207 protein-coding genes, 4 tRNA genes, 3 rRNA genes, 1 pseudogene and 1 riboswitch (1 of these 216 running past the window's edge) are annotated in these 230686 nt (G+C 70.1%); of the genes and pseudogenes, 132 read left to right on the top strand and 83 right to left on the bottom strand.

The features are described from left to right. The first annotated feature begins 160 nt into the window (after positions 1-160). Genes DEI85_RS15410 through DEI85_RS15400 form a run of 3 tightly spaced genes read left to right on the top strand, consistent with a single transcriptional unit; the run spans position 161 to position 2761 of the window. Positions 161-1120 carry a hypothetical protein gene (locus DEI85_RS15410; protein WP_111124314.1) on the top strand — a complete coding sequence of 320 codons (960 nt, stop codon included), beginning with the start codon at positions 161-163 and terminating at the stop codon, positions 1118-1120. 50 nt (positions 1121-1170) lie between these two features. Beyond that, on the top strand, positions 1171-1908 hold the full coding sequence (locus DEI85_RS15405; RefSeq protein WP_111124315.1) for a histidine phosphatase family protein: 738 nt from the start codon (positions 1171-1173) through the stop codon (positions 1906-1908). After that, positions 1898-2761: an NAD(P)H-hydrate dehydratase gene (locus DEI85_RS15400; protein WP_111124316.1), complete on the top strand. Its 864-nt coding sequence runs from the start codon at positions 1898-1900 to the stop codon at positions 2759-2761. Before DEI85_RS15405 ends, DEI85_RS15400 begins: the two co-directional genes overlap by 11 nt. A gap of 143 nt (positions 2762-2904) precedes the next feature. Here DEI85_RS15400 and DEI85_RS15395 read toward each other — a convergent pair whose 3' ends face one another. After that, entirely contained in the window at positions 2905-3342 is a 438-nt protein-coding gene (locus DEI85_RS15395; RefSeq protein WP_111124317.1) for a YdeI/OmpD-associated family protein, read from the bottom strand. 184 nt (positions 3343-3526) lie between these two features. Between DEI85_RS15395 and DEI85_RS15390 the strand changes: the two genes are divergently transcribed. The 4 genes from DEI85_RS15390 to DEI85_RS15375 are packed head-to-tail and all read left to right on the top strand — an operon-like array spanning position 3527 to position 7606. Beyond that, positions 3527-4672, top strand: a complete 1146-nt coding sequence (locus DEI85_RS15390) for an ABC transporter substrate-binding protein (protein ID WP_111124318.1) — start codon at positions 3527-3529, stop codon at positions 4670-4672. A 5-nt stretch (positions 4673-4677) separates the two neighbouring features. Further along, positions 4678-5637 (top strand): ABC transporter permease, encoded by a 960-nt coding sequence (locus DEI85_RS15385; protein WP_258376408.1) that lies wholly within the window; start codon positions 4678-4680, stop codon positions 5635-5637. Next, positions 5634-6539, top strand: a complete 906-nt coding sequence (locus tag DEI85_RS15380; protein WP_258376409.1) for an ABC transporter permease — start codon at positions 5634-5636, stop codon at positions 6537-6539. Before DEI85_RS15385 ends, DEI85_RS15380 begins: the two co-directional genes overlap by 4 nt. Then, on the top strand, positions 6536-7606 hold the full coding sequence (locus tag DEI85_RS15375) for an ABC transporter ATP-binding protein (RefSeq protein WP_071245369.1): 1071 nt from the start codon (positions 6536-6538) through the stop codon (positions 7604-7606). The genes DEI85_RS15380 and DEI85_RS15375 overlap by 4 nt, the downstream gene beginning before the upstream one ends. Positions 7607-7739: 133 nt before the next feature. On the opposite strand, the gene DEI85_RS15370 is transcribed toward DEI85_RS15375, so the two are convergent. Further along, on the bottom strand, positions 7740-8219 hold the full coding sequence (locus DEI85_RS15370; RefSeq protein WP_027466654.1) for an NUDIX hydrolase: 480 nt from the start codon (positions 8217-8219) through the stop codon (positions 7740-7742). Between the two features lie 60 nt (positions 8220-8279). On the opposite strand from DEI85_RS15370, the gene nagB reads away from it, so the two are divergent. Next, the gene (nagB, locus tag DEI85_RS15365; protein WP_111124321.1) at positions 8280-9065 is read left to right on the top strand and encodes a glucosamine-6-phosphate deaminase; all 786 of its coding nucleotides are present in this window, start codon (positions 8280-8282) and stop codon (positions 9063-9065) included. 165 nt (positions 9066-9230) lie between these two features. On the opposite strand, the gene DEI85_RS15360 is transcribed toward nagB, so the two are convergent. Continuing rightward, complete coding sequence (locus tag DEI85_RS15360) at positions 9231-10406, bottom strand: MalY/PatB family protein (protein ID WP_111124322.1); 1176 nt, start codon at positions 10404-10406, stop codon at positions 9231-9233. A gap of 116 nt (positions 10407-10522) precedes the next feature. Between DEI85_RS15360 and DEI85_RS15355 the strand changes: the two genes are divergently transcribed. Both DEI85_RS15355 and DEI85_RS15350 read left to right on the top strand, forming a co-directional pair. Next, positions 10523-10987, top strand: coding sequence for a hypothetical protein (locus tag DEI85_RS15355; protein WP_146249049.1), 465 nt, complete (start codon positions 10523-10525; stop codon positions 10985-10987). A 104-nt stretch (positions 10988-11091) separates the two neighbouring features. Beyond that, a complete protein-coding gene (locus DEI85_RS15350) occupies positions 11092-13539 on the top strand; it encodes a GH92 family glycosyl hydrolase (protein WP_258376410.1) in 2448 nt (815 codons plus the stop codon). A 710-nt stretch (positions 13540-14249) separates the two neighbouring features. On the opposite strand, the gene DEI85_RS15345 is transcribed toward DEI85_RS15350, so the two are convergent. From DEI85_RS15345 to DEI85_RS15315, 7 genes are all read right to left on the bottom strand, one after another. Continuing rightward, on the bottom strand, positions 14250-16694 hold the full coding sequence (locus DEI85_RS15345; RefSeq protein ID WP_146249050.1) for a hypothetical protein: 2445 nt from the start codon (positions 16692-16694) through the stop codon (positions 14250-14252). 574 nt (positions 16695-17268) lie between these two features. Further along, the gene (gene nagA / locus DEI85_RS15340; protein WP_111124325.1) at positions 17269-18450 is read right to left on the bottom strand and encodes an N-acetylglucosamine-6-phosphate deacetylase; all 1182 of its coding nucleotides are present in this window, start codon (positions 18448-18450) and stop codon (positions 17269-17271) included. Continuing rightward, positions 18447-18854 carry a YrdB family protein gene (locus tag DEI85_RS15335; RefSeq protein ID WP_111124326.1) on the bottom strand — a complete coding sequence of 136 codons (408 nt, stop codon included), beginning with the start codon at positions 18852-18854 and terminating at the stop codon, positions 18447-18449. Before DEI85_RS15335 ends, nagA begins: the two co-directional genes overlap by 4 nt. An 8-nt stretch (positions 18855-18862) precedes the next feature. Beyond that, positions 18863-19723 (bottom strand): formyltetrahydrofolate deformylase, encoded by an 861-nt coding sequence (purU, locus tag DEI85_RS15330; RefSeq protein ID WP_110861849.1) that lies wholly within the window; start codon positions 19721-19723, stop codon positions 18863-18865. A gap of 81 nt (positions 19724-19804) precedes the next feature. Further along, on the bottom strand, positions 19805-21190 hold the full coding sequence (locus DEI85_RS15325; RefSeq protein ID WP_220038958.1) for an MFS transporter: 1386 nt from the start codon (positions 21188-21190) through the stop codon (positions 19805-19807). 114 nt (positions 21191-21304) lie between these two features. Further along, positions 21305-21739 carry a MarR family winged helix-turn-helix transcriptional regulator gene (locus DEI85_RS15320; RefSeq protein WP_220033669.1) on the bottom strand — a complete coding sequence of 145 codons (435 nt, stop codon included), beginning with the start codon at positions 21737-21739 and terminating at the stop codon, positions 21305-21307. A gap of 56 nt (positions 21740-21795) precedes the next feature. Further along, the gene (locus DEI85_RS15315) at positions 21796-22251 is read right to left on the bottom strand and encodes a MarR family winged helix-turn-helix transcriptional regulator (protein ID WP_111124328.1); all 456 of its coding nucleotides are present in this window, start codon (positions 22249-22251) and stop codon (positions 21796-21798) included. Positions 22252-22326: 75 nt separating this feature from the next. Between DEI85_RS15315 and DEI85_RS15310 the strand changes: the two genes are divergently transcribed. Then, the gene (locus DEI85_RS15310; RefSeq protein ID WP_111124329.1) at positions 22327-23199 is read left to right on the top strand and encodes an NmrA family NAD(P)-binding protein; all 873 of its coding nucleotides are present in this window, start codon (positions 22327-22329) and stop codon (positions 23197-23199) included. 43 nt (positions 23200-23242) lie between these two features. Here DEI85_RS15310 and DEI85_RS15305 read toward each other — a convergent pair whose 3' ends face one another. Further along, the gene (locus DEI85_RS15305; RefSeq protein ID WP_111124330.1) at positions 23243-23716 is read right to left on the bottom strand and encodes a DUF2017 family protein; all 474 of its coding nucleotides are present in this window, start codon (positions 23714-23716) and stop codon (positions 23243-23245) included. Continuing rightward, the gene (gene clpS / locus DEI85_RS15300) at positions 23713-24018 is read right to left on the bottom strand and encodes an ATP-dependent Clp protease adapter ClpS (protein ID WP_071404706.1); all 306 of its coding nucleotides are present in this window, start codon (positions 24016-24018) and stop codon (positions 23713-23715) included. The genes DEI85_RS15305 and clpS overlap by 4 nt, the downstream gene beginning before the upstream one ends. A 38-nt stretch (positions 24019-24056) precedes the next feature. Continuing rightward, positions 24057-24141, top strand: a riboswitch (ZMP/ZTP riboswitch). Positions 24142-24237: 96 nt separating this feature from the next. Between clpS and glyA the strand changes: the two genes are divergently transcribed. The 3 genes from glyA (at position 24238) to DEI85_RS15285 (ending at position 27004) form a co-directional block, all read left to right on the top strand. Beyond that, positions 24238-25515, top strand: a complete 1278-nt coding sequence (gene glyA / locus DEI85_RS15295; protein WP_017888107.1) for a serine hydroxymethyltransferase — start codon at positions 24238-24240, stop codon at positions 25513-25515. Beyond that, the gene (locus tag DEI85_RS15290) at positions 25512-26447 is read left to right on the top strand and encodes a tetrahydrofolate dehydrogenase/cyclohydrolase catalytic domain-containing protein (RefSeq protein WP_111124331.1); all 936 of its coding nucleotides are present in this window, start codon (positions 25512-25514) and stop codon (positions 26445-26447) included. Before glyA ends, DEI85_RS15290 begins: the two co-directional genes overlap by 4 nt. A gap of 107 nt (positions 26448-26554) precedes the next feature. Further along, positions 26555-27004 (top strand): hypothetical protein, encoded by a 450-nt coding sequence (locus DEI85_RS15285; RefSeq protein ID WP_146238584.1) that lies wholly within the window; start codon positions 26555-26557, stop codon positions 27002-27004. A gap of 111 nt (positions 27005-27115) precedes the next feature. On the opposite strand, the gene galK is transcribed toward DEI85_RS15285, so the two are convergent. Both galK and galT read right to left on the bottom strand, forming a co-directional pair. Then, a complete protein-coding gene (galK, locus tag DEI85_RS15280; RefSeq protein WP_111124332.1) occupies positions 27116-28255 on the bottom strand; it encodes a galactokinase in 1140 nt (379 codons plus the stop codon). Continuing rightward, positions 28252-29349 (bottom strand): galactose-1-phosphate uridylyltransferase, encoded by a 1098-nt coding sequence (galT, locus tag DEI85_RS15275; protein ID WP_110861830.1) that lies wholly within the window; start codon positions 29347-29349, stop codon positions 28252-28254. Before galT ends, galK begins: the two co-directional genes overlap by 4 nt. A gap of 64 nt (positions 29350-29413) precedes the next feature. On the opposite strand from galT, the gene DEI85_RS15270 reads away from it, so the two are divergent. Then, a complete protein-coding gene (locus DEI85_RS15270; RefSeq protein WP_110861827.1) occupies positions 29414-30268 on the top strand; it encodes a DeoR/GlpR family DNA-binding transcription regulator in 855 nt (284 codons plus the stop codon). Then, complete coding sequence (locus DEI85_RS15265) at positions 30265-31197, top strand: aldose 1-epimerase family protein (protein WP_110861825.1); 933 nt, start codon at positions 30265-30267, stop codon at positions 31195-31197. The genes DEI85_RS15270 and DEI85_RS15265 overlap by 4 nt, the downstream gene beginning before the upstream one ends. A gap of 88 nt (positions 31198-31285) precedes the next feature. Here DEI85_RS15265 and DEI85_RS15260 read toward each other — a convergent pair whose 3' ends face one another. Continuing rightward, the gene (locus DEI85_RS15260; protein WP_110861823.1) at positions 31286-31606 is read right to left on the bottom strand and encodes a hypothetical protein; all 321 of its coding nucleotides are present in this window, start codon (positions 31604-31606) and stop codon (positions 31286-31288) included. Between the two features lie 186 nt (positions 31607-31792). Then, positions 31793-32503, bottom strand: a complete 711-nt coding sequence (locus DEI85_RS15255; RefSeq protein WP_110861821.1) for an SGNH/GDSL hydrolase family protein — start codon at positions 32501-32503, stop codon at positions 31793-31795. Positions 32504-32748: 245 nt separating this feature from the next. Between DEI85_RS15255 and DEI85_RS15250 the strand changes: the two genes are divergently transcribed. Continuing rightward, entirely contained in the window at positions 32749-33303 is a 555-nt protein-coding gene (locus DEI85_RS15250) for an SGNH/GDSL hydrolase family protein (RefSeq protein ID WP_181430167.1), read from the top strand. Between the two features lie 202 nt (positions 33304-33505). On the opposite strand, the gene DEI85_RS15245 is transcribed toward DEI85_RS15250, so the two are convergent. Both DEI85_RS15245 and DEI85_RS15240 read right to left on the bottom strand, forming a co-directional pair. Continuing rightward, positions 33506-33578, bottom strand: a tRNA-Lys gene (locus DEI85_RS15245). A gap of 54 nt (positions 33579-33632) precedes the next feature. After that, entirely contained in the window at positions 33633-33794 is a 162-nt protein-coding gene (locus tag DEI85_RS15240) for a DUF2207 domain-containing protein (protein ID WP_138801981.1), read from the bottom strand. Between the two features lie 127 nt (positions 33795-33921). Between DEI85_RS15240 and DEI85_RS15235 the strand changes: the two genes are divergently transcribed. The 3 genes from DEI85_RS15235 to DEI85_RS15225 all read left to right on the top strand — a co-directional run bounded on the left by DEI85_RS15235 (position 33922) and on the right by DEI85_RS15225 (position 36559). Beyond that, positions 33922-34551 carry a hypothetical protein gene (locus tag DEI85_RS15235; protein WP_027466634.1) on the top strand — a complete coding sequence of 210 codons (630 nt, stop codon included), beginning with the start codon at positions 33922-33924 and terminating at the stop codon, positions 34549-34551. 536 nt (positions 34552-35087) lie between these two features. Further along, positions 35088-35687, top strand: coding sequence for an ECF RNA polymerase sigma factor SigK (sigK, locus tag DEI85_RS15230; protein WP_027466633.1), 600 nt, complete (start codon positions 35088-35090; stop codon positions 35685-35687). Then, on the top strand, positions 35684-36559 hold the full coding sequence (locus DEI85_RS15225; RefSeq protein ID WP_111091224.1) for an anti-sigma factor: 876 nt from the start codon (positions 35684-35686) through the stop codon (positions 36557-36559). The genes sigK and DEI85_RS15225 overlap by 4 nt, the downstream gene beginning before the upstream one ends. A gap of 189 nt (positions 36560-36748) precedes the next feature. On the opposite strand, the gene pstB is transcribed toward DEI85_RS15225, so the two are convergent. From pstB to DEI85_RS15195, 6 genes are all read right to left on the bottom strand, one after another. Then, complete coding sequence (gene pstB, locus DEI85_RS15220) at positions 36749-37528, bottom strand: phosphate ABC transporter ATP-binding protein PstB (protein ID WP_027466631.1); 780 nt, start codon at positions 37526-37528, stop codon at positions 36749-36751. Between the two features lie 50 nt (positions 37529-37578). Continuing rightward, positions 37579-38664: a phosphate ABC transporter permease PstA gene (gene pstA, locus DEI85_RS15215; RefSeq protein WP_110861813.1), complete on the bottom strand. Its 1086-nt coding sequence runs from the start codon at positions 38662-38664 to the stop codon at positions 37579-37581. A gap of 13 nt (positions 38665-38677) precedes the next feature. Beyond that, positions 38678-39628: a phosphate ABC transporter permease subunit PstC gene (gene pstC / locus DEI85_RS15210; RefSeq protein ID WP_110861811.1), complete on the bottom strand. Its 951-nt coding sequence runs from the start codon at positions 39626-39628 to the stop codon at positions 38678-38680. Positions 39629-39852: 224 nt separating this feature from the next. After that, entirely contained in the window at positions 39853-40962 is a 1110-nt protein-coding gene (locus DEI85_RS15205) for a phosphate ABC transporter substrate-binding protein PstS (protein ID WP_111124208.1), read from the bottom strand. A 406-nt stretch (positions 40963-41368) separates the two neighbouring features. Beyond that, positions 41369-42316 (bottom strand): NUDIX hydrolase, encoded by a 948-nt coding sequence (locus tag DEI85_RS15200; RefSeq protein ID WP_110861807.1) that lies wholly within the window; start codon positions 42314-42316, stop codon positions 41369-41371. Further along, complete coding sequence (locus DEI85_RS15195; RefSeq protein ID WP_110861805.1) at positions 42313-44478, bottom strand: RNA degradosome polyphosphate kinase; 2166 nt, start codon at positions 44476-44478, stop codon at positions 42313-42315. The genes DEI85_RS15200 and DEI85_RS15195 overlap by 4 nt, the downstream gene beginning before the upstream one ends. 207 nt (positions 44479-44685) lie before the next feature. Here DEI85_RS15195 and DEI85_RS15190 point away from each other — a divergent pair, with 207 nt between their 5' ends. The 4 genes from DEI85_RS15190 (at position 44686) to DEI85_RS15175 (ending at position 54283) form a co-directional block, all read left to right on the top strand. Next, positions 44686-44967 carry a hypothetical protein gene (locus DEI85_RS15190; RefSeq protein ID WP_027466625.1) on the top strand — a complete coding sequence of 94 codons (282 nt, stop codon included), beginning with the start codon at positions 44686-44688 and terminating at the stop codon, positions 44965-44967. Positions 44968-45084: 117 nt separating this feature from the next. Next, positions 45085-50412 (top strand): DUF6531 domain-containing protein, encoded by a 5328-nt coding sequence (locus DEI85_RS15185; RefSeq protein ID WP_111091226.1) that lies wholly within the window; start codon positions 45085-45087, stop codon positions 50410-50412. 43 nt (positions 50413-50455) lie between these two features. Continuing rightward, positions 50456-50887, top strand: a complete 432-nt coding sequence (locus tag DEI85_RS15180; RefSeq protein ID WP_146238583.1) for a hypothetical protein — start codon at positions 50456-50458, stop codon at positions 50885-50887. Positions 50888-54001: 3114 nt separating this feature from the next. Then, entirely contained in the window at positions 54002-54283 is a 282-nt protein-coding gene (locus DEI85_RS15175) for a hypothetical protein (protein ID WP_110861799.1), read from the top strand. A gap of 186 nt (positions 54284-54469) precedes the next feature. Here DEI85_RS15175 and DEI85_RS15170 read toward each other — a convergent pair whose 3' ends face one another. After that, a complete protein-coding gene (locus DEI85_RS15170; RefSeq protein ID WP_110861797.1) occupies positions 54470-55063 on the bottom strand; it encodes a hypothetical protein in 594 nt (197 codons plus the stop codon). Positions 55064-55382: 319 nt separating this feature from the next. On the opposite strand from DEI85_RS15170, the gene DEI85_RS15165 reads away from it, so the two are divergent. Genes DEI85_RS15165 through DEI85_RS15155 form a run of 3 tightly spaced genes read left to right on the top strand, consistent with a single transcriptional unit; the run spans position 55383 to position 63781 of the window. Further along, positions 55383-58070 carry a hypothetical protein gene (locus tag DEI85_RS15165; protein WP_146249033.1) on the top strand — a complete coding sequence of 896 codons (2688 nt, stop codon included), beginning with the start codon at positions 55383-55385 and terminating at the stop codon, positions 58068-58070. Then, entirely contained in the window at positions 58067-59473 is a 1407-nt protein-coding gene (locus DEI85_RS15160) for an ABC transporter substrate-binding protein (protein WP_111124206.1), read from the top strand. Before DEI85_RS15165 ends, DEI85_RS15160 begins: the two co-directional genes overlap by 4 nt. Positions 59474-59509: 36 nt before the next feature. Then, positions 59510-63781, top strand: a complete 4272-nt coding sequence (locus DEI85_RS15155) for a type VII secretion EssC family protein (RefSeq protein ID WP_111124205.1) — start codon at positions 59510-59512, stop codon at positions 63779-63781. Positions 63782-63863: 82 nt separating this feature from the next. On the opposite strand, the gene DEI85_RS15150 is transcribed toward DEI85_RS15155, so the two are convergent. The 3 genes from DEI85_RS15150 to DEI85_RS15140 are packed head-to-tail and all read right to left on the bottom strand — an operon-like array spanning position 63864 to position 67458. Continuing rightward, positions 63864-65897, bottom strand: coding sequence for a serine/threonine-protein kinase (locus DEI85_RS15150; protein ID WP_258376399.1), 2034 nt, complete (start codon positions 65895-65897; stop codon positions 63864-63866). Positions 65898-65944: 47 nt separating this feature from the next. Then, entirely contained in the window at positions 65945-66775 is an 831-nt protein-coding gene (gene mshD, locus DEI85_RS15145; RefSeq protein ID WP_111124204.1) for a mycothiol synthase, read from the bottom strand. Beyond that, on the bottom strand, positions 66775-67458 hold the full coding sequence (locus DEI85_RS15140) for a response regulator transcription factor (RefSeq protein ID WP_017888078.1): 684 nt from the start codon (positions 67456-67458) through the stop codon (positions 66775-66777). The genes mshD and DEI85_RS15140 overlap by 1 nt, the downstream gene beginning before the upstream one ends. Positions 67459-67594: 136 nt before the next feature. Here DEI85_RS15140 and DEI85_RS15135 point away from each other — a divergent pair, with 136 nt between their 5' ends. The 3 genes from DEI85_RS15135 to ygfZ all read left to right on the top strand — a co-directional run bounded on the left by DEI85_RS15135 (position 67595) and on the right by ygfZ (position 69697). Next, on the top strand, positions 67595-67876 hold the full coding sequence (locus DEI85_RS15135; protein WP_146238581.1) for a hypothetical protein: 282 nt from the start codon (positions 67595-67597) through the stop codon (positions 67874-67876). A gap of 136 nt (positions 67877-68012) precedes the next feature. Beyond that, on the top strand, positions 68013-68615 hold the full coding sequence (locus DEI85_RS15130; protein ID WP_027466617.1) for a heme-binding beta-barrel domain-containing protein: 603 nt from the start codon (positions 68013-68015) through the stop codon (positions 68613-68615). After that, positions 68615-69697 carry a CAF17-like 4Fe-4S cluster assembly/insertion protein YgfZ gene (ygfZ, locus tag DEI85_RS15125; RefSeq protein WP_111124202.1) on the top strand — a complete coding sequence of 361 codons (1083 nt, stop codon included), beginning with the start codon at positions 68615-68617 and terminating at the stop codon, positions 69695-69697. The genes DEI85_RS15130 and ygfZ overlap by 1 nt, the downstream gene beginning before the upstream one ends. Positions 69698-69793: 96 nt before the next feature. Here the strand turns inward: ygfZ and DEI85_RS15120 are convergent, their stop codons facing one another. Continuing rightward, complete coding sequence (locus DEI85_RS15120; protein ID WP_110863119.1) at positions 69794-70567, bottom strand: class I SAM-dependent methyltransferase; 774 nt, start codon at positions 70565-70567, stop codon at positions 69794-69796. Between the two features lie 43 nt (positions 70568-70610). On the opposite strand from DEI85_RS15120, the gene DEI85_RS15115 reads away from it, so the two are divergent. Continuing rightward, a complete protein-coding gene (locus tag DEI85_RS15115) occupies positions 70611-71357 on the top strand; it encodes a phosphoglyceromutase (protein ID WP_071244006.1) in 747 nt (248 codons plus the stop codon). A 183-nt stretch (positions 71358-71540) separates the two neighbouring features. On the opposite strand, the gene DEI85_RS15110 is transcribed toward DEI85_RS15115, so the two are convergent. Both DEI85_RS15110 and phoU read right to left on the bottom strand, forming a co-directional pair. Further along, on the bottom strand, positions 71541-72089 hold the full coding sequence (locus tag DEI85_RS15110; RefSeq protein WP_111124201.1) for a P-loop nucleotide/nucleoside kinase family protein: 549 nt from the start codon (positions 72087-72089) through the stop codon (positions 71541-71543). Between the two features lie 107 nt (positions 72090-72196). After that, positions 72197-72865: a phosphate signaling complex protein PhoU gene (gene phoU, locus DEI85_RS15105; RefSeq protein ID WP_111124200.1), complete on the bottom strand. Its 669-nt coding sequence runs from the start codon at positions 72863-72865 to the stop codon at positions 72197-72199. Positions 72866-73011: 146 nt separating this feature from the next. On the opposite strand from phoU, the gene DEI85_RS15100 reads away from it, so the two are divergent. Beyond that, positions 73012-74178: a sensor histidine kinase gene (locus DEI85_RS15100; protein ID WP_027466612.1), complete on the top strand. Its 1167-nt coding sequence runs from the start codon at positions 73012-73014 to the stop codon at positions 74176-74178. After that, on the top strand, positions 74175-74855 hold the full coding sequence (locus DEI85_RS15095) for a response regulator (protein ID WP_027466611.1): 681 nt from the start codon (positions 74175-74177) through the stop codon (positions 74853-74855). The genes DEI85_RS15100 and DEI85_RS15095 overlap by 4 nt, the downstream gene beginning before the upstream one ends. Positions 74856-74965: 110 nt before the next feature. Here the strand turns inward: DEI85_RS15095 and DEI85_RS15090 are convergent, their stop codons facing one another. After that, entirely contained in the window at positions 74966-75622 is a 657-nt protein-coding gene (locus DEI85_RS15090) for a hypothetical protein (protein WP_146249032.1), read from the bottom strand. Positions 75623-75763: 141 nt separating this feature from the next. Here DEI85_RS15090 and DEI85_RS15085 point away from each other — a divergent pair, with 141 nt between their 5' ends. Genes DEI85_RS15085 through rlmB form a run of 4 tightly spaced genes read left to right on the top strand, consistent with a single transcriptional unit; the run spans position 75764 to position 79991 of the window. Further along, a complete protein-coding gene (locus DEI85_RS15085) occupies positions 75764-76246 on the top strand; it encodes a CarD family transcriptional regulator (protein ID WP_017888066.1) in 483 nt (160 codons plus the stop codon). Positions 76247-76262: 16 nt separating this feature from the next. After that, positions 76263-77510 carry a 2-C-methyl-D-erythritol 4-phosphate cytidylyltransferase gene (gene ispD / locus DEI85_RS15080; protein WP_375231900.1) on the top strand — a complete coding sequence of 416 codons (1248 nt, stop codon included), beginning with the start codon at positions 76263-76265 and terminating at the stop codon, positions 77508-77510. Positions 77511-77542: 32 nt separating this feature from the next. Further along, positions 77543-78952, top strand: a complete 1410-nt coding sequence (cysS, locus tag DEI85_RS15075) for a cysteine--tRNA ligase (RefSeq protein WP_111124199.1) — start codon at positions 77543-77545, stop codon at positions 78950-78952. Positions 78953-78980: 28 nt separating this feature from the next. After that, positions 78981-79991: a 23S rRNA (guanosine(2251)-2'-O)-methyltransferase RlmB gene (gene rlmB, locus DEI85_RS15070; RefSeq protein WP_027466607.1), complete on the top strand. Its 1011-nt coding sequence runs from the start codon at positions 78981-78983 to the stop codon at positions 79989-79991. A gap of 438 nt (positions 79992-80429) precedes the next feature. On the opposite strand, the gene DEI85_RS15065 is transcribed toward rlmB, so the two are convergent. After that, the gene (locus DEI85_RS15065; protein WP_110861768.1) at positions 80430-81737 is read right to left on the bottom strand and encodes a DUF4032 domain-containing protein; all 1308 of its coding nucleotides are present in this window, start codon (positions 81735-81737) and stop codon (positions 80430-80432) included. 84 nt (positions 81738-81821) lie between these two features. Next, positions 81822-82922: an ABC transporter ATP-binding protein gene (locus DEI85_RS15060; RefSeq protein WP_027466605.1), complete on the bottom strand. Its 1101-nt coding sequence runs from the start codon at positions 82920-82922 to the stop codon at positions 81822-81824. Between the two features lie 243 nt (positions 82923-83165). On the opposite strand from DEI85_RS15060, the gene DEI85_RS15055 reads away from it, so the two are divergent. Continuing rightward, positions 83166-84098: a DsbA family protein gene (locus DEI85_RS15055; protein ID WP_111124198.1), complete on the top strand. Its 933-nt coding sequence runs from the start codon at positions 83166-83168 to the stop codon at positions 84096-84098. A gap of 162 nt (positions 84099-84260) precedes the next feature. On the opposite strand, the gene ypfJ is transcribed toward DEI85_RS15055, so the two are convergent. Next, a complete protein-coding gene (gene ypfJ, locus DEI85_RS15050; RefSeq protein WP_111124197.1) occupies positions 84261-85154 on the bottom strand; it encodes a KPN_02809 family neutral zinc metallopeptidase in 894 nt (297 codons plus the stop codon). A gap of 100 nt (positions 85155-85254) precedes the next feature. Between ypfJ and DEI85_RS15045 the strand changes: the two genes are divergently transcribed. Further along, positions 85255-86397, top strand: a complete 1143-nt coding sequence (locus DEI85_RS15045; RefSeq protein WP_111124196.1) for a glycerol dehydrogenase — start codon at positions 85255-85257, stop codon at positions 86395-86397. Between the two features lie 28 nt (positions 86398-86425). Here the strand turns inward: DEI85_RS15045 and DEI85_RS15040 are convergent, their stop codons facing one another. Continuing rightward, positions 86426-87193: an NAD(P)H-hydrate epimerase gene (locus DEI85_RS15040; protein ID WP_111124195.1), complete on the bottom strand. Its 768-nt coding sequence runs from the start codon at positions 87191-87193 to the stop codon at positions 86426-86428. A gap of 34 nt (positions 87194-87227) precedes the next feature. Between DEI85_RS15040 and DEI85_RS15035 the strand changes: the two genes are divergently transcribed. Then, complete coding sequence (locus DEI85_RS15035; protein WP_111124194.1) at positions 87228-88013, top strand: alpha/beta fold hydrolase; 786 nt, start codon at positions 87228-87230, stop codon at positions 88011-88013. A 53-nt stretch (positions 88014-88066) separates the two neighbouring features. Further along, on the top strand, positions 88067-89098 hold the full coding sequence (locus tag DEI85_RS15030; protein WP_111124193.1) for an aldo/keto reductase: 1032 nt from the start codon (positions 88067-88069) through the stop codon (positions 89096-89098). 204 nt (positions 89099-89302) lie between these two features. Here DEI85_RS15030 and DEI85_RS15025 read toward each other — a convergent pair. Beyond that, positions 89303-89375 (bottom strand) — tRNA-Thr (locus tag DEI85_RS15025). Between the two features lie 37 nt (positions 89376-89412). Next, entirely contained in the window at positions 89413-89820 is a 408-nt protein-coding gene (gene msrB, locus DEI85_RS15020) for a peptide-methionine (R)-S-oxide reductase MsrB (protein ID WP_027466599.1), read from the bottom strand. A 65-nt stretch (positions 89821-89885) separates the two neighbouring features. Here msrB and DEI85_RS15015 point away from each other — a divergent pair, with 65 nt between their 5' ends. From DEI85_RS15015 to DEI85_RS14985, 7 genes are all read left to right on the top strand, one after another. Next, positions 89886-90359 carry a GNAT family N-acetyltransferase gene (locus tag DEI85_RS15015; protein ID WP_181436441.1) on the top strand — a complete coding sequence of 158 codons (474 nt, stop codon included), beginning with the start codon at positions 89886-89888 and terminating at the stop codon, positions 90357-90359. Continuing rightward, entirely contained in the window at positions 90359-91360 is a 1002-nt protein-coding gene (locus tag DEI85_RS15010; RefSeq protein ID WP_110861642.1) for a DUF2332 family protein, read from the top strand. The genes DEI85_RS15015 and DEI85_RS15010 overlap by 1 nt, the downstream gene beginning before the upstream one ends. Positions 91361-91457: 97 nt before the next feature. Further along, positions 91458-91814 carry a DUF3263 domain-containing protein gene (locus tag DEI85_RS15005; protein ID WP_110861879.1) on the top strand — a complete coding sequence of 119 codons (357 nt, stop codon included), beginning with the start codon at positions 91458-91460 and terminating at the stop codon, positions 91812-91814. Beyond that, positions 91811-92416, top strand: coding sequence for a LytR C-terminal domain-containing protein (locus DEI85_RS15000; RefSeq protein WP_111124191.1), 606 nt, complete (start codon positions 91811-91813; stop codon positions 92414-92416). Before DEI85_RS15005 ends, DEI85_RS15000 begins: the two co-directional genes overlap by 4 nt. Positions 92417-92607: 191 nt before the next feature. After that, entirely contained in the window at positions 92608-92811 is a 204-nt protein-coding gene (locus DEI85_RS14995) for a cold-shock protein (protein ID WP_017888049.1), read from the top strand. 257 nt (positions 92812-93068) lie between these two features. Next, on the top strand, positions 93069-94691 hold the full coding sequence (gene groL, locus DEI85_RS14990; protein WP_071404070.1) for a chaperonin GroEL: 1623 nt from the start codon (positions 93069-93071) through the stop codon (positions 94689-94691). Between the two features lie 356 nt (positions 94692-95047). Next, complete coding sequence (locus tag DEI85_RS14985; RefSeq protein ID WP_146249016.1) at positions 95048-95944, top strand: putative endonuclease domain-containing protein; 897 nt, start codon at positions 95048-95050, stop codon at positions 95942-95944. A gap of 248 nt (positions 95945-96192) precedes the next feature. Here DEI85_RS14985 and DEI85_RS14980 read toward each other — a convergent pair whose 3' ends face one another. The 5 genes from DEI85_RS14980 to DEI85_RS14960 form a co-directional block, all read right to left on the bottom strand. Beyond that, entirely contained in the window at positions 96193-97887 is a 1695-nt protein-coding gene (locus tag DEI85_RS14980) for a sensor histidine kinase (protein ID WP_071244033.1), read from the bottom strand. Positions 97888-97966: 79 nt separating this feature from the next. Continuing rightward, the gene (locus tag DEI85_RS14975) at positions 97967-98662 is read right to left on the bottom strand and encodes a response regulator transcription factor (protein ID WP_017888045.1); all 696 of its coding nucleotides are present in this window, start codon (positions 98660-98662) and stop codon (positions 97967-97969) included. 51 nt (positions 98663-98713) lie between these two features. Next, positions 98714-100411: a DNA repair helicase XPB gene (locus DEI85_RS14970; protein ID WP_027466594.1), complete on the bottom strand. Its 1698-nt coding sequence runs from the start codon at positions 100409-100411 to the stop codon at positions 98714-98716. Between the two features lie 46 nt (positions 100412-100457). Next, positions 100458-102224: a helicase-associated domain-containing protein gene (locus tag DEI85_RS14965; RefSeq protein WP_110862895.1), complete on the bottom strand. Its 1767-nt coding sequence runs from the start codon at positions 102222-102224 to the stop codon at positions 100458-100460. 28 nt (positions 102225-102252) lie between these two features. Next, positions 102253-102498 carry a hypothetical protein gene (locus tag DEI85_RS14960; protein WP_035809225.1) on the bottom strand — a complete coding sequence of 82 codons (246 nt, stop codon included), beginning with the start codon at positions 102496-102498 and terminating at the stop codon, positions 102253-102255. Positions 102499-102607: 109 nt separating this feature from the next. Between DEI85_RS14960 and DEI85_RS14955 the strand changes: the two genes are divergently transcribed. Together DEI85_RS14955 and DEI85_RS14950 are read left to right on the top strand one after the other, a co-directional pair. Continuing rightward, the gene (locus tag DEI85_RS14955) at positions 102608-102985 is read left to right on the top strand and encodes a cold-shock protein (RefSeq protein ID WP_017888041.1); all 378 of its coding nucleotides are present in this window, start codon (positions 102608-102610) and stop codon (positions 102983-102985) included. Positions 102986-102989: 4 nt separating this feature from the next. Beyond that, a complete protein-coding gene (locus DEI85_RS14950) occupies positions 102990-103811 on the top strand; it encodes a DUF3027 domain-containing protein (protein WP_111124016.1) in 822 nt (273 codons plus the stop codon). Between the two features lie 82 nt (positions 103812-103893). Here the strand turns inward: DEI85_RS14950 and serC are convergent, their stop codons facing one another. Further along, a complete protein-coding gene (gene serC / locus DEI85_RS14945) occupies positions 103894-105009 on the bottom strand; it encodes a phosphoserine transaminase (RefSeq protein ID WP_110862897.1) in 1116 nt (371 codons plus the stop codon). A gap of 184 nt (positions 105010-105193) precedes the next feature. On the opposite strand from serC, the gene DEI85_RS14940 reads away from it, so the two are divergent. The 5 genes from DEI85_RS14940 (at position 105194) to DEI85_RS14920 (ending at position 109293) form a co-directional block, all read left to right on the top strand. After that, positions 105194-105889: an iron-dependent transcriptional repressor DtxR gene (locus DEI85_RS14940; RefSeq protein ID WP_027466592.1), complete on the top strand. Its 696-nt coding sequence runs from the start codon at positions 105194-105196 to the stop codon at positions 105887-105889. Positions 105890-106116: 227 nt separating this feature from the next. Then, positions 106117-107103, top strand: a complete 987-nt coding sequence (locus tag DEI85_RS14935; protein ID WP_181435531.1) for a C40 family peptidase — start codon at positions 106117-106119, stop codon at positions 107101-107103. A gap of 352 nt (positions 107104-107455) precedes the next feature. Continuing rightward, positions 107456-107950, top strand: a complete 495-nt coding sequence (locus tag DEI85_RS14930; protein WP_027466591.1) for an HNH endonuclease — start codon at positions 107456-107458, stop codon at positions 107948-107950. Between the two features lie 151 nt (positions 107951-108101). Beyond that, positions 108102-109205 carry an epoxide hydrolase family protein gene (locus tag DEI85_RS14925; protein ID WP_111124018.1) on the top strand — a complete coding sequence of 368 codons (1104 nt, stop codon included), beginning with the start codon at positions 108102-108104 and terminating at the stop codon, positions 109203-109205. A gap of 13 nt (positions 109206-109218) precedes the next feature. Further along, a tRNA-Arg gene (locus tag DEI85_RS14920) sits at positions 109219-109293 on the top strand. Between the two features lie 163 nt (positions 109294-109456). Here the strand turns inward: DEI85_RS14920 and DEI85_RS14915 are convergent. Further along, positions 109457-110377 carry a hypothetical protein gene (locus tag DEI85_RS14915; RefSeq protein WP_111124019.1) on the bottom strand — a complete coding sequence of 307 codons (921 nt, stop codon included), beginning with the start codon at positions 110375-110377 and terminating at the stop codon, positions 109457-109459. Beyond that, the gene (locus DEI85_RS14910) at positions 110374-110928 is read right to left on the bottom strand and encodes an RNA polymerase sigma factor (RefSeq protein WP_111124020.1); all 555 of its coding nucleotides are present in this window, start codon (positions 110926-110928) and stop codon (positions 110374-110376) included. The genes DEI85_RS14915 and DEI85_RS14910 overlap by 4 nt, the downstream gene beginning before the upstream one ends. Before the next feature lie 110 nt (positions 110929-111038). Between DEI85_RS14910 and argG the strand changes: the two genes are divergently transcribed. The 3 genes from argG (at position 111039) to DEI85_RS14895 (ending at position 113575) form a co-directional block, all read left to right on the top strand. Next, positions 111039-112481, top strand: a complete 1443-nt coding sequence (gene argG / locus DEI85_RS14905; RefSeq protein WP_042540079.1) for an argininosuccinate synthase — start codon at positions 111039-111041, stop codon at positions 112479-112481. Between the two features lie 249 nt (positions 112482-112730). Next, a complete protein-coding gene (locus DEI85_RS14900; RefSeq protein WP_110862902.1) occupies positions 112731-112931 on the top strand; it encodes a hypothetical protein in 201 nt (66 codons plus the stop codon). 41 nt (positions 112932-112972) lie between these two features. Further along, positions 112973-113575: a copper resistance CopC family protein gene (locus tag DEI85_RS14895; RefSeq protein WP_110862903.1), complete on the top strand. Its 603-nt coding sequence runs from the start codon at positions 112973-112975 to the stop codon at positions 113573-113575. A gap of 183 nt (positions 113576-113758) precedes the next feature. On the opposite strand, the gene DEI85_RS14890 is transcribed toward DEI85_RS14895, so the two are convergent. Both DEI85_RS14890 and DEI85_RS14885 read right to left on the bottom strand, forming a co-directional pair. Next, positions 113759-115186: an MATE family efflux transporter gene (locus DEI85_RS14890; protein ID WP_111124021.1), complete on the bottom strand. Its 1428-nt coding sequence runs from the start codon at positions 115184-115186 to the stop codon at positions 113759-113761. Positions 115187-115383: 197 nt separating this feature from the next. Continuing rightward, on the bottom strand, positions 115384-115821 hold the full coding sequence (locus DEI85_RS14885; protein ID WP_111124022.1) for a MarR family winged helix-turn-helix transcriptional regulator: 438 nt from the start codon (positions 115819-115821) through the stop codon (positions 115384-115386). A gap of 453 nt (positions 115822-116274) precedes the next feature. Between DEI85_RS14885 and nadE the strand changes: the two genes are divergently transcribed. Together nadE and DEI85_RS14875 are read left to right on the top strand one after the other, a co-directional pair. Continuing rightward, positions 116275-117102 carry an NAD(+) synthase gene (gene nadE, locus DEI85_RS14880; RefSeq protein ID WP_110862399.1) on the top strand — a complete coding sequence of 276 codons (828 nt, stop codon included), beginning with the start codon at positions 116275-116277 and terminating at the stop codon, positions 117100-117102. Between the two features lie 176 nt (positions 117103-117278). After that, positions 117279-118736, top strand: a complete 1458-nt coding sequence (locus DEI85_RS14875; protein ID WP_111124023.1) for an SPFH domain-containing protein — start codon at positions 117279-117281, stop codon at positions 118734-118736. 34 nt (positions 118737-118770) lie between these two features. On the opposite strand, the gene DEI85_RS14870 is transcribed toward DEI85_RS14875, so the two are convergent. Together DEI85_RS14870 and DEI85_RS14865 are read right to left on the bottom strand one after the other, a co-directional pair. Then, on the bottom strand, positions 118771-119160 hold the full coding sequence (locus DEI85_RS14870; RefSeq protein WP_110862391.1) for a hypothetical protein: 390 nt from the start codon (positions 119158-119160) through the stop codon (positions 118771-118773). A 70-nt stretch (positions 119161-119230) separates the two neighbouring features. Next, complete coding sequence (locus DEI85_RS14865) at positions 119231-120181, bottom strand: phosphotransferase family protein (protein WP_111124024.1); 951 nt, start codon at positions 120179-120181, stop codon at positions 119231-119233. 169 nt (positions 120182-120350) lie between these two features. Here DEI85_RS14865 and DEI85_RS14860 point away from each other — a divergent pair, with 169 nt between their 5' ends. The 9 genes from DEI85_RS14860 (at position 120351) to DEI85_RS14820 (ending at position 130548) form a co-directional block, all read left to right on the top strand. Beyond that, a complete protein-coding gene (locus DEI85_RS14860) occupies positions 120351-122411 on the top strand; it encodes an MDR family MFS transporter (RefSeq protein WP_111124025.1) in 2061 nt (686 codons plus the stop codon). A 64-nt stretch (positions 122412-122475) separates the two neighbouring features. Next, positions 122476-123069 carry a TetR/AcrR family transcriptional regulator gene (locus tag DEI85_RS14855; RefSeq protein ID WP_111124049.1) on the top strand — a complete coding sequence of 198 codons (594 nt, stop codon included), beginning with the start codon at positions 122476-122478 and terminating at the stop codon, positions 123067-123069. A gap of 240 nt (positions 123070-123309) precedes the next feature. Continuing rightward, on the top strand, positions 123310-124647 hold the full coding sequence (locus DEI85_RS14850; protein ID WP_111124026.1) for an enolase C-terminal domain-like protein: 1338 nt from the start codon (positions 123310-123312) through the stop codon (positions 124645-124647). A 44-nt stretch (positions 124648-124691) separates the two neighbouring features. Then, entirely contained in the window at positions 124692-125927 is a 1236-nt protein-coding gene (locus DEI85_RS14845; RefSeq protein ID WP_258376385.1) for an ABC transporter substrate-binding protein, read from the top strand. A 108-nt stretch (positions 125928-126035) separates the two neighbouring features. Next, positions 126036-127010 (top strand): carbohydrate ABC transporter permease, encoded by a 975-nt coding sequence (locus DEI85_RS14840; protein ID WP_111091292.1) that lies wholly within the window; start codon positions 126036-126038, stop codon positions 127008-127010. Beyond that, positions 127003-127893: a carbohydrate ABC transporter permease gene (locus tag DEI85_RS14835; RefSeq protein WP_110862385.1), complete on the top strand. Its 891-nt coding sequence runs from the start codon at positions 127003-127005 to the stop codon at positions 127891-127893. Before DEI85_RS14840 ends, DEI85_RS14835 begins: the two co-directional genes overlap by 8 nt. A gap of 50 nt (positions 127894-127943) precedes the next feature. Further along, a complete protein-coding gene (locus tag DEI85_RS14830; RefSeq protein ID WP_110862384.1) occupies positions 127944-129269 on the top strand; it encodes an alpha-L-fucosidase in 1326 nt (441 codons plus the stop codon). Continuing rightward, positions 129269-129589 carry an L-rhamnose mutarotase gene (locus DEI85_RS14825; protein WP_110862383.1) on the top strand — a complete coding sequence of 107 codons (321 nt, stop codon included), beginning with the start codon at positions 129269-129271 and terminating at the stop codon, positions 129587-129589. Before DEI85_RS14830 ends, DEI85_RS14825 begins: the two co-directional genes overlap by 1 nt. Beyond that, entirely contained in the window at positions 129586-130548 is a 963-nt protein-coding gene (locus tag DEI85_RS14820) for an aldo/keto reductase (RefSeq protein WP_110862382.1), read from the top strand. The genes DEI85_RS14825 and DEI85_RS14820 overlap by 4 nt, the downstream gene beginning before the upstream one ends. Before the next feature lie 90 nt (positions 130549-130638). On the opposite strand, the gene DEI85_RS14815 is transcribed toward DEI85_RS14820, so the two are convergent. From DEI85_RS14815 to DEI85_RS14790, 6 genes are all read right to left on the bottom strand, one after another. Continuing rightward, positions 130639-130914 carry a GlsB/YeaQ/YmgE family stress response membrane protein gene (locus DEI85_RS14815; RefSeq protein WP_027466577.1) on the bottom strand — a complete coding sequence of 92 codons (276 nt, stop codon included), beginning with the start codon at positions 130912-130914 and terminating at the stop codon, positions 130639-130641. A 96-nt stretch (positions 130915-131010) separates the two neighbouring features. Next, positions 131011-131688: a FadR/GntR family transcriptional regulator gene (locus DEI85_RS14810; protein WP_110862381.1), complete on the bottom strand. Its 678-nt coding sequence runs from the start codon at positions 131686-131688 to the stop codon at positions 131011-131013. Positions 131689-131788: 100 nt separating this feature from the next. After that, a complete protein-coding gene (locus DEI85_RS14805; protein WP_110862380.1) occupies positions 131789-132574 on the bottom strand; it encodes an SDR family NAD(P)-dependent oxidoreductase in 786 nt (261 codons plus the stop codon). Next, positions 132574-133422, bottom strand: a complete 849-nt coding sequence (locus DEI85_RS14800) for a fumarylacetoacetate hydrolase family protein (protein WP_111124028.1) — start codon at positions 133420-133422, stop codon at positions 132574-132576. Before DEI85_RS14800 ends, DEI85_RS14805 begins: the two co-directional genes overlap by 1 nt. Before the next feature lie 42 nt (positions 133423-133464). Continuing rightward, positions 133465-134349 (bottom strand): amidohydrolase family protein, encoded by an 885-nt coding sequence (locus tag DEI85_RS14795; RefSeq protein ID WP_111124029.1) that lies wholly within the window; start codon positions 134347-134349, stop codon positions 133465-133467. Positions 134350-134495: 146 nt separating this feature from the next. Beyond that, positions 134496-134765 (bottom strand): glutaredoxin family protein, encoded by a 270-nt coding sequence (locus tag DEI85_RS14790; RefSeq protein ID WP_111124050.1) that lies wholly within the window; start codon positions 134763-134765, stop codon positions 134496-134498. A 74-nt stretch (positions 134766-134839) separates the two neighbouring features. Between DEI85_RS14790 and DEI85_RS14785 the strand changes: the two genes are divergently transcribed. The 7 genes from DEI85_RS14785 to DEI85_RS14755 all read left to right on the top strand — a co-directional run bounded on the left by DEI85_RS14785 (position 134840) and on the right by DEI85_RS14755 (position 141989). Further along, positions 134840-135778, top strand: coding sequence for a PrsW family intramembrane metalloprotease (locus DEI85_RS14785; RefSeq protein ID WP_110862378.1), 939 nt, complete (start codon positions 134840-134842; stop codon positions 135776-135778). A gap of 37 nt (positions 135779-135815) precedes the next feature. Next, on the top strand, positions 135816-137531 hold the full coding sequence (locus DEI85_RS14780) for an adenosylhomocysteinase (RefSeq protein ID WP_111124030.1): 1716 nt from the start codon (positions 135816-135818) through the stop codon (positions 137529-137531). Continuing rightward, positions 137528-138913 carry an amidohydrolase family protein gene (locus DEI85_RS14775; protein WP_111124031.1) on the top strand — a complete coding sequence of 462 codons (1386 nt, stop codon included), beginning with the start codon at positions 137528-137530 and terminating at the stop codon, positions 138911-138913. The genes DEI85_RS14780 and DEI85_RS14775 overlap by 4 nt, the downstream gene beginning before the upstream one ends. Then, complete coding sequence (locus tag DEI85_RS14770) at positions 138910-139428, top strand: cupin domain-containing protein (RefSeq protein WP_258369966.1); 519 nt, start codon at positions 138910-138912, stop codon at positions 139426-139428. The genes DEI85_RS14775 and DEI85_RS14770 overlap by 4 nt, the downstream gene beginning before the upstream one ends. 83 nt (positions 139429-139511) lie before the next feature. Continuing rightward, positions 139512-140333 (top strand): ABC transporter substrate-binding protein, encoded by an 822-nt coding sequence (locus DEI85_RS14765; protein WP_110862375.1) that lies wholly within the window; start codon positions 139512-139514, stop codon positions 140331-140333. A gap of 4 nt (positions 140334-140337) precedes the next feature. Beyond that, a complete protein-coding gene (locus DEI85_RS14760; RefSeq protein WP_110862374.1) occupies positions 140338-141216 on the top strand; it encodes an amino acid ABC transporter permease in 879 nt (292 codons plus the stop codon). Continuing rightward, the gene (locus tag DEI85_RS14755) at positions 141213-141989 is read left to right on the top strand and encodes an amino acid ABC transporter ATP-binding protein (RefSeq protein ID WP_111124032.1); all 777 of its coding nucleotides are present in this window, start codon (positions 141213-141215) and stop codon (positions 141987-141989) included. Before DEI85_RS14760 ends, DEI85_RS14755 begins: the two co-directional genes overlap by 4 nt. Here the strand turns inward: DEI85_RS14755 and DEI85_RS14750 are convergent. Further along, positions 141986-142951 (bottom strand): NAD(P)H-quinone oxidoreductase, encoded by a 966-nt coding sequence (locus tag DEI85_RS14750; protein ID WP_111124033.1) that lies wholly within the window; start codon positions 142949-142951, stop codon positions 141986-141988. The genes DEI85_RS14755 and DEI85_RS14750 overlap by 4 nt on opposite strands. Before the next feature lie 149 nt (positions 142952-143100). Here DEI85_RS14750 and DEI85_RS14745 point away from each other — a divergent pair, with 149 nt between their 5' ends. Then, complete coding sequence (locus DEI85_RS14745) at positions 143101-143574, top strand: hypothetical protein (protein WP_111091303.1); 474 nt, start codon at positions 143101-143103, stop codon at positions 143572-143574. Positions 143575-143665: 91 nt separating this feature from the next. On the opposite strand, the gene DEI85_RS14740 is transcribed toward DEI85_RS14745, so the two are convergent. The 4 genes from DEI85_RS14740 to DEI85_RS14725 all read right to left on the bottom strand — a co-directional run bounded on the left by DEI85_RS14740 (position 143666) and on the right by DEI85_RS14725 (position 147369). Beyond that, complete coding sequence (locus DEI85_RS14740) at positions 143666-144544, bottom strand: aldo/keto reductase (RefSeq protein ID WP_111124034.1); 879 nt, start codon at positions 144542-144544, stop codon at positions 143666-143668. Between the two features lie 82 nt (positions 144545-144626). Then, the gene (locus tag DEI85_RS14735) at positions 144627-145874 is read right to left on the bottom strand and encodes an FAD-dependent oxidoreductase (RefSeq protein ID WP_111124035.1); all 1248 of its coding nucleotides are present in this window, start codon (positions 145872-145874) and stop codon (positions 144627-144629) included. 144 nt (positions 145875-146018) lie between these two features. Continuing rightward, the gene (locus tag DEI85_RS14730) at positions 146019-146486 is read right to left on the bottom strand and encodes a DUF6264 family protein (protein WP_111124036.1); all 468 of its coding nucleotides are present in this window, start codon (positions 146484-146486) and stop codon (positions 146019-146021) included. A 10-nt stretch (positions 146487-146496) separates the two neighbouring features. Next, entirely contained in the window at positions 146497-147369 is an 873-nt protein-coding gene (locus tag DEI85_RS14725) for an HpcH/HpaI aldolase/citrate lyase family protein (RefSeq protein ID WP_111124037.1), read from the bottom strand. 184 nt (positions 147370-147553) lie between these two features. On the opposite strand from DEI85_RS14725, the gene DEI85_RS14720 reads away from it, so the two are divergent. After that, positions 147554-151381 carry an ATP-binding protein gene (locus tag DEI85_RS14720; RefSeq protein ID WP_083404080.1) on the top strand — a complete coding sequence of 1276 codons (3828 nt, stop codon included), beginning with the start codon at positions 147554-147556 and terminating at the stop codon, positions 151379-151381. 311 nt (positions 151382-151692) lie between these two features. Next, positions 151693-152277 carry a CDP-alcohol phosphatidyltransferase family protein gene (locus DEI85_RS14715; protein WP_110862368.1) on the top strand — a complete coding sequence of 195 codons (585 nt, stop codon included), beginning with the start codon at positions 151693-151695 and terminating at the stop codon, positions 152275-152277. 100 nt (positions 152278-152377) lie between these two features. Here DEI85_RS14715 and mscL read toward each other — a convergent pair whose 3' ends face one another. From mscL to DEI85_RS14700, 3 genes are all read right to left on the bottom strand, one after another. Then, the gene (gene mscL, locus DEI85_RS14710; protein WP_111124039.1) at positions 152378-152872 is read right to left on the bottom strand and encodes a large conductance mechanosensitive channel protein MscL; all 495 of its coding nucleotides are present in this window, start codon (positions 152870-152872) and stop codon (positions 152378-152380) included. Between the two features lie 77 nt (positions 152873-152949). Continuing rightward, positions 152950-153240: an FmdB family zinc ribbon protein gene (locus DEI85_RS14705; RefSeq protein WP_110862366.1), complete on the bottom strand. Its 291-nt coding sequence runs from the start codon at positions 153238-153240 to the stop codon at positions 152950-152952. A 1-nt stretch (position 153241) separates the two neighbouring features. Beyond that, entirely contained in the window at positions 153242-153826 is a 585-nt protein-coding gene (locus DEI85_RS14700) for a 5-formyltetrahydrofolate cyclo-ligase (RefSeq protein WP_071244110.1), read from the bottom strand. A 115-nt stretch (positions 153827-153941) separates the two neighbouring features. Here DEI85_RS14700 and galU point away from each other — a divergent pair, with 115 nt between their 5' ends. From galU to DEI85_RS14680, 4 genes are all read left to right on the top strand, one after another. After that, the gene (gene galU / locus DEI85_RS14695; protein WP_027466560.1) at positions 153942-154832 is read left to right on the top strand and encodes a UTP--glucose-1-phosphate uridylyltransferase GalU; all 891 of its coding nucleotides are present in this window, start codon (positions 153942-153944) and stop codon (positions 154830-154832) included. Between the two features lie 88 nt (positions 154833-154920). Next, the gene (locus DEI85_RS14690; protein WP_111091306.1) at positions 154921-155580 is read left to right on the top strand and encodes a GNAT family N-acetyltransferase; all 660 of its coding nucleotides are present in this window, start codon (positions 154921-154923) and stop codon (positions 155578-155580) included. Between the two features lie 117 nt (positions 155581-155697). Continuing rightward, positions 155698-156798, top strand: coding sequence for a hypothetical protein (locus tag DEI85_RS14685; protein WP_111124040.1), 1101 nt, complete (start codon positions 155698-155700; stop codon positions 156796-156798). A 73-nt stretch (positions 156799-156871) separates the two neighbouring features. Further along, a tRNA-Ala gene (locus DEI85_RS14680) sits at positions 156872-156947 on the top strand. 169 nt (positions 156948-157116) lie between these two features. Here DEI85_RS14680 and DEI85_RS14675 read toward each other — a convergent pair. Then, complete coding sequence (locus DEI85_RS14675; RefSeq protein WP_071405149.1) at positions 157117-157500, bottom strand: response regulator; 384 nt, start codon at positions 157498-157500, stop codon at positions 157117-157119. 107 nt (positions 157501-157607) lie between these two features. On the opposite strand from DEI85_RS14675, the gene DEI85_RS14670 reads away from it, so the two are divergent. After that, positions 157608-158666 carry an amidase domain-containing protein gene (locus tag DEI85_RS14670; RefSeq protein WP_181435530.1) on the top strand — a complete coding sequence of 353 codons (1059 nt, stop codon included), beginning with the start codon at positions 157608-157610 and terminating at the stop codon, positions 158664-158666. 105 nt (positions 158667-158771) lie between these two features. Here the strand turns inward: DEI85_RS14670 and DEI85_RS14665 are convergent, their stop codons facing one another. From DEI85_RS14665 to DEI85_RS14650, 4 genes are all read right to left on the bottom strand, one after another. Further along, the gene (locus tag DEI85_RS14665; RefSeq protein WP_181436424.1) at positions 158772-159992 is read right to left on the bottom strand and encodes a putative hexosyltransferase; all 1221 of its coding nucleotides are present in this window, start codon (positions 159990-159992) and stop codon (positions 158772-158774) included. 150 nt (positions 159993-160142) lie between these two features. After that, a complete protein-coding gene (locus DEI85_RS14660; RefSeq protein WP_111124042.1) occupies positions 160143-162023 on the bottom strand; it encodes a glycoside hydrolase family 2 protein in 1881 nt (626 codons plus the stop codon). Positions 162024-162113: 90 nt separating this feature from the next. Beyond that, positions 162114-162569 (bottom strand): MaoC/PaaZ C-terminal domain-containing protein, encoded by a 456-nt coding sequence (locus tag DEI85_RS14655; RefSeq protein ID WP_111124043.1) that lies wholly within the window; start codon positions 162567-162569, stop codon positions 162114-162116. 20 nt (positions 162570-162589) lie between these two features. Then, entirely contained in the window at positions 162590-164062 is a 1473-nt protein-coding gene (locus DEI85_RS14650) for a CYTH and CHAD domain-containing protein (protein ID WP_111124044.1), read from the bottom strand. A gap of 128 nt (positions 164063-164190) precedes the next feature. On the opposite strand from DEI85_RS14650, the gene DEI85_RS14645 reads away from it, so the two are divergent. Beyond that, positions 164191-165480 (top strand): phosphotransferase, encoded by a 1290-nt coding sequence (locus tag DEI85_RS14645; protein ID WP_111124045.1) that lies wholly within the window; start codon positions 164191-164193, stop codon positions 165478-165480. A 75-nt stretch (positions 165481-165555) separates the two neighbouring features. On the opposite strand, the gene DEI85_RS14640 is transcribed toward DEI85_RS14645, so the two are convergent. Further along, entirely contained in the window at positions 165556-165906 is a 351-nt protein-coding gene (locus tag DEI85_RS14640; RefSeq protein WP_110862360.1) for a DUF1844 domain-containing protein, read from the bottom strand. A gap of 314 nt (positions 165907-166220) precedes the next feature. On the opposite strand from DEI85_RS14640, the gene infC reads away from it, so the two are divergent. The 29 genes from infC (at position 166221) to DEI85_RS14495 (ending at position 199522) form a co-directional block, all read left to right on the top strand. Next, positions 166221-166895, top strand: coding sequence for a translation initiation factor IF-3 (gene infC / locus DEI85_RS14635; RefSeq protein WP_081827403.1), 675 nt, complete (start codon positions 166221-166223; stop codon positions 166893-166895). A 60-nt stretch (positions 166896-166955) separates the two neighbouring features. Further along, positions 166956-167150, top strand: a complete 195-nt coding sequence (rpmI, locus tag DEI85_RS14630; RefSeq protein WP_017887976.1) for a 50S ribosomal protein L35 — start codon at positions 166956-166958, stop codon at positions 167148-167150. Between the two features lie 28 nt (positions 167151-167178). After that, a complete protein-coding gene (gene rplT, locus DEI85_RS14625) occupies positions 167179-167562 on the top strand; it encodes a 50S ribosomal protein L20 (protein WP_017887975.1) in 384 nt (127 codons plus the stop codon). Positions 167563-167627: 65 nt separating this feature from the next. Further along, a complete protein-coding gene (locus tag DEI85_RS14620; protein WP_110862359.1) occupies positions 167628-168479 on the top strand; it encodes a TrmH family RNA methyltransferase in 852 nt (283 codons plus the stop codon). Positions 168480-168575: 96 nt separating this feature from the next. After that, positions 168576-169616, top strand: coding sequence for a phenylalanine--tRNA ligase subunit alpha (pheS, locus tag DEI85_RS14615; protein ID WP_111091314.1), 1041 nt, complete (start codon positions 168576-168578; stop codon positions 169614-169616). After that, positions 169616-172108 (top strand): phenylalanine--tRNA ligase subunit beta, encoded by a 2493-nt coding sequence (pheT, locus tag DEI85_RS14610; RefSeq protein WP_111124046.1) that lies wholly within the window; start codon positions 169616-169618, stop codon positions 172106-172108. Before pheS ends, pheT begins: the two co-directional genes overlap by 1 nt. 77 nt (positions 172109-172185) lie before the next feature. Next, on the top strand, positions 172186-173283 hold the full coding sequence (locus DEI85_RS14605; protein ID WP_110862356.1) for an N-acetyl-gamma-glutamyl-phosphate reductase: 1098 nt from the start codon (positions 172186-172188) through the stop codon (positions 173281-173283). After that, a complete protein-coding gene (argJ, locus tag DEI85_RS14600; RefSeq protein WP_110862355.1) occupies positions 173280-174479 on the top strand; it encodes a bifunctional glutamate N-acetyltransferase/amino-acid acetyltransferase ArgJ in 1200 nt (399 codons plus the stop codon). The genes DEI85_RS14605 and argJ overlap by 4 nt, the downstream gene beginning before the upstream one ends. Further along, positions 174479-175531 carry an acetylglutamate kinase gene (gene argB / locus DEI85_RS14595; protein WP_071405141.1) on the top strand — a complete coding sequence of 351 codons (1053 nt, stop codon included), beginning with the start codon at positions 174479-174481 and terminating at the stop codon, positions 175529-175531. The genes argJ and argB overlap by 1 nt, the downstream gene beginning before the upstream one ends. Next, the gene (locus DEI85_RS14590; protein WP_111124047.1) at positions 175528-176751 is read left to right on the top strand and encodes an acetylornithine transaminase; all 1224 of its coding nucleotides are present in this window, start codon (positions 175528-175530) and stop codon (positions 176749-176751) included. Before argB ends, DEI85_RS14590 begins: the two co-directional genes overlap by 4 nt. After that, positions 176748-177671: an ornithine carbamoyltransferase gene (argF, locus tag DEI85_RS14585; protein WP_110862354.1), complete on the top strand. Its 924-nt coding sequence runs from the start codon at positions 176748-176750 to the stop codon at positions 177669-177671. The genes DEI85_RS14590 and argF overlap by 4 nt, the downstream gene beginning before the upstream one ends. Before the next feature lie 18 nt (positions 177672-177689). Next, positions 177690-178886: an argininosuccinate synthase gene (locus DEI85_RS14580; protein ID WP_110862353.1), complete on the top strand. Its 1197-nt coding sequence runs from the start codon at positions 177690-177692 to the stop codon at positions 178884-178886. Positions 178887-178968: 82 nt separating this feature from the next. Then, positions 178969-180405 (top strand): argininosuccinate lyase, encoded by a 1437-nt coding sequence (argH, locus tag DEI85_RS14575; protein WP_110862352.1) that lies wholly within the window; start codon positions 178969-178971, stop codon positions 180403-180405. Beyond that, entirely contained in the window at positions 180402-181100 is a 699-nt protein-coding gene (locus DEI85_RS14570) for a DNA-3-methyladenine glycosylase (RefSeq protein ID WP_110862351.1), read from the top strand. The genes argH and DEI85_RS14570 overlap by 4 nt, the downstream gene beginning before the upstream one ends. Before the next feature lie 63 nt (positions 181101-181163). Then, entirely contained in the window at positions 181164-182477 is a 1314-nt protein-coding gene (tyrS, locus tag DEI85_RS14565) for a tyrosine--tRNA ligase (RefSeq protein WP_258369964.1), read from the top strand. A 580-nt stretch (positions 182478-183057) separates the two neighbouring features. Continuing rightward, a 16S ribosomal RNA gene (locus DEI85_RS14560) occupies positions 183058-184579 on the top strand. Between the two features lie 431 nt (positions 184580-185010). Next, positions 185011-188138: ribosomal RNA gene (locus tag DEI85_RS14555) — 23S ribosomal RNA — on the top strand. Positions 188139-188295: 157 nt separating this feature from the next. Then, a 5S ribosomal RNA gene (gene rrf / locus DEI85_RS14550) occupies positions 188296-188412 on the top strand. Together the 16S, 23S and 5S rRNA genes form the textbook arrangement of a ribosomal RNA operon. Positions 188413-188797: 385 nt before the next feature. Further along, positions 188798-189811: a hypothetical protein gene (locus tag DEI85_RS14545; protein WP_284183434.1), complete on the top strand. Its 1014-nt coding sequence runs from the start codon at positions 188798-188800 to the stop codon at positions 189809-189811. Continuing rightward, positions 189802-190641: a tetratricopeptide repeat protein gene (locus DEI85_RS14540; RefSeq protein WP_111122820.1), complete on the top strand. Its 840-nt coding sequence runs from the start codon at positions 189802-189804 to the stop codon at positions 190639-190641. The genes DEI85_RS14545 and DEI85_RS14540 overlap by 10 nt, the downstream gene beginning before the upstream one ends. 13 nt (positions 190642-190654) lie before the next feature. Then, positions 190655-191644, top strand: a complete 990-nt coding sequence (locus tag DEI85_RS14535) for an HAD-IIA family hydrolase (protein WP_111122821.1) — start codon at positions 190655-190657, stop codon at positions 191642-191644. Positions 191645-191654: 10 nt separating this feature from the next. Then, positions 191655-191822, top strand: coding sequence for a hypothetical protein (locus DEI85_RS14530; protein WP_181420091.1), 168 nt, complete (start codon positions 191655-191657; stop codon positions 191820-191822). Then, positions 191815-192648: a TlyA family RNA methyltransferase gene (locus DEI85_RS14525; protein WP_111122822.1), complete on the top strand. Its 834-nt coding sequence runs from the start codon at positions 191815-191817 to the stop codon at positions 192646-192648. The genes DEI85_RS14530 and DEI85_RS14525 overlap by 8 nt, the downstream gene beginning before the upstream one ends. Next, on the top strand, positions 192645-193568 hold the full coding sequence (locus DEI85_RS14520; protein ID WP_071245131.1) for an NAD kinase: 924 nt from the start codon (positions 192645-192647) through the stop codon (positions 193566-193568). Before DEI85_RS14525 ends, DEI85_RS14520 begins: the two co-directional genes overlap by 4 nt. A 36-nt stretch (positions 193569-193604) precedes the next feature. After that, positions 193605-195299 (top strand): DNA repair protein RecN, encoded by a 1695-nt coding sequence (gene recN, locus DEI85_RS14515; RefSeq protein ID WP_111122823.1) that lies wholly within the window; start codon positions 193605-193607, stop codon positions 195297-195299. Between the two features lie 189 nt (positions 195300-195488). Further along, positions 195489-197153, top strand: coding sequence for a CTP synthase (gene pyrG / locus DEI85_RS14510; RefSeq protein ID WP_284183433.1), 1665 nt, complete (start codon positions 195489-195491; stop codon positions 197151-197153). A 178-nt stretch (positions 197154-197331) separates the two neighbouring features. Next, complete coding sequence (locus DEI85_RS14505; protein WP_071245128.1) at positions 197332-197907, top strand: NUDIX domain-containing protein; 576 nt, start codon at positions 197332-197334, stop codon at positions 197905-197907. Further along, entirely contained in the window at positions 197904-198503 is a 600-nt protein-coding gene (locus DEI85_RS14500; RefSeq protein WP_110861088.1) for a DUF1349 domain-containing protein, read from the top strand. The genes DEI85_RS14505 and DEI85_RS14500 overlap by 4 nt, the downstream gene beginning before the upstream one ends. Before the next feature lie 38 nt (positions 198504-198541). Next, the gene (locus tag DEI85_RS14495) at positions 198542-199522 is read left to right on the top strand and encodes a site-specific tyrosine recombinase XerD (protein WP_111122824.1); all 981 of its coding nucleotides are present in this window, start codon (positions 198542-198544) and stop codon (positions 199520-199522) included. A 15-nt stretch (positions 199523-199537) separates the two neighbouring features. On the opposite strand, the gene DEI85_RS14490 is transcribed toward DEI85_RS14495, so the two are convergent. Then, the gene (locus DEI85_RS14490; protein ID WP_181420090.1) at positions 199538-199984 is read right to left on the bottom strand and encodes a DUF2510 domain-containing protein; all 447 of its coding nucleotides are present in this window, start codon (positions 199982-199984) and stop codon (positions 199538-199540) included. Positions 199985-200108: 124 nt separating this feature from the next. On the opposite strand from DEI85_RS14490, the gene DEI85_RS14485 reads away from it, so the two are divergent. Then, positions 200109-200567, top strand: coding sequence for an ASCH domain-containing protein (locus DEI85_RS14485; RefSeq protein ID WP_220038919.1), 459 nt, complete (start codon positions 200109-200111; stop codon positions 200565-200567). Positions 200568-200616: 49 nt separating this feature from the next. On the opposite strand, the gene DEI85_RS14480 is transcribed toward DEI85_RS14485, so the two are convergent. Then, positions 200617-201654, bottom strand: a complete 1038-nt coding sequence (locus DEI85_RS14480) for an LLM class flavin-dependent oxidoreductase (protein WP_111122826.1) — start codon at positions 201652-201654, stop codon at positions 200617-200619. Positions 201655-201704: 50 nt separating this feature from the next. On the opposite strand from DEI85_RS14480, the gene DEI85_RS14475 reads away from it, so the two are divergent. Beyond that, the gene (locus DEI85_RS14475; RefSeq protein WP_111122827.1) at positions 201705-202037 is read left to right on the top strand and encodes a TraR/DksA family transcriptional regulator; all 333 of its coding nucleotides are present in this window, start codon (positions 201705-201707) and stop codon (positions 202035-202037) included. Between the two features lie 130 nt (positions 202038-202167). Further along, entirely contained in the window at positions 202168-202617 is a 450-nt protein-coding gene (locus DEI85_RS14470; RefSeq protein ID WP_111122828.1) for a TIGR02611 family protein, read from the top strand. Between the two features lie 149 nt (positions 202618-202766). Here DEI85_RS14470 and DEI85_RS14465 read toward each other — a convergent pair whose 3' ends face one another. Next, positions 202767-204020, bottom strand: a complete 1254-nt coding sequence (locus DEI85_RS14465) for an MFS transporter (RefSeq protein WP_111122829.1) — start codon at positions 204018-204020, stop codon at positions 202767-202769. A gap of 103 nt (positions 204021-204123) precedes the next feature. Between DEI85_RS14465 and DEI85_RS14460 the strand changes: the two genes are divergently transcribed. Further along, on the top strand, positions 204124-204489 hold the full coding sequence (locus DEI85_RS14460; RefSeq protein ID WP_071245119.1) for an ArsR/SmtB family transcription factor: 366 nt from the start codon (positions 204124-204126) through the stop codon (positions 204487-204489). Next, complete coding sequence (locus DEI85_RS14455) at positions 204486-206072, top strand: DUF7059 domain-containing protein (RefSeq protein ID WP_258376226.1); 1587 nt, start codon at positions 204486-204488, stop codon at positions 206070-206072. The genes DEI85_RS14460 and DEI85_RS14455 overlap by 4 nt, the downstream gene beginning before the upstream one ends. Before the next feature lie 3 nt (positions 206073-206075). Here DEI85_RS14455 and DEI85_RS14450 read toward each other — a convergent pair whose 3' ends face one another. Continuing rightward, on the bottom strand, positions 206076-206939 hold the full coding sequence (locus DEI85_RS14450; RefSeq protein ID WP_111122958.1) for an NAD-dependent epimerase/dehydratase family protein: 864 nt from the start codon (positions 206937-206939) through the stop codon (positions 206076-206078). A 142-nt stretch (positions 206940-207081) separates the two neighbouring features. Between DEI85_RS14450 and DEI85_RS14445 the strand changes: the two genes are divergently transcribed. The 3 genes from DEI85_RS14445 (at position 207082) to DEI85_RS14435 (ending at position 209026) form a co-directional block, all read left to right on the top strand. Next, a complete protein-coding gene (locus DEI85_RS14445) occupies positions 207082-207870 on the top strand; it encodes a S8/S53 family peptidase (protein ID WP_146248954.1) in 789 nt (262 codons plus the stop codon). Beyond that, positions 207867-208598 (top strand): SAR2788 family putative toxin, encoded by a 732-nt coding sequence (locus tag DEI85_RS14440; RefSeq protein ID WP_111122831.1) that lies wholly within the window; start codon positions 207867-207869, stop codon positions 208596-208598. The genes DEI85_RS14445 and DEI85_RS14440 overlap by 4 nt, the downstream gene beginning before the upstream one ends. Positions 208599-208708: 110 nt before the next feature. Further along, positions 208709-209026, top strand: coding sequence for a hypothetical protein (locus tag DEI85_RS14435; protein WP_146237681.1), 318 nt, complete (start codon positions 208709-208711; stop codon positions 209024-209026). Positions 209027-209074: 48 nt separating this feature from the next. On the opposite strand, the gene DEI85_RS14430 is transcribed toward DEI85_RS14435, so the two are convergent. Continuing rightward, positions 209075-209665 carry a TetR/AcrR family transcriptional regulator gene (locus DEI85_RS14430; protein WP_084741272.1) on the bottom strand — a complete coding sequence of 197 codons (591 nt, stop codon included), beginning with the start codon at positions 209663-209665 and terminating at the stop codon, positions 209075-209077. 223 nt (positions 209666-209888) lie between these two features. Here DEI85_RS14430 and DEI85_RS14425 point away from each other — a divergent pair, with 223 nt between their 5' ends. Continuing rightward, the gene (locus tag DEI85_RS14425; RefSeq protein WP_181436289.1) at positions 209889-212321 is read left to right on the top strand and encodes a beta-glucosidase H; all 2433 of its coding nucleotides are present in this window, start codon (positions 209889-209891) and stop codon (positions 212319-212321) included. A gap of 478 nt (positions 212322-212799) precedes the next feature. Here DEI85_RS14425 and DEI85_RS14420 read toward each other — a convergent pair whose 3' ends face one another. After that, the gene (locus DEI85_RS14420) at positions 212800-213813 is read right to left on the bottom strand and encodes an LLM class flavin-dependent oxidoreductase (RefSeq protein WP_111122833.1); all 1014 of its coding nucleotides are present in this window, start codon (positions 213811-213813) and stop codon (positions 212800-212802) included. Between the two features lie 122 nt (positions 213814-213935). On the opposite strand from DEI85_RS14420, the gene DEI85_RS14415 reads away from it, so the two are divergent. Then, complete coding sequence (locus tag DEI85_RS14415) at positions 213936-216506, top strand: DEAD/DEAH box helicase (RefSeq protein ID WP_110861062.1); 2571 nt, start codon at positions 213936-213938, stop codon at positions 216504-216506. Between the two features lie 155 nt (positions 216507-216661). On the opposite strand, the gene DEI85_RS14410 is transcribed toward DEI85_RS14415, so the two are convergent. Continuing rightward, positions 216662-217183: a ribonuclease H family protein gene (locus DEI85_RS14410; protein ID WP_110861060.1), complete on the bottom strand. Its 522-nt coding sequence runs from the start codon at positions 217181-217183 to the stop codon at positions 216662-216664. 63 nt (positions 217184-217246) lie between these two features. Further along, positions 217247-218095: a hypothetical protein gene (locus DEI85_RS14405; RefSeq protein ID WP_146248955.1), complete on the bottom strand. Its 849-nt coding sequence runs from the start codon at positions 218093-218095 to the stop codon at positions 217247-217249. Between the two features lie 117 nt (positions 218096-218212). Between DEI85_RS14405 and DEI85_RS14400 the strand changes: the two genes are divergently transcribed. Next, on the top strand, positions 218213-218551 hold the full coding sequence (locus DEI85_RS14400) for a hypothetical protein (protein ID WP_110861056.1): 339 nt from the start codon (positions 218213-218215) through the stop codon (positions 218549-218551). 5 nt (positions 218552-218556) lie between these two features. Here the strand turns inward: DEI85_RS14400 and DEI85_RS14395 are convergent, their stop codons facing one another. Further along, positions 218557-219375 (bottom strand): aldo/keto reductase, encoded by an 819-nt coding sequence (locus DEI85_RS14395; RefSeq protein ID WP_111122835.1) that lies wholly within the window; start codon positions 219373-219375, stop codon positions 218557-218559. Between the two features lie 191 nt (positions 219376-219566). After that, entirely contained in the window at positions 219567-220772 is a 1206-nt protein-coding gene (locus DEI85_RS14390) for an MFS transporter (protein WP_110861052.1), read from the bottom strand. A 355-nt stretch (positions 220773-221127) separates the two neighbouring features. Here DEI85_RS14390 and nrdH point away from each other — a divergent pair, with 355 nt between their 5' ends. The 4 genes from nrdH (at position 221128) to nrdF (ending at position 225077) form a co-directional block, all read left to right on the top strand. Then, positions 221128-221361: a glutaredoxin-like protein NrdH gene (nrdH, locus tag DEI85_RS14385; RefSeq protein ID WP_017886897.1), complete on the top strand. Its 234-nt coding sequence runs from the start codon at positions 221128-221130 to the stop codon at positions 221359-221361. A gap of 111 nt (positions 221362-221472) precedes the next feature. Further along, positions 221473-221889 (top strand): class Ib ribonucleoside-diphosphate reductase assembly flavoprotein NrdI, encoded by a 417-nt coding sequence (gene nrdI / locus DEI85_RS14380; protein WP_027465945.1) that lies wholly within the window; start codon positions 221473-221475, stop codon positions 221887-221889. A gap of 17 nt (positions 221890-221906) precedes the next feature. Further along, positions 221907-224012: a class 1b ribonucleoside-diphosphate reductase subunit alpha gene (nrdE, locus tag DEI85_RS14375; protein WP_110861050.1), complete on the top strand. Its 2106-nt coding sequence runs from the start codon at positions 221907-221909 to the stop codon at positions 224010-224012. Positions 224013-224102: 90 nt separating this feature from the next. After that, entirely contained in the window at positions 224103-225077 is a 975-nt protein-coding gene (gene nrdF, locus DEI85_RS14370) for a class 1b ribonucleoside-diphosphate reductase subunit beta (RefSeq protein WP_017886894.1), read from the top strand. A 736-nt stretch (positions 225078-225813) separates the two neighbouring features. Here the strand turns inward: nrdF and DEI85_RS14365 are convergent. Beyond that, entirely contained in the window at positions 225814-226239 is a 426-nt protein-coding gene (locus tag DEI85_RS14365) for a hypothetical protein (RefSeq protein ID WP_110861048.1), read from the bottom strand. Positions 226240-226247: 8 nt separating this feature from the next. After that, entirely contained in the window at positions 226248-226655 is a 408-nt protein-coding gene (locus DEI85_RS14360; protein WP_111091020.1) for an SdpI family protein, read from the bottom strand. A 299-nt stretch (positions 226656-226954) separates the two neighbouring features. Between DEI85_RS14360 and DEI85_RS14355 the strand changes: the two genes are divergently transcribed. From DEI85_RS14355 to DEI85_RS14345, 3 genes are read left to right on the top strand one after another with little or no spacing between them, the layout of a single operon-like run. Next, a complete protein-coding gene (locus tag DEI85_RS14355) occupies positions 226955-228880 on the top strand; it encodes an alpha/beta hydrolase (RefSeq protein WP_111122836.1) in 1926 nt (641 codons plus the stop codon). Next, the gene (locus tag DEI85_RS14350) at positions 228877-229584 is read left to right on the top strand and encodes a hypothetical protein (protein WP_284183432.1); all 708 of its coding nucleotides are present in this window, start codon (positions 228877-228879) and stop codon (positions 229582-229584) included. Before DEI85_RS14355 ends, DEI85_RS14350 begins: the two co-directional genes overlap by 4 nt. A gap of 55 nt (positions 229585-229639) precedes the next feature. After that, positions 229640-230137: a hypothetical protein gene (locus tag DEI85_RS14345; protein WP_110861037.1), complete on the top strand. Its 498-nt coding sequence runs from the start codon at positions 229640-229642 to the stop codon at positions 230135-230137. A 129-nt stretch (positions 230138-230266) separates the two neighbouring features. Here DEI85_RS14345 and DEI85_RS14340 read toward each other — a convergent pair. Then, positions 230267-230686: pseudogene (locus DEI85_RS14340) on the bottom strand (uroporphyrinogen decarboxylase/cobalamine-independent methonine synthase family protein); its annotated part runs 155 nt beyond the window's last position; the annotation flags it as partial.

The following is a 230686-nucleotide window of genomic DNA, read 5'->3' as shown; positions in this document are numbered from 1 at the left end:
CTGGTCGGAACTTCCGGCCAGGTACGCCCGATCCCGCTCGGCATCGCGGCCGTTCTGGGAAGGAACGTCTCCCCTCCACAACCGCCCAGGCCTGGAGGCCCGTCCACAGTTCCCGACATCGGCCCCAGGAGCGGGTGGCTGAGCGGGCATCGTCACGTGCATGAACGAGTCGCTGCCCATCCTCCGAGCCTCCGCCATGCACGAGGCCGGCCTCGACGCCACCACCCTGCGCCGCCGAACCCGGACGCAGGGGGTCGGCCGCCTGGTCCGGGTCGGACCGAACGCCTTCGTCGACGGCGCCGCGTGGGACGCCGCCGGGCCTCGTCAGCGGTACGTCACCCGAGTCTTCGCGCGGCTCGGTCGGCTCGGCACCCGGGCGACGGCGTCGCACCTGTCCGCTGCGGCCCTGCACGGGCTCCCGGCGCTCGGCGGGTGGGACGTCCCGGTGCACGCGACGGTTCCGGAGTCGATGTACCGGGGCAGGAGCGCCGAGCTGATCCTGCACACGAGACCCGTCGGCCGGGGCGAACGGGTCTCAGTCGGTGCGATCGCCGTCACCTCCGTCCCCCGGACCGTCGTCGACATCGCGATGTCCGGCGACCTGCGGGCGGGCGTCGTCATCGCGGACGCCGCGCTGCGACGTGGGTTCGACGACACCGACCTCCGACGAGCGGTTCCTCCGAAGGCCCGCGCCCGAGCCCTGGCGCAGCAGGTGCTCGACCTGGCCGACGCTCGCTCCGGGTCGCCGGCCGAGTCGCTCGCTCGGGTCGTGTTCCGGGAGCTCGGGCTGCCCGAGCCGGTGCTGCAGCAGGAGTTCGTCGTGGACGGCCGTCGGTCCGCAGTCGACTTCTGGTTCCCGGACCACGGGGTCATCGTCGAGATCGACGGACGGGCCAAGTACTCCCAGGAGCGCTACCTGGGCGGCCGGAGCCCGACCGAGGTGTTCCTCGACGAGAAGCGGCGGCACGGTCGATTGCTCACCGTGCCGGGTGTCCGGACGATCATCCGGCTCGAGTGGCGAGACCTCTTCGACCTCGATGCGCTGGCGCTGCGACTCCGACCGGCGGGGCTCCCGTGCGTGGTCCGCCCGGTCCGGAGCGCTCGACGCCGCACAGGGTGACCGTTCGGCACCGGTGAACCGGCACAGCACGCTCTGGCTAGCGTGGCGGCATGGCAGTGCAGGAGATCTGGCTCGTCCGTCACGGCGAATCGGTCGCGAACGTCGCAGCGGCCCGGGCCGAAGCAGCGGGCGACGACGTCATCGACGTCGAGTTCCGGGACGCCGACGTCCCGCTCAGCCCGCTCGGCACCGATCAGTCTCGCGCCCTCGGGCAGGAGCTCGCCGACCGCGGGATCGACGACGTTCCCGTCGCGCTGTGGGTGTCGCCGTACCTCCGTGCACAGCAGACCATCGCGATCGCGCTCGAGGCAGCAGGCCTCGCCGAACCCGAGAAGCGGGTGGACGAGCGGCTGCGCGACCGCGAACTGGGCGTCCTCGATCTGCTGACCATGCAGGGCGTCCGCAACCGGTACCCGGACGAGGAACGCCGCCGGCAGTGGCTCGGCAAGTACTACCACCGGCCTGCGGGCGGGGAGTCGTGGGCGGACGTGATGCTCCGGCTCCGGTCGCTCCTCGGCGACGTCGAGCGGGTCGAAGGTGCCGAGCGCCTGGTGATCGCCGCGCACGACGCTGTGGTGATGCTCGCCGTCGCGGTGTGCCTCGACCTCGACGAGCCGACGCTCATGGAGTTCGCCCGGACCCACGCCGTCGCGAACGCCTCCCTCACCCGACTCCGTCGCGACGCCGGATCGCCGTGGGTGCTCGAGGAGTTCTCCTCCGTCCGGCACCTGGACGACGACGAGGTCACCCAGCACACCGGCCGGAAGGACGACGAACATGTCCACTGAACCCGTCACCCCGAACTTCCTGCGGGACTGGCCACTGCCCGAACCCGGTGCCGGCAAGTACGGCCGCGGGCAGGTGCTCGTCATCGGGGGAGCCGCACGGACGCCGGGAGCAGCGCTGCTCTCCGCGCTCGCCGCACTCCGGGTGGGCGCCGGTCGTCTCACCCTGGCGGTCGGCCGGAGCGTCGCGAACGAGGTCGCGGTCGCCGTGCCCGAGTCCGGGGTCGAACCCCTCGACGAGGACCAGGACGGACACATCGCCGTCGGTGCGATCGAGGGCATCGCCGACAGTGCATCGAGTGCCGACGCCGTGCTGGTCGGGCCGGGGCTCGACGAGCCGGACGGTTCCCGTGACCTCGTGGCCGGACTCGCCGACGTCGTCGGTCCGCACACCACCGTCGTGCTCGACGCCTTCGCCCTCGGGGTGGCCGCCGATGTGCGGGACCGCCTGGAACCGCTGCGGGGACGGCTCGTGATGACGCCGAACTCCGGCGAGGCCGAACGCCTGCTCGGGCGGGAGTGCAGCGACGACGACGTGGCCGACGCCGTGGCGATCGCGAACCGCTTCGGCGCGGTCGTGGCCCTCGGCGACGCCATCGCCACACCGCAGGGTCGGGCGTGGCTCAAGGGCACCGGCTCCGGCGGTCTCGGCACGAGCGGCAGTGGGGACGTGCTGTCCGGAGCGGTCACCGGCCTGCTCGCCCGCGGCGCCGATCCGGCACAGGCCGTGGCGTGGGCGTCCTACGTGCACGCTGCCGCAGGCGACCGACTCGCGGTGCAGGTCGGGCCGCTCGGGTACCTGGCGAGCGAACTCGTGACCGAGATCCCGCGGGTCCTGGTCGAGCTGGGGGCCTGAGCCCGCCCGTTCTTTCCCAGAACGCCCGCGATACCTGGTGCTTCCGGGCGTACCTGCCGAGAACTTCCGACCGGGTATGCCCGAAACGACCGGGTACGCCCGAAACGACCAGGCCGCCCGCCGCCCGCCGCCCGCCCACGGCACTACCCCCGCAGGGACTCCACGGCCTCCTCGATCCGCCGTGCCCGGGTCTCCGGGGCCTTCGCCTGCGTGACGGGGTCGGCGAGTGCCCGCTGCCGCGAGTTCGAGAGGGTGTCGAACGCCGCACGCACGCCGGCCTCCTGCAGCGCGGCGGCCAGGTCCTCCGGCAGGTCGACGGTCCGGGGCAGGGTGTCGACCTCGAGTGCGACCTCGACGGTGTCCCCGGCGGCGATCCCGGCGGCCTCACGGTGCGAGGCTGACAGCGGCACCAGGAACTGCTCGTTCATGACCCCGACGGTGGAGCGGTAGGTGTAGCCCCGGTTGATCGTGACGACCACCGCGGGGCGCTTGCCCGATCCGAGCGCCTCGATGACGGACTCCGGGACGGGGAGTCCGGTCGCCGTCTTCCGTGCTTGCAGGACCGTCGTCGTGAACCGCATCCGTGCCTCCAGGCCTGATGTGGGCGCGACCATGCGCCCAGAACGAGCAAATCGTACAGCCGCACCCGCTGTTCCGCCGCCGTTCACCACGGGAGCACGGGCCGGAAACCGGCCGCGTCCACGATCGACCAGAACCCGGACCCCCGGTCACCTCAGCACCTTCCCCCCCCCGAAAGCCCCACCCGTGCAGCACAAGCGCACCCTGGCCGGCATCGCCCTGGCCGCCGCAGCGATCGTCACCCTCGCCGGATGCTCGGCGACGAGCTCCGCGACCGCCGGCTCCGACGGCGACGCCGACTGGAAGACCGCCACCAGCGCCGAGACCGCCGGCGGCATGGACGCCCTCGTCAAGGCAGCCAAGGCCGAGGGCCAGCTGAACGTCATCGCGCTGCCGCCGTCGTGGGCCAACTACGGCAAGATCATCGACGGCTTCACGAAGAAGTACGGCATCAAGATCAACTCCGCGAACCCGAACGGCTCGAGTGCCGACGAGGTCGCCGCCGTGAAGTCGCAGAAGGGCCAGTCCACCGCGCCCGACGTGCTCGACCTCGGCAACGCGGTGCTGCAGGAGAACCTCGACCTGCTCGCCGACTACAAGGTCGCGAACTGGGACGACATCCCCACCGACCTGAAGGAGAAGGACGGCGCGTGGACGCGTGACTACACCGGCCTGATGTCGATCGGGTACGACTCGTCGAAGATCTCCGACGCCCCGAAGGACCTGCAGGACCTGCTCGGCAGCGAGTACAAGGGCAAGGTCTCGATCGCGGGTGACCCGACGCAGGCCAACCAGGCCGCCTCGGCCGTGTACCTGGCGGCGCTCGAGAACGGCGGCTCGGCCGACGACATCACGAAGGGCGTCGACTACTTCGGCGACCTGAAGAAGGCCGGCAACTTCCAGAACGTGCTGCCGACGCAGGCCACGGTCGCCTCGGGTGAGACCCCGGTCGTCATCCAGTGGTCCTACAACAACCTGGCCTGGGGCCCCGCCGCCGGTGGATCGGGCAACAAGGACTGGAAGACCGTCGTCCCGAAGGGGCAGGCCCTCGGCTCGTACTACTCGCAGGCCATCACCAAGGACGCTCCGCACCCCGCGGCCGCGCGCCTGTGGCAGGAGTACATCGCCAGCCCGGAGGCCCAGAACCTGTACCTGCAGGCCGGCGCCTTCCCCGCCACCCTGCCGGCGATGGAGAAGTCCGGCAAGGTCGACCAGGACGCCCTCGACGCCGCCGGTGGCGCGCCGAAGGACTACGTCGAGCTGACCGACGCGCAGGTCGCCGACGCCGCGAAGGTGCTCAAGGCCAAGTGGTCCTCGACGATGGGGTCCTGAGCAGCATGACCACCGCATCGGCAGACGCGCCCGCGGCGAGCGCTCCGAGCACCGTGCGCCCGGCGTCCGCGCCCGCGCCCGCCGATGCCGTCCGTCGCGGCGCCGGACCCCGTGTCCGGCGTCGCGTCGGCCTCGCCTGGCTGGGGCTGACGCCCTTCGCCGCCTACGTCCTGCTGTTCCTCGCCGTCCCCGCCGTGATCGCGCTCGGCAGTGGCTTCTTCGACGGCTCCGGAGCGTTCACGTTCGCGAACCTCGCGGCCTTCGCCGACCCGTCCGTGCTGCGGGCGTTCGGCGGGTCGTTCGGCCTGTCCGCCGCCTCCGCGGTCATCGGTGCCGTGCTCGGCGCGGTCGTCTGCTGGGCGCTCTCGGCACTGCGGCCGGACGGGCTGGTCCGGTCGATGATCGACTCGGCGGCGAGCGTCCTCGCTCAGTTCGGCGGCGTCATGCTCGCGTTCGCGTTCATCGCCACGATCGGCGTGCAGGGACTCGTCACGACGTGGTTGGTCACGGTCTTCCACGTCGACTTCAACGCGGACGGCGCCTTCCTGTACACCGTGCCCGGGCTCGTGATCCCCTACGTCTACTTCCAGGTGCCGCTCATGGTCCTCACGTTCATGCCCGCACTCGAGGGCGTCAAGGTCCAGTGGGGCGAGGCCGCCGCGACCCTCGGCGCCTCGCGCCTGACGTACTGGCGCCGGATCGCGTTGCCGGTCCTGGCGCCGGCGTTCTGGGGGTCGCTCCTGCTGCTCTTCGCGAACGGCTTCTCGTCGTTCGCCACCGCTGCGGCCCTCATCTCGCAGGGCGGCATCGTGCCGCTCACGATCCGCACGCAGCTCACCAGCGAGACGCTCGTCGGCCTGCAGAACGTCGCCGGGGTGCTCGCGTTCGGCATGGTCCTCGTGATGGCGGTCGTGATGGGCGCCTACTCGCTGCTGCAGCGCCGAGCCGCCAGGTGGCAGCGATGAGCGCGGCGGCCCCGGTCCGCCCGGCGCAGCCTGTTCGGCTCGGAGGCCCGTCCCGCGTCCGCCGCTTCGGCACGGCGCCGTCCCGTGGTGCGGCGGTGACCGTGCTCACCGTGATCGGGCTGCTGTTCGCCGTCCCGCTGGTCGCCCTGCTGCAGTTCACGTTCCGGCAGGGCACCGACGGCGGCCTGACCTTCGCGCACTGGGCGGCGATCGGCGACCCGGCCAACGCGTTCACCTACCAGCCCGTGTTCGACGGGCTCGGGGCGTCGCTGCTCATCGCCGTGATCACCGTCGGGATCGTGCTGCTCGTGCTGCTGCCCGCCCAGATCATCACCGCGCTCCGCTACCCGAGGCTCCGACGCATCCTGGAGTTCGTCTGCATCGTGCCGATCACCGTGCCGGTCGTGGTGCTCGTCGTCGGGTTCATCCCCGTGTACCAGGTGGTCTCGCAGGTCTTCGGCTCCGGCGCCTGGACGCTGGCGTTCGCGATCGGCATCGTCACGCTGCCGTTCGCGTTCCGCCCGATCGCCGCCGCCATCACCGCGATGGACCTGATCGTCCTGTCCGAGGCGGCCCGCTCGCTCGGTGCCTCGTGGTGGACCGTCACCTGGCGTGTGCTCCTGCCGAACCTGCGCCGGGGCATCACCGCCGCGTGCTTCCTCACGATCACCGTCGTCCTCGGTGAGTACACCCTCGCCGCGTTCCTCTCCCGCAGCACGTTCCAGACCGGGCTCGTGCTCGTGCAGGGGACCGACCCGTACGTCGCCGCGATCTTCTCGGTCGCCGCGCTCGTGTTCGGCTTCGTGCTGCTCGTCCTCATCGGCCGCATCGGGACCCGTCGCACGGGCCGAGTCCGCCGCGCCCGCACCACCCGTCGTCCCCGCAACCAGGAGTCCGCATGACCGTCACCGCTCCGGCAGCCCCGGCGTCCCTCGCCACCACCGGTGCCGTCGTCGAACTCCACGCCGTCGAGAAGCACTACGGCGCACACCGGGCGCTCGCGGGACTGTCCCTCCGTGTCGAGCCGGGGGAGTTCGTCTCGCTGCTCGGCCCGTCCGGCTGCGGCAAGACGACGGCGCTCCGCGCGCTCGCGGGCCTTGAGGCGATCGACGCCGGTTCGATCCGCATCGACGGACAGGACGTCGCCGACACCCCGGTCAACAAGCGCGACATCGGCATGGTGTTCCAGCAGTACTCGCTGTTCCCGCACATGACGGTCCGGCAGAACGTCGCCTTCGGCCTCGAGATGCGCAGGGTCCCCGCCGCCGAGCGCAGGAGCCGCGTGGTCGAGGCCCTCGACATGGTCCACCTCGGCGAGTTCGCCGAGCGCTACCCGCACCAGCTCTCCGGTGGGCAGCAGCAGCGCGTCGCCCTGGCCCGTGCCCTGGTCACCCGCCCCCGGGTGCTCCTGCTCGACGAGCCGCTGTCGGCCCTGGACGCGAAGGTCCGGGTCTCGCTGCGCGACGAGATCCGCCGCATCCAGAGCGACCTCGGCATCACCACGGTGTTCGTCACCCACGACCAAGAGGAAGCGCTCGCCGTCTCCGATCGGATCGCCGTGATGCAGGCGGGCGACATCGAGCAGATCGGCACGCCCGAGGAGCTCTACCGCACCCCGTCGTCGGCCTTCACCGCGGACTTCGTCGGTCAGTCGAACCGGCTGCAGGGCGACCTGCGCGGGGGTGACGTCTTCGTGTACGGGTTCCGGGTGCCGGCGCTCGACTCCTCGGCTCCGGACGGCCCGGTGCTCGCCTACGTCCGGCCGGAGGACATCGCCTTCGCCCCCGAGGGCATCACCGGCACCGTCGTCACCTCGAGCTTCCTCGGGTCGATCCGCCGCACCACCGTCCGCCTGGACGACGACACCGTCGTGACCGTCCAGCACGAGGTCGGCGACCGCCGGGCCACCGGCGACCCCGTCGCCGTGCGCCTGCTCGGCGCACCTGTGGCGGTCGCGCCGCTCGCGTAGTCGCGACGAATCCTCGCGCTGAGCGACAGTCCACGCGCGACCAGACGCGTGGACTGTCGCTGCGCCCGAAAGGTCGGGGGACACGGACGGGAGGCCCGTGGCGGCCTGGCACCGCGCCTCCAGACCGGTGGGGTCAGCGCTGGAAGCGCGCCTCGCGCTCGTCCGCCAGCCCGGCCTCGACGCGTGCCCGCATGTTCTCCGACATGTCGGGCAGTGCGTCGAGCCGAGCCCAGAACGCCTCGGTGTTCTCGCCGTCGGCGGGGTTCGGCGTCCCGGAGACGTACCGGCAGGCGAAGACCAGGTCGAGGTACTGCGACCGGTCGCCGTTCGGGTAGGTCATCTCGGGCAGCACCTGCACCCAGGCCAGGCGTTCGGCGACGGCGACGACGTCGGCTTCCTCGAGGACCTCGCGTTCGGCGGCCACGGCGGGTTCCTCGCCCGGGTCGACGATCCCGGTGACCGGGGTGTAGGCACCCGTGTCGGCCCGTCGCACCACGAGCAGTTCGCGCTCGGCGCCGGAGCCGCGCGTCACGATCGCGCTCACGCCCGACAGCCAGAGCGGCGCTGTGCCGATCTTCTCGCGCAGGGACAGGACGAAGTCGGGGGTCGGCATGCCCCCACGCTACCCAAACGACCCCTGTCGCAGACTGGTCATGACCAGTAGGCTGGGCGTGTGGAGATCATCATCCTGCCCACGCCGGACGAGGTCGGTCGCGTCGCCGCGGCCAAGATCGCGTCCGTCGTCGCCAAGAAGCCGTCCGCCGTCATCGGTCTCGCCACCGGATCCAGCCCGCAGGGCATCTACACCGACCTGCAGCGCCGGGTGCGGGCGGGCGAGATCTCGTTCGCCGAGGCCCGTGGGTTCGCCCTCGACGAGTACGTCGGCATCCCGCTCGAGCACCCCGAGTCCTACGCGGCCGTGATCGCCCGCGACGTCGTGGCGCCCCTCGGCTTCGACGCGTCGCGCGTGCGGGTGCCGGACGGCCGTGCCGCCGACCTGGAGTTCGCGGCCAAGGAGTACGACGCCGCGATCCGTGCCGCCGGTGGGATCGACGTGCAGATCCTCGGCATCGGGGCCAACGGCCACATCGGGTTCAACGAGCCGACCTCGTCGTTCGCCTCGCGCACCCGCATCAAGACCCTCGCACCGTCGACCCGTGACGCCAACGCGCGCTTCTTCGACTCGCCGGAGCAGGTCCCGACGCACTGCATGACGCAGGGGCTCGGCACCATCCTCGAGGCCCGCGAGCTCGTCCTCGTCGCCCAGGGTCCGACGAAGGCGGCGGCCGTGGCCGCTGCGATCGAGGGGCCGCTCAGCTCCTTCGTGCCCGGTTCGGCCCTGCAGCTGCACGAGCACGCGACCGTCGTCGTCGACGAGGAAGCCGCCGCCGGCCTGCAGCTCGCCGACTACTACCGCTACACGTACGCGAACAAGCCGGCCTGGCAGCGGTTCGAGTAGGCCGCCGCCGGCGTCTTGCTCAGACGCCGGCGTCTTGGTGCGGTCAGACGCCGGCGTCTTGCTCAGACGCCGCCCGAGCACTGACACGCCGCCGAATTCGGGGGCGTGTCGATGGCTGCAGGGCGTCGCACGCGCACGCCGGCGTCTTCCGGCCAGGTCCGGTGTTCAGGCGCGCGCGGCTGCGGCGAGGCGGCTGAGCCCCTCGTCGAGGGTCTCCGCCGAGCACCCGAAGTTCAGCCGCGCGAAGCCCCGGCCCTGCCGTCCGAACGCCGGGCCGGAGCCGAGCGCCACCTTCGCCCGGTCGACGAGCTCCGCCGCGGGGTCGTCGCCCCACGGCAGCGCCCGCAGGTCGAGCCACGCCAGGTACGACGCCTGCGGCTGCCGGTACTCGGCGCCGGGCAGCACGCCGCCGATGCGCTCGGCCAGGGTGCGTCGGTTCGCGGCGAGCTCGGTGAGCAGTGACGCCAGCCACGGCCCGCCCTCGCTGAAGGCCGCGACGCTCGCGGTGTAGCCGAGGATGCCGGTGCGCTCGACGACCTCGGTCGGCAGGCCGTCGAACCAGGCGCGGGCCCGCTCCGAGGCGCCGATCATCATCGCGCACTTCGTGCCGGCGAGGTTCCAGGCCTTGCTCGCACTCGTCAGGGCGACGCCGAGCGATGCGGCCTCGGGGCAGGACTCCAGGAACGGGGTGAACACCGCGTCGGCGTGCACGAGCGGCGCGTGGATCTCGTCCGACACCACGACGGCGTCCCACTCGGCGGCGAGCTGGGCGAGTGCGACGATCGATGCGCGGTCGTGCACCAGGCCCAGGGGGTTGTGCGGGTTGCAGAGCAGCACCGTGCGGGCTCCGTCGGCGAACGCCTGCGCGAGGCCGTCCAGGTCCATCCGCCAGCCGGCCGTGGTGTCGAAGGGGTCGACGGGACCGGCTGGTGCGAGCAGCGGGACCTCGGTGACGGTACCGCCGGCCTCGGACACGTACTCCCAGAACGGCGGGTACACGGGCGGCATGACGACCACCTGGTCACCCGGCTCGATGACCCGGCGCAGCACCTCGACCGCAGCGACCGACACGTCCGTGGTGGTGCGGACCAGGTCGGGGTCGACCCGCCATGCCCACCGGCTCTCGGCGAAGTCGGCGAAGGCCTCGGGCAGGGCCCGCCCGTGCCCGACGTACCCGGTGTCGCCGTTCGTCACCGCGGTGACCAGGGCGTCGCGGATCGGTTCGGCGAGCATGCTGTCCATCTCGGCGACGAACATGGGGAGCACGTCCGGCGGGTAGGCCGTGTACTTCTCGCTCGTGCGGGACCGGTACGCATCGAAGACGGACACCATGACGCTCATGCGCCCATCCTGACAGCGAGCCCCGCCGGGCGCGAGGGCGGTGGTCAGGCCGGGCGGAGTCCCGCCAGCAGCACCTCGACGTGCCGGTCGGCACCGTTCCGTGCGACACTCGCCCGATGGTGGGGGTGGACGACGCAGCGACGGACGACCCGGTGGGTTTGGAGTACGCGCGGCTCGAGCGAGAGCGTCGGAGGGGCCGCGGTGCCCGGGTGGAGCGCCGCGTCGCGCTCGCCGCGGTGTTGGTGCTCTGCGTCGTTCCCGTCGCGATGTTCGCCACGATCGTCTCGACGCTGCGCCTGTTCGGGGACAACGTCGAGAGTCCCGGTGCGGTCCACACCTACGAGTTCCTGCTCGTCCTCGGGCCCGTCGCCTTCTTCGTCGCCGTGTTGTTCGGCGTCCGGACGGGGCGCACCGGCGTCGTGGTGACCGCCCTCGTCACGGCACCGATCGTGCTCGTCGCCGCGTACGTGCTCGCCGTCCCGCAGGGGCGCTGGAACCAGACGGACAGCGACCCCGGGCGGGATCGCCACGTTCCGGCCTGCTTCAGCGGCACCGACGACTGTGCGGAGTACGGCGGCTGACCCCGAGCCCGTACGGAGCCCGTCGCCGAACCCGACGTGAACAGCGGGAGAGCGCTCGGTGACGAAAGCGGCGTCCCCCGTCCGAGGGGGCTAGCGTCACGAACGTGAACCGATCTCGCGTGCACCGTCGCCCGCTCGTCCGTCCGCTCCCGCTCGCCGCGGTGGCCACGATCGCCGCACTGCTGGGCACGGGGATCGTCGCCGCGCCGGCGGTGGCCTCGCCGTCGACGCAGACCGGACCGACCGTGACCGATCCGGCTCGGTACGTCGACCCCTTCATCGGCACGAGCAACAACGGCAACACCTGGCCAGGGGCCACCGCGCCGTTCGGCATGGTGCAGTGGAGTCCCACCGGTACCGCGGGCGATCAGACCTCGACCCCGGTCGCGAACGGCTACTCGTACGACGTGAACCGGCTGCGCGGCTTCAGCCTGACGCACCTCAACGGGGCCGGGTGTGCTCCGGGTGCTGCCGGGGACGTGCCGATCATGCCGGTCACGACCCCGGTCACGACCTCGCCGTCGGCCGACGCGAAGGACGCCGTCTACGCCGCCGGGTACTCCCACGACCAGGAGTCCGCGAGCCCCGGCCGCTACGGCGTCACGCTCGACAACGGCGTCCGCACCGACCTCGCCGTCACCACGCGTGCCGGCGTCGGCGCGTTCACGTTCCCGGCCGGCAAGGACGCGAACCTGCTGTTCCGGACCTCGAACTCGATCAACGGCAGCGAGGCCGCGATCACCAGCGTCGACCCCCGCACCCGCACGGTCAGCGGCAGCGTCCTGACGGGCGGCTTCTGCAGCCGCCGTGCGAACGGCGGCGGCGCCACCAACCCGGACCGCCGCAGCTACTACCGCCTCTACTTCACCGCGACCTTCGACACGGCGTTCGCGAGCACCGGTACCTGGAAGGACGGCACGGTCCAGCCTGGAGGCACGTCCTCCTCCGGTGGGGAGGGTTACCTGACCGGCGCCGACCGCGCCGGTCGCGGCTCCGGCGCGTGGGTCGGGTTCGACGCGCGTCGCGGAGCGACGGTGCAGGCGAAGATCGGCATCTCGTACGTGAGCGCGGCCGGAGCGGTCGCCAACCGTGACGGCGAGGTGACCAAGCGATCGACCGTCGCCAGCGTGGCGGCCGGCACACGGGCCTCCTGGAACCGTGAACTGTCGCGCCTGCGCGTCGGCGGCGGCACGGCGGACCGGACCACCCAGCTGTACACGTCGGTCTACCACGCACTCATGCAGCCGAACACGCTGAACGACCGCGACGGGCGCTACCTCGGGCCGGACCTGCGGGTGCACCGGATGGACCGCGGACACCGGGCCGTCTACGGCACGTACTCCGGGTGGGACCAGTACCGGGCGCAGATCCAGCTGCTCGCACTGCTTCGGCCGGACGTCGCCGGGGACATGGCGCAGTCGATGCTCCGGTTCGCCGAGCAGAACGGCGGCGTGTGGGACCGGTGGCTGCACCTCGGTGCACCGACGCACGTGATGACCGGCGACCCCTCGGCGGCCACGCTCGCCACCTGGTACGCCATGGGGGTCCGGAACTTCGACGTCCGGGCCGCCTACGCCTCGCTCAAACGCCAGGCGACGGTCGAGAACGCGGACGCCGAGAGCGACATCGGGTGCCCGGGGCAGTGCCTGGCGCAGCGCCCCGCACTCGACGAGTACCTGGAGCGGCAGTACGCGGCGAACGACGACTGCTCCTGCTGGGGTGGTGCGGCCGAGACCCTCGAGGACTCGATCTCGGACAGTGCGCTCGGGTACTGGGCGGGGGCGATGGGGCTCCACTCCGACGCCCGGATGTTCGCCGAGCGGGGGACCTACTGGAAGAACACCTTCAACGCCGCCGTCGGGTACCAGGCCGCGCGGCAGGCCGACGGCTCGTGGACGCCGGGCTGGTCGCCGTCGACAGGGACCGGGTTCGCGCAGGGCACCAGCGCGCAGTACACCTGGCTCGTGCCGCAGGACGTGCAGGGACTGTCGAGCGCGCTCGGCGGTGACGACGCCGCGGTCGCACGGCTCGACGACTTCTTCCACGACGCCTCGGGCAACTGGGCCGTCACGGGCGGCGACGCGACGAAGTTCGACCCGACGAACGAGCCCGACATCCACACGCCGTGGATGTACAACGCGCTCGGCAAGCCCTGGAAGACGCAGGAGACCGTGCGGCAGGTCGTGGACGACGCCTACTCGACCGGCCCGGGCGGCCTGCCGGGCAACGACGACCTCGGCACGATGAGCGCCTGGTACGTCTTCGCCTCGATCGGCTTGTTCCCGCAGACGCCCGGGCGAGCGGAGATGCTCATCGGCAGCCCGACGTTCAGCACCGTGGACATCCGGCGGTCGAGCGGGGAGCGGATCGTCATCCGGTCCTCGGGGACCGAGCCGTACGTGCAGGGAGCCCGGTTGAACGGGCGGACCCTCGAGCGGTCCTGGGTACCGGCGTCCTTCGTGACGCGGGGCGGCACGCTGTCGCTCCGGGTCGGGGACACGGCGGACACGTCGTGGGCGAGCGACGAGCGGGGGCGCCCGGTCGACCACTGAGGGCGCGAGCGCAACTCGTGCCCGCGGTGCCGCCCAAATCATTGACCAGTAGTAGCTGTCCGGATCGTAAAAATGCCACTCGCACATGGACGGGTACCCGACGGTAGCGCCGATTCGGCCGCCTTCAGCGTTAGAAGGCTCGACAGAATGGTCGCCGGCCTCGCGGCTGTCGATATCGAGGTCGAGCGTGAGTCTCACCGGAGGCGCCTGGACCGCCAACTAGGTCCTCAGAGACGTCAACGCTCGCGTTCACCTACCAGTCTTCAAGATGTAGAGACGGTCGAGTTTGAACGCGATACGCGACCTCGTCGAAGGAAAAAAATTCCTCGTTCAGCGACCATCCGCGCAAGGCGCGTGAGTTGATTGCGCACTCGGACTTTCGGCCGGGCGGCAGATCTCGTGACCATTACCGTAGTGGTCTCGCTGGGGCCCGCCATGTTCGAAGAGCCGGATGACCTCAGCTCGACATCGGTGCATTACCACGGAGTGCTAGGCGCTCGGGGATAGCGGAGACCGAGCGCCGCCGGGAGCCCGGTAGTCAGTTCCGGGAACTAGTTCAACAGGGCACAATCAGCATGCACGGCCACGTTCCGGAGAACGATCGGGTATATCTAGAGGTCGAACGCAGGCATCAAAGTTTGTCCCGAAAGAACCGGTGAATCCATCGATACCGGTCGTTCGCGGCCTCAGGCAAACTGCCATTACCCTCCTCAACGCCGCTTTCTTTGTCGCCGCGAAGGCTGCTGCCGTTGCCCACCGTGCGCTCGTGGGGCTGGTTGCTGCACCGGCACGGCCCCCTGCATCTCCTTCCAAATCTCACGCTCGTCGTCGTTCATCAACGCTGGTATCGAGAAGTACTTTACCGCCTGCAATTCGCCGTGCTCGTTAAAGGCGAAAAGTGCACCTCGCCTCACCTTGAGAAAATTGCCTTTCGCATGAATGTAGGGGACCAATGCATCGAGATCTGCGGATCGTATCGGACTGGCCCGACTATGCCAAACAAAAAGCCAGCCCCCGTCGTCGAGTGTGGGCACAAGTTCCACCCGAGTGTGCTCCTTGCCATCATGTTTCGTTCTCCGCGCGAGCACGGGGCCGTAGCTCGCATAATTTCTTTGGGTGCGGGTATCCCCGGCCAATAAAGTTGCACTGATGGAGTAGCGCCCAAAGATGCCGAGCCTATCAATATGGAAAATCAGCTCGTCCACGGCCCGAGCTCCTCGCCGAGGTTTGACGGCGGTCGATACAAATCTTGCTGCCCCTCGTTGTTTTGGCGCAACGTTCTCGAGGTACCAGGCGTCGAGCGCATCAGTCCGGCTTGTGATGAAGCCGCCTTCTTGACTCTGCCAGGATAGTCGTGCTCGTGCAGAAATTTCGGGCAAAGTAGGAAAGCGTCGCTTCAGAGCTTCAGGATCTTCTTGAACACGAAGACCGGTCTCCCAATAGTACATAAAGAGATCGAGCTCGTCCGGTGCCGTGTACAGCACCGTTGCTTTGAGGTGGCGGCGCCTCCTAAGATAAAGCAGAAAATCTGCTGGATGTTCCGTGAGTTCGGCGATCAGCTGGAGATCATGAACTGACACCGTCCAGGGGATTGACTCCTGTCTGACGAGCCCTGCTTTGATCAGTTCTGATGTCGCGGTCGAGATTGACGACAAATCGTCCAGGCTCACTGCTATGGAGTGGACCTCACGAATGTGTCTCAGGTCTAGCCAGCCCTCCCCGTTCAAGCGGAGCCCGCCGTCTTCTCGAATCCGCAGTGCGAGACGCTCCGCTTGGTCCGCTGCTTTCGTGATGATGCCGACGAGGTCGCGACGAAGGCGCTTGATCATTCCGGCGCGAGCGGGTGCAGAGAAGGCTACTGCCTTATCCTCAACGATTATCGCGACGTCATCTATCACAACCAGGTGATCACCCTCGACTCGCTTCGTGTATCGCTCGGGAGATAGTTCCGCTTCGGAGGCGTTGGCAGGTACGAAATAGAGAATCTCATCATGGAAAGATGCAGTCGGGAACAAGCGCAACAGCGCTTCGTGCGTCTTTGATTCGAGGAGTCGGCCCCGATGGTGCTGATATATTTCCCAGGGCTTTTGTTTCGTGCTCTGCAGTGCGGCCTCACATTTAAGGCGGACGGCTTCAATGAGCAGCGTAGGATCGGCCATCATGACTCGGCCGGACGCTGTTCGAAGGATCGGATTCTCGCGCAGTTGATTATCGCCGGCTAGGAATTTGGTGGTGGTGTCGAATATATGCTCCGTAGGCAGCGGTCTGAAAGTGAAGGAATCTATCACCGCCGACACCACGCCCTGGCTGGCACCAGTGAAGAGGGCAAGCTCTTCCGCGCTTACCGTTACGGAAGGCCCTGTGGGATTCATGGCAACGATAAATGCCCGCTGATCTACGAGTAAATCCGGATGAGGGCCGATGTTCTGCTCGGCCTGCCCGGCTTGCCCGGCTTGCCCGGCTACCGTTGCTGCGCGGCGCGCTTCTGCAACTCGCCTATTGAAGTACTCGATCTGGAGATCATGCAGCCCCTTCAATATATTCAGGGCTTGGGCCGCATTGAATCCCAGTAGTGTCTTCAAGCTTTCTTCGATCTCGAGGCCGGTGAAGAGATCTCGGACGGTGTTCTCGACCATGTCCGGGTATGAGGTGGCACGGACGGCAACCTCCGTCGCCTGTGCCATGGTCTGCATCAGCGCGATCGAGTCGGTACGGTCTACTGTGAGCGTGGCCCGCATCATTCCTAGGTCGAGCAGGTCGGACATCATCTGCAAGAGCTCCGGTATGACAGTCGCTGCCGCGGCGTGTCGTTTTGGGCCGATCAGTGGAGACCTTGTCATCAACAAAATTGCTGCGAGTTCGGTGATGACAAAGCTGTTGTCCGCTCCCGCCTGATAGGTGGGTAGCCCACCGTGCCAAGGCAACGCAGCCAACCTAACCTGCTCGAGAGTCTCGAACGAATCAAAGCCGAGGGTTGCTTGCTCGAATGCGTTTAGGATTTTCTTGAGTTTCTCGTCAACGTCCGACAAAGGGGCATCTGCGTCGAGAGTTTTGTGTAGGGCGAAGGCTTTAACTACTGACTTGCGAATCGCCTCTGCGTGCACGTCGTCGAGGGCGGCTTCCCCATTAATGCGCGGCGTCGTGGCATCGGACATACGGTGAGTCTAGAGGGGTGCTGCCTCAGCCCGCCATCGAGACTGTGTCCATTCCGTCGAAGTAGGAGTCTCGTTTGACTACGGCTCAGCGGCGGTTTCAACGCTGGACGCAGTCTGGGAGTCGCCGACTGCTTAGTCGAGACGTCCGTGCGAAAGGCGGGAACGCCTATCGGTGTCCGCTCGGGAGTCGGGAGTCGGGAGTCCAGAGCTGCGCATCCAGAGTCAATCGGCCCCGGCTGGCGGCTAGGGCGTCGACACAGGCGGACGCGGGGTGATGCGAAAAGCACGAGAAGGTCCGCTGCAGGATTCCCGAGCTAAACGGGCTAGGCGGGGTCTGAGATTCAGCGCCATCGCCGCTTGCCTTCGGTGAGTTCGAAGGACAAGGCTTCAAGACGGTTGGTCTCGGCTTGCGTTGACAGCGGCGGGCCGCTTTGTCTCCGGAAGGCACTGCGTGCAGTCCTTGGGCGGGCGGGAAGCGGGGCGGCCGGTGAACTGGTGGGGCCTGTTCGGGCCGGAGTAGCTGGCGCAGTAGCGGTGACCTTCGCCTGGATAGACGGTCTCCAACCGCGTGGGGTCACACGACGAAGCCGCAGCGCAGCTCGCGCCCGCCGCCCCAGACGCGCTGCACCTCGAGCGACGGCGACAGCGCTACGAGGTCCGCGGCGAACCCCGGCGCCAGCCGACCTAGGCGGTCGCCGAGCCCGAGAGCCGCGGCCGGCACGCTCGTCAGCGCCGCCACCGACTCGGGCAGGGTCCGCCCGGCGAGCGAGACCGCGTTGCGGAGCGCCACGTCCTGCGTCAGCGTCGACCCCGCGATGGTCTCGGTCCCCGCGACGTGCGCGACCCCGTCGGTCACCGTGACGTCGAGCGACCCGAGCCGGTACGAGCCGTCCGCAGCGCCGGCGGCTCCCATCGCATCGGTGATCAGCGCCACACGACCCGGCGTCGCCCGGAAGAGCGTGTCCGCCACGACCGGGTGCACGTGCACGGCGTCCAGGATGAGCTCGAGCGTCACGCGGTCGTCCGCCACGGCGGCGCCGATCGGCCCCGGTGCGCGGTGGTGCAGCCCGGGCATCGCGTTGCAGGCGTGGGTCAGGATCGTCGCCCCGGCGTCGAAGGCTGCCCGGGCCTGGTCGTACGTGCCGACGGTGTGGCCGACGGCGACCGTGACGCCGGCCTCGACGAACCGACGGACGGCGTCGAGGGCTCCGGACAGCTCGGGCGCGATCGTGACCTGGCGGAGGACGCCCTCGCCCGCTCCGAGCAGCGCGTCGACCGCGGCGGGTGTCGGGTCGATCAGGAACGACTCGTTGTGCGCACCCTTGTTGTGCGGGGACAGGAACGGTCCCTCCAGGTGCACACCGAGCACGAGCGGGTCGGTCGCCATCACGGCGCGGACGCGCGCCAGCGACGCCGCGAGGGCGGGCACCGGGTTCGCGACGAGCGACAGGACGGAGCGGGTCGTGCCGTGCGAACGGTGCATCACGAGCGAACGGTCGAACGAGTCGTCCTCGTACGCCTCGGTCGCCCCACCGTGCCCGTGCAGGTCCACGAAGCCGGGCGTCAGGACCCCGTCGCCCAGGTCGACGACCCGGTCGGCCGCGGGGGCCTCGGGGCCGGAGCCGGTCGCGTGGATCGTGTCGCCGACGACCAGGACCCAGCCGTCGGCCGTGGTGCCGGCCGCGTCGACGACGCGGGCTGCGCGGACCAGCGTGCGCCGGGCCTCCTGGCCGGTCTGGAGGCCCGTGGCGCTCATGCGGTCTCCTTGCGGAACGCGATCACGCCGCTCAGAGCGGCGATCACGATGAAGACGATCCCGACGACCGGGCGGCCGATGGAGATCCAGGTCGCGCCTGCGGCGACGACCAGGGCGACCTCGACGATGGTCTTGCCGACGATGTCGGTCTCGATCGGGGACCGCGGCGACCGGAAGAAGTACCAGACGACCGCGGCGAACAGCGGGGCGCCGACCATGAACAGGTAGCCGGGGAGCGGGAGCTGCCACGACCAGTAGCCCCAGAAGGCCAGGGACAGCAGGCCGAACACCATCACGGCGATCCGCAGGACCATCCAGGCCTCGAACCGCCGTCGCGGCTGCCGGACGGCTGCCGGGTCGGGAACCGATTCCCAGTCGACGGGGGACTGCGGGGCGTTGGTCATGGTGCTGCCTACTTGAAGATGATGGTGCGGGCGCCGTCGAGCAGGACGCGGTCCTCCGCGATCCAGCGCACCGCCTGGGTGAGCGTGCGGGACTCCTCGTCCTGCCCGATGGACACCAGCTCGGCTGGTTCCTTGGTGTGGTCGACGCGGACGACGTTCTGCTCGATGATCGGGCCCTCGTCGAGGTCACTCGTCACGAAGTGCGCGGTCGCACCGATGAGCTTGACCCCGCGTGCGTGCGCTTGCCGGTACGGGTTCGCGCCCTTGAAGCCGGGCAGGAACGAGTGGTGGATGTTCACGGCACGGCCCTCGAGCGCGGCGCAGAGCTCGGGTGACAGGATCTGCATGTAGCGGGCGAGGACGACGAGCTCGATGTCGTGCTCCTCCACCGCCTGCAGCACGCGGCGCTCCATCTGCTCCTTCGACTCGGCGTCGGTGACCGGGCGGTGCTCGAACGGCACGGAGTAGAACGCGGCGAGCTCGGACAGGTCCGCGTGGTTCGACAGGACGAGGGGGACCTCGATCGGCAGCTGTCCGCCGCGCTGCCGGTAGAGCAGGTCGTTCAGGCAGTGGCCCGCCTTCGACACCAGCACGAGGGTGCGCAGCGGACGCCCGACGACGTCGAGCTGGACGCGGGCGTCGTAGCGGGCGGCGACGGGGGCGAGCGCTGCCTCGAAGGCGGCGCGGTCCACCGGCGCCATCACCTGCAGGCGCATGAAGAACGTGTTCGTGTCGGCGCTGGAGAACTGCTGCGACTCGGTGATGTTGCCCTGGGCGGCGACGATCGCTCCGGAGACGGCGTGCACGATCCCGGGCTGGTCGTCGCAGACGAGCGTCAGGGTCCAGTGTGTGGGGGTCGGGTCGGTCACCGGATCAGGGTACCGGCCGCGGGGGACGTGCTTCGTGAGCAGGAACGGTCGAGTGGGCAGCGGCGACTCGACCGTTCCTGCTCACGAAGCGTCAGACGCAGGGGCGGACGCAGGGGCGCGCGCGGGTGCTGGCGCAGGGGCCGGCGCGTCGGCGTCCCGCAGGCGACGGTCGGCCAGGGTCAGCACCGTCAGGAGCACCGCGACGCCGAGGATCACCCACGCCAGCACGTGCAGGTCCGGCGTCGTCGGGGCCTGACCGAACACACCGCCGATGAGCGAGGACGCCGCGATCGCCCCGATGTACACCGCGGTGCGGGACAGCCCGGCCGCGGTGCCGATGTACTCCGCGGGGACGAGGCGGTACAGCGCCGCCTGATTCGACACCGATGCCAGGGCCTGCGGCACCCCGAACAGTGCCGGGGTCAGGGCGAGCAGGACGACGGGCGACCCGGTGTGCAGGAAGAGCAGGAGCACACCGCCGAGGATCGGCACCAGCGCGGCGACGACGAGCGGCCCGCGGATCGCCGTCTTCCGTGCGACCACGAACGAGGCCACCCCGGCGACGATCGCGGCCGGCAGCTGGATGTACCCGGCGACGTCGCTCGGGTAGCCCGCGACGTCCTGCACCCACTGCGAGAACCCGTAGGTCATCGTGTAGGCGAGCAGGTACGTCAGGAACAGGCGGCCGTACGTGCGCGACAGGGCACCGTTCCGGGCGAGCAGCCGCACGTCGACGAACGGTCGCACGGCCCGCAGCTCCCACGCCACCAGGGCGACGAGCAGCAGGACGGCCACCGCGAGCAGCCACCACAGCCCGGCGGACAGGTCGAGCAGGAAGACGAGCAGCGCCGAGACGGTCCCGGTCATCAGCACCATGCCGAGCGGGTCGAGCGCCTGCAGCACCGGCAGGTCGGCGTCGTCGCGCGGACGCAGCCGGTCGGACGGCAGCCAGAGCGTCGCCACGACGATGCCGAACACCGCGAGCGGCACGTTCACCAGGAAGATCGCGTGCCAGCCGAAGGCGGCGATGAGCGCCCCGCCGAGCGGTGGGCCGGCGGCGGCGGACACGAGCGATGTGATCGACAGCGCCCCGAGCACGAGCGGTGGAGTCGGCTTCCCGATCCGAGCGGAGTGCTGCCGGAGCGTGGTGAGCGCGGCCGGGTAGGCCGACGACGTCCCGATGCCGATGAGCACCCGGGCGAACACGGCGCCGCCGAACCCGGTCAGCACCTCGGGCACCACCCCGGCGATCCCGACGATGACGAGCCCGGTCAGGAACACCTTCTTCGGGCCGAACCGGTCGGCGAGCTTGCCCATCGTGGGCTGCGCGATCGCACTCGCCAGGTACAGGGCCGCGACGAGCCAGATCGCCTGCGCCGCACCGATGCCCAGGTCGCGGGAGATCGGGGTGAGGGCGACCGACACCATCGTGGTGTTGATCGGGTTGAGCAGGGGCCCGACGAGCACCGGGATGAGGAGCTTCGGGCCGAAGCCGCTGCCCGTGGTCGTGTCGGGGGTCGCGGTGGTGGTGGACGTGAGGACGCTTCTTCCGGTTGCAGGACTGGGCGAGGTGTGTGCGGGTCAGGGATCGACGATCGGCCCGAGCAGGTCCATCGCCCGCACGACGACGCGGCGGTCCGCCTCGGGCAGGGTCGCGAGCCGCTCGGCGAGCTCGCGGTTCCGCGCGGCCCAGGCGGCCTGGCGTGCGTCCCGACCGGCCGCCGTCGCGCTGACGATCGACCGCCGGCCGTCCGTCGGGTCGGGCTGGCGTTCGGCCAGGCCGAGGTCGACCAGGGCCTGGACGGTCGCGCCCATCGACTGCGGTCGGACACCCTCGGCTCGGGCCAGGTCGGCGATGGTGGCCGGCCCGTGCCGGAGCAGGCGTCCGAGGGCGGCGGTCTGCGACGCCGTGACGTCGTCCGACTTCGAAGCCAGCAACGAGCGCCGCAGCCGTCCGTGCATCGTCAGCACGGCGTCGGCCAGGTCGGTCGGGTCGGTCTCCGGTGCGTCGGTCACGCCCCGGAGGCTAGTCCGTCACCAGCCCACCTTGCAAGGTTGCCTTCAGATATCGTTCAGGGAACGGCGGAACCGTCGTCGCCGGCGTCCGGCTCGAGCAGCGGGAGCAGGGTCGCCGAGATCAGTTCCGTACCGTCGCCGAACCACGCGTTGCTCGCCCGGACGATCGGGTGCGCGCGTGCCAGCAGCGCCTCGCCCTGGTCGGTCAGCCGCATCCGGGAGGCCCGTCCCCGGCCCGGTGCGGCGCCCCGCTCCACGAGTCCCCGCGTCGAGAGCCCCCCGACGAGCGTCGTCATGCTCTGCGGCCGGACGCCGACCGCCCGCGCCAGGTCGGCCTGGCTGAGCTCGCCGGCTGCCGCGAGCTGGATGAGCGCCCCGAACTCGACGGGTGTCAACCCGAGCGGCGCCAGCTCGGCCGCGAGTCGGCGGGAGAGCGTCCGTGCGGCCCGGATCACCGTCCACGCCACGATGCCGTCGACGTCGTCGCGCGGGGCTGGGAGTTCCTGGGGCACGGGGTGATCGTACCGGCGTACGTTGCAGTATCAGGAAACTGATACCACGACGGGTCAGTGGGACGAGGAGCAGACATGGGCGAGATCGTGGCGGTCACCGGCGTGACCGGGGACGTCGGGGGCAAGACGGCGGAGCTGCTGCGGACGGCAGGGGTGACGGTGCGAGCCGTGGTCCGACGACCCGAGCAGGTCGACGCGCTCCGGGCGCGAGGCATCGACGGCCGCCTGGCCGACCTGGACGACGAGGACGCGCTCACCGCGGCGCTCGACGGGGTCGACCGGTTCTTCCTCGTGACACCGGTCAGCCAGCGGCAGCGCGAGCAGGGCACCACCGGGGTCCGTGCGGCGCAGCGGGCCGGGGTCGGCCGGATCGTGCAGCTGTCGGGCGGGGACGCCGCCGAGCACTCCCCGATGTCGTGGGCGAGCGCCGCCTGGCACATCGACCGGCTGGTGCGCGAGAGCGGCACGGCGTGGACGATCCTGCACCCCTCGTCGTTCATGACGAACGTGCAGCCCTCGGCGCCGGCGATCCGACGGGGATGGTTCCCGCACACCACGGGCAGCGGGGTGATCGGCTGGATCGACACCGAGGACATCGCCCGGACCGCCGCCCGGGTGTTGACGGAGGACGGCCACGACGGCACCGAACCGGTGCTCACCGGGCCGGACCTGCTCGACGCGCGGGGTGTCGCCGCCGCGCTCACCGCAGGGCTCGGCCGACCCGTGCGCGCCCTGCACCTGCCGAGCCGGGTCTACGCCGGTGTGCTGCGCCTGAGCGGGGTGCCCGCCTGGCAGGCCGAGGGGCTCCGGCAGCAGTTCGGCCGGGTCGTCCGCCGCGGCCTCGACGGCGTCGACGTGATGAGCGACGACGTCCTGCGCATCACCGGCACCGCACCCCGGAGCCTGGCCGACTGGGCGCGAGCCCACCGCGACGACCTGCTGGGGTGACCCGTCGCGCCGAAGGTGATCCGGGCCTCCAGGCCGTGGGCCGTCAGTGCGACGTGAGCGTGACGACCAGGTGCTCCTGCACGTAGCCGAGCCAGTCGTAGACGTCGCGCAGGCCGACGCCCGCGTCGGCCTCGACGGAGCGCTCCTCGTCGTCGGCGTCCTCGATGCCCAGGCGGTCGGCGATCGTCAGCCGCAGGTCGGTGAGGGTACGGAGCCACGCCTGCTCGTCCTCGGCGTCGAGCGAACCGTCGCGGGTGCCCGTCAGCCAGTAGTGCACGATCGAGGCGTTCGTCGTCTTCTGCGTGAGCAGATCGGACTGCGTGTACTTCCGGAACTCCGCGCTCGCCTCGTCGTCACCCGGGTAGGCGTCCGGGAACATCCGCTCGCTGATCGGGTCGGTGGACAGGTCACCACCGAGCACCTGCCGCAGCTGCTCGGTGAGCGAGGCGAGCAGGTCGCGCTCGCCGGAGGACAGGCCGAGGTGGACGCCGTCGGCGCGGCGGACGAACGGGATCACGCTTCGGGGGCCTTGTCGACGGTCGCCTGCAGCCCGTAGCCGTGCATGGACTGCACGTGGGCTTCCATCGACTCACGCGGGCCCGTTGCCACGATCGCCCGACCGTCGTCGTTCACCTGGTGCATGAGCCGCTCGGCCTGCTCGCGCGAGAACCCGAAGTGCCGCTGGAAGACGTAGGTGACGTACGACATCAGGTTCACCGGGTCGTCCCACACCACCGTGACCCAGGGGGTGTCCGCCCGCGCACTGGTCCGTTCGTCCGTGGTGGTCCGTTCGTCCACGTCGGGCGAGAGCAGCGTCATGCCTCCAGGGTGACACAGGGCGGGGTCGCTCGGTACGATCGTCAGGTCGCGACTGGCGTTGGATGGGTCACCATCGGGGAGCGACAAAGACACGGTGCGCGGCCGTACGCCTGGGCTGCACCGACCGACCGTCCGAGTGCGACCAGCTGGTCGTCCGCACACCGTAGGAGTCCCGTGTCCATTGCCGATCTGCCCCCGTTCGTCTCCGACTCGGCCGAGGTGGCCGAGCAGGCCGCCGCCCGCGCCGCCTTCAACGCCCCGCTCACCGAGGTCGACCCCGAGATCGCCGCCGTCCTGCAGCAGGAGCTCGGCCGCCAGCGGGACACCCTCGAGATGATCGCGTCCGAGAACTTCGTGCCGCGCGCCGTGCTCGAGTCGCAGGGCTCCGTGCTCACCAACAAGTACGCCGAGGGCTACCCGGGCAAGCGCTACTACGGCGGCTGCGAGTACGTCGACGTCGCCGAGCAGCTCGCCATCGACCGTGCCAAGGCGCTCTTCGGTGCCGAGTACGCGAACGTGCAGCCGCACTCCGGCGCGACGGCGAACGCGGCCGTCCTGCACGCCATCGCCTCGGCCGGCGACACCATCCTCGGCCTCGAGCTCGCGCACGGCGGGCACCTGACCCACGGCATGAAGCTCAACTTCTCCGGCCGCATCTACAACGCCGTGGCGTACGGCGTCGACCCCGAGACGTTCGAGGTCGACTACGACGACATCCGCGCCAAGGCCATCGAGCACCAGCCGAAGGTCCTGATCGCCGGTTGGTCCGCCTACCCGCGCCAGCTCGACTTCGCGAAGTTCCGCGAGATCGCGGACGAGGTCGGCGCGAAGCTCTGGGTCGACATGGCGCACTTCGCCGGCCTCGTCGCCGCCGGTCTGCACCCGTCCCCGGTCCCGCACGCCCACGTCGTCTCGTCGACGGTGCACAAGACCCTGGGCGGCCCCCGCTCGGGCATCATCCTGTCGAACGACGAGACCCTGTTCAAGAAGCTGAACTCCGCGGTCTTCCCGGGCCAGCAGGGCGGCCCGCTCATGCACGTGATCGCCGCGAAGGCCACCGCGTTCCTGCTCGCCGGCACCCCGGAGTTCAAGGACCGTCAGGAGCGCACGATCCGTGGCGCCCAGGCCCTCGCCGCCCGCCTGACCGCTGACGACGCCAAGGCCGCGGGCATCGACGTGCTCACCGGCGGCACCGACGTGCACCTGGTGCTCGTCGACCTGCGCGCGTCCGAGGTCGACGGCAAGCAGGCCGAAGACCTGCTGCACGAGGTCGGCATCACCGTGAACCGCAACTCCGTGCCGTTCGACCCGCGCCCGCCGATGGTCACCTCGGGTGTCCGCATCGGCACCTCGGCGCTGGCGACCCGCGGCTTCGGCGACGCCGAGTTCACCGAGGTGGCCGACATCATCGCGCTGACCCTCATGCCGAACCCGGACGTCGCAGCGCTCTCGGCCCGGGTGAAGGTCCTGACCGACGCGTTCCCGCTCTACGCGTGAGCGGTTCGGTCAGCGCGGCGCTCCCGCGCGAGCCCTGGGCCGGTGAGGGCAGTGCCGTCCGCATCGACGGCACCGCCCTCGCCGCCCGGACGCTCGACGAACTCCGGGGCCGGATCGACCGCCTGCACGAGCACGGCATCCGTCCGGGCCTCGGCACGATCATGGTCGGCGCGAACCCCGGGTCGATGTCCTACGTCGCGGGCAAGCACCGCGACTCGGCGTCGATCGGGCTCGACTCGCACCGCATCGACCTGCCCGAGACGGCGTCCGCTGCCGACATCCGGGCCGCGATCCTGCAGATGAACGACGACCCCCGGGTCACCGCGTTCATCGTGCAGCTCCCGCTGCCCCAGGGCATCGACCCGACACCGATGCTCGAGCTGATGGACCCTGCGAAGGACGCCGACGGACTGCACCCGACGAACCTCGGCGAGCTGGTGCTCGCCGTACCCGGTGGTGCCGGCACGATTGACGCACCGCTCCCGTGCACGCCTCGGGGCATCGTCGCGATGCTCGACGCGTACGAGATCCCGATCCGTGGCGCGCACGTCACGATCATCGGGCAGGGGCTGACCGTCGGGCGGCCGCTCGGTCTGCTGCTCACGCGGCTCGAGGCGACCGCGACCCTGACGCACTCGCTGACCGCCGACGTCGCCGCGGAGTGCCGCCGCGCCGACATCATCGTCGCCGCTGCGGGGGTCGCCGGGCTCGTCAAGCCGGACTGGGTGCAGCCCGGTGCCGCCGTCATCGACGTGGGGATCACCCGCGTCGTCAACGAGGAGACCGGCAAGGCGAAGCTGCACGGCGACGTCGACCCCGCGGTCGCATCGGTCGCGGGCTTCCTGTCGCCGACTCCCGGTGGTGTCGGGCCGATGACCCGCGCGATGCTCATGAAGAACGTCGTCGAGGCCGCCGAGCGCCAGCTGTCGTAGCGCGCGGGCTCTCGCGTGCCGATGGTGTGCAGCAATGGTCGGGTGCCGTCGTCGCACCCGACCATTGCTGCACACGAAGCGCACTCCGCCGGTGCTACGGTCGCGGCATGGGGGATGAACGACTGCAGACAACGCCGGTGATGCGAGCCCGGTCCGAGCCGTCGCAACTGACCAAGGACGCCCGGTGGCTGATCGTCATCGTGGCGATCTGCGTGCTGTTCCAGGCACCGGGTTCGAGCTGGGCGACGACCTTCGTGCACGCCGGCCAGGAGTACACGTTCACGTCGGGCCCCTGGTTCGGATGGACGCTCGCGACGGTGGGGTTCGCGGTCGTCGGGTTCGTCGTCGCGATCGCCCGGCGAGGTGCAGCCCGGTTCGACGAGCACACCGTGATGGGCTTGACCCTGGCCGCCGTGCTCGGGACGACCGCCCTGGTGTGGCTGCTCATGCCGGCACAGACCGCGTGGGTGGAGTGGGCCGTGGAACACGGTCGGACGCACCCGTTCGTACTCGGAAACGTCGTCGAGCGCGTCGGGTACGCGGACTACTCCGGCTGAGTAGGCGGGCGCGCGGCGGGCGCTGCCGTTCTTTCGCGCCGAGCGACAGTCCACGGGCTGATCGCCGCGTGAACTGTCGCTGAGCGCGAAACGTCGAGCGGCCGAGGGCCGTCAGTCGCGCCGGGCGCCCTGCGCGGCGTGCACCGTGAACACGTTCGGCTCGCGGTACCCGGCCTCGGCGAAGGCCTCGATGACGGCCGCGGTGATCGCACCGCGGGACTCCTGGTCGACGAGCGCGATCGCCGCACCGCCGAATCCGCCCCCGGTCATGCGGGCACCGACGGCACCGTGCCCGACCGCCGTCGCGACGGCCAGGTCGAGCTCCGGCACGGAGATCTCGAAGTCGTCGCGCATCGACTCGTGCGACGCGACGAGCAGCGAACCGATCGCCCGTGGGCCCTGTTCGCGCAAGGTGCGGACGGTGTCGAGAACACGCTGGTCCTCGGTCACGATGTGCCGAACGCGGCGGAAGGTCTCGTCGTCCAGGAGCTCCTGCGCGCGGGGTAGGTCGTCGACGCTGACGTCACGCAGGGCCTCGACACCGAGCACCTGCGCACCCTTCTCGCACGAGGCCCGACGAGCCGCGTAGCCACCGGTCGCGTGGGCGTGCTCGACACGGGTGTCGATCACCAGGACCTCGAGCCCGTTCGCCTCGAGCGCCAGGTCGACGACGGCGGTGTCGAGCGTGCGGCAGTCGAGGAACACGACGGCGTCCTGCTCGCCGAGCAGCGAGGCGGACTGGTCCATGATCCCGGTGGGGGCACCGACGGCGTGGTTCTCGGAGTACTGCCCGACGCGCGCCAGGGTCTTCCGGTCGAGGCCGAGTTCCCACAGGTCGTTGAACGCCAGCGCGACACCGCACTCGATCGCGGCACTCGACGACAGGCCCGCACCGACCGGTACGTCTGACTCGATGAAGACGTCGAACCCGGTCTTGTCGCTCAGATCGGCACCGGCCTGCTCACGCAGGGCCCAGGCGATGCCGAACACGTACGCCGACCAGCCGTCCATGGCCTCGGGCGACAGGTCATCGAGGGACAGCGCCACCGGCTCGCTCGTGGCGTCGAAGGCGGAGGCGACGCGGATCGTCCGGTCGTCGCGCTGCGCGATGGAGGCGGTGGTGCGACGGTCGATCGCGAAGGGCAGCACGTAGCCGTCGTTGTAGTCGGTGTGCTCACCGATCAGGTTGACGCGACCCGGGGCGGAGTACCGCACCGTCGGCTCGTACCCGTAGACCTGCTGGAACGTCATGCGCGCTCGACTCCCTGTCGGATGAACTCGGCCGCCTTCTCGGGCACGAGGTCCCCGATCCAGGCGCCCATGGCGGCTTCGCTGCCGGCCAGGAACTTCAACTTGTCCGCCGCACGTCGCGGCGAGGTGATCTGCAGCATCAGCCGCACGGTGTCGCGGGCGGTGTGCACCGGTGCCTGGTGCCACGCGGCGATGTACGGCGTCGGGTCGCCGTAGAGCGCGTCGAGCCCGCGGGTGAGCCGGAGGTGCATGTGCGCGAGCTCGTCCTTCTCGGCGTCGGTCAGGCCGGCGAAGTCGGGGACGTGGCGGTGCGGCAGCATGTGGATCTCGATCGGCCAGCGCGCGGCGAACGGGACGAAGGCGGTGAAGTGCTCGCCAGCGAGGACGACCCGCTCGGAACCCCGCTCGTTCGCGAGGTGCTGCTCGAACAGGTCCGGGCCGAACCGTTCGATGCTCGCGAGCAGTCGCTGCGTGCGCGGGGTGATGTACGGGTACGAGTAGATCTGCCCGTGCGGGTGGTGCAGCGTGACGCCGATCGCCTCGCCCCGGTTCTCGAAGGGGAACACCTGCTGGATGCCCGGCATCGCGGAGAGTGCAGCGGTGCGGTCGGCCCAGGCCTCGACGACGGTGCGGGCGCGCGACTCCGAGATGGAGGCGAAGGACCCTGAGGTCTCGGGTGAGAAGCACACGACCTCGCACCGGCCGACCGAGCGGAGCTGGCGGTTCAGGCCGACGTCGCTCAGGGACTCGAGCGACTCGGGAGCGTCGTCGGCTTCGAGCAGCGGGCCGAACGACGGCGAACGGTTCTCGAACACCGCGACGTCGTAGCGGCTCGGGATCTCGGACGGGTTGGCCGGGCTCTGGGGTGCGAGCGGGTCCTGGTCGGCCGGCGGCAGGAACACCCGGTTCTGCCGGGACGCCGCGATCGACACCCACTCGCCCGTCAGGACGTCCTGCCGCATCCGCGCCGTCTCGGGCCGCGGGTCGAGCACGCGCCCGTCGATGCTGCGTTCTGCTGGCAGCGTCGAGTCGGCGTCGTCGAAGTAGAAGAGGTCGCGGCCGTCCGCGAGCTTCGTCACGCGCTTGGTGATCACCGGGACAGCCTAGCGCTCGACTGAAGCGTTGCGAAAGACATCGGAAGCAAGCGAAACTGTCCACATGACGGACGCCGACCTCTCGTTCCTCGCCGGCGCGCTGCCCGCGCCCCTGCGGCAGGACCGCATCGTCGCGATCGTCGACGGCGCCCCGGGCATGGTCCGGACGGCCGCGTTGGCCGCGTCCCTCGGCACCAGCGAGGTGACCGTCCGCCAGGACCTCGCCGTCCTCGACCAGGAGGCCCGGATCCGCCGGGTGCACGGGGGCGCCGTCCGCCTCGGGGCCGGGTCCACCGAGCGCCCCTTCGAGGAGACCGCCGTCGAGCACCAGGTGGCCAAGGCGGCCATCGGCCGTGCGGCCGCCGCGCTGGTGCGCCCGGGGGAGTGCGTCGTCCTCGACGTCGGCACCACGCCGGCCGCCGTCGCCGAGGCCCTCGTGGCGCGCACCGAACTCACCGGCGTCACCGTCGTCACGAACTCCCTCACCACGGCGCTCGCGCTCGAGCGAGCTGTCCCGCGCTTCACCGTGATCGTCACCGGCGGCACCCTCCGGCCCCTGCAGCACTCACTCGTCGCCCCCTTCAACGGCGCGGTCCTGCCGATGATCGCCGCCGACCTCGTCTTCCTCGGCGGCACCGGACTCGACGTCGACCACGGGCTGACGAACGTGAACCTGCCCGAGACCGAAGCAAAGCGGATGCTCGCGGCGACGGCCCGGCGTACGGTCGTGGTCGCGGACGGGTCGAAGTTCGGCCGGGCCCACATCGGGGTCGTCCGCGCGCTCGAGGACATCGACGTCGTCGTCACCGCCGAGGCCGATGCCGCCGCGGTCGCCGCGATCCGGGCGGCCGGGGCCCAGGTGATCGTCGCCGACGGCGAGCGTCGCACCGAACCAGCCGGAAGGAAGAACGCCCCATGACCGCAGCACCCACGGGTGGCCAGTACCGCCTCCACCACGCCGGACCCGACGGGGTCGTCGAAGCCGTGGTCACCGAGGTCGCCGCGGGCATCCGCGAACTCCGCGTCGCCGGCTTCGACATCACCGAGCCGTTCCCCGTGACCGAGCAGCCGCCGGGCGCGAACGGTATCGTCCTCGCACCCTGGCCGAACCGCGTCGCCGGCGCTGCGTGGGAGCTCGACGGCAAGCGGCAGCAGCTCGACGTCTCGGAGCCGAAGTACGGCAACGCGTCGCACGGACTGCTCCGGTTCGCTCCGTACCGGGTGGTCTCGCAGACCGAGACGTCGATCCAGCAAGCGGCGACGATCCACCCGCAGCACGGGTGGCCCTTCACCCTCGAGACGCGCGTGCTGCACGAACTCGTCGACGACGGCATCCGCGTCACGCACGAGGTCACGAACCGTTCGGGTGTCCGCGCACCCTTCGCGGTCGGCGCGCACCCCTACCTGCGTGCCGGTGACACCCCCGCCGACGACCTGGTCGTCACGCTCGACGCCGCGACCGCGTTCACGGTCGACGAGCAGAAGGTGCCGAACGGTTCGGTGCCGGTCGAGGGCACGCCGTACGACCTGCGCCAGGGGCGGCGTGCCGGGGATTCGGACCTCGACACCGCGTACAAGGACGTCACCCCAGACGCCGAGGGGATCCGCCGCACGACGATGCACGGGCCCGAGGGTGACGGGGTCGAGCTCTGGCAGGACGCCTCGTTCCCCTACGTGCAGGTCTTCACGTCGCGCGAGTACCCGCGGGGCGACGGGAAGGGCCTGGCCGTCGCGGTCGAACCGATGACGGCGCCCGCGAACGCCCTGAACTCGGGCGAGGGTCTTCGCTGGCTCGAGCCGGACGAGACCTGGACCGGTTCGTGGGGGATCCGCCGCGTCTGGTCCTGAGGACTCCGGTCGGCTCGCACCGCTGACACGACGAAGGCCCCGCCGGGTGTCCGGCGGGGCCTTCGTTGTGTGTGTCGGAAGCCGGGCGTCAGCCGCGGCGCATCCGGAGCGCCTCGACCGCGAGGGACTCGGTCGCGTACCGGCCGACCTCGTGCGCCCACGCCGGGTCGTCGCCACGGAGCGCGATGAAGTCCTTGCGCTGCCGGCAGACGTAGCCGAGCACAGCGGTGGCCGTCGCGACCTCGATGAAGTCCTTGCGGATGTGGCGAGTAGTGACCTGGGCGTTGCGGCGGAGCGTGTCGAGCAGGAGCTCGTTGCTCATCGTCGTGTTGGTCGCTGCTGCGAGCTCGACGATGCGGCGCGCGTCACCGGTGGTGCTGGTCTGCGTGGCGTCGATGGGCTCGATCACGGTGTACCCCGTTCGTTCGTGGTGGTGCGGTGTTGCAGGATCCGTCGATCGGATCCGGGAACGACACTATCGGCGGTATGCCAACAATCCGCTGAGGGCGGGCTGGGCTGTGCAGGGGATCCGCCATGAGCCGGCTGGGGACGACTTGTACCCCGGTGCCGCCGCCCACGGTGCCCGGTCACGTCGTCAGGAGCAGCGTTCGCTCGGCGCGGCCCTGGTGAGTTCTTCGAGCGCCCCGTCGATCCTGTCGGCCAGGTAGCGGTACCCGTCGTCGTTGAGGTGCTGCCCGTCGCCCGCCGCGTAGCTCGCACTGTTGCTCGACGTGAACCACTGCCGGTCGATCGCGTCGATGAACGGCACCCGGGCGTCTCGTGCGCCGGCGGCGACCGCCGCCGAGATGGCGACGGTGGTCTTCGCGCGGGGCTGCGGTGCCGAGGGGCCGATCGCGACCACGACCGCGTCCGGCCACTGTCGCTCCGCGGTCCGCAGGGTCTGCTCGACGCGGGTCTCGAGGGTCGTGGCATCGACGAGCCAGTCGTTCTGGCTGCCCTGCACGATGACCAGCTCGGGGTCGAGGGACGCATGCCGCTCGATCCGCGCGATGTAGGTCCGTGCGGAGGAGTGCGACCTCCCGGTGTTCACGTAGCCGCTCCCGGGCACGCCGTCGATGGTGGCGTCCCAGCCGCGTTCCGCGACGAGGTCCTGCGCCCAACCGTGCATGCCGTCGTACGAGCCACGCCCGGCCGTGTACGAGTCGCCGACGATGAGCACGTCCGAGCCGGTGGCGATCGCCGACGCCGCCTCGCTCGCCGACACGGTCGGTGCTCCCGGCTCCGGCTGGCACGCGTCGGACACCGCCGGGAGCATGACGAGGAACCCGGCGACGCCGAGGCTCATCGCGCCGAGGGCGACAGCCGGTAACAGGCGTCGCCTCCGGCGTCGTCGTCTGAGCAGCAGCGAACGGGGACCGTCCGGCCATCCGCCGTCGGTTCGTCGGGCCACGGCCGGGATTCTACGCGGCCCGATCCGCACCGCGGCTGACCGGTGAGGAGTGTCCGCGAACACCGCTGGCGGCACGCGGAGCGCTGGACTGGGCGTGGTTGGCTGGACACCCGCGACCGAAACCGACCCTGGGAGCTCCCGTGACGACCGTCACCTATGCCGGCGACAGCATCACGAACCCCGAGAACTCGTTCTCCTGGACCAGGTTCCTGACCGGGACCGATCTGCGGCTCGTCAGCGGTGTCGGCATCAGCGGCGCGACGTCGGCGGCGGTGCGGAACGCCGTGGCCCCCGTCGACGCTGACGTCCTCGTCGTCATGGTGGGGACCAACGACATCCGCCTCGGCGTGGGTCGGTCGACCATCCGCGACAACATCGCCGCGATCGTCGAGGTCGTCGGCGCCGACCACGTCGTCATCGGGCAGGTCGCACCGTCCAACCTCACCGACTACGGCGCCGACCACATCGACCGTGCCGCCGGCGGGTTCGCCCACAACCGCGACCTCGCCCGGTTCACCGCCGATCGTGGGTGGCTGCTCGTCGACCCCTGGTTCCCGGTCCGGCGCCTCGACGGCACCTACGCGTCCGGTGCGGCTGACGCCGACGGCGTCCACCCGACGGTCGCGACCGGCACCACCGCCGGGGCCATCCTGTCCACCGCCATCCGCATCGCCGCCGGTGGGGCGTCTGCCTGACACGCCGGGGTTCAGGAGGGTGTGGGCCCCGTGGGGCTCGAACCCACGACCCTCGGATGAAAAGCCGGGGTTCAGGAAGGTGTGGGCCCCGTGGGGCTCGAACCCACGACCCTCGGATGAAAAGCCGGGGTTCAGGAGGGTGTGGGCCCCGTGGGGCTCGAACCCACGACCCTCGGATGAAAAGCCGGGGTTCAGGAGGGTGTGGGCCCCGTGGGGCTCGAACCCACGACCCTCGGATTAAAAGTCCGGTGCTCTACCAACTGAGCTAGAGGCCCTCACCCGCAAGGCTAGCGGGTGAGGGCCTGAAGGAGCGGAACCGTCGGTCCGGGTCAGCCCCGACGTCCGGTGAGCGAGCGCAGCAGCCACGCGATGACCGCGATGACCAGCAGCACGATGCCCACCCAGAGCAGGAACTTCAGGCTCGCGGCGAACCCGCCGACGAACAGCAGGATGACTGCGATCACAGCCAGGATGATGAGCAGGGCGTTCATGGATGATCCTCTCCTTCACGTGCAGGGAGGAGCGCCTCCCTGCCGCAACACGGTACGCGTGGCGCAGCCGTTGCGTTCTGGGCGAACGGGACGCGGGCGTGTCACCGGCCGCGCCTACACTGCTGCGGTGCCTCGCGATCACCACCGTCCCGTCCACTTCACCGACGCCGAGTTCGCCGCCATCCAGGGCGGTGAGGACCCGGCGCTGGTGAACCGTGTCGCGCACGAGACCGCGAACGCACTGCTGCACCGGGTGCGCGAGGACCCGGACCCCGCAGTGGTCGAGCGGCTCGTCACCTACACCGACGTGCACGGCATCGACGCCATCGCGGAGCTGTGGGCACGGGTCGGGGCGCACACCCTGCCGGGGGCGCTCTGGCGGGTGTACCTGGTGCGCATCGTCATCCGGCAGAACCCGGAGGAGATCGCGTACCTGTTCGAGCGGGGCACCGCGCAGATCGGCACGATCGACCAGGCGGTCGCGGGCGCCGAGGAACCGACGGGCCCGGCCGAGATCCTGACGCTCGCCGACCGCATCCTGCACGGCCTGTACACGGGCGACCTCGCGGTGGCGCTCGACCGCGGGGCGTCGTTCTGCCGTCTGACCGCTGCCGGCGCGACCGCCGTGGCGGACGAGTCGGACCTGGTCGCGTCCGAGCGCGCGAGCGAACTCACGACGCGGGCCCTCCGCCTGACGGAGCTGGCGGCCGATCTGACCGAGGCGGCGGCGCTCTGGCGCCGCGACAGCCTGGACTGAGCGCGCTGCGGGACGGACCCGCACCGGGCCTCCAGGCCAGGGCCGCGCAGCAGCGCGATGACGCGCCAGGCCAGGGCCGCGCAGCAGAAGACCGGAACGCACCCGGGCATGGAAAGACCGGGCCGCAGAAGCGCCTCTCGGCGCGAGGCCGCTCGAAGCGGCGAATTTTGGAGCCCGGGGCTTGCTGCGGCCCGGCGAGGTCAAGTCTACGAGACGCTGGCTGATCACTCGACCCTGTTCACTCATGGTGGACAGAACCGGCCCCGGGCGTGCCAGCGCGCACCCCTGCGAAGGCACGCCGCGCCCACCCCGCCGAGAAAACCCGACCCCCATCCAATCCACAGCGGGGACCGCGCCGAATCATCTGCGTGACGGACGGAATGCCCGTCACGAAGCGAGAGGCCCGGTGTGACCCGGACCGGCACCGCCGGTCAATTCCCTGTGGGTCACGCCGGCCCCTCGTCTCGACCGCCCATGCGGAGGCTTCGCGCTACCCGCCTGGTCAACGAAAGCAACCGAGAGGAGGGAAACCTGCAATGCTTGCCCTCGTGGATAGCGACACCGAACGCTGGAGCTCGTCAGAGCCAGCTCAGGCATCGCCGGACGACCTCCTCGCCCGGGTCGCCGCCGGTGACCAAGCCGCCTTCGCGGACCTCTACGACGCACTCTCCGGTCGGGTCCTCGGTCTGATCACGCGCCTCCTCCGGGACCGCGCGCAGTCGGAAGAGGTCACACAGGAGGTCTTCCTGGAGGTCTGGCAGCAGGCCACCCGCTTCGACCGGAAGCGCGGCACCGCCGCCAGCTGGGTCCTCACCATGGCTCATCGCCGAGCGGTCGACCGGGTCCGTGCCTCGCAGTCGTCGCACGACCGCGACACCAAGATCGGCATCCGCGACCTCGAGGCCGGTTTCGACCAGGTCTCCGAGTCCGTCGAGATCCGCATCGAGCACGAGCGCGTCGGCCGAGCGCTGGCGAAGCTCACCGAGTTCCAGCGGCAGGCCGTGCAACTCGCGTACTACGGCGGCTACTCGCACAGCGAGATGGCCGAACACCTCGGTGTCCCCATCGGCACCGTCAAGACCCGTCTCCGTGACGGGATGATCCGACTCCGAGACGAGATGGGGGTGACCTCATGACCGAACGCCACGACGACCCCGCACTGATGACGGGTTCCCACGCCCTCGACGCGCTGTCCGACGACGAGCGCGCGCTCCTCGAGGACGCCCTCCGGACGTCTCCCGAGCTGCAGGCCGAGAACGACTCGCTGCGCGAGACCGCGCTGCAGCTCGCCTACGCCGTCGCACCGATCGAGCCCCCCGCGTCGCTCAAGGCGTCGCTGCTGGCCCAGATCGCCACGACCCCCCAGGCCGCACCCCTCGCCGACACGACGGTCGACCAGACCCCGGTCGCCGAGACCACCTCCGTCCAGGAGGCCCGTCCCGAGCCCGCCAGGCACGTCGCCTCGATCGCCGACGGCCCCACCGCCGGTGGCCGGGCGTCGTCCGAAGCTCGCCGCCGCTGGTTCCAGCGTCCGGCGGTCACGTTGACGGCCGCCGCTGCCGTCGCCGCGGTCTTCTTCGGCGGACTCGGCGTCGGATCGATCTTCGACCCGAACGGCTCCGGCACCGGCACCACGCAGGCCTCGAGCGGCCTCGACCGCATCTACGCCGCCTCGGACTTCCAGCGCACCACGACCAAGGTCGCGGGCGGCGGTTCGGCGACGGTCGTGTGGTCGAACGACCTCGGCAAGTCCGCGGTGATCCTCGACGGTGTCGAGCAGGCGCCGAAGGGCAAGACGTACGAGCTCTGGTACATCGGCTCCGAGGAGCAGGGCGGCACCATCAAGTCGGCCGGCCTGGTCGACGGTGCGGCCGACGGTGTGCACTCCGCCGTGCTGCAGGGCTCGATGTCCGAGGGCGCGACCATCGGCATGACGGTCGAGCCCGAGGGCGGTTCCGAGCAGCCGACCACCTCGCCGATCATGGCGGTGCCCACCACCACCGCCTGACCCACTTCCGGAAGGTGCCTGTGCAGTCGATGCGCAGGCACCTTTCGTCGTTCCACGAGTCGATCGACGGGTGTCCTGTCGCCACACGCGTGCACGGGGCCGCGCGCAACCACCAAGGCCCGGTGCGCGTCCGTGGCGGACGTGCACCGGGCCTCCAGGCAGTCCGTCAGCGCGACGGACAGATGCCGATCAACCGAAGCGGCCCGAGACGTAGTCCTCGGTGGCCTGCACGGACGGGTTCGAGAACATCGTCGCGGTGTCGTCGAACTCGATGAGCTTGCCGGGAGCGCCGGTGCCGGCGATGTTGAAGAACGCCGTCTTGTCGCTGACGCGCGACGCCTGCTGCATGTTGTGGGTCACGATCACGATCGTGAACTCCTTCTTGAGCTCCTCGATCAGGTCCTCGATGGCGAGGGTCGAGATCGGGTCGAGGGCCGAGCAGGGCTCGTCCATCAGGAGCACGTCCGGCTCCACCGCGATCGCGCGGGCGATGCAGAGACGCTGCTGCTGCCCACCGGACAGGCCCATGCCGGGCTTGTCGAGGCGGTCCTTGACCTCGTTCCACAGATTCGCGCCCTGCAGCGAGCGCTCGACGATGTCGTCGGCCTCGGAGCGGGAGACGCGCTTGTTGTTGAGCTTCACGCCCGCCAGCACGTTGTCGCGGATCGACATCGTGGGGAACGGGTTCGGACGCTGGAAGACCATGCCGACCTGACGACGGACGAGCACGGGGTCCACGCCGGCGCCGTACAGGTCGTCGCCGTCGATCTTGACCGAGCCCTCGACCCATGCGCCGGGGATGACCTCGTGCATGCGGTTCAGGGTGCGGAGGAAGGTGGACTTGCCGCAGCCCGACGGGCCGATGAAGGCCGTGACGGTGCGGGGCTCGATGGTGATGTCGACGCCCTCGACCGCCTTGAACTTCGAGTAGTAGACGTTGAGGCCGTCGACCTCGATGCGCTTGGACACGTTGATCCTTCTGGGTGGGTGGTGTCGCTGGTTCCGCGGGGGGCGGAGGGTCAGCGGCTGAGCTTGGGGGCGAAGAGGCGGGTGATGAACCGGGCGAGCAGGTTGAGCAGCATCACGATCAGGATGAGCACGAGGGCCGCGGTCCAGGCCCGGTCGACGAACGGCACCGGGTTGGCGCCCTGCTGCGAGTACTGCGTGTACGCGTACACCGGCAGGGTCATCATCGGGTCACGGAACAGGTTGTAGTTCATGCTCGCGGTGAAGCCGGCCGTGACGAGCAGCGGGGCGGTCTCACCGATGACGCGGGCGATCGAGAGCATGACGCCGGTGGTGATGCCGGCGAGGCTGGTGGGGAGCACCACCTTGAGGATCGTGAGGTACTTCGGCACACCGAGGGCGTACGAGGCCTCGCGGAGTTCCATCGGGACGATCTTCAGCACCTCTTCGGTGGAGCGCACGACGATCGGGATCATCAGCACCGACAGGGCGACGGAGCCGACCAGGCCGAAGCGGGCACCCGGGCCGAGGAACAGCGCGAAGAGCGCGTAGGCGAACAGACCGGCGACGATCGACGGGATGCCCGTCATGACGTCGACGAAGAACGTGATGCCCTTCGCCAGTGCGCCGCGACCGTACTCGACCAGGTAGATCGAGGTGAGCAGGCCGATCGGCACCGAGATGAGCGCCGCGAACAGCGTGATCTCGAGGGTGCCGATGAGGGCGTGGACCGCGCCGCCGCCCTCGGAGATGACCCCGCGCATCGAGTACGAGAAGAAGTTCGCGTCGAAGCGGGCGATGCCCTTGGCGATGACCGTCCAGAGCAACGACACCAGCGGCAGGACCGCGATGACGAACGCCGTGATGACGAGCGAGGTGACCAGGCGGTCGACCGCCTTGCGGCCGCCCTCGACGATGCGCGAGATGACGACGATGAGGACGTCGAACAGGACCGTGCCGAGGAAGATCGCGGCGACGACGTTGAAGTCCTCGACGGCGCCACCCGCGTTGAGCAGGGCGAAGACCAGGACGAGGGCGACCCAGCTGCCGACCAGCAGCAGCCACGGGACGGAGGCGTGCAGCTTGCCGTTGGCGTAGACGTTGCCGGCGGTGCCGGTCTGACGGAGCGCGAGGGACATCGGGTGCGACCTCTCAGCTGACTCGGCTGCGGACGATGTACCGCGCGAGCATGTTGATGACCAGGGTGATGACGAAGAGGATCAGACCCGACGCGATGAGCGCGTTGAGTGCCGTGCCCGAGGCCTCGGCGAACTGCAGGGCGATGTTCGCGGCGATCGTCGAGGGGTTCTGCGACGTCAGCATCTGGAACGTGACGTTCGTCGAGACCGACAGCACCAGCGCGATCGCCATCGTCTCGCCGAGTGCGCGACCGAGGCCGAGCATGATCGCGGAGACGATGCCGGACTTCGCGAACGGCAGGACCGACAGGCGGATCATCTCCCAGCGGGTCGCGCCGAGGGCCAGGGCCGCTTCCTCGTTGAGGGTCGGGGCCTGCAGGAAGATCTCACGCATGACCGCGGTCATGATCGGGATAGCCATGACGGCGAGGACGATCGACGCCGTCAGGATCGTGCGGCCGGTGCCGGACACCTGGCCGGAGAACAGCGGGAACCAGCCGAGGTACTCGTTGAGGAACACGTAGAACGGCTTCACCAGGGGCGCCAGCACGGCGATGCCCCAGAGGCCGTAGACGACCGACGGCACCGCGGCCAGCAGGTCGATCACGTAGCCGAGGACCGGCGCGAGTCGACGCGGCGCGAAGTGCGAGATGAAGAGGGCGATCCCGAGGGACAGCGGCACGGCGATCACGAGCGCGATGAGCGCGGACCAGACGGTGCCGAAGACCAGGGGGCCGACGAAGTCCCAGAAGTTCGTGGCCTTGCCCGGCAGCTCCCCGACCTTGGCGGAGAAGGCCGGGATGCTCTGCCAGACGAGGAACGCGGCGACGAGCACGAGCACGAAGAGGATGAGGCCGCCGGCGATGACCGAGGCGGCGGAGAAGACGCGGTCGCCGACACGGACGACGGCCTTCGGCTTGATCGGGGTGACGGTGGCCCCTGGCTGGGCCGGTGCGGTCGTCATGGGGTACTCCTGTCGGAGGAACGCCGGGGGAGGCGACGGGTTCTGGGGGTGATGGTGCGGTGTCCGGGCCGCGGGCCTGGACGGGGGCCCGTCCGGGTCGGGGCCTGGACGGGGCGCGTCCGGGTGGGTTCCTGGACGGGGGCCGTCCGTGTGGGGTCCTGGACGGCTGAGTGCCCGGACGCCGGTCAGGTGGGTGGGACCGGCGTCCGGGCGCTCAGGGGGCCTTACTTGATGGACGCGACCGCGTCCTTGGCCTTCGACGCGAGGTCGGAGGAGAGGGCGGCCGACTTGGCCTCCTTCGCAGCGGCGTCCTGAGCGGCGCTCGAGACGACGTAGTCGAGGTAGCCCTTCACGAGCTCGGCCTTGTCGGCCTCCTTGTACTCCTGGCACGCGATGGCGTAGGAGACGAGGACCAGCGGCCAGGCGCCGTCAGCGGTGTCCTTGCGGTCGATGTCGATCGCGAGGTCGTTGTCCTCGCGGCCGGTCGCGATCTCGGAGTCGGCGACGACCTGCGCGGCACCCTCGGCCGAGAGCTCGGTCGCCTTGTCGCCGACCATCAGCTTCGCGCGGTCGAGGTCGCCCGCACCGGAGTCGTCGATGTAGGTGATGGCGTTGGTGGCGCTGCCCATCGCGGAGGCGACACCGGAGGTGCCCTTCGCGCTGTCACCGACCGAGTACGGGAAGGTCTGGCTGGGCTCTTCGGTCCAGACGTCAGCGGCGTTCGCGGAGACGTACTCCGAGAAGTTCTGCGTGGTGCCCGAGTCGTCCGAGCGGTGCACGACCGTGATGTCGGCGTCCGGCAGCTTCGCGTCCTTGTTCAGGTCGGCGATCTGCGAGTCGTCCCACTTGGTGATCTTGCCCGAGAAGATCCCCGCGATGGTCTTCGCGTCGAGGGTCAGGTCACTGACGCCGTCGACCTTGTACGCGATCGCGATCGGGGAGATGTAGACGGGGATGTCGATGCCCTTGGTGTCCGCCTTGCAGGACTCGAAGGTGCCCGAGAGCTCCTCGTCCTTCAGCGCGGCGTCGGAGCCGGCGAAGTCCGCGGCACCCGACATGAAGTTCTCGCGGCCGGCACCGGAGCCGTCCGGCGTGTAGTTGACGGTGACGCCCGAGGCTTCGTTCTGGAAACCGGCGGCCCAGGTGGCCTGCGCGGTCTGCTGTGCGGACGAGCCGGAGCCGGTCAGGGTGCCGGAGAGCTTCGAGTAGTCGCTGCCGCTGGTGGAAGAGGAGGACTCGGTGCTGCCCGCGTCCTCGTTTGCCGCGCACGAGGAGAGCACGACTGCGCCGGCGATCGCGATTGCTGCGATCGAACCGATTCGCTTGATGTTCACAGGGGTCCCTTCGGGAATGGAATGCAGTGGGACCACTGCGGTCCCTGGGCCGGTGCCGACCCGGGAGCGACTGTAGGGACGCGAGGTGACCGCAATCACCCCCGCTGGTGAACGGGAGGTGAACGAGGGGTTGTCCGCGTCGGGGCGGCGTGCGCCGCACCCGCGCAGGGAGCAGGATCGGGGGCACTGTGCGCTCGTTCGGAAGATGCGCACGCATGATGGCGGACGAGCGGTCGGGAGGCCCGGATCGGGTTCCCGGGCGCGGCGCGGCCCCGTCCTGTGGCCGGGTGCCGGGCGCGTCGGCAGCCGTGCGGCGGCGCTGCGGTCCGCCGACGCGGCCGTCCGCCGGCGCTGCGGTCGGGCGGCGCTGCGGACAGCCGGACCGCTGCGGCCCGGCGGTGGCGGGCTACGCCGGGATCGTGTTGCGGTGCGTCTCGACCGCGACGAGCGTGTCTCCGGCGATGTGCATGACGGAGAAGTCCCCGACCGACAGCATCGCGGCGCGGCGCAGGTCGAACCGGCCGGACTCGTCGGCGGTCGCGGTGGCGATCCGGGCGATGATGTCGGGCAGCACCGGGCCGTGCGAGCACAACACGGCGGTCTTGCCCTTGTCGAGCCGGCGCCGGACGACGCCCTTGACGTCGGCAGCTCCGCGGTCGTGGGCGTCCTGGCTGAGGTCAGGGGTGCTCGAGACGCCGAGCTTCGTCGTGGCGGACAGCGGTTCGACGGTCGCGAGGCACCGCGCCGCCGTGCTGCTCACGATCTTCTTCGGGCCGAACGCCGCGACCGGCGCCGCGGCGGCCTTGGCCTGCGAGCGGCCGACGGGCAGCAGCGGACGGGTGGCGTCGGGGCCGTCCCAGTCCGAGCCGGGCACCGTCTTCGCATGGCGCAGGGTGATCAGGGCGAACGTGCGGTGCTGTCCGGCGGCGGCACGCTCGGCGAACCGGTCGAGGATCGCGACGTCCCGCTCGTACGTCAAGCGTTTGCGGGCGTCGTCGATGGTGACCCACTCGAGCGCCGCGACCTCGTGGTTCGGCACGAAGGCGCCGGCGCGGGCGTACTCCTTGGCCGAGACCCGGGCCGCCCAGTAGTGCACGACCTTGTCGCGACCGTTCGGCAGCACGTACTCGGCGGTGCCGAGCGGTGCGCCGAGGTGGACGCGGTACCCGGTCTCCTCGTCGATCTCGCGCACGGCGGTCGTCGGGACGGCCTCGCCCGGGTCCACCTTGCCCTTGGGCAGGGAGACGTCCTTGTGGTGGTCACGGTGGATGAGCAGCACGAGGGGTGTGCCGTCCTGTTCGCGCCAGACGACCGCACCCGCAGCGACGACGGGGCCCGAGGGACCGCCGCTCACCGAGTCGAGCGCTTCCGGGCCGAGATCTTCCGCATGGTCACATTCTGCACGTCCTCGAGCGGACGGCCCGCATCGTCGGTGGAGTGCCGTGTCCACTCGCCGTCGGACTCCAGGTGCCACGAACTCGCGGTGTCCGCCATCGCGAGGTCGAACATCTCCTGCACCTCGGCGATGTGGTCGGGGGCGGTGAGCCGGACCAGTGCCTCGACACGACGGTCGAGGTTCCGGTGCATCATGTCTGCACTGCCGATGAACACCGCCGGGTCGCCGTCGTTGTGGAACGCGAATGCCCGCGAGTGCTCCAGGTAGCGGCCGACGATGCTGCGCACGCGGATGGTGTCGCTGACGCCTTCCATGCCGGGCTTGAGCGAGCAGATGCCGCGCACCCACACGTCGATCGGCACCCCGGCCTGGCTCGCTAGGTAGAGCGCGTCGATGATCTGCTCGTCGACCATTGAGTTGACCTTGATCCGGATGCCCGAGGGCTTGCCGGCGCGGGCGTTGGCGGCCTCGGTCTGGATGCGCTTGAGCAGGCCCTTCCGCAGGTGCAGCGGTGCCACGAGCAGGCGCTTGAACTTCTTCTCGATGGCGTAGCCGGACAGCTCGTTGAACAGGCGGGTCAGGTCCTTGCCCACCGTGTCGTCCGAGGTGAAGAGCCCCATGTCCTCGTAGATGCGCGAGGTCTTCGGGTTGTAGTTGCCCGTGCCGATGTGGCTGTAGTGCTTGAGCGTCCCGCCCTCTTGCCGGATGACGAGCACCAGCTTCGAGTGCGTCTTCAGCCCCACCAGGCCGTAGACGACGTGCACGCCGGCCTTCTCGAGCTTCCGGGCCCAGGTGATGTTGTTCTGCTCGTCGAAGCGGGCCTTGATCTCGACCAGGGCGAGGACCTGCTTGCCGGCGGCCGCAGCGTCGATGAGCGCTTCGACGATGGGGCTGTCGCCGGAGGTGCGGTACAGGGTCTGCTTGATCGCCAGGACGTTCGGGTCGGCCGCGGCCTGCTCGAGGAACGCCTGCACGCTCGTGGCGAAGGACTCGTAGGGGTGGTGGACCAGGACGTCGTTCGCCTTGATCGCGCGGAACAGGTCGGGCTTCGTGTTCGGTTCACCCGGCTGGAACTGCACCGGGGTGGTCGGCACGTGCTTGGGGTAGTGCAGGTCCGGACGGTTGATCTTGGAGATCTCGAACAGCCCGCCGAGGTCGAGCGGCGACGGCAGCCGGAAGACCTCTTCCTCGGTGATGTCGAGTTCACGGACGAGCAGGTCGAGGGTCACCGGGTCCATGTCCTCGGTGATCTCGAGGCGGATCGGCGGACCGAACCGGCGGCGCAGGAGCTCGCGCTCGAGGGCCTGGATGAGGTTCTCGGCCTCGTCCTCCTCGATCTCGACGTCCTCGTTGCGGGTGACCCGGAACACGTGGTGCTCGAGGACCTCCATCCCCGGGAACAGGTCGTCGAGGTGGTTCGCGATGAGGTCTTCGAGCGGGATGAAGCGCATCCGACCGGAGTTGTCGTCGGGGAGCTTGATGAAGCGGGAGAAGTTCTGCGGCACCTTGAGGCGCGCGAACTCCTGGCGCTGCGACTTCGGGTTGCGGACCCGTACCGCCAGGTTGAGCGAGAGCCCGGAGATGTAGGGGAACGGGTGCGCCGGGTCGACGGCCAGGGGCATGAGCACCGGGAAGATCTGCTCGTTGAAGTACTCCCGCATCCGCTGCCGGTCGGCCTCGTCGAGGTCGGACCAGTGCTCGATGTGGATGCCCGCGGCGTCGAGGTCGGGCTTGAGCGACCCGATGAAGGCCTGGGCGTGCCGGTCCTGCAGCTCGTGGGCCTTCTTCGCGATGTCACGCAGGACGTCGCTGGGGGCACGGCCGACGTTGGTCGGGACGGCGATGCCGGTGTCGATGCGGCGCTTCAGGCCGGCGACGCGGACCATGAAGAACTCGTCGAGGTTGGACGCGAAGATCGCCAGGAAGTTCGCCCGCTCCAGCAGGGGCTGCGTGCGGTCTTCACCGAGCTCGAGCACGCGCTGGTTGAACCGCAGCCAGCTGAGCTCGCGGTCGAAGTAGCGGTCCGTCGGCAGTGACTCGTGCTCGATCTCGATGACTTCGTCGAAGTCGTCGAGGTCGGGTGCGACGGATTCGCCGTCGAGCTGCGGTTCGGTGTCCATCCCCACATCCTGCCACCAGGCCCCTCCCGCCGGAGGGGCCTCGGTGGACGCTGTGGAAACCGGCGGTGAACCGTTCGGATGTGGAGGAAGGGTCACGATATACCGACGGTGACATCTGCCCGGGTTTGTGGGTATGGTGGGCCGTGTCAGAGCCTCCGGGGGGATTCCACTGCGCGGGGGTGCAGCTACGAATGAAAGAGGTTCATCATGTCGCGTGTCCTTTCGACCGAGCAGGCCAAGACCGCCATCCGTCAGGTCCAGTCGATCATCAACGGTGGTTTCACCGACCAGATCTCCCAGCTCGACGCCCAGGGCCGGATCCTGTCCGACTCGAACGTCTGGGACGGCCCGCTCGCGGCGACGTTCCGCGGGTCCACCTGGCCGGAGACCAAGGCTGCTCTGGACAAGGCGAAGACCGAGCTCGAGCAGCTCCGCACGCAGCTCGACAAGATCTCGCAGGACATCTTCACCGCAGGTGGCGGCGCGTAAGCACCGGCCTGTTCCCGCCCGGACCGTCGCACTCGCGGCGGTCCGGGCGTTCGCGGTCGGTGGGGCCGCTTCACCAGCACGATCAGCAGGACCAGCACCGACCCTGGGGGGACAACCATGGCGAAGATCCACGCCAACACGGATCCGATCGAGTTCGACGATGCCACCGCGGATGCGCTGAAGAGCTCGCTGACCACGTCGGCTGACGCGATCAGCGGACAGAAGGCATCGAGGCAGTCGTACGTGACGACCGCCTCCCAGGAGTTCCGCGGGCACTTCTCGCAGCTCTTCACGCAGAACGCGGGGACGGCATCGAGCGATGCCACCAACATCGTCGACGCCCTCGAGACCATCGCCGGGTGGATCGACACCATGAAGGCCGCCGCCGCGGACGAGCGCGCGCGCCGCAAGACCGCCCGCGAGTGGCAGGAGCGCGAGGACGGCCGCAACGGCTTCCAGGACTTCCTCAACGACACGGTCCACTACGACCCGATGCCGACCGTCGAGAACGAACCGGCGCCGAAGTTCGACCCGCCGGCGGTGACGACGAAGCCGCGTGACACCCCGAACCCCGGAGCCGGCGGTGGGGGCGGTGGTGGCACGTCGTCCGCCCGGCCCGCTGACCTCCGCTCGTTCGCGACCGGTTCCTCGGCGCTGAACCGTGCCCTCGACGGCAAGCCCGGGGCGCTCCGCGGCAAGCTCGCCGACTTCGCCGCGAAGTGCTCGTGGGCGCACATCGACGCCGGCAGCGTCGTGACGGCGTTCGAGCAGTGGATCGCGGCGAACGACCAGGACGTCACGTGGGCCAACACCGTCGCCGACGCCTTCGCGGCCGCCGGCGGCGAGGGCGAGGTCTCGACCGTCGCGGACTCCGGGCTCGCAGCCGCGCTCGCCGCGGCCGGCGTCTCGCAGACCCGCACCGATCTGCAGTTCGAGCCGCCGACGGCCTACGGTGCCCAGCCGACGACCGGCTTCTCGATGGACCCGGTGAACACCACGACGGGCAACTTCCTCGAGCCGGAGCTCGACCTGGCGTTCACCGGTGCATCTGCGGCGCTGCAGGTGACCCGCATGTACAACTCCCTCGACCAGCACGTCGGACTCTTCGGTCCGGGGTGGGCGTCGATCCTCGAGACCCGCCTGCTCCTCGACGACGAGGGCGCGTCGTTCGTCGGCGCCGACGGTCGCCAGGTGCGCTTCCCGCGCGACGGCGAGGGGTGGGCCCGCGGCGTCGGCGAGAACCGCTGGCTCGCGGCCGAGGGCGACCGGCTCGTCGTCCGCGACAACCAGGGTGAGCGCATCGACTTCTCGCCGTCCGGGCTGTGGCTCGGACAGCGCGGCGGTGCCGGCACCGCGGTCCGCGTCGAGCGGGACGCCGACGACGTCGTCGTGCGCCTGGTGCACGAGCGCGGGCGCTCGATCGACATCGACCACGTCGACGGCCGGGTGGCGGTGCTCCGCGCCTCCGACGGTCGCCGGGTCGAGTACGGGTACGACGATCGCGGCCGACTCGTCTCGGTGACCGACGCCGTCGGCACCCGCACGTACGGTTGGAACGACGACGACCTCATCACGACGGTCACGAGTGCGGCCGGTGTCGTCGAGGTCGACAACACCTACGACGACCAGCGCCGCGTGGTCGAACAGATCAGCCCGCACGGCCGCACCGTGCGGTTCGCCTACCTGCCCGGCCGCGTCACGGTGGTGTCCGACCACGACGGCTCGCGGTCCAACTCCTACATCGCCGACGCCAAGGGGCGTCTCGTCGGGGTCATCGACTCCGACGACCGACGCCAGTCGATGAGCTACGACCGGCACGGCAACCTGGTGTCGGCGACCGAGCGCGACGGGTCGGTGACCGTCCACGCGTACGACGACCGCGGCCGGAAGACCCGGACCGTCACGCCGTCCGGCGGCGATCTGACCTACGGGTACGACGACCAGGACCGCGTGACGACGGTCGTCACCGAGGCCGGTGCCGTCGTGAGCTACGCGTACGTGGGCGACGACCGCGACCCGTCGGTCATCGTCGACCCGGTCGGCGGCCGGACGGAGCTGACCTGGCAGGACGGCTCCCTCACCCACGTCGTCGACCCGACCGGCGTGGTCCTGACGCTTTCCTACGACGCGTTCGGTGAGCTCGTCTCGACCACCAACGCCGTCGGCGACACCGCTCGGATCGAGCGCGACGCCGCCGGTCACCCGGTCGCCGCGACCAGCCCCTCCGGTGCACGGAGCGAGTACCGCTACGACGCCGCCGGGCTCCTCGTCGAACGACGCGACGCCGACGGAGCCGTCTGGCGTTTCGAGTACGCCGCCGGAGCCCGGATCGCTGCGATCACGGACCCGCTCGGAGCACGGACGGCGCTCGAGTACGCCCCGAACGGCGAACTCGCGACCACGACCGACCCGCTCGGTCGCCGCGTCTCACGGACGTTCGACGACCAGGGGAACCTGGCGGAGCTCGCGTTGCCGGGGGGCGCGGTCTGGACGTTCGCGCACGACGCCTTGTCGCGCCTCCAGGCCGTCACCGACCCCGCCGGCGCGACCTGGCGGCGCGAGTACGACGTCGTCGGCGAGCTGACGGCCACCGTCGACCCGACGGGCGTCCGCCAGGAGTTCTCGGACGACGTCGCGACCGGCGTCGCGACCCTGCGCGACGCCTTCGACACCGCGACCGTCCGGTTCGACGAGTACGGCCGACCCGTCGAGTCCACGTCTGACGAGACCGGTTCCGAACTCATCACCTACGACGCCGCCGGTCGCCCCGTCGAACTCGTCGACGGCGAAGGCGGACTGACCCGACTCGAGCGCGACCTCGCCGGTCGCGTCGTCGCGTTGGTCGCCCCCTCGGGCGCGCGCTCCACGTACGAGTACGACGCCTGCGGGCGTCCCGCCGCAGCCACCGACGCCGCGGGGGCGCGGACGACGCTCACCTACGACGCGGACTCCCGTGTCGTGGCCCGGACCCTGCCCACCGGCGAGGTCGAGGAGATCACGTACGACGCAGTCGGGCGCGTGGTCACGCAGACGACTCCGGGTTCCGGCACCGCGCGGTTCCGCTACGACCAGGCCGGGAGGCTCGTCTCCAGCCACGACGCACGCTTCGGCCGTCGTCGGTTCCGCTACGACGCCGCCGGGCAGCTGATCCAGGTCGTCAACGGTCTCGACGGGGTCACCTCGTTCGAGTACGACGAGCGCGGGCGCCTGGTGACGATCACCGACCCTGCCGGCGGGACCACTCGACGGGAGTACGACGCCGTCGACCGCGTGGTCGCCGTCACCGATCCGCTCGGGCGGACCACCATGGCGGCCTACGACCCGGCCGGGCGCCAGATCCGGCAGACGGATCCCGACGGCCGCACCACCGAGTGGACGTACGACGCAGCCGGCCGCCAGCAGGCCGTGCTCGTCGACGGTGCGGTGCAGTCGGAGATCACCCGCGACACCGTCCACCGAACTGTCGTCGTGTCGGACCACACCCGTGGTGCAGGCCGGACGATCGAGCACGAGCTGCAGCACGACCGCCGTGGCCTGCTCGTCCGCCGAGCCCGCGGCGACCAGTCCGTCGCGTGGGAGTACGACGCTGACGGCAACCGCACCACTCGGGTCGACCCGAACGGCACCCGAACCACCTACCGTCGCGACGCCGTCGGCCGCGTCGTCGGTGTGGACCGTGACGGCACCGCTGCCGGCGCGTTCTCCTACGACGCCTCGGGTCGTATCGTCCAGGCGGCCACGGGCGACCTGGTGCAGTCGTGGTCGTACGAGGGAGGCGCCCTCGTCGCGCACACCTCGACCACGCTCGACGGTGCCACCAGCACGCGGATCGAGCGCGATGCCGACGCGCGGATCACCGCGGTCGACGGACCGTCCGGAGCGGTGTCGTACGAGTACGACGCCGCCGGGCAGCTCGTGCGCGCCGGGGACTCGACGTGGGCCTACGACGACGGTGGGCGACTCGTCGCCGAGACCGTCGGTGGTGTCGAGACGCGCCACGACTACGACGCTGCCGGACAGCTGGTCGCGACGATCACCGAGGCCGGCCGGACCGAGTACGTCCACGACGGTCTCGGCCGACGCATCCGGCGGACCGCAGCCGATGGTTCGACCACCGAGTACGCGTGGTCTGACCTGGGGTACCTCGCTGCCGTCGTCGACCGCGACGCCTCGTACGCCGAGACCGGTCGGCTCGACGTCTGGGTCGACGCGCTCGGTGAGCTCGCCGAGGTGGGTGGGGTCGCCGCGTGGTGGGACTCCGCCGCGGTCGTGCCGTCACTCATCAGCATCGCCGACACGTCGCTGCTCGACCTGCCGGGGGGTGTCACCGCGATCGGCGATGCCGTGACGCAGCCCGCTTGGCGCAGCGCTCGCGCGACCGATGCTGCGGACCCGTGGGTTGCGCTCGCTGCCGTCACCGACGTCGGGCTGCCCGCGGGGGTGTCCCTGACCGGCTCGGGTGGGGTGTCCGTCGCAGGGCTGGAGTGGCTCGGCGCCCGTGTGTACGACCCTGCGGCGCGGGGCTTCCTGTCGGTCGATCCGCTCGCGCCGATCCTGGGTGCCGCGTGGTCGGGGAACCCGTACTCGTACGCGGGCAACGATCCGTTGCAGGCCGTCGACCCGCTCGGGCTGCGGCCGGCGACCGATGCCGACATGCAGGCGTACCGGGATGCCAACCAGGGGTTCATCGTAGGAGCCGGCAAATGGATCGGTGAGCACAAACAGGCGCTCCTGGCGACGGCGATGATTGTCGGGGCTGTGGCCCTCATGTTCGTTCCAGGAGTGAACATCGCAGTGATGGCCGCCGCTGCGGCTGGGTCGGGTGCGCTCATGGCCGGGGGGATCTCGATCATTCAGCAGGGGCCGGACACGGGAAACGTCGACTGGGGGAAAGTTGGGATCCAGATGGTGATCGGCGGCGCGGCTGGGTTGGTCGGCGGTGGTGCTGCTGGCACGATCGCCAAGTACGGAACGCAGGCGACGCGTGCTGCCCTCCCTACAATTCAGAACATCGGCAATTCAGGCGTTCAGAACGTGGCGCGGGCCGCCGTGGGTTCGATGGGACAGCGAGCGGTCTCGGGAGGGCTGCAGCAAGCAAGTTCGAACACGCTTGACTACGGCATAAACGGCGAAAACCGCAACCTGGGTGGCTATGTGCACGCATTCGGTAGCGGCTTCGCCACGGGTGCAGGCGGGAGCGTCTTCGCTGGCAAGCTGGCAGGCGAACTTCGGCTGCCCCTGGTGAACGCGCAGGGCGTCGCCTCTCGAGCCGCCGGGCTCGTCAACGAGAGCACGGACCTCGTGGCCAACCACGTTGTCGGAGCGGGACAGTCCGTGGTCAACGAAGTCGTGCGACCCAACGGTGACCGCGGGGCAGACTTGCTCCCGGACGCTATGGGAGGATTCATCTCCGGAGCGAAAGGTCCACGTTGGGTTGGACACTGAGAGGGTGTGCTCGATGAATGACCGTAGAACCGCGCGAGCTACCGTGAACGATTCGGATCATGCGAGCCGTGGGGGTTACTCGAGATCGCGCTGGATTCGTTTTTTCTCGGCCCTTGGCGTATTGATCTTTATTATCCTTGCCGTGTTCGTGGGACCGGCGTGGTTGAACGCTTACGACGCGGCGAACCACACCTGGATAACCTGCGAAGTGAAGTCCGCTCATGCAGAGACTGGTAGTAACGTGAGTCGAACGGGGATTGGTGGTTCGCGTGCAGAGGTTGAAATAAGTACGAAGGGCTGCGGGTCGCTTCTGCTGCGCCAAGGCATCACTCAAGCGAACTCAAAGCGGGTTGCGACCGCGCTGGAAGAGAGCGGCAAGGTTGAGATTGAGGTGGGCTCGGGGTCCTACGCTATTCGCTCGGTTCTTGGCGTGATCAATCGCCTGCCTACCGCCTACGGCTTCCGCTCTGCGTAGTGTCATCGCATTGAGCGAGCCGACCGCCGCATCGAAGCCCCGAAGAAGGGGAATCGAAGGGCCTGGGTCATCCTGGCCGTCTGGGCTTTCGGCGTCGTGGTGTCGCTAGTAGTGCTGCTGGTATGGCCATATTGGATGAGCGCGTACGACGAAACGCACCGGAAGACCATGCCGTGCAGCGTCTCCAGCGCAGAGGTCTACGCCGGGTCCACGGTGAGCCGTACTGGTTTGGGGGTGCCGTTCTCCTACCTGAAGGTAGACACACAAGATCGCCGACACGTCGCTGCTCGACCTGCCGGGGGGTGTCACCGGCACCATCGTGAACCAATGGCCGCTTTCCTAGGAGTGCTGTTGAGTAAGTTAATTGAAAGAATTGAGCAGCTCGTCCCTCTGCTTCTCAGCATGCAAGAGGTGGACTACGCCAGGGCGTTCCAGCAGGATGTGATCGCCATCCGCAGCGGAGACAAGGCCCGAAGAGTCAGGGCACTGGCGGACGTCGAAGGAATGCTTCGCGAGGGGTCGGGTACGCTAGCCGATCGTTATATCACTTGTGACGATGGTTCCCCAGATGTCGAGCGATCCCGATTGTTTCGTCATCTAGTGGTCAGGGTCAGATCCGAGGCAGCGATCCGACGGAGGCTGCGACTCTGAAGTGAGTGAAAAAAGACGAGAAGTACAAGGTTGCCTGCCGACGAGTCGTTGAGGCTTGCAACCGCGCAGTTCACCGGCAGGAAGTGACGGCTGGAGTCGGTCACTTCGTGGGCGGCTTGCGGGACGGCGTGAACGAATGAATGCGGCTCGGAGGCAACGGGCCTGTGCGAGGAGCTGCCAACGGGCTGTTGTCTGAAGCAGAAGGTCAGACGCACTCGACGCCGAGGCGCGTAGCAGGGTCGACGGAAAAGGGGCAGTGATTGGAACAAGAAGCTCGGGGTGCTGATGCTCTGCGGAGGAAACGAAAAAGGGGAAATATTCTCGTTTTCTTCGTTCTCGGTCTTGCGGTTTTCGTCACGATCGGCATCGTCGGTGGCGGGCAGCTGTTTGAAGCGTATGACAGATCGCACCAGATCGAGGAGACTTGCGAAGTTCAGAAGGCTGAGGCCTCATCAGGTGGCTCGACTTCCTCGAGGGGTGTCGGGACCCTATTCGATCAGGTTGAAGTCGACACGAAAGATTGTGGCCCCCTGGTGCTGCGACGCGGAGTGACTGAGCAGAACAAGTAGGAGATCGCGGACGAGTTGAGCTCCGCCGGACGTGTGCAATTCCGCATCGGGGCTGGGTCGTTCAAGTGGCGGGAAGTGCTCCACACCGTCCGGACACCGGTGATCGTGCAGTCCTACGTAGCTCACGAATAAGCTTGAACCGTGTCGGGGGGCTTTGGCGGCGATGCCGATGCGCGGACCACCTCGCTTGACGGACCCTCGGGAGTGGTGTCGTCCGAGTTCGACGCTGCTGGGCGATTGGGACGCTGTTCCGCGCGGAAGGGAAGGACGAAGCCCCCGAAGAAGGCGAGTCGAAGGGCCTGGACGGCCCTGGCCGTCTGGGCTTTTGGAGTCGTGGTGTCGCAAGTAGTGCTGCTGGTATGGCCATTTTGGTTGAGCACGTACGACGAAACGCACCGGAAGACCATTGGTCTCCACGCCCGCTGATGAGAACCACGGAACATCGGAGTTGTAGTTGACGAGATCGGCGCCTGATCGCACAGTGCAGAGAAGGCTTGCGCGTAGGAGGAGGGCCTTAGCTTCCATTGTCCTGGTGTTTGTTGTCCTGTTTCCATTGCTCGGCTTCTTCGTTGGGCCGATTACGTTGAAGGCGTACGACGCGGGGCACCGGGTTAGCCCGATCTGTACCGTCAGCTCGGCGCACAGCAGCGTTGATTCGTCTCGTTCGTTGAAGGGCGTTGGATCGTCGACATCTCAAGTTGTGTTTGAGACTTCAGATTGTGGGACGCTCGTGTTGCAGTGGGGTGTCACGCGTGACAACGAGGACAAAATCGCCCGAAGCGTGGACAAGCGAGGGCGTTACAGATTCGATGTGGGCGAAGGGTCCTTCAATATGCGAAATTCCTGAACATGATTCGTCAGGCCGTATATGTGAAGAGCTTTGAATCCGCTTGAATTCCGCTTCCTCCTTTTGGGGTCGGCTTCGCCAATCGGGCGATTCAGCTCTGCCTGCCCGGACCGCGCCTTCGCGATTGAGCGCGTTGCGCAGGGGTTGTGCGGAGGCGGGACGTTCGAGTTCTCGCTTGGCACATCTTCGCAGCGGTTCCGAGGTGCGCTCCAGGTGATGAATTGGTATCCGACGGCCTTTGAGTACAAGCAATGAATTGCAGCAGTTGAGGGCTGCTTCAAGCGGCGGAGACCAATCCCGAAGAATCAGGGCACTGGCGGAAGTGGCGGCGACGGGAGAAGGAGAGCGCAACCGTGCCGAATGCTGAGACTCGGCTTGGGACGGAGGTTGCCCGGCGGCGTGTCTTTCGGAACCGCGCCGTCGCCCTGCTCTTGCTCTTCCTCGTCGTTGTCGTCCCGATCTGGGCATTCTTCGTAGCGCCGATCGCTTTGGGTGCGTACGACGATTCTCATCTGATGTCAGTGACCTGAACGGTTGAATCAGCAAAAGCGGGGAGCGGGCTCGTTCCGGCTGCGTGCCGGGCTCAAGATCCTGAAGGTAGCGCCGGAGATCTACAGCTACACCGGAGTGCCCGCCTCGGAGGCGCCCCGGCGCGGACCGCGTGACAGCACAAACGACGAGTGAGCCGGAGCGGTGATGTTGAGACGAAGGAGAACACGTGTCCAGGTCGTCACGCTGTGCAACGAGGTAGCCGGATTCCTCGGTCGGATGGAGGCTCGTGAAGCGGAGGGCTTCTACCTCCGCCAGGCCGAGGCGCTTCGCGTGGAGGAAGCGCGGCTTGCTCGGCGGCGGATCTACCGAAGGATCTACTCCGCGTCGAACTCGGGGGCAGGGGGCATGGGCGACATGTTCGTGGTCACGCCTGACGGCGCGGGCGATGTCCCTGCGACCGAAGCGTTCCAGCGGTCACTCTCCGCGCTGCTGCGGGCGACGCGCACATTTCCGTGATGGACTCGTTGTTCCGGCGCTGAAGGGGCACGGGAGAACATGACATTGTCGGAATTGCTCAAGCGACTCGACGATCACGCCGTCGAGGACGCCGCGTCGGCTTTGCAGATAGCCGCCGTACGATCTGCTCTCGTCGCCGTGTCCGAGCAGCCGCCCGACCATTCGGGGTACCGCAGGGGGATACAGGGCGCAGCCCGCCTTGTTGCCGACACCTGGCCCTACGAGAGCGAGCTGGGGGCGCTGGTGCTGGCCTTTTCCGAAGCGGTGCGACGCGACATTGGCCCGTACCGCACGACGGACACCGGGGCTGCAGTCGAGTGATCCAGGACTGAACGACTCGCACCGTCAGCTCCGCGCACAGTCTTGCGGGCTCGTCTCACTCCGTGAAGGGCACCGGCTCGTCGACGTCGCAGGTCGTCTTCGAGACGTCCGACTGCGGGGCGCATGTGCTGTGTGGGGTGTGGATCGCGACAGGTCCGTCGGCCCAGTGCAGCAGCAGTACGCCGGTCAGCGCCCGAAGGCCCCGGCGAACTCACCCCACTGCGCGGGCGCCCGCTGCTCGAGCCACGCGCAGAGCTCGGGATAGGCGGCGTCGATCGATAGGACGCTGATCACGCCGCGTTGGCCGTTCACCTTGATGTCGAGGCCACCGAACCGGTTGGTGGTGGGCCGGATGCGCTTGATCGCCGCCGGATCGACGGTCCGCGCGGCACGGAACATCGGCGTCACGACCAGCTGCGAGTCGTACGCCTCGACGCGACGGCGCTTCTGCCCGACGCCGAGGTAGACGAACAGCAGACCGAACAGCACCATGCCGACGCCGGCGATGAGCATCCCGATCGCGTCGGGGTCGTCGAGCACGCTGAGCGTGACCAGGAAGAAGAACCCGCCCACGACGATGACGACGATCCCGATGATCCGGAGCAGCAGGTAGCTGAACCGGCGAGCCCGGACGGTGAAGAGCACGCCGTACGCCTCGTCTCCCACGACGGTGGACGGTGGCCGCTTCCGGTCGTTCTGACGAACGAGCGCGCTGACGGCGGCCGGGATGGTGATCATGGCAATGAGCGCGATGAACACCGGCGAAAGGTTGATGTTCACCGGTCCGCCCCCGTTCCTGCGTTCGTGCGCCGTTCGAAGGGCGTGATGCCCTGGTCCCCCTGGATCATGCGTGCAGAGTATCAGCGCCCTGTGGACAGGCCCGAGCATCGTCGCGGATGCTCTATGTTGGATTTCAGTAGCGAGCTGTGGCCCGAACGGGGGTGGCTCCCGGGGCGGACCAGCCCGGACCTGACGCCGTTCAGCAACTAGCATCGATGTGCTCGACGATTCTCTTGGGGGGAAGACCGTGATGAACCAGCGTGCCGGGAACACCGGAGCACGACGGACCGGACGACGGATCGCGGGGACGGTCGCCGTCATGGGGATCGCAGCGCTGGTGCTCGCCGGCTGCACCTCCGACGACAAGCCTGTTGCCGACCCCTCGCGGGTCCTGCAGACCGTCGACACGCGCCTCGCCGCGGACGGCTCGATCACGTCGATCTCGGACACCGCGATCTCCGTCGCGGGCAAGGACTCCTCGTCGGCGACGACCGAGCACGACCCCGCGAAGGCGGCGAGTGACCTGCCACTGCGCATCACGACGCAGTACTCGACCAAGAAGAAGACCGGCACGGACCTGGCCGACCTCGACGGGTACTCGGGTCGGGTGTCGATCGACCTGACGATCGAGAACCTGACGGTCACGTCGAAGAACCTGACCTACGACGTCGCCGGCACGTCGCGTTCGACCCCGGCACTCGTGGGCGCGCCCTTCAGCATCGCGGCGTCGACCGTGCTGGCGGGGACCGCCGCCGACCGCGTCGTCACGGACTCGGCCGACTCCGGCTCGTCGACCGACGGTGTCGTGAGCACCAACGAGGACGGCGACGCGGTCGTCCAGTGGGGCCGGTTGCTCGCCCCGCCGACCTCCGGCGCGAGCAGCACGCTGCACCTCGTCGCCGACGTCGAGGACTTCACCGCGCCGACCATCGACGTCGCCGCGCAGCCCGGGCTGTCCACGGACCTGTCCTCCACGGGCGTCGTCAACGCGGCCTTCGGGTCCGACAGCGACTCCGAACTCGCGCTCCAGCGCCGCACGATCGACCTGATCTCGCAGGTGAACGAGGTGCTGGCGCGTGCCGGTGGCACCATCACCGAGGTCCGGTCGAACCTCGAGACGACGTCGGAGACCCTCGGCGTCAGCACGGCCGAGCGCCTCAAGGAGAGCAGCTCCTCCCTGGCCAGCACGATGCAGTCCCTCTCCGGACAGCTCGGCTCACTGAACAGCGACCTCGGCACCACGGTCAAGGCCACGCAGTCGACGGTGTTGCAGCAGCTCCAGCAGACCACCACGAGTCTCGACAGCCTGCTCGGCGACACGTCCGCGACCGCGCCGGCAACGGTGCTCGACGGCAACGGGTGCGCGGCCACGCCGAAGACCCCGTCCGCCGGGGGCAGCGTCTACGGCAACCTCCTCCGCGTCTCGGCGCAGCTCACCGGCTACGCCGATGCGAGCGAGGCGTGCAAGCAGCAGGTGAGTGCGCAGCTGGCAGGCGCCGTCGGCCCGGCAGCGCCGGACGAGACGACGTGTGCCCCTCAGGAGGCCCGTGGATCGTTGACCTGCGCGCTCTGGGATTCGTCACGTGCGGTGAGCACCTCGCTGATCGGTCTGGTCAGCACCGGGCAGCAGCTCGCCGACCAGCTCGACCCCAAGCTCGCGGACACGGCGATCGAGCAGTCGGACGCCCTGCGCGCCAAGCTCGGCGAGATCGACACCGCCGTGCAGGCCCTCGGCGCCGACGGCACCGGTGAGGTCGCGCGCACCCTGCAGGCGCTGCAGGACCTCCGCGACCAGACCGCCGACGACCTCGGCCCCGTGCGCGACGCCGTCACGACGGTGAACCGGCAGGCAGTCGCAGCGCGCGGGCTGGTGGGCAACGCTGGCGACGGTCGGTTCAGCACCTCGATGCAGGCGCAGAACCTCGAGGTCGCCGACCAGCTCTGCGCCCTCGCGGCGACGGACCAGCTCGACGCCGAGCAGGCCGATGCGCTGCGCGGGTACCTGACCGCCACGCCGTGCCCCGGTGCCGAAGAGGGCACGACGTTGCAGCCGGGTGGGCGCTTCAGCACCCCGATGGACCAACGCCTCACGGACCAGGCGAAGCAGTGGGACGCGGTGGTCGCGGCGACCGATCTCCGCTCCGAGACCGGGATCGGTGCCGCGGTCACGACGCTGTCCGCCGACGTCGACGCGCTCGACGACGGCATCGCCGCGGTCCGCCGGGCAGTGAGCAACGACGGCGGTTCGGTCGAGGGAGCGGCACAGGAGCTCCAGGAACTCGTCGAGCAGGCAACGAAGTCGAGCGCTGTGGTCGGCACCCAGCTGACCGCGATCAGCACGCAGCAGACCCAGCTGCAGGACGCGGTCCGCAAGGCCTTCGCCGACGCATCGACGCAGTCCGAGAAGGACGTGCAGAAGATCATCGACCAGCAGGTGCGGCAGGTCAGCGAGACTGCGAAGGGCAGCCGTGATGCGGTCATCTCGGCCTTCGACAAGTCGATTGCCGGGCTCCGGTCCACCTCGGGCGAGGTCACGAAGGACTCGAAGGGCACGATCGACGAGCAGAAGGGCACGCTCGAGCAGGAAGGCTCCGAGCTGGCATCCGCCGTCGACCGTCAGACGGCCTCGAGTCTCGAGCAGATCGCTGCGAGCACGAGCGCCTCGACGCGCGACGTGCAGGGAGCCTCCACGCTGCTCACCGGCGACCTCAACCGGGTGATGCTCGACCTGGGCGACCGCAAGGTCAACGGATCCGGCATCCTCGGCGCGATGGCCACGAGCGCGGCGAAGTCCGACTCCGCCGACTACCAGCTCGCCCTGGCATCGCAGAACGCCGCGGGCTACGCGAACGTCCGCGCCGAGGACGTCGCCGGGATCCTGCTCCAGCAGGAGCAGTTCCGAGCCTCCCTCGACGCCGCGACGACGCTGCCCGCCTTCCAGCTCAAGGTGCCGGCCAGCGCGACCTCGACCACGCTGTACACCTTCCGGATCGGGGCGGACCGATGAGCGACCAGACGATCGACGAGTCCGATGGCACCGAGGCGGGACGTCCGCGCAACCGTCGTCCGCTGGTCATCGCAGCCATCGCGGTGCTCCTGGTCGCCGCGGTGGTCGCTGCCGTCCTGACCTTCCGGGCGATCGGCAGCAGCACGCCGGCCGAGGCTGTCCCGGCCACCGTGCCGGTGAAGATCACCGTCAAGCACGTCCCCGACACCACGAAGATCGGCGTCGTCGTCACCCTGGGCGACGGTGAAGGGTCCGAGTGGAACGAGGCGGCACAGGGCGCCCTGGTGGCCGAGCGACGACTGGCGCTCGGCGGGACCGACATCACCCTCGTCACGAAGAACGACGGCGGGACGTCCGCGGGGGCGAAGACCGCGGTGGAGTCCCTGGCGAAGAGCGGCGTCGCGGGCATCGTCGTCGCGTCGTCCGGCAAGCACGTCTCCGGAGCGCTGACGACGGCGGCCGAGAAGCACATCCCGGTGGTGGTGCCCTACGCCTCTGCCGAGAAGGACTCGTGGTCGACCGCGCCGACCGCCGAGTCGATCGGCGCCGCGATGACGACGGCGCTCGGTGACGCGAAGTCGCCGCTCCTGGTGAACCTCGGCGGTGGTGCGCCCGCAGACCTCCGAGTGGCGCACGTCCTCGACGGGGACGACACCGCAGACACCGCGGAGCTCGCCGCGACCATCGCCTCGCGGACCGGCGCGACCGACGCAGACGACGACACCGCCGAGGCCGCGGACGCCGACCCGAAGGCCACGCCGGACTCGGACGCTGTCGTCGTCAGCGGGTCCGCGCAACGACAGGGTGCCCTGGTGGCGGCACTGCAGGCCGCAGACGTCACCGTGCCGGTCGTCCTCACCCCGGACGCGACGAGTCCGGCCTTCGGCGCTGCACTCATCGATGCCGGCGGCAGCCTGAGCGGCTCCTTCCGCACCGTCGGGGTGGCCACCGACGACGCACGGGCGCTCTCCTCGGACGCCGAAGGTCGGGCGATGTCCGCGTTCCTCGGTGGGGTCCGGGTGCTCGCCGACGATGCCGACGCCCAGAACCTGACGGGCGACCGGCCGTTCTCGGCGGTGGCCGGGGCAGCGGACGCCCGCAGCCACGATGCCGTCGTCGCCCTGGTCCGCGCGGTCGGCAAGGCCGGCAGCACGGAGCCCTCCGACGTGACCGATGCCCTCGCCGCGCTCGACCTCGACTCCGCGGCGGGCATCGCCGGTCCGGCGCTCGACTTCACGCGGCAGCAGGCGCTCGGTGCGTCCGCGACGGTGTTGGCGGCCTCGGCACAGCCACTCGGACTCCGACCCGACAACGCCGCCGCTGCTGGCTCCGAAGACGCATCCGGCGACGACGCGGCTCAGGCCACCTCGCTGGTGTGGTTCGAGGACTCCACCGCACGCTGACCCACCCACGCACAACCCGAGAAGGACACCGCGAGCATGCGCCTGCTGATCGAGCTCGACGACCGACGTGAAGCGGTCGAGGTCGACGGGTGGTCCGGCGCGTCCTCGCTGGGGGAGCTCCTCTCGGCGGCGATCGGCGTCGAGCTCGATGCCGAGACGACCCTCGCGGTCGATGGTCACCGCACCAGTGCGGCGACCCCGCTGCGCGACCTCGTCCTGCTCGAGGGGTCCCGCATCGGCCGCGCACCACAGGAGCGACCGCAGACGATCGACGGGTGGAGCGTCACCCTCGCCGGGGGACTCGAGGCGGGTCTCGTCGTACCGGTCCCGCGCAGCCGGAAGCTCGTCGTGGGCCGGGCGCCCCAAGCCGACGTCGTGCTGCCCACCGAGAGCGCTTCGTGGGAGCACTGCACGATCGAGCGCGAGGACGACGGGGTCCGGGTGCGTGACGCCGGGTCGACGAACGGCACCGTGATCGCGGGCGAGCGCATCGATGCCGAGGGAGTCCTGCTCACCGGGACCACGAGCGTCATCGTGGGCGGCGCCGTGCTGCTGGTCCGGCCAGCGCTGGACGAGGTCCCCGTGCCGGCCGCGGGCTCCCTGGCCAACCTGACGCCCGCGGCGACCGCGCCGTTCAACCGCCCGCCCCGAGCCGGGCGGAACACCGAGACCGAGACCGTCGACCCACCGGCCAAGCGCGAGGTCCCGCAGGCCTCGAAGTTCAGCTGGATCACCGTCGCAGCGCCTCTGGTCCTCGCCGGCGCGATGGTGCTCCTGCTCGGCGACGCCCGGTTCGCCCTGTTCGCGCTGCTGTCGCCGGTCACCGCGATCGGCATGTGGTTCGAGCAGAAGCACCGTCGGGCGAAGAACCTGAAGGATGAGGACACCCGCTTCGCCGAGGCGGTGGAGTCCTTCCGGGGTGAGATCGCCGAGGCCGCGGCGGTCGAGGCGGCCCGTCGGCAGGAACTCGTCCCCGACCCGGCCACCGTCGTCCGCCGGGCCGAGCTCCCCACCACCCTGCTGTGGCAGCGACGCTCCGAGGACGCTGACTTCCTGAGCCTGCACGCCGGCACCGGTGACGCACCGTGGCGCCCCGAACTCGATCAGCGGGCGGCGTCGTCCAAGCTCGAGGACGAGGCGAAGGCCGCCATCGCCGACAGCCGCCTCACCGCTGCGCCGGTCGTGGCCGACCTGTCCGACGCCGGCGTCGTCGGGATCGTCGGCGACCGCGAGGGCGCGCTCGCACTGGCGCGCAGTCTGCTCACGCAGGCCACCGTGCACTGCGGGCCCGCCGACCTGACGGTGGGCATCTTCTGCGACGCCGGCCGCGCGGACGACTGGGGGTGGGCCTCCTGGCTGCCGCACGCGCGCGTGGCGGGGAGCAGCACCGGTGCCCGCTGGATGTCGGCGCAGCGCGACCAGAGCGCCGCGATGCTCCGGGGGCTGCGGGAGTCGCTCGACGAACTCCCGACCCCGAACCTGCTCGTCGTGGTCGACTCCGAAGTGCTCACCGAGGGCCGCGACGCACCCGCCCGGAACCTGCTCGGCGAAGGGCGCACCGTGCCCGGACAGTCGCTCCGTCCCGGCGAGCAGCCCCGACGGGTGAGCGGGATCGTCATCGCGACCAACGAGCAGCAGCTCCCCGCAGCCTGCACGACGATCATCACGGTCGGTGCCGACGCCGCAGCGACGGTCTACCGGCCGGAGGACCGGACCCGCGTCGAGGACGTCGTGCTCGCCGGCCTCAGCGCCGAGACCGCCGAACGGAGCGCCCGCAGTGTGGCGCACTTCGACGATCCCGAACTGCTGGTGCCGGGGGCGTCGTTGCCGTCGCTCGTCCGCCTGCCGGAGCTGCTCGCGGGCGACGACACGGTCTCGCGAACCCCGACGGGCACGAGCCCCGCCGATGCGATCCGCACGGCCTGGGACGCCCGCACCGGCTTCTCGACCCCGATCGGGTCGTCGGAGAGCGGCGTCCTCGAGATCGACCTCGTCCGCGACGGACCACACGGCCTGGTCGGTGGCACGACGGGTTCGGGCAAGAGCGAGTTCCTGCGGTCGCTCGTCGCCGGGCTCGCTGCGCGGAACGACCCGACGCGCCTGAACTTCCTGCTCGTCGACTTCAAGGGCGGGGCCGCGTTCGCCGCCTGCGAGCGGCTGCCGCACACCATCGGCACGATCAGCAACCTCGACGAGCAGCTCGCCGACCGGGCGATCCGTGCGCTTGAGGCCGAGCTCGAGCGGCGTCAGCGGGTGTTCGCCGCGGCCGGGGCGGACATCGACAACCTCGACGCCTACCTGGCGACGAAGCCGGACGAGCCGATGCCGCGCCTGCTCCTCGTCGTGGACGAGTTCGCGATGCTGGCGAAGGACTTCCCCGACGTCCTGACCTCGCTCGTCGCCGTCGCGGCGGTCGGGCGCACACTCGGCGTCCACATGATCCTGGCCACCCAGCGGCCGGCCGGCGTGGTGAGCGAGGACATCCTGGCGAACACCAACATGCGTGTCGCGCTGCGGGTGCAGAGCCGCGAGGACTCCACGAACGTGATCGGCGTCCCCGCGGCCGCCGGCATCGGTCGCCAGCAGACCGGTCGCGCCTACGTGAAGCTGGGGCAGGACGACATCACCCCGGTGCAGACAGCCCTCGTCACCGGCCGAGCCCGTGACGAACGCGCCGAACAGCCGGTGTCGGTCCGACCGACGGACGTCTTCGGCGTTCCCGCGCCGATGCCCGCCCCGGCTCCGACGGCGTCCGACGTGACCGACCTCGACCAGCTCATCGAGTCGATCGGGCAGGCGAACGCCGCCGCCGGCTACGCTCCGCCGCGCCCGATCTGGCCCGAGGCGCTCGGCGACCGCGTCGAGCTGGGTGCGCTGGCGGCAGCCGACGCCGTTGACACGTCGCGGACGGTGCCCGTCGCCCTGGCGGACGACCCCGACCACCAGCGTCAGGTCACCACCGGATGGGACCTCGACGAGGGCAACCTCATGCTCATGGGCATCCCCGGCAGCGGGACGAGCACCGCGCTCGCCACCCTCGCCCTGCAGCTCGCCGCCGCGACGAGTCCGGAGGACCTGGACCTGCTGGTGCTCGACATGGGTCCCGGGGACCTCGCTCCGCTCGCCCGGCTGCCGCACACCACGGCCTACGTCGGCTCCGGAGCCGGCGCGGGGGAGTTGCAGGCGCGGTTCCTCCGCCACCTGCGCGTCGAGCTCGAGCGCCGTCGTGCCACTCCGGGCGGCCGCCGTGCCGTCGTGCTGATCGACGGTCTCGCGGCCCTGCGCGACGAGTACCAGGACTTCGAGGGCCAGCTGCTGCTCGATGCCCTGTACCGCGTCTACGCCGAGGGGCCCGCGCTGGGCATCTCGTTCGCCGTGTCGACGACGCGGGCCAAGGCTGTGCCGTCCGCGATGGACGAAGTGACCACCCAGAAGTGGATGTTCCGTCTGGCGGACCCGTACGACTACGCCTCGATCGGCGTCCGCCCCAAGGACGTCCCGCCGCCGGTACCCGGTCGCTTCATCGACTCGGTCCTGCGCCTGCAGTCGCACGTGGCGACGCCCGACGTCCCGCTCGCGCAGGCGGTCGAGCGCCTCGCGGAGCGCTGGTCCGGCTCCGCCCCGAAGGCGAGTGCGGTCGGGCGGCTGCCCGACGCCGTCCTGGTCGACGAGCTCGGCGCGCACGCGGTGTTCACCAGCGAGCCGTGGCGGCTGCCGGTCGGGATCGCCGAGGACGACCTCGCTCCGGCCACGCTCGAGGTCTACGACGGCGAACACGTGCTCGTCGCGGGGCCGGCACGCTCGGGCAAGTCGACCGTCCTGCTGGCGTTGGCGGCACTGGCGCGCGCTGCAGAGGGCGTCCGCCCGGCTGTCTGGGCGATCTGTGACCGTCGGTCACCGCTCGCCTCGGGAGCGTTCGACCGCATCGCCGTCGGACCCGACGAGGTTCCCGCACTGCTGGCCGGGCTGCGGCTCGAGCGCGGTCCGGTCCTGCTGCTCATCGACGACGCCGAACGCTTCGACGACGGCGACCAGGCGATCGCCACCCTGCTCGCGACGGAGCGTCCCGGTCTGTGCGTGGTCGCCGCCGGTCGGTCCGCCGACCTCCGGTCGCTCTACAGCCACTGGACCCGCGCCGTCCGCAAGTCGCGGTGCGGCGTGCTCCTGCAGCCGGACGTCGACTACGACGGCGAGCTGCTCGGCGTCACGCTCCCGCGCCGTGCACCGGTCGCGTTGACCGTGGGTCGCGGCTACGCGTCGTCCGGCGGGGCGGTCCGCCTGGTCCAGACCGCGTCCGCAGGCAGCTGACCCGAGTGACTGACGGACTGGAGGCCCGTGGCGACGCCGCCACGGGCCTCCAGTCCGTCAGCTGGTCGCGCGACCGACGCGCTCAGCCCCGACAGACCCGCTCAGTCCCGCGTCGTGATCCCGAAGGGCGAGCTCTCGAGGTTCGTGAAGTTCCCCACCGTCGCCCGGACGGTGCACACGGGGCGACGGACAGCGCGGTGACCACGAGCCCGTCGGACGACACCGCCAGAGCCCCCGAGCAGCCGTCGGCGAACCGCACACCGGACTCCCCGCCGGCCACGTCGACGAGCATCTGCGACGGGCGCCCGCTGCTCGGACTGCGGTAGAGCGGGTTGAGCTCGTCGGCGCCGTTCGGCCAGACCGGCACCAGGGTCACCGGCAGTGCCGTCTGGCTGACCGTCCGGTCCGGCGTCCGGACCTCGACGCCCTGCAGCCGCTGGACGGGGTAGGCGGTCCCGCGCACGGCGTCGTCGGTCACGGCTGTGGTGGTCGCCTCGCCGACGCCGTCGAGCCAGGTCTGCAGCGCTGCACCGTCCTCGACGGCGAGTGGTACCGAGGCCTCGACCGTGACGTCTCCGCCAGCGGGGACCTCGACGCCGGACAGGCTCCACGCGCACGCGGTGTCCACACCGGTCAGTGACGGCTGGTTGCGCTTCGCGGTGATGCCCTCGCCGGACCAGGTGACGGCGGGACAGGAGGCTCCCGACCGGGCACCCGGCAGCACCTCGAGGAAGGGTCCGCCGAGGGTGGCTGCCTGCGCCGCGTACGTGACGCGCAGGTCCACCGTGCCCTTCGCCGGGTCGATGGTGGCGCGGCGTGTGGTCGCCAGCCCGGTGGGCAGCGGACGGTCCTGCTGGTAGGCGTTGGCGGCCTGTGCGGTCGCGGTACCGGTGCCCGGCGTCTTCCGGAGGGCTCCGGGCAACCACACGACGCCACCGACGACCAGCGCGGCGACGAGCACGACGCCGATGCCGCCGAACAGGAGCGCACGGTCGGTCAGCCACTCGGGGCGGGCGAACCGACGCGTCGGTTCGGGCTCGGCGGACGGCGCCGCGGGCAGCGGCTGCCGCGCCATCGGCCGGATGACGGTCTGCGACCCGGCGGGGCCGAGCTCCGGGGCCGGCCCGACGGCCGCGGCGTCGTCCCCGGTGTCGGTGGTCCGGGATCCCGTCGCGTTGTCGGGACGGACCCCACGGACGACGGTCGCCGGACGCTCGACCTCGTCGAACGTGTCCGGGTCGCTGGACGCGACCAGTGCGGGTGCCGACGCGAGGGACCGTGCGAGCCGACGGAGGGTCCCCGCCGCGTCGGCCGCCGACGGACGGGCGTTCGGGTCCTTCGCGAGCAGGGCGGACACCGCGGCCCACAGGGCGTCGGGCACGTCGAGCGGGGGCGGGTTCGAGGTGACGTGGCGGTAGGCCACGGCGAAGTCCGTGCCCGGTCCGGCGAACGGTGTGCGACCGGAGAGCAGCTCGTAGAGCATGACCCCGGCGCCGTAGACGTCGGCGGCCGGACCCGAGCGCCCGTGGCTGATCGACTCGGGCGCCATGTACTGCGGCGTGCCGAGGAGCCCGGTGGTCGTGCGTTCGCGTTCGGCGACGACCGACGCGATCCCGAAGTCGGTGACCCGGACGGCACCGGTGGCACCGGGGACCCACGCCGTTTGGAGCAGGACGTTGTCGGGCTTCACGTCACGGTGGGTGACGTCCTGCTCGTGCGCCGCGGTGAGTGCGTCGAGGGTCTCGGCCGTGATCGTCAGGGCGTCCCGCGGCAGGAGCGGACCGTTCGACGCGAGCAGGTCGCGGGCAGACCCACCCGGCACCAGGTCCATGACGATCGCGAGCCGGTCGCCCTCGACGACCAGGTCGCGGACGCGCACGATGGACGGGTGCTGCAGGGCGAGGAGCACCGAGCGTTCGCGGACGAAGCGCTCGACGATCTGCGGGTCGGCGGCGAGTTCGGCACGCAGGAGCTTGGCCGCGAAGGCCTCGCCGGTCGCGGAGTGCTCGACCCGCCAGACCTCTCCGGTGGCGCCGGTCCCGAGGAGCTCGACAAGTCGGTAGGACGCACCGAGCGGTTCGCCCTGGCCGTACTGCCCTTGACGGTCCTGCGCCACGCGTTCCCCGATCCCCCGATGGCCGGCCCCTCGCCGACCACGCAATGTTACCGGCCGGCGGGCTGCTCCGGCGCCGCGTACTGCACGTCGATCGCGTGCTGTGTGAACCCCGAGCGCCGGTACAGCGCGAGCGCCGGCTCGTTGTCCCCCTCGACGTACAGTGCGGCGGCGGTCAGGCCGCGGCCGCGCAGCCGAGCGGTGCCCGCACGCATGAGCACACCGCCGAGTCGCTGCCCCTGCAGGTCGGGCCGGACGGCGACGGCGTAGAACTCGCCGATGCCGTCCTCGACCTTGAGCCAGCACGAGCCCGCGAGCTGCCCGGAGGCGTCGCGGAGCAGCAGCAGGTCCTCGCCGGAGAACCAGTCGTCGGCCTCGCGGGCGTGCAGGTCGTCGAGCGTCATCCGCCCCTGCTCGGGGTGGTGGGCGAAGGCGGCGGCGTTCAGCGCGAGCCAGTCGGTCTCGTCGTCGGTGCCGGGGCGGAACGCCGACAGCGAGTAGCCGTCGGGCAGCTCGACCTCGGCGGCGACGTCGACATCGGAGTCGGCGACGGGCGCCCGGAGCTGCAGCAGCGTGCGGACCGCGCGCCAGCCGAACCGGTCGGCCAGCGCACGCGCTGCCGGGTGGTCCCCGTGCGCCCACGCGAGCCGGGGAGCGGCCCCGCCGCCCGGCGCGAGTGCCTGCGACACCAGGGCCGTGCCGATGCCCCGGCCACGGGCCTCCTGGGCGACGACGAGTTCCAGCTCGCCGTCACGGACCACCGCGACCCCGTGGTCGACGGTCAGGACGGTCGCGCGCCCCGCGCGGACGTCGACCAGGGTCTGGTCGGAGAACGGGGGAGCCTCACCGGGGGCGACGAAGCTGCCGAGGTCGGGCAGCACTACTGCCCCATCAGGCGCTCGGCCTCGTCGTCGTAGACGTTGAAGCGGTACCCGACGTTGCGGACGGTGCCGATGAGCGACTCGAGGTCGCCGAGCTTGGCGCGCAGCCGTCGGACGTGCACGTCGACCGTGCGGGTGCCACCGAAGTAGTCGTAGCCCCAGACCTCGCTGAGCAGCTGCTCGCGGGTGAAGACGCGTGACGGGTGGGTGGCGAAGAAGCGCAGGAGCTCGAACTCCTTGAACGTCAGGTCGAGCGGCCGGCCGCGCACCTTGGCCGAGTAGCTGGCCTCGTCGATGACGACACCGGACGCCTGGATCTTCGAGCTCGTCTGGCCCTTCGCCGCACGACCGGCCGACAGCCGGATCCGGGCGTCGATCTCGGCCGGGCCGGCGCTCTCGAGCACGACGTCGTCGACGTTCCAGTCGCTGTTCACCGCGGTCAGCCCGCCCTCGGTGACGACGAGCACGATCGGCGTGGTCGACCCCGACGAGGCGAGGATCTTGCACAGGGCCTTCGCACTGACCAGGTCGGTGCGGGCGTCCACGAACATCAGGTCGCTCTGCGGGGCGTTGACCAGCTGCGCGGCCTCGGCCGGCACGTGGCGGATCCGGTGGCTCAGGAGGCCCAGGCTCGGCAGGACGTCTCCGGGCGCGGTCGAGGTGAGTACCAGGAGCTGTGCCACAGGACCTCCGGAGGTGGATGACGTCGTGGAGACATCCTAGTGATGCTCGCGAACCACCTATCCGGCCGGACGGATTGCGCGTCGTCCCGCACCGCACGGTGCGTGCGCTCCGCGCGTCCCTGCCATGATGGAGCGCGTGACCGAGCCCGTGCACCCTACCGACCAGCGTCGCCTGCGGCTGACGTCCGTCCTGCCGGTCTGGGTGCTGGCGGTCGTCGGGGCCGTGCTCGTGCTGACCCTGGCCGAGCGCGACGCCTTCGCCTGGCTGCTGCTCGTCTTCGTCGCCTGCGTGATGGTCAGTTTCGTGCTGCAGCTCATCACGGCCACGAAGGACGGTCTGGTCGAACGGATCAGCATCGCGTCGTCCGGGGCGTTCGTCGTGGTCCTCGTCACCGCGGTGGTGCTCCTGGCGCGTTGAGCCGAGCCGCGTAGACTCCGAGCATGGATTCGCTGCTTGCGCTCGAGCTCTTCTACGTCGGCCTGCTCGGCCTGGCGTCGCTCGCGATCGCGTTCATCTCGGTGGTCGTCGTCGTGAAGCTGTTCAAGGGCCAGCGTTGATCGAGCTGCCCGAGGGCCTCGCCCCCGAACTGGTCCCGCTGTCGTGGCTGGTCGGCGTGTGGGAGGGCACCGGCGTGGTCGAGTACCCGGTCGGTGACGACGACGAGGTCCGGAACTACGAGTTCGGCCAGCGCGTCAGCTTCAGCCACGACGGCCTGCCGTACCTGAACTACTCGTCGACCACCTGGCTGCTCGACGACGACCACACCCCGCTCGCCGCCGAGATGGGCTACTGGCGGATCGACCGTCCGACCGAGCCCGGCGACCGCGGCCCCGCGATGCTCCTGGGCGACGGGCCCACGCCCTTCAGCACGGTCGAGAGCGTCGAGGCGCTCCGCAACACCACGGACGGCTTCGACGTCGAGGCCGCGATCATCCACCCGACGGGCGTCAACGAGCTCTACGTCGGCCGTGTGCTGAAGGGCCGGATCGACCTGTCGACCGACGCCGTGCTGCGCTCGCCGAACGCGAAGGACTACTCCGCCGCGACCCGCCTGTACGGGCTGGTCGAGGGCAAGCTCTTCTGGGCGTGGGACATCGCCGCGCTCGGTCGCGAACTCACCTCGCACGCCTCGGGGCAGCTCGCGAAGGTCGACTGATGTCGGTGTTCGCCGCGCGTGACGGCTTCGTCGCCGCCGACTCCGTCGCCGCGCACTTCGGCAACCCGATCGGGGAGCAGCGCCTGCTGACCCGGGGGCGTGCCGTCGTCGAGCTCGGACTCGGTGTCGTCACCGTCTCCGGACCGGACCGGCTGTCGTGGCTCAACTCGATCACCTCGCAGCAGCTCACCGGGTTGCCGACCGGCGTCAGCACCGAGACGCTCGTGCTCGACCAGGCCGGACGCGTCGAGCACGCGGCCCGCGTCGTCGACGACGGTGCGACGGTCTGGCTGCTCACCGAGCGCGCTGACGCTGCGCCGCTCGCCGGTTGGCTCGACTCGATGCGCTTCATGCTGCGCGTCGAGGTCGCCGACCGATCCGCCGACTTCGTGACCCTCGGCTGGTTCGGGGCGGACGCCCCGTTCGCGTCCGTCGAACTGCCGGAACCGCCCGTCGCCGAGTGGGTCGACCCGTGGGGCGCCGTCACGCCGGGCGGATGGGGCTACGCCGAACAGGAGGCCCACCCCGGCTCCGACTGGACCCTGCGCACCGCCGTGGTCACCACCGGCACCGCGGCCGCGATCGCCGCGTCGGACGTCCCCGTCGCGGGGCTGCTCGCGTACGAGGCGCTGCGGATCGCCGCCTGGCGCCCGACCCTGTCCGACGTCGACGAGCGGACGATCCCCCACGAGCTCGACTGGCTTCGCTCCGCCGTGCACCTGTCGAAGGGCTGCTACCGCGGGCAGGAGACCGTCGCCAAGGTCCACAACCTCGGGCACCCGCCGCGTCGGGCCGTGCTGCTGCACCTCGACGGGTCCGACGGTGTGCTGCCGGCGCCCGGGACCCCGGTGCTGCTCCACGACAAGCCCGTCGGTCGGCTCTCGGCGTCGGCGATCCACCACGAGCTCGGTCCCATAGGGCTCGCCGTGGTGAAGCGCTCGCTCGACCCCACCGCGACCCTGCGGCTCGAGGCCGACGACGTCGTGGTGACCGCGGCGCAGGAGACCATCGTCCCGCCCGAGGCCGGTGCTACGGCGAACGTCCCGCGCCTGCCCCGCCTCGGGGCCGTCAAGCGCTCTTAGCCTGCGCGCTGAGGGTCGCAAGACACCGGTGTTCGCCGGTCGCACCGCGGTTCGCGGGTGTTCGGAGCGCGAACACCGGTGTCCTGCGCGCTGGCGTCAGGCGGGCTCGACGGCCGACCACGGGACGCTGAGCTCACCGAGCCGCCAGCGCGTCACACCGTGCAGCACCGGCCAGCCGCGGTCACGCATCCCGCGCACCGTGGCGATCCACCGCTGCCGGGGCCCGTACGTGCCGAGCGGTGCGGCGACCGCCCACGACAGGTCGAGGTCCCGCAGGAACGCGTGCACCCGTTCGCCGGGCACGTTGCGGTGGATCAGCGCCTTCGGCAGACGCTCGGCGACGATCGAAGGCACGTCGAGCCCGGCGAGCCGGAGGGACACCGTGAACGTCTGCGGCGCGACGTCGTCGAGCGTCACCCACGAGGCCACCCGACCGACCTCGTTGCAGGTCCCCTCGACGAGCGCACCGCCGGGCTGCAGCCGGTCCTGCATGATCCGCCACGACCCGACCACCGCGGACTCGTCGTACTGCCGCAGCACGTTGAAGGCCCGGATGACGGCGGGCCGGCGCTGCCCGGGCGTCGGCGTCTCGAAGCCCCCCAGGCGGAACGTCACGCCGTCGCGGGTCCCGGCGTTCGCGAGCGCGACCCGCGAGGGCTCGATCTCGATGCCCGTCACCTCGACGTCGGGTCGGACGGCGGCCAGCCGGTCGCGCAGTTCGAGGGTGGTGGTCGGTGACGCCCCGTAGCCGACGTCGGCGACGAGCGGGTCGTCCGTCCGGCGCAGCACCGGCAGGGTCGCGATCCACCGGTCGACGCGGCGGAGCCGGTTGTACCCGGTCGTCCCGCGCGTCACGTTCCCGATGGGCATGCGTCAAGGGTACGGGGCCGGTACCGCTCGGTAGACTCGGAGCATGACCTCCACGCTCGTCCTGCTCCGTCACGGCAACAGTGACTGGAACCAGAAGAACCTGTTCACCGGTTGGGTCGACGTCCGGCTCAGCGAGCTGGGCGAGAAGGAGGCGAAGCGCGCCGGCGACCTCATCGCCGAGTCCGGCATCGTCCCCGACGTCCTGTACACCTCGCTCCTGACCCGTGCGATCCAGACGGCGGACATCGCGCTGCTGCAGGCCGACCTGGCCTGGCTGCCGGTGAAGCGCGACTGGCGCCTCAACGAGCGCCACTACGGCGACCTGCAGGGCAAGGACAAGGCCCAGACCCTGGCCGAGTACGGCGAGCAGCAGTTCATGGAGTGGCGCCGTTCGTTCGACGTCCCGCCGCCCCCCATCGCCGACGACGCCGAGTGGTCGCAGTTCGGTGACCGTCGCTACGCCGAGCTCGGCGACCAGCTGCCCCGCACCGAGTCGCTCAAGCTCGTGATCGACCGCCTGCTGCCGTACTGGGAGTCCGACATCACGAAGGACCTCGCCGCCGGCAAGACCGTGCTGGTGACGGCCCACGGCAACTCGCTGCGTGCGCTCGTGAAGCACCTCGACGGCATCTCCGACGACGACATCGCCGGCCTGAACATCCCGACGGGCATCCCGCTGGTGTACGAGCTCGACGACGACTTCACGCCGACGAAGCCCGCGTACTACCTGGACCCCGAGGCCGCCGCAGCCGGCGCCGCCGCCGTGGCCGCCCAGGGCGCCAAGAAGTAGCACCCACGCAGAACGCCCCGTCCGGCATCCGGGCGGGGCGTTCGTGCGTGTGCCGGGCTTCGCGAAGGCGACAGTGGGCCGCCGACGTTCCGCCGACTCCTGTCGCTCTGCCAGGAGGAACGGATCGCCCCGTCGACGACCTGTCGCTTCGGCAGCACGGTCGGCTCGACGAGCCGTGGCTGGTCAGACGAAGTGCGACGCGATCTCCTGCACCAGTGCCCCGACGACGTAGGGCTTCGTCGTGTCGACCCGGATCACCGGGACGCCGGGCAGCCCGACGGGCCGGGCGTCGTCGCCGTGCTCGTCCCAGAAGGCCAGCACGTCGGCCAGGTCCCCGTGCACCTCGTGCCGCACCGGCACGGTGCCCGGTTCGTACCGGTCGCGCAGCCGCTGCTCGGCGGTGGCGCGGTCCGTGTCGCACCACACCTCGACGGCGCGAGGCGACCCGGCGGACGCGAGTCCGGCCTCCAGGCGGTCCCGGTCACGCGACGGCAGCCAGACGGCGTCGAGGACGACCCCGTTCTCGACGGCCCGCGCCATGGACCACATCGTGTCCATCGCGATGCCACCGAGCGGCCGCGAGGCGATCATCGGGCCGACGACGTCGGCGAGGGGCTCCTTGATGCGGTCCTTCGACAGGAACGGGCAGCCGAGCACCTCGGCGAGTGCCGTGCCGATGCTGCTCTTGCCGGAACCGGGCATGCCGTTGACGATGATCGCGACCTGGGCCATGCCACGATCCTCGCAGACCGATCGGGCCGGGTCAGACCGATCGGGCCGGGTCAGACCGATCGAGCCGGGTCAGACCGATCGGTCCGGGTCAGACCGATCGGGTCGGGTCAGACCGCCGCGGTCGAGGTGGACGAGCCGGTCCAGTCGCCGGTCGCCAGGTACTCGACCTTCTTCGCGATCGAGACCGCGTGGTCGGCGAAGCGCTCGTGGTAGCGGGAGGCCAGGGTGGCGTCGACGGTGTCGATCGGACCGCCCTTCCAGGCCTCGCCGAGCACGAAGTCGAAGACGCTGGCGTGCAGCTCGTCGACGGCGTCGTCCTCGTCGCGGATCTCGGCCGACAGTGCGATGTCCTCGGTGGCGAGCAGCCGCGTGAGCTTCTGCGCCATCGCGACGTCGTGCCGGCCCATCTCCTTGAACGTGCTGCGCAGGCCCTTCGGCACGACCTTCTCGGGGAAGCGCTGGCGGGCGAGCTGCGCGATGTGCTCGGCCATGTCGCCCATGCGCTCGAGCGAGGAGCTGACGCGCAGGGCGGTCACGACGACGCGCAGGTCGCGGGCCACCGGTGCCTGGCGGGCGAGGATGTCGATCGCGATCTCGTCGAGGCTGTTCGCGGCGAGGTCGATCTTCTCGTCGTCGGCGATCACCTCTTCGGCGAGGGCGACGTCGGAGTCGCTGAAGGCCTGGGTGGCTCGGGTGATGGCGGACTCGACGAGCCCGGCGATCTCGGTCAGTCGCTCCTGGACGTCCTGGAGTTCCTGCTGGAAGACTTCGCGCATGGGGGAGTACCTCTCTCTGCGTACCGGACGAGTGTCGTCAGCCCAGGTGAACGAACGGTGACGCGGGGCTGAACGCTTCGCGTTCTGGCCTTCCGCAGACGGTGAACGGTACCGGAACCCCGCATGACCATCCCTACACTGGCGGCATGGACAACGCGTGGCTCGTGCCACTGTCGATGCTCCTCGGCGGGGTCTTCGGCGCGGGCGTCGTGGTGCTGATCATCACCGCCGAGCGGACGGCACGTGCTGCCGACGTGGCGGAGCGGACCCTGCCGGACGGCGTCGCAGCGGTCATCGCGACGATGCACAACCCGGCGGTCGTCATCGACCCGTCGAACACCGTCGTCGCGGCATCCCCCCAAGCGCTCACGGCGGGGCTCGTCGTGCGCCGACGCCTGGTGCACCACGAACTGCTCGAGCTCATCGACCGGGTGCGCAAGAGCGGGGAGATGGGGTCGGAGGACCTCGAGCTGCCGCGCGGCCGCCACGGGGAGCTCATCGGCTACCTCAGCTTCCGTGCCGCCCAGCTCGGCAACCGGTACGTCCTGCTCACGGCCGACGACCTGACCGAGAGCCGGCGCATCGACGAGGTCCGCCGCGACTTCGTCGCCAACATCTCGCACGAGCTCAAGACGCCGATCGGCGCCATCGGCCTGCTGTCCGAGACCCTCGTCCTCGCCGCCGACGACCCCGCGCACGTCAAGAAGTTCGCCGCGCAGCTGATCACCGAGTCCGAGCGGCTCGGGGCGCTGACGAAGGACATCATCGAGCTGTCCAGGCTGCAGTCCGTCGACGCGCTCGAGAACAGCGAGGAGACCGGCATCGACAAGATCGTGCAGGCCGCGATCGACGCGAACGAGGTCGTCGCCCGCGCCCGCTCGATCGAGATCATCCGCGCCAAGAAGTCGAAGCTGCGGGTGATGGGCGACCGGGGGCTGCTGCAGGTCGCGGTGTCGAACCTCATCGCCAACGCGGTGAAGTACTCGCCGGACAACACCCGCGTCGGTGTGGGCGTCCGGTCGTCCAAGGGCTTCGTCGAGATCGCGATCACCGACCAGGGCGTCGGCATCCCCGAGGCCGACCTCGACCGCGTCTTCGAACGGTTCTACCGTGTCGATCCCGCACGGTCGCGCGCCACCGGGGGCACCGGCCTCGGGCTCGCGATCGTCAAGCACGTCGTCAGCAACCACGGTGGTGACGTGCGCGTCTGGTCGCAGCCCGGCAAGGGCTCGACCTTCACCATCCGTCTGCCCGAGGCGGATCCCGAACTGACCACAGCACTCGAAGAGCAACTGGAAGAGCAGCCATCGTGACCAAGATCCTCATCGTCGACGACGAGCCGGCCCTGAGCGAGCCCCTGGAGTTCCTGCTGCAGCGTGAGGGGTACGAGACCTCCGTCGCTGCCGACGGCGTGACCGCGCTGTCGAAGTTCGACGCCGAGAACCCCGACCTGGTGCTCCTCGACCTCATGCTGCCGGGCCTGAGCGGCACCGAGGTGTGCCGGCAGATCCGGACCCGGTCGAACGCGCCGATCATCATGCTGACCGCGAAGGACTCGGAGGTGGACATCGTCGTCGGGCTCGAGCTCGGCGCCGACGACTACGTGACGAAGCCGTACTCGACCCGGGAGCTCCTGGCCCGGATCCGTGCCGTGCTCCGTCGCCGGACCGAGGACGACCCGGCGGACAGCGGCATCCTGCAGGTCGGCGGCATCCGGATGGACGTGGAGCGACACACGGTGTCGGTCGACGGGTCCGAGACGCCGATGCCGCTCAAGGAGTTCGAGCTCCTCGAGCTGCTGCTCCGGAACGCCGGCCGAGTGCTGACCCGCGGGCAGCTCATCGACCGGGTGTGGGGTTCCGACTACTTCGGCGACACCAAGACCCTCGACGTGCACATCAAGCGCATCCGCTCGAAGATCGAGCGGGTCCCGTCGACCCCCGAGATCCTGGTGACGGTCCGCGGTCTCGGGTACCGCATCGAGGCCTGAGGCACGCGGCCCGAGACGTACGGACAGGAGGCCCGGTGCGAGTCCGTGGGACTCGCACCGGGCCTCCTGTGCGAACGGTCCGGGCGCGGTGTCAGCCGCGCCCGTCGGCGTCAGTTGGTGCCGTTGTCACCCTCGGACGAATCCGTCTGCGAGTCGGTCGGCTGCGTGCCGGGGACGGCCTCGCCGGTCGACTGCGCGCCGCTCTCGGACGGGGACGTCGAGGTGGGCGTCGGGGTCGGGCTCGGCGCGAGGGTCTGGTACTCCTCCTGCGAGCTCGTCAGCACCGGCACGTTCGCGGAGACGCCCTCGGCGTCGGGGTAGCTGAAGTAGACCTTGACGAGTGAACCGGGCTTCGCGTCCGCGTTGTCGAACACGATCGGCTCGGCGTCACCGGCGGTGGTGCCCTGCGTGGTGTCGCCCTCTTGCACGCTCGACTCGTCGTCGCTGCCCGCACCCGAGGCCATGGCGAGGTCGACGTGGGTGTTCGCCGGCACGTCGACGGTCTGGGTGTCGCCGCCGACCTCGATCGAGACGGTGTAGTCGTCCTGGTCGTCGTTGTTCACGAGCGTGCCGATGAAGCGGGCGCTCTCACCGTCGTCCGAGATCAGGAGGGCGTTCCGCACGTCGACCTTGCCGGCCGAGACGTCCACGCCGTCGGTGATCTGCTTGATGTCGGCGGTGTGGGCCGGCGACATGAACTCGCACCCGGTGGCGCCGAGCGCGATGGTTGCCGCAACGGCGACGGACACGAGTACCCGAGGTCGCAAGAGATTCCTCCGTAAGTCACGATGAGGACCGGGCGGTCCCCGCGCCCATCCTAGCGATCACCGGGAGGGGTGAGCGTTGAGGGTCCCCTTACCGGAACGGCCCTTGTGGTAAACTGGATGTCTGGGAACGGAGCCTGATACATGCAATTCGAGGTCGGCGAGACCGTCGTCTACCCCCATCACGGGGCGGCAACCATCTCTGAAGTCAAGACTCGCGTCATCAAGGGCGAGGAAAAGGTCTACCTGAAACTGCGGGTGACGCAGGGTGACCTGACGATCGAGGTCCCGGCGGACAACGTCGACCTGGTCGGCGTCCGCGACGTGATCGGCAAGGAAGGACTCGACAAGGTGTTCGAGGTCCTCCGGGCGCCGTTCACGGAAGAGCCCACCAACTGGTCACGCCGGTACAAGGCGAACCTCGAGAAGCTCGCTTCCGGTGACGTCATCAAGGTGTCCGAGGTCGTCCGCGACCTCTGGCGGCGCGATCAGGACCGCGGGCTCTCCGCGGGCGAGAAGCGGATGCTGGCCAAGGCCCGGCAGATCCTGATCTCCGAGCTCGCGCTGGCCGAGAAGACCGACGAGGACAAGGCATCGACCGTCCTCGACGAGGTCCTGGCTTCCTGAGCCTGACGACAGCGCACTGAACGCGACAGCACGAACGACGACCGCACGGTTCCCCGAAGGGGTGGACCGGGCGGTCGTCGTCGTTGCGGCGGGCTCCGGCACCCGGCTCGGCATCGGGACCGCGAAGGCGTTCGTGCCCGTGGCCGGTTCGCTGATGCTCGCGCGGGCGCTCGAACCCCTGTTCGCGTTGCCGTCGCCGACGCTCGTCGTCGTGGTCGCACCGGCGTCGCACCTGGACGAGTGCCGGCAGGTGGTCGGCTCGGTCGCGGGTGCTGCGGTCGCCTACACGGCCGTCGTGGCCGGAGGCGCGGATCGCCACGGTTCGGTCGAGGCCGGCCTGGCCGTCCTGCCGGACTCCGTCACCACGGTGCTCGTGCACGACGCGGCGCGGTGCCTCACGCCCGCGGCGCAGTTCTCGCGGGTGTTCGACGCCGTCGCCGCCGGTGACGGTGCGGGCGTCGTACCGGCGCTCCCCGTCACGGACACGGTGAAGCGGGTCGACGGTGACGTCGTCGTCGAGACCGTCGACCGTGCGGCGCTCGTCGGGGTGCAGACGCCGCAGGGCTTCCCGCTCGCGGCACTGCGGCGGGCCTACGCGGTGTCGTCGCAGTCCGAGACGGACGACGCCGGGGTGTTCCAGGCCGTCGGCGGCACCGTCCGGTTCGTGCCGGGTGACGCCGACGCCTTCAAGATCACGACGCCGTGGGACCTCGGCCGGGCCGAGTCGATCGTGCGGGCGCGGACCGAGGCGACTGTTGGTGCCGGAGCCGGTGTGCGGGCGGCGGACGCTGTCGACGCGGTCCGGTTCGGGCTCGGGGTGGACGTGCACGCCTTCGACGACGCCTCGCCCTGCCGCGTCGGGCTGCTCGACTTCCCCGGCGAACCCGGCCTCTCCGGGCACAGCGACGGCGACGCGGTGGCGCACGCCGTGTGCGACGCCCTGCTCTCCGCCGGGGGCCTCGGTGACATCGGCGGGCGCTTCGGCACCGCTGACCCGCGGTACGCCGGCGCCGCGGGCGACGTCTTCGTCCGCGGCGCGGTCGCGCTGCTCGCCGACGCCGGGCTCGTGCCGGTGTCCGTCACCGTGCAGGTCATCGGCAACCGGCCCCGCATCGGTCGTCGCCGCGACGAGATGCAGGACGCCCTGTCCGCGGTCGTCGGAGCACCCGTCGCCGTGTCCGGCACGACGACCGACGGGCTCGGGTTCACCGGCCGCGGCGAGGGGCTCGCGGCGATCGCCACGGCACTCGTGCGTCCCTCCTGAAACCGCGGCTCCGCGCCGATTAGGGTTGAGGCGTGACCGTTCGCCTCTACGACTCCCGCGCCGCAGCCGTCGTCGACCTCGTGCCCCTGGTCGACGGACACGTGAGCGTCTACGTCTGCGGTCCGACGGTGCAGTCGTCGCCGCACATCGGGCACCTGCGGTCCGCGCTCGTCTACGACATCTGGCGTCGGTGGCTCACCCACCGCGGCTACCGGGTGACCCTGGTGCGCAACGTCACCGACATCGACGACAAGGTCCTCGACCTGGCTGCCGGCACGGACGAGGAGTGGTTCGCCCGCGCCTACCGGGTCGAGCTCGAGTTCACGGCCGCGTACAACGCCCTCGGCATCCTGCCACCGACCTACGAGCCGCGGGCCACGGCGAGCGTGCCGCAGATGCACGAGATCATCCAGCGCCTCATCGACCGCGGGCACGCCTACGCCGCCGACGACGGCTCGGGTGACGTCTACTTCGACACCGGCAGCTGGGCCGACTACGGGGTGCTCACCCGGCAGCGGCGCGAGGACATGGTCGAGGCCGCCGACGCCGATCCGCGTGGCAAGCGCGACGCCCGTGACTTCGCGCTCTGGAAGGGTGCGAAGCCCGGCGAGCCGTCGACGGCCAACTGGGACTCCCCGTGGGGCGCCGGCCGCCCGGGCTGGCACATCGAGTGCTCGGCGATGTCCCGTCGGTACCTCGGCCCCGCGTTCGACATCCACGGCGGCGGGCTCGACCTGCGCTTCCCGCACCACGAGAACGAGCTGGCGCAGTCCACGGCCGCCGGGGACCCGTTCGCGTCCTACTGGCTGCACAACGGACTGGTGACGGTCGAGGGCCAGAAGATGTCGAAGTCGCTCGGCAACTCGATCTTCGCCGCGGACTTCCTCGGATCCGCCCGTCCCGCCGTCGTGCGCTACTTCCTCGGTGCCGCCCACTACCGCTCGTCGATCGACCACCACGAGGGCTCCCTGGCCGAGGCCGAGGCGGCGTACGACCGCATCGCCGGGTTCCTCGAGCGCGCCGAGACCCGGCTCGAGGGCGTCCACCTCGCCGACGCCCCGGCCGTGCCCCAGGCCTTCGCCGCGGCCATGGACGACGACCTGTCCGTGCCCCAGGCCCTGGCCGTGCTGCACGAGACCGTGCGCACCGGCAACGCTGCCCTGGACGCCGACGATGCGGAAACGCTCGGGACCGCGTACCATCAGGTGGCTGCGATGGTGGAGGTGCTCGGCATCGACCCGCGAGCCGCCCACTGGTCGGGCGGCGGCCACGACACCTCGGCAGGCCCGCTCGCCGCCCTCGTCGAACGCCTCGTGCAGGAGCGCGCGGACGCCAGGGCAGCACGGGACTTCACCGCGGCCGACCGCGTGCGCGACGACCTCGCCGCCGCGGGCATCACGATCGAGGACACGCCGTCCGGAACACGCTGGAGCATCGCCTGAACACGGCAGTGCCGAACAGGAGCTACGCATGAAGAACGTCTCGGGAAGCAAGAAGGGTCGGCCCGGCGCCGTCCGCACCGGTCGCAAGGGCAACAAGCAGGTCGGTTCCGGCGGGCAGGGTGCCCAGGCGCTCGAGGGCCGCAAGCCGACCCCGAAGGCCGAGGACCGCCCGTACCACCCCGCCGGCAAGCGCAAGGCCGCGAAGGACCGCTTCGAGGCGGCCAAGGGCCGTCACGGTTCCTCGAGCACCCCGCAGGGTCGCACGGGCCGTCCGCCGGCACGCAAGACCGACGACTCCGAGCTCGTGACCGGGCGCAACTCCGTGCTCGAGGCCCTGCGCACGAAGACCCCGTCGTCGACGCTCTACATCGCGTCGCGCATCGAGGTCGACGACCGCGTGAAGGAGATCCTCGCGCTCGCCAACCACCGTGGCGTGCCGATCATCGAGCTCATGCGTCCCGAGCTCGACCGCATCACCGGACACGACAGCGTGCACCAGGGCGTCGCCCTCAAGGTGCCGGCGTACCAGTACGCCGTGTCCGAGGACATCGTGGAGCAGGCCTTCTCGCGCGATCAGGTCCCGCTGCTCGTCGCGCTCGACGGCATCACGGACCCCCGCAACCTCGGCGCCATCATCCGCTCGACCGCGGCCTTCGGCGGACACGGCGTCATCGTGCCGCAGCGTCGTTCGGTCGGCGTGACGGCGTCGGCGTGGAAGACCTCGGCCGGTGCCGCGGCGCGCACGCCCGTCGCGATGGCCCCGAACCTCACACAGACCCTGAAGTCGCTCAAGTCGATGGGCCTGTTCGTCCTCGGCCTGGACGGCGACGGTGACGTGGAGCTCGACGGCCTCGAGCTCGCCGACCGCCCGATCGTGATCGTCGTCGGTTCCGAGGGCAAGGGCCTGTCGCGCCTGGTCACCGAGACGTGTGACGCCATCGTGTCGATCCCGATCTCGAGCGCCACCGAGTCCCTGAACGCCGGCATCGCCGCGAGCGTCACGCTGTGGGAGGTCGCTCGGCGCCGTCGCACCGCGTAGCCGCAGCACTTCGTGCGCAGGAATGGTCGCCTCCCGGAGCGGGAGGCGACCATTCCTGCTCACGGTGCTGGCTGGGGCGGGCCCGAAGGGTCAGGACACGTCGGCTGATGCCTGCCGTGCGGTCACGCGTCGTCGCTGCGCGACGCCGCAGGTGACGGTCCGTGACCGGTCGGCGTTCGCCCGGCGGGGTGTCGTGACCGCTCGACGTCCAACGTCACCACAGGCGGGGCTGGGCGTGACGGTCTGGAGGGCCGGCGCCGGTCTCCGGGACGCGGGCCGGGCCTCCAGACGGTCGCGTTCTCGACCCCCGAACGGTCGGGACACGTCTGGTGCTGCCCGCCGTGTGGTCACGAGTCGTCGCTGCGCGACGCCGCAGGCGACGGTCTGCGACCAGTCGGCGCCCGCCCGGCGGGGTGTCGTGACCGAGCGGGGCCCGCGTCAGACCGTGGCGCGCCAGTCGTCGACGTCGTCGGACTCGTCGGCGTCGTCGTCGCCCAGCACCGGGATCGGCACGGTGATCGACGAGGTCGGCGGGTTGATGAGCAGGCGCTCGTCGCGACGGTGTCGGAGCACGTCGTTGATGTAGGCGGTCGTGGCCTCGGGCAGGGAGACGGAACGCTCCTCTTGCTGGGACATGAACCAGCGGTGCTCGAGCAGCTCGTGGAACACCTCGGCGGGTTCGAGTCGGCCGCGCAGGTCACGGGGGATCGAGCGGACGACGGGCTCGAAGACCCGAGAGACCCACTCGTGCGCCACCATCTCCTCGTCGAGTTCGTCGCGGCCGTTGCGGGCGCGGTACGAGTCGAGGTCGTTGAGCAGGCGCCGGGCCTGGTTCTCGCCGGCGTCGAGCCCGGTGAGCCGCAGCAGTCGGCGCTGGTGGTGCCCGGCGTCGACGACCTTCGGCTGGATCCGGACCTGCGAGCCGCCCTCGGTCGTGTGGATCGAGAGCTCCTCGATGTCGAAGCCGAGCTCGTTCAGGCGCTCCACGCGGTCGTTGATGCGCCAGCGTTCCTTGATGTCGAACTGCTCGGTGCCGGTGAGCTCGGTCCAGAGCGTGCGGTACTGGGCGACGATGCGGTTCGAGACGTCGACGGGGTCGGCGTTCTCGTCGAGTCGACCGCCGGCCTCGAGGTCGAGCAGCTCGCCGGCGATGTTCACGCGGGCGACCTCGAGGTCGTTCTCGCGCTGGCCGTTCGACAGCCCGCCGGGGTAGAGCTTGCCGGTCTCGGCGTCGACCAGGTACGCGGCGAAGGCTCCGGCGTCGCGACGGAACAGCGTGTTCGACAGGGACACGTCGCCCCAGTAGAAACCGATGACGTGCAGGCGGACGAGGAGCAGCGCGAGGGCGTCGACCAGACGGGTGGCGGTCTCGGGGCGCAGCGTCTGCGAGTAGAGCGCGCGGTAGGGCAGGGAGAACCGCAGGTGGCGGGTCACGAGCACGGGGTGCAGTGGTTCACCGTCGGCGTCGACGCGATTGGTGATGACCGCGACCGGGTCCACGCACGGCACGTCCATGCGCTGCAGGGTCCGGAGCATCTCGTACTCGGACCGGGCGACCTCTTCGCCGGTCTCCTTCACTGCGGCGACGTAGCCGCTCAGGTGCACGAACCGCACGAGGTGCCGCGAGATGCCCTTCGGCAGCGCGACGATCGTGTCGTCGGGCCAGTCGGCGAGCGGCAGGTCCCACGGCAGGTCGAGCAGGCCGGGGTCGACGGTGGCGGCGGTGATGGACATCGAGTCGGGCACGGTGGTTCCTCTGGTGTCGGGGACAGCCGAGAGCCCGCGTCCGCCCTTGTGAGGCGGGCGCGGGCTCTCGGGGGAGTGCGCTGGTTACGCGCTGACGACGGCCTTGTCGTCGAGGCGGTCGCCCGACTCGGTGTCGAAGGCGTGGACGTGGCCCTGCTTCGGCGTGATCACGATCGTGTCACCGATCGACGGGTGCGCACGACCGTCGACACGGGCGACGATGTCGGCGCGCTGGCCGTTCACGTCGGCGTGACCGTAGAGGTAGCCGTCGGCGCCGAGCTCCTCGACGACGTCGACCGTGACGGGCAGGCCCTCGCCGGACTGCGACACGATGACGTCCTCGGGGCGGATGCCGACCGTGATCTGTGCGGCACGGGCGTTCGACAGGGTGTCGCGGTCGATCGCGTGGTTGAGCGTGCCGAACCTGATGCCGCCCTCGATGACGTCGGCGGGCAGCAGGTTCATGGCCGGCGAACCGATGAAGCCGGCGACGAACACGTTGTTCGGCTTCTCGTACAGGTCGCGCGGGGTGCCGACCTGCTGCAGGATGCCGTCCTTGAGCACCGCGATGCGGTCACCCATGGTGAGGGCCTCGGTCTGGTCGTGCGTGACGTAGACCGTGGTGACGCCGAGACGACGCTGCAGCGACGCGATCTGCGTGCGGGTCTGGACGCGGAGCTTGGCGTCGAGGTTCGACAGCGGCTCGTCCATGAGGAACACCTGCGGCTGACGGACGATCGCACGGCCCATCGCGACGCGCTGACGCTGACCACCGGAGAGCGCCTTCGGCTTGCGGCCGAGGTAGTCCTCGAGGTCGAGGAGCTTGGCGGCTTCCTGCACGCGGGTGGCGCGCTCTTCCTTGCCGACGCCGGCGATCTTGAGCGCGAAGCCCATGTTCTCGGCGACGGTCATGTGCGGGTACAGCGCGTAGTTCTGGAACACCATCGCGATGTCGCGGTCCTTCGGCGGGACGTCCGTGACGTCGCGGTCGCCGATGCGGATCTGACCGGAGTTGACCTCTTCGAGGCCGGCCAGCATGCGGAGCGAGGTGGACTTGCCGCAGCCCGAGGGGCCGACGAGGACGAGGAACTCGCCGTCGGCGACGTCCAGGTCGAGGGAGTCGACCGCGGGACGGTTGCCTCCGGGGTAGAGACGGGTTGCCTTGTCATAGGTGACGGACGCCATGAGCGTTCGGTCCTTCCTTCACCGGCAGGTACGTGCCGGACGATCCGAGTGAAGCGGTGTGCCCGTACGGGCCCCGGACAGTCGCCGTCGACTGTCGAGGTTCATACAACACGAGTTCACCCGGGTGCGCCAGTGTTTTCCCCCTTGGTCGGCGGCTTCCCAGAGCGCCCCACTACAATCGCCGGGTCCGTCCGCCGAGCAGGGGAACGCCGAGCGGACACCGATCAGGAGGACGACGCACCGATGAACAACCGCCCCGAGGGTGCCGCCCGCGCCGCGCGGAACGAGCGCCGTGAAGCCGCCCGCCAGCGAGCCCAGCGTGCCCGGACCCAGCAGAAGCGACGCCAGCGTGGTGTCCGGCTCGGCCTGCAGATCGGGCTCGGGGTCGTGCTCCTCGCCGCCGCGACGATCGTCACGCTCGTGCTGGTCGACTCCGTGAAGCCCGCCGGCCCCGGCCCGTCGACCATGTCGCAGGGCGGCATCACCATCGGGCAGGGTCTGAAGCCCGTCACGGCGTCCGCGTCCGGATCGGCCTCCGCGTCGCCGAGCAGCGCCGGGACCGAGGGGGCCGGCACCGTCCGGATCACCCTGTACGTCGACTACCTCTGCCCGGGCTGCGGCCAGTTCGAGCAGGCGAACGGCGACTACATCAAGGACCTCGTCGACTCCGGTGCAGCCACGGTCGACATCCACCCGGTCGCGATCCTGTCGAACCGCTCGCAGGGCACGAAGTACTCCCTCCGCGCCGCGAACGCCGCCGCCTGCGTCGCCGAGCACTCCCCGGACCAGTTCTACGCGGTGAACCAGGCGCTCTTCGCGAAGCAGCCGGACGAGGGCACCCCGGGCCTGACGAACGCCGAGCTCACCGACGTCGTCACGGGCGTGCAGGGGCTGCAGCAACGCAGCGCCGTCCGGAGCTGCATCGCTGACCAGGACTACGCCAAGTGGGTGGACGAGCAGACCACGGCGGTGTCCGGGGGCACGATCCCCGGGTCGACGCTCAAGGAGTTCCCCGGCACGCCGCTCGTGCTCGTGAACGGGCAGCGCTACGAGCTGACCTCCCCGGTCACGAACGACGACTTCCGCACCTTCGTGGTGACGGCCGCCGGTGCGACCGACGCGACCCCGACACCCACGCCGAGCGCGACCCCGTCGCCCACGCCGACCAAGCGCTGACGTCTCGACGAGCGCTGTCGTCTGGAGGAGCGCTGACGCGCTGACCACGGACGGGAGGCCCGGTGCCGGCTGGCACCCCTCCCTCGCAGGCTCGGTCGGCGCGCCCCGCGCGACGCTTCGCGTCGTCGCTGAGCGGGTCGCGCCAGTCCGTGATCGGTGCGGCTACAGGGCCGAACCCGGGATGCTCAGGGTGTCGCAGCTCGTCGCGCCCTGCTGGTAGCCCCGCAGGAACCAGCGCTGTCGCTGCTCGCTCGACCCGTGCGTGAACGAGTCCGGGTCGACGCGGCCGGTCGCACGCTCCTGGATGCTGTCGTCGCCCACGGCGCTCGCCGCCGACAGGGCGTCGGTGATCTGGGAGCGGGTGATCGGTTCGAAGAACGTCTCGCCGTTCGCGTCCTCGGTCGTGGCGGCGTCGCCGACCCAGGCCCCGGCGTAGCAGTCCGCCTGCAGCTCGACGCGGACGCTGCCCGACGACGCACCCGTGCCGGAGCGGTCGGTGTTCGCGAACGACCCCTGCAGCTGCTGCACGTGGTGGCCCCACTCGTGTGCGACGACGTACATCTGCGCGAGCGGACCGCCGGACGAGCCGTACTGCGATTGCAAGTCGTCGTAGAACGCGGTGTCCAGGAAGACCGCACGGTCCGGCGGGCAGTAGAACGGGCCGGTCGCGGCCGATGCCTGCCCGCACGAGGTGTCGGTGGAGTCCTGGAACAGGAAGAACTCCGGGGACGTGTACGAGATGCCGAGCGACCGCGCCTCGGACGTCCAGTAGGCGTCGAGCGACTCGGCCGCGCCCTCCATCCGGCACTCGACGCGCAGGTTGGCGTCGCGCCCGGTCCGGCACTCGGGGGCGGCGTCGGCGGACTCGCCCTCCTGCTGGATCGTCGTCAGGCCGTCGCCGCCACCGACGATCCCGCTCAGGTCGAAGCCGGTGAACTGCGCGATCAGGAACACCACGATGGCGCCGACGCCCACGGCACCTCCGCCGATCGCTGTGGTGCGACCCCGCCGCTTGACCTTGCCGCCCCGGAGTTGCGAGTCGTCGTTGAACGTCATGATCCCGAACCTACCGATCAGCGGCCCCGCGTACCGTCGGCGGCGTCGGCCACCCCGACACCTGTCGTACACCTGTCGTACAACCGGAAGGAACCGCACGATGGCCACTCCCATCAGCACCGTGATGAGCCCCGCCCGCTACGTCCAGGGCAAGGACGCGATCACCCGCGTCGGCGAGTTCATCGCCCCGATCGGCAAGCGGCCCCTGATCGTCGCCGACGACGTGGTCTGGGGCATCGTCGAGACCGCCGTCTCCGAGAGCTTCCGGTCCGCCGACCTGGCCGTGGAGCGTGTCGGGTTCGGCCGCTTCGCCACCCCCGAAGCCGTCGACGAGCTCGTCGAGCAGATCCGCGCGAAGGACGCCGACGTCATCGTGGGGCTCGGCGGTGGCTCCGCGATCGACGCCGCGAAGGCCGCTGGGCACCTCGCCGGCATCCGGTGGGTGAGCGTGCCGACGGCCGCGTCCACCGACGCCCCGACCTCGGCGCTCGCCGTCATCTACACCGCCGAGGGCGAGTTCACCGAGTACCGCTTCTTCCCGCACAACCCGGACCTGGTGCTCATCGACACCAGGCTCGTCGCCAACGCGCCGGTGCAGTTCCTGGTCGCGGGCATCGGCGACGCACTGGCGACCTGGGTCGAGGCCCGTGCCGCGAAGCGCGCCAACGCCGACACCATGGCCGGTGGCCTGCAGACCCAGACCGGCGTCGCGCTCGCCGAGCTGTCGTGGAAGCTCCTGCACGAGAACGCCCTGCAGGCCATCGAGGCCGTCAAGGCCAAGGTCGTGACCCCGGCGCTCGAGAAGGTCGTCGAGGCGAACACGCTGCTGTCCGGCCTGGGCTTCGAGTCCGGTGGGCTCGCCGCCGCCCACGCGATCCACAACGGGTTGACCGCGGCTCCGCAGGCGCACGGCCTGGCGCACGGGCAGAAGGTGAACATCGGGACGATCGCGCAGCTCGTGCTCGAGGGTGCCCCGGCCGAGGAGATCGAGGACTTCGTCGTCTTCACCACGAAGGTCGGCCTGCCGAACACCCTGACCGAGATCGGCCTGACGGTGGACGATCGTGACGTGCTGCACGCCGTGGCCGAGGCCGCGACGGTGGAGGGCGAGACCATCCACAACATGCCGTTCCCGGTGACGCCGGAGCTCGTGGTCGACGCCCTGGTCGCGATCGAGGGCATCGCACGCAGCATCCGAGCCGAGCACGGTCTGCCGGAGCCCGTGCTGTACGAGCACCACTGACGTTCGATCAACGCCGACGGGCGAGGGGTCAGGTGCGGATCAGCGGCTCCGTCGTCGCCAGGTCCGCACCGATCCCGACGTCGACGAGTTCGATCCGCCCGGCGAGGGTGGCGGCTGGACCGGTCAGCAGGCCGGCCTTCACACCGCCGAAGGTGACGGTGACGTCGGCGTGCAGGACGTGGTCGTCCGCCACGCCGCCGGTGTCGACGTCGATGCCGCTCGGCACGTCCACCGCGACGACGAACGGCGCACGCTGGTCGCGGGCGAGCTCACGGATGGCTTCCACGACCTCGCGTGCGGGGGACCGCAGCGCGTTCGCGCCCCGTGCCCCGATGCCGAGGATGCCGTCGAGCACCAGGTCGGCCTGGAGCGCGGCCTCGGTCGCGACGTCCGCCAGGCGTTCGCCGTCACTCCGGCCGGCGGCCCGCAGGATGTCGGCCGCTCCGCCCGAGTTCGGTCCCGAGGCGCCGGACGGGCCGTCCAGCAGACGGGCGCCGGCGTCCAGCGCCGCTGCCAGGCCGGCCTCGTGGACACGGGAGCCGACGCGCAGGACCGCCACGTGCCTCCCGGCCGCTGCCAGGCGTGCGCCCGCGAACAGGGCATCACCGCCGTTGTCGCCGCTGCCGGCGAGCACGAGGACGGATCCCGGCCCGTCGACCGGCCGCACGGCCGGGTCGTCCAGCAGGTCGCCGACGATGCGCGCGAGCCCGTCGGCGGCACGCTGCATCAGGGGTTCCCCCGCGTCGAGGTGGGGGCGTTCCGCCGCCCGGATCTGATCGCCGCCGTAGCCGTCCATGGCCACCACACTGCCCCGATACGCTTGAGAGGACATGTCACTCGTCCCCGAAGCGCCCCGCCCCCGGTTCGTGATGTCGCCCGACGGGCTGCGACTCGCGACCTACGACTTCGGCGACCCCGACGCCCCGGCCGTCATCGCGGTGCACGGCTTCGCGTCCGGTGCGGTGCTCAACTGGCACGCCTCGGGCTGGACCCGGCACCTGGTCCGTGCCGGGTACCGGGTCCTGGCACTCGACCAGCGCGGGCACGGCGCGAGCGCGAAGCCGCACGACCCGGGTGCCTACTCGATGGACCTGCTCGTCGCCGACGTCACCACGGTCATCGACACGTACCTGCTCGACGACGTCGCGTTCCTCGGCTACTCGCTCGGCGCACGGGTCGGCTGGCACACCGCCGAACGGCTGCCGGGCCGGATCTCGCGCGCGGTGTTTGGCGGGATCCCGGACGCCGACCCGATGCGTCGCGTCCGCGTCGACCAGGCGAAGGCGTACATCGCGGACGGCACCCCCATCGAGGACCGCGTCACCAACGGCTACCTGACGATGGCGGGCAACGTCGAAGGCAACGATCTCGGCGCGCTCGTGGCCATGGTCGAGGGGATGCGGAACAGCATCGAGCCGACCCCGGAGAACGCACCGGCGCAGCCGCTCCTGATCGCCGCCGGCAGCGAGGACGGCATCCGCGACAGCGCGGTCCGGCTCGCCGAGGCCGCGCCGAACGCCACCTTCTTCGAGATCCCGGGGCGCAACCACTTCAACGCCCCGACCTCGCGGCCGTTCCGCGAAGCGGCGCTGCGGTTCCTGTCCGCCCCGCGCTGAGGGGTACTCGTGGGTCCCCTCGGTCGGACGGCACCGGGCGTACCGTCCCCGCCATGGACTACAGACTCCTCGGCAACAGCGGGACATCGGTGTCGACGCTGACCCTCGGCACCATGACGTTCGGCAGTGAAGCCGACGAACCCACCTCACACGCCATCCTCGACGCCTTCGTGGCAGCCGGCGGCACGCTCGTCGACACGGCGGACGTCTACTCCGGCAACGAGTCCGAGCGGATCATCGGCCGCTGGCTCGCAGCACACCCCACCGAGGCCGCGCAGGTCGTCCTCGCCACCAAGGGCCGGTTCCCGCAGGGCGACGGCCCGAACGACCTCGGCCTGTCCCGACGACACCTGCGCGTGGCCCTCGACGCCTCGCTCGAGCGGCTCGGCGTCGACCACATCGACCTGTACCAGATGCACGCGTGGGACGCCCTGACCCCCATCGACGAGACCCTGCGGTTCCTCGACGACGCCGTGTCCGCCGGCAAGATCGGCTCCTACGGGTTCTCGAACTACCTCGGCTACCAGGTCACCAAGGCCGTCTACGAGGCGAAGGCGCACGGCTGGGCGCCGCCCGTCACCCTGCAGCCGCAGTACAACCTGCTCGTCCGCGACATCGAGCACGAGGTCGTGCCCGCCTGCCTCGACGCCGGCATCGGCCTGCTGCCCTGGTCGCCGCTGGCCGGCGGCTGGCTCTCCGGCAAGTACCAGCGCGACGAGGCCCCGACCGGCGCCACCCGCCTGGGCGAGAACCCGCAGCGCGGTATGGAGGCGTGGGAGGCCCGCAACGGCGACGAGCGCACGTGGGAGGTGCTCGACGCCGTCTCCGAGGTGGCCGACGCCCACGACGCGTCGAAGTCGCAGGTCGCACTCGCCTGGCTGCTGGCCCGTCCCGCGGTCACGAGCGTGATCCTCGGCGTCCGCACCCTGTCGCAGCTCGAGGACAACCTCGGTGCCGCGGACCTGGTGCTCACCGACGACGAGCTCACCCGGCTGACCGACGCCAGCGCTCCCCGCATCGACGACTACCCCTACGGCACGGCCGGCGTGGCGCAGCGGGAGCGGAAGATCACGGGCGGTCGCTGAGCGGACAGGGCCGCTGCGCGTTCGTGCACATCGTGCGGATTTCCGCGGATGTGGGGTCAGGGTGTGGACGTGCGGGTCGGTGAGGTGTCATCCTCGTCGCACGACCGGCTGGTTACCGCGTCCAGCGCCCGGAACGCCCCCTGATCCGCGTTCCGTGTGCCGATGCCCCGGGCGAGACTTCGCCCGGGGCATCGCTTCATCCGGGGCCGGCAGCGGGACTTGAACCCGCAACCCCCGTATTACAAGTACGGTGCGCTACCAATTGCGCCATGCCGGCTGACGCCGCTCATCCTACCGGTGAGGGCGTCCGGGGCTCACTCGCCCGACTTCTCCGAGAAGTTCAGCGAGATCGAGTTCATGCAGTACCGGTCACCCGTGGGGGTGCCGAAGCCGTCCGGGAACACGTGGCCCAGGTGCGAACCGCAGTTCGCGCAACGGACCTCGGTGCGGGCCATGCCGAGGGAGTTGTCCTCGATGAGCTGCACGGCGTCCGGGTTCACCGACTCGTAGAACGACGGCCAGCCGCAGCCGGAGTCGAACTTCGTGCCGCTCTTGAACAGCTCCGCGTTGCAGGCCGCACAGGTGTAGACGCCCGCGCGCTCCTCGTCGAGGAGTTCACCGGTCCACGGTCGTTCGGTCCCCGCCTGGCGGAGGACGGCGTACTGGTCCGGGGAGAGCTCCTCGCGCCACTGGGCGTCGGACTTGTCGACGTTGTATGCCATTGGTTCCTCCTGCTTCCGGCCGGGCTCTTCCGGGCACTCCCGACCACTTCACTAAACTCGCCACGATGTCCGAGCATTCCGTGCACCACGCCCGCTGGACCCGTCTGACGACGGACGAACTGTACGGCATCGTCGTCCTGCGCAACCGCGTGTTCGCGCTCGAGCAGCGGGTCACCGCCGAGGACTTCGACGGCCGTGACCGCGAGCTCGACACCGAGCACTGGTGGTTCGGCACGGACACCGCTGCGGTTGGGTACCTGCGGCTCATCCGCCCGGCGGCGGACGAGGTCCACCCCGACGGTGCAGCGCCGCCGGCGTGGGTGATCGGACGGGTCGCGACCGACCCTGAGCACCGTGGGCAGGGGATCGCCGGCCGGCTCGTCGCCGCTGTGCTCGACGAACACGGGCACGACCCGTTCGTCCTGCACGCCCAGGAGTACGTCGCCGCCCTGTACGAGCGGCACGGCTTCGTGCGGTTCGGGGAGCCGTACGACGAGGCCGGCATCCGTCACGTCGGCATGCACCGGCCCGGGCGCTGATGGACACCCGCGCCCGGTACGACGCGTACGCGGACCGCATCCAGGCCGTCTCGCCGTCGTACGCCGCCTGGGCACGGTCGCTCGACGACTCCCTCGTCGCGCTCCTCGCCGAGGTCCCCGAGCAGCAGCGGCAGCCCGAACTGTTCTTCGCGGTCGCGCGGCGGTTGGGTGCGGACCCGTCGGACCCGGGTGCGCTGCGCGCGCTCGGCCTGGAGGCCCGCCCCGCGCTGGTCGCGGCCCTCGCCTCCGCCACGGTGCAGGCCAACGACCCGCAACGGCTCGCACCGGTCGTCCCGCTCTTCGCGGCGCTCGCCGAACGGTCCGCGCGTCCGCTCGGTCTGGTCGACGCCGGGGCCGCCGCCGGGCTGTGCTCGATCCCGGACCGGGTGACCCTGGACTACCGGGTCGGTTCCGGGGCCGCGGTCCTCCGGATGCACACGGCGGTCGCCGATCCCGCGCTCCGGCTGGTCGCGGACGCCTCCGGGGCCGTCCCCGCGCCGGCCCGTGTCCCGATGACGGTCGGCGCACGAGTCACGCTCGACCCGAACCCGATCGACCTGTCGCTCCCCGGTGCCTTCGACCGTCTGGTCGAGGCCGTCCCGCCAGAGGCGTCGGACCGGACCGCCCTGATGCGTCAGGCTGCGCGCGCGACGCTCGCCGTGCCTCCAGACCGACTCGTCGGCGCCGTGCCAGGTGACCTCGACCGTGCACTGGACGCTCTGCCGGACGACGTCGAACCGGTCGTCCTGACCACCGGGACCCTGGTCTACGTGCCGGGCGCGGACCGGCAGCGGTTCGTGGACCGGATCCGCGAGCGGAGCGTGCACTGGATCGCCCTCGAACGCACCGGGATCCTGCGCCAGGTGGCGGCGACGCTGCCCGACGACGTCGACGTGGCGGACCCGGACTCGTTCGCGACGGTCTCGCTCGACGGGGTCGCGGTCGCCGTCTCGGACCCGTTCGGCACGCGTGTGCGGTGGTTCCGCACGCCGAACCTGTGACCGGTGTTCGCGACAGTCCAGCGCCGTGCCAGGGTCCGGATCGACTCCACCCCTACGATGTGCGAGACCCGTTACCCGATACGTGATCGGAACCGCCGTGACCAGCCCCACCGACGAACGCCGTGTCGACGAGCGCAGCGTTGATCAGCTCGATGCTGACCAGCTCGGTGCTGACCAGCTCAGTGAGCTCGCGAAGCACGTGCTGTCGTTCGAGCAGGACAGGGCACGGCACGACCGCACGAAGGAAGCGGAGATCCGGGTGGAGTTCGAGATGTCGGCGGCGCGCTACTACCAGGTGCTGAACCGCGTGATCGACTCACCCGCGGCACTCGCGTACGACCCGCAGCTCGTCACCCGGCTGCAGCGGCTCCGTCACGCGCGCACCAGCGCCCGGGCGACGCGCAGCTTCGTCGCGCCCGGTGCAGCTCCCGAAGGACGTGAAGAGGAACGATGAGCACGAGATTCCCCCGAGACCGGTTCGACGACGTCGCCGACGGCCCGCGGGTCGGTGCACACCGCGGAGCACAGCGTCGCGGCCGTGGATGGATCGCCTTCGCCTGGGCGGCGCTCGCCACCGGTGTGCTCGTCGGCATCGGGGTGCTCGTCCTCGCACTGCTGAACGGCAGCTACTCGTTCAACGGATCCGACGCTCCCTCGGCGTCCACGTCGGCGTCGGCGACCGCGAAGCCCTCGGCGACGTCGAAGCCGTCCGCGTCCTCGTCCGCCGGTCCCGGTTCGGCTGGTGCGGGCAGCGCTGCGGCCGCGACGCCGGCACAGCAGGGCACCACCACCGTCGTCGTCCTGAACGGCACGACCACCACGGGCCTCGCCAGCCGGGCGAGTGCGGCGCTGACCGGCGCCGGCTGGCAGGTCGCCTCCACGGGCGACGCCGGCACGACGGGGTCGACGTCGACGATCGTCTACTACCAGCAGGCGTCGCAGGCGGCGGTCGCGCAGGGCATCGCGAAGCAGCTCGGCGTCACGGCCGTGCAGCAGTCGGTGGCGTTCCCGAACGCCGACGTGAGCGTCGTGCTCGGCGCCGACTACACCGGCTGATCGGCCGCGGTGCCACGTCGCGCCGCGTTTTCCGCGCATTGTGTGACGGCTGTGTTTCGGTCACGTTGATTTCTGACGGAATCGACGTGAAACAACGTCACACCTCTTGCCTGATCGGGCGCGTTCGGTCAGAGTCCCATGCAGACGACGATCACGTCGTTCCGCACTGCAGTACCAGGGAGCAAGAGATCATGGCCAACGGAACCGTGAAGTGGTTCAACGCTGAAAAGGGCTTCGGCTTCATCACCGTGGATGGAGGGGGCCAGGACGTGTTCGTGCACTACTCGGCCATCGACATGTCGGGTTACAAGGTCCTCGAGGAGGGCCAGGCCGTCGTGTTCGACGTCGGCACCGGGTCGAAGGGCCCGCAGGCAGAGTCCGTCCGCCCCGCCTGAGCACGACCACTTCCAGAACGCGCCGTCCCGTCAGGGGCGGCGCGTTCGTCGTGTGCGGCGACGGTGACGGGTGCGGGGAGCGCGACCGCGGCGGTGGTGCGGGGTCCGCCGGACGCGACGTGTCCTGGGAAGTCGTCACGAGCCTCCCGACTGTGTTGCACTCACACCCGGCGAGTGCCAGAATCGGCGTTGGCACTCGCTCACGCTGAGTGCCAGCACGACCCCCAAGACGACGTCCGGGAGGGACGAAAAACCACATGGCTAAGATCATTGCTTTCGACGAGGAGGCCCGCCGTGGCCTCGAGCGCGGCCTGAACCAGCTGGCCGACGCCGTGAAGGTGACGCTCGGCCCGCGCGGCCGCAACGTCGTCCTCGAGAAGAAGTGGGGTGCCCCCACGATCACGAACGACGGTGTCTCCATCGCCAAGGAGATCGAGCTCGACGACCCGTACGAGAAGATCGGCGCGGAGCTCGTCAAGGAGGTCGCCAAGAAGACCGACGACGTCGCCGGTGACGGGACGACCACCGCGACCGTCCTCGCCCAGGCGCTCGTCCGCGAAGGCCTCCGCAACGTCGCCGCCGGTGCCGACCCCGTGTCGCTCAAGCGCGGCATCGAGAAGGCCGTCGCCGCCGTCTCCGACCAGCTCCTCGCCAACGCGAAGGACATCGAGACCAAGGACCAGATCGCCGCGACCGCGTCGATCTCGGCAGCTGACCCGACCATCGGCGCGCTCATCGCCGAGGCCATCGACAAGGTCGGCAAGGAAGGCGTCGTCACCGTCGAGGAGTCGAACACCTTCGGCACCGAGCTCGAGCTCACCGAGGGCATGCGCTTCGACAAGGGCTACCTGTCGCAGTACTTCGTCACCGACCCCGAGCGTCAGGAAGCCGTCTTCGAGGACGCCTACATCCTGATCGTCAACTCGAAGATCTCGAACATCAAGGACCTCCTGCCGGTCGTCGACAAGGTGATCCAGGCGGGCAAGCAGCTCCTGATCATCGCCGAGGACGTCGACGGCGAGGCCCTGGCCACGCTCGTCGTGAACAAGATCCGCGGCATCTTCAAGTCCGTCGCCGTCAAGGCCCCGGGCTTCGGCGACCGCCGCAAGGCCATGCTGCAGGACATCGCGATCCTGACCGGCGGCCAGGTCATCTCGGAAGAGGTCGGCCTCAAGCTCGAGAACGCGACGCTCGACCTGCTCGGTCGTGCCCGCAAGGTCGTCATCACCAAGGACGAGACCACGATCGTCGAGGGTGCCGGCGACGCCGAGCAGATCGCCGGCCGTGTCCGACAGATCCGTGCCGAGATCGAGGCGACCGACTCCGACTACGACCGCGAGAAGCTCCAGGAGCGCCTCGCGAAGCTCGCCGGTGGCGTCGCCGTCATCAAGGCGGGTGCCGCGACCGAGGTCGAGCTCAAGGAGCGCAAGCACCGCATCGAGGACGCCGTCCGCAACGCGAAGGCTGCCGTCGAAGAGGGCATCGTCGCCGGTGGTGGCGTCGCCCTCATCCAGGCCGGTGCCGTCGCACTCGAGGCCCTCGAGCTCGAGGGTGACGAGGCGACGGGTGCGAACATCGTCCGCGTGGCCATCGACGCGCCGCTCAAGCAGATCGCGCTGAACGCCGGTCTCGAGCCGGGTGTCGTCGCCGCCAAGGTCCGCGAGCTCGAGTCGGGTTGGGGCCTCAACGCCGCGACCGGCGAGTACGTCGACCTGATCGCCGCCGGCATCATCGACCCCGCCAAGGTCACGCGCTCGGCGCTGCAGAACGCTGCGTCGATCGCCGGTCTGTTCCTGACCACCGAGGCCGTCGTCGCCGAGAAGCCCGAGCGCACCCCTGCTGCTCCGGCTGGCGACCCGACGGGTGGCATGGACTTCTAAGTCCGTCTGACGGAAGGGCCCCGCACGCTGCGCGTGTGGGGCCCTTCCGCGTGTGCGGGGGTGGCGGGGCGTGGAGGGGTCGGGCGCGGTGGGGCCGGGCGGGGTGGGGCCGGGCGGGAGGTCACAACACCCCGCTCAGTTCCGCCGAGCGGTCACGAATCGTCGGCTCGGCCCGCTCCAGTCGACGCATCGTGACCGTTGGCCGGCGCAGGAGCGGGGAGTCGTGGCCGACTCGTGCGTGTGGCTTGCGCGTGTCTGGGGTCGTCTCTCCCACACAGGAGGCCCGGCTCACCTCATTCTCCACAGGTTCCGACCGTGCGTGGTCGGCTCGGGTGCCCCGCAACGACCATGACGGCATGCCAGCTGCCCGTCGCCTCCCTGCTCCGTTCGACCGATCCACCTTCCGCGTGGCCGATGCAGTCGGGCACGGCATCAATCCGGAACGACTCCGACGCGCCGACCTGGCAGCCCCGGTCCACGGTGTGCGTGCCCCGATCGACTCGGTGGACTTCATCGACGCCGTCGCCCTGGTCATGCGTCCCGACCAGTTCTTCAGTCACACGACCGCCGCCGCGATCTGGGGTGCGCCACTGCCGCAGTCGGTGCGCTCGGTCGGGCCGGTGCACGTCTCGACCACGAGGGACGGTTGCCGGATGCGTCGGCCCGGCGTGGCCGCGCACCGCCTGGACCGGCCGAGGACCGTCGAACACCGCGGGTTCCTGGTCAGTGTCCCTGCACAGATGTGGTTCGAGTGCGCCGGCGTGCTCGCACGTGACGCGCTGGTCGCGATCGGGGACCACCTGGTCGGACCAGCCGGGCTGGCGACGGTGGACGACCTCCGTGCGTCGATCCGCCCCGGCACACGATTCGCGCTCGCTGCTCGGCGCGCGCTGGACCTCGTCCGGGCCGGGGCGGAGTCGCCGCAGGAGACCTGGCTCCGGCTGGCAGTGGTCGAAGCGGGGTTCCCGGAGCCGGAGCTGAACATCGACGTGCACGACGGTGCGGGGCGGTTCCTCGGCCGCGTCGACATGGCGTGGTCGGAGTTCGGCATCGCGTTGGAGTACGACGGCGATCACCACCGCGAGCGCGACACCTTTCGACACGATCAACGACGGGACAACGGGTTCGTGGTGAACGACTGGCTCGTGATCCACGCAACGGCATCGGACGCGCACCGACCCGCGGTGTTGTTCGAGCGACTCCGCCAGGCGTTCGAGGTCCGAGCGGTCGGAAGTCGTCGGCGGTCAGCGTGAGGGCCGTGATCGCCACGCTGAAGATTTCGTCGCCGGGCGGTCATGACATGTCGTCGGCTGGTCGCCGGCCGGTCACGAACTGTCGGTCAGCGAGCTCGTGGACGACAGATCGTGACCACTCGGCGGCCTCGAACGGGGTGTTGTGACCGCCCGGGACGCCGCGGGGCGGGACGCCCTGGACGCCGCGGGACGCGACACCCGGGACGCCCGGGACACCCGGGACGTATGGGCCGTACGGCCCGCGCGGGTCAGGCGGAGAAGTCGCGGGGGAGCAGGGGGAGCCAGACGCGGAAGGTGGCGCCGCCGCCCTCGGTGTCGAAGACCTCGACGGAGCCGTGGTGCGCCGCGACGATGCCGGACACGATGGCGAGCCCGAGGCCCGAGCCGCCGGTGTCCCGGGCGCGGGACGTGTCCGCACGCCAGAAGCGCTGGAAGATCTTCTCGCGCAGCTGCGGCGGGATGCCCTCACCGTGGTCGATCACGTCGAGGTGTGCCATGCCGCGCTCGTCGTCCACGCCGATGCCGATCTCGATCGGGTCGTCGTTCGCCGTGAACCGCATGGCGTTGCCCATCAGGTTCGTGACGATCTGGCGGATCTTGTTCTCTTCCGCCAGGACGATCGGCGGGCGCTTCGGCAGCACGACCGTGGGCAGCGGCGTGGTCTCGTCGGTCGGCGCGGCACCGGCGTCGATGTTCATGGCGCGGGTGCGACGGGCTCGGAGTCGGGCGATGGTCTGGCGCGAGAACGCGATCGGCCCGGTGGTGTTCGCCGAGGTGGGCGACACGGGCGGTGCTTCGCCGGAGTCCGGGGAGCCGATGGACGACGACGCCGACGGACGGACGGCCTGGGGCACGCTCTCGCCGGTCAGGGAGTCCTCGACGAGGACCTGGATCTCGCGGTCGGGGTTGGAGGCCATCGTGTCGAGCGCCGAGTCACGTGCGATGGCGACGAGGTCCACCGGGCCGAGCTCGAGCGGCTTCGACTCGTCGATGCGGGCGAGCTGCAGCAGGTCCTGCACGAGCAGGCCCATCCGCTGCGCTTCCTTCTCGATGCGCTCCATCGCCTGGGCGACGTCCTCTTCCTTGCGCAGGGCACCCATCCGGTACAGCTCGGCGTACCCGCGCAGGGACACCAGCGGCGTGCGGAGCTCGTGCGAGGCGTCCCCGACGAACCGGCGCATCTGGGCGATGGTGCGCTCACGGTCCTCGAACGCGGAGTCGATCCGCTCGAGCATGACGTTGAGGGAGCGGTTGAGTCGGCCGACCTCGGTGTTCGGGGTGTCGGCCTCGAGGCGCTGGTTGAAGTCACCCGCGGCGAACCGGGCAGCGGTGTCCTCGACGTCGCGCAGCGGGTCGAAGGTCGCGGTGACGAGCAGACGGGTGAGCATGGCGCCGAGCAGGATGACCGAGGCACCGAACCCGAGGAAGATCGCGGTGAACTTGCCGATCGTCTCGTCGGTGCCGGCACTGGAGACGGCGATGAGCACGTAGCCGGTCTCGGTGGTGCCGTCGGACTGGTTCTGCAGCGACGCCGGGATGATCTGGGCGCGCCACTCGTGGTTGTGCTGGCTGTCGTAGAGCGAGATGCGCTGGTTCGACTGCGAGGCCTCGACCAGGGTGGCTTCACGGACGTCAGGTCGGCTCGACGCCTTCGTCTGGCAGATCCGGTCGCCGTCGGCGTCGTACGCGGCGACGTAGGCGCTCTGCGACACCACGACGGACAGCTTGCAGTACTGCTCGCCGTCACTGATGTTCTGGCCCTCGAGCTGCTCGGTCGTCTGCTTGACCGTGTTGTCGAGCTGCTGCATGAGGTAGGTGGACAGCACCGTCATCGTGCCGAGTCCGGCGACGAGCAATCCGAGCGCGACGAGGAGCACCGTGATCCCGGTGATCTTGGTGCGCAGGGAGATCCCGTCCCACCAGTGGTTCATTCGCGTGTGCATGCTGCCCCAACGATAGACAGCGGCCGCCCGGTGAAACCGGACGACCGCCGTGAAGTCGAGCCCCGCGGGGCTCCGGCCCCTACGAAGCCTTGGACGCCTTCAACATGTACCCGAAGCCGCGCTTGGTCTGGATGATCGGCTCAGCGGAGTACTGGTCGAGCTTGCGGCGCAGGTACGAGATGTAGCTCTCGACGATCCCAGCGTCGCCGTTGAAGTCGTACTCCCACACGTGGTCGAGGATCTGCGCCTTGGACAGCACGCGGTTCGGGTTGAGCATGAGGTAGCGGAGCAGCTTGAACTCGGTGGGCGAGAGCTCGATCTGCGCGTCGCCGATCGTGACCTCGTGGGTGTCCTGGTCCATCGTGAGCTCGCCGGCGCGGATGATCGCGTCTTCCTCGTCGTTCATGGTGCGACGGAGGATGGCCTTGATGCGGGCGACGATCTCGTCGAGCGAGAACGGCTTGGTGACGTAGTCGTCGCCGCCGACGGTGAGGCCGGTGATCTTGTCCTCGGTGTCGTCCTTCGCCGTCAGGAACAGGATCGGCGAGGTGTAGCCCGAGGAACGCAGGCGCTTGGTCACGCCGAAGCCGTTCATGTCGGGCAGCATCACGTCGAGGATGATGAGGTCCGGCTCTTCTTCCAGCACGGCGGAGATCGCCTGTGCCCCGTTGCCCACCGCACGCACGGCGAAGCCGGCGAAGCGCAACGAGGTCGTCAGGAGGTCGCGGATGTTCGGCTCGTCGTCGACGATCAGGATCTTGGGGCCATCGCTCATGGTCCTATCTTCTGACTGTTCCCTCGGGGTTTCCTGAGAGCGGTTCGTGCGTCAGCCCACGGGCGTCTGGACCTGATCGGCATCCAGGATCGTGTAGGAGTAGCCCTGCTCCGCCAGGAACCGCTGCCGGTTCTGCGCGAAGTCCTGGTCGACGGTGTCCCGGGCCACGAGCGTGTAGAACGACGCGGGCAGGCCGTCCTTGTTCGGGCGGAGGAGCCGGCCGAGTCGCTGCGCTTCTTCCTGCCGCGACCCGAACGAGCCGGAGACCTGGATGGCGACGGTCGCGTCGGGCAGGTCGATCGAGAAGTTCGCGACCTTCGAGACGACGAGCACGTCGACCTCGCCGGACCGGAACGCGTCGTACAGCCGCTCCCGTTCGTCGACCGGGGTCGCCCCCGTGATCTCCGCGGCGTCGAGCGACGCAGCCAGTTCGTCGAGCTGGTCGATGTACTGCCCGATCACCAGGATCTGCTCCCCGCGGTGCTTCTCGATGAGTTCCCGCACCACCGGGGTCTTGGCCGGGGACGTCGCGGCGAGCCGGTAGCGCTCGTCGTCGCTCGACGCCGCGTACTCCAGGCGGTCCTGGTGCGGCAGGTCGATGCGGACCTCGTAGCAGGAGGCCGGCGAGATGTAGCCCTGCGCCTCGATCTCCTTCCACGGGGCGTCGTACCGCTTCGGCCCGATGAGCGAGAAGACGTCGCCCTCGCGGCCGTCCTCGCGCACGAGCGTCGCCGTGAGGCCCAGGCGCCGGCGGGCCTGCAGGTCCGCGGTCAGCTTGAACACCGGCGCGGGCAGCAGGTGCACCTCGTCGTAGACGATGAGGCCCCAGTCGAGGGCATCGAGGAGCGACAGGTGCGTGTACTCGCCCTTCCGGCGGGCGGTGAGGATCTGGTAGGTCGCGATCGTGACCGGCCGGATCTCCTTGACGCTGCCCGAGTACTCGCCGATGTCCTCCGGCGTCAGGGTCGTGCGCTTGAGGAGCTCGGTGCGCCACTGCCGCGCCGAGACGGTGTTCGTCACGAGGATGAGCGTGGTCGCCTTGACGGTCGCCATCGCCCCGGCGCCGACGAGCGTCTTGCCCGCACCACAGGGCAGGACGACGACGCCGGAGCCCTGGGCGAAGAACGTGTCGACGGCCTGCTCCTGGTACGGCCGCATGTGCCACTCGGCCGTGTCCAGGTCGATCGGGTGCGGCTGGCCAGGGGTGTAGCCCGCCAGGTCCTCCGCCGGCCAGCCGAGCTTCACGAGCTCCTGCTTGATCTGCCCCCGCGCCCACGGCTGCAGCTCGACCTCGGTCGAGGACCGCATGTCACCGAGCAACGGCTTGATGCGCTTCGACCGGATGACCTCGGCCAGCACCGACGGGTCCTCGGCGGTGAGCAGCAGGAGCGGCAGCCGCTCGAGTTCCTCGGTGGGGGAGTTCGCGATCACGGGAGCGTCGGGCCGTTCCTCGCGACGGATGACGAGCCGTCCGTAGCGCGAGACCGTGTCGCGGATGTCGACCGTGACGCTCTGCGGCACGGGGAACTTCGCGAAGCGTTCCAGGGTGTCGATCATCGCCTCGGCGTCGTGGCCCGCGGCGCGCGCGTTCCAGAGTCCGAGGCGGGTGATCCGGTAGGTGTGCACGTGCTCGGGAGCGCGTTCGAGCTCGGCGAAGGCGGCGAGCTCGTGGCGTGCGTCCTCGGCGTCGGGGTGCGCGACCTCGAGGAGCACGGTGCGGTCGCTCTGCACGATCAGCGGTCCGTTCATGACCTGCCAGCCTAGCCGTCGGCACCTGCGCGCGGGTGACCGCGGCTCACGCGTCGCTCTCGACCGACACGACGAGCGACAGCGGCAGGGTGCGTTCGACGTCGACGGCCGTGTCCCGCCCGCGGACGCGTCCGGCCGCGACCGAGGTCGGCACGATCGAGAACGGCCGCTCCGAGCCGTCCGGCATCCGGACGGTCACGCGGATCGGCGTGCGTCCGCGCACGGCCAGGTCGATCTGCCGACCGAGCCACTCCTGCTCCGGCTCCGCGTCGCCGCGCTGCGTCGTCAGGCGGAGCCGTTCGACGAGTGCGTGCGCCGACTGTTCCGGCGAGCGCCCGGTGGGGCTGCGCCGGCCGGGAGGCCCGTGGTGCGCCTCGGGGCGGGCTGCGGTCGTCAGGACGGCCGGGTAGCGCTGGTCCTCGAGTGCGGTGTGCACGACGTGCGGCGGGTAGCGCGTGGTCAGTGTCGTCAGGTCGGGCCGCTCCCACGCGAGCTGCCGGAGCTCGGCGTCCACCCCGACGAGGTCCAGCTGGTCGGCGGTGCCGCGGACCTCGGTCCCGACGCCGCCCGGCCCCCGGTCGACGACGATGCTGCCGTCGCGTCCGGCCACCTGGTCGATCAGGTAGGCGAGGGGCTGCGGGATCCCGGTGGCCGACAGCCGTCCGAGCAGGGACAGCAGGTCGTCGCGGGAGTGCCCGGCCCGGAACGCCGCGCGCAGGGTGTCCTCGGAGATGCGGTAGCGCGCCGCGAGCCCCGGTGCCTCGAGGACGGCGACGGTGCGCAGGGCGTCGTCGTCCACCGGCGCGAGCGGCCCCGGTGCGATGACGGTGAGGTCGTGCTGCAGGTAGACCCGCTCGACGGTGCCCGGCAGGTCGTCGGCGGCCTGCTCGGCGTCTCCGTCGAGGAGCGCCCGGCCGGTGCTCGTGACGATGCCGTCGACCGCCAGGCCGAGCGACGCCGCGGTGCCGGCGACGTCGAGCAGCAGGGCGTCGAGCCAGCGGGACCCCGCCGGGTACGCCCAACGCCCGAGCGGCACGAGGTCGCGCAGGTCCCCGTCGGCCAGCTCGAGCACCTGGTGCACGGCGGGCGGGAGCGTGTCCGACCACGCCGCCACCAGTGACATCCAGCGCTCGGGCCAGCCGGCGAGCAACCAGGCGTGCCCGGCGTCGGTCACGATCCAGCGTCCGGTGTCGGGGTCGGCGAACCCGATGTCGTCGAGCAGGGCCAGGCGGCCGGCGACGAGCTCGGCGTCGGTGCCGATGCGCTCGGCGAGGGTGCGGGCGAGCGGCATGCCGATCCCGCCCTTGACGAGTTCGCGGACCGCGCCGGCGTCGACCGCCCGCAGCAGCTCGGCGAGCACGGTCATCGTGGCGAACGCCTGCTCCGCGCCGGTGGTGCGCGCACGCTCGAGCGCCGCGGCGTCGAGGGCGGGAGCAACGGGGCGGACCTGCTCCGGGCCTCCAGGCTGCTCGTCGAGCGAGGTGAGGTCGGGGTGGGCGGCCACGCGTGCGGCGACCGCGTCGTCGACCGCGCCGTCCTCGTCGGCGAGGCCGAGTTCGATCGCGGGGCCGAGCGCGTCGACGGCGCCGCCGTCCCGCAGCGCGAGGATCGTCGCGCGCGGCAGGTGCTCGACGGCGGCGTCCACGGCGTCGTCGCTGCGGAGCGCCTCGGCCAGGTCGAAGAAGTCGGTGATGCGCTGCGGGCCGGTCTCGGCGAGTGCAGCGGTGGGGAGTCGCCTCGCCGCGACGAGGCGCTCGAGTGCGTCGTCCGGCATCGCCCGGAGTCGGGCGGCGAGGTCGGCGGTGGTCGTCATCGTCCGGTGCCAGCGTCCGGGGCGGACGTCAGCGAGCCGTCCGGTTCGCTCGTGCGCGACGTGTCCAGGTGATGCCGAGGAGCGTGAAGACCAGCACCATGGCGATCGGGAAGCCGAACAGCGGGATCGCCATGACCACCGGCCACGGCATCGCACCCTGGGCGGCAGGCGCGGTGAGCCACATGATGATCATCGCGACGAAGCAGAGCAAGCCGAGGATGATGATCCCACCGATCATGAACGCCAGAGCGCGTTCGGTACGATTGAACGTCACCGGGGGTTCTGCGGAGTCCTGCGGGTTCCCGGTTGATCGGGTCGGCTTGGCCATCGACCCAGGATATCCGACGCACCACGGCCGTACCACGACCTCGAGGAGTCCACGCATGCCCACCGGCAAGGTCAAGTTCTACGACGACGACAAGGGCTTCGGCTTCATCACCGGAGACGACGGCGACCAGGTGTTCCTGCACGCGTCCTCGCTGCCCGACGGCGTCGTGACCGTCAAGGCCGGCACGCGGCTGGAGTACGGCGTCGTCCAGGGCAAGAAGGGGTCGCAGGCGTTGTCCGTGCGGCTGCTCGAGCCCCAGCCGTCGCTGTCGCGGATGACCCGTCGCTCCGCGGACGACATGGCCGTGATCGTCGAGGACCTGGTGAAGGAACTCGACCGGATCAGCGGAGACCTCCGCCACGGCCGCTACCCGAAGAACGGCGATCGCATCGCCGCCATCCTGCGGCACGTCGCAGACCAGTTGGAGGCGTGACCCCATGACCGAGTCCGAGACAGCAGGGGCCGAGACGGCTCCCGACGCGGCGTCCATCGACGCAGCGTCCATCGACGCAGCGTCCATCGACTACACCGACCTGGCGCGCGAGGCGTTGCTCGAGGTCACCCCGGAGTCGACCGTCGGCGCGCCCGTCGGCACGGTGGACGAAGGGGACGGCGTCGTGTCCGTCCTGTTCGCCAACCGGCTGCCCGGCTACCCCGGGTGGCGGTGGACCGTCAGCGTCGCCAAGGTCGGCGACGACGAGCCGACCGTGCTCGAGGTCGAGCTGATGCCCGGGGACGGCTCGCTCGTGGCGCCCGAGTGGGTGCCGTGGTCCGAGCGACTGGCCGAGTACCGGGCCGCGCAGGAGCACGAGGGTGCGGACGGTGCCGAGGACGCGTCGGACGAGGACTCCGACGACGAGGACTACGACGACGAGTCGGAAGACGACGAAGACGACGAAGACGACGAAGACGACGACGAGTCGGACGACGAGGACTCGGACGAGGACGACGACTACGACGACTCGGATGACGACGAGGACGACGAGGACGACGACGAGTCGGACGACGACGATGACGACGAGTTCGACGCCGACGAGGACGACCTCGACGAGTCGGACGACGACGACATCGAGGGTGTGGACGTCGATGCGCTCGCCGATGTGAGCGACACCGACACCGACACCGACACCGAGGACGAGGCCCCGCAACCGCCCCGTCGTCGCCGTGCCCGCCGCGTGCAGCCGTTCGAGCCGGACGCCGATCTCGAGGTCGACCAGCTCGACGCCGGCGAGGCCGACCCGGGCTTCCACCGCGCCTGACCCACCCGGACCGACGAACGGGCCCGGCACCACCGATCCGGTGGTGCCGGGCCCGTCCTCGTTCCGGCGGGTGTCCCCGACGTCAGCGCAGGGCGTCGATCGTGAAGTCGATCGCGCGCACGAGCTTCGCGACGTCGTCCGGGTCGATCGCGGTGAACGTCGCGACGCGCAGCTGGTTGCGGCCGAGCTTCCGGTACGGCTCGGTGTCGACGATGCCGTTCGCGCGCAGGGTCGCGGCCACGGCCTTGGCGTCGATCGAGTCGTCGAGGTCGATCGTGGCGACGACCTGGGAGCGAGCGGCAGGGTCGGTGACGAACGGGGTCGCCCAGTCGCTGGCCTCGGCCCAGTCGTAGATCGTCGACGACGAGGTCTTGGTTCGCAGGTCCGCCCACGCCAGGCCCCCGGACTCGTTCATCCACCGCACCTGCTCGTCGAGGAGCAGCAGCGTGGAGATCGCCGGGGTGTTCAGGGTCTGGTTCAGGCGCGAGTTGTCGACGGCGTTCTTGAGCGACAGGAACTCCGGGATGTACCGGTCGGAGGCGGCGATGCGCTCGATCCGCTCGATCGCGGCGGGGGAGAGCAGCGCGAGCCAGAGCCCGCCGTCCGAGGCGAAGTTCTTCTGCGGGGCGAAGTAGTAGACGTCGGTGGCGCTGACGTCGAACAGGGCACCACCGGCGGCGCTGGTCGCGTCGACGACGGTGAGGGCGCCGGCGTCACCGGTCGCGCGGACGACCGGGGCCATGACGCCGGTCGAGGTCTCGTTGTGCGGGTAGGCGTAGACGTCCACGCCCTCCACCGGCTCGAGTGCGGCGAGGGAGCCGCCCGGTGCCTCGACGACGTGCGGGGCCTCGAGCCACGGGGCCGCTGCGGCCTTGGCGAACTTCGACCCGAACTCGCCGAAGGACAGGTTCTCGGCACGGCGCTCGATGAGGCCGAACGCGGCGGCGTCCCAGAACGCGGTCGAGCCGCCGTTGCCGAGGACGACCTCGTAGCCCTCGGGGATCTGGAACAGGTCGGCGAGGCCGGAGCGGACGCTGCCGACCAGGTCCTTGACGGGCTTCTGGCGGTGCGAGGTGCCGAGGATCGTGGCGCCGCGCGTCACGAGGGACTCGAGCTGTGCGCCGCGGATCTTCGACGGTCCGCAGCCGAAGCGACCGTCGGTGGGGAGGAGTTCGGCCGGGATGACGATGTCTGCCATGCACCGATCCTAACGACGACGATCCGCCTGCCCGAGCCCGTGTACCGGCCGGACGGGGAGGGTTCGGCCCGCTCGTCCACCGCGTCGGATGACCCGTTCTCACGTGCGTCCGGGCGCCGGTCGGTGTTCGTCGGTGCGAACAAGTAGTGTGGTCGGCGCTGGGCCCAGACATGAGAGGCGGACCGTGACCGATCTCGTCGACACCACGGAGATGTACCTTCGCACCATCCTCGACCTCGAGGAAGAGGCGATCGTGCCGCTGCGCGCGCGCATCTCCGAGCGCCTCGGACACTCGGGCCCGACGGTCTCACAGACCATCGCCCGCATGGAGCGCGACGGCCTGGTCGTCGTCTCCGGTGACCGCCACCTGGAGCTCACCGACGAAGGTCGTTCCCGCGCCACCCACGTGATGCGCAAGCACCGTCTGGCCGAACGCCTGCTGGCCGACGTCATCGGGCTCGACTGGGCCTTCGTGCACGACGAGGCCTGCCGGTGGGAGCACGTCATGAGCGAGCAGGTCGAGGTCCGCCTGCTCGAGATGCTCGGCAACCCGACCGAGTCGCCCTACGGCAACCCGATCCCCGGACTGGCCGAGATCGGAGGCCCCGCGGCCGCCGGGTTCCTCGACGGCGTCCAGAACATCGTCGCCGCGACCGAGGGCACCGACGCCGTCACGACCGGGGTCGTCCGACGCCTGGGCGAGCCGGTGCAGTTCGAGCCGGAGCTCCTGCACCAGCTCCGCACCGCCGGGGTTATGCCCGGGCGCATGGCGAGCGTGCAGCGCGCGGGTGCCTACGTCGCGGTCCGCGTCGAGGGCGAGGACTCGGGCATCGAGCTGCCCATCGAGGTCGCGCAGCACGTCTACATCGAGCGGGACTGACCGTTCCTGGTCGTCCCTGAGAGTCTTTACCGTTTCGTTACCCACGGGGCGTTTGGTCTCGACACGGTAACGACGCCTCCGTACACTCGTCCGAGTCGCCGCGCTGCCCCTGAGCCGGAGACCCGTGGCAGGACGTCTCGAACCCGTCTCCTGCCTCGATCGGAAACGATGACGAACGGATGGGGTTGCACACCGCCGGACACCCACGGCGGCGTGATGACGAGACGTTGGAGACCCACCTCTTGACGCAGACCGGTACCGCCGCGGACGACCAGACGCCCGCGAACCCGACGAACACCGAGAACGCCACCACCGCCCCGCTCACCCGGCGGGCCGTGCGCGAGGCCGAGGGCCGCCCGGTCCGCAAGGTCGTGCCGGTGCGCTCCGCCCCGCTGCCCGGTGGTCGTCGTGCCGCGCAGGCCGCGGCCGCAGCGAACACCGCCAAGGCCAGCTCGTCGTCGCGCAAGCGCAAGTTCCTCGCGCCGGTCGTCCTCACCGTGGCCGCCGGCATGTTCGGAACCGTCGCCGTCGCCCCGGCCTTCGCCGCGACGACCTCCACCAACTCGACCGCCGTCGCCGACGCCCAGCGGCAGGCCCGTGCCACGCAGAGCCAGGAGCTGTCGGTCTCCGACGCCGTGGCACTGGCCGACACGAGCCGTGACGGCTACGGCGCGACCTCCACCGCGACGCTCGACGCCGAGAAGGCCGCCAAGCAGGCCGCCGCCGACCAGGCCGCCGCAGCGAAGGAAGCCGCCGAGCAGGCCGAGCAGACCCAGACCGCCCGCGCCGCGACCGCGAAGCAGTACTCCTCGTACACCGGGCCCACCGCCGCCGAGTACGCGGCCAGCTCGTCCGCCGCCGACACCCCGTTCTCGCTGCCGGCCGTGGTCGCCACCGCCAAGCAGTACATCGGCACCCCGTACGTCTTCGGTGGCGCGGACCCGTCGGGCTTCGACTGCTCGGGCTACATCATGTTCGTGTACGCCCAGTACGGCATCAACCTCGCGCACTCGGTGCCGCTGCAGGACCAGGCCGGCACCACGATCCCCGAGTCCGAGGCGCAGCCCGGTGACGTCGTCATCTTCAACAACGAGGCGCACGACGGCTTCTACATGGGGAACGGCATGATCATGGACGCCCCGAAGCCCGGTGGCTCCGTGCAGATCCGTCCGATCTGGACCAGCGACTACCACATCGTCCGGTTCGGCATCTGACGACCACTGCCCTTCCGGCGTGTGAACTTCACCGGAACCGGCCCGCGCACCCTCGTGCCGGGCCGGTTTCTGGGTTAACCTGACGCTGCACCGGTCCGCACCGGCGCGAACAGGAGACCCTCATGTCGATGTTCCGCACGACCCGCACCATGGGTCGGCGCGCGCGCGTCGACATATGGTCGAGCACAGCCTGCGTGCACGAGCACGCCCCTGCATGACGAGAGCACTGCCCATCCGGGTGGTGCTCTTCGTGGTTCCAGGGGTGTGAACAGGTCGTCCTCACCCGTTCGCGTCGTCGGTCCGACGCACCCGCAGCGCCTGGAAGCCGTCCAGGCACGTCGGAAGGGAACCCATGCGCACTCTCGTCCTCAACGCCGGTTACGAGCCCCTCGCGGTGATCTCGTTCCGACGAGCCCTCGTGCTGGTCATGAACCAGAAGGCCGCCATCGTCGCCGCCGACGTCGAACACCCGGTCACCGGGTCGACGTCGAGCTACGACCGTCCGTCCGTCATCATCCTCACCCGCTACGTGCGCATCCCGCACTCCAGGCTCGTGCCGGTGTCCCGTCGCGGCGTGCTGCGTCGGGACGGCAACCACTGTGCCTACTGCGGCCGGCACGCCACCACCATCGACCACGTGCAGCCGCGGTCGCGCGGTGGGCAGGACTCCTGGGAGAACCTCGTCGCCTGCTGCCTGGCCTGCAACAACACCAAGGGCGACCGCACCCCGCAGGAGATGGGGTGGCGCCTCCGGTTCCCGCCGAAGGTGCCGCACGGATCCTCGTGGGTCGTGCGCGGCATCGAGCGTCCGCAGGCGGAGTGGGACGAGTACCTCGTGGCCGCGTAGCGGCCGCCGCCGCGTTTCGTGTTCGGCAATGGTCGGGCCGATCAGGCCGACCCGACCGTTGCTCCACAGCATGTGACGGACTGGAGGCCCGTGGTGACGCCGTCACGGGCCTCCAGTCCGCCTGTCGGTGGCGCTGACTAGCGTCGCCGACATGGGCGAGACACCGCACATCGACGACGCGACCATCGACGACCTGCGCGCTCGGCTGCGTGCCACGCGCTGGCCGGACGCCCCCGCCGGGGTCGGCTGGACGCTCGGCGTGGACCTCGACGTCCTGCGCCCGCTCGTCGAGTACTGGGCCGACGGGTTCGACTTCGACGCGCACCGTGCCGAGCTCGCCGCGCTGCCCTCGCGCCGTGTCGTCGTCGACGGCATCGGGATCCACGTCCTGCACGCCCGCGCTCCGCGGCCCGACGCCCTGCCGGTCCTGCTCGCGCACGGCTGGCCGGACTCCGGGTGGCGGTACCGCAAGGTGCTGCCGATGCTCGTCGACGCCGGGTACGACGTCGTCGTGCCGGACATGCCGGGCTACGGTTTCTCGGATGCACCGCCGCAGGTGCTCGACGCCCGGCAGGTGGCCGGCATGTGGGCGACGCTGATGACGGACCTCGGGTACGAGCGGTTCGCGGTGTCCGGTGGCGACATCGGCACGCACGTCGCCCGGTACCTGGCGCTCGACCACCCCGACCGGGTCGTCGCCGTGCACCGCATCGACGGCGGGCTCGCCTGGCCAGGGCTGGATGCGTCGACGTTGTCCGCGGCCGAGCGGGAGTTCGTCGCCGCGACCGATCGGTGGCGCACCGCCGAGGGTGCCTACGCGATGCTGCACCGGACGAAGCCGCAGACCGCCGCCGTCGGGCTGAACGACTCGCCCGCGGGGCTCGCCGCCTGGATCGTCGAGAAGCTCCGGGCGTGGAGCGACTGCGACGGGGACCTGTGGTCGGTCTACACGCGCGACGAGGTCCTGGCGCTGCTGACCGAGTACTGGGCGACCGCCACGATCGGGTCGGCGATGCGGATGTACCACGCGAACGCGGCGATCCCGGCAGAGCAGCTGGAGCGACGGGTCGAGGTGCCGTCCGGGTTCTCGATCTTCCCCGGCGACATCGTGCGGGCGCCGCGGGAGTGGCTCGAGCGCACCACGAACCTCGTGTTCCACCACGAACTCGACCGCGGTGGGCACTTCGCGCCGTTCGAGCAGCCCGACCTGTTCGTCGACGAACTGCACGCGTTCCTGCAGGGCTTCCGCCGCTAGAGTGGACGGGCCAGCCTCTGTAGCTCAATGGAAGAGCAGTTCCGTCCTAAGGAAACGGTTGGGGGTTCGAGTCCCTCCAGGGGCACCAGCAGGATTCCAGTGTCTCGGGTCGTTCGTGGTCGGGCAGGTCCCGAGCAGCGGCCAGCATGGTGGCGAAGACCGAGAGTCGCTGCGATTCGTCCGGACGTCGAAGGCTTCGGTGGTCACCTCGTTCCCTTCCTCGGTCGCAGGAGTCTCCGCGCCGTGGTGCATCATCCAACCGGCTGGGCCGGCGGGTCCTCCGGCATGGGGTGTTCCGCCTGCCAGAGCGCGTCGACCTGGCCGAACTCCCGCGGGTAGCACTGGGTGTCGAACACCTCGAGGCCCTCGGCCGGCGTCGAGTACAGGTACCAGGGGCCCGTGCCCACCGGTCGGCTCGTCCAGGACCCGTTCGCGAACCACGAGAGCGGGACGTCGTCCATCGGGTGTCCCGCCTGCGTGAGACAAGCCTCGAGCCGGTTGAAGGCCGCGCGGTACTCGTCGAGGGTGATCAGGTCGTCCCGGAGCTCGGCTCGCTGCTGGGCAGAGGGTTCTGCGATCGGCGCAGACTCGACCCACGAGGCCCAGACGGCGTAGCGGGCGGAGCCGCCGCCCGTCACGCTGATGGTCGCCGCCGAGTGTCCGGAACCGGTCGCAGGGGACAGTTTCCAATGCTCACCGGCCGTGCTCACCCCACCGGTCGTGCCGGGGGTGCACCGGGTGGGCCCGTCGATGGTCGTCCCGTCGACGGCCACGGTGAAGGTCCCTGGGTCGAGGCACTTCCACGTGAGCGTCACACGGTCGGCGTCCGCGGGGCGGGCACCGAGCGAGAACGAGCCGTCGCCCTGCGTGACCGCGAAGGCCGGAGTCCCGAGGATCGTGGCGTGGTTGGCATCCTCGACCATGTAGCGCGTCGAGGTCGCAAGGGCGCTCTCCAGTGGGGTGTCCAGGTCGTTCGACGGGAGGGCAGCCGCGGTGATCCCGCCCGCGACGGCCGATCCCGCCAGGAACGCCGCCGTGATCGTGAGGACCGTGCCCCGGGTCGGTCGGCGACGTCGACGGAGCGGCGCTCCGGTGGCGCTGGTCGCGTCGACCTCTGCGACGAGTGCGTCGCGCATCGCTGCGAGACGAGGGGAGATCTGGTCGTGGTTCACAGTGTGCCTCCGAGGGGTTCCGCTGTCGCCGAGTACTGCTTGTGGAGCCGCGCCTTCGCACGGTGGAGCCGGGACTTGACGGTGCCGGGCGGGACGCCGAGGACGGTCGCGGCCTCACGCTCGCTCAACCCCTCGAGCACGCAGAGGGACAGGACCCGCTGGTCCGCGATCGGAAGACCACGGAGCGCGGTCACCGCCTCTGCGTCGGTGAAGGAGTCCGCTGGGTCGGGTGCCGGACCGTCGACCGGGAACCTGCCGAGGAACGAACGGTGGCGCCGAGACGACCGCGTCAGGTTGTGCGCCGTGTTGGTCGCCGTGACGAGGAGCCACGGCAGCATCGAGTCGTCGACGAAACGGACGCGGTCCCGCTTCCGCCAGGCTTCGAGGAACACCACGGCGACCACGTCGTCGGCGTCGTCCGGAGTCGGGACGAGCGCTCGGACGTGACGACGCAGTCGCGCCGCGTGCCGGTCGAAGAGGCGACCGACCGCACGGCCGTCCCCGGCGACGCCCAGGGCCCAGTCGGACCGGTCCCCCGTGATCTGGTTCATGCCCTGTATTGTCCGGTCGCCCAGGATCGGTTCCGGTTCTGTGCGGCAAGTTCTCCACAACCGTCGCCCCGGACGGTAGTGGAGCCTGCTGGCCCCGTACGATTGACCCCGTGTCCAAGGTCCTGAGCAGTCTCCCCGTCGGCGAACGAGTCGGCATCGCGTTCTCAGGGGGTCTCGACACCTCCTGCGCCGTTGCCTGGATGCGCGAGAAGGGAGCGATCCCCTGCACGTACACGGCGGACATCGGCCAGTACGACGAGCCGGACATCGACGCCGTCCCGAGCCGCGCCCACGAGTACGGCGCGGAGATCGCCCGACTGGTCGACGCGAAGAGCGCCCTGGTCGAAGAGGGCCTGGTCGCACTGCAGACCGGTGCGTTCCACATCCGCTCCGGCGGCAAGACGTACTTCAACACGACGCCGCTCGGCCGCGCGGTGACGGGCACGATGCTCGTCCGCGCCATGAAGGAAGACGGCGTCGACATCTGGGGCGACGGCTCCACCTACAAGGGCAACGACATCGAGCGGTTCTACCGCTACGGCCTCATGGCCAACCCGCGCCTGCGCGTCTACAAGCCGTGGCTCGATTCCGAGTTCGTCGAGGAGCTCGGTGGCCGCAAGGAGATGAGCGAGTGGCTCGTCGCCCGCGGGTTCCCGTACCGCGACTCCACCGAGAAGGCGTACTCGACCGACGCGAACATCTGGGGCGCGACGCACGAGGCGAAGAGCCTCGAAGAGCTGTCGAGCGGCCTGGACATCGTCGAGCCCATCATGGGCGTCGCCGCCTGGCGTGACGACGTCGAGGTCGCGACCGAGATCGTCAGCGTCCGGTTCGAGGCCGGTCGCCCCGTCGCGATCAACGGCGTCGAGTACACCGACGCGGTCGCCCTGGTCTACGAGGCGAACGCCATCGGTGGCCGGCACGGCCTGGGTGCCTCCGACCAGATCGAGAACCGCATCATCGAGGCGAAGAGCCGCGGCATCTACGAGGCTCCGGGCATGGCGCTGTTGCACATCGCCTACGAGCGCCTGCTCAACGCGATCCACAACGAGGACACGGTCGCCTCGTACCACAACGAGGGCCGCCGTCTCGGTCGCCTGATGTACGAGGGCCGCTGGCTCGACCCGCAGTCGCTCATGCTCCGCGAGTCGCTGCAGCGCTGGGTCGCGTCCGCCGTCACCGGCGAGGTCACGCTGCGCCTGCGTCGCGGTGACGACTACACGATCCTCGACACCACAGGCCCCGCGCTGTCGTACCACCCGGACAAGCTGTCGATGGAGCGCGTCGGCGACGCCGCGTTCGGCCCGGACGACCGCATCGGCCAGCTCACGATGCGCAACCTCGACATCGCGGACTCCCGTTCGCGGCTCGAGCAGTACGCCGCCGCCGGCCTCATCGGTGGCGCGACGGCCGAGCTCGTCGGCGAGCTCGAGGCGGGCGAGGCCGAGGAGATCCTCGGCGGCGCGATCGTCGCCTCCGACGCCGAGGACGCGATGGGTCGTCGCACGGACCTCGCCTCCGAGGGCGCGGCCTTCGACTCCGGCACCGACTGATCGAGCGGACCCGCGCCCTGGGCGCGCCCCCCTGATGACGGGAGGCCCGGTGCCAGCTGGCACCGGGCCTCCCGTCCGTCGTCCGCGGTCGGCCGGTCGGCCGGTCGGCCGAGAAGCGCACTGCGTTCGACGCGACGCCTCCCAACACCTAGCGTGGAGGTACCGGGTCAGTCATCAGGGACTCGTCGTCACGATGCTCCTCACGATCTGTGAGGTCTGGCACAGCGGGTCGACCCGGGCGGATCCGAGATGCGCATCATCTCGAACGAAGGGCTGGTCGTCATGACCGCCACCATCCAGAACGCCTGGCACCGCCACGGCCTCCGTTCCCCCGAAGACCTCGCCGCCCTCGTTGCCGAACGGCTCGAAGGAACCGGCCACCAGCTCGTCAGCTTCAGCGAAGCGCGCTACGAGCCCACCTACGCGGACTTCCTCGGCGAGCAGCTCTGACCCCCAGCGGGCTGCCGCTCGACCGTCGGTAGAGTCTGCGCATGCGCACAGCCCGAACCGCCGCGGCGGCACTGGCGATCGTCGCGGCGGGACTGCTGACGCTCGTCGGCGTCCAGCCCGCGTCGGCCCACTCGGCCCTGACCAGCAGTACCCCGGCTGACGGGGCGGTCGTCACGGGACCGCTCGAGTCCGTCGACCTGACCTTCTCCGAGGCGCCGCTCGCCGGCCTCGACGCCGGACTCCGGATCCAGGTGACGGACGCCTCCGGCGCCGACGTCGCCACGGGAGACGTGACGGTCTCCGGGACGACCATGCGCCGCGCGGTCGACCTCGACCGGGGCAGCTACACGGTGCTCTGGCGGTACGTGTCGCCGGACGGCCACCCGATCGAGGGCAGGCTCGCGTTCGAGTACCGGGCCGCTGCGCCGGTGTCCACCCCGAGCGCGAGTGCCACCCCGACCCCGACGGCGGCGAGCGGTGCGCCGACGCCGAGTGCCACCGCGACGGCCACCGGAGCTTCGGACGGTGCTCCGTCGACGCCGCCGGGCATCGCGCCGGGCGTGTGGATCGGCCTCGGCGCCGGAGCCGTCCTGGTGGCCGGTGCGGTCGTCGTGCTGCTGCTGCGGCGCGGTCGCAGCGCGTAGCGCGCGCGGGCCGCGCACTTCGTGAGCAGAAGAGGTCGGGTCGCACGCGCGCGCCCGACCGTTCCTGCTCACGAAGCGCACGCGGCGCACGTCACGCGACCACGCAACGGACGGGAGGCCCGGTGCCGGACCGCACCGGGCCTCCCGTCCGCACGCGGTGCGTGACGCCGGGGGCAACGCGCCTCACGCCACGGGGGCGGCCTCCAGCGCGGCGTCGGCGCGTGCCGCGCTGCCCTCGGCCAGGCCTCGGGCGATGCGGCCCCGCGTCGCCAGCCAGAGGACGACGGCGGCGACGAACACGATGCCCTCGGTGACGGTGAGTGCCCAGATGATCCCGGCGAGCCCGAACCACACGTTGCCGGCGATTACGATCGGGATGAACAGCACGCCCTGCGCCATCGACAGCACCATCGCGGGCATGACCATCCCGGTCGCCTGGAACAGCGAGGTGAGCAGTCCCGTGAACCCGTTGACGACGGCGGCGACGAGCTGTGCCGTCAGGATCGTCATGCCGATCGCGAGCACCGAGTGGTCACCGGAGAAGATGGTGAAGACCTGCTCGCGGAACACGAACACGGTGCCGGAGAAGACGAGCACGATGCCGCCGACGGTGAGGGCCGCGGCGCGCAGGCCGGAGCGGAGTCGATCGGCGTCACCCGCGCCGAACGCGTAGGCCAGCAACGGCAGCACGCCGATGGTCACGCCCATCACCAGGAACTCCGGCACCTGGGCGATGCGGACCGCGACGCCCATCGCTGCCAGCGGGTCGTCACCGTAGGCGGCGGCGAGGTTGTTGAGGACGAGTGTCGTGACGATGAGGAACGCGGACTGCAGCAACTCGCCGACGCCGATCCCGAACACGGGCTTCAGGACGTCCGCACGCAGGGTGAACCACTTCGGGGCGAAGCTGACGTTCTCGCTGTTCCGCTGCAGCCAGGTCACCCAGTAGGCGATCGAGACCACGTTGGCCAGGCCCACCGCGAGTGCTGCGCCGCCGACACCCCAGTGCAGCCCCAGGATGAACAGGACGTCGAACACCAGGTTGCCGACCGTGGACAGGACCAGGCCGATCATCGCCTGCCTCGCGGCGCCCTCGGAGCGGACGATCTGCTCGAGCGCGAAGGACGCGGCGAGGACGGGGACGAACGCGAGCATCACGGCGACGTACTCGCTCGTGGCGGGGACCGCTGCCGCGTCGGCACCGAGGACGGTGACGAGCGGGCGGAGCAGCAGGAGTCCGACGACGCCGAGCACGGCGCCGGTCACGACCGCGCCCCACAGTGCGAACGAGGCGACGTGCTTGATGTCCCGCGCCTTGTCGGGGTCGTGTTCCGATGCTCCGAGCAACCGGGACATCAACGCGCTGCCGCCGACGCCGAACACCCCGCCCACGGCCATCACGAGGCCGAGCAGTGGCGTGCCGAAGGTGATCGCGGCGAGCAGGGACGTGTCGTGCTGGGCGCCGATGAAGCCCGCGTTGATGACGTTGTACAGGGCGCTGACGACCATCGCGGCGGCCATCGGCACGCACAGGTGCACCAGGGCTCGGGCGATCGGGGCAGCGGAGAGGTACCAGCGGTTCGTCGCCGCAGCGGAGGTGGTGGAGGACATGACGGTTCCCTTCCGGGCATGACGGTGGGCGCGCCGACGGACGCCGGCACGGCAGGGGGAGCACGCGACCGATGGCGTCGCGGGGTCGCGGGGTCGCGGGATCGCGAAGGCGCGGGGTCGCGAGGGCGCGCCGGCGGATCCGGCCGGGAGGCGCGTGGTGCGTGGAGCGGGTCGGTGCGGTGGCGCGGGTGGTGCGGCTAGCGGGTGGGCGGCGCGAGTTCCGCGGTCACCTTCTGCAGCAGTCGCCGCAGGGTGGCACGCTCGTCCGCGTCGAGCGGTGCGAGCAGGGAGTCGTCGAGGGCGACCATCGCGTCGGTGAACCCGGCGATGAGGTCGATGCCCGCCTGGGTGGCGTGCACCGTCTTCGTCCGCCCGTTCGTGGCGTCCGGTCGTCGTTCGATCAGGCCACGCCGCTCGAGCCCCTGCAGGAGACTCGAGACGCTGGCCGCGCTGGTGCGGGTGACCTCGGCGATGTCCCGTTGGATGGCGCCGGGGTGTTCCTGCAGGTACCCGAGCACGAACGACTGCTCGTGGGTGAGGTCGCGCTCGCGGACCCACTCCTCGGCGCCCTTGCGCTGTGCCCATCCGATCCACCGCATGAGCTGGAGCGGTGTCGTGAAGTCCGGTGCCTGCATGATCAGGACTCTAACTGTTAGCCATCGAACTGTCAACGGATCCGGTCCGAGCAGTGACCCCACAACGGGGGCATCGAGTGCCGCGCGGGTCCTGGTAACTTGCACAGGAAGCGGCCTCACCAGCCGCCTTCGGCCCGTTCGGCGGGCCCACACATCCCTCGGCTCACCACCGGGGGCGGATCAGCGGCGGACCCCGTCGGAGGAGGAGGCACCGTGCCACACCACGGACGACCCACCGCGATCCCGGCGCGACGAGTTCGTCGTGCCTGACCAGGACGGGCGTCGGCGGGTACCGGCGTCCGCCTCACCGGGTCCGCGACACGTTCGGGTCGTCGCGGATCCCCGGGGCGGTGGTGATCGGGTCACCGCCGCCCCGGGACCTCGCGGTCGATCCGATCGGCGTCTTCGGGAACCTGCCGGTCCACGGAGCCGGATCGGCGTGATACTGGGGTGGTGCGTGAACTCCAAGCCGCCATCGCAGCGGACCTCAACGTCCAGCCGACCATCGACCCGGAGCAGGAGGTCGCCCGTCGTGTCGGGTTCCTGCGCGACTACCTGCTGACGACCGGGGCGAAGGGGTACCTCCTCGCCATCAGCGGCGGGCAGGACTCCACCCTGGCCGGCCGCCTGACCCAGCTCGCGGTCGAGTCGCTCCGCGCCGAGGGTCACCCGGCGGAGTTCACGACCGTCCGCATGCCCTACCGGGTGCAGGCCGACGAGGACGACGCCCAGCTCGCCCTGCAGTTCATCGCGGCCGACCCGGGCATCACCGTGAACATCGAGCACGGGGTCGACGGGGTCATGGAGGACACCGCGGCCTCGGGTGTCGAGCTGAGCGACTTCGTGAAGGGCAACGTCAAGGCGCGCATGCGCATGGTCGCCCAGTACGCGGTCGCCGGGCAGCGCGGCCTGCTGGTGGTCGGCACGGACCACGCGGCCGAGGCCGTCACGGGCTTCTTCACCAAGTACGGCGACGGCGGCGTCGATCTCACCCCGCTCACCGGGCTGTCGAAGAGCCAGGGGCGGCAGCTGCTCGAGCACCTCGGCGCACCGGCCCGCCTGTACGAGAAGGCACCCACCGCCGACCTGCTCGACGAGCTGCCCGGGCAGACCGACGAGGCGAACCTCGGGCTCACCTACGCCGAGATCGACGCCTACCTGCAGGGACACGACGTGCCGGTCGAGGTCGCCGAGGCCATCGAGTCGCGCTACCGCGCGACGGAGCACAAGCGTCAGGTGCCGGCGACGCCCTTCGACGAGTGGTGGCGTGCGGGCGCGTAGTCGCTGACGCAACCCCGGTCCGGAGGTGCGGTGCAGGTGATCCTGCACCGAGCCTCCGGTCTGTTGTCCCCATCTCTCCACAGCGCGCTCCGGCTGTCCGCGTGCGCTCCTAGGATGGGAGCCAACGGAACAACAGATGCGGAATCCAGGCTGCCGCCTGGTCCGGAGGGGGAGTCATGGAAGTCCTGTTCGCGCTCGGAGCCGTCCCGCTGATCATCGTGGGGATCATCGTCCTCGCCGTGATCGCGCTGATCTACGCGAAGGTCGTGTACCGCAACGCCGGTGCCGACGAAGCGCTCATCATCACCGGCAAGCGCTCCCGCAAGGTCAAGAACGCCGACGGCACCGAGACCGTCGAGTCCGGCATCAAGGTCGTGCTCGGCGCCGGCGTGCTCGTCCGCCCCTTCTTCGAGAAGGTCGCGAAGCTGTCGCTCAGCTCGCGTGCGATCGACATCAACGTCAACGCGCAGGACTCCCGCGGTGTCACCATCGACGTCGAGGCCGTCGCGCTCGTCAAGGTCGGCGAGACCGACGCCTCGATCCGGGCGGCCGCGCAGCGGTTCCTCGGGCAGGAGAAGAAGATCGACGACTTCGCGCGCGAGGTCCTGTCCGGTTCGCTCCGCGCCTCGATCGGTGCGACCGACGTGTCGACCATCATCCGCAAGCGCGACCAGCTCACCGTCGCCGTGCTCGACGTCGCGAAGGACGCCCTGCACAGTCAGGGGCTCGACGTCGACTCGTTCGAGATCAAGGGCATCTCGGACCGCAACGAGTACATCAGCGACCTGGGCCGTGCCGAGCGTGCACGCGTGCGACTCGAGGCCGAGAACGCCGAAGCCCAGGCCGACCGTGAAGCGCGAGAAGCCCGCGCGACCGCCGACCAGGCGATCGCCGAGGCCGAGAACACCCTGGCTATCCGTCGTGCGGCGCTGCAGCTCGACGCCGACCGCGCTTCCGCCGAAGCCGCTGCCGCCGGGCCGCTCGCCCAGGCCCGTGCGGCGCAGGGCGTCGTCGAGCAGGAGCAGATCACCGCGCAGAAGCGTGCCGAGCTGCGCCGTGCCGAGCTCGATTCCGAGGTCTCCGCCGTCGCCGAGGCCCAGGCGCGCAAGACGCGCGTCGAAGCCGAAGCCGCTGCTGGAGCCCAGGTCGAGACCGCACGCGCCCAGGCCGAGGCCCGCCGGATCTCCGCAGAGGCCGTCGCGGCCGAGGCGAAGGCCGAGGCGGACGCCCGCAAGCTCGCCGCCGACGCCTCACGCGCCGAGGGTGAAGCTGCCGCCGACGCGATCCGTGCGAAGGGTCAGGCCGAGGCCGACGCGACCAAGGCGCAGGCCGACGCGCTCGCGCAGCACTCCGAGGCCGTCCTCCGGGTCAAGGCGATCGAGACGCTGCCGAGCATCGCCCGCGAGCTCGCCGCACCAATGAGCAACATCGACACGCTCACCGTGGTGTCCTCCGACGGCGCCGGTGCGCTGTCGAAGAGTGTCGTCAGTCAGTTCAGCGAGGTCGATGCGTTGCTCGGTGCCACCGCCGGGTTCACGCTGAGCGACATCGTGAAGAGCACCACGACAGGGCAGGCCGCTGCCCGCGCCGTCGTGCGCGAGCAGCCGGTGCCCCAGGTCGAGCCGGCCGAGTAACCGAGCGGGTGCCTGCAGCGGGCGCGACGGGGGATCAGCCCTCGTCGCGCCCGTTCTCGTTCTGCGGGTCGCGCTGCTGTGCGCCGGCGTCCTCACGCTCGTCCGCGAGCCGCTGCTGCCAGACGACACTGCGGGCCGCGCCCGAGAGCACGTCGTCGACGCTGCGACCGCTCTGGGCGGCGAGGGCGCCGCTGAGCCCGGCGGTCAGCGTGCCGCCGGCCGACGCGAGTCGCTCGACGACCTCCTCCTGCCGCGGGGTCAGTGGTTCGTCGACCAGTTCGTCGATCGTTTCGCGGATGTTCTGCTCGCTCGCGTCCAGTGCCGCCTCGTCGCCGGACTGCAGGGCTGCTGCCTCTCCGACGACGACGAGACCGAGGCGCGCGGCGTCGTCTTCGGGACGCGGGGTGCGGTGCTCATCAGTCATGCGGTGGACCGTACGCTCCGGTGCGCTGCGCTCCCTGGACAGATGCGTCCCCCGGCGCGCGGGCGGGCCGTCAGGCGGCCCAGCGGCGGAGCAGCCACTCGGCGGCGGCGACACCCTCGCGCCGTTGGAAGTCGCGGATGGTGGGCATGTTCGGCGGTGCCGGGGGCAGGGCGTGCTCGAAGAACAGCCCGGCGAGCCCGGCCAGCACAGCGTCGATCGTCGCGGCGGGCACCCCGGCGAAGACGGGGTGCGTGGCGAGGTGGTGTTCGACGTCGTCGTCTTCGCCGCGGACGAGCGTGTCGAGCAGGTAGGTCAGGGGGTCGAGCCAGTGCGCGCCCACGCTCGCCCAGGGCCAGTCCACCACCCAGACGAGCCCGGCGTCGTCGACGAGCAGGTTGTCCGCTCGGCAGTCGGCGTGCACGAGGTGTTCGCCGTCGACGAGTGCAGCTGCCCCCGAAGCCGCGCGGGCGATCGCGGGGCCGGCTCCGAGGATGTGCGGCGGGATGACCTCGGCGACGCGGACGGCGTTCGAGTCGTCAGCCAGCATCCGGTCCCAGGCGCCGAACTCACCGCGCAGGTCCTCGGCGATACGGGGGAGCGCCGCCAGCCCGTCGGTCGCGAGCGGCAGTGTGTGGAGTGCGTCGAGCACGGCCACCGTGTCCGATCCGTCGAGGTGCCTGCCCGGGTGCTGCCCAGCGACGTCGTCGAGCACGAGCGCGATCCAGTCGTCGCCGTCGACCGTGGCGTGGAGCGCGTCGAGCAGCCGTGGCGCCTGCACGGTGGTCGGCAGCTGGGCCATGACCGCGGCCTCGCGGCGGTGCAGCTCGAGGGCGGCCTCGTTGCGCGAGCGCGACACCGTCTTCACGAAGGCTCGTTGCCCCGCCGCGGTGGTCACCCGATCGGCGCTGCCGGGAGACCACCCGCCCGCCTGGGACTCGGCGGTCAGGACCGGACCGCCCAGTACCCCCTCCACCTGCTCCCGCAGCGTCGTCGGTACATCGGTCCAGGTGGTTCGCCCCATGCGCCGACGCTACCTGAGAACCCGTACACGAACGTGCACACTCGGCAACTTTGCGCTCGCAGCAAAGGTGCTGACGGTGTAAAGTTGCAGAGCCTGCAAGGTCGACCCTCGATCGGGGTGCCGACCAGGCCGACGACCACCACGCCACATCCCCTGTAAGGAACCCCGCATGTCCACTGCCACCGCACCCGTCGAGGTGTCGCGCGGACGACAGGACTCCCCGGCGAGCACGCCGGGCAAGCCGATCATGTCGCACCGCCAGATCCTGCTCGTCATCTACGGCCTGATGGCGGGCATGTTCCTGTCGTCGCTCGACCAGACCATCGTCGGCACGGCGATCCGCACGATCGGTGACGACCTGCACGGCCTCGACCAGCAGGCCTGGGTCACGACTGCCTACCTGATCGCGTCGACCATCACGACCCCGATCTACGGCAAGCTCTCCGACGTCTTCGGCCGTCGCCCGCTCTACATCTTCGGCATCGCGGTCTTCATCCTCGGGTCGCTGCTCTCGACCCTGTCGACGTCGATGACCATGCTCGCCGCCTTCCGCGCGTTCCAGGGCATCGGCGCCGGTGCGCTGATGTCGCTCCCGCTCGCGATCATGGGCGACATCCTCGCGCCCCGTGAGCGGGCGAAGTACCAGGGCTACTTCCTGGCGGTCTTCGGCATCTCGTCCGTGATCGGTCCGCTCATCGGTGGCCTGTTCGCCGGCGCGAGCTCGATCGTCGGCATCACCGGTTGGCGCTGGGTGTTCCTGATCAACGTGCCGATCGGCGTCGCCGCGCTCCTCATGGTGATCGCGTTCCTGCACCTGCCGAAGTTCGGCGAGGCCAAGGCCAAGCCACGCATCGACTGGTGGGGCGCGACCTCGGTCATCGTCACGCTCGCGCCGCTGCTCCTCGTCGCGGAGCAGGGCCGCACGTGGGGCTGGGGTTCGGCCAGCGCGATCGCCTGCTACGTCATCGGCGCGCTCGGCCTCGTCGCCTTCCTGGTGATCGAGACCCGCATGCAGGACGACGCGATCATCCCGCTCAAGCTCTTCCGTTCGAGCACGTTCTCGATGGCGACCATCCTGGGCTTCCTGGTCGGCTTCGCGATGTTCGGTGCGATGCTCACCATCCCGCTCTACCTGCAGATCGTCACCGGCCTGACGCCGACCGAGTCCGGCTTCGCGACGCTGCCGATGATCGGTGGGCTGATGATCGCCTCGATCGCTTCGGGGCAGATCGTGGCTCGCACCGGCAGGTACCGGATCTTCCCGGTCATCGGCACGGCCCTGGTGTCGCTCGGCTACGTCGTCCTGACGTTCATGACGATCGACAAGCCGCTGTGGTTCCTGATGATCGGCATGTTCCTGATCGGCCTCGGGCTCGGCCAGCTCATGCAGAGCATCACCCTGGCCTCCCAGAACTCGGTGCAGCCGCGTGACATGGGTGTGGCGACGTCGTCCGCCACGTTCTTCCGCCAGATCGGTGGCACGCTCGGCACCGCCGTCCTGCTGTCCGTCCTGTTCTCGCTCATGCCGACGAACATCCTGCACGCCACGGCGGACGAGTCGAACCTCGAGCCCGCCCTCAGTGCGGCGCTCGACCCGGAGGTCGCCAGCGCGAAGGCGAACCAGGGCGTCATGGACCAGATCTGGGACCCGATCGTCACCCCGCTCCAGCAGCAGGTGCAGTCCGGCCTCGACACCGCCACCGACCAGGTGACCCAGGCCACCGCCGGGGCTCCCGACGCCGTGCAGCAGCAGGCGCTCACCGCCGCCGCCGAAAAGGCGCACGCCAGCGTGCAGGACGGCCGGCTCGTGGTCGACTGGTCGGACTCGGCGCAGCGCACCTACTGGGTGGACCAGCTCGCCCCGGAACTGTCGAAGCAGATCGACAAGGGCGCGAACGACTCGAGCGACTCGAACGCCGAGACGAGCGACACGTCGTACCTCAACGGTGCGGACGCTGCCCTGACCCGGCCGTTCATGTCCGGGTTCAACGCCTCGGCCGTGACCGTCTACTGGGTCGGCTTCGCGGTGATCCTGCTCGCGTTCGTCCTGAGCTTCTTCTTCAAGGCGCCGCCGCTCCGCAAGAGCTCGGCCCTGCAGGAGCAGGCGGACGACGCCGGCACCGCCGACGACCTCGAGGCGCAGGCCGTGCGGGCTGCGGACACGATGGGCTCGCCCACCGCCCCGGTCACCGGTTCGATCCCCGTCCAGGGTGGTCGGTCGCAGGTCTGAGTCACGCCGGGCCTCTTCGTCGCAGGACGCGGAGGCCCGGCACCGCGCGAACCAGGAGCAGCACGTGCACCAGCCGACCACCACCGAGGCCACCGCCCCGACCGACTGCGGCCTGCGGGAGCGCAAGAAGCAGCAGACCCGGTCCGCCATCCACCGGTCGGCGCTCGCCCTCGTCACCAACCACGGGCTCGCCGGGGTGACCGTCGAGCAGATCTGCGCGGACGCCGGGGTCTCCCCGCGGACGTTCTTCAACTACTTCCCGTCGAAGGCCGACGCCGCCCTCGGGTTGCCGGTGACGACGGTGCCGGACGAGGCGCGTGCGGTGTTCCTCGGTTCCGAGGGCCCGCTCGTGGCCGACCTCTGTGACCTCGTCGCGCAGACGGTCTCCCTGCCGGCGGACCGCCAGCGCATGAAGGAGCTCGTCCGAGCACGCCCCGAGATGGTCCCGGCGATGCTGCAGTGGATGGCCCACGCGCGCCAGACCGTGCTGGCGGTCGCCGCCGAGCGGGTCGGCGAGGACACCGGGCGGACCGCGACCACCCTCGTGATGGCGGCCGTGATCGAGTCCGCCCACCGATCGGCGGACGGCTCCCGCGACGAACTGGCTGCGCGGCTGCGCGCGGTCGTCGGGGAGATGGGGCGGCTCGCCGCCGCCTGACCAGCGTGACCATCGCGTCGTCCCCGGCGCGGGGCGACCACGGCCTGGAGGCGCGGTGCGGGTCCGACTCGCACCGCGCCTCCAGGCCGTGGTCGCGTCCACACCGTCGCGCCGTCAGTCATCGGACGGTTGCGCGATGACTTTCGCCAGAACAGCAAGAACAAGCCTCTTGACGCGCAAGACATCGGATGTTTTGATTGCACCATTCGGTCGACGGAGACCGGACGGCAGGAGACACAGATGAGCCGCATCACCGGTCTGCACGTGCACGACATCCGGTTCCCGACCTCGCGCGAGCACGACGGGTCCGACGCCATGAACCCCGCACCCGACTACTCCGCCGCCTACGTCGAGATCACCACCGACGCGCTCGACGGCCTGGTCGGCACCGGCTTCGTCTTCACCATCGGCCGCGGCAACGAGGTGCAGGAATCGGCGATCGCGGCGCTTCGTGGACACGTCGTCGGTGCCGATGCCGAGGCCGTCCTCGCCGACATGGGCGGCACCTGGCGCGCGATGGTGCACGACTCGCAGCTGCGGTGGCTCGGCCCGGAGAAGGGCGTCATGCACATGGCGATCGGCGCCGTCGTCAACGCCCTGTGGGACCTCCGGGCGAAGCGTGCGGGGCAGCCGCTCTGGGCACTGCTCGCCGACCTGAGCCCCGAGGAGCTCGTCGACCTGGTGGACTTCCGGTACCTGACCGATGCGATCACCCCGGCCGAGGCGCTCGAACTGTTCCGCGCCGCCCGACCGATGCGTGCCGAACGCCGGGCGCGCCTGGAGCGCGAGGGCTACCGCGCCTACACGACGACCCCGGGTTGGCTCGGCTACGACGACGAGAAGCTCGCGCGGCTGTGCCGGGAAGCGGTCGACGACGGGTTCACCCAGATCAAGCTCAAGGTCGGCGGCGACGTGGGCGAGGACGTCCGCCGGATGGGCATCGCCCGCGCCACCGTGGGCCCGGACATCCGGATCGCGATCGACGCGAACCAGCGCTGGGACGTCGACGAGGCCGTGGCATGGATCGACCGACTCCGCCCCTTCGACGTCGCGTGGGTCGAGGAACCGACGAGCCCGGACGACATCCTCGCCCACGCCGAGATCGCCCGGCGCATCGCCCCGATCCCGGTCGCGACGGGGGAGCACATGGCGAACCGGGTGATCGCGAAGCAGTTGATCCAGGCCGGTTCGATGTCGGTGCTGCAGATCGACGCCACCCGGGTCGCCGGGGTGAACGAGAACCTGGCGATCCTGCTCCTCGCCGCCAAGCACGGCGTCCGTGTCTGCCCGCACGCCGGCGGGGTCGGCCTGTGCGAGGCGGTGCAGCACCTGTCGATGTTCGACGCGGTCGCCCTGACCGGTGACCTCGACACCCGGTGCATCGAGTTCGTCGACCACCTGCACGAGCACTTCGTGACCCCGGTCGACGTCCACGACGGCCGCTACTGGCCGCCGACCGCGCCCGGTGCCGGCACCGAGATGCGCGCCGACACCCTGACCACCCACGCGTTCCCGGACGGCCCGGTCTGGGCCGAGTCCGATCCCGATCGGGTCCCGGACGCCGTCCGGGTCGCCTGAACACCCACCGCACACCCCATCACCACGACGAAGTGGAGACACCGATGCAACGACGACGCACCGCCGGGCTGGCGGCAGCAGCAGCTGCCGTGCTCGTGCTCACCGGCTGTTCCGCTGGCAGCAGCGCCAGCGACGGCCAGTCCGAGGACTCCCTCACCTGGGCCATGTGGATCGCCGGGAAGGAGGACAAGGCCGCGTGGCAGAAGGTCGCCGACACCGTCAAGACCGACGACGACGTGGACGTCTCGATCCAGGGCTCACCCTTCAACGACTACTGGACCAAGCTCCGCACCCAGCTGTCCACCGGCACCGCACCCTGCATCGTGAGCATCCAGTCGCTCCGCGCCGCGAACTACACGGACGTTCTCGTGCCGATCGACGACATGGCGAAGAAGGCCGACCTCGACCTGAGCGAGTACGACCTAACGGGGCTCGACGGCATGCGGGTCGACGGCAAGCTCTACGGACTGCCGTACGACACCGGCCCCATGGTCATGTTCTACAACAAGGACATCTTCGAGAAGGCGGGCGTCGACGAGCCGAAGCCGGGCTGGACGGTCGACGAGTTCGAGGACGCCGCGAAGCAGCTCAAGGCCGCGGGCACGCCGATCTGGGGCACGAGCGTCGAGGACATCCCCCTCGAGTCGATGATCCTCGGCTTCAACGGCGGTCGGGTCATCGAGGACGACGGCACGCTCGACGCCTCGAACGCGGAGTTCGCCGAGGGGCTCGACTGGATCGGCGGTCTGGTGAAGGACGGCTACGCCACACAGGCGAGCACCGACGGCTCCACCGACGACAACGCGTTCGTGTCCGGTGACGTCGCGATGTACAGCGACGGCCCCTGGTCGATCATCAGCCAGAAGGCCAAGGTCAAGTTCGACCTCGGCATCACGACCATCCCCTCGGGCACGGACGGACCCAGCTCCTTCGCCGCCGGGTCGGGGTTCGGCATCTCGAAGCAGTGCAAGTACCCCGAGCAGGCGTTCAAGGCCATCACCACGATGACGAACGAAGCCACGCTCACCTCGCTCGCCGAGCAGGGGCGCGCCTTCCCGGCACGCACCGCGGCGCAGCAGGCCTGGTACGACAACGCCGGCATCGACGGGGTCGAGGACGCCCTGAAGACCGGACTCGAGAACGCCACCCCGTTGCCCGGCAACAAGCAGAGCGACCAGCTCAACCAGCTCTTCGCGCAGTACGCCCTGCAGGCGGTGAACGGACAGACCTCCGGCAAGGAGACGATGTCGTCCATCGCGAGCCAGCTCGGCTCGCAGTGACGAGCGTCACCCCCTGACGGACGGAAGGCGCGGGTCGACCCCGCCCCGCGCCTCCCGGTCCGTCCCATCCCCTGACCAGGACCGCGCGAACGACGAGGAGGTCGTCGCATGACCACCATCCAGGACCCACCCGCCGAGGCGGCGCTGCCCGCCCCCGCGGTCGCGGTCGCGACCGGCGCGGCCCCGCGCCGGAAGGACAGCGGCGCCGACGCCGAGCTCGGCCGCCGCTCCTGGTGGGGCGCCGCCTTCGCCGCTCCGCACTCGATCGGCCTCGTCGTGTTCACGGCGTTCCCGATCCTCGCGTCGCTCGTCGTGAGCTTCATGAACTGGCCGATGCTCGGCGAACGCTCGTGGGCAGGCCTGTCCAACTACGCGCAGCTGTTCTCCGACCCGATCTTCCGCACGGTGACGCTGAACACGGTGCTGTTCGTCGTGCTCTACGTGCCGCTCAACCTGGTCGTGTCCCTGGGGCTCGCGGCCTGGCTCACGCCGAAGATCCGCCACCGGCACGTCTTCCGCGTGCTGTTCTTCATCCCGACCATCACGCCGATCGTTGCGAACGTCGTGGTCTGGCGGATGCTGTACCAGCCGGGCGGTGCCATCGACGCGACGCTGCAGTCGACCGTCGGCGTGAACGCGCCGAACTTCCTGGCCGACGACGACTGGGCCATGCTCGCCGTCGTCGCGATGAGCGTCTGGCAGGGGTTCGGCTACAACATGCTGATCTTCTCGGCAGCGCTCGACTCCGTGCCGGAGAACCAGATCGAGGCCGCAGCGCTCGACGGGGCAAACGCGTGGCAGATGTTCTGGCGGATCAAGTTCCCGCTCATCTCGCCGTCGATCTTCTTCGCCACGATGATGACCCTGATCACCTCGTTCCAGGTGTTCGTCCAGCCGTTCGTCCTGACGAAGGGCGGCCCGGGCACCGCCACCGAGACCCTGGTGCAGTACATCTACAACACCGGGTTCCAGACCCAGCAGCTCGGGCTCGCGTCGGCCGGGGCGTGGGTGCTGTTCGTCATCATCCTCGGCATCACGGCCATCCAGTTCCTCGGACAGAAGCGGTGGGTGCACTATGACTGAGCTGACCTCGTCCAACCGGACGATCAACCCGCGGGCGCTGCCCCGCACGCACCGGCAGTCCGGCCGGGTGCGCCACGCGGTGGGCTACGTGCTGCTGTGCCTGGTGGCCCTGCTGTTCGTCTCGCCGCTCATCTACATGGTGGCGACGAGCCTGAAGCCGTCGGCCGACGTGTTCACCACACCGCCGACGCTGTGGGGCTCGTCCATCGAGTGGGGCAACTACGCGCAGGCGTTCACGTACCTGCCGTTCGCCCGGTTCATCCTGAACGGCGTCTTCGTCGCCGCGGCGGGGACGGCGATCAACGTCGCCGTCGCGGTGCTGTCCGGCTACGCGTTCTCGCGATTGCGGTGGCGCGGCCGGAACACGGTGTTCATCCTGTTCCTCGCGACGCTGATGATCCCGCAGGACGTGCTCGTGATCCCGATGTACGTGATGATGCAGGGCTTCGGGTGGGTCGACACCTTCCAGGCGCTCATCATCCCGTGGGCGTTCACGGCCCTCGGCGCGTTCCTGGTGCGGCAGTTCTTCCTCACCGTGCCGCAGGAGCTCGACGACGCTGCACGGGTGGACGGTGCCGGAGCGATCCGGACGTTCTTCTCGGTGATGCTCCCGCTCGCCCGACCCACGATGGCGGTCCTCGCCGTGTTCTCGTTCATCGCGTACTGGAACTCGTTCCTCTGGCCGCTCGTCATCGTCAACGACGTCGAGGCCCGCGGCACCATCCCGCTCGGCCTGCAGCAGTTCTTCGGGCAGCAGGGCTCCGAGTGGAACCTCGTGATGGCGGCGTCGGTGATCTCGATGCTGCCCACCGTGATCCTGCTGATCCTGCTCCAGAAGCACCTCGTCAAGGGCATCGTCACCAGCGGCCTCGGCGGCCGGTAGCGCTGCCGTGGCGTCTCCCCTCGTCCTCCCCTGAAAGGAACACTGGCCACATGACCATCACCGCACCTGCAGAGCCGCAGACCGCGACCGACGCCGCGGGGTTCCCCGCGTGGTTCTCCCACGACCGGTTCGGCATGTTCATCCACTGGGGGCTGTACGCCCTGCCGGCACGGCACGAGTGGGTGAAGAACCGCGAACGGATCACCGACGAGGACTACCAGAAGTACTTCGACCACTTCGACCCGGACCTGTTCGACGCAGCGGACTGGGCGCGTCGGGCACGACAGGCGGGGATGAAGTACGTCGTCCTCACGACGAAGCACCACGAGGGCTTCTGCCTGTGGGACACCGCGCTCACCGACTACAAGTCCACGAACACCCCCTTCGGCCGGGACATCGTCCGGGAGTTCGTCGACGCCGTCCGTGCCGAGGGGCTGCGCGTCGGTTTCTACCACTCGCTGATCGACTGGCACCACCCGGACTTCACCGTCGACGGCGTGCACCCGCGGCGGGACGACGGCGAGCAGGCGATCACGGCGCTGAACGAGGGGCGCGACATGACCCGGTACCGGGAGTACCTGCACGGGCAGATCGAGGAACTCCTGACGGACTACGGGCAGGTCGACTACCTGTTCTACGACTTCTCGTACCGGGACAACGACCACGAGGACATCTGGGGCGGCAAGGGCCAGGACGAGTGGGGCTCCGAGGAGCTCATGGCGCTGACGAAGCGCCTGCAGCCCGGCATCATCGTGAACGACCGGCTCGACATCCCCGGCGACCTGGTCACCCCGGAGCAGTACCAGCCCGACAAGCCGATGGAGGTCGACGGCGTCCCGGTGCCGTGGGAGGCCTGCCAGACGCTGAACGGTTCGTGGGGCTACGACCGTGACAACACGAACCTGAAGCCGGTCGACCTGCTCGTCCGCATGCTCGTCGACGGCGTCTCGAACAACGGGAACATGCTGCTCAACATCGGACCGACCGGTCGCGGCGAGTTCGACGGGGTCTCGCGGCAGACGCTCGACGGCATCGGGACGTGGATGCGACAGCACGCCCGCTCGGTGTACGGCGCCGGGCCCTCGCGGTTCGTCGCCCCGCGGAACACCGTCTACACGCAGAACGGCAACCGCCTGTACCTGCACCTGTTCGCGTGGCCGTTCGAGCACGTGCACCTGCCGGACCTCGCCGGCAAGGTGGCGTACGCGCAGCTGCTCAACGACGCGTCGGAGATCCACTTCCGCGAGATCCCACCGGGCACCCGGGCGCAGAACACCGGTCTCGGCGGCCAGCCCGCAGGCACGCTCACCCTGACGCTGCCGATCGTGCGACCCGACGTCGCCGTGCCGGTCGTCGAGCTTTTCCTGCGCGACTGATGCAGCGGATCCTCTCGCGCACCCGGCTGCGGCCCGGACGGGAGTCCGACTACGAGCAGGCGCACGCGGCGATCCCGCCCGCACTGGCCGACCGGCTGCGGTCCGCCGGGGTGTCGAACTGGAGCATCTGGCGCGACGGGCAGGACCTGGTGCACCTGATCGAGGTCGAGGACTACCGTGCGATGCGCCGCGCGCTGGCGGACGACCCGGTGAACGCGGCCTGGCAGGCGGTCATCAACCCCCTGCTCGAAGCGGACGACGACTACTCGGGCGACGACGACGGGATCCCGCTCGTCTGGACCCTGGAAGGACAGGCATGACGCAATCCGCTCAGGAGTTCGACCGTGGACCGTTCTGGCTGGGCGGCGCCGGGATCGGCAACCTGCTCCGCCCGGTGTCCGACGACGACGCCCGCGCTACGGTCGACGCTGCCTGGGACGCCGGGGTGCGCGGGTTCGACACCGCGCCGCACTACGGCCTCGGCCTGTCCGAACGACGACTCGGGGTGGCGCTCGCCGGACGCCCCCGGCAGGACTTCCTCGTGTCGACCAAGGTCGGACGGCTGCTCGTGCCGGGCCGTGGCGACGGCGACGACCTGGCCTCCGGCGGCTTCGCGGTGCCGAACGACACCGTGCGGCAGTGGGATCCGTCGCCGTCGGGCGTGCGGCGGTCGCTCGACGAGTCGCTCGGACGGCTCGGGCTCGACCACGTCGACGTCGCCTACCTGCACGACCCGGACGTCTACTCGCTCACCGACGGCCTGACCCAGGCGCTCCCGACGCTCGCCGAGCTGCGCGACGAGGGCGTGGTGCGGGCGGTCGGGGTCGGGTCGAACTCGGTCGAGGCGTTGTCGGCGGCCGTCGACACCGGGCTCTGCGACGTCGTCATGCTCGCCGGTCGGTACACCCTGCTCGAGCAGCCCGGGGCGGCGTTGGTGGCGCGGTGCGCTGCGCTCGGCGTCGCCGTGGTGGCGGTCGGTGTCTACAACTCGGGGTTGCTCGGGCAGGAGCGACCCGCGGTGGGGTCGACCTACGACTACGCCGAGGCGCCGGCGGCGCTCATCGACCGGGCGAACGCCATCGCCGACGTGTGCGAGCGCCACGCGGTCACGTTGCCCGAGGCTGCGCTGGCGTTCCCACGCCGGGCCCCGGCGGTCGCGGCGATCGCCCTCGGAGCGCAGTCCGCCGACCAGGTGCGCTCGAACGTCGCCCGGTCCGCCGCCCACGTGCCGGAGGCGCTGTGGGACGACCTGCGCGCGGGCGGCCTGCTAGCGGTCTGACCCGCGCACGAGGAAAGGCACCCAGAACCACGCGGTTGCGTGGTTCGGGGTGCCTTCGGTGGTGCGCCGGTCGGACCGGCAGCGTGGTGCCTAGCGACGCGAACCGCGGCCGGCGACCCGCGTGTAGATGAACAGCACGATGATGGCACCGATGATCGAGCCGATGATGCCGGCCGGCTGGAAGAAGCCGTCCATCGGGTCGTGCTGGAAGATCAGGAACCCCAGGAACCCGCCGACGAACGAACCGACGATGCCCAGGACGATCGTCATGAGGATGCCGATGTTCTGCTTGCCGGGGATGATGAGCCGGGCGAGAGCGCCGGCGATGAGTCCGATGATGATCAAGCTGATGATGAGACCGAGCACGGTGTCCTCCTCGTGGGTGCGGTTGCCGCGGCATGGTTGCCGGAGTCAGGGCCGAGGACTGACACAACTCCGAGGTTCCTGGGAGGACTGTCGGGTTCAGTCGAGTGAGCGTCGCAACCAGCGCTCGACACCTTCCACGTGCGACACGACGAGGGCCTGCACGAGCTGCGGATCCCGGCGCCGGATGGCGTCGACGATGGCCGCGTGCTCGTCGAGCGTCCGCTGCACCGACCCGTTCTGCGTCAGTCCGCGCCACACCCGCACCCGCACCGTCTTGCTCGACAGCGCGTCGAGCAGCCCGGACAGGTACTGGTTGCCGCCGATGCCCGCGATGGTCGAGTGGAACAGCAGGTCGTGGGCGACGAGGTCCTCGACGCCGGTGTCCTCGCCGACGGACTGCATCAGGGTCGCGAGCTCGTCGATCTGCTGCTCCGTGGCGCGGGCCGTCGCCAGGACGGCGGACGCCGGTTCCAGGATGCGGCGCACCTCGAGCAGGTCGACGAGCGACCGGTCGTGGTGCATGTCGACGACGAACGACACCGCCTCGAGCAGGACGCCCGGTTCGAGCGACGTCACGTAGGTGCCGTCGCCGCGTCGGACGTCGAGCACCCGGATGAGCTCGAGCGCCTTCACCGCTTCGCGGAGGCTGTTGCGGGACAGTCCGAGCGACTCGCTCAGTTCCTTCTCGGGCGGGAGACGCTGGCCGGGTTGGAGCTCGCCGCTGACGATCATCTGCTGGATGCGTGCGATCGCATCGTCGGTCAACGACGCCACGTCACCACCTCCTGTGGACCCGGCCGCGTGCGCGACGGGACGTCCCGACGATACCCGGGACGGGCCTCCAGGCCGGTGCGGCGGAGCCGCGGGGCGACCATCAGGCCGGCCGCAGCCGGAGCGCCTGCATCCCGCCGTCGACCGCCAGCTCGACGCCCGTCGTCGACCGGGCGAGCGGGCTCGTCAGGTAGGCGACCGCCTCGGCGACCTCCGCCGCCTGCACCAGGCGTCCGTGCGGCTGACGTGCCTCGAGCGCGGCGCGTTCGGCGGCCGGGTCGTCCGCGGATGACAGGAGTCGTGCAACCCACGGGGTGTCCGCGGTACCGGGGTTGACGGCGTTGACCCGGATGCCCTCGCGGACGTGGTCGGCGGCCATCGCACGGGTGAGTGCGGAGATCGCCCCCTTCGTGGCGGAGTAGAGCGCCCGCTGGGGCAGCCCGGCGGTGGCCGCGACGGAGCACGTGTTGACGATGCTCGCGCTGTCCGACGCTCGGAGGTGGGGGAGTGCGGCGCGGGACAGGCGCACGGCGCCGAGCACGTTGACCTCGTACACGCGTCGCCATTCGTCGTCGGTGTTGTCCTCCACCGTCCCCTGGGCGCCGATGCCGGCGTTGTTCACGAGCAGGTCGAGACCCCCGAGCTGGTCGACCGCCGAGGCGACGGCTGCACGGACGGACTCGTCGGACGACACGTCGCAGGTGACGGAGACGACCCCCTCGGCGGTGGACGGTTGCAGGTCGAGCACCGCGACCGCTGCGCCGCGTTCCTGGAGTGCGGCCGCGATGGCCGCGCCGATGCCGGAGGCGCCGCCGGTGACGATCGCGCGGAGACCCGCGTGGCTGCCGGGCCTTCCGGTCGTGCCGGTCTGGGCGGTCGTGTCGGCCATCAGGCTGCTCCCACCGTCTGGCGCTGCGAACCCAGCCCGTCGGCGGTGAGCTCGACCACGTCGCCGGGCCGCAGGTACGGCGCGTGCCCGGCGAGGGCGACCCCGGCCGGGGTGCCGGTGCTGATGACGTCGCCCGGGTACAGCACCATGAACTGCGACAGGTACCGGACGATCTCGACGGGTCGGAAGATCATGTCGGCCGTGGTGCCGTCCTGGCGGACCACTCCGTTGACGGTGAGCCGGAGCGCGAGCGCCGCCGGGTCGACCTGGTCGGGGGTGACCAGCCACGGGCCGAGGGGGTTGAACGTCTCGCAGGACTTCCCCTTGTCCCACTGCCCGCCCCGCTCGAGCTGGAAGGCCCGTTCGGAGACGTCGTTCGCGATGGCGTACCCGGCGATGCAGGCGCTCGCGGCCTCGTCGGAGTCGCAGTAGCGGGCGGTCCGCCCGATGACGACGGCGAGCTCGATCTCCCAGTCGGTCTTCTCGCTGCCGCGGGGGATCAGGACCTCGTCGTGCGGGCCGATCACCGTCATCGGGTCCTTCATGAACACGATCGGCTCGGTCGGGATCTCGGCACCGGTCTCGGCGGCGTGGTCGCGGTAGTTCAGACCGATGCAGACGACCTTGCCGGGGCGTGCCACCGGTGCGCCGCGGCGGAGGCCCTCGGCGTCGGGGAGCGCTCGGACGTCGCCGGCGCTCCGCGCGTGCCGGACGCGGGTGACCGGGTCGGACGCCAGGAACGCCCCGCTGATGTCGGTCGTGATCGGGCGGAGGTCGAGGACCTCGCCGTCGGAGTCGACCGCGACGGGGATCTCGCCGCCCGCGGGGCCGAGTCGTGCGAACTGCATCGTTCCTCGCTCTCCGGCTGCACCGGCGCAACCAGAGACATCCTATGTCTGGTCCGGGGCTCCGACAAGGTTCCGGGTGCTGAGGGTCCTGCCGTGCAGGTAGGTGCGCTCCGCCGTCCCGCCGAGGACCGCCTGCCGTTCGTCCGGGGACAGGTCGCCCAGCGCTTCGGTGGTTCGCAACACGACGTCGTCGTACGTCGTGGCGAGCGTCGAGACCGGCCAGTCGGACCCGAACAGCGACCGCTCCGGGCCGAAGCACTCGATCACCTGCCGGGCGTACCGGTCGACGGGCTGCCGTCGCCACTCCGCGCCGGCCTCGGTGAACAGTCCGGACACCTTGCAGGTCACGTTCGGACGCGCGGCGAAGTCGTCGATCCGGCCCGGCCACCCGGGGTCCCCGCCCGCGATGTCGGGTTTGCCGGCGTGGTCGAGGACGAACGAGCCCTCGGGCACGGCGTCGAGCAGCGTGAGGGCTGCGCGGTGCTCCCGCGCGCGGACGAGCACGTCGAACACCAGGCCGGCGGCGGCCACGGCGCGGACCCCGCGGACGACCTCGGGCCGGGCGAGCCAGTCCGGGTCCGGTTCGTCCTGCGCCTGGTGCCGGATGCCGACCAGGCGGTTGCCGACCAGCCGGTCGCCACCGGGTCGCGCGACGACGGCGGCGATCCGGTCGGCGACGTCGGGGGCGGTCAGGTCCACCCAGCCGACGACGCCGGCGACCGGCTCGGGCTGCTCGAGGAGCCACGCGGTCTCGCCGGGGTCGTGCACGGCCTGCACGACGATCGTCCGGGTGACGTCGGTGCCCCGGGCGGCGGCGATCAGGTCGTCCACGTCGAACCGGCGGCGGATCGGAGCGACCGAGTCGTCCATCCAGGGGTACGACCGGTCGGCGGGATCCCAGAGGTGGTGGTGAGCGTCGATGATCACGCGATCATGATGCCCGATTCATCCGATGTCCGCCCGGTGGGGCCGGTGCCGCCGATGCGGCGACCTTTCGCGCTCAACGACACCTCACGGACGCCGCGGCGCGTGAGGTGTCGCTGAGCGCGTGGAGTCGCAGGGGCGAGCGCCGATCAGACGATGCCCGAGGCCTCGAGTTCGGCCCGCAGCTCGGCGTCGGACGGCTCGACGAAGTGCTTGCCGTTGGGCAGCACCACGACGGGGATGTTCTTCCGGCCGCTGATCGCCTCGGCACGGTCGGCGGCGGACAGGTCCTGCTCCACGTCGACGTACTCGTAGTCCACGCCGAGGGTGTCGAGCAGCGCCTTGGACCGACGGCAGTCGCGGCACCAGTCGGCGCCGAACATGGTCACGCGGTCGGGGGCAGTCGTCACATCGCTCATGTGCAGAGAGTACGTCGGAGCACCGCCGGGCATTCCCGTGACGCCCCTCGCCCTGCCCGGAGCACGATGTGCCCATGAGCCTGCCCTGGGACACGCCCGTCGCACACCCCCACCACCGCCACGGCTGGTGGTGGAAGACCCTGCTCGTCGGCTTCGTGCTGTGGGTCGTCACGATCATCGTCACGGTGTCGACGCAGAACACGAACCTCGTGCCGACGATCATCCTGCTCGGCAGCTTCCTCGTGCCGTTCACCGTCGTGCTGTTCGTGATCGAACGGGTCACCGGCACGGTCAGCACCATGCAGCTCGTCACGGCGTTCTTCGTGGGCGGGATCCTCGGGGTGCTCGGGGCGTCGCTGCTCGAGGCCGACCTGGAGCAGGGAGCCGGGCTGTACCTGGTCGTCGGGTTCGTCGAGGAGTTCGTGAAGGGCGTCCTGCTCGTCGTCGTGGGGTGGCGCGTCCGCCCGAAGACGGCGAGGCAGGGTGCGCTGCTCGGCGCGACGATCGGGGCCGGGTTCGCCGCGTTCGAGTCCGCCGGCTACGCCTTCAACGCGGCGATCACGGCCCGGGGGATCGACCTGGCGTCGCTCCTGCAGACCGAGGTGGTCCGCGCGGTGCTGGCGCCGGTCGGGCACGTGCTCTGGACCGCGATCCTCGGTGCGGTGCTCTTCGGTGCGGCCACCGGGCGTGCCCGCTTCCACTGGTCGTGGCCGCCGATCGTCGCGTACGTGGTGGTCTCGGTGCTGCACGGGCTGTGGGACGCGAACGGCACCATCGCCACGTTGATCGCGTTCGTCGTGTCCGGGGTCCCGTTCTCGGCCGCGCAGTACGGCATGGTCCCCGCGGCGGTCGGCGGGATCGTGACGACCGTCTACGTGATCGGGCTCGCGATCGTGAGCCTGATCGGGGTGGCCGTGCTCGTCGGTGTGCTCCGCCACCACCGCGGGCGAACCCCGGCCGAGCCGACACCCGACGGCTGGGACACGACGCCAGGACCCGGCCACCTGCGCTGAGCCCGATCGCCGCCGCCGGTCGCCCTACGATTGGCACATGCCGCCAGCACCCGACGCCGAGACGCTGGCCTGGGCCTCGGCGGCCGTCCGGCGCTTCGCCGCAGCGACCAACCTGATCGTCGCCGCACGCCGGTTCCGCATCGTCGGCGGCGACCCCCGTGACGCCAACGCACTCCGGCACCTGCTGACCGCACTCGGCGCGCGCGAAGCCGAGCCGCAGCCGCAGTCGAACCTGCCGCAGCCGTCCGACCTCGTCGACCAGCTCTGGTGCCTCGGGACGCCCGACGAATCGACCCCTGCGGTCGAGCAGGCCGCCGACCGCCCACGCGGCACCACCCTGGTCGTCATCGACGCCGGCCGGTACCTGCCCGCCGTCGACGAGGACGCCTTCGGCCCCGTCGCACCCGCCCGCCCCGGCGTGCTCGCCGTCCCGATGCTCTCCGACGACGTCTTCCTGGTGTCCACCGGCCGCGACCCCGAGGACGACCCCGCGGCGGACGCCCGCCTGCGCTGGGCCCGACGGTCGATGCCGGTCGCCCGCTCGGTCGCCGCGGAACTCCGCGACGGCGGGCTCCTGCGCGGCACGCGCATCGGCGTCGCGATGTTCCTCGAGCCCAAGACGGCCGTGCTCAGCCTGCTGCTCCGTGACGCCGGCGCCGAGGTCGTCGTCTACGCCCACGCCGACGAGACCGACGACGCCGTCGCCGAAGCGCTGCGGTCCGCCGGCCTGACGGTGTTCGCCAGCAGCACGGCGACGCCGGCCGAGCAGAAGCAGCTGGCCCTCGCGATGCTCGACACCGCGCCGCACATCCTGCTCGACGACGGCTCGCACGTCATCCGGCTCGCCCACCAGGAACGCCCCGACCTGCTTCCGACGATGCTCGGAGCCGCCGAGGAGACCACGAGCGGCCTCCGGCCTCTGCGTGTACTGGCAGCACGCGGCGAACTCGGCATCCCGGTGGTCGCGGTGAACGACGCCCGCACCAAGACGTTCTTCGACAACCGCTACGGCACCGGGCAGTCGACGGTGTTCGCGGTGCTCGACCTGGTCGACGGGCTCGCGTCCGGCACACACCGCGTCGTTACGGGAGGCGCGGCGGTCGTCGCCGGTTTCGGGCACGTCGGCGAGGGGGTCGCCCTGGTGCTCACCGCCCTCGGGTTCCGGGTGACGGTCGCCGAGACCGATCCGGTCCGCGCCCTGCAGGCGCGGTTCGCCGGGTACGCCGTGGCCCCGCTCGCCGAGGCGGTGCGCGACGCCGACCTCGTGATGAGCGCCACCGGGGTGCCGGACACCATCGACCTCGAGGTGCTCCGTGCCTGCGCGGACGGTGCGGTCCTGGCCGTCGCCGGAGGGGTCGACCAGGAGATCGCCATCGACGACGCCCTCGCCGCCGGGGCCCGGCGCCAGGACGGGGGGCCGAAGGCCGAGCGGTTCGTGTTCCCCGGGGCCGACGGCGGACCGATCGTGCTCGACGACGGCGGCTGCATCAACATCACCGCGGCCGAGGGCAACCCGGTCGAGATCATGGACCTGTCGTTCGCCGTGCAGCTCGGCGCCGTCCGGATGCTCCTGGAACGCGGCGACGAGCTGGAGCGTGCCGTCGTGCCGATCGACCCCGCGGTCGACGACGTGACCGCCCGCGCGGCGCTCGCCGCCTTCGGGAGCCGACCCGTGCCTCCCGGCCTCCCCGCTGAGCACCCGGCGGACCGCGAGCCGGACGTCCGGACCCACCGTTTCGGAGACCCGGCATGAGCGCCCGTCCGCACCCGGTCACCGTGCACTCGGCGCGCGTCGTCGTCCCGATGACCGCGCCGCCGATCGCCGACGGCGCGGTGGCCGTGCAGGACGGCCGCATCCTGCACGTCGGCGACCGGTCGTGGGTCATCGACCAGCTCTCCGGGTCCGGCGCGACCTTCACCGAGCGGCAGTGGCGTGGCGCGCTCCTGCCCGGACTCGTGAACGCGCACTCGCACCTCCAGTACACCGGCATGGCCAGTGTCGGCCAGCGCCAGTACATCGGGTTCGAGGACTGGGCCGCAGCGTTCAACGTCGACTACGCCGAACCGCACGACTGGCGGGCCGAAGCCGCGGACGGTGCGCGGTCGTCGATCCTGGCCGGCGTCACGAGCATCGCGGACATCGTCACCGACATCGAGGCCTCGACCGCGCTGCAGGACGCCGGGCTCGGCGGCATCGCGTACTGGGAGGTGATGGACTGGGAGAACGACGCCTGGCAGTCGCACGGTCGCGACCAGGTGCTCGACGAACTCGACCGGATCCCCACGACACCCGGTGCAGGCCTGTCGCCGCACGCGCCGTACTCCCTCGAGGTCGCTCCCCTGCTCGAACTCCCCGACATCGTGCGGCAGCGCGGCCTGCGGCTGCACCTGCACCTCGGCGAGGCGGCGTTCGAGGGGGAGCGCATCGCCCTCGGTCCGGTCCCCGGGCTCGACGGGGTCGACGGCGTCGGCCACGGGAACGACTGGCACCTGGCGAACGTGCCGTCGTTCCGGGCGCTGCGAGCCCTGGGCTTCGGTGCGAGCGCCACCGCGTTCGTCGATCGGCTCGGTGTGCTCGGGCCGGATTGCCACATCGCCCACGGCGTGTACATGACGGCTGCCGATCGGGCGCTCCTGCGCGCCCGGGGCACCGCGGTGGCGCTGTGCCCCCGCTCCAACGCCGTCATCGGCCTCGACCCGCCGCCCGTCGCCGACTACCTGCGCGAGGGCAGCCCGATCGCGATCGGCACCGACTCCCTGTCGTCGTCACCGTCCCTCGACCTGATGGCCGACGTCACCGCACTGCACCGGATCGCCCGCGCCCAGGGCTACGGGCACCGCGACCTGCACGAGCGGCTGCTCGCAGCGGCGACCCTCGGTGGTGCGCACGCGATGGGGCTCGCCGTCGGGCCGGACCGCATCGGGCACCTCGCCGTCGGGGCGCGTGCCGACCTGGCGGTCTTCGACGTCGATGCCCGCACGGTGCCGGACGCGCTCGCCGAGCTCGTCGAGGACGGCGCCGGACGGGCGGCCGCCACCGTGATCCGCGGGGTCGTCCGCGCGGCGGCGGGCGTCATCACCGAACCGGCTTCACCGCACATGGACACCGCCGCACCGCACCAGGAGGAACGATGACCGAGTCCGCACCCCACCTCGGCATGGCCGCACGCCGAACCGTCACCGGTGAGCTGATCGAGTGGCTCGACGTGCCGAAGCGCGCGATCGCCCTCGGCATGGAACCGCACCCCGAGGGCGGCTGGTACGTCCGCACCTGGACCTCGCCGGCGACGGTCACCACCCCCGCGGGGGAGCGTCCCGCCGCCACGCTGATCCACTTCCTGCTGCCCCCGGGCGAGGCCTCCGCCTGGCACCGGGTCACGAGCGACGAGATCTGGATGTGGCACGGCCCGGACACCGTCGACCTGCAGCTCGGCGGCGACGGTGACGTCCCCGAGCCCGGCGCGACGATCACCCTCGGCCCGGACGCCGGACGCGACCGGGTGAACGACGCGCAGGCGTTCGTGCGCGGCGGCGTGTGGCAGCGGACGATCCCGGGCGACGGCGAGGTGCTGCTGAGCTGCCTGGTGTCGCCGGGCTTCTCGTTCGACGACTTCACGATGGCCGACGACGGGGACCCTGCCGCCGAGTAGCACCGTGACACCGTTTCGCGTTGGTATCCCACCGCGAAGTACACTTCGACCTGCCCCCACCCCCCTCGCACGAAGGCCCGACCGTGACCCGTCACCTCCGCTTCACCCTCGCCGTCGCCACCGCCGCGGTCGCCGCCCTCGCCCTGTCGGCCTGCTCTGCCGGGGGCAGCGGCAACGCCGACGGCACCGTGACCGACGGCAAGCTCACGATCGCCACCGGCGACCCGGCGTACTCGCCCTGGATCGAGGACAACAAGCCCGAGTCCGGCAAGGGCTTCGAGTCCGCCGTGGCGTACGCGGTCGCGAAGGAGATGGGCTACGGCAAGTCGGACGTCGTGTGGAAGCGCAGCACCTTCGACAGCGCCATCGCCCCGGGCCCGAAGGACTGGGACCTCAACGTCCAGCAGTTCTCGATCGACGCGAAGCGCAAGAAGGCCGTCGACATGTCGAGCGCGTACTACACGACGACCCAGGCGGTCGTGACGACGTCCGGGTCGAAGGCCGCCGACGACACCACCATCGCCGCGCTCAAGCAGGACGCCATCGGCGTCGCGACCGGTTCGACGAGCATCGCGAGCGTCAAGGACGTCCTCGGGGTCACGCCGAAGGTGTTCAACTCCAACGACGACGCCGTGCTCGCGCTCAAGTCCGGGCAGATCGACGCGATCGTCACCGACCTGCCGACGGCCTTCTACATGGCCTCGGCGCAGGTCGACGACGGCACCGTGTCCGCGCAGTTCCCGTCCGACGGCAAGGGCGACGAGTTCGGCTTCGTCCTGCCGAAGGACTCGGAGCTCACGAGCAAGGTCGACAAGGCCCTGAAGACCCTCGACGACGACGGCACCCTGCGGGACCTGCAGACCAAGTGGCTGTCGTCGGAGACCGGTACGCCGGTCCTGAAGTAACCGGATGACCCTGCCAGCAGGGGCCGGCACCCCGGTCGCCGCACCCGCGCCGAGCCAGGTCGAGCTCGAGCGTCGGCTCTACCGTCGCCAGCGTGGCCGTCGCTCCGTCGTGGTGTCGGTCGTCTCCACCCTGGTCGTGCTCGCCGTCGTGTACTTCGGCGTCGTGAACACCCCCGGGTGGGCGGCGGTGCAGCAGTCGTTCTTCGACCCGGAGACCGCGGTCGACACGTTCCCGGACATCTTGCTGGGCCTCTGGCTGAACGTCCGGATCCTGTTCTTCAGCGCCATCGGCGTCGCCGTCTTCGGCACGTTGCTCGCGGTCGTCCGCGGTCTGCGCAACCCGGTGTTCTTCCCGCTGCGGATGCTAGCGACCGGCTACACGGACCTGTTCCGCGGTCTGCCGCTCATCATCGTGCTCTACCTGGTCGGCTACGGCATCCCCGGACTCGGGGTGTTCCCGCGGCTCCCCGCCGAGGTCTGGGGCACGATCGCGATCACCCTGACCTACTCGTCCTACATCGCCGAGGTGCTCCGGGCCGGCATGGAGGCCGTGCACCCCTCCCAGCGTCTGGCCGCCCGGTCGCTCGGACTGTCGCACGCCAAGACCCTGCGGCTCGTGGTGCTGCCGCAGGCGATCCGCAAGGTCACGCCGGCGCTGATGAACGACTTCGTGTCGATGCAGAAGGACGTCGGTCTGGTGTCGATCCTCGGTGCCGTCGATGCGGTCCGCTCCGCCCAGATCGCGCAGGCCGAGACCTACAACTTCACGCCGTACTTCGTCGCCGGACTGCTGTTCGTGGTGATCAGCCTGCCGCTGATCCGCGTCACGGACGCGATCGCGCGTCGCCAGCAGCGGCGCGAGCAGATCGGAGGGACCGTATGAGCGAGGCCGGCCTGGAGGCCCGTGGTGCGTCCGGTGCGGACGCCGCGGTCCTCGAACTGCGCGGGTTGCGCAAGGCCTTCGGCGAGCACGAGGTCCTGCGCGGGATCGACCTGACGGTCCACCGCCACCAGGTCATCTGCGTCATCGGGGCCTCGGGCTCCGGCAAGTCGACGCTGCTCAAGACGGTCAACCTGCTCGAGGGCATCGACGACGGCGAGATCCTGCTGCAGGGCACGGACATCGCCGACCCGCGCATCGCCGTCGACGCCGTGCGGGCGCGCATCGGCGTGGTGTTCCAGCAGTTCAACCTGTTCCCGCACATGAGCGTGCTCGACAACGTCACGCTCGCCTCCCGCCAGGTGCACGGCATCGGACGAGCCCAAGCCGAGGACACTGCGCGCCGCCTGCTCGACCGGATCGGCCTCGCTTCGTTCGCCGATGCGTACCCCGACCGCCTGTCCGGCGGGCAGCAGCAGCGCGTCGCCATCGTCCGGGCGATCGCGTCGGACCCGGAACTCCTGCTGCTCGACGAGGTCACGAGCGCCCTCGACCCGCAGCTCGTCGGCGAGGTGCTCGACCTGGTCACCGAGCTGAAGCGACAGGGTTCGACGATCCTGATGACGACGCACGAGATGCACTTCGCGCGGAACGTCGCCGACCGGATCGTGTTCCTGCACCGCGGCGAGGTCGTCGAGCAGGGCTCCCCCGCCGACGTCCTCGACCGCCCGGAGCACCCGGCGCTCGTCGAGTTCCTCGCCCGCGTGCACGCCTAGGGCGTCAGCAGCACCTTGCCGATCACCTCACCGTCGCGCACGCGGCGGTGGGCCTCCTCGACCTCGGCCAGGGGCAGCACCGAGTCGATGACCGGGCGCACCCGGCCGTCGGCGACCAGCGGCCACACGTTGTAGCGGACCGCCTCGACGATGTCGGCTTTCTCGGCGAGCGGCCGTGCGCGCAGGGTCGTGCCGCTGATCGTCGCGCGCTTCCGCATCAGCACACCGAAGTCGAGCTCGGCGGTGCGGCCGCTGCCCGAGGCGATGACCGCGATGTGCCCGTTCGGGGCGAGGGCCTGCAGGTTCCGCTCCAGGTAGGACGGTCCGACGACGTCGAGCACCACGTCGACGCCGACACCGTCGGTGAACGCCAGGACGCGTTCCACGAAGTCCTCCGTGCGGTGGTCGATGACCAGATCGGCGCCGAGGTCACGGGACGCGGCGACCTTGCGGTCGCCGCCGCTCGTCGCGATCACCGTCGCACCGAGGGCCTTCGCCCACAGCACCGCGTGCGACCCCATGCCGCCCGTTCCGCCGTGCACCAGGAGGGTCTGCCCGGGGCGGAGCCCGGCGAGCATGCCGATGTTGGAGTAGACCGTGCAGGCGGCCTCGGGCAGACCGGCCGCCTCGACCAGGTCGACGCCCTCGGGGACCGGCAGCACCTGGGTGACCGGCGCGACCACGAGTGCCGCGTACCCGCCGCCGGAGAGCAACGCGCACACCCGGTCGCCCACCGCCACGGTCGTGACGCCCGCACCGACGGCCCGTACCGTGCCGGAGACCTCGAGCCCGAGGATCTCCGACGCCCCGGGCGGCGGCGGGTAGTTCCCGGCGCGCTGCTGCAGGTCGGCGTTGTTGACGCCGGCCGCGGCGACCTCGATCAGGACCTCGTCCGTGCCGGGTTCGGGGTCGGGCAGGTCGGTGACGGACATGGAAGCGTCGTCGAACGTGATGGCTCGCATGCCCTCGACGGTACGCGCCGCATGCCTCCGGCCGACTGCCGGTCGCGCACAACCGCCGCCGGTCTCCCTGTGGAGGTTCCCTGTACGCTCGACGACGGATCTGCACCTCATCCGGGGGAGTGCGGACAGATCGAGGGGGACTCTCCACCATGCCCAAGAAGCTCATCGCGCTGGCCACCGCCAGCCTCGCACTCACGCTGCTCGCCGGTTGCTCGGGCGGCGACGGCGGTTCGTCCGGTGGCGACTCGGGCTCGTCCAGCGCACCGTCGGCCTCGAAGACCGCCGCCGCAGCACCCGCCCAGACCAAGGAAGAAGCCTGCTCCCTGCTCGAGAACGAACTCGCGTCGTTCCTCAAGGAGCAGGGTTCGAGCTCTGCCCCGGCTGAGCCGAAAGCCCGTGCGGCACTCGTCGACGAGTTCGTCCAGCGCATCGACTCGGCACTGACGAAGGTCTCGAACGAGCAGGTGCACGACACGTTCGAGGACTTCTCCGGCGCGGCGAAGGGCTACAGCTCCGCCATCCGTTCCGGCGCGGCCGAGGACTCCGCCGAGGTCGAGAAGGCCCAGTCCGACGTACAGACCACGCTCGACCAGGTCTCGGCGGTCTGCCCCGCCAAGAGCTGAGCGGGCTCACGCCCCGCCCCACGCACCACGACGCCCCGCCACTCCGGTCACAGGAGCGGCGGGGCGCCGTGCTTCCCCGGGGGAACGGGCGTCAGACGGCCGCGGGCTGCGAGGCGTCGAGGCGTGCGACGTCCTCCGGCCGCAGCCGCACGGTCGGCGCCGTGATCGAGTTCAGGATCGACTGCGGTCGCGACGCACCGGGGATCGGTACGACGACGTCGCTCTTCTGCAGCTCCCACGCCAGGGCGATGACCTGCGGGGTGACCCCGCGGTCGCGGGCGATGTACGCGAAGTCCTCGAACGCCGTGCCGAGGTCCGCCGCGCTCCCGATGCCGCCGAGGGGGCTCCACGGCAGGAACGCGATGCCGAGCTCGTCGCACAGTTCGAGCTCCGGCTCACTCGACCGGAACTTCGGCGAGTACTGGTTCTGCACCGACGCCAGGCGTCCGCCGAGCACCTCGTTCGCGGTGCGGATCTGGTCGGGGTCGGCGTTCGAGATGCCCGCCATCCGGATGACACCCTCGTCGAGCAGGTCGGCGAGTGCCCCGATCGAGTCGGCGTACGGCACCGCCGGGTCGGGGCGGTGGAACTGGTAGAGCCCGATGGACTCGACACCGAGACGCTTCGCGGAGGCCTTCGCCGCCTCCTTCAGGTACTCCGGGTGCCCGTTCTGCGCCCAGTTGCCGGTTTCGGGACGCAGGTGGCCGCCCTTCGTCGCGATGAGCACGTCCGAGGTGTCGTCGTGGAACTCCCGGACGGCCCGCGCGATGAGCTCCTCGTTGTGCCCCACCTCGTCGTGGCCGCCCAGGTGGTACGCGTCGGCGGTGTCGATGAGCGTGACACCGTTCTCGAGCGCTGCGTGGATCGTGGCGATGGACTGACGCTCGTCCGGCCGGCCCTCGATCGACATGGGCATCCCGCCCAGACCGATGGCACTGACGGACACGTCTCCGATGACTCGTTGCTTCATCGGCCCAGCATGCGCCCGGCCCCGAGGGTGACGCCCAGTTCCCGCACCGACGAGGCGCCCGCACCGTCGAGCCTCCCCCTCGTCACCGACGAGCCCACGCCGGCGCGTGTTCCGGCAGCGGGCCGAACGCGATGCCGCGGGCGTAGAGGCCCCGGACCGGCGGGACCCAGCGCGCGAGCAGCACCGGGAGCAGCGGCGGACCGTCCTGCAGGTGCCCGGCGAAGGCCCGTTCGAACACGACCCGGTGCAGCACGGCCTGCACGGCCTGCACCAGGGCGGCGGGCGGGGTCCGACGACGCTGGACGGCTGCGAGCGCCCGGTCGAGGCCGCCACCACGGAGCCCCCGTCGGAGCGCCGGCACCAGGATCGTCGCGGTCGCCACCGCGTCCTGCACCGCGAGGTTGATGCCGACCCCGCCGGCGGGCGACATCGCGTGCGCGGCGTCCCCGATGCAGAGCAGCCCCGGGCGCCACCACCGGCGCAGGCGGTCCATCCGGACGTCGAGCACGTGCACCTCGTCCATCGAGGCGATCGCGTCGACCCGGTCCGCGAAGTCCGGCCGGAGCCGCACCACCCGGGCACGGAAGGCCGCCACCCCTGCGGCGCGCAGGGCCGCGTCCGAACCCTTCGGCGCGAAGTACGCGACCTGGTGGTACTCCGGCCGCGGGAAGCTCAGCAGCACGTCCCGGTCCGAGAACGCGGGGGTGAGGGCGCTCGCCGCGTCCCCGGGGTGCCGGGGCAACCGGAACCACCAGGTGTCGAACGGCACCCGGAACGCTCGCGGCACGAGCCTGGCACCGCGACGCAGCACCGAGTTCCGCCCGTCGCAGGCGATCACGACGTCGGCGCGGAGTTCCCCGGGTTCGTCGGTCCCGTCCCTCGGCCGCAGGTGGACCCCGGTCACGACCCCGTTCTCCTCGATGAGTCCGGTTGCCGCCACGCCCATCGAGATGCGGAACGACGGTTCCTCACGGGCGGCGGTCACGAGCAGGTCGAGCAGGTCCCACTGCGGCACCATCGCCACGTGGTCGTACGGGGGCGCGAGACGCGAGAAGTCACCGAGCAGCAGCCGGGAGCCGTCGGGCATCGGCAGCGAGAAGTCGTCGAGGCGTGACTGCGGCAACGCCCGGAACGGTGCGCCGAGTCCGAGTTCGTCGAGCAGACGGATGGTCGAGGCGTGCACCGTGTCGCCCCGGAAGTCCCGGTTGAAGTCGTCGTGCCGCTCGAGCACGCGCACGTCGACGCCGGCGCGGGCGAGCAGCAGCCCGAGGACGACCCCTGCGGGGCCGCCACCGACCACCGCGACCGTCGTCCGCGACACCGTCACCATGCCCGGGACGCTACCCCGGTGCGGACCGGAGGCGCGTGGCGGCCGCGACCCGCGCCTCCAGGCCGGAACCCCCACGCGTTCTCCGACCCGACACGCGTCGGACGACCGGTGTCCGGTCGGATGGGTGGTGTCGCTGCGCGCCGGTCAGGCGCTGGCGGACACCGACGACGATCCGGAACCGCTGTCGACGGCGTTCGCGAAGACGACCCCGCCCCAGGCGATGACCACGATCGCGAGCACGAAGCCGATCGCCGCGATCCACCACGACGGCTTCCGTCGGATCCACGCGCCGATCGACAGCACGATCGTGGCGACGCCGATGACGAAGGCGCCACCGACCGCGATGGCCGCGCCCCCGAAGTACCCACCGGGTGTGCACCCGGCCGAGGCGTCGCAGGTCGTCGTGGCCGAGGCGACCGCGATGATGCCGACGACCGCCGTGATCGCGGTCATGACGGCACCGAACACCAGGAGCAGCACCGTCGAGATCCGGTCGGCGAGCTTCGCCGGCGGGAACAGCGTGGTGCCACCGCGCTCCCACGCCGCGCGCTGCGCGTCCGTGGGGCCGGAGGAGGACTGCGGCGGAGGGCCGGGGACGTTGGACCAGGTCATGCGTGCAGTCCTACCGCGCCTCGACCCCGAACGCCTGTGCGAGCCGCTGGATCTTCTGCGCCCGACCGAGCCGCGGCAGGTCGGAACCGTCGCGGATGAGCCGGCCGCGGGCCTCGAAGTCGTCGAGGAAGTCCTGCGCCCAGGCGACGTCGGTCGGGGTGGGGGAGATGACCTCGTTGATGACGGGGAGCTGCTCGGTGTCCAGGCAGAGCTTGCCGGTGAGGCCGAGCGACACGGCCACCTGCGACTGCTCGCGGAGGATCGGGTGCGACGACCCGACCGTGGGGCCGTCGATCGGACCCGGCAGGTCGCCGACGCGCGAGGCGACGACCAGCTTCGACCGCGGGTACGCCATCGCCAGCGTGTCGGCGCTGGTCCCGGTGTCGCGGCGGTAGTCGCCGGAACCGAAGGCCAGGCGGAACGCGCCCTGCGCCTTGGCGATCGACACGGACTCCTCGATGCCCAGGGCCGACTCGACCAGGGCGATCACCGGCGTCTGGCCGCCGAGCCGGTGCCAGGTGTCGGTGACCTGGGCGGGAGACTCGGTCTTGGCGAGCATGACGCCCTGCAGACCGGGCAGGCCGCGGAGCTCCTCGACGTCGTCCGCCCAGAAGTCCGTCGTGACGTCGTTGATGCGCACCCAGGCCTCGCCGCCGCCGGCGAGCCAGGCGGCGACGCCCTGCCGGGCCGAGGGCTTCGCGGCGGGGTCGACCGCGTCCTCGATGTCCAGGATGATCTGGTCGGCGCGGGAGCGCTGGGACTTGTCGAACCGGTCGGTGGCGGTGCCGGAGACCAGCAGCCACGACCGTGAGATCTCGGCGGGGACCGATCGACGCCGGTTCGGCGTGGGGGCGGACGGAGTGGTGCGGTCGTCGATGGCCATGCCCCGTTGGTACCACACCGGACGGGGCCGCCGTCGGATCGGACGCGCCGCACGCCGGGTCGGACGCGCCGCACGTCGGGTCGGACGACGGTCGCGTCCGTGCGGAAACCCCGAAACCTCGGTTCATTGCCAGAGAGGCCGTCCGGTTCCGCCTACAGTGTCGGATGTGTGGCGAGCGGACAGGGTGACCGACGGTGAGGACGACGTGAACGACGACGTCCCCGTCGAGGGTGCCCGCGCGCGCCCCGACGACGATCGAGACGAGCAGCAGGACGTGGACCAGGAACGGACCGACGACGAGCCGGACCGCACGCTCCGCCCGGAGCTGCAGATGACGAGCCCGCAGGCGATCAGCCTGGGGGACCCGCGGCTGCAGGCCGGCAACGCGGCCGAACCGACGTGGGACGGCTGGCGCACCCAGCTGACCGGCGTCGGTGGCACGAGCCCGCTCACGCACTTCAGTGACCACCCGCGCGCCCGCATCGAGCTCTCGACCACCCACCCGGGCGGTCTCGCGCAGTTCATCACCGGCAAGACGACCCTGCTGTCCAGCCTGATCCGCGACGAGGTGGCGCTCCGTGCCGCCCGCGTGGCCGCCGGACACGTCGAGGCGAAGGGCACCGAGCTCGCCACCGTGCGCGGCATCGACGCCGTGAAGCTCGGCATCGGCATGGCCGACTGGAAGCACGGCGACGAGCAGTTCCGCGGCCCGGTGCTCCTGCGCCCCCTGGCGATCCGCCGGCACGGACGCGACTTCGAGGTGCGCCTGCTCGGCGAGCCGGTGCTCAACCCGGGCCTCGCCGACGCGCTGCACGAGCAGTTCGGAGTCATCCTCGACGCGCAGTCCTTCGTGGCCCTCGCGCAGCAGGACGGCTCCTTCACGCCGAACCCCGTCATCGACCGCCTGCGTGGTCTGACCGCGCACATCCCCGGCTTCTCGGTGCACGCCCGACTCGTGGTGTCCACCTTCGCCGAGGTCGCGACCGGCATGGTCGAGGACACCGGCGACCTGTCGCACCCCGTGCTCGACGCCCTGGCGGGCAACCCGAGCGCGAAGTGGCAGGTCGAGCAGTCCTACCACCCGGTCGAGCAGACCCCGTCGGACGAGCGCAGCCCGGAGACCGACACGCTCCTGCTCGATGCCGACGACGAGCAGGAGAACGTGATCGCGCAGATCACGGCCGGCAACTCCATCGTCGTGAAGACCCTGCCCGGCACCGGTGGCACCCAGACCATCGTGAACGCCCTGGGCGGCCTGGTCGCCGCGAACAAGCGCGTGCTCGTCGTGAGCCCGCGCCGCGCCACCCTGCGGGGCATCGCCGCCCGCTTCGGTGAGGTCCAGCTGCCCGGGGTCGCGGTCACGCCGTCGACCCTGCGCCGCGACGTCGTCCGTGCTATCGCCCGGAACGAGAAGGCCGCGCGTCCGAACCTCCGCGAGGTCGACGACGCGCTGGTCCGCCTGCGCAAGGTGCTGAAGGACTACCGCGGATCGCTCACCCGCAAGGACCCCGACTTCGGCGTCTCGGTGCTCGACTGCCTGGTGGAGCTGTCGCGCCTGTCGCTGCTGCCCGTCGCCCCGTCGACCACCGCGCGCCTGTCGAAGCAGTCCGTCGCCTCGATGGTCGACGGCCGCTCGCGCGTCGCCGAGACGATGGTCAGCGCCGCGAACCTCGGTGAGTTCCGCTACGGCCCCGACGACTCGCCCTGGTACGGCGCGAAGTTCGGTTCGAGCGACGGTGCCCAGCGTGCGCACCGCATCGCGAAGGACCTCGACGCCGACGGTCTGCCGACCCTGCTCCGCCGCGCCCACGACCTGGTGAGCTCGACGCACATGCGCCAGTTCACGACGATCAACGAGCTCGGCATCTACCTGCGCCTGCTCACCGAGATCCGCGACACGCTCGACCGCTTCCTGCCGGTGGTCTTCGACCGGTCGGTGTCCGAGCTCGTGGCCGCCACCGCCCCCCGCGGCGAGGGCGCTCCGATGTCGTCGACGAACCGTCGCCGGCTCAAGAAGCTCGCCCGCGAGTACGTCCGTCCGGGCGTGCACGTGTCCGACCTGCACGAGGCCCTGACCCGCGTCCAGCAGCAGCGCGTGCTCTGGCAGCGCTACGTCGCCGCCGGCGTGAACCCCGAGGTACCCACGGGCATCGCCGACGTCCAGGTGCTGTTCTCGAACGTCGCCGAGGACCTCGCGCGACTCGACGAGCCGCTGGGTCGCACCGAGCGCGACCGCCAGCTGGCGAACACCCCGGTCGACCAGCTCGTCCCGACCATCGCCGAGCTCGCCGCCGAGTCCGACGTCCTGCACAACCTGCAGGAGCGCACCGAGCTCATGCAGACCCTGCGCGACCTGCAGCTCGAGCCGCTCATCACCGACCTGGCGAACCGGCACGTGCCGGACGTGCAGGTGCCCGCCGAGCTCGAGCTCGCCTGGTGGCAGTCCGCCCTCGAGACCATGCTCGAGTCCGACCGGGCCCTGCTCGGCGCGAACACCGACATGCTCGACCGGGTCGAGGCCGACTTCCGCCTGGTGGACGACGCCCACGCGGCCGGGGTCTCCCAGGGCCTGGCGTGGCAGCTCGCCGAGAACTGGAAGGTCGGTCTCGTCGACTGGCCCGAAGAAGCGACGGCGCTCAAGACCCAGCTCCGCGACGGCGCGATCACCTCGCGCCTGCTGCAGGACTCCGCACCGCACCTGTCCCGGTCGATCGCGCCCGTTTGGCTCGCCAGCCCGTACGAGGTGCCGCAGATCGCCGACACGATGCCCTTCGACACCGTGATCCTGGTCGACGCCGGCGCCGTGACGATCGCCGAGACCGTCGGAGCCGTCCGTCGTGCCCGGCAGACCGTCGTGTTCGGCGACCCGGTCACCCAGACGCCGTCGCCGTTCCGCATCGCCGTGGACCCCGAACACCGGGCGCTGCAGGTCGACGAGGGCACGCTCGACGCGTTCCACGCCGACTCCGCCCTGGCGAAGCTGTCCACCCTGCTGCCGACCCTGTCGCTGTCGCGGTCGTACCGCGCCGGCGGCGAGGACCTCGCCGAGCTCGTGAACCGTCGCTTCTACGGCGGCAAGATCGAGTCCCTGCCGTGGGCCGGCTCGTTCCTCGGCCACGGCTCGATCGCGCTCGACTACGTCAGCGACGGCAAGGCCGTCCCGGACCCCGAGTCTGGTGCCGTCGAGAGCGTCGACGCCGAGGTGGACCGCGTGGTCCGGCTCGTCATCGACCACGCCCGCACCCGTCCGACCGAGTCGCTCATGGTCATCACCGCGTCGGCGAAGCACGCCGTGCGGGTCGAGCAGGCCGTGCTGACCGCCGCCCAGGGCCACAAGGACCTGACCGAGTTCGTCATCGGCGACCGTGCCGAGCCGTTCATCGTGGCGACGCTCGAGCAGTCGGTGGCGCAGAGCCGCGACCGCGTCGTGTTCTCCATCGGCTACGGCCGCACCCCGCACGGCCGCGTGCTGCGCGACTTCGGTCCGCTCGGCAAGCCCGGTGGCGAGCGGCTGTTGGCCGTCGCCATGACCCGCGCGCGTCGCTCGATGGTCATCGTCACCTGCTTCCAGCCGTCGGACATCGAGGCCGAGCGCATGGGACACGGCACCGTCGCCCTCGCCGAGATCCTGGCCGAGGTGCGTGCCCGGACCACCGCCGAGTACGTGCCGGACGACTCCGACCCGCTGCTCGTCGACCTGGCCCGGCGCCTCGAGATGCGTGGCATCCCGGTGGCGCTCGGACACCGCGGCAAGCTCGGCCTCGTCGCCGCGCACGGCGGGGTGTGCGTCACGATCGAGACCGACGCGTCGCTGGTCAAGGGATCGCTGCGCGAGTCCCTGCGCCTGCGTCCCGAGGTGCTCCGCCGACTGGGCTGGCACTACGTGCGCGTGCACGCGTTCCAGCTGTTCTCCGACCCGGACCGCGTCGCCGACACCGTCGCCGCCGTGCTCGGGGTCGACCGCGGCGCCACGCAGGAGATCTCGATCCCGCCGATCCCCGCCCGACGATGACGTCTCGGCCGAGCCGCCGGGCCTCGCGGCCCGCCGGTCCGGTGACGCCGGAGACGGACCAGCTGGTGGGCACGTGGACGCGGATCGACGACGCGTCGTCAGCCGCGCCTTCCATCCGGCCCGCCGACGGAGGCGAGACGGACGACCTGTCGGGAGGCCCGGTGCGGCGCCGCAGACGAGTCACCACCCAGCCGGTGGCGGGCTACGACCCGGCGCCACCGCCGGAACCGGCGCGGCACCGCGACGGTGAGAACGACGACCAGCTCCGGCGCGACGTCCCCCCACATTGGTAACCGGTAGCCTGGCCCGTGATGACTGAGACCGCGCGGCAGCGCCCCGACTGGCAGACCTGGCCGAACCTGATCACGCTGTTCCGCCTCGTGCTGATCCCGGTGTTCATCGGCCTCGTCGTCGCCGGGCACCCCGGGTGGGCGCTCGTCACCCTCGTCGTGATCGGCGTGAGCGACTGGGCCGACGGCTTCATCGCCCGGAAGTTCGACCAGGGGTCCAAGCTCGGCAAGGCGATCGACCCCGTCGCCGACCGCCTGGCGATCATCGCGATCGTGCTGTCCCTGGTGCTCGTCGGCCTGCTGCCCTGGTGGGTGGTGGCCGTCGTCGTGCTCGTCGACCTGGTGCTCGTCGTCCTGTCGAGCGTGCTGTTCCACGGCAACCCGGACCTCGACGTCACGTGGACGGGCAAGATCCGCTCGGCCCTGCTGTTCGTCGGGCTGCCGGTGCTGCTGTTCTCCGCGGTGCACACCGTCGACGAGAACGCACCCTGGGTCCGGGTCGTGGCCCTGGTGTTCGTGTACCTCGGCACCGCGGGCCACGTGCTCGCCGGTGCCCAGTACGCCGTCGCGATGTTCGCGAAGCGCCGCGCGGTCCCCGCCGCCTGACGCGGGCGCCCGTCTCCGCGAGACACCGGTGTTCGCGCTGCGCACCGCGGTTTGCGGGTGTGCGGCGCACGAACACCGGTGTCCTGCGGCGGCCCCGGGGCTAGAGCTTCGTCGAGCCGCCGATGCCGGGCCCCTCGGGAGCGTTCGACGGGGCGATGTGCGCCCCCGTGCTCGCGGAGCCGCCGGTCTGCGGGCGGAGGAGGTCGCGGATCTCGAGCAGCACCTCGACGTCGGTCGGGGGCACGTCCTGCGGAGTCTGCTGCTCGTCGTTCTTGACGCGCTCGAATGCCGCCTTCTTCAGGTGGTTGACGGGCACGACGAGCGCGAAGTACACGACCGCGGCGATGATGACGAAGTTCAGGACGGCGCCGATGATCGCGCCGAACTTCAGTTCTGCGTCATCGCCGGAGAACGTGGGGATCGCGACGACCAGCGCCTCGTCGAGGCTCGACGCGTTGAACACCGCACCGATGAGCGGGTTGATCAGGGCGTTGACGATCGTGGTGACGATCGCGGTGAACGCCGCACCGATGACGACTGCGACGGCCAGGTCGATGACGTTGCCGCGGAGCAGGAACTCCTTGAAGCCCTTCATGCGAGGGTCTCCTTCCGGGTCGAGGACGGCCGCCGAGTGGCGACGCGCCCCAAGCTATCCGGAGAGCGCAGACCCCGTCAGGACGCGGCGGGCTTCGAGCTGCTGGGCTTCGACTCGGTCTTCCCCGCCGGCTCGGACTTCTTCGGCTCGGACTTCGCGGGGGTGCTCGACGAGCCCTCGGACTTCGGGGCCGGGCGCGAGTCGGTGCGGTAGAAGCCGCCACCGTTGAAGGTCACGCCGACGGGAGAGAACACCTTCCGCAGGACGCCGCCGCAGACCGGGCACTCCGTCAGGGTGGCGTCGGAGAAGGACTGCTTGATGTCGAACGCGTTGTCGCACTCGGTGCAACGGTACGAGTAGGTGGGCACGTCAGCTCCGGAACGTGATGATGCGCGACGGCGTGATGATGCCGTCAACGGGTTCGTCGTGGGGTTCGCGCGGGACCTCGTCGAGGTACTCCGCGTCGAAGATCACAGCATAGACGGGCGGACGGTTCGCCATGGACCCGAGGGTCTTGTCGTAGTAGCCGCGTCCCCAGCCCATGCGGACGCCGTCGTGCCCGACCGCCGCCGCCGGGGCGAGGATCGCGTCGACGTCGTTGATCGCGAGCGGGGACAGGACCTCGCCGACCACCTCGGGCAGGCCGAGCAGGCTCTCGGTCTCGCTCTCGCCGTCGCCCACGGCCCAGTCGAGCAGCCCGTCCTCGCGGGTGACGGGCAGCAGCACGCGGATGCCCTGCCCGAACGCCCAGTTCAGGAACGGGCGGACGTTCGGCTCGTCCGGTGCGGACAGGTACAGGGCGAGGGACGTCACCTGGCGTTCCTCGACGAAGCGCTGCAGGGTCGCGGTCAGGGTCTGCGTGTCCGCGTCGCGTTCGGTCGTGGTCCGGGTGCGCCGCCGCTGCCGGAGCTCGGCTCGCAGGGCGCGCTTCTCGTTCCCGAGATCGGCGATCATGCGCAGGAGTCTACCGAGGGGGTACGGTTGCGGCTTCCCGCCGGGAACACGCGGGGTCCCGTGTCCCCCGGAGCGACGACATGCCCTCGAAAGGGGGATCGGATACGGTCTGACCATGGGCTTCCAGATTTCGAAGGCGGTGATCCCGGCCGCAGGGCTGGGTACCCGCTTCCTCCCCGCGACCAAGGCGATGCCGAAGGAGATGCTCCCGGTCGTCGACAAGCCGGCCATCCAGTACGTGGTGGAAGAGGCTGTCGGTGCCGGGCTGACCGACGTGCTGATGATCACCGGGCGCAACAAGAACGCGCTCGAGAACCACTTCGACCACGTGTCGGAGCTCGAGGAGACCCTCCGCAAGAAGGGCGACCACGAGAAGCTGCAGAAGGTGAACCAGTCGACGGACCTCGCCGACATGCACTACGTGCGGCAGGGCGACCCGCTCGGCCTCGGCCACGCCGTGCTCCGCGCGAAGATGCACGTCGGCCGCGAGCCGTTCGCCGTGCTCCTCGGTGACGACATCATCGACGCCCGCGACCCGCTGCTCCAGCGCATGATCGAGGTCCAGGGCGAGAAGAACGCCACCATCGTGGCCCTGCTCGAGGTCCCCGAGTCACAGACCCACCTGTACGGCATCGCCACGGTCGAGCCGACCGACACCGACGACGTGGTGAAGATCACCGGGCTCGTCGAGAAGCCCCCGCAGGGCGAGGCGCCCTCGAACCTGGCCATCATCGGCCGCTACGTCATCCGTCCCGAGGTCTTCGACGTCCTCGAGAAGCAGGAGCCGGGCAAGGGCGGCGAGATCCAGCTGACCGACGCGCTCATGAAGATGGCGAGCGCCGAAGAGTGGACCGGCGGCGTGTACGGCGTCGTGTTCCGTGGACGCCGGTACGACACCGGTGACAAACTCGACTACATCAAGGCGATCGTGCAGCTCGCCTCGGACCGCGATGACCTCGGCCCCGACCTCAAGTCGTGGCTGAAGGAGTTCAACGCGGGCGAATAGTCGGCCATCCCGCTCGGGTCCGTCAGATCACGGACCCGGGCGGGACACCCCGTCCCGCACAGCGGCGGGACCCCGGAGGAACCCAGCGATGACGACGATCCCGACCCTGTCCCACGGGCGGGTCACCATCCGGCCCCTCCGGCTCCGCGACACCCGCGACCTCGACGCGGCACTCGCGACGAACCGCTCGTGGCTCCGTACCTGGGAGGCCACGAACCCCTCCGGACACGTCTCGACCGACGTCCGGGGCAGCATCCGCGCGCTCCAGGCCAACGCCCGCGCGGGACTCGGACTCCCGTTCGCGATGGAGCTCGACGGCCGCTTCGTCGGTCAGCTCAACGTCTCCGGCATCTCCTACGGCTCGCTGGCGAGTGCCTCCATCGGCTACTGGGTCGTCGAGGACGCAGCCGGCCACAACGTGACGCCGATCTCGGTCGCCCTCGCCGTCGACCACTGCTTCCGGTCGCTCGGCGTGCACCGGATCGAGATCTGCATCCGGCCGGAGAACGCTCCGAGCCTGCGCGTCGTAGAGAAGCTCGGCTTCCGGTACGAGGGACTCCGTCGCCGGTACATCCACATCAACGGGGACTGGCGCGACCACTTCTGCTTCGCGCTGGTGGCGGAAGAGGTTCGCGGCGGCGTCCTCGAGCGCTGGGTCCAGGGGCAGGTTCCTCACGGGGTGGGCACCGTGCCGCTCGCCGCACGCGACGAGGCGGCGATGCCGCTGGACACGACGCCCCGCATCTGACGGGCCGCCTCTGACGGCCTGGAGGCGCGGCTCGCCTTCCGCAGATTCCGCCCCGACACGCGCAACACGCGTCCGGCAATGACGCGGCGCGGGAACCGCCGCCCCTACCGTGTTCGCATGGCAGGAATCGGCTCGTGGGGTGGCGGCATCGTCCTGCTCGTCGCGGCCGTCCTCTGGCTCGTCTACCTGATGCCGTCGTGGGCCGCCCGCCGCCAGTACCTGGCCACCGAGCGGAACGCCATCCGGCTGCAGCAGACCCTCCGGATCCTGGCGCAGACCGCCGAGCTGCCGGACGAGGTCCGCATCGAGATGAACGCGAAGTCCCTCGCCCAGGCGCAGCGCGTCGCCCGGTCCGAAGAGGCCAAGCGCACCGCCATCGTCCGAGCCCACGAGGCAGCGCGGCAGCGTGAGATCACCCGCCGCCTGGCCGAGCAGGCCCCGGTGCTCGAGCGGGCGTCCGCCGTGCCGGCCCTGACCGCGATGCGCATGCGCCGTTCCCGGCTCGGGGCGACCCTGTTCGGCACGCTCGGCATCGTCGTGGCCCTCGTGGTCTTCGTCGCGGCACCGTCGCTCTGGCTCGTCGGTGTCGCCGGACTCGTCGCCGCCGGTGGGTCCGCAGCGGTCCTTGCCCAGCTGCACCAGGTGGCGACGGCGCGGAAGCAGCGTCTCGCGGCCGGCGAGACGGGCGCGACCCGCGCCTCCCGGCCGTCCACCGCCTGGACGGACCCGGCCCCGCCCCTGTCGACCGAGCAGCCCGCCGCGCCCGCTGCGGATCGCTCGTGGACCCCGAACCACGTGCCCAAGCCCCTCTACGTGGAGCGGCCGACAGCACCGGCTGCATCGCCCGAGTCGTCGGCGGAACTCGCTGCCCGGTTGAAGGAGCGCGTCGCCGCGGCCAAGGCGGAAGCCGAGGCCGAAGCGGCGGCGATCCGCGCGGGGGAGTCCGACCCCTCGCTGGCGCGGGTTTCGCGGATGCGACCCGAGCTCGAGGAAGCTGCGGCATCGCTGTCCGCGCACGACCAGGGTCGTCTGGCCGAGCGGCTCGGGCTGCGGGCGCCCGCTGCTGCCGCTGGTTCTGTGACCGCTGCTCCCGCCGCCGACGAACCCGCTGCTCCCGGCGGTCCGCCGAGCAAGTGGGCCGGCATGGGAGTCCTCGACGACGACGCCTACCAGCAGGCCGACCTCGACGCGATCATGCGGCGGCGCCGCGCGGTCTGACCCGCGGCACGCCCGACGGGCCACCGGCGATTTCGGCTGGGCCGACCGAGGGTGCTAATGTGATCGAGCACTTGGGGCTATGGCGCAGTTGGTAGCGCGTCTCGTTCGCAATGAGAAGGTCAGGGGTTCGAATCCCCTTAGCTCCACCAGGTAGCAACACGAACGGCCCGGAACCCACAGGTTCCGGGCCGTTCTGCCGTCGTCGGGCTGTCCGTCGGGTGTGCTGACGTGACCTCCTGAAGGACGAGGGGCCCGACGACGGCTGGCACGGGGCCCCCGTCCGTCAGCGCGCCGACAGGAGCAGCGACGCCCCGAGCGTCAGCCCGCGATGCTCTCCGTCAGCACGCCGGACTGCGCGAAGGTGGTGTGGATCGCGTTCGCGGCCTGCTCGAAGGCGCGGTTGCCACGCGAGATGCCGAGCGCTCCGCCCTTGATCGCGGACTTGCCGGAGCCGCGCAGCAGTCGGGCGACGGTGCGGCCGTCCGGGGCGATCATGATCTGGACGTCCAGGCGGGTGTGGAAGGTGCGGTCGTTCGCCATGCCGCCGATGAGCAGCGTCAGGCCGAGGCTGCCGCGGGTCGCACGGAGTGCACCCTGCTCGGCGTCGTCGACGGTGTAGCCCTCGCGGGACAGGGCCTCGCGCACCTGTGCACGGGCGGTCTCGGGGTCGGTCGCGACGAAGAAGTCGTGGCTCTCGGGCATGTGTGTGTTCCTTCCGAACGGGTCCGCTGGGACACGGAGGACGCTCGCCCCCGAAGACGATCATGCCGTGTCGGAACGACGGAGGTGTCGCTTACGCTGGTCGTGTCATGACTGCCTCGATGAACCGCCGCGCACTCCTGTCCCTCGCCGGCGTCGCCGGGATCGGGCTCGCCGTCGCGGCGTGCTCCTCCGGCAGTGACAAGGGCGGCGACTCGGGCAACGGGTCGGGCGGCGGGCGCGGGAGCTCCCGTGGTGGGGACGACACGTCGACGACGACGGCGAGGCCCGTCGCGAAGGCCCTCGCTCCGGCACAGGTCCCGCTCGCCGGTGGCGTCACGGTCACCGTGACGGGGACCGGACTCGCCGCCGTCAAGGGCGTCACCGTCGGCGGTGTCGCGGCGCGTGACGTGCAGGCCACCGCGTCGAAGGTGAACTTCACGGCCCCGCACCAGGCGATGTACACCGCCGGCGACGCCGACGTCGCACTCTTCACGTCCGCGATCGAACCCACCCCGTCGGCGAACCAGTCCTCGGACGGCAACGGCAGCGCCGCGAACGACGGGCAGAGCGGCGCCACCCAGGACACCGCGACCGCATCGCCGAGGCCGACCGCCGCCGCGACGCCCGCTGCGGGCAGCGCTGTCGCCTCGACCACCCTCGCCTACGCCGCACTGACCGACGTCGACCGGCAGCTCGCCTACGCGATGCGGTACTGGAAGGACTACAACCTCGCCGAGTACGGCACGATGAACCCCATCGGCGGCGACTGCGCGAACTACGTCAGCCAGACGCTCATCGCCCGTGGGTGGGAGCAGCGGTCGGACTGGTACAACCGGGCGGCCGGTGCCGAGCACAGCGCGACGTGGACCTACTGCCCGACGATGGACCCCTGGCTCGCGGACAACGCGGGCGAGTTCGGGCTCACCCGGCGTTCATCGGACGAGCGCGACAAGGTGAAGGTCGGTGACATCGTGTTCTTCGACTGGAACGCCAACGGCTCACCGGACCACACCACCATCGTGTCCGAGGTCTTCACCGAGCCCGACGGCACCATCCGCATCAAGTCGGCGAGCCACAACCAGGACGGCCCCTACCGCGACCTTGACGAGATGATCACGGTGCAGCACCCCGGCGGATCGGCCTGGTTCCACACGTTCGACGCGTAGCGCTGTCGCGGCCCGCAAAGCACCGGTGTTCGCGCGTCGCACCGCGGTCTGCGCGTGTTCAACCGGCGAACACCGGTGTCTTGCAGAGCCGACGACCAGCACCGCTCACGGGTACCCGAGGAACCACAGCAGCACGATCGCGACCGGCTGCAGGCACACCCCGACGACCAGCCACGTCACCGCCCGCCGCCGCGTCCCCACGAACACGTCCGACCCGAGCAACGGCGCCGTCGGCATGAGCAACCGCGGCAACGACTGCTGCGGCAGGAACACCGCCACCAGGTACAGCCCGTAGGACGCCGTGAACGCGAGCACGTCGGTGCCCAGGGCCCTGGTGCTCCTGCGCGAGAAGAACCACACCGCGCCGGCGAGCACCACCACGACGACTCCGATGCCGAGCGGCCCGAGCCACGTCGACGCCATCGTGAACCACGGCGTCAGCGGCGCGAAGTGCCGGCGGCCGACGAACCCCACCCACCACGACAACTCGGTGTCCAGGTACGCGTTCGGTCGCCCCGTCACGGCCGTCGCGATGACGGGCCACGCCAGTCCCGCAGCCGCGACGACCAGGCCGGTCACCACGATCGCGATCCGGTCGCGCCACGGGAACGGGTCCTGCTGTCGGCGCCACGCCATCCACCGCAGGACCAGGTGCACGGCCAGTGCCAGCGCCAGCGCGAGGACCCCGGGCTTCGTGAACGCCGCCACGACACCGAGCGGGGCGATCAGCCAGTACCGTCGGCGGACCAGCGCGAGCAGGGCGCCGAACAGCAGCACGAGCAGCAGGCTCTCCGCGTAGGCGACCTGCAGCAGGAACCCCGTCGGTGCGAACGCGAACAGGGCCGTCGCCCAGCGGGCACGGTGCGAGCACCCGACGGCGAGCACCAGCCGGTACAGCAGCACGCAGGCGCCCGCCCCGGCGATCGACGCCACCACGACCCCGGCGACCCAGAACGACGCTCCGGTCAGCGTCATCACGACCCGCACCACCGCGGGGAACACGGGCAGGAACGCCCACGCGTTCGGCAGGACGTGCCCGGAGTCATCGGTCGGCAGCGTCGCCGGGTACCCGTGCTCGGCGATGATCCGGTAGAACGAGGCGTCCCACGAGCCCGAGAACGTGAAGAACGAGGGATCCTGCCGGTACGAGGCGAACGGCCAGCCGTTCGCGGTCGCCAGCAGGTACACGGTCGCCAGCAGCACGGTGCTGACCACCCGCGAGGCCGCCCAGATCAGCAGCGGTGCGGTCCAGGCGCTGCGTCGACCGGTCAGCAGGCTGCGGAACCCCCGCCTGGAGGCCCGGCTCGCTTCCGCCACGTTCGTCACCCGCCCGATCCTCCCAGACCGCGGGCCGCGCCCCGCATCGCGGGCCGTCACGCGTCCGCCGCGACGTGACCTGCGTGCTTCGGGAGCAGCAATGGTCGGATCCGTCTGCCGGACCCGACCATTGCTGCTCCCGAAGTGCGGGCCTCCCGGCTAGCGCCCCGTGACCGCGCGACGGATCTGCTCGATCGGCACCTTCGGGGACCGGTCTGCGTTGAGCAGGCCGTTCGTCTCCTGCATGGTGTCGGTGAGCTGCGTGTAGCAGGACCCGGCGAGGAACGAGCTCGCACGGATCGCGTCGTACAGGGCGGTGATGCGGGCGACCCAGTCGTCGCCGTCACTGGCCGACGTGTAGCCCCAGCCGTCCTCGCGCTGCACGCCCGGCTGGTAGTTCACGCCCCCGAACTCGGTGAGCATGACCGGCTGGCCGAGGTCCTCGGCGCCGCCGACCAGGATGCGGCGATCCGCCGGGCCGATGCCACCGAGGAGTCGGGCACGTGCGGTCTCGTCCGCGTAGGTCCCCGCGAGCCGGGGTCCGTCGCCCTCGTAGTCGTGGATCGTGACGATGTCGGAGTTCGTGTGCTCCCAGCCGTCGTTCGAGATCACCGGACGCGTCGGGTCCAATGCCCGCGTGACGTCGGCGAGGGCCCGTGCGTAGGCCTGCTGGGCCGGGTCGGTGGCGATGTGCTGCACGCCCCAGCTCTCGTTGGCGGGCACCCACGTGACGATCGACGGGTGCGAGGCGTCACGCTCGACGGCGTCCATCCACTCGCGCACCAGACGCTGCACGGCGCGGGGAGAGAACGCGTAGGCGCCGGGGGCCTCACCCCACACCATGAGCCCGAGTCGGTCGGCCCAGTACAGGAACCGCGGGTCCTCGATCTTCTGGTGGTTGCGGGCAGCGTTGAAGCCGAGCTCCTTGATGAGTTCGACCTCGCGGCGGAGTGCCTGGCGGGACGGAGCGGCGATGTGCGACTCGGGCCAGTAGCCCTGGTTCAGGACGCTGCGGACGTCGTGGCGTCGGCCGTTGAGCAGGAACGCGCCGCCGTCGACCCCGACCGTCCGGATCCCGAAGTAGCTGGCGACGGCGTCGAGCGCGCCCGTGCTCGCTGTCGTGCCGTTGCCGGAGCGCGGCAGCAGCGCGACCGTGGCGTCGATCAGCCGGGGCGTGTCCGGCGTCCAGTGCAGCTCGTCCTCGGCCTGCCCGTTCGTCTGCCGCGCGATCGGCACGACCACGTCGAACTCGTCGCCGGTCTCGCCGACGGTGGTCTCGATCGTGGCGAGGTGCTCGTCGCGGTCGTCCCAGCGGGCCTCGACGCGCAGGCGCTCGCCGCCGGTGCGGTGACCGTCGAGCCGGACCGTCAGCCGCATGGTCGCGTGGTCGACGTTCGTCCAGCGCAGGGACGCGATCGAGGCGGTCGGCACGGCCTCGAGCCAGACCGTCTGCCAGATCCCGGTGGTCCGGCGGTACCAGATCGCGTGCGGGTCCTCGTGCCAGTCCTGCTTGCCGCGCGGCTGGGTCAGGTCGTGCGGGTCGTCCTCGGCGCGGACCACCAGGGTGTGCACGGCGTCGGGGTCGGTGGCCAGCGCTTCGGTGACGTCGAAGGAGAACGGAGTGTGGCCGCCCTCGTGTCCGCCGATGAACTGCCCGTCGATCCAGACGCGGGCGCGGTGGTCGACGGCGCCGAAGTGCAGGACGAGTCGAGGGGCGCCGTCGCCGAACCCGGCGGCGTCGAGCTCGGAGCGGGTGATCGCACGGGAGTACCAGACCACGGGGTGGAAGCCGGGCTCGTCGATGCCCGAGGCCGGGGACTCGGGCGGGAACGGGACGACGATGTCCCGTGCGTCGGTGAAGCCGGTGTGCCAGGCGGGGTCGTCGCCGTCGTTCCGGAACGACCACGTGCCGTCGAGGTCGGCCCACGCGGTGCGGAGCATCTGCGGCCGGGGGTACGTGCCGTCCTGCCGCGAAGCGAGGGGGAGGCCGGGGGCGGAAGCGGATTCAGGTGCGGCCACGGTGCCGTCGAGCGTGCTCATGCGTCCATGCTCCCGTGCTGGTACATCGTTGTAAAGAGGGAGTCAGGATTGCGCGGAGCAGGTTCTGCGGGGCTCTCGTCGAGCGGTCGCTCAGTCGATCGCGGCGTCGCGGGTGAGCACCATGACGTCCATCCGTCCCCGCTGGACGACCACGCCGTGCTGGTTCCGCAGTGCCACCGCTCGCTCGACGATCCCGGTCCTGCCCGAACTCGTCAGCCGGGTGCCCAGGACCTCGACGGTGCAGGTCACGGTGTCCCCGATGAACACCGGCTCGGTGAAGCGCCACTGGTCGATCCCGAGCAGTGCCACCGCGGACCCCTCGAACACGCCCGTGCGTGCGATGAGCCCGAGGCACAGCGAGGTGCCGAGCAACCCGTGCACGATCCGCTGCCCGTACCGGGTCCTCCCCGCGAACTCGACGTCCGTGTGCACCTGGTTGTTGTCGTTCGTCCACGAGGCGAACGACACCACGTCCGCCTCGGTGATGGTGCGCCCCGGCGTGGTGAAGGTCTGTCCGGCAGCGAGGTCCTCGAAGTAGTGCGGCACGGCCCGATTCTCGCATCCGGTCAGAGCCGGGCGAGCAGCTTCCGCGATCGGTGCAGGCCCTGCGTGCCGGCCGCCTGCTCGGTCGTCGCCAGGACGCCGTACCCGAACGTGTCCTCGCCGTGCTGCGCTGCCACAGCGGCCAGCCGTCGGTACGCATCGGCTGCGTGTGCGGCGTCGAGCGTCTCGCCCAGGGTCTCCTGCACCCGTCGCAGCCGTCCGAGTCGCCGCTTCCCCACGTCGGGCAGGTCACCGGCCGCCTGCAGTGCGTAGCGCAACCGGCGCGCGGCCTTCCGGACCTCGTGCAGGGTGTCGAGGTCATCGCTGGGATCACCCAGCAGCCGACCGACGCGGGCCCACTCGTGCCGGATGCGCCTGGTGACGAACGCGGCTGCGTCGTCGTCCGCGTGTGGCCCGGCCGGTGCCCGCAGCAGCAGGTCGTCGAGGGTGTCGAGTGTCCGGAACCAGGCGTCGGAGCGCAGCGCCCGCCGGAGTTCGGCCGCAGTGACGCTGCGACGTCCCGCGGTCTCCGAACCGATGCGGTCCAGGGTCGCGGCGTCCACGTACCCGGCGGGGGCTCGTGCCGCGGACCGCGACAGGCCGGCGTGCAGCACCTCGGCGTCGCGAGCGGTCCCGGCGATCCGCCCGGTCTGGGCCAGGGCGGCACGGAGCTCCTCCGTCGCCTGACGGTCGAGCGCGCCGCGGAACGCCGCGAGCACACTCCGCAGGCGACGCAGCACCTTCCGCAGGTCGTGCACGGCCTCGGGCTCGTCGGCTCGTACACGGGGGTCCGCCGCGACGAGGTCACGCCGCAGGGCATCGAGCACCCGCAGGACGAACCCGGCGGCGGTGTCCGGCCGGGGGCGCTTCGCTCGGCCGCGTCGTCGCTCCGGGGTGGGCTCCGGGCCTCGGGGGAGCGGAACCGACGCGACGTCCACCGGATCGGTCGCCGCGTCGTGCAGGGCTCGTTCGGCCGCTCGTGCCGTGGCGCCGTCGCGTCCGTCGTCCGTCAGGGCCCACCACCGCGACGACCGCAGCACGGTGGTGTCCGGGTCGCCGTCGTCCACGCGCACGTCGGCGACCTCGGCCCGCACCCGGCCGTCGCCGCCGCGGAGGGTCACGAGCGTCGTGGCGGTGTCACGGACCAGGACCACCCGCAGGGGACGACCACGCAGGAACACCTCGACGGCGTCCCGTGGGGGATCGTCGGACGCGCTCCCGAGCGGTTCCGGGTCGATCCCGTCCCCACCCCGGTCGATCGTCCAGGCGCCGTCCGGCAACCGTGTGAGCACGACACCCTCGGCGGCGAGCACCCGGTCGTCGGAGTCCCACACCGTCTCGCGCACCGTCACCGCATCGTGACGGCGCACGTCGGCGACGAACGGCTCGAGTGCGGGGAGCCTGCGGTCGTCGAGGATCCGCCAGGTCCGGCGGGGATCGGGGAGCGCACGTGCAGCGTCAGCGGCGGGGGGAGGAGCGGCAGCGGATCGGGGCATGCCGCAAGTGTCGTCCGACGCGCCCGTGTCAGACCGGGGGCAGCGGGCTTCCGTGGACGGAGCGCTCGCCAGCGCGTCCTGTGGAGGACTCGGCACCTCGCCAGGCCCCGGCGCGTAGGTTCCGCTGCATGAGCGACGGAGCACCCAGCGCCCCCAGCACCACGGCCCCCGACACCAGCACGCCGAGCGACCGCGACCTCGAGTCCTGGATCGCCGACCGCCGCTGGTACGCCTCGAAGGGGTCCGTGCCACGCCTCCGGACGATCTCCACCGACGACGGGACCCGGCTGGTGCTCGACGAGGCCCCCGCGGTCCCCGTCCTCTACCAGTCGCCGATCACCAGCGACGCCGACGGCGCGATCGTCGACGCCACCACCGACCTCGCATGGGTCTCGGCGCTCGCCGCACGCATCGACGCGGCACCGGACAGCCTCAGCCCGATCGGCCGGGTCACCGCGGCCCGGGTCCTGACGGGTGAGCAGTCCAACACCTCGGTCATCTGCGACACCGAGTCGGGCGACCGCGTCATCATCAAGGTCTTCCGCGTGCTGCACCACGGCGACAACCCGGACGTGACCACGCAGCTCGCCCTCACGGCGGCGGGCAGCACGCGCGTGCCGCGGGTCTACGGTGCCCTCCGCGCCGACTGGCCCGACGTCGGACGCCCGGACGGCACGGCGACGGGTCACCTCGCCTTCGCCCAGGAGTTCCTGCCCGGGCTCGACGACGCCTGGCGCGTCGCCCTGCAGGAGGCGCAGGCCGGCACCCCGTTCGGTGACCGCGCGGAGCAGCTCGGCACCGCGCTCGCCGACGTGCACCGCACCCTGGCGGGAGCGCTGCCGACGGAACCGGCGGACGCGTCCCGACGGGACGTCGCCGTCGCGACGATGCACGCCCGACTCGACACCGCCGCCCGCGAGGCCCCGGCCGTCGCCGAGCACGCCGACGCCATCCGCGCCGTCTACGCCCGTGCCGCTGACGCCGCGTGGCCGGACCTGCAGCGCGTCCACGGTGACCTGCACCTCGGACAGGTCCTGTCGGCACCGGAACCCCGCGGGTGGGTCTTCCTCGACTTCGAGGGCGAACCCCTCCGCCCCCTCGACGAACGCTCGCTGCCGGACGTCACCCTTCGCGACGTCGCGGGCATGCTGCGCTCGTTCGACTACGTCGCGGGTGCGCTGGCGCACGATGCCGAGCCGGCCGACGCCGCCTCCTGGGCAGCCGAGGCGCGCGCACGCTTCCTCGAGGGCTACCAGCAGGGAACCGGCGCGGACCTCGCCGCCCACAGCGCACTGCTCGACGCCTTCGAGCTCGACAAGGCGGTCTACGAGGTCGTCTACGAGACCCGCAACCGACCCGACTGGGTCGGGATCCCGCTCGCGGCCGTCGCGCGCCTGGTCGGTGACAGCGGGTCCTGAGCGCGACCCACGAACGGACGGGAGGCCCGTGGCGACACCGCCACGGGCCTCCCGTCCGTCATCGGGTGACGTCGTCTAGTTGACGGGACCCGTGTACTTCTCGCCCGGTCCGGCACCGATCGCGTCCGGTATCGCCGACGCCTCGCGGAAGGCGAGCTGCAGTGACCGCAGTCCGTCGCGGAGCGGGCGGGCGTGGTGGTCGCCGATCTCGGTCGCGGCGGCGGTGACCAGGCCGGCCAGCGCGGTGATGAGCTTCCGCGCCTCGTCCAGGTCGGTCTGTTCCTGCGGGTCGTCGGCCAGGCCGACCTTCACGGCCGCGGCACTGAGCAGGTGCACCGCAACGGTGTTGATGAGTTCGACCGCCGGCACCTCCGCGATGTCCCTGGCGGCGTCGATGCCGGTGTCGTCGATCGGGGTGTCGCTCACGGTGCTCCTCTGCTAGGCTTGCTCGCGGCAGATGCTGTCCGTGTGCCGTCAGTTCCCTCGACATCAGTTCTCCTGACGTCAAGATCCTCGACAACACCCGGACGGTGTCACGAAAGAGGAGTCTCTCCCACCCGCGGCCGCGTTCCACCAGGCTACCGGGTCACCACCGCTCCGCGAGTGCACGTGCTGTGCTCGTCGGTCGGATCCCACGGATCCGATGCAGGGCGGCTGCCGAACGGGTCGACATCCCGTGCGTCAGATCTCCTCTCTCGTGCTGTCGTCCAGGGCAAACGCCCCGGACGGCCACCACCTGATTGAAGGAGCTCCGCATCACCGATCCCCGTACCAACGACCGAATCCGCGTTCCCGAAGTCCGACTCGTCGGTCCGCAGGGTGAGCAGGTCGGCGTTGTCCCGATCGCCATGGCACTGCGTCTCGCGCAGGAAGCCGAACTGGATCTGGTCGAGGTCGCGCCGAACTCGAAGCCGCCCGTGGCCAAGATCATGGACTACGGCAAGTTCAAGTACGAGGCCGCTCAGAAGGCCAAGGAAGCTCGTCGCAACCAGGTGAACACGGACCTGAAAGAGGTCCGTTTCCGCCTGAAGATCGACGTGCACGACTACGAGACGAAGCGCAAGCGCGCCGAGGGGTTCCTCCTCGGCGGCGACAAGGTGAAGGCGATGATCCTCTTCCGTGGCCGCGAGCAGTCGCGTCCGGAGCAGGGTGTCCGTCTCCTCCAGAAGTTCGCGGAAGAGATCGCCGAGTTCGGCGTCGTCGAGTCGCGTCCGACCCAGGACGGCCGCAACATGACGATGATCATCGCCCCGCTCAAGAACAAGTCCGACGTCAAGGGCGAGCAGAACGCCAAGCGTGCTGCACAGAAGGCCGAGCGTCGTGCCACCGAGCACGCCGCGAAGGGCAAGGACGAGGCCGAGGCCGGTTCCACGTCCGAGGCAGCTGCGGAATCCACGGACGCCGCGGCCGAATAGGTCCCCGGACCGACCCCGCAACGACGCGGCCCCCCACCCATCCCACGGAAAGGCACCACCATGCCCAAGCAGAAGACCCACTCCGGGTCGAAGAAGCGCTTCAAGGTCACCGGTACCGGCAAGATCATGAAGCAGCAGGCCGGTATGCGTCACAACCTCGAGGTCAAGAGCTCCAAGCGCAAGGCCCGCCTGAACGAGGACCAGGTCCTCTCCAAGGGTGACGCGAAGAACGTCAAGAAGCTCCTCGGCCACTGAGCCCCGCAGATCGTAAAGGAATAGTGCAATGGCACGAGTAAAGAGAGCGGTCAACGCCGCCAAGAAGCGCCGCGTCATCCTCGAACGCGCCGAGGGCTACCGCGGCCAGCGTTCGCGCCTGTACCGCAAGGCCAAGGAGCAGGTCACCCACTCCCTCGTCTACGCGTACCGCGACCGTCACGCGAAGAAGGGCGAGTTCCGTCGCCTCTGGATCCAGCGCATCAACGCTGCGTCCCGTGCGAACGGCCTGACCTACAACCGCCTCATCCAGGGCCTCAACCTGGCCGGCGTCGAGGTCGACCGTCGCATCCTCGCCGACCTCGCGGTGAACAACCCCGAGACCTTCACCGCGCTCGTCGAGACCGCGAAGAAGGCCCTCCCGGCCGACACCTCGGCTCCGAAGGCTGCGTAGTCAGTTCTTCTGCTCGCGAAACCCCCGCCGCACGGCGGGGGTTTCGTCGTTCCTAGACTTGGGTCGTGAGCGATCTCCTCGAGAACCCCCGTGCCGGACGCGTGAAGGCCGTTGCGGCCCTGGCCAAGAAGGACGTCCGGGCCGAGACCGGCCTGTTCCTGCTGGAAGGGCCCCAAGCGGTCCGTGAAGCGCTGGAGTACGCCCCTGAGCTCCTGCGCGAGCTCTACGTGACCCCGACCGCCGCTGCCCGCCACGGGCTCGACGACGCGCCGGTGGACACCTGGTTCGTGACCGAGCAGGTGCTCGACGCGATGGCCGACACGGTCACCCCGCAGGGCGTGGTGGCGGTGTGCCAGCAGTTCCCGACGTCGGTGAAGGACGTCTTCCCGGACCGTGCTGCGGCCGCCGCCGACCCGGAGGCCCGTGGTGCGTCCGACGACCAGGCCGCGCTGCCCGGACTGGTCGCCATCCTCGAAGAGGTGCGGGACCCGGGGAACGCCGGCACGATCATCCGGGCCGCCGACGCGGCCGGCGCCGACGCGGTGGTGCTGACCGGACGCTCGGTCGACCCGTACAACCCGAAGGTCGTCCGGTCGACGACCGGGTCGCTGTTCCACGTGCCGGTGTCCGTCGGCGTGACCCTGGCGGACACGATCGAGCGTGCGAAGGCCCTCGGGTACACGGTGCTCGCGGCGGACGTCTCCGGCGACGACCTGCCGGTGGTCCGCGCCGAGGGGATGCTCGACGGTCCGACCGCGTGGGTATTCGGCAACGAGGCCCGCGGACTCACCGCCGATGACCTGGCCCTCGTCGACCGGGCCGTCAAGGTGCCGATCTACGGGCAGGCGGAGTCGATGAACCTCGCCACGGCCGCGTCGGTGTGCCTGTACGAGTCGGCCTTCGCGCTCCGGAGCTGACGCTCCTCCCTCCACAGGCCGGTAGCCGGCGTCGGCCATCCACCGTCCGCTCGGTGCAGGCGGGTGGTATCCCGACGGCCGGTAGGCTTGGGTCTCGTGTCAGAACCTCTCGAGATCAGCGAATCGGCCGTCGCCGACGCGGTGGACGCGGCCCTCGCTGCCGTCCGTGCCACGACGACGGTCGCCGAACTGAAGCAGGCCAGGGCCGAGCACATCGGTGAGCAGTCACCGTTGGCGCGGATGAACGCATCGATGCGCAGTGTGCCGCCGGAGCAGAAGGCCGCGGCGGGCAAGCTCGTCGGGCAGGCCCGCGGGCGGGTGAACGCGGCGATCGCCGAGCAGGAATCCGTCCTCGCGGTGGCCGAGGAGCGCGCACGGCTCGAAGCCGAGCGCGTCGACGTCACCGCGTTGCCGGTCCACCGAGCCACCGGCTCCCGCCACCCGCTCTCGCTGCTGAACGAAGCCGTCGCCGACATCTTCGTCGGCATGGGGTGGGAGGTGGCAGAAGGCCCCGAGCTCGAGCACGAGTGGTTCAACTTCGACGCGCTGAACTTCGACCAGGACCACCCGGCCCGGGCCATGGCGGACACGATCTTCGTCGAGCCGGTCGACCGGCACCTGGTCATGCGCACCCACACCTCGCCGGTGCAGGTGCGGTCGCTGCTGTCGCGTGACCTCCCGCTGTACGTCATCGCGCCGGGTCGCGTCTACCGGGCCGACGAGCTCGACGCCACGCACCTGCCGGTCTTCACCCAGGTCGAGGGCATCGCGATCGACAAGGGCCTGACGATGGCGCACCTGCGCGGCACGCTCGAGCACTTCGCCCGGCAGATGTTCGGCGCCGAGGCGCAGATCCGGCTCCGCCCGAACTACTTCCCGTTCACCGAGCCCAGCGCCGAGATGGACGTCTGGCAGCCGAACGCCAAGGGTGGCGCGCGGTGGGTCGAGTGGGGTGGCTGCGGCATGGTGAACCCCAACGTCCTGCGTGCCGCCGGCATCGACCCGGACGAGTACCAGGGCTTCGCGTTCGGCATGGGCATCGAGCGGACACTGCAGTTCCGCAACGGCCTGAACGACATGCGTGACTTCCTCGAGGGCGACATCCGCTTCTCGCAGCAGTTCGGAACGGTGGTCTGATGCGCGTCCCACTCCGTTGGCTCGGTGAGTCCGTCGACCTCCCCGAGGACGTCACCCTCGAGCACGTCCACGCGGCGCTCGTGTCGGTCGGCTTCGAGGAAGAGGACGTCCACACCTTCGACCTGACCGGACCCATCGTGGTCGGTCGGGTCCTCGAGCGCGTCCCCGAGCCGCAGAAGAACGGCAAGACCATCAACTGGTGCCAGGTGGACGTCGGCGAGGCCGAGCCCCGAGGCATCGTCTGCGGCGCACACAACTTCGACGTCGGCGACCTCGTCGTGGTCACGCTGCCCGGCGCAGTCCTGCCCGGGCCGTTCCCGATCGCCGCCCGCAAGACCTACGGGCACGTGTCCGACGGCATGATCGCCTCGGCCCGAGAGCTCGGGCTGGGCGACGAGCACGACGGCATCCTGCGCTTCGCCGACCTCGGCATGGATCCCACCGTCGGCGCCGACGCCATCGCGCTCCTCGGCCTCGACGACGCCGCGGTCGAGATCAACGTCACGCCGGACCGCGGCTACGTGCTCAGCATGCGCGGGGTCGCCCGTGAGTACGCGCACGCCACCGGAGCCAGCTTCCACGACCCCGTCGACCGCGTCGCACCGCGTTCGGCCGAGGGCTTCCGGGTCACGATCGACGACCAGGGCCCGATCCGGGGTCGTGTCGGAGCGTCGACGTTCGTCACCCGTGTCGTCCGCGGGATCGACCCCGCCGCGAAGACACCGTCCTGGATGGTGTCGCGCCTCTCCCTGGCTGGCGTGCGCTCCATCTCACTCCCCGTCGACATCACGAACTACGTCATGTTCGAGCTCGGTCAGCCGCTGCACGGCTACGACCTGCAGACCATCGCGGGCGGCCTCGGCGTACGCCGCGCGACCGCCGGCGAGACGCTCGAGACCCTCGACGGCACCGTCCGGAAGCTCGACCCCGAAGACCTCGTCATCACCGACGACGACGGTCCCGTCGGCCTCGCCGGCGTCATGGGCGGAGCCCGCACCGAGATCTCGGCGAGCACGACCGACGTCCTGATCGAGGCCGCCGGCTTCGACCAGGTCTCCATCGCCCGCACCGCTCGTCGCCACAAGCTCCCCAGCGAGGCATCCCGGCGCTTCGAGCGTGGGGTCGACCCGCAGGTGGCCGAGGCTGCGGCGAACCGTGCCGTCGAGCTCCTCGTCGAGCTCGCCGGCGGCACCGCGGACGCCCTCGGGTCGACGCTCGTCGACAGCGAGCCGCGGGCGACCGTGACGATGCGCCTCTCGCGTCCGGCCGAGCTCGTCGGCGTCGAGTACACCGACGCCGAGGTCATCGACACGCTCCGTGCGGTCGGCGCCACGGTCGAGGCCGACGGCGAGCAGCTCGCGGTCACCCCGCCCACCTGGCGTCCCGACCTGACCGACGACACCACCCTCGTCGAAGAGGTCGCGCGCATCGTCGGCTACGACCGGATCCCGAGCGTGCTGCCGGTCGCTCCGCCCGGTCGGGGCCTGACCCGGCACCAGCAGGCTCGTCGCCGGGTCGCCTCGGCGCTGGCCGCGGCGGGCCTGACCGAGGTCGTCACTGCACCGTTCGTGTCGGCGGCCACGCAGGACGCCTACCCGGGGATCGACCCGCAGGGCGGACCGAGCGTCGTGCTCGCCAACGCCCTGGACAGCGAGCAGAACCTCCTGCGCCGCAGTGGCGTGCCGGCCCTGGTCGACGCCGCCCGTCGCAACGTGTCGCGTGGGCTCGTCGACGTCGCGCTCTACGAGACGTCCCGGGTGTTCCTGCCGGTGACGGGCGTGACGCTCGGCACCGACGAGGTCCCGGCGGGCGCCGCCCGGCCCGGCCGTGCAACGCTCGAGGCGTTGGACGCCTCGCTGCCCGCCCAGCCCTTCCACGTCGCCGCACTGCTCACCGGCCACCGGGTCGTCAAGCAGCCCGGTGCCACGGCAGAACCGTTCGGCATCGCCGACGCGATCGACGCGGCCCGCCAGGTCGCCTGGGCCGTCGGTGTCGAACTCACCGTCGCGCAGACGACCCACCCGTCACTGCACCCGGGCCGTGCCGCGTCGCTGCTCGTCGACGGCACGGTCGTGGGCGTCGCCGGAGAGCTCCTGCCCGAACTGGCCGAGGCCGCCGTCCTGCCCCGCGTGGTGGCGGTCGTCGAGCTCGACCTCGACGCGCTGGTCGCCGCGGCCCCGGAACTCGTCGCGGTCGCGCCGATCGTCTCGTACCCGGCAGCCACGCAGGACCTCTCGCTCGTCGTCGACGTCGGCGTGCCGGCCGGTGACGTGCTGGATGCGGTGCGCTCTGGCGCCGGGGACCTGTTGGAGTATGCTCGGCTCGTGGATGACTACCGGGGCTCCGGCGTGGACGAGGGACAGAAGTCCCTGACGTTCGCCCTGCGCTTCCGTGCCACGGACCGCACGCTGACCGCTGCCGAGGCCACCGAGGCCCGTGACGGCGCTGTCCGACGTGCCGGCGAGCGATTCGGGGCGACCCTGCGCGACTGACCCACACGGGATCAGCACCGCCCGGGGTCGCCGCCTCCGACTCTCTCGACGACCAGTCCGACCAAAGGTGGAATCCCATGTCCGTATCCGTCGCCGTGGCGGGAGCCTCCGGCTACGCGGGTGGTGAGCTCCTGCGCGTGCTCTCCGCCCACCCCGAGTTCGAGGTCAGGACGGTGACGGCGTTCTCGAACGCCGGACAGCCCCTGATCGCGACCCAGCCGCACCTCCGTTCGCTGTCGCACCTGACCTTGGCGGAGACGACGGCCGAGACGCTGCGCGGGCACGACGTGGTGTTCCTGGCGCTGCCGCACGGGCAGTCGGGTGCGATCACCGCGGAACTCGGCGACGACGCGCTCGTCATCGACTGCGGCGCGGACCACCGTCTGACGGACCCGGCGGCGTGGGAGCGGTTCTACGGCGGTGACTACTTCGGCGCGTGGACCTACGGTCTGCCCGAGCTCCTGCTCGCGGCACCCGCCCCGGGTTCGGCCGATGAATGGCGCGAGGTCGACGACATCGCGTCGCAGGGCAAGCAGCGTTCCGCCCTGGTCGGCACGAAGCGCATCGCGGTACCCGGCTGCAACGTCACCGCGGTGACGCTCGGCATCCAGCCGGGCATCCAGGCCGGCCTCGTCGAGTCCGACGACCTCGTCGCGGTGCTCAGCGTCGGCCCGAGCGGTGCAGGCAAGAAGCTCAGCACCACCTACCTGGCCTCCGAGATCATGGGGTCCGCCAGCGCGTACGCCGTCGGCGGTTCGCACCGGCACGTCCCCGAGATCCAGCAGAACCTGCAGGTCGCGGGAGCCTCCGACGTGACGATCTCGTTCACGCCGGTCCTGGTCCCGATGTCGCGGGGGATCCTGGCGACCACCACCGCGAAGCTCTCGCCAGGCGTCAGCGCACGCGACGTCCGGCTCGCCTGGGAACAGGCGTACGCCGACGAGCCCTTCGTCCACCTGCTGCCCGAGGGCGAGTTCCCCCGGGTCGCGGACACGATCGGTGCGAACACCGCGCTCGTCGGCATCGCCGTCGACGAGGCCGCCGGCCGCGTCGTCGCGGTGACCGCGCTCGACAACCTCGCCAAGGGCACGGCGGGCGCCGCCGTCCAGTCGGCGAACATCGCCCTCGGTCTCCCCGAGACCACGGGCCTCAGCGTGGACGGAGTCGCACCGTGACCGACGCAGGCACGACCACCCAGACCGAGCCGGGCCTCCAGGGCGTCACCGCGGCAGCGGGCTTCCGCGCCGCCGGTGTCACCGCCGGCCTGAAGACGAGCGGCAAGCCGGACGTGGCCCTCGTCGTCAACGACGGCCCCGACGCGGCCGTGGCCGCCGTCTTCACCAGCAACCGAGCCCAGGCCCACCCCGTCATCTGGTCCCGCCAGGTCGTCGGTGACGGCGTCGCCCGTGCCGTCGTCCTGAACTCCGGCGGCGCGAACTGCTTCACCGGCCCGTTCGGCTTCCAGACGACGCACCTGACGGCCGAAGCCGTGGGCGACGCCCTCGGGATCGGAGCCGGCGACGTCGTCGTCTGCTCCACCGGGCTCATCGGTGTGGGCGACCAGAGCTTCCGCGACAACGTGCTCCGTGGCGTCGACCTGGCGAGTGCGGCACTCAGCGACGACGGCGGTCCCGATGCGGCGACCGCGATCATGACGACGGACACGAAGGCCAAGCAGTCCGTGGTGACCGAGGACGGTTGGACCGTCGGCGGCATGGCCAAGGGCGCTGGGATGCTCGCCCCGGGTCTCGCGACGATGCTCGTCGTCATCACGACCGACGCCGTGCAGACGCCGGACCAGCTCGACCAGGCGCTCCGCGCCGCCACCCGCATCACGTTCGACCGGGTCGACTCCGACGGGTGCATGTCCACGAACGACACCGTCGTCCTGCTGTCGTCGGGTGCGAGCGGCGTGACGCCCGAGGTCGGTGACTTCCAGGAGGCCCTGACCGCGGTCTGTGCCGACCTGGCCCGCCAGCTGCAGCAGGACGCCGAGGGCGCGAGCCACGACATCGCGATCGAGGTCGTGCACGCCGCGACCGAGGAAGACGCCGTGACCGTCGGTCGGAGCGTCGCCAGGAACAACCTGTTCAAGGCGGCCGTCTTCGGCAACGACCCGAACTGGGGACGGGTGCTCGCAGCGATCGGCACCACCGACGCCGAGTTCGACCCGTACGCGGTGGACGTCAGCATGAACGGCGTCCGGGTCTGCCATGCGGGCGCACCCGACGAGCCGAGCGACTCCGTCGACCTGACCCCGCGTGACACCCACGTGCGCATCGACCTCGGTGTCGGCACGCACTCGGCCACGATCCTGACCAACGACCTCACGCACGACTACGTGCACGAGAACAGCGCGTACTCCAGCTGATGGCGGCCGACACGAACGGGGCCGGCACGCCCCTCACGAAGGAAGAAGAACACGAGTTCGCCGCGGTGAAGGCCGCGACGCTCATCGAGTCGCTGCCCTGGCTCAAGCGCTTCTCGGGCAAGGTCGTCGTGGTCAAGTTCGGCGGCAACGCCATGGTGAACGAGGACCTGAAGCGCGCCTTCGCCGAGGACATGGTCTACCTGCGCTACGCCGGCCTGCACCCGGTCGTCGTGCACGGCGGGGGTCCGCAGATCTCCGCCGCCCTCAAGGAACAGGGCATCGAGTCCGAGTTCCGCGGCGGCTACCGCGTCACGACGACCGAGGCGATCACGGTCGTCCGCGACGTCCTGGCCGGCGAGGTCAACCGCGAGATCGTCGACTTGGTGAACGAACACGGCGAGGGCCTGGCCGTCGGCGTGTTCGGCGACGGCGGTTCGTTGTTCACCGGCGAGAAGAAGGGCGTCGTCGTCGACGGGCAGGAGTACGACCTCGGCCACGTCGGGGACATCACCCACGTCGACCCGTCCGGCGTGCTCGCCGCGATCGAGGCCGGCCGGATCCCGGTCGTCTCGAGCATCGCGATCGACGACGCGCACCCCGACCAGGCACTCAACGTGAACGCGGACGCTGCGGCGGGTGCCCTGGCGATCGCGCTCCGGGCCTCGAAGCTCATGATGCTCACCGACGTCCCCGGGCTGTACCGCAACTGGCCCGACCGTGACTCGATCGTCGACCTCATCGCGGTCGACGAGCTCCGCGAGCTCCTGCCGAGCCTCGAGTCAGGGATGATCCCCAAGATGACCGCGTGCCTCGACGCCGTGGTCGGCGGGGTCGGCGGTGCGACGATCATCGACGGCCGGATCCCGCACTCGATCCTGCTCGAGGTCTTCACCCTGCGGGGTGCGGGCACCGAGGTGATCCCGGACCCGAGCCGACGAACCGAGAACCAGATGACCCACGCCGAGATCGGCCGTCGCGTGGCGTCGCCGTCGATCGACAGCAGTACCGGCCAGCACGTGGCGGGTACGGACGAGAAGGGACACCAGCAGTGAGCACCGAGACGCAGACCGAGACCTGGAACGACCGGTTCGGGGCGTCGCTCATGCGATCCCTGACCCCGCCGAAGATCATGCTCGATCGTGGCCAGGGATGCCGCGTCTGGGACGTCGAGGGCAACGAGTACCTCGACTTCCTCGCCGGCATCGCGGTGAACTCGCTCGGCCACGCGCACCCCGCCCTCGTCGAGGCGATCGCCGACCAGGCCGCGAAGCTCGTGCACGTGTCGAACTACTTCGCCACCCCGCCGCAGCTCGAACTCGCCGAGCGGCTCAAGCGCATCACCGGCGCGGGCGACGCGGGCCGGGTGTACTTCGGCAACTCCGGCGCCGAGGCGAACGAGGCCGCGTTCAAGCTGGCCCGCCTCAACAAGGGTGCGGACGGCACCAAGACCCGGATCCTCGCGCTCAAGCAGGGCTTCCACGGCCGCACCATGGGCGCGCTCGCGCTCACCGGCAAGCCCGCGCTGCAGCAGGACTTCCTGCCGATGATCCCGGGTGTCGAGCACATCGACACCTCGATCGAGGCGCTCGAAGCGTCGATCGACAACTCCGTCGCCGCCCTGATCCTCGAACCCATCAAGGGCGAGGCCGGCGTGGTCGACCTGCCAGAGGGCTTCCTGCTGGCGGCACGCCGACTGACCGCGAAGCACGGCGCACTGCTGATCCTCGACGAGATCCAGACGGGTGTCGGCCGGACGGGCAACTGGTTCGCGTTCCAGGGCCACGGTGTGACGCCGGACGCCATCACCGTCGCCAAGGGCATCGCCGGTGGTTTCCCCATCGGCGCCCTCGTCACGTTCGGCTGGGCGTCCGACCTGTTCTCGGCCGGGCAGCACGGTTCGACCTTCGGCGGCAACCCGCTCGGCACCCGCGTCGCCAACGCGGTGCTCGAGGAGATCGAGCGCGCCGACCTCGTCGCCGGCGCAGTGGTCAAGGGCGAGCGGATCCGTGACGGCATCCGCGCCATCGGTTCCCCGCTGGTGGAAGAGGTCCGTGGCACCGGCCTGCTCATCGGCGTCGGTCTGACCGGTCCGATCGGTCCGGCCGTCAACGCAGCCGCCCTCGAGCGTGGCCTCATCATCAACGCCCCCAACGAGTCGAGCCTGCGCATCGCGCCGCCGCTCATCGTGTCCGACGCCGAGATCGACGAGTTCCTGTCGATCCTCGCCCAGAGCCTCGCGGCCGTCGCCGCAGCGCAGGAGCCCACCGCATGACCCGCCACTTCCTCCGCGACGACGACCTGAGCCAGGTCGAGCAGTCCGCGATCCTCGACATCGCCGACCGCATGAAGGCCGACCGCTGGGCGGAGAAGCCGCTGGCCGGTCCGCAGAGCGTCGCGGTGATCTTCGACAAGTCGTCGACCCGTACCCGGGTGTCCTTCCACGTCGGCATCTCCGACCTCGGCGGTAGCCCGCTGATCATCTCGACGGCCAACAGCCAGCTCGGCGGCAAGGAGACCCCGTCGGACACCGCCCGTGTGCTCGAGCGCATGGTGTCGGCGATCGTGTGGCGCACCTACGGTCAGGCCGGGCTCGAGGAGATGGCCGCCGGCACGACGGTCCCCGTCGTCAACGCGCTGTCCGACGACTTCCACCCCTGCCAGCTCCTCGCCGACCTGCTCACCATCCGTGAGCACCGCGGTGCCCTCGCCGGGCAGACCGTGGCGTTCATCGGCGACGGCGCGAGCAACATGGCGCAGTCGTACCTGCTCGCGGGGGCGACGGCGGGCATGCACGTCCGCGTCGCCGCCCCTGCCGAGTTCTCCCCTTCGGCGCAGGTCGTCACCGACGCCGAGGAACGCGCCGCCGTGACGGGCGGATCCGTCCTCGTGGTGACCGACCCGGTGGCCGCGGTCGCGGGTGCCGACGTGGTCGTCACCGACACCTGGGTGTCGATGGGCAAGGAGTCCGAGAAGCAGTCGCGTCTCGACACCTTCGCGGGGTACCGCGTCGACGACGCGCTCATGGCGCACGCCGCCGACGACGCCGTCTTCATGCACTGCCTGCCGGCCGACCGTGGGTTCGAAGTGACCGCTGACGTCATCGACGGCCCGCGCAGCATCATCTGGGACGAGGCGGAGAACCGTCTGCACGCCCAGAAGGCGCTGCTGGCCTGGCTGCTCGCCAACGACTAGCCGACGGACCAAACACCAGTGGCTGACCGCGTCGTCCTCGCGTACTCCGGCGGTCTCGACACCTCCGTCGGGATCGGCTGGCTGCGCGACGCCACCGGCAAGGACGTCGTCGCACTCGTGGTCGACGTCGGCCAGGGCGGAGAGGACCTCGAGGCGGTCCGGCAGCGTGCGCTCGACTGCGGCGCCGTCGAGTCACTCGTCGTCGACGCCAAGGACGAGTTCGCCGACGAGTACATCGTGCCGGCGCTCCGGGCCAACGCGCTCTACCAGAAGCGGTACCCGCTCGTCTCGGCACTGAGCCGCCCGCTCATCGCGAAGCACCTCGCGCTGACGGCGAAGCAACTCGGTGCCGACAGTGTTGCGCACGGCTCCACCGGCAAGGGCAACGACCAGGTCCGCTTCGAGGCAGCAGTCGCGGCGATCGCACCGGACCTGCGGACCGTCGCCCCGGTGCGGGACCTCGCGCTGACCCGCGACCGCGCCATCGCGTACGCGCAGGAGCACCGGCTGCCGATCCAGCACTCGGAACGGGAGCCGTGGTCGGTCGACCAGAACGTCTGGGGCCGAGCCGTCGAGACCGGGCTCCTCGAGGACCCGTGGAACGCCCCCGCCGCCGACCTCTACGCGGCCACGCAGGACCCGGCGCTCCCGCAGCAGGCCGACGAGGTCACGATCACCTTCGACCGCGGTGTCCCGGTCGCCCTCGACGGGCAGCGGTTCAGCGTGCTGCGCATGGTGCAGGAGCTCAACGCCGTCGCCGGCAAGCACGGGGTCGGGCGCATCGACGTCGTCGAGGACCGGGTCGTCGGCATCAAGTCGCGCGAGGTCTACGAGGCGCCGGCAGCGATCGCGCTCATCGCCGCGCACGAGGAGCTCGAGAGCCTCACCCTCGAGCGCGACGTCGCCCGGTTCAAACGTGGCGTCGAGTCCGAGTGGGCCGACCTGGTCTACGACGGACTGTGGTTCGGCGGACTCAAGCGCAGCCTCGACGCCTTCGTCGAGCACACCCAGCAGCACGTCTCCGGCGACGTCCGGTTGCGGCTGCAGGGCGGGCGTGCCACCGTGACGGGCCGCCGGTCGGAGCAGAGCCTCTACGACTTCGACCTGGCGACGTCGGACACCGGTGACGCGTTCGACCAGTCCGTGTCCAGGGGGTTCATCGAGCTCTGGTCACTGCCCAGCAAGATCTCCGCCCGCCGCGACGCGGCGAACTGACCGACAGCCGCAGCGCACCGACCAACGGCCCGCGGCCCCAGCCCCCGGCCCGCCCAGTACCGACGAAACGACGCAGGACGACATGACCGACGAGAAGACCGACGCCACCAACACCGGCGCCCTCTGGGGCGGCCGCTTCGCCGACGGCCCGAGTGCGGCCCTCGCCGCGCTCTCGAAGTCGACGCACTTCGACTGGCAGCTCGCGCCCTACGACATCGCGGGGTCACGTGCTCATGCCCGAGCGCTGCACACCGCGGGCTACCTGACCGCCGACGAGCTCGAACGCATGCTCGCCGGCCTCGACCGGCTCGAAGCGGCGCACGCCGACGGCGCACTGCAGCCCGACGACTCCGACGAGGACGTGCACGGCGCTCTCGAACGCCTGCTCATCGCCGACCTCGGTCCCGAGCTCGGCGGCAAGCTCCGCGCGGGTCGCAGCCGCAACGACCAGATCGCCACCCTCGGTCGCATGCACATGCTCGACCACGGGCGGCGCATCGGCCGGCTCGTGATCGACCTCGTCGACGCGATCACCCAGCAGGCCACCGAGCACCCGGCCGCGATCATGCCGGGGCGCACGCACCTGCAGCACGCACAGCCCGTGCTCCTGGCCCACCACCTGCTCGCGCACGCCTGGCCGCTCGTCCGCGACCTCGAGCGCCTCCGCGACTGGGCCGGCCGCGCGAGCGTCAGCCCGTACGGTGCCGGTGCGCTGGCGGGCAGTTCCCTCGGCCTCGACCCCGCCGCGATCGCCGCGGAGCTCGGCTTCGACCGTCCGGCGGACAACTCGATCGACGCCACGGCAGCTCGTGACGTCGTCGCCGAGTTCGCGTTCGTCCTCGCGCAGATCGGCATCGACGTCTCGCGCCTGTCCGAGGAGATCATCCTCTGGAACACGAAGGAGTTCGGCTTCGTCCGGCTCCACGACGCGTTCTCGACCGGCTCGAGCATCATGCCGCAGAAGAAGAACCCGGACATCGCCGAGCTCGCACGAGGCAAGTCGGGGCGCCTGATCGGCAACCTGACCGGGCTCCTCGCGACCCTCAAGGGACTGCCGCTGGCGTACAACCGCGACCTGCAGGAGGACAAGGAGCCGGTCTTCGACTCCGTCGCCACGCTCGAGGTCCTGTTGCCCGCGTTCACCGGCATGATCGCGACCCTGACCTTCGACACCGACCGGATGGCCGAGCTCGCGCCGCAGGGCTTCTCGCTCGCGACGGACGTCGCCGAGTGGCTGGTTCGTCAGGGCGTCCCGTTCCGGGATGCGCACGAGGTCTCCGGCGCGCTCGTCCGGTACTGCGAGGAGCGCGGCATCGAACTCGACGAGCCGACCGACGACGAGTACCGGTCGGTGTCCGAGCACCTCACGCCCGACGTCCGTTCCGTCCTGACCATCGAGGGCAGCGTCGCATCGCGGTCCGGAGTCGGTGGCACCGCACCCGACCGGGTCGCCGAGCAGCTCGCGTCCGTCACCCGCCGCGTCCGCGACCTGGCCGAGGGCGCGCCCTTCTCGCGATGAGCCGTGGGATCGCCGCGCTGCTCGCCGAGCCCGCCCCGATCATCGCGCCGGCCCTGCTCGGTGCGACGATCGCAGGGCGTGGCGTGGCGCTCCGCATCACCGAGGTCGAGGCCTACTCCGGCCCCACCGACCCCGGATCCCACGGTCACCGGGGGATGACGGAGCGCAACCGCCACCTCTTCGGTCCGCCCGGCACGCTGTACGCCTACCGCTCGTACGGCATCCACACCTGCGTCAACGTGGTGAGCGGGCCGACCGGCACCTCGTCGGGCTCCCTGCTGCGCGGTGCGCAGGTCGTCGAGGGCCTGGACGTCGCGCGAGCGCGTCGCGGTTCGAAGGTCGCGGACGTCGCGTTGGCACGCGGGCCCGGCAACCTCGGTGGTGCGCTCGGAGCGGTCCTCGGGCAGGACGACGGCACGTCACTCCTCGACGGGTCCGGTCCGTTCGTGCTCACCCTGGCCCCCGGCCTGGAGGCCCGGCTCGCCTCCGCCGGACCGGCCCACGTGATCGACGAGCTCCTGTCCGAGACCCTGGCCGGTCCGCCCGCGGGCGCTGCGGTCCCACGGATCTCCCGAGGCCCGCGCACCGGCGTCGGCGGCATCGCCGGCGGGGTGCGGTACCCCTGGCGCTTCTGGCTGACGGGCGACCCCACGGTCTCGACGTACCGACGGCACAAGGGCGCGCTGGACTCGTGAACCCGGCCACGGGCCTCCCGGCTGCCGCGCCTGCCGGACGTCCGTCGCCGCTACGATGGCGGGGTGTCCAGTGATACCGCTCAAGACGTCCTGACGCGCCAGCAGAACGACCCGGCCTTCGACTCGGTGTGGGACGAACTGCAGTGGCGCGGTCTGGTGCAGGTCTCGACCGACGAGACCGCGCTGAAAGAGGCCCTCGACGGTGAGCCGATCACGTACTACTGCGGCTTCGACCCGACGGCGCCGTCGCTGCACTGCGGCAACCTCCTGCAGCTCCTGACCATGCGGCGGCTGCAGCTCGCCGGACACAAGCCGCTCGCGTTGGTGGGTGGGTCGACCGGTCTGATCGGCGATCCCCGTCCCACGGCGGAGCGAACACTGAACACGCCGGAGACCGTTGCGGAGTGGGTGTCCCGGCTGCAGGCACAGGTGTCCCGGTTCCTCAGTCCGGACGGCGACAACGGCGTCCGCCTGGTGAACAACCTTGACTGGACCGCCCCGTTGTCCGCGATCGACTTCCTGCGAGACGTCGGCAAGTACTTCCGGGTCAACTCGATGCTCAAGAAGGACGCGGTGGCCGCGCGGCTGAACTCCGATGCGGGGATCAGCTACACCGAGTTCAGCTACCAGATCCTGCAGGGGCTCGACTACCGCGAACTCTGGCGGCAGTACGGGTGCACGCTGCAGACCGGCGGCTCGGACCAGTGGGGCAACCTGACCTCCGGTACGGAGCTCATCCGTCGTGCCGAAGGTGCCACGGTGCACGCCCTCGGGACCCCGCTCATCACGAACTCCGACGGCACGAAGTTCGGCAAGAGCGAGGGCAACGCGATCTGGCTCGATGCCGAGATGACCTCGCCCTACGCGCTGTACCAGTTCTGGCTCAACACGGCGGACGCCGACGTGATCGCCCGACTGCGGGAGTTCACGTTCCTGACGCGGGCCGAGATCGAGCGGCTCGCGCAGGCCGTCGCCGACGAACCCTTCCGGCGAGAGGCCCAGCGGACCCTGGCGTTCGAGGTCACCTCGCTCGTGCACGGGGTGGCGGCGACACGGGCAGCGATCGACGCCGCAGCGGCGCTGTTCGGCAACGGTGACCTTGGTGCCCTGGACGCGGAGACCCTGCGATCGGCGATCGCCGAGCTGCCCGGATCCGTGACACTCGAGCGCGGAGCGGACGTCGCGCGTGCACTGGTGGAGACCGAGCTCGTGAAGTCCCTCGGTGAAGCCCGCCGCGCGATCGACCAGGGCGGTGTCTACGTGAACAACGTCCGGGCCGAAGACCCGGCCGCCCCGCTGTCCGACCTCGCCCTGCCCGGGGGAGTGCTCGTGCTGCGTCGTGGCAAGAAGACCCTCGCCGGCGTGACGCTCGCCTGACCCCGTTGCCTGACCCCCTGCGATGCCCGGTTCCCCTGTGGAACCGGGCATCGCTGCGTCCGGGCGACGTGTGTTGTACAAAGCGACACGCCCGGGATGGGAGCTGGCTTGGCGCACTCGCTCAGGGCTGCGTATAGTTCTTACTCGTCACCCCAAAGGTGCGGCGGAGCGGCTGGAGCGAAAGCCCAGAGCACGTCGGCCCTCAAGCGGGACCATCCTCCACTGAAGTTCAGATCGGGCCTTGCGCCGGATCGCTTCGACGCCTAGGATGACAAGCCCACCGGTTCTCTCCCCTCGGGATGAGCCACTGGACCTCCGGGTCCGACGAACAACCGGTGGCAAGCCAAGAACACAAGCCTTGTGGCTGAAGCTCGAACTCGAGCCGAGGAGCAAGTGCGTCTGGTCCTTGAGAACTCAACAGCGTGCACATTGTCAATGCCAATTTATTGATTGACCTCGTGCCTGGTCGGTTTGCCGATCGGGTCATGAAGCAATTCCTTTTGGATTGAAGATTGTCAGTAGACAGTCAACAGTCAGAATCAACTCGGTCTGATGCCTTCGGGTGTTGGGTCTGTATTTTTTTACGGAGAGTTTGATCCTGGCTCAGGACGAACGCTGGCGGCGTGCTTAACACATGCAAGTCGAACGATGATGCCCAGCTTGCTGGGTGGATTAGTGGCGAACGGGTGAGTAACACGTGAGTAACCTGCCCCTGACTCTGGGATAAGCGTTGGAAACGACGTCTAATACTGGATATGATCACTGGCCGCATGGTCTGGTGGTGGAAAGATTTTTTGGTTGGGGATGGACTCGCGGCCTATCAGCTTGTTGGTGAGGTAATGGCTCACCAAGGCGACGACGGGTAGCCGGCCTGAGAGGGTGACCGGCCACACTGGGACTGAGACACGGCCCAGACTCCTACGGGAGGCAGCAGTGGGGAATATTGCACAATGGGCGAAAGCCTGATGCAGCAACGCCGCGTGAGGGATGACGGCCTTCGGGTTGTAAACCTCTTTTAGTAGGGAAGAAGCGAAAGTGACGGTACCTGCAGAAAAAGCACCGGCTAACTACGTGCCAGCAGCCGCGGTAATACGTAGGGTGCAAGCGTTGTCCGGAATTATTGGGCGTAAAGAGCTCGTAGGCGGTTTGTCGCGTCTGCTGTGAAATCCCGAGGCTCAACCTCGGGCTTGCAGTGGGTACGGGCAGACTAGAGTGCGGTAGGGGAGATTGGAATTCCTGGTGTAGCGGTGGAATGCGCAGATATCAGGAGGAACACCGATGGCGAAGGCAGATCTCTGGGCCGTAACTGACGCTGAGGAGCGAAAGCATGGGGAGCGAACAGGATTAGATACCCTGGTAGTCCATGCCGTAAACGTTGGGCGCTAGATGTAGGGACCTTTCCACGGTTTCTGTGTCGTAGCTAACGCATTAAGCGCCCCGCCTGGGGAGTACGGCCGCAAGGCTAAAACTCAAAGGAATTGACGGGGGCCCGCACAAGCGGCGGAGCATGCGGATTAATTCGATGCAACGCGAAGAACCTTACCAAGGCTTGACATACACCGGAAACGGCCAGAGATGGTCGCCCCCTTGTGGTCGGTGTACAGGTGGTGCATGGTTGTCGTCAGCTCGTGTCGTGAGATGTTGGGTTAAGTCCCGCAACGAGCGCAACCCTCGTTCTATGTTGCCAGCGGGTTATGCCGGGGACTCATAGGAGACTGCCGGGGTCAACTCGGAGGAAGGTGGGGATGACGTCAAATCATCATGCCCCTTATGTCTTGGGCTTCACGCATGCTACAATGGCCGGTACAAAGGGCTGCGATACCGTAAGGTGGAGCGAATCCCAAAAAGCCGGTCTCAGTTCGGATTGAGGTCTGCAACTCGACCTCATGAAGTCGGAGTCGCTAGTAATCGCAGATCAGCAACGCTGCGGTGAATACGTTCCCGGGCCTTGTACACACCGCCCGTCAAGTCATGAAAGTCGGTAACACCCGAAGCCGGTGGCCTAACCCTTGTGGAAGGAGCCGTCGAAGGTGGGATCGGTGATTAGGACTAAGTCGTAACAAGGTAGCCGTACCGGAAGGTGCGGCTGGATCACCTCCTTTCTAAGGAGCATCTGGTCAGTGCTGGTCGCCCATCATGGGTGGTTGGTTGCTGGTCCAGGCGCCTGATTCGGACCGAACGTGTCCGACGGGTAGCTCATGGGTGGAACATTGACAGTGCAGTTGGGAGTGATGCTTCCGACCTCAGTACGCTCTGCTTGCAGGGTTGGGACGGGTCGAAGGTGGAGCTGCTGGCTGGTGCACGTTGTTGGGTCCTGAGGGACCAGGCTTCCTGCTGACGCGTGAGTGTTGGTGGGGGTTGGGCCTACGGGTCCTTCGTCGGGCCAGGGTGAACCTACCGTTGTGGTGGGGGAGTGCTGGTGCCGATCGTATGTTGAGAACTACACAGTGGACGCGAGCATCTTTGATTCGCGTCATCCATGATCAGCCTTCGGGTTGGTGTGGTGACGTTGGATCGCAATTTTAATCTTTGTGGTCAAGTTTCTAAGAGCAAACGGTGGATGCCTTGGCATCTGGAGCCGATGAAGGACGTAGAAATCTGCGATAAGCCTCGGGGAGCTGATAATCGAGCCTCGATCCGAGGATTTCCGAATGGGGAAACCCCGCCAGGCGTTTTGCGACCTGGTGACTCCCGCCTGAATATATAGGGCGGGTAGAGGGAACGTGGGGAAGTGAAACATCTCAGTACCCACAGGAAGAGAAAACAACATGTGATTCCGTGAGTAGTGGCGAGCGAAAGCGGATGAGGCTAAACCGATCATGTGTGATAGCCGGCGGGCGTTGCATGGTCGGGGTTGTGGGACACGTCACTCAGTTCTGCCGGACTGGGACGGTTACAGCGCATCATAGTCGAACCGGTTTGAAAGCCGGGCCGTAGTGGGTGCCAGCCCCGTAGACGAAATGGTGTTATGGCCGGATGTGTATCCCAAGTAGCACGGGGCCCGAGAAATCCCGTGTGAATCTGTCAGGACCACCTGATAAGCCTAAATACTCCCAGATGACCGATAGCGGACAAGTACCGTGAGGGAAAGGTGAAAAGTACCCCGGGAGGGGAGTGAAATAGTACCTGAAACCGTTTGCTTACAAACCGTCGGAGCCTCCTTAGTAGGGGTGACGGCGTGCCTTTTGAAGAATGAGCCTGCGAGTTAGTGATATGTGGCGAGGTTAACCCGTGAGGGGCAGCCGTAGCGAAAGCGAGTCTGAATAGGGCGTTTGAGTCGCATGTTCTAGACCCGAAGCGAAGTGATCTATCCATGGCCAGGTTGAAGCGACGGTAAGACGTCGTGGAGGACCGAACCCACTTCAGTTGAAAATGGAGGGGATGAGCTGTGGATAGGGGTGAAAGGCCAATCAAACTTCGTGATAGCTGGTTCTCTCCGAAATGCATTTAGGTGCAGCGTTGCGTGTTTCTCGCCGGAGGTAGAGCTACTGGATGGCCGATGGGCCTCAACAGGTTACTGACGTCAGCCAAACTCCGAATGCCGGTGAGTGAGAGCGCAGCAGTGAGACGGTGGGGGATAAGCTTCATCGTCGAGAGGGAAACAACCCAGACTACCAACTAAGGTCCCTAAGCGTGTGCTAAGTGGGAAAGGATGTGGAGTTGCACAGACAACCAGGAGGTTGGCTTAGAAGCAGCCACCCTTGAAAGAGTGCGTAATAGCTCACTGGTCAAGTGATTCCGCGCCGACAATGTAACGGGGCTCAAGCACACCACCGAAGTTGTAGATTTCGCACTATAGACAAGCCTTCGTGGTTCAGTCGTGCGGAGTGGTAGGAGAGCGTCGTGTGGCGAGTGAAGCGGCGGAGTGATCCAGCCGTGGACGCTACACGAGTGAGAATGCAGGCATGAGTAGCGAAAGACGGGTGAGAAACCCGTCCTCCGAAAGACCAAGGGTTCCAGGGCCAGGTTAATCCGCCCTGGGTAAGTCGGGACCTAAGGCGAGGCCGACAGGCGTAGTCGATGGACAACGGGTTGATATTCCCGTACCGGCGAACAACCGCCCAAGCTAATCCAGTGGTGCTAAGAGTCCTAACCCGGTACAACCGGATCCCTTCGGGGTGATGGTGGCCGGTCTAACGCTCGACCCCATGCTGGTGCGGTTAGCGTATGAACAGGTGTGACGCAGGAAGGTAGCTGAGCCAGGCGATGGTATCCGTAAGGTGAACCTGGTGTAAGGATGTAGGGCTGACGATAGGCAAATCCGTCGTCTGTGTGCCTGAGATCCGACGCGTACCCGTAAGGGGAAATCAGTGATCCTATGCTGCCGAGAAAAGCATCGACGCGAGGTTGCAGCCGCCCGTACCCGAAACCGACTCAGGTGGTCAGGTAGAGAATACCAAGGAGATCGAGAGAATCGTGGTTAAGGAACTCGGCAAAATGCCCCCGTAACTTCGGGAGAAGGGGGGCCGGACACGTGACCGGATTTACTCCGTGAGCGTTGAAGGCCGCAGAGACCAGTGGGAAGCGACTGTTTACTAAAAACACAGGTCCGTGCGAAGTCGCAAGACGATGTATACGGACTGACGCCTGCCCGGTGCTGGAAGGTTAAGAGGAAGGGTTAGCCTTTGGGCGAAGCTCTGAATTTAAGCCCCAGTAAACGGCGGTGGTAACTATAACCATCCTAAGGTAGCGAAATTCCTTGTCGGGTAAGTTCCGACCTGCACGAATGGCGTAACGACTTCCCAGCTGTCTCAACCGCGAACTCGGCGAAATTGCACTACGAGTAAAGATGCTCGTTACGCGCAGCAGGACGGAAAGACCCCGTGACCTTTACTACAGTTTGGTATTGGTGTTCGGAGTGGCTTGTGTAGGATAGGTGGGAGACTGTGAAGCGGGCACGCTAGTGTTCGTGGAGTCATTGTTGAAATACCACTCTGGTCACTTTGGATGTCTAACGTAGGACCCTGATCGGGTTCATGGACAGTGCCTGATGGGTAGTTTAACTGGGGCGGTTGCCTCCCAAAGAGTAACGGAGGCGCCCAAAGGTTCCCTCAACCTGGTTGGCAATCAGGTGGCGAGTGTAAGTGCACAAGGGAGCTTGACTGTGAGACTGACAGGTCGAGCAGGGACGAAAGTCGGGACTAGTGATCCGGCAGTGGCTTGTGGAAGCGCTGTCGCTCAACGGATAAAAGGTACCTCGGGGATAACAGGCTGATCTTGCCCAAGAGTCCATATCGACGGCATGGTTTGGCACCTCGATGTCGGCTCGTCGCATCCTGGGGCTGGAGTAGGTCCCAAGGGTTGGGCTGTTCGCCCATTAAAGCGGTACGCGAGCTGGGTTTAGAACGTCGTGAGACAGTTCGGTCCCTATCCGCTGCGCGCGTTGGAAATTTGAGAAGATCTATCCCTAGTACGAGAGGACCGGGATGGACGAACCTCTGGTGTGTCAGTTGTTCTGCCAAGGGCACCGCTGATTAGCTACGTTCGGACCGGATAACCGCTGAAAGCATCTAAGCGGGAAGCCGTCTTCGAGATGAGATTTCCATGCACCTTGAGTGTGAGAGGCTCCCAGCAGACTACTGGGTTGATAGGCCGGATGTGGAAGCGGGGACTAACGACCCGTGGAGCTGACCGGTACTAATAAGCCGAAGACTTGATAACACACTGATTTCCGTGCACGTGTTGCACGGGCTCGCGTCCACTTTGTGGTTCCCGACAGACGATCGGGAATCGAACTGAATACACCGCTCTGTCCTCTTCACTGGGGGCAGCAGCTGGGACAGCTTTGAGACCAACAGTATGATCTGGTCGAGAGTGTTCCGGTGGTCATAGCGAGAGGGAAACGCCCGGTCACATTCCGAACCCGGAAGCTAAGCCTCTCAGCGCCGATGGTACTGCAAGGGGGACCTTGTGGGAGAGTAGGACGCCGCCGGACTTAACGTATGAAAGATGTGGCCATCGGCCCTCCATCGAGAATTCGCAGGGGAAACCCTCGTTCTCGGTCGGGGCCGGTGGCCATTTCTGTTTCTGCCGCCGTTCGCTCGACGCCGGCTCCGGTTCGTGATGGACTGGAAGCCGACGTCGGGCGACCGACGCGGCACCCAACACAACGACACAGCGGACGAACGCCCGAGGCACTGCACCGGGCACGCGATGAGGAGCAACGGTGGCGAACGACGACGATCAGCGGCGGAACGACGGGGACCGCGGAGATCGACCCCGACGGGACGGCGATCGGTTCCCCCGTCGCGACGGCGCTCCGCGGCGGGACGGCCAGAGCGATGGTCGTTGGTCGTCGGGACCTCGCGAGTTCGAGCGCCGTGAAGGCAACCGTCGTGATCGTCCGCAGGGTGGAGACCGTCCGTTCCGTGACGGCGCACCCCGACGGGACAGCGCGCCGCGTCGCGACGGCGATCGTCCGTTCCGATCCGGCGACCGGAACGACCGTCCGTCGTGGCAGGGCGACCGTGGTGACTCGGGTCGGCCGCCGCGCGGCGATGGTCCGCGCGGTGCCGATCGTCCGCGGCGCGATGGCGATCGTCCTCACCGTGGTGGCTCGGACCGCCCGGGTCGTGACGGTGATCGTCCGTTCCGTGGCGGATCCTCTGACCGGCCGCGCCGTGACGGCGACCGACCGTTCCAGGGCGGATCCGACCGTCCGCGTCGTGATGGGGACCGTCCGTTCCGTGGCGGCTCCTCGGACCGTCCCGCTCGTGATGGCGACCGCCCGTACCGCGGTGGTTCGGACCGTCCCGCTCGTGATGGCGATCGTCCGTACCGTGGTGGATCGTCCGAACGTCCCGCTCGAGACGGTGATCGTCCCTACCGTGGCGGATCCTCTGACCGGCCGCGCCGTGACGGCGACCGTCCGTTCCGTGGTGGCTCGGACCGTCCGGCTCGTGACGGCGACCGCCCGTACCGCGGTGGCTCGGACCGTGCCGCTCGAGACGGCGACCGCCCGTACCGTGGTGGTTCGGACCGTCCCGCCCGAGACGGCGACCGCCCGTACCGTGGTGGCTCGGACCGTCCGGCTCGTGACGGGGACCGCTCGTACCGTGGTGGTTCCTCCGATCGTCCGGCCCGTGGTGGTTCCTCCGACCGTCCGTTCCGCGGCGGTTCGTCGGACCGCCCGGGTCGCGACGGCGGTGATGAACGTCGTCGTTTCGGGGACGGCAGCCGTCACTCCGGCGCCCGCTTCGGCGAGGCCGCGCGCGACGACTGGGAAGACCGCGACCCGTACGGCACGAAGTCGATCCGTCCGCGCCACGACGACCCGGAGATCCCCGAGGAGATCCAGGCGCGCGACCTCGATCCCGCGGCCCGGATGGAGCTGAAGACCCTCAGCAAGGACAACGCCGACTGGGTTGCGCGTCACCTCGTGGCAGCTGCGCTCTTCGTCGACGACGACCCCGAGACGGCCAACCAGCACGCCCTGAGCGCTGCTCGTCGTGCCGGTCGTGTCGGTGTCGTCCGCGAGACGGCGGCGATCACCGCGTACCGCCTCGGCGACTTCGCCACCGCGCTCCGGGAGCTCCGCACCTACCGTCGGATCTCGGGTCGCAACGACCAGCTGCCGATGATGGTGGACTGCGAGCGTGGCCTGGGTCGTCCGGAGCGGGCACTCGAACTCGGTCGCTCGGTCGAGCGCTCGGCCCTCGAGACCCCGGTGCAGGTCGAGCTCGCGATCGCCATGTCCGGCGCTCGTCTCGACCTCGGGAATCCCACAGCGGCCCTCGGTGAGCTGGAGATTCCACAGCTGGACCCGTCCACCGCCTACACGTGGTCCCCGGCGCTCTACAGTGCTTACGCGGCCACGCTCGAGGAGCTCGGTCGACAGGACGAGGCCGACGAGTGGTGGGCCCGTGTGGACCGCGCGGCAGCGGCTCTCGCCGAAATCGCGGACGACAACGCTTGGGAGACAGTTGATGTGGTCGAGGAAACGCTCGAAGTCGAAGAACACGGAGACGCCGGAGACGACGACGCCGATGACCTCGGAGCCGACGACGTCGCGACCGACGAACTCGACGGCGACGACGAATCCGCCGACGACCTCGATGACGACCCCGCCCTCGATGACCTCGACGACGACACCTCCGCAGCCGACGAGCCCGGCGAGATCGACGACGACAACCCCCGCGACGTCGACGGCTCCGCAGCCGACTGAGCACTCGGCGGCCTTGACCGACGGCGTCGACGTGGTCCTCACCGACCTCGACGGCGTCGTCTACCGCGGCCGCAACGCCATCCCGCACGCGGTCGAAGCCCTGACCCGGGCATCGCTCGCGGCGCGGGTCGGCTACATCACGAACAACGCGTCGCGCCGCCCGATCGACGTTGCCGAGCACCTCGAGCGCTACGGTCTCGAGGTGTCCGAGGGCGACGTCGTCACCTCGTCGCAGGCCGGCGTCCAGCTGCTCGCGACCCTGGTGCCGGCCGGATCGACCGTCCTGGTCACCGGCGGGCTCGGCCTGTCGAGCATCGTCGAGGCAGCCGGGTTCACGGTCACCTCGAGTGCCGAGGACTCCCCGGCCGCGGTCATCCAGGGCTTCTCGCCGGACCTCGGCTGGAAGGAACTGGCCGAGGCCTCGTTCGCCCTGGCCGACCCTGACGTGCCGTGGGTGGCCACGAACATGGACTGGTCGATCCCGGTCGAGCGGGGCATCGCACCCGGCAACGGCACGCTCGTGTCCGCCGTGCACCAGGCAGTCGGCCGGATGCCCGTGGTCGCCGGCAAGCCCGAGCGGCCGATCTTCGACACGGCGGTCGAGCGCTTCGGCGGCGGTCGGACCCTGTTCATCGGGGACCGGCTGGACACCGACATCAAGGGCGCGAACGACGCCGGGATCCCGAGCGTGCTCGTGCTCACCGGCATCGACAAGGCGAAGCAGGTGCTCGCGGCCGACCAGCGCTCGCGTCCCACGTACGTGCTCGAAGACCTCCGGGGGCTGTCCCAGCCCTACCCGGAGACGGCGCGGCGCGAGGACGAGGACGGCACCCGGTACGTGACCGTCGGGACCTCGACGGTGGCGATGCGCGGGCACGTCGTCCGGGTGCTCGACGCCGGGACGGACATCGATCGGCTCCGTGCCGGCTCGACGCTCATCTGGGAGTCCGGGTTGGCCATCTACGGCCTCGACGTGGACCCGCAGCTGTACGGCGGCGAGTAGCGTGTCGGACGTGCCGAACCCCGAGCAGCCGTCCGCCGAACCCGAGCAGCAGGACGCCTTCGCCGCGCGCACAGCCGAGGCCGAGGCCCTGCCGCTCGCCGACCGTGCCGAAGCCTTCTCCGCCCTGCACGACGAGCTGCGGACGCGGCTCGAGAGCGGCGGCTCCGCGAGTGCCTGAGCCGGACGGAGCCGTGCACGACGCGTCGCCGGTCCGCCTCGACGCCCTGCTGGCCGCACGCGGGCTCGCACGGTCACGGACCGTCGCCAGCAAGCTGATCCAGAACGGCCGGGTGCTCGTGGGCGGCCGTGCCGTCCTGAAGCCGTCGACGCCGATCGCATCCGACGCGGACATCGAGGTCGACGCCGCGGACGAATGGGTCTCGCGCGCCGCCCGGAAGCTCGTCGGCGCACTCGACGCGTTCGACGTCGACCCCGCCGACCGGGTCGTGCTCGACGTGGGCGCGAGCACCGGCGGGTTCACCCAGGTGCTGCTCGCACGCGGCGCGCGCCGTGTCATCGCGCTCGACGTGGGCCACGGACAGCTGCACCCCACCATCGCGCTCGACGAACGCGTCGCCGTGGTCGAGGGGACGAACGCGCGGAACCTCACGCGCGCCGACTACCTGGCGCTCGACGGCGCCGCCGCCGAGACGAGCCTGGTGGTGGGGGACCTGTCCTTCATCTCGCTCCGACTCGTGCTGCCGGCGCTGGCCGAAGCCGTCCCCGCGGACGAGTTCGTGCTCCTGGTGAAGCCCCAGTTCGAAGTGGGCCGTGGCGGTGTGCGCGAGGGCATCGTGCACGACGCCGGGCTGCGGAACGACGCGCTCATGAACGTGCTGTGGGCGGCGTGGGACCTGGGCCTCGGCACCAGTGGGCTCGCCGCGTCCCCGATCGTCGGGACACACGGCAACCACGAGTACCTGGCCCGCTTCCAGCGCGGTGTCGGGGGCAATCCGACAGAATGGAGAGTCCGGGCGACCGAACTCACGGAAGGGTCTTCATGAGTGACGAACGGCACATCCTGCTCGTGTCTCACACGGGTCGCCGTGACTCGATCGACGCTGCGGTCGAGGTCTGTGACCTCCTGCACGCAGCCGGTCTCACGCCCGTCATGCCCTTCGACGAGTACGCCGACATCCGTCGTGCCGAAGCGTCGGTCGGCAAGGTCGACATCCTCGGCGTCGACGTCCAGCCGAACCAGCTCGAGATCGTCATCGTGCTCGGTGGCGACGGCACGATCCTCCGCGCGGCGGAACTCGTGCGGAACACCGGCGCTCCGCTGATCGGGGTGAACCTCGGGCACGTCGGGTTCCTGGCCGAGAGTGAGCGTGACGGCCTGTCCGAGACGGTCGAGCGCGCGCTGTCCGGCGAGTACAACGTCGAGGAACGCGTCACCCTGCAGGTCGACGTGGTCGTGGGCAACCAGATCGTCTACTCGAGCTGGGCGCTGAACGAAGCCACGATCGAGAAGGCCTCGCGGGAGCGGATGCTCGAGGTCGTGACCGAGGTCGACGGCCGCCCGCTGTCGTCCTTCGGCTGCGACGGCGTGGTCGTGTCGACCCCGACCGGCTCCACGGCGTACTCGTTCTCCGGCGGTGGCCCCATCGTGTGGCCGGACGTCGACGCGCTGCTCATGGTGCCGCTGAGCGCCCACGCCCTGTTCGCCCGTCCGATCGTCGTCGGGCCGGACTGCACGCTCGCGATCGAGGTCCTGCGGCGCACGAGCGGTGTCGGTGTCCTCTGGTGCGATGGCCGACGGACCCACGACCTGCCTCCGGGCGCCCGTGTCGAGGTCCGGCGTTCGCCCGATCCGGTGCGTGTCGCCCGACTCAAGGACGCTCCGTTCACCGACCGCTTGGTCGCGAAGTTCCAGCTGCCCGTCGCCGGGTGGCGCGGCCCCCAGAGCGACGAGGACGACCGTTGAGCCCGGAGGACGATCGATGAGCACGGAGGACGACCGATGATCGAGGAGATCGCGATCCGCGACCTCGGTGTCATCGGTGAGACCACGCTCGAACTCGGGCCGGGCTTCACCGTCGTCACCGGGGAGACCGGTGCGGGCAAGACCATGATCGTCACGGCGCTCGGGCTGCTGCTCGGTGCGCGGGCCGATGCCGGTTCGGTGCGCCGCGGCGCGTCGAGCGCCGTCGTCGAAGGCCGCTGGCACGTCCCCGAACAGGACGCGGTCGCCGAACGCGTCGAGGACGCCGGCGGCACAGTCGAGGACGGCGAACTCATCCTCACCCGCACGGTCTCCGCCGAGGGGCGCAGCCGTGCCACGGTGGGCGGTCGCAGTGCGCCCGTGGCGGTGCTCGGCGAGCTCGCCGACCAGCTCGTCACCGTGCACGGGCAGTCGGACCAGATCCGCCTGACCTCGGCCACTGCGCAGCGGGCCGCCCTCGACGGGTTCGGGGGAGCCTCGCTCGAGAAGGCCCTCGCCCGGTACGTCGCCGCGTACGACGCCTGGCAGCAGCACGCCGGTGAACTCGAGGTCCTGGTCCGCGACCGGGACGACCGGGTGGCCGAGGCCGAGCGGATCCGCGCGGCCTCCGACGAGATCGAGGCCGCCGACCCGCAGCCCGGCGAGGACGTCGAGCTGGCCGAGCGCGCCGAACGGCTGGGGAACCTCGAGGAGCTCCGGTTGTCCGCGGCCCTGGCGCACGAGGCGTTGTCCAGCGAGTCCCTCGACGGAGTCTCCGACGTGGTCGGCCTGGTCGAGTCCGCACGCCGTGCCGTGGAGCGCGTCGTGTCGTCGGACAGTGCTCTGCAGCCGGTGCTCGAGCAGCTGACGGAGCTCGGGATCCAGGCGGCCGAGGCCTCGGCGAGCATCTCGAGCTACCTCGGTTCCCTGGAACCCGAGGCCGGGCACGACCTCGAGCTCATCAACGAACGCCGTGCCCTGCTGGCCGGCCTCACCCGCAAGTACGGCGAAACGGTGGACGACGTCATCGCCTACGGACAGCGCGCGAGCGACCGGCTGCTCGAGCTCGACGGCGACGACGACCGGATCGCGGCGTTGCAGCAGTCGGTCGAGCAGGACGAGCAGGCGCTCGAGACGGCCGCCGCGGCGCTCACCACGGCGCGCACCAAGGCCGCGGCCGACCTGGCGAAGCGCGTGACCGCTGAGCTGAAGACCCTCGCGATGGGTGGTGCGACCCTGGTGGTCGAGGTCACCGACGCCGGCGAGTACCGCCGCCACGGCCGTGACCAGGTCACGATCCTGCTCCAGCCGCACTCCGGCACCGACCCCCGGCCGATCGGCAAGGGGGCGTCCGGCGGCGAGCTGTCCCGCGTGATGCTCGCGATCGAGGTCGTCATGGCCGGCAGCACCACGGTGCCGACGTTCGTCTTCGACGAGGTCGACGCCGGTGTCGGTGGGGCGGCGGCGATCGAGATCGGCCGACGGCTGGCGAAGCTCGCCGAGCGCACGCAGGTCATCGTCGTCACGCACCTGGCCCAGGTCGCGGCCTTCGCGAACAACCACCTCAACGTCGTGAAGGACGCCAGCGGGGCCGTCACGTCGTCGAGCGTGCGCCGGCTCGAGGGCGAGGACCGGTTGCAGGAGATGGCACGGCTGCTCTCCGGACTCGGCGACAGCGCCAGTGGCATCGAGCACGCACGCGAGCTGCTCGACGTGGCCGGCCAGCGGGCCTGACGACCAGGCACGCGGGTACTGTCCCCGGGTCCGGACCCGGACCCGGCCACGGCCCGAGGACCCGGCCGCCCACCCGCGCAACGCCCACGGCGAACCGAGGTCGCGCCTCCCGGCAGTTCTGACGTACGATGGAATCCCGTGGCGGACACTCTCAGCGGCGGTACCAATTCTTCGATCTCGACCCCGAAGGTGACGAAGCAGATCTTCGTGACCGGCGGGGTCGTCTCGTCTCTCGGCAAGGGCCTGACGGCGGCCAGCCTCGGCAACCTGCTCACGGCTCGCGGCCTCAAGGTCGTCATGCAGAAGCTCGACCCGTACCTCAACGTGGACCCGGGCACCATGAACCCGTTCCAGCACGGCGAGGTCTTCGTGACCGACGACGGTGCGGAGACGGACCTCGACATCGGGCACTACGAGCGCTTCCTCGACATCAACCTGTCGCAGGCCGCGAACGTCACGACCGGTCAGGTGTACTCGACCGTGATCGCCAAGGAGCGTCGCGGCGAGTACCTCGGCGACACGGTGCAGGTCATCCCGCACATCACCGACGAGATCAAGCGGCGGATGCGCGAGCAGGCGCAGAACGACCCGCAGCCCGACGTCATCATCACCGAGGTCGGTGGCACCGTCGGCGACATCGAGTCGCAGCCGTTCATCGAGTCCGCCCGACAGGTGCGGCACGAGCTCGGCCGCAACAACGTGTTCTTCGTGCACGTCTCGCTGGTGCCGTTCATGAACGCCTCGGGTGAGCAGAAGACCAAGCCGACGCAGCACTCCGTCGCCGCGCTCCGCTCGATCGGCATCCAGCCCGACGCGCTCGTGCTGCGCAGCGACCGTCCGGTGTCGGAGTCGAACAAGCGCAAGATCGCGCTGATGTGCGACGTGGACGAGGACGCCGTGGTGAACGCCGTGGACGTCCCCTCGATCTACGACCTGCCGACGCTGCTGAACAACCAGGGCCTCGACCAGGTCATCGTCGACGCGCTCAAGCTCGATGCCGGTCCGGTCGACTGGACCGCGTGGACCCCGGTGCTGAAGGCCGTGCACGAGCCGAAGAAGGCCGTCACGATCGCCCTGGTCGGCAAGTACATCGACCTGCCGGACGCCTACCTGTCGGTCACCGAGGCGCTCCGTGCGGGCGGCTTCGCGCACGACGCCAAGGTGACGCTGAAGTGGGTCGTGTCCGACGACTGCACCACGCCCGAGGGCGCGGCGAAGCAGCTCGGCGACGTCGACGGCATCTGCATCCCCGGCGGGTTCGGCGTGCGCGGCATCGAGGGCAAGCTCGGCGCGCTGAAGTTCGCGCGTGAGCAGGGCATCCCGACGCTCGGCCTGTGCCTCGGCCTGCAGTGCATGGTCATCGAGTACGCCCGCCACGAGGTCGGTCTGACCGACGCGTCGAGCACCGAGTTCGACCCGGAGACCTCGACCCCGGTCATCGCGACGATGGCGGAGCAGGTGGACATCATCGCCGGCGGCGACCTGGGCGGCACGATGCGCCTGGGCCTGTACCCGGCGTCGTTCACCGAGGGCTCGCTGGCGGCGGAGCTGTACGGTGCGCCGGAGGCCTCCGAGCGGCACCGTCACCGCTACGAGGTGAACAACAAGTACCGCGAGCAGATCGCGGACGCCGGCCTCGTCTTCTCGGGCACGTCGCCCGACGGCACGCTGGTGGAGTACGTCGAGCTCCCTCGCGACGTGCACCCGTTCTACATCGCCACGCAGGCGCACCCGGAGCTCCGCTCGCGTCCGACCGATGCGCACCCGCTGTTCGCGGGGCTCGTCGCGGCCGCGATCGAGCGCCACGAGGCGTCCAGCCTGTTCGACCCGCAGACCGAGGAGCAGGTCGCGTAAGCGCCGGTCTCACGATCGGACGGGAGGCGCGGTGCCAGCTGGCACCGCGCCTCCCGTCCGTCGTGGGGTCGCGTCCACGGAACCTGGTTCCGGACGCGGAACCACGGAACGACGCGGTGCTGTGTCCGGAACCTGGTTCCGATGGGGGCGTCAGGTGCGCGCGTGCTTGGATGGAGACGTGACAGACGCACCGATCGCTGACGAGTCCGCCTCCTTCGAGGTCACCGAATCCACCGTCGTGTACGAGGGAGCCGTCTGGGACGTGCGCCGCGACACCGTCGCCTACAACGGCGACTCGATGGTCCGCGAGTACATCGACCACACGGGTGCCGTCGCCGTGTACGCCGAGGACGACGAGGGCCGCGTCCTGGTCATCCAGCAGTACCGGCACCCGGTGCGGCTGCGCGACTGGGAGCTGCCCGCGGGTCTGCTCGACATGGAGGGCGAGGACCACCTGACGGCCGCCAAGCGCGAGCTGGGCGAGGAGGCCGACCTCGAGGCCGACACGTGGGAGCCCCTGGTCCGCTACAACACGTCGTCGGGTGGCAGCGACGAGTTCATCCAGATCTACCGGGCGCGCGGTGTCCGGTCGACCGAGTCCGCGTTCGAGCGCGAGGCGGAAGAGGCCGACATCGTGACGCGCTGGGTCCCGCGGGCGGAGCTGCTCGAGGGGATCCTGGGCGGTCGGCTCAACAACTCGGCCCTCGTCGTCGCGACGCTCGCCGTCGAGGCCATCGAACAGCGCGGCAAGTGAGCGGGTCCGCGGCCGACGGTCTGCGCGACCTGGTCGCCACGGGTACGTGGACGCACGAGCCGGAGGCCGCCGAGTTCGACGGCGACGTGTTCCGCGTCACCGCGGTCGAGGGCAGTGACGCCTGGCGGACCACCTCGTACGGGTTCGTGCACGACTCCGAGCACGCGCTGCTGCAGCCGACGGACGGGCCGTTCTCGGTCGAGGCGTCGTTCGTGCTCGACTTCACCGAGCAGTTCGACCAGGCCGGGGTGTTCCTGCGCGTCGACGAACAGACCTGGATCAAGGCCGGCGTGGAGTTCTCGGACGGAGCGCCGCAGCTCGGCGCCGTGGTGACGCGCGGGTTCTCGGACTGGTCGGTGTCGCCCGTGCCGGAGTGGGCGGGCCGGGTGGTGACCGTCCGCGCGAGCCGCGATGGTGACGCCGTGACGATCCGGGCGTGGGCCGAGGGTGACGAGTCCCGCCTCGTCCGGGTCGCGTACCTCGACCCGGACGCCGACGTGTCCGCGGGGCTGCTGTGCGCCGGGCCGACGCGGGCCGGGCTGACCGTGACGTTCACCGGGTTCCGCGTGGGCGCACCGGACGAGGCGTTGCACTGACGGGTGGGTTGCCCCGCGCCGGTTAGCCTGCTGAGGTGATGCCCCTCGACCGTGCCGTGGAGACGTACCTGCGGCACGTCGCGATTGAGCGGGGGCTCTCGCAGCACACGTTGTCCGCGTACCGGCGGGACCTCGCCGTGTTCACGTCGTGGTTGGCGGCCGCTCCGGTCGTCAAGTCCGACGGTGCGGACCGGGCCGGGGGGTCCTCGGCGCTGCGGGACGTGGCACGGTTGGCACGGGCGGACGTCTCGGGGTTCGTGACACACCTGGCCACCCGACCGGAAGGTCCGCTCGCACCGCGGTCGATCGCGCGGATGCTCAGCTCGGTGCGCTCGTTCACCGCCTTCGCCGCGGGGGAGGGCTGGCTGCCGCTCGACCCCGGCACCGCCGTCCGGCCGCCGAAGGCCCCGATGCGGCTGCCGAAGGCGATCCCCGTCGAAGACATGGAACGGCTGCTCGGGGCGGTAGCCGTCGACGCCGACGACCCCGTCCAGCTGCGCGACAAGGCCCTGCTCGAGCTGCTCTACGCCACCGGTGCGCGGATCTCCGAGGCGGTGGGGCTGTCGGTCGACGACGTGACGACGCTGTCGGATGCCGACGGCGAGCTCTCCGTCGTGAAGGTCACCGGCAAGGGCAACAAGCAGCGGATCGTGCCGCTCGGCAGCTTCGCCCGGGCCGCGATCGACGCCTACCTGGTGCGCGCACGGCCGGTGTTCGCGGCGCGCGGGCCCTCGACACCGGCGCTGTTCCTCGGTGCCCGTGGAGCGCGGTTGTCACGGCAGAGCGCCTGGCTCGTGATCCAGGCCGCCGCTGCTGCCGCCGACCTGGAGGCGCACGTGTCACCGCACACGTTCCGGCACTCGTTCGCGACGCACCTGCTCGAGGGTGGTGCTGATGTGCGCGTGGTGCAGGAGTTGCTCGGGCACGCGAGTGTCGCGACGACGCAGATCTACACGATGGTCACGGCGGACATGCTGCGGGACGTGTACCAGACGGCGCACCCTCGGGCGCGGCGGTAGGCGCGCTCTGCGCGCTCAGAACAGGTGGAACTGGGCCGACGCGGCGATGACCGTCGTCGTCACCGCGACGACGAGCGCGCTCGCCGAAGCGCTCCGCGCCAGGACCGCCCAGGCGCCGACGGCCCCGGGACGGACGATGCCGATGACGCCGCACGCCACCGCGAGCAGTCCCGCCAGGCCCCAGGGGTTCGCGACGACCGAGACCACGGCGAGCAGCACCGCGAGCACCGTGAACACACCGAGCCGACGGTCGCCGGTGGTGCCCGATGCCCACGCGTCCGTCCGGATCGCTGCGGTCTGCACCGAGAACGACGGCCCCACCGGAGCGACGACGATCGGCGTGACCGGTTCCGTGGCGGCCGCAGGGACTCGCGTGGCTGCGCCCCAGGTGCGACCGTCCCACCAGCGCAGACGACGGGCGTCCTGCGGGTCCGGGAACCAGCCTGCGGCCGGCAGCGTCACGGTTGCTCCTCGAGGTGCGGGGTGGATCGACGCTCCCGAGCCTAGGAGCGCGGTCGGCCTCGCCCCAGTCCCCAGCCGGGTGTCAGCACAAGGGGGGACCGGGCCGGTGCACTACGGTCGGGGCGTGCCCTCGACGCTCGACGAATTCTGGACCGCGCGACGCCGTGAGCGTCCGAGTCTCCCGACGGCCGTTCCGGAGGCGTGGTCCTTCGGCGCGACCCCGGAGCAGGCGGACGCGCTCCTGCAGCTCGTGGTCGACGGGGTCAAGGTCGGCACGGCGTCGTCGCTCTGGGACTACGAGGCGACCGGTGACCCGCTGCCGGCAGCCGACGAGTTGGGCATCGTGACCGACGGCTCCGGTGCGCCCCGTGCCGTCATCGAGACGACGGTGGTCCGGGTGGTGCCGTTCGACCAGGTCGGCGCGGACCACGCCTGGGCCGAGGGGGAAGGGGACCGGACGCTCGAGCACTGGCGGACCGTGCACGAGGCGTTCTGGCGCGCACACTCGGAGAACCCGCGCGGGTTCGCGCCGGACATGCCGGTCGTGTGCGAGCGGTTCCGGCTGCTCTGGCCGAACGGCTGAGCCCGAGCCCGAGCCCGAGCCCGAGCCCGATCCCGATCCCGATCCGGGGTCAGGCGGGGACCGGCTCCGCGTCGACCTCGGTGAACACGTCCTGCACGGCGGCGAGCAGCCGGGCGTTGAAGTCCACGCCGAGCTGGTTCGGCACGGTGACGAGCACGGTGTCGGCAGCACGGACGGCCTGGTCGGCCGCGAGTTCCGCGACGAGCTGTTCGGGCTCACCGATGTAGGACCGGCCGAACCGGGCCAGCCCGCCGTCGAGGTGCCCGACCTGATCCTGCCCCTCGACCTGCGCGCGGACGCCGAAGTAGTGGCGCGACTCGTCGTCGATGATCGGGATGATGCTGCGCGAGACCGAGACGCGCGGTTCGCGGTCCCAGCCCGACTCGGACCACACCCGGCGGAAGCGCTCGATCTGCTCGGCCTGCAGCTGGTCGAACGGCACACCGGTGTCCTCGGTCAGCAGGGTCGAGGACATCAGGTTCATGCCGTGCTCGGCGGTCCACTCCGCGGTGACGCGGGTGCCGGCGCCCCACCAGATGCGGTCGCCGAGCGAGTCGGACAGCGGGGAGATCGGCAGGGACCCGACCGAGCCGGTCATCTGCGGATTGGCATGGGCCATCGGCTCGCCGGCGATCGCGCGGCGGAACACGTCGGTGTGCGCACGGGCCATGTCACCGCCGTTCTCGTCAGCGGCGTCGGGCACGTAGCCGAACTGCTGGTAGCCGGCGAGGGCGGTCTCGGGTGATCCCCGCGAGACACCGAGCTGCAGTCGCCCTCCCGAGATGAGGTCGGTGGCCGCGGCTTCTTCCGCCATGTAGAGCGGGTTCTCGTAGCGCATGTCGATGACGCCGGTGCCGATCTCGATCCGGCTGGTCTTCGCGGCGATGGCGGAGAGCAGCGGGAACGGTGCGGCCTGCTGCGGTGCGAAGTGGTGGACGCGGAAGTAGGCGCCGTCGACGCCGGCTTCCTCGGCTGCGACGGCGAGGTCGATCGCCTGTACCAGGGCCTCCCGCCCGCTGCGCACCTTCGACCCCGGCACGTCACGCCAGTGTCCGAACGACAGGAACCCGATCTTCGTCATGTCCATGCGAACGCATCCGGAGGCAGGGCCATTCCGCCGCGACTACCGTGGCCGGCATGGAGGACCCCCGCCCCGCGCTCGAGGCCGAACGCGTCCGCAACGCACGGCTGCTCGCTGCGGTCGAGCGGAGCATGCGCGACGTCAGCGACGCCCGGCAGGACGCGAACTCCGACGACGAGCACGACCCGGAGGGCGCGACCCTGGCCTGGGAACGCGGCTCGCTCGGTGCGGTCCGCGACGGTGCCCGGCTGCGGATCCGCCAGGTGGACGCAGCGCTCGCACGACTCGACGACGGCACCTACGGCCGCTGCACGGTCGGCGGTGAGCGGATCCCGGAGGCCCGGCTGGCCGCCGTCCCGTGGGCGGCGACGTGCGTCGCGCACGCGTGAGGGGTACGCGATCAGTGCCGCCTGACGGCCGGGAGGCGCGGCCTGCCCCCGCCCCGTGCCTCCCGGCATGCGCACCCCGCGTCCACCGCGTGCGCCGCTGATTCCCAGCCGCGCGCCCTACGTTTTCGGCATGGACGGCGACCCGAACGACCGACCCGGCGACGCCCGGGCCGACGGCGCGCCGCGCCAGCGCTTCCAGTGGTTCCACCGCCTGCGCACGTGGATCCACGCGCGGCCGCACGTGCACCTGCTCTACAAGGTGCTCGTCGGCATCGTCGGCGGGATCGTCGTCATCGTCGGGTTGATCCTGGTGCCGCTGCCGGGCCCGGGGTGGCTCGTCGTGTTCATCGGTCTCACCGTGCTGGCGAGCGAGTTCCACTTCTTCCACAGGATCATCACGTGGCTCCGGGCGCAGCTGCACCGCTTCTGGGACTGGGCCAAGCGGCACGGGCCGAAGCGCCTGCGCGAGGCCGCGGACCGAGGCAAGGCCGACGTCGATGCTGCGCACACCGGTGCGGCGCGGACGGTCGGGGTGCGTGCGCGCGCTCGCGGGGCGAACTCGGCGCGACCGGGCCACTAGCGCCGCGGCGGTCGGCGCCGTGCGGTGCTGGTCACCGCGTGCGAGGCTGATGGCTCCGTGCGGCGCTGCTGGCCCGCACCGAGCAATCGATCTCGCACCGAATGGGCATCGCCGCACCGTGCGAGCGCGTCGCACCGTGCCGGGCGCGCCTACTCGGCCGCGACCCGGATCGAGCCGGTCGCGGTGCGCTCGATGACCTCGGCGGCGTGCTCCTCGACCTCGGCGGCGTCCTTCGACGACAGTTGCAGCACGAGGGCGACGACCGCGGCGAGCACGATGAAGCCGCCGTACCCGGCGATCACCGGGACCAGACCGACCGAGGGCTCGAGCAGCCCGCCGATGACCGAGGGCACCCCGAACGCCAGGTAGCTGACGACGTAGATCGTGGAGAGCAGTCCGGCGCGGTGGGTCGGGGCGGCGGTGGCGAGCAGCATCCGCAGCGGCGCCTGGAACCCGGCGCCGAAGCCGACACCGGCGATCGCGCTGCCGACGACCATGCCCGGCAGGGAGTGTGCGAACACGAACGACACGGTGACGATCGGGCCGAGGACGAGCGCGACGAGCCCGAGCAGGACCGCGCGACGGGTGTCCATCCGCTGGATCGCCAGGCCGGTCAGGGCGCCGACGCCGGTGACCACGGCGATGAGCGCACCGGCGGCGAAGTGGTTCGTGATGCCGAACACCGTGCCGAGCGCCGAGGGGACGAGCGACAGGAACATGCCGCCGAGGGCCCAGCTGGCGACGAGCGAGCCGGCGACGCCGCGGAACAGCCGGCGTGAGGACCGCGGCACGCTGATCGTCGGGCGCAGGGACCGGAGTGCACCGGGGCGGCGCTGCACCTGCTCGGGGACGACGAACAGCGCGAGCACCAGCAGCACGAGGAGCGCGCCGAACAGCAGGTAGACGAGCTGCTCGGGCGCCGGACCCCACTGCACCAGCGCGCCGCTCGACATCGCGCCGGTGGCCAGGGCGATCGGCGGGATGACGCCGTTCAGCACGCCGGCCATGGTGGGGTGGCGTTCGAGGGAGTTGTCGATGAGGGCCGCGCCGAGAGCCCCGATGAGCAGCCCGACCGAGACGCCCTGCACGATCCGGTCGACGATGAGTGCGACGACCCCGTCCGCCATCGCGAACAGGCCGAGCGACAGCGCCACGCCCAGGCCACCGACGACCAGCACGGGCTTGCGGCCGACGTGGTCGGACAGGCGACCCGCGACGAGCAGACTCGCCAGCAGGCCGGCGACGTAGATGGCGAAGACCCCGGTGAGCATGAGCGGGGTGAGGTGCCACTCGGCTGCGTAGACCGGGTAGATGGGCGACGGCACGGCCGACGACGCGACCGAGACCAGGAGCATCGCCGCCAGGATCCAGAACCCGGCGACCGAACGAGCTGACTGGTGCATGCGCACCCCTTTCCATCTCCGTGCAGTACGACTGCATTCGTACCGCAATCGAACAGTACGACGCAAGTCGTACAGCAAGCCGAACGGTGGTAGCGTCCCGTCCATGCCCGCGCACGTCGATGCTCCTGAACGGCTGCCGCAGCCGTCCGTGGCCGAGATGGACCTCCCGGTCGTGATGGACGCCCTGAGCGACCCGATCCGGCTCGCGATCCTGCACCGCTACCTGGTCGACGCGGCCGGGGGTGAGCGCAGCTGCGGCTGGGTCGGCATCGACCGGCCGAAGTCCACGCTGACCCACCACTTCCGAGTCCTGCGCGAGGCCGGTCTGCTCGAGCAGCACCTGGAGGGCCTGACCCGCGTCAGCCGCGTCCGCGTCGAGGACGTGCAGCAGCGGTTCCCCGGGCTCCTCGACCTGGTGCTCGACTGGCAGGTCCCCGCGGCCCTGCTGCGCGAGGGAATCGCCTCGTGAGCGCCGGCGCGACCACCGGCGTGGACGCTGCGCACACGCTTCCGTCGATCGTCGCGGACCCTGCCGTCACTCCGGCGCTCGCCGCAGACCTGACGGCGGCCGGCTTCACCGTCGACCGGCTCGACTCGCTGTGGGGCGCCGAGGCCGCCGCATCGCTGCACCGCGGTTCGCGGGTCGCCGCCCTCCGTGCGCTCGCCGCCCGCGAGACCACGCCGCTCGGCACCCTGGCAACGCTGTTCGTGCTCGGCCGGCCGGTGGCGCGGGCCGAGGCCGCGGCGACGTTCCCGGCCGCCGGGCTCGACGCCGTCATCGCCGCGGGCCTGCTGCGCAGCGAAGGCGAAGGCGCCGACACGCTCGTCCACCCCACCGTCGACTTGCGCCCCTACGCCTTCGTCGACGACCTCGGCGCCGGTAGCTGGTGGATCGTCTCCGACCTCGGCGAGCTCGCCCTCGGGCACGCCATCAGCGAGGAACACGTGCTCGGCATCGGTGGCGCCACCACCACACTGAGCGGCCTGCAGGTGCCCGTCCCGGTCGAGCGTGTGCTCGACCTCGGCACCGGGTGCGGCATCCAGGCCATGCACGCGCGGCGCTTCGCCGACCAGGTGGTCGCCACCGACATCTCGCGCCGTGCCCTCGACATCGCCCGGTTCAACGCCCGGCTCAACGGCATCGACGGCATCGACTTCCGGTTCGGCTCGCTGTTCGAACCGGCCGCGGGGGAGCGCTTCGACCGGATCGTCTCGAACCCGCCCTTCGTCATCACACCCCGTCGCGAGGGCGTCCCGTCGTACGAGTACCGGGACGGCGGCATGGTCGGCGACGCCCTGGTCGAGACGGTGCTCCGCGGCCTCGAGGCCCACCTGGAGCCCGGTGGCACCGCTCAGCTCCTCGGCAACTGGGAGTACCACTGGGGCGTCGACGGCCTGGACCGCGTGCGCGCCTGGTTCGCCGACACCGACCTCGACGTGTGGGTGATCGAGCGCGAGCGGCAGGACCCGACGTCCTACGCCGAGACCTGGATCCGCGACGGCGGGACGAAGCCCGGCACGGCCGAGTTCGACACCCTGATGGGTGCCTGGCTCGACGACTTCTCGGACCGTCGCGTCACCGGCGTCGGCTTCGGCTACGTCGTGGTGCGTCGCCCCCTGCCGGGAGGCCCGTCCGGCCTCCGCCGGTTCGAGCGCGTCCCCGAGACGCTCGGCTCCAACCCCGCGGGCCTCGGCGCGACGGTCGCGCGCGTCCTCGACGCGGCAGCCTGGCTGGCCGCGCACGACGACGCCGCGCTCGCCGCCGCCCACCTGTCGGTGGCCGGTGACGTCACCGAGGAGCGGTACTACTGGCCGGGCAACGACGACCCCACCGTGATGACCCTGGTGCAGGGCGGTGGACTCGGGCGCCGGGTGGACGCGGACACCGCACTCGCGGCGTTCGTCGGTGCGTGCGACGGCGACCTGTCCGTCGCCGCGATCATCGGCGCGCTCGCGCAGATCACCGGGGTGGACGAGCAGGCGCTCGCCACCGACCTGCTGCCGGCGGCGCGCGACCTGGTGCTCGACGGGCTGCTCGTCCCCGCCGCCTGACGATCAGGCGCGGTGGTCGCGCCAGCTGTGCTCGGGCGTGTAGCCGAGGAGTTCGCGGGCCTTCTCCGACGACAGCAGCGAGCTGACGCCGTCGATGTCGGCACGGCGCTCGATGTCCGGCACGAAGCGTTCGACGAGCTCGATGGTCGGGGTGTCCATCACCGTGTCGGGGCTCGCGATGACGAACGCCTCGAACCCGGTCAGGTCGGCCTCGAGCGCCCGGCGGACGGCCTGGGCCCCGTCGCGGGAGTCGATGTACGACCAAAGGTTGAACGTCTTCGCCTCGGGGGTGGCGTCCCACGGGAACGCCGGGTAGTCGGTCTCGTCCATCACGTTCGAGAAGCGCAGGCCGATCATCTTCAGCTCCGGGTCCCAGTGGGTGAAGTGGCGGGCCATCTCCTCTTCCACCGCCTTGCCGAGCGAGTACGACGACTGCGGGCGGACCGCGAACTCCTCGTCGACGGGCAGGTAGGGCGGGTGGTGCTCGCCCATCGGGATGCCGAGCAGGGTCTCGCTCGACGCCCACACGACGTTCTTGATCTTCGCGGCACGGGCGGCGTGGAAGACGTTGATCGACGAGGTCACGTTGTTCGTGATGAGGGCCACGTCGGGGACCTGCCCCGGGGCCGGCACCGCCGCGAGGTGCACGACGGCGTCGACGTGGTCGTACCGGTCGTCGATGCCGAGCAGGGCGTTCAGGACCTGGCCGTGGTCGGTCAGGTCGATCCGCACGAACGGGACACGCTCGGGCTTGTCCGGCGAGGGGACACGGTCGAGCAGGACCACGTCGTACCCGTGCGCATCGAGGTCGCGCACCACCGCTCGTCCGAGCTTGCCGCTGCCACCGGTCACCACTACACGCGTCATCGCGTCACTCCACATCGTCGTCGGAACACACCCTGGCGGGCACCGACCATCCTGCCCCGCCGCACCTGACGCGACCAGGCCCTGTCCGTACCCCGGAGCTGACACAATTTGTCATTGCAAATTTCAACGCTCATATGCCAGTTTGGGCATCGTGATTCGGCGAGGAACGATCGTTGCGGCGGTCGTGCTGTCATCGAGCCTTGCCGGCTGTTCGTCCGACCCGATGTGGGCACCGGCGGGTGAAGCCAGCGAGCGGACCATCGCGATCGTGGACGGCGGGATGACGCCATCCCTCGGGCGAACGGGTGCAGCACAAACTTGGATCGCGCCGAACCTTCCGGACGAGTCGCCTGATGGCCATGCTGACCTGCTCGCGGCGGCAGTTCTCGCCGAGTTCGGTGAGGGAACCCCATCACTTCTCGACGTACGAGTGGCGACGCCGAATCACCCCGCCACTCCGGACTCAATCGCCCAAGGCGTGGAATGGGCCGTCGGCAGTGGAGCCGACATCGTGTTGATCGCTCTGAGCAGTCGCTTCGACTCGGCCGCGCTTCGGGCTGCCTTGCGGAACGCGGATCGCAACGACGTCCTCGTGGTGAGCAGCATGCAAAACGAATTGATCGGTGCGAGGTCCTTCCCCGCTGATCACGAATCCGTGCTCTCGGTGTCCAGTGTGGATCACTCCGGGGCACGGGCGTCGACGTCGCCACGTGACGGCGACGTCAGCGCACTCGGTGTTGACGTCGACCTCGGCTCTGGCGGTGAGGTCTCCGGGACGAGCATCGCAGCCGCATCGGCCGTCGCCGCGGTGATCCGTTGTGCCGGGTGGCCTGTGTCCCGCGATGACTTGCTCCGCGACGCGCAGCGTCGTGGCGTCAAAGACGACCGCGGCGTTCCAGTGCTGCGGTGTACCGAAAGGAAGAACCAATGAAGCTCTCCAAGTGGACACCGCCCGTCGGCGTGTTGGTGACGGCAGTGATGGTGTTCAGCCTTGTCGCGCCCGCGTCTGCCGAACCCGTGGACCGTGATCCTGATGCGGCGGCCGTCGACATCTCCGTGGTGACGGAAGGGAATCCTGCTGGTGAGGCGTCCGTCTCCACCCAGATCGAGTCGGAACTCGGGATGGACGGTGAGGCTGTCGTCGCGATCGACGGCAACGTGATCGACACGGTGAGCGTTGAGACTGCCCAAGAGGGGGATGCGCTCGAGGACACGTACTCGATCAGCGACCTCACGATCGTCGACGACGAGAACTTCTCCGCGCTCCTCACCTCGGACTCGACAGGTGAGACGCACTTCATCGACACGACAGCCACCGAAGCGCAGGTTCTGCCGCTGATCCTGGTGGTGCTTGCTCGTGTGGGTATCCAGATGGCCATCCGCCAGTTCTCGAAGGCCGCGATCCAGAGCGCCGCGAAGAAGTACGCGCTGTCCCTCACAACGTCGAAGTGGACTCATATCATGGCGCGGAAGCACAACTGGCGGTACGTGGGTGGTACGACCCGTGCAAAGGTCGCAGACCTCATGAGCAGGGCTGTCGCGAACGGACGTTCAGCGAAGGCGCGTGACCACATCGACTACACGTGGCGATACAGCGGGCGGACGATCACCGTTCGGACGTCGACCGGCGGTCACATCAGCAATGGATGGGTGAAATGAGCGAGATAGCGAGCCTCGTCGACGGGGGAAGGATCGGTGATGCCGTCCGAGCCGCCCGCGGGCTCACCCCTCAGCGGGTCCGTGAACTCCTCTTTGCTTCTGGTGGGTTCATGCAGGACTCTGGCCCGTACGACGAGTTCTTCCGCCGCTGGTACGCCACGCTCGAGAGCCCGTACCTGCGGGCCGAAGCAGCGGATTGGTTCTGCCAGGCGTACCTGACCGAACTGGCCGACGTTCCTGGTGCGGAGCACTACGGAGCGGCCTTGTCGACGGATTCGAAGCGAGCGGTGCGTGACCACCTCGCGCGGGAGATGCGGGGCCGGAACATCTCAGATTGGTCGATGTCTCCGGAGGAACCCCTCTCGAAGACGCAGGTCCGCGCGTGGAGCACCGCGGCGGACGAACTCGCTGCCGTGCGCTTGCCCTGACCACTTGGCCGGCGGGAGGCTCGGTGCGGACGTGCGCTGCGCCTCCCGTCAGGCGGTGGGGGTGACCTGGGCGATCGCGAGGCGGGCGACGAGTTCGACGTGCTCGGCCATGTCGCGGGTGGGGTCGAAGAGCCACTGGATCTGCATGCCGTCCGACACCGCGAGCAGCACGCTGGTGAGCTCGTCGGGGTCGATGTCGGTGCGCAGCCGGCCGTCCTGCTGCATGGTCCGGAAGTCTGCGGACAGGTCGCGGCGGCTTCGCTCGTAGCGCTCGCGGAAGTACTCGTGCGCCGGGTGCTCGGCGTCGGTGGCTGCCGCGGCGGACAGGTTGACGAACATCTGCACCAGCCCGGGGACCTCGGCGTTGTGCCGCACGATCGCGGCGAGCAGCGCTGCCGGGTCCGCGGCCTGCCAGTCGTGCGCGAGGTCGAGCTCGTCGCGGCGGCGGAGGATCTCGACCCAGAGCTCGTCCTTCGAGTCGAAGTAGTGCAGCAGTCCGGCCTGGGTCAGCTCCACGGCGTCGGCGATGTCCTTGATGCTCGTCCGCCGGAAGCCCTGCGACGCCACGAGGTCCAGCGCGACCGTGAGGATCTCCTCGCGCTTCGCGATGCCCTTTGCGTACGAACCCCGTCGTGCCATGGCCAGACTGTACCGCCCGCAGGAGACCCGGAGAAACCAAGCAACGGTTGGTTTTGGGTGGTACGGTGCAGGAGCTGCCAGCGCGGGCGGCGAACCCGGTGGATGGTGGGTGGGGCGACGAGGCCCCGGCCGTCCAGGCGGCGCCCCGCGGCCCTGAACGAGAGGACCGACCACCGTGACCACCGTGAACGACGCGAGCACTGCCTCCAGTCCGGCGACGCCGATGACCGAGCGCATCGATGCGCTCCTCGGCCAGCTGACCACCGACGAGAAGGTGCAGCTGCTCACCGGACGTGACTTCTGGACCACCTGGCCCATCGAGAAGATCGGGCTGCGCCGCATCCTGATGTCGGACGGTCCGTCGGGTGTGCGCGGCGAGGTGTGGGACGAGCGGGACCCGTCGCTGAACCTGCCGTCGGCGACCGCGCTGAGTGCGTCGTGGGACCGTGCGATCGCGAAGCGCTACGGCGCCGCCGCCGCGGTGGAGGCCCGCCGCAAGGGCGTCGACGTCGTGCTCGGCCCGACCATCAACCTGCACCGGTCCCCGCTCGGTGGCCGGCACTTCGAGGCGTTCAGCGAGGACCCGGTGCTCACCGGCGACCTGGCCGCGTCGTACGTCGACGGCGTGCAGGAGAACGGTGTCGCCGCGACCCCGAAGCACTACATCGCGAACGACTACGAGACCGACCGCTTCACCGCGTCGACCGAGGTGTCGGACCGTGCCCTGCGCGAGCTGTACCTGCTCGCGTTCGAGAAGGCCGTGACCGAGGCGCACGCCTGGGCGATCATGTCGTCGTACAACGCGATCAACGGCGTGACGGCGTCGGAGAGCGACCTGCTCGAGACCCCGCTCAACTCGGAGTGGGGCTTCGACGGGATCGTCGTGTCCGACTGGACCGGTGTGCGTTCGGTGGACTCGGCGAAGGCGTCGCAGGACGTCGCGATGCCCGGGCCGAACCCGTGGTGGAGCGAGGGCCCGCTGCTCGCAGCCGTGCAGTCCGGCGAGGTGCCGATGGCGGCGATCGACCGCAAGGTCCGCCGGATCCTGACCCTGGCCGCCCGCGTCGGCGCGCTCGAGGGCTTCGAGCCCGTCGCCGCGTCGCCCGTACACGTCGAGGACGGCATCGCGTTCGTGCGCGAGGCCGAGGCCGAGGGCACGGTCCTGGTCCGCAACACCGGTGTCCTGCCGCTCGACGCCCCTGCCGTGTCACGCATCGCGGTGATCGGGCACAACGCCGACCAGGCCCGCACGCAGGGCGGTGGCTCGGCCACGGTCGTGCCGTCGCAGGTCGTGTCACCGCTGGACGGCATTCGTTCAGCGTTCCCCGGCGCGAGCGTGGACTACGCGATCGGCGCCGTCGTGCAGGAGGGCATCGCAGAGTTCCCGCTGTCCACCATCACGAACCCCGGCACCGGGGAGCCCGGAGCCCGGGTCGCCTTCGTCAAGGACGGCGAGGAGCTGTTCGTCGAGGACCGTCGCGCGACGGCGCTGTTCTGGTTCGGCGGCGACGCCCCGACGCGCGAAGCCGACCGGCTCGACATCACCACCACCTACACGGCGGAGTCGACCGGGACCGTGCGGTTCGGCATCGGCGCGGCCGGACGGTCACGCATGTGGATCGACGGCGAGCTGCTGCTCGACGAGGACGTGCCGTTCGAGGGTGACCAGCTCGGTGCCGCGTTCCTCAACCCGCCGGCGCGGTCGGTGCCGGTCGAGGTGACGGCGGGGCAGCAGGTCGCGATCCGCATCGAGTACGACATCGTGCAGGACGAGACGCTCGGTGGGGTGCTGGCGTACCAGTTCGGCACCGAGCCGTCGGACGACGACCCCGCCGTGCTCATCGAGGCCGCGGTGGACGCAGCCCGCGGTGCGGACGTCGCGGTCGTCGTGGTCGGCACGAACTCGAAGGTCGAGTCCGAGGGCTACGACCGGTCCTCGCTGGCACTGCCCGGCCACCAGGACGACCTGGTGCGCGCGGTCGCCGCGGCGAACCCGAACACGGTCGTCGTCGTCAACGCCGGGTCACCGGTCGAGATGCCGTGGCGGAACGACGTCGCCGCGGTGCTGCTGACCTGGTTCGGCGGGCAGGAGTACGGCAACGCCCTGGCCGGCGTGCTGACGGGGGCGCAGGAGCCCGGCGGCCGCCTGCCCACCACGTGGCCCGTCGCGATGGCCGACGTCCCGGTGCTCGACGTCACCCCGGTGGACGGCAAGGTCTCCTACGACGAGGGTGTCCACGTCGGCTACCGGGCCTGGCTGCGGGCCGGCACGGAGCCGGCGTACCCGTTCGGGCACGGCCTCGGCTACACCACGTGGTCGATCGAGGGCGTCTCCGCGACCCCGACCGTGCGCGAGGGCGACGCCGTCATCGTCACGGCGACCGTCGCGAACACGGGCGACCGCGCCGGCAAGCACGTCGTGCAGGTCTACGCGTCCCGTGCGGAGTCGGCGGTCGACCGCCCGGTGCGCTGGCTGGTCGGGTTCGCCCCGGTCCGGCTCGCCGCGGGCGCCTCGACGGAGGTCTCGATCGAGGTCCCGGCGCGTGCCTTCGCCCACTGGGACGGCTCGTGGCAGTACGAGTCGGGGACCTTCACGCTGCACGTCGGCGCCTCGGTCGTCGACGACGCCGGAACCGCGTCCCTCGAACTGGAGTGACGAAGTCGTCCGGTTTCCGCGCAGCTCCCAACTCCATTCAGTAACATCGTTCTGCGCGAGTCGGCTGGTTACCGTCCGCGCACGCACCGACTACGGGGTCGCTGGGTGAGCGACTCGGTCTCCTGATCCGGCCGTTGTTGCCCTGGCCTCCCCGGTGCGTCCCAGAATGCGTCCCCGCGTCCGCGCGGGGACGCATTCGTCGTTCCGGCGCGGAACCGCATCGGTGAACCGGTTCCCGCACTTCGTCCCGCATCGGAAAAACGGGTGACACTTGGTCAACTTTCTACGTCCCGGGTGCGCGGATCGGTGTGACAAACCGCTCGGTAGGTGGAACGATGGGTGCACCATCTCGTACGGATCAGGGACGAGATGGTCATCCGGTCGGGCTCTGTGAGACTCACCAACTCGTCCAGAGCCCACCGGATGCCCTTGACTCTCGGTGGCAGGCTCGCAGTGATCAGGCCGGCGGTGCCGGTGCTCAGGCCCGCACGGCGGGTGCGATCTCCTCGGCCACGATGCGCAGGATCCGCTCGTGCGCCGCACGGTCGCCGTTCGCCGGCAGGGTGATGACGAGTTCGTCGGTGGCGGTGACAGCCGGGTCGGTGAGCAGTGCGTCGACGATGGCGGCCGGCTCGCCGGACAGGACCTTGCTGAACCGGAACGGTGGCGTGCCCGAGAGCGGCCGGCCCTCGTCGTCCATGCCCGATGCGTAGCCGGTCAGGAACTCCTGGTGCACGGCGCGGTCGTGGTCGTCGAGGAGCGGCACGACGATCCGGCCCACGGCGACCTTGGACTCGCGCTGCGGGTGGAGCTCGGCGAAGCGGTCGCGGTAGGCGGCGATCTGGTCGGCCTGCGCCTGGGCGAACGGCGCACCGGTGTCCTCGGTGTTCAGGGTCGAGCAGTGCAGCAGGAGCCCCTTCTCGGCTGTGCGGACCGCCGTGCCCATGCTGCCGCCGCCCCACCACACGCGGTCGCGCAGGCCCGGACTGAGCGGCTGCAGGGTCAGGTCGGCCCCGGCGGGGATGCTCTCGTAGCCCTTGCCGGCACTGCCGAGGGGCTCACCCTGCAGGACCTCGAGCAGGCGTGCGGCGCGCGCCTCGGCCTCGTCGCGGAAGCTGCGGTCGACCGTGCCGAACACCGGGTCGAGGATCGGGCCGTACCCGGCGATGCCCGTGCTGATGCCGAGCTGCACCCGGCCGCCGCTCAGCAGGTCGACCGTGCTGGCGTCCTCGGCCAGGCGCACCGGGTCCTCGTAGCGCATGCCGAGCACGGCGGTGCCGAACGCGATGCTGCTGGTGCGCTGCGCTGCGGCCGCGAAGAAGGTCATCGGGCTCGTCAGGTACGGCTCGAAGTGCCGTCCGCGCACCCAGCCCGTCCCGTAGCCGAGCGACTCGGCGGTCTCGAACAGGCGCAGCCCGTCCTCGAGGGCGCCGGCGGCGCCCCCGGTGCCACCGTGGTTCGGGACGAAGGATAGGAAGCCGAGTTCGCGCATGACGCGAGTCTATGCGCACGTATCAAAATGGGCCCGAGTCGGTGACCGGGCGGACGGGAGGCCCGTGGCGGCGCCGCACCGGGCCTCCCGTCCGGCACATGCGCACCTGGGAGGATGGGCACATGACCGACGTCACCACCGTGCCCCCGCTCGTCGCCGCGATCCCGGCGGCGGTGGACGGCGTCGTCGACCCCGACGAGGTCTACGAGGCCTTCGCGGACTGGGCCGCCGAGGGCGGCCGGCCGCTGTACCCGGCGCAGGACGAAGCGGTCATCGAGCTCGTCTCCGGCGCGAACGTCGTGCTGAGCACGCCGACCGGCACCGGGAAGTCGCTCGTCGCGGCCGGCGCGCACTTCGCGGCGCTCGCCGAGGGCAAGCGGAGCTACTACACGGCGCCGATCAAGGCGCTGGTGTCCGAGAAGTTCTTCCAGCTCGTCGAGCTGTTCGGTGCGCAGAACGTCGGCATGGTCACCGGTGACTCGAGCGTCAACGCCGACGCGCCGATCGTCTGCTGCACCGCCGAGATCCTGGCGAACCTGGCCCTGCGGCAGGGGCCGGACGCCGACGTGGACGTCGTCGTCATGGACGAGTTCCACTTCTACGGCGACCCCGACCGCGGCTGGGCGTGGCAGGTGCCGCTGCTCGTGCTCGAGCGTGCGCAGTTCCTGCTCATGTCGGCGACCCTCGGCGACGTCACCACGATCGCTGACGACCTGTCCCGACGCACCGGACGGCCCACCGCCCGCGTGACCGGTGTCTCCCGACCCGTGCCGCTCGAGTACCAGTACGTGATGACGCCCGTGCAGGAGACGGTGGAACGGCTGCTCGAGGAGGGCAAGGCGCCGATCTACATCGTGCACTTCGCCCAGGCCGCAGCCCTCGAACGGGCGCAGTCGCTGATGTCGGCGAAGGTCGCCACGCGCGAACGCCGTGACCAGATCGCGGACGCCATCGCCGGCTTCCGGTTCAGCGCCGGGTTCGGACAGACCCTGTCGCGCCTGATCCGGGCGGGCATCGGCGTGCACCACGCCGGCATGCTGCCGAAGTACCGACGGCTCGTCGAGCAGCTCGCCCAGCGCGGCCTGCTGCCCGTCATCTGCGGCACCGACACCCTGGGCGTCGGGATCAACGTGCCGATCCGATCCGTGCTGTTCACCGGGCTGACGAAGTTCGACGGCACGAAGATGCGCCAGCTGTCCGCGCGGGAGTTCCACCAGATCGCCGGTCGTGCCGGACGCGCCGGGTACGACACCGAGGGTGACGTCGTCGCCGAGGCACCCGAGCACGACATCGAGAACGCCCGCGCCGTCGCCAAGGCCGGCGACGACCCGAAGAAGAAGAACAAGATCAAGCGGAAGAAGGCGCCCGAGGGCTTCGTGTCCTGGGGGCAGGCGTCGTTCGAACGGCTGATCGCAGCCGAGCCCGAGCCGATGGTCTCGCGCATGCGGATCACGCACGCGATGGTGCTGTCCGTCGTCGCCCGTGGCGGGGACGCCTTCGCGGACGTCCGGTCGCTGGTCTACGACAACCACGAACCGCGCTCCCGGCAGCTCGCGATGGCCCGGCGGGCACTCGTCATCGCCCGGACCCTCATCAACGCCCGGGTGATCGAGAAGGTCGACGGTGGCTATCGTCTGACGGTCGACATCGCGCCGAACTTCGCGCTCAACCAGCCGCTGTCACCGTTCGCGCTCGCCGCGTTCGAGTTGCTCGACCCTTCTTCTCCCACCTACGCGCTGGACATGGTGTCCGTCGTGGAGGCCACACTCGACGACCCGCGAGCGATCCTGTCGCAGCAGCAGTTCAAGGAGCGCGGCGAGGCCGTCGCCCGGATGAAGCAGGAGGGGATCGAGTACGAGGAGCGGATGGAGCTGCTCGAGGAGGTCACCTGGCCTCGCCCGCTGTCCGAGCTGTTGGAGGCCGCGTACGAGGCCTACGCCGCAGAACAGCCCTGGGTGCTCGACTTCCAGCTGTCCCCGAAGGCCGTCGTCCGCGACATGTACGAACGCGCGATGACCTTCGGCGACTTCGTGCGCTTCTACCAGCTCACCCGCTCCGAGGGGCTCGTGCTCCGCTACCTGTCCGACGCGTACCGGACCATGCGGCAGACCATCGCCGAGGAACAGCGGACCCAGGAGCTCGACGACCTGATCGAGTGGCTGGGCGAGGTCGTGCGGCAGACCGACTCCTCGCTCGTCGACGAGTGGGAGGCGCTGCTCAACGGCGACGTCCTGCTGGCCTCCGAGGAGCACGAGGAGATCGCGCCGCCGCAGCCCGCACGGCTCACCGGCAACCCGCGGGCGTTCCGGGTGCTCGTGCGCAACGCCCTGTTCCAGCGGGTGCTGCTCGCCGCCGCCGACGACATCGACGGGCTCGGGGAACTCGACGCGACCGTCGGCTTCGACCGGTCGGCCTGGGACAACGTGCTCGAGGAGTACTACGAGGAGCACGACACCATCGGCACCGATGCTGACGCGCGCTCGATGCAGTACCTGGTGCTGGACGAGAGTGGTGCCACGGCGTCACCCCGTGTCTGGAAGGCACGGCAGATCTTCGCCGACCCCGAGGGCGACAAGGACTTCGGGTTCTCGGCGACGATCGACCTGGACGCCTCGGACGAGGTCGGCGAGGCCGTCGTGCGGGTCACCGAGATCGGGCGGTTCGACGGGTGGGCCGAGGTCGACGTCGACTGAGCGGGGCGGGGCGGTGTCGGCTCGGGGCTCGGGGCCGCTCCGGCGTGGGGGTCGCCGCACCACGACCACCACGCGCTCGGGCGTCGACCCGGCGTCGGGGGACCAGATCACGCAGCAGGAACGGCGCGACGGGACCTACTGACCGCCCGGAAGGGTCAGAAGAGGGTCGCGGGCGGGGTCGCGTCAGGCAGCGCGGACGGCTCCGCGACTTCGGCTCCCGGCCAGCCCGGACCGTGCGGCACGTCGGTGCCGTTCTGGAACGCGGTGGCAGCGCCGCGGGCACGGACGTCGGCGGCTTCGTTCATCTCGTGACCGACGTGGCCGCGGACCCACTCGAACGTGACCTTGCGGCCCTGCAGTTCAGCGTCGAGTTCCTTGATGATCTCGACGTTGAGGACCGGCTTGCCGTCGGCCTTCCGCCAGCCCTTGCGCTTCCAGCCGGCGAGCCACTCGGTGCAGGCCTTGATGGCGTACTGGCTGTCGCACAGGATGTGCAGCGGCTCACCGGTGTCCTTCGTGGCGCGGAGCAGCTGCAGGACGGCGGTGAGCTCGCCGATGTTGTTCGTCGCACGGGGCCAGCCGCCGGCCGCCCACCGGTCGTCGTCGACGTACCAGGCCCAGCCGGCGGGGCCGGGGTTGCCGAGGGCTGAGCCGTCTGCGGCGGCGACGATCGTCACGATGGGACCTCCTGGTGGTGCCGAGTGCTGGTCAACCGTAACGGACCGGCCCGGCCCCTCGGCTCAACGCCGAGCGGGGTCGATGTTGAGCGTGCTGCCCTCGAGCAGCCAGTCGTCGGCGCGTTGCTCCATGTAGGGGTTCATCCACTGCACCTGCGCCGGCGTGGCGCCGAACCGCTCCGCGACCGTCGAGAGCTCGTCGCCGTGGGCGACCAGGTAGTTCGCCGGTCGGCCGTCGACGTCGGTGACGATGCCGTAGGCGCCCGGTCGGTCCTTGCCGACGGCGACCCGGAGGTCGGGGTAGGGGTTCGGGATCTTCCACGTGAGGTCGGCGGCGGCGAGCACGGACCCCGCCCACGGGCGCTCGGAGGAGTCCTCGTCGGCCACCGTCGCCGGCACGAGGACGACACTGCGCAGGTAGTCGGGCCGCGGGCCGGACTGCCCCATCGTGAACGAGGCCGGAGGAGCAACCGAGGCGTCCCACTCGACGAAGTCCCGTACCAAGCCGTCCTCGCCGTCGAGCGGCTTCGCGGGCCGGTGTCGGAACTCCAGACGCATCGGCTGCGGATTGGTCGTCCGGTAGTGGGACAGCTGCGCGTCGAAGGTTCCGTTGTCGTTCGCCACGACGCGGACGTGGATGCTCGTGTCACCGCTCGGCGAGACGACGTCGGTCTCCGCCGCCACGGTGCCGGCGGGCAGGGCCTGCTCGGGCTCGTGCTCGGGCTCGGTCTTGGTCTCGACCCGATCGGTGTCGCGCGTCGGATCCGGCGCGGGCTCCGCCGTGCGTTCGGCCGCCTGTCGCGTCGGCGTCGGGATCGCGTCGTCGCCGCCGAACGCCGTGCACCCTGTGAGCAGCAGCCCCACCAGGGCGGAGCCGATCACCGCGGTCGTCGCGGTCCGTGTTCGTCCCATCGTTCCCCCTCGTCGGCAGCGTAGCGGGCGCGAGGGGCGTCATCGAGTGCGGGGAGCGGACCGAGCCGGACTCGTTACACGGGCCGAGGACTAGCGTCCGCTGCAGGAGGAAACACCATGAGCGACAGCATCCCGAACGCCCCCGGCCCCGAGCCGTCCGACGACCGAGCACGCAACGACGCGCTCCGCGACGCCGCTCACAGCGACGACGTCGACGGGGTCAGCGACCGCGAGCAGCGGGCAGCCGACACGTCGTACAGCCCGTCGAGCGAGCGTGAGATGGACGCATCCCAGACGAAGCAACGCGACGACGCCGACCTGCGTGAGGACGGCATCGACCCGTCCAGGGTCATCGCGGCCCCCGGGACCGGCGGTGCGGACGACGCCGGCGACGTGGAGCCGGAACCCGGCGACCTGCACCTGCCGTGGCAGTCCGAGGAGGACCGCCGGGGCTAGCTCGGCTACGACACCGAGTCCGGGTGGGAGCCCGTCCGCTGCCCGGACTCGAGCGTCGCGATCGCCGCGAGCTCGTCGTCGGTGAGCTCGAAGCCGTCGACGTCGAGGTTCGACCGGATCCGTGACGGCGTGACCGACTTCGGCAGCACCACGACGCCTTGCTGCACGTTCCACCGCACGAGCACCTGCGCCACGCTCACGCCGTGCGCGTCGGCGATGCCCGTCAGCACCGGCTCGTCGATCAGGCGCCCACGACCGAGCGGCGACCACGCCCCGGTGACGATGTCGTGCTGCTCGTGGAACGCGATGAGCTCGCGCTGCGGCAGCCACGGGTGGCGTTCGACCTGGTTCAGCGCCGGCACCTCGCCGGTCTCGTCGATGAGCCGCTGCAGGTGCGGCACCTGGAAGTTCGAGACACCGATGCTCCGTGCCCGCCCCGACTCACGCAGTTCCACCAGCGCCCGCCAGGTCTCGACGTAGCGGTCGTTCGCGGCGGCCGGCCAGTGGATCAGGTAGAGGTCGACGGCGTCGAGCCCCAGCCGCTCGAGGCTGCCGTCGAACGCCCGCAGGGTCGTGTCGCGCCCCTGGTGGTCGTTCCACACCTTGGTCGTCACGAAGACGTCGTCACGGTCCACCCTGGAGGCGCGGATCGCGTTGCCGACGCCGGTCTCGTTGCCGTACATCTCGGCGGTGTCGACGTGCCGGTAGCCGGCGTCGAGGGCGAGACCGACCGCCGTCTCTGCTTCGGCATCGTCGACCTTGTAGACGCCGAAGCCGATCCCGGGGATCGAGCGGCCGTCGCGCAGGGGGACTGAGGTGACCATGCACCCATCCTGCCGGTGCCTGGCGGGCGCGCGCCGGGCCTCCAGGCCATCTGTGGAGAACGCGACCCGTGCGCCGGGCGCACGTTCCTTCCCGTACCGGCCGCGATGGCAAGTGGAAACGGGCGTACCTGGTCAGAACTTCCGACCAGGTACGCCCGTTTCGACCAGGTACGCCCGAAACAGCCCGCCGCTCAGGTCGGCAGGTGCACCGGCTCGGTGTCGGGGAGCGGGCTGGCGTCACGGCCGCGCAGGTCGGGCAGCCAGCTCCGCATCGCCAGGGGGAGCAGCACGCCCAGCCCGGCCATCACTGCGCCGACGGTGAAGCCTCCGACGGGGCCGCTGCCGTCGATCAGGAACCCGGCGATCGCCGAACCGCCCGCGGCACCGATCAGTTGGCCGGTGCCCATCCAGCCGTAGGCCTCCGCCGTGTCGGAGAACTTGACGGTGGCGGAGACCGAACCGAACATCACCGCGAGGGCCGGTGCGATGCCCACACCCGCGATGACCAGGGCGAGGCAGAGCCACCAGAAGCCCGTGCCGCCGAGCGCCAGGGTGAGGCCGACGAAGACGACCGCCATGCGCGTCCACAGGGTGTTGCGCGAGATCGGGCGGTGGCCGAACGCCAGGCCGCCGGCGAGCGAACCGACCGCGAACACCGCGAGGACGATGCCGGCGTTCGGGCTGCCCTCGCCGAAGACGCTGGTGACGCTCGCCTCGACCGCGGCGCACGCTCCGATCAGCAGCAGGCCGGTCAGGGTGGCGACGACGACCGAGGGGCGCTTCAGCACGACACCGAAGGCGCGCTTCGATCGGGGGATGCGGACGCGGCCGAGCTCGGGGGAGGCGATGAACCACGCGCCGCCGACGACCAGGAACACCATCGCGACGACGATCGCCTCGACCGTGCCGACCTGGGTGGCGACGAAGGTGGTGATGACCGGGCCGGCGACCCAGATGAGCTCCTGCGCGCTGGCGTCGAGGGAGAAGAGGGGCGTGAGCTGCGCCGACGTCACCATCTTCGGGTAGATGGTGCGCACCGCGGGCTGCACGGGCGGGACCGCCAGGCCGCCGAGGAACCCGACCACCACGTACCCCCAGAGCGGCATGTACACGAACGCGATGACCACCATGCTCACGAGCGCGACGATGCTCGTCAGGATGAGGACGGGGCGCATGCCCCAGCTGCCCATCCACCGGCTGGTCAGCGGCCCGGCGATCGCCTGCCCGATGCTCGTCGTCGCGAGCACCAGCCCGGCGGCGCCGTAGGAATCGAACACGTGCTCGACGTGCAGCAGGTACGCCAGCGACAGCATGCCGAACGGGAACCGTGCGGTGAGCTGTGCGGCGATGACACGACCCACGCCAGGGGTCTTCAGGAGGGGCCCGTACGTACTCACGAGACGAGTGTACGGACCGGCCGGAAGGGGCTGTCCCCCGTCCTGGGGAGGGGCGGTTCGCGACACGCCGATGCGCTGATTCCACACATGTGGATCGGGACTGTCCACCGGTGTGGGGAAGTGTCGGTGGTCGGCCGGAGACTGGCGGAATCTCGGGCCTCCCGGGAATCCACAGACTGTGGAGGACGTTGTGGAGAACTACATGGCTGTAACACTTCCTCTTGTGGTCGGTGCTGCGGCTAGCCACTAGATGTAGTGTGGAGACATCGCAGCGGCCCCTCCCGGACACGACTGCGGACAGACATCAGCACCACCTCCACAGCACAGCAGAAACCAGTAGGAACCAGGGGAGAACATGGCCGTCACCGTCTACACCAAGCCGTCCTGCGTCCAGTGCACCGCGACGTACCGGGCCCTCGACAACAAGGGCATCGAGTACGAAGTGCACGACGTCTCCACGGACGAAGCAGCGCTCGAGCACGTCAAGAGCCTGGGCTACATGCAGGCCCCCGTCGTCGTCACGGACGACGACCACTGGTCGGGCTTCCGCCCCGACAAGATCGCGACCCTCAGCGCCGAACTGGCGTAGTCGTCTCCCGTCCTGCGGACGGTCACCCCGGTCCCGTTCAGGAGGCCCGGCGATCGCCCGCAGGACACCCGCCGGTCCGCCTGTTCCGCACCTTCTCGAGAGGAGCGCACCATGAGCCGATTGGTCTACTTCTCGAGCGTGTCCGGGTACACCGCGCGCTTCGTCGAGAAGCTCGGCCGCGACGCGGACCGGATCCCGCTCTACCCGAGCGAACCGTTCCTGCACGTCGACGAGCCCTACGTCCTGGTCCTGCCCACCTACGGTGGCGGCAACGGCGAGGGTGCAGTCCCCAAGCAGGTCATCAAGTTCCTCAACGACGCCCACAACCGCTCGCTCATCCGCGGCGTGGTGGTGGGTGGCAACACGAACTTCGGCGAGGCGTACGGCCTCGCAGGGGACGTCATCGCGCAGAAGTGCAACGTCCCCCTTCTGTACAGGTTTGAACTCTTCGGGACCCCTGACGACGTGTCGGCGGTCAACTCAGGATTGGATGCATTTTGGACGCAGCAGTTGCAGACGTCGATCTGACGTCGCCGCAGACGGGGATGGACTACCACTCCCTCAACGCGATGCTCAACCTCTACGACGCGGACGGGAACATCCAGTTCGACAAGGATCGTGAGGCCGCCAAGCAGTTCTTCCTGCAGCACGTCAACCAGAACACCGTCTTCTTCCACAACCTGAAGGAGCGGCTCGACTACCTGGTCGAGAACGAGTACTACGAAAAAGCCACGATCGACATGTACTCGCTGGACTTCATCCAGCGACTCAACGACCTGGCGTACTCGAAGAAGTTCCGGTTCCAGACGTTCCTCGGCGCGTTCAAGTACTACACGAGCTACACGCTCAAGACGTTCGACGGCAAGCGCTACCTCGAGCGCTTCGAGGACCGCGTCGTCATGACCGCCCTCGGCCTGGCCCAGGGCAACGAGCAGCTCGCCATCGACCTGGTCGAAGAGATCGTCGCCGGCCGCTTCCAGCCCGCGACCCCCACGTTCCTCAACACGGCGAAGGCACAGCGCGGCGAGCTCGTCTCCTGCTTCCTGCTCCGCATCGAGGACAACATGGAGTCGATCTCGCGCGGCATCAACTCCTCGCTGCAGCTCTCGAAGCGCGGCGGCGGCGTGGCCCTGCTCCTCTCCAACATCCGCGAGGCCGGCGCCCCGATCAAGCAGATCGAGAACCAGTCCTCGGGCATCATCCCCGTGATGAAGCTGCTGGAAGACTCCTTCTCCTACGCGAACCAGCTCGGTGCGCGTCAGGGTGCCGGCGCGGTCTACCTCAGCGCACACCACCCGGACATCATGAAGTTCCTCGACACCAAGCGCGAGAACGCCGACGAGAAGATCCGCATCAAGACGCTGTCCCTCGGCGTCGTCGTGCCGGACATCACGTTCGAGCTCGCGAAGAACAACGAGGACATGTACCTGTTCTCGCCGTACGACGTCGAGAAGGTCTACGGCGTCCCCTTCGGCGACGTCCCGATCTCCGAGAACTACCGCGCGATGGTCGACGACTCGCGCATCAAGAAGACGAAGATCAAGGCGCGTGACTTCTTCACGACCATCGCCGAGATCCAGTTCGAGTCGGGCTACCCGTACATCGTGTTCGAGGACACGGTGAACAAGGCCAACCCGATCAAGGGTCGGATCAACATGTCCAACCTGTGCTCGGAGATCCTGCAGGTCAACACCCCGACGACCTTCAACGAGGACCTGTCCTACAAGGAGATCGGCAAGGACATCTCCTGCAACCTCGGCTCGCTGAACATCGCGCTGACGATGGACTCGCCCGACTTCGGCAAGACCATCGAGACCGCCATCCGCGGCCTGACCTCGGTCTCGCAGATGTCGCACATCACCTCGGTGCGTTCCGTCGAGGACGGCAACGACAAGTCGCACGCCATCGGCCTCGGCCAGATGAACCTGCACGGCTACCTCGCTCGTGAGCGCGTCTACTACGGCTCCGAAGAGGGCATCGACTTCACGAACATCTACTTCTACACGGTGCTGTTCCACGCCCTGCGCGCGTCGAACAAGATCGCGATCGAGACGGGCGAGACCTTCGACGGCTTCCGCGACTCGAAGTACGCGTCGGGTGAGTTCTTCGACAAGTACACCGACCAGACGTGGACCCCCGCGACCGCTCGTGTTGCCTCGCTCTTCGACAACGCGAACATCACGATCCCGACGCAGGACGACTGGAAGGCGCTGAAGGCGTCCGTCCAGGAGCACGGCATCTACAACCAGAACCTGCAGGCCGTCCCGCCGACCGGTTCGATCTCGTACATCAACCACTCGACGTCGTCGATCCACCCGATCGCGTCGAAGATCGAGATCCGCAAGGAAGGCAAGCTCGGCCGCGTCTACTACCCGGCGCCGTTCATGACGAACGACAACCTGGACTACTACCAGGACGCGTACGAGATCGGCCCGGAGAAGATCATCGACACGTACGCCGCGGCGACGCAGCACGTGGACCAGGGCCTGTCCCTGACGCTGTTCTTCAAGGACACCGCCACCACGCGTGACATCAACAAGGCGCAGATCTACGCATGGCGCAAGGGCATCAAGACGATCTACTACATCCGTCTCCGCCAGCTCGCGCTGGAGGGCACGGAGGTCGAGGGCTGCGTCAGCTGCATGCTGTAGAGCTGCCGCTCTGCTCCCTGGAGGCGCGGTGCCAACCCGCACCGCGCCTCCAGTCCGTCACTTAGTCACCATCTCTGTAAGGAACACACGTTGGTCGAGAAGCTGAAGCTCATTGATCGGGTCCAGGCCATCAACTGGAACCGCATCCAGGACGACAAGGACGTCGAGGTCTGGAACCGTCTCGTCAACAACTTCTGGCTGCCCGAGAAGGTGCCGCTGTCGAACGACGTGCAGTCGTGGAACACGCTGACGCCGGCCGAGCAGACCCTGACCATGCGTGTGTTCACCGGTCTCACCCTGCTCGACACCATCCAGGGCACCGTCGGCGCCGTGTCGCTCATCCCCGACGCGATCACCCCGCACGAGGAAGCCGTCTACACGAACATCGCGTTCATGGAGTCGGTGCACGCCAAGTCCTACTCGTCGATCTTCTCGACCCTCGCGTCGACCCGTGAGATCGACGAGGCCTTCCGCTGGTCCGAGGAGAACCCGAACCTGCAGAAGAAGGCGTCCATCGTGATGGACTACTACCAGGGCGACAACCCGCTGAAGCGCAAGGTCGCCTCGACGCTGCTCGAGTCGTTCCTGTTCTACTCGGGCTTCTACCTGCCGATGCACTGGTCGTCGCGCGCCAAGCTCACGAACACCGCCGACCTGATCCGCCTGATCATCCGTGACGAAGCCGTCCACGGGTACTACATCGGGTACAAGTACCAGAAGGGCCTCGAGACCCTCACGCAGGCCGAGCGCGACGAGCTCAAGGACTACACGTTCTCGCTGCTGTTCGAGATGTACGAGAACGAGGTGCAGTACACGCAGGACCTCTACGACGAGGTCGGTCTGACCGAGGATGTCAAGAAGTTCCTGCACTACAACGCCAACAAGGCGCTGATGAACCTGGGCTACGAGCCGATGTTCCCGAAGAACATCACGGACGTGAACCCGGCCATCCTCTCCGCCCTGTCGCCGAACGCGGACGAGAACCACGACTTCTTCTCGGGGTCCGGGTCGTCGTACGTCATCGGCAAGGCCGTCAACACTGAGGACGAGGACTGGGACTTCTGACCCTGGTCTGACTCGTGGGGACGCCCCGCTGGCTTCGGCCTGGCGGGGCGTTTCCGTGTGCTTCGAAGCCGAGGCCCCTGGACGACGCCTGCAACGCAACAAGAGGATGTTGCTTGGGTTGCTGATCGTGCCGGCAGCGTTTACCAAACAGCCTCAACCGAGCGGCCGGCATCGCCGAGAGCTGTGCGTCGGGCTCAGGCGGATCTGGGGGTCTCGCCAACCGAGTTTGGGATCCCTATGGGACTCCCGGACGAGTGACAGCTCGGCGGAGACCTGGCGCCGCGAAGTGGCGTATGCATACAGCGCCACCCGCCTTCCGCGCGGCGTGATAGGTCTGAAGTGGGGCCTAGTCCCTGCTTCCCTGACGTCATCCTCGGTCTTCCGGTCTTGCCACTGGTTGAACTCGGTCCGTTTGTCGAGCCGGTCAGATGCTCGGTGTCCAGGAAAGACTGCGCGAGCCAGCGAAGTCGCCGCTAGCGTTCGAGCGCACGGCGCACAACACACGACCACGCTTGGCGACCGCAGCGAAGACCGTCGTGAAGTCCGCTGACTGTTGCCGATCACTCCGCTCGGCGAAGAGCACCTCGCGACCGCGGACGGTCCCTGGAACTGAGCGTCGTCAAGCACCGGGGTGACGCCGCCGCGACGTGACCGGTGGGGCGGGCCGCGGCCGTGCCTCCAGTCCGGGTCTGGAGGCACGCCTCCAGCGGGCGCGACGGCGCGGGCCGACAACCGCTCACGCTGGCGGCGTCGTTCCCGCGCCCTCGGTGTCGTCTGCGCCCGCCGGGCCGGTGTCGGCCTGGTCGAGGTTTTCGCGCGGGTCGCCCATGTCACCGGTCGCCTTGCCCGCGGGGGACAACCCGAAGTGCTTGCGGACGGCGTTCGCCTCGGTGACGGACAAGGTGTTCCCGGCTCCGGCGGACGGCGCACCCTTGACCGCGCTCTTCGTGTACCCGACGTGCAGGTCCGTGCCGTCGAAGGTGGCGTCCTCGACCGGGACGAGCGTGGTGTGACCCCCGCGGAGTCCGGTCGTGACGCTGACGAACGCGGCGCTGCCGTGCTCGTCGGAGGGGAACACCTGCGCGACCTTGCCTACCGACGCGCCGTCGCGGTCTCGGACGGTCGCGTGCTCCACTTCGTGGATCTGGTCCTTCGTGATCATGTGTGCAGTCAACGCCCTCGGCCTGACGCCGGTGAGTCAGTCTGCGCGTCCTCGTGACCGGTCTGATCCTCGAGCGCCGCTCGGCGTACCGCGAGGTGGGCAGCAGGAACGGAGAGGGCTGCGCCGCCCACGAAGATGACCGACGCGACGATCACCGGGGCGGGGGTGCGGAGCGCGGGCACGAGGATGCACACCGCGCACCAGAGGACGGTGATCACGCCCGAGATCAGCGTCGGAGGCAGCGCCGCTCGGTGCCCGGTCCGCCAGGCGTCGTCGCTGGACATCGTGACGCGCGTCCGGACGCCGGCGAGGTCGTTCCGGCCGAGCTGCCCGGTCGCAGCTCGCCACGTCAACCACATCACGAGGACCGCTCCGCCGATCTCGAGGGCGAGTGCGGACACCATGGCTCCGGGCATGGTGACGACGCTAACGCCCTGGAGCATGAACGGCAACATTCCGGACGCTCGGTGGCGAGCGAGCGTCCCGACGCTGATGGCTGGGGACCGGCCGCGAGCCGACTCGACTGAACGTCGAGAGATGGCTGCCCGAGAGGGGAAGCATCACGAAGGGGCTCACCGGACGACGGCTGCGCTCTCGCTGGAACTGGATCGGCCGGTCGTACGCTCCCTCCCGGGCGGGTCCGATCCTCAGACGACCGTCGCTGAACTGGCCCATCGCACCTCCGGATTGCCGCGAGGTCCGACGAGGATCCGCGATGCCCGTCGACCGCCTGGTTGCGCAGGGTCATCGGCCGTCCAGTAGTGTCGTAGTACAGATCGCGGTCCACACGGGGGTGTGCGTGTCGATTGTGTTCGATGACGGGGCAGCCGATGCCCTCATCGCTGCTGCGGAGGGGGCTTCCGGGGACCTGCGGTCGCAGGCTATGGCGGATCGGGTGCGAGTCGAGGCGGCGGTTCGGGACTTCCGCGGCAGCTACGCGACGCTCTTCACGACCGACAGCACGATCCGGTCGGAGGACACGCAGCGTCTCGCCGGTGTCTTCGCTGACCTCAAGACATCGATCGATCGGGCGAAACGCGAGGCTGAATCCGAGCGGCGCCGACTCCGGGAATCGCGCGATTGGAGTGCGCGTGAGGAGGAGCGTGAGCAGCGTCGCGCGTCCGGGGATCCGCTCGCTGTGGCGTCGGCCTACATCGACGGCGTGATCGACCGACGTCCGGATGACACGGCTGTGCACCCGACCCCGGTCACGGCAACGTTCCTGCCGAGGGCGCGCCCGCGCACGGCTGGCGGGAGCTCGGGAAGCACGTCCTCCGCGGATCCTGATGCGCTCCTGACGTTCGTCGGGGCCAGCAGAGCGGCCGACGGCAGCGCTGGGCAGCACCTGATCCGGGTGAAGAACGCCTGGACCCGCTTCTGCTCGGCTTGCTCGTGGGTGCCGGTCCAGGGTTCGACAGTCGTGGCGGGGTTCGACCAGCTGATGGCCGAGAACGCCCTGGAGGCGAGCTGGATCGAAGGCATCGCGAACGCCTTCGACCGCGCTGGCGGCGGCGCTCTCCCGGACCTGACGCTCGACGCCGTGGCGACGGCGACCGCGTCGCCAGCGCTGTCCGAGCTGCTCCGGCCGGGTCTGACCCCTGCCGAGGTCGCCGCGGCTTGGGCGAAGGTCCCGCAGACGGACGAGTACATCGAGTCCTTGCCGTTGGCGACGCAGTACCTGCTCGCAAACCTCGACGGCATCCCTGCTGCGAAGCGCGACATCGCGTCACGAGCCGTGCTTGCAGCGGCGGTGCGGGATCCGGAGCGCGTGTACACGCTCATGGGCTTCGGCGAGAAGCGCATCGGCCGGTCGGACTTCGAGGAACAGGTCAACGCGCTGCAGGAGGCCGTCGACGCGGCCGACCTCAGCGCTGAGACACTCCCCGGCCCTGCGGCGTCCAAGACGGCGCAACTCGTTGGATTCGGGGAGCACGACGGTGCGCTGGTCGCCGCCGTGTCGCTTGGGAACCTCGACAAGGCGAAGAACGTGACGGTGAACGTGCCGGGGATGAACTCGGACGTGGCTGGCATGGGCGAGCGCGTCGTGGCCGCCGAGGGATTGTTGCGCCAGGCGCACAGCGATGACCGATCGCAGACCTACGCCGTCGTTTCCTGGGTTGGCTACCACGCGCCGAACCCGGCGGAGGTGGGCGCACCCGACCGATCGGAATCCGGCGCAGGCCAACTGGCCTCCTTCGTGGACGGTGTCTTCGACAGCAGGTCGGACGGTGGCCCCGACACCTTCACGGTTGCAGCGCACTCGTACGGCTCCACCACCGCGGTGCAGGGGCTTCAGTTGACGGAACACCAGGTCGACTCGTTCGTGTCGTACGGGTCCGTCGGCTTCCCGCGCGGGACCGAGATCGACGACGTCCACGCCGCGAACGTGTACGTGACGGCCGCGAAGGACGATCCGTTCGCGCCGGTCGGTCAATGGCTGGGCGTGGCGACCCGGGCAGATCCGCTCGGGTTCGACGGCGTGCAGGAGTTCTCCTCGGAAGCAGCCGAGGGTACGAGAGGGGTGACGGGCCACGACATGTGGCACGACTCCGATTCGGACGACGTCGGGTACCTCTCGAATGACTCGACCACGCTCCGCACGCTGGCGCAGATCGTCGCAGACGGGAAGATGGGGCCATGAGAGTCAAGATTCGTCCCCGACTGCGCGGCGCGATCGTGACCATGCTCGCGGCCGTGGTGCTCGCGACGACCGGATGCGTCTCAGGCGGCGCAAGCAGAGGAGGCGACGTGACCGGACAGGACGCGCAAGACGCTGCAGGCAAGACTCAGGCGCAGGTAGCCGATCTCTCGTTGCAGGACGAGTTCGAGCTGGCTGGCGAGCGGTACGAGCACGGGCAGGCCGTGCTCGCAGCCGCACAACGACAGATCTCGGACGGCACGTGGTACTGGAACGGCGGAGACGTCCGTCCTCTGCCCGCAGGCGACGACGCGTTCGGCAAGGCGCCGGAGGGTGCGACCGACGAGAACTCCTACGCGTTCCGAGCCGTACGGATCATCGAACCGGAGGGTGCGACCGGCGCGGTGGAGGACCTCGATCCGATGCAGCGCTACTTCGATGAAGAAGGGTGGCGCTGGAGCAGCGCGAAGGTCGGTACGGATCACGAGGTGCGGGCCGACACCAGTGACGGATGGTGGGTGACCTGGAACGTGCGGCCGAACGGGCAGTACTCGCTCGGGGTGTACAGCGAGGCGTTCTGGGCACACGATGCTCCGGAGCTCATCAAGGCGATCGCACTGCGCGACCCCGCCGACTTCCCCGATGAATCCGAGCCGGGTGTCTCGGAGCCGTTCCCGAAGTGGAGCGATCCTGTCCGGCAGCGCTGATCTCCGGACGAGGGTGCGCCTCGCAGACGCCGACCGGTCTGCGAGGAACTCCCGCGTGGCACTCACTCGGTGGAGGGCCGTCACCGGCCGCCGAGCGACCGCAGCCGCACTGCTCATGGTGGTCGTCCTCTCCGGCTGCAGCGCCGGCATCGGGAAGACTCCCGAGCAGGCGAAGGAGTCCATCGCCACGTTCGTCGAGGGCTCGACCGACGTGGTGGGGGACGGCTGGGAAGTAAGCGACGGTCCGGGGCTCGGGAAGTGCGGCCGGGGTCTGGGGCAAGGGGGCGTCCAGTACGTCTACGCCATGGTCCGCTCCGCGAGCGCTGACCCGAAGGCCGACGTCAAGGCGGTGGAACAGCACTGGAAGGAACTCGGGGTCACGACCGAGCGGTACCAGACCGGCGGCGAGGACCCGATCCTCGGCGTCCGGGGCAGGGGCGGTCCGGTGAGCTCCTCCGACTTCCGCGCGGATCCCCGCGGGTACACGATCGACGGCAGCTCGCAGTGCGTCGCGGGGGACTTCGAGAAGATGAGCCTCGACAGTCAGGAGTGACGACCGCAACCTGACCACCGGAACCGAGCCGCGCCTCCAGACCTGCCCGCGACGCGAGCCCCTGCCGGGCGCGACATGGAAGACGGCCCGCCCCGTTGCCGAGGCGAGCCGTCCGGTCGGACCGGGACGCTAGCGCGCAGCCGGCACCGCCACGCGAGCGAGCTCGGCCCGCACGATGTCCGCACCAGCGGACAGCGCACTGAGCTTGTCCAGCGCTGCACCCCGCGCCAGGGGAGCCATCCCGCAGTTCGAACTGGGGATGAGCTTGTCGGCATCGACGAACTCGAGCGCCCGACGCAGCACCTCCGCGACCTCCTCCGGCGTCTCCACGGTCTCGGTCGCGACGTCGATCGCCCGAGCATGACCTTCTTCCCGCGGATCAGCTCGACGAGCTCGAGCGGGACGTTTGAGTGGATGCACTCCAGCGAGACGATGTCGATGGACGACTGCTGCAGCAGCGGGAAGGACTGCTCGTACTGCCGCCACTCGGCGCCGAGCGTTTCCTTCCACTTGTTGTTCGCCTCGATGCCGTAGCCGTAACAGATGTGC

The organism is Curtobacterium sp. MCBD17_026, assembly GCF_003234895.2.
Taxonomy (GTDB): domain Bacteria; phylum Actinomycetota; class Actinomycetes; order Actinomycetales; family Microbacteriaceae; genus Curtobacterium; species Curtobacterium flaccumfaciens.
The sequence above is the reverse complement of the archived record's forward strand: the minus strand, read 5'-3'. Positions and strand labels throughout refer to the sequence as shown.

Excerpts from the sequence above, each read along its gene's own strand:
- DEI85_RS14910 (WP_111124020.1), bottom strand. The coding sequence starts at position 110,928 with ATGAACCAGATCACGGGGGACCGGTCCGACTGGGCCCTGGGCGTCGCC.
- DEI85_RS14865 (WP_111124024.1), bottom strand. The coding sequence starts at position 120,181 with ATGGGGCGAACCACCTGGACCGATGTACCGACGACGCTGCGGGAGCAG.
- DEI85_RS15410 (WP_111124314.1), top strand. The coding sequence starts at position 161 with ATGAACGAGTCGCTGCCCATCCTCCGAGCCTCCGCCATGCACGAGGCC.
- argH (WP_110862352.1), top strand. The coding sequence starts at position 178,969 with ATGACCGACGAGAAGACCGACGCCACCAACACCGGCGCCCTCTGGGGC.
- DEI85_RS14740 (WP_111124034.1), bottom strand. The coding sequence starts at position 144,544 with ATGAAGCAACGAGTCATCGGAGACGTGTCCGTCAGTGCCATCGGTCTG.
- DEI85_RS14690 (WP_111091306.1), top strand. The coding sequence starts at position 154,921 with ATGACGACGATCCCGACCCTGTCCCACGGGCGGGTCACCATCCGGCCC.
- DEI85_RS14660 (WP_111124042.1), bottom strand. The coding sequence starts at position 162,023 with ATGAGCACGCTCGACGGCACCGTGGCCGCACCTGAATCCGCTTCCGCC.
- DEI85_RS14450 (WP_111122958.1), bottom strand. The coding sequence starts at position 206,939 with ATGACGCGTGTAGTGGTGACCGGTGGCAGCGGCAAGCTCGGACGAGCG.
- DEI85_RS14780 (WP_111124030.1), top strand. The coding sequence starts at position 135,816 with ATGCCGCCAGCACCCGACGCCGAGACGCTGGCCTGGGCCTCGGCGGCC.
- DEI85_RS14425 (WP_181436289.1), top strand. The coding sequence starts at position 209,889 with ATGACCGAGCGCATCGATGCGCTCCTCGGCCAGCTGACCACCGACGAG.
- DEI85_RS14355 (WP_111122836.1), top strand. The coding sequence starts at position 226,955 with ATGCCCGTCGACCGCCTGGTTGCGCAGGGTCATCGGCCGTCCAGTAGT.
- DEI85_RS15000 (WP_111124191.1), top strand. The coding sequence starts at position 91,811 with ATGAGCACGAGATTCCCCCGAGACCGGTTCGACGACGTCGCCGACGGC.
- groL (WP_071404070.1), top strand. The coding sequence starts at position 93,069 with ATGGCTAAGATCATTGCTTTCGACGAGGAGGCCCGCCGTGGCCTCGAG.
- DEI85_RS14725 (WP_111124037.1), bottom strand. The coding sequence starts at position 147,369 with ATGGCCATCGACGACCGCACCACTCCGTCCGCCCCCACGCCGAACCGG.
- DEI85_RS14975 (WP_017888045.1), bottom strand. The coding sequence starts at position 98,662 with ATGAGCGATGGCCCCAAGATCCTGATCGTCGACGACGAGCCGAACATC.
- ygfZ (WP_111124202.1), top strand. The coding sequence starts at position 68,615 with ATGTCGGTGTTCGCCGCGCGTGACGGCTTCGTCGCCGCCGACTCCGTC.
- DEI85_RS15310 (WP_111124329.1), top strand. The coding sequence starts at position 22,327 with ATGGGCGAGATCGTGGCGGTCACCGGCGTGACCGGGGACGTCGGGGGC.
- DEI85_RS14775 (WP_111124031.1), top strand. The coding sequence starts at position 137,528 with ATGAGCGCCCGTCCGCACCCGGTCACCGTGCACTCGGCGCGCGTCGTC.
- DEI85_RS15010 (WP_110861642.1), top strand. The coding sequence starts at position 90,359 with ATGGACACCCGCGCCCGGTACGACGCGTACGCGGACCGCATCCAGGCC.
- DEI85_RS15255 (WP_110861821.1), bottom strand. The coding sequence starts at position 32,503 with ATGAGCCTCGGCGTCGCCGGGTTCCTCGTCATGCTCCCGGCGGTGTCC.
- DEI85_RS14405 (WP_146248955.1), bottom strand. The coding sequence starts at position 218,095 with ATGGGACGAACACGGACCGCGACGACCGCGGTGATCGGCTCCGCCCTG.
- DEI85_RS14890 (WP_111124021.1), bottom strand. The coding sequence starts at position 115,186 with ATGTCCTCCACCACCTCCGCTGCGGCGACGAACCGCTGGTACCTCTCC.
- DEI85_RS15055 (WP_111124198.1), top strand. The coding sequence starts at position 83,166 with ATGAACAACCGCCCCGAGGGTGCCGCCCGCGCCGCGCGGAACGAGCGC.
- DEI85_RS14995 (WP_017888049.1), top strand. The coding sequence starts at position 92,608 with ATGGCCAACGGAACCGTGAAGTGGTTCAACGCTGAAAAGGGCTTCGGC.
- nrdH (WP_017886897.1), top strand. The coding sequence starts at position 221,128 with ATGGCCGTCACCGTCTACACCAAGCCGTCCTGCGTCCAGTGCACCGCG.
- DEI85_RS14925 (WP_111124018.1), top strand. The coding sequence starts at position 108,102 with ATGGGCGAGACACCGCACATCGACGACGCGACCATCGACGACCTGCGC.
- DEI85_RS15195 (WP_110861805.1), bottom strand. The coding sequence starts at position 44,478 with ATGGACACCGAACCGCAGCTCGACGGCGAATCCGTCGCACCCGACCTC.
- DEI85_RS15385 (WP_258376408.1), top strand. The coding sequence starts at position 4,678 with ATGACCACCGCATCGGCAGACGCGCCCGCGGCGAGCGCTCCGAGCACC.
- DEI85_RS14785 (WP_110862378.1), top strand. The coding sequence starts at position 134,840 with ATGAGCCTGCCCTGGGACACGCCCGTCGCACACCCCCACCACCGCCAC.
- DEI85_RS14350 (WP_284183432.1), top strand. The coding sequence starts at position 228,877 with ATGAGAGTCAAGATTCGTCCCCGACTGCGCGGCGCGATCGTGACCATG.
- DEI85_RS15060 (WP_027466605.1), bottom strand. The coding sequence starts at position 82,922 with ATGGCGTCCGTCACCTATGACAAGGCAACCCGTCTCTACCCCGGAGGC.
- DEI85_RS15120 (WP_110863119.1), bottom strand. The coding sequence starts at position 70,567 with ATGCCCATCGGGAACGTGACGCGCGGGACGACCGGGTACAACCGGCTC.
- DEI85_RS14480 (WP_111122826.1), bottom strand. The coding sequence starts at position 201,654 with ATGGACATGACGAAGATCGGGTTCCTGTCGTTCGGACACTGGCGTGAC.
- DEI85_RS14715 (WP_110862368.1), top strand. The coding sequence starts at position 151,693 with ATGACTGAGACCGCGCGGCAGCGCCCCGACTGGCAGACCTGGCCGAAC.
- DEI85_RS15045 (WP_111124196.1), top strand. The coding sequence starts at position 85,255 with ATGGCCACTCCCATCAGCACCGTGATGAGCCCCGCCCGCTACGTCCAG.
- DEI85_RS15185 (WP_111091226.1), top strand. The coding sequence starts at position 45,085 with ATGGCGAAGATCCACGCCAACACGGATCCGATCGAGTTCGACGATGCC.
- DEI85_RS14475 (WP_111122827.1), top strand. The coding sequence starts at position 201,705 with ATGGAGGACCCCCGCCCCGCGCTCGAGGCCGAACGCGTCCGCAACGCA.
- DEI85_RS14495 (WP_111122824.1), top strand. The coding sequence starts at position 198,542 with ATGCCCCTCGACCGTGCCGTGGAGACGTACCTGCGGCACGTCGCGATT.
- DEI85_RS14770 (WP_258369966.1), top strand. The coding sequence starts at position 138,910 with ATGACCGAGTCCGCACCCCACCTCGGCATGGCCGCACGCCGAACCGTC.
- DEI85_RS14675 (WP_071405149.1), bottom strand. The coding sequence starts at position 157,500 with ATGCCCGAGAGCCACGACTTCTTCGTCGCGACCGACCCCGAGACCGCC.
- DEI85_RS14395 (WP_111122835.1), bottom strand. The coding sequence starts at position 219,375 with ATGGTCACCTCAGTCCCCCTGCGCGACGGCCGCTCGATCCCCGGGATC.
- DEI85_RS14895 (WP_110862903.1), top strand. The coding sequence starts at position 112,973 with ATGCGCACAGCCCGAACCGCCGCGGCGGCACTGGCGATCGTCGCGGCG.
- DEI85_RS14745 (WP_111091303.1), top strand. The coding sequence starts at position 143,101 with ATGCCCAAGAAGCTCATCGCGCTGGCCACCGCCAGCCTCGCACTCACG.
- DEI85_RS15360 (WP_111124322.1), bottom strand. The coding sequence starts at position 10,406 with ATGAGCGTCATGGTGTCCGTCTTCGATGCGTACCGGTCCCGCACGAGC.
- DEI85_RS15165 (WP_146249033.1), top strand. The coding sequence starts at position 55,383 with ATGGGGATCGCAGCGCTGGTGCTCGCCGGCTGCACCTCCGACGACAAG.
- DEI85_RS15155 (WP_111124205.1), top strand. The coding sequence starts at position 59,510 with ATGCGCCTGCTGATCGAGCTCGACGACCGACGTGAAGCGGTCGAGGTC.
- pstA (WP_110861813.1), bottom strand. The coding sequence starts at position 38,664 with ATGTCCCTCGCGCTCCGTCAGACCGGCACCGCCGGCAACGTCTACGCC.
- DEI85_RS15040 (WP_111124195.1), bottom strand. The coding sequence starts at position 87,193 with ATGGACGGCTACGGCGGCGATCAGATCCGGGCGGCGGAACGCCCCCAC.
- rlmB (WP_027466607.1), top strand. The coding sequence starts at position 78,981 with ATGAAGAACGTCTCGGGAAGCAAGAAGGGTCGGCCCGGCGCCGTCCGC.
- nrdE (WP_110861050.1), top strand. The coding sequence starts at position 221,907 with ATGGACTACCACTCCCTCAACGCGATGCTCAACCTCTACGACGCGGAC.
- DEI85_RS14465 (WP_111122829.1), bottom strand. The coding sequence starts at position 204,020 with ATGCACCAGTCAGCTCGTTCGGTCGCCGGGTTCTGGATCCTGGCGGCG.
- serC (WP_110862897.1), bottom strand. The coding sequence starts at position 105,009 with ATGGCAGACATCGTCATCCCGGCCGAACTCCTCCCCACCGACGGTCGC.
- DEI85_RS15285 (WP_146238584.1), top strand. The coding sequence starts at position 26,555 with ATGGGGGATGAACGACTGCAGACAACGCCGGTGATGCGAGCCCGGTCC.
- DEI85_RS15400 (WP_111124316.1), top strand. The coding sequence starts at position 1,898 with ATGTCCACTGAACCCGTCACCCCGAACTTCCTGCGGGACTGGCCACTG.
- DEI85_RS14860 (WP_111124025.1), top strand. The coding sequence starts at position 120,351 with ATGTCCACTGCCACCGCACCCGTCGAGGTGTCGCGCGGACGACAGGAC.
- nrdI (WP_027465945.1), top strand. The coding sequence starts at position 221,473 with ATGAGCCGATTGGTCTACTTCTCGAGCGTGTCCGGGTACACCGCGCGC.
- DEI85_RS15355 (WP_146249049.1), top strand. The coding sequence starts at position 10,523 with ATGGTGGGGGTGGACGACGCAGCGACGGACGACCCGGTGGGTTTGGAG.
- DEI85_RS14360 (WP_111091020.1), bottom strand. The coding sequence starts at position 226,655 with ATGCCCGGAGCCATGGTGTCCGCACTCGCCCTCGAGATCGGCGGAGCG.
- DEI85_RS14950 (WP_111124016.1), top strand. The coding sequence starts at position 102,990 with ATGACCGAGTCCGAGACAGCAGGGGCCGAGACGGCTCCCGACGCGGCG.
- DEI85_RS14805 (WP_110862380.1), bottom strand. The coding sequence starts at position 132,574 with ATGGCCGACACGACCGCCCAGACCGGCACGACCGGAAGGCCCGGCAGC.
- DEI85_RS14760 (WP_110862374.1), top strand. The coding sequence starts at position 140,338 with ATGACCCTGCCAGCAGGGGCCGGCACCCCGGTCGCCGCACCCGCGCCG.
- DEI85_RS14835 (WP_110862385.1), top strand. The coding sequence starts at position 127,003 with ATGACTGAGCTGACCTCGTCCAACCGGACGATCAACCCGCGGGCGCTG.
- DEI85_RS14830 (WP_110862384.1), top strand. The coding sequence starts at position 127,944 with ATGACCATCACCGCACCTGCAGAGCCGCAGACCGCGACCGACGCCGCG.
- DEI85_RS15270 (WP_110861827.1), top strand. The coding sequence starts at position 29,414 with ATGACGGACGCCGACCTCTCGTTCCTCGCCGGCGCGCTGCCCGCGCCC.
- DEI85_RS15190 (WP_027466625.1), top strand. The coding sequence starts at position 44,686 with ATGTCGCGTGTCCTTTCGACCGAGCAGGCCAAGACCGCCATCCGTCAG.
- DEI85_RS15345 (WP_146249050.1), bottom strand. The coding sequence starts at position 16,694 with ATGTCCGATGCCACGACGCCGCGCATTAATGGGGAAGCCGCCCTCGAC.
- ypfJ (WP_111124197.1), bottom strand. The coding sequence starts at position 85,154 with ATGACGTTCAACGACGACTCGCAACTCCGGGGCGGCAAGGTCAAGCGG.
- DEI85_RS14930 (WP_027466591.1), top strand. The coding sequence starts at position 107,456 with ATGCGCACTCTCGTCCTCAACGCCGGTTACGAGCCCCTCGCGGTGATC.
- DEI85_RS14875 (WP_111124023.1), top strand. The coding sequence starts at position 117,279 with ATGGAAGTCCTGTTCGCGCTCGGAGCCGTCCCGCTGATCATCGTGGGG.
- DEI85_RS14520 (WP_071245131.1), top strand. The coding sequence starts at position 192,645 with ATGAGTGACGAACGGCACATCCTGCTCGTGTCTCACACGGGTCGCCGT.
- DEI85_RS14540 (WP_111122820.1), top strand. The coding sequence starts at position 189,802 with ATGGAGCTGAAGACCCTCAGCAAGGACAACGCCGACTGGGTTGCGCGT.
- DEI85_RS14470 (WP_111122828.1), top strand. The coding sequence starts at position 202,168 with ATGGACGGCGACCCGAACGACCGACCCGGCGACGCCCGGGCCGACGGC.
- DEI85_RS14885 (WP_111124022.1), bottom strand. The coding sequence starts at position 115,821 with ATGCAGGCACCGGACTTCACGACACCGCTCCAGCTCATGCGGTGGATC.
- DEI85_RS15160 (WP_111124206.1), top strand. The coding sequence starts at position 58,067 with ATGAGCGACCAGACGATCGACGAGTCCGATGGCACCGAGGCGGGACGT.
- DEI85_RS15015 (WP_181436441.1), top strand. The coding sequence starts at position 89,886 with ATGTCCGAGCATTCCGTGCACCACGCCCGCTGGACCCGTCTGACGACG.
- argF (WP_110862354.1), top strand. The coding sequence starts at position 176,748 with ATGACCCGCCACTTCCTCCGCGACGACGACCTGAGCCAGGTCGAGCAG.
- nagA (WP_111124325.1), bottom strand. The coding sequence starts at position 18,450 with ATGAGCGCCACGGGCCTCCAGACCGGCCAGGAGGCCCGGCGCACGCTG.
- DEI85_RS14420 (WP_111122833.1), bottom strand. The coding sequence starts at position 213,813 with ATGCGCGAACTCGGCTTCCTATCCTTCGTCCCGAACCACGGTGGCACC.
- msrB (WP_027466599.1), bottom strand. The coding sequence starts at position 89,820 with ATGGCATACAACGTCGACAAGTCCGACGCCCAGTGGCGCGAGGAGCTC.
- pstC (WP_110861811.1), bottom strand. The coding sequence starts at position 39,628 with ATGACGACCGCACCGGCCCAGCCAGGGGCCACCGTCACCCCGATCAAG.
- DEI85_RS14605 (WP_110862356.1), top strand. The coding sequence starts at position 172,186 with ATGTCCGTATCCGTCGCCGTGGCGGGAGCCTCCGGCTACGCGGGTGGT.
- DEI85_RS14440 (WP_111122831.1), top strand. The coding sequence starts at position 207,867 with ATGAAGCTCTCCAAGTGGACACCGCCCGTCGGCGTGTTGGTGACGGCA.
- DEI85_RS14645 (WP_111124045.1), top strand. The coding sequence starts at position 164,191 with ATGAGCGACGGAGCACCCAGCGCCCCCAGCACCACGGCCCCCGACACC.
- DEI85_RS14870 (WP_110862391.1), bottom strand. The coding sequence starts at position 119,160 with ATGACTGATGAGCACCGCACCCCGCGTCCCGAAGACGACGCCGCGCGC.
- rpmI (WP_017887976.1), top strand. The coding sequence starts at position 166,956 with ATGCCCAAGCAGAAGACCCACTCCGGGTCGAAGAAGCGCTTCAAGGTC.
- DEI85_RS14965 (WP_110862895.1), bottom strand. The coding sequence starts at position 102,224 with ATGACGACCACCGCCGACCTCGCCGCCCGACTCCGGGCGATGCCGGAC.
- DEI85_RS15085 (WP_017888066.1), top strand. The coding sequence starts at position 75,764 with ATGCAATTCGAGGTCGGCGAGACCGTCGTCTACCCCCATCACGGGGCG.
- argB (WP_071405141.1), top strand. The coding sequence starts at position 174,479 with ATGGCGGCCGACACGAACGGGGCCGGCACGCCCCTCACGAAGGAAGAA.
- galU (WP_027466560.1), top strand. The coding sequence starts at position 153,942 with ATGGGCTTCCAGATTTCGAAGGCGGTGATCCCGGCCGCAGGGCTGGGT.
- DEI85_RS14365 (WP_110861048.1), bottom strand. The coding sequence starts at position 226,239 with ATGATCACGAAGGACCAGATCCACGAAGTGGAGCACGCGACCGTCCGA.
- DEI85_RS14735 (WP_111124035.1), bottom strand. The coding sequence starts at position 145,874 with ATGGTGACGGTGTCGCGGACGACGGTCGCGGTGGTCGGTGGCGGCCCC.
- DEI85_RS15100 (WP_027466612.1), top strand. The coding sequence starts at position 73,012 with ATGGACAACGCGTGGCTCGTGCCACTGTCGATGCTCCTCGGCGGGGTC.
- DEI85_RS14400 (WP_110861056.1), top strand. The coding sequence starts at position 218,213 with ATGAGCGACAGCATCCCGAACGCCCCCGGCCCCGAGCCGTCCGACGAC.
- DEI85_RS15380 (WP_258376409.1), top strand. The coding sequence starts at position 5,634 with ATGAGCGCGGCGGCCCCGGTCCGCCCGGCGCAGCCTGTTCGGCTCGGA.
- DEI85_RS14750 (WP_111124033.1), bottom strand. The coding sequence starts at position 142,951 with ATGCGAGCCATCACGTTCGACGACGCTTCCATGTCCGTCACCGACCTG.
- DEI85_RS15115 (WP_071244006.1), top strand. The coding sequence starts at position 70,611 with ATGACCTCCACGCTCGTCCTGCTCCGTCACGGCAACAGTGACTGGAAC.
- clpS (WP_071404706.1), bottom strand. The coding sequence starts at position 24,018 with ATGACGCTGCTCTCGCCCGACGTGGACGAACGGACCACCACGGACGAA.
- DEI85_RS14840 (WP_111091292.1), top strand. The coding sequence starts at position 126,036 with ATGACCACCATCCAGGACCCACCCGCCGAGGCGGCGCTGCCCGCCCCC.
- DEI85_RS14970 (WP_027466594.1), bottom strand. The coding sequence starts at position 100,411 with ATGAACGGACCGCTGATCGTGCAGAGCGACCGCACCGTGCTCCTCGAG.
- DEI85_RS14755 (WP_111124032.1), top strand. The coding sequence starts at position 141,213 with ATGAGCGAGGCCGGCCTGGAGGCCCGTGGTGCGTCCGGTGCGGACGCC.
- DEI85_RS14415 (WP_110861062.1), top strand. The coding sequence starts at position 213,936 with ATGACCGACGTCACCACCGTGCCCCCGCTCGTCGCCGCGATCCCGGCG.
- pheT (WP_111124046.1), top strand. The coding sequence starts at position 169,616 with ATGCGCGTCCCACTCCGTTGGCTCGGTGAGTCCGTCGACCTCCCCGAG.
- DEI85_RS15370 (WP_027466654.1), bottom strand. The coding sequence starts at position 8,219 with ATGCCGACCCCCGACTTCGTCCTGTCCCTGCGCGAGAAGATCGGCACA.
- DEI85_RS14900 (WP_110862902.1), top strand. The coding sequence starts at position 112,731 with ATGCGCATCATCTCGAACGAAGGGCTGGTCGTCATGACCGCCACCATC.
- DEI85_RS15035 (WP_111124194.1), top strand. The coding sequence starts at position 87,228 with ATGTCACTCGTCCCCGAAGCGCCCCGCCCCCGGTTCGTGATGTCGCCC.
- DEI85_RS14800 (WP_111124028.1), bottom strand. The coding sequence starts at position 133,422 with ATGCAGTTCGCACGACTCGGCCCCGCGGGCGGCGAGATCCCCGTCGCG.
- DEI85_RS14435 (WP_146237681.1), top strand. The coding sequence starts at position 208,709 with ATGCAGGACTCTGGCCCGTACGACGAGTTCTTCCGCCGCTGGTACGCC.
- DEI85_RS14790 (WP_111124050.1), bottom strand. The coding sequence starts at position 134,765 with ATGAGCGATGTGACGACTGCCCCCGACCGCGTGACCATGTTCGGCGCC.
- sigK (WP_027466633.1), top strand. The coding sequence starts at position 35,088 with ATGCTTGCCCTCGTGGATAGCGACACCGAACGCTGGAGCTCGTCAGAG.
- DEI85_RS14460 (WP_071245119.1), top strand. The coding sequence starts at position 204,124 with ATGCCCGCGCACGTCGATGCTCCTGAACGGCTGCCGCAGCCGTCCGTG.
- DEI85_RS14845 (WP_258376385.1), top strand. The coding sequence starts at position 124,692 with ATGCAACGACGACGCACCGCCGGGCTGGCGGCAGCAGCAGCTGCCGTG.
- DEI85_RS15375 (WP_071245369.1), top strand. The coding sequence starts at position 6,536 with ATGACCGTCACCGCTCCGGCAGCCCCGGCGTCCCTCGCCACCACCGGT.
- phoU (WP_111124200.1), bottom strand. The coding sequence starts at position 72,865 with ATGCGCGAAGTCTTCCAGCAGGAACTCCAGGACGTCCAGGAGCGACTG.
- mscL (WP_111124039.1), bottom strand. The coding sequence starts at position 152,872 with ATGAAGGGCTTCAAGGAGTTCCTGCTCCGCGGCAACGTCATCGACCTG.
- DEI85_RS14825 (WP_110862383.1), top strand. The coding sequence starts at position 129,269 with ATGCAGCGGATCCTCTCGCGCACCCGGCTGCGGCCCGGACGGGAGTCC.
- DEI85_RS14430 (WP_084741272.1), bottom strand. The coding sequence starts at position 209,665 with ATGGCACGACGGGGTTCGTACGCAAAGGGCATCGCGAAGCGCGAGGAG.
- DEI85_RS14650 (WP_111124044.1), bottom strand. The coding sequence starts at position 164,062 with ATGCCCCGATCCGCTGCCGCTCCTCCCCCCGCCGCTGACGCTGCACGT.
- rplT (WP_017887975.1), top strand. The coding sequence starts at position 167,179 with ATGGCACGAGTAAAGAGAGCGGTCAACGCCGCCAAGAAGCGCCGCGTC.
- DEI85_RS14850 (WP_111124026.1), top strand. The coding sequence starts at position 123,310 with ATGAGCCGCATCACCGGTCTGCACGTGCACGACATCCGGTTCCCGACC.
- DEI85_RS15225 (WP_111091224.1), top strand. The coding sequence starts at position 35,684 with ATGACCGAACGCCACGACGACCCCGCACTGATGACGGGTTCCCACGCC.
- DEI85_RS14980 (WP_071244033.1), bottom strand. The coding sequence starts at position 97,887 with ATGCACACGCGAATGAACCACTGGTGGGACGGGATCTCCCTGCGCACC.
- DEI85_RS15175 (WP_110861799.1), top strand. The coding sequence starts at position 54,002 with ATGACATTGTCGGAATTGCTCAAGCGACTCGACGATCACGCCGTCGAG.
- DEI85_RS15110 (WP_111124201.1), bottom strand. The coding sequence starts at position 72,089 with ATGGCCCAGGTCGCGATCATCGTCAACGGCATGCCCGGTTCCGGCAAG.
- DEI85_RS15265 (WP_110861825.1), top strand. The coding sequence starts at position 30,265 with ATGACCGCAGCACCCACGGGTGGCCAGTACCGCCTCCACCACGCCGGA.
- DEI85_RS14700 (WP_071244110.1), bottom strand. The coding sequence starts at position 153,826 with ATGATCGCCGATCTCGGGAACGAGAAGCGCGCCCTGCGAGCCGAGCTC.
- DEI85_RS15335 (WP_111124326.1), bottom strand. The coding sequence starts at position 18,854 with ATGACCAACGCCCCGCAGTCCCCCGTCGACTGGGAATCGGTTCCCGAC.
- DEI85_RS15240 (WP_138801981.1), bottom strand. The coding sequence starts at position 33,794 with ATGAACGCCCTGCTCATCATCCTGGCTGTGATCGCAGTCATCCTGCTG.
- DEI85_RS15405 (WP_111124315.1), top strand. The coding sequence starts at position 1,171 with ATGGCAGTGCAGGAGATCTGGCTCGTCCGTCACGGCGAATCGGTCGCG.
- DEI85_RS14820 (WP_110862382.1), top strand. The coding sequence starts at position 129,586 with ATGACGCAATCCGCTCAGGAGTTCGACCGTGGACCGTTCTGGCTGGGC.
- galK (WP_111124332.1), bottom strand. The coding sequence starts at position 28,255 with ATGACGTTCCAGCAGGTCTACGGGTACGAGCCGACGGTGCGGTACTCC.
- DEI85_RS15030 (WP_111124193.1), top strand. The coding sequence starts at position 88,067 with ATGGACTACAGACTCCTCGGCAACAGCGGGACATCGGTGTCGACGCTG.
- recN (WP_111122823.1), top strand. The coding sequence starts at position 193,605 with ATGATCGAGGAGATCGCGATCCGCGACCTCGGTGTCATCGGTGAGACC.
- DEI85_RS14570 (WP_110862351.1), top strand. The coding sequence starts at position 180,402 with ATGAGCCGTGGGATCGCCGCGCTGCTCGCCGAGCCCGCCCCGATCATC.
- DEI85_RS14685 (WP_111124040.1), top strand. The coding sequence starts at position 155,698 with ATGGCAGGAATCGGCTCGTGGGGTGGCGGCATCGTCCTGCTCGTCGCG.
- DEI85_RS14985 (WP_146249016.1), top strand. The coding sequence starts at position 95,048 with ATGCCAGCTGCCCGTCGCCTCCCTGCTCCGTTCGACCGATCCACCTTC.
- DEI85_RS14670 (WP_181435530.1), top strand. The coding sequence starts at position 157,608 with ATGACTGCCTCGATGAACCGCCGCGCACTCCTGTCCCTCGCCGGCGTC.
- DEI85_RS15395 (WP_111124317.1), bottom strand. The coding sequence starts at position 3,342 with ATGCGGTTCACGACGACGGTCCTGCAAGCACGGAAGACGGCGACCGGA.
- DEI85_RS14955 (WP_017888041.1), top strand. The coding sequence starts at position 102,608 with ATGCCCACCGGCAAGGTCAAGTTCTACGACGACGACAAGGGCTTCGGC.
- DEI85_RS14730 (WP_111124036.1), bottom strand. The coding sequence starts at position 146,486 with ATGACCTGGTCCAACGTCCCCGGCCCTCCGCCGCAGTCCTCCTCCGGC.